The organism is Streptomyces sp. NPDC023573, assembly GCF_055559735.1.
Genome location: NZ_JBVHKB010000010.1, coordinates 1 through 230,686, shown reverse-complemented (window position 1 = coordinate 230,686; position 230,686 = coordinate 1). Strand labels below are relative to the sequence as shown.

The 230,686-nt window shown below is 70.5% G+C and carries 168 protein-coding genes and 9 pseudogenes (1 of these 177 cut by a window edge); 70 read left to right on the top strand and 107 right to left on the bottom strand.

The annotated features are described in order from the left end of the window. The 5 genes from ACZ32T_RS29075 to ACZ32T_RS29055 form a co-directional block, all read left to right on the top strand. Nucleotides 1–1,536, top strand: the 3' portion of a protein-coding gene (locus ACZ32T_RS29075; RefSeq protein WP_467369894.1) for an urease subunit alpha. 186 nt of this gene lie to the left of the window's left edge; the window shows 1,536 of its 1,722 coding nt (coding positions 187–1,722); its start codon lies beyond the left edge, outside the window; the stop codon is at nucleotides 1,534–1,536. 17 nt (nucleotides 1,537–1,553) lie between these two features. Beyond that, on the top strand, nucleotides 1,554–2,219 hold the full coding sequence (locus tag ACZ32T_RS29070) for an urease accessory protein UreF (RefSeq protein ID WP_467271146.1): 666 nt from the start codon (nucleotides 1,554–1,556) through the stop codon (nucleotides 2,217–2,219). Nucleotides 2,220–2,262: 43 nt separating this feature from the next. After that, complete coding sequence (gene ureG, locus ACZ32T_RS29065) at nucleotides 2,263–2,940, top strand: urease accessory protein UreG (protein ID WP_467271145.1); 678 nt, start codon at nucleotides 2,263–2,265, stop codon at nucleotides 2,938–2,940. Further along, nucleotides 2,937–3,722 carry an urease accessory protein UreD gene (locus ACZ32T_RS29060; RefSeq protein WP_467369892.1) on the top strand — a complete coding sequence of 262 codons (786 nt, stop codon included), beginning with the start codon at nucleotides 2,937–2,939 and terminating at the stop codon, nucleotides 3,720–3,722. Before ureG ends, ACZ32T_RS29060 begins: the two co-directional genes overlap by 4 nt. A 154-nt stretch (nucleotides 3,723–3,876) precedes the next feature. Next, on the top strand, nucleotides 3,877–5,454 hold the full coding sequence (locus tag ACZ32T_RS29055) for an alpha/beta hydrolase (RefSeq protein ID WP_467369890.1): 1,578 nt from the start codon (nucleotides 3,877–3,879) through the stop codon (nucleotides 5,452–5,454). 80 nt (nucleotides 5,455–5,534) lie between these two features. Here ACZ32T_RS29055 and ACZ32T_RS29050 read toward each other — a convergent pair whose 3' ends face one another. The 9 genes from ACZ32T_RS29050 to ACZ32T_RS29010 all read right to left on the bottom strand — a co-directional run bounded on the left by ACZ32T_RS29050 (nucleotide 5,535) and on the right by ACZ32T_RS29010 (nucleotide 13,076). Next, complete coding sequence (locus ACZ32T_RS29050) at nucleotides 5,535–6,563, bottom strand: NAD-dependent epimerase/dehydratase family protein (RefSeq protein ID WP_467370023.1); 1,029 nt, start codon at nucleotides 6,561–6,563, stop codon at nucleotides 5,535–5,537. Nucleotides 6,564–6,649: 86 nt separating this feature from the next. Beyond that, nucleotides 6,650–7,360 carry a lysophospholipid acyltransferase family protein gene (locus ACZ32T_RS29045; RefSeq protein WP_467369887.1) on the bottom strand — a complete coding sequence of 237 codons (711 nt, stop codon included), beginning with the start codon at nucleotides 7,358–7,360 and terminating at the stop codon, nucleotides 6,650–6,652. Nucleotides 7,361–7,703: 343 nt separating this feature from the next. Beyond that, entirely contained in the window at nucleotides 7,704–8,090 is a 387-nt protein-coding gene (locus ACZ32T_RS29040; RefSeq protein WP_467271137.1) for an SRPBCC family protein, read from the bottom strand. A 16-nt stretch (nucleotides 8,091–8,106) separates the two neighbouring features. Continuing rightward, a complete protein-coding gene (locus tag ACZ32T_RS29035) occupies nucleotides 8,107–8,361 on the bottom strand; it encodes an HU family DNA-binding protein (RefSeq protein ID WP_467271135.1) in 255 nt (84 codons plus the stop codon). A gap of 202 nt (nucleotides 8,362–8,563) precedes the next feature. After that, complete coding sequence (locus ACZ32T_RS29030; protein ID WP_107103313.1) at nucleotides 8,564–8,722, bottom strand: hypothetical protein; 159 nt, start codon at nucleotides 8,720–8,722, stop codon at nucleotides 8,564–8,566. Between the two features lie 67 nt (nucleotides 8,723–8,789). Beyond that, the gene (locus tag ACZ32T_RS29025) at nucleotides 8,790–9,740 is read right to left on the bottom strand and encodes a cytochrome c oxidase assembly protein (protein ID WP_467271133.1); all 951 of its coding nucleotides are present in this window, start codon (nucleotides 9,738–9,740) and stop codon (nucleotides 8,790–8,792) included. A gap of 111 nt (nucleotides 9,741–9,851) precedes the next feature. Further along, a complete protein-coding gene (locus ACZ32T_RS29020) occupies nucleotides 9,852–10,877 on the bottom strand; it encodes a 6-phosphofructokinase (protein WP_467271131.1) in 1,026 nt (341 codons plus the stop codon). A gap of 197 nt (nucleotides 10,878–11,074) precedes the next feature. Further along, a complete protein-coding gene (locus ACZ32T_RS29015; protein WP_356714945.1) occupies nucleotides 11,075–11,803 on the bottom strand; it encodes a type 1 glutamine amidotransferase in 729 nt (242 codons plus the stop codon). Nucleotides 11,804–11,837: 34 nt separating this feature from the next. Further along, nucleotides 11,838–13,076, bottom strand: a complete 1,239-nt coding sequence (locus ACZ32T_RS29010) for a DUF1727 domain-containing protein (RefSeq protein WP_467271129.1) — start codon at nucleotides 13,074–13,076, stop codon at nucleotides 11,838–11,840. 114 nt (nucleotides 13,077–13,190) lie between these two features. Here ACZ32T_RS29010 and def point away from each other — a divergent pair, with 114 nt between their 5' ends. Next, entirely contained in the window at nucleotides 13,191–13,745 is a 555-nt protein-coding gene (def, locus tag ACZ32T_RS29005) for a peptide deformylase (RefSeq protein WP_467271127.1), read from the top strand. A 19-nt stretch (nucleotides 13,746–13,764) separates the two neighbouring features. Here the strand turns inward: def and ACZ32T_RS29000 are convergent, their stop codons facing one another. Continuing rightward, the gene (locus ACZ32T_RS29000; protein WP_467271125.1) at nucleotides 13,765–14,415 is read right to left on the bottom strand and encodes a TetR/AcrR family transcriptional regulator; all 651 of its coding nucleotides are present in this window, start codon (nucleotides 14,413–14,415) and stop codon (nucleotides 13,765–13,767) included. 173 nt (nucleotides 14,416–14,588) lie between these two features. Between ACZ32T_RS29000 and ACZ32T_RS28995 the strand changes: the two genes are divergently transcribed. After that, on the top strand, nucleotides 14,589–15,815 hold the full coding sequence (locus tag ACZ32T_RS28995) for an acyl-CoA dehydrogenase family protein (protein ID WP_467271124.1): 1,227 nt from the start codon (nucleotides 14,589–14,591) through the stop codon (nucleotides 15,813–15,815). Nucleotides 15,816–15,869: 54 nt separating this feature from the next. On the opposite strand, the gene ACZ32T_RS28990 is transcribed toward ACZ32T_RS28995, so the two are convergent. From ACZ32T_RS28990 to ACZ32T_RS28980, 3 genes are read right to left on the bottom strand one after another with little or no spacing between them, the layout of a single operon-like run. Further along, complete coding sequence (locus ACZ32T_RS28990) at nucleotides 15,870–16,358, bottom strand: glutathione peroxidase (protein ID WP_467369885.1); 489 nt, start codon at nucleotides 16,356–16,358, stop codon at nucleotides 15,870–15,872. Nucleotides 16,359–16,388: 30 nt separating this feature from the next. Next, entirely contained in the window at nucleotides 16,389–16,940 is a 552-nt protein-coding gene (locus ACZ32T_RS28985; RefSeq protein ID WP_467265082.1) for a GNAT family N-acetyltransferase, read from the bottom strand. A 19-nt stretch (nucleotides 16,941–16,959) separates the two neighbouring features. After that, on the bottom strand, nucleotides 16,960–17,535 hold the full coding sequence (locus tag ACZ32T_RS28980; RefSeq protein WP_467265084.1) for a helix-turn-helix domain-containing protein: 576 nt from the start codon (nucleotides 17,533–17,535) through the stop codon (nucleotides 16,960–16,962). A 130-nt stretch (nucleotides 17,536–17,665) separates the two neighbouring features. Between ACZ32T_RS28980 and ACZ32T_RS28975 the strand changes: the two genes are divergently transcribed. Continuing rightward, nucleotides 17,666–18,097 (top strand): DUF7144 family membrane protein, encoded by a 432-nt coding sequence (locus ACZ32T_RS28975; protein WP_467265087.1) that lies wholly within the window; start codon nucleotides 17,666–17,668, stop codon nucleotides 18,095–18,097. Here ACZ32T_RS28975 and ACZ32T_RS28970 read toward each other — a convergent pair. The 4 genes from ACZ32T_RS28970 to ACZ32T_RS28955 all read right to left on the bottom strand — a co-directional run bounded on the left by ACZ32T_RS28970 (nucleotide 18,051) and on the right by ACZ32T_RS28955 (nucleotide 23,108). Beyond that, on the bottom strand, nucleotides 18,051–19,385 hold the full coding sequence (locus ACZ32T_RS28970) for a chloride channel protein (protein WP_467370021.1): 1,335 nt from the start codon (nucleotides 19,383–19,385) through the stop codon (nucleotides 18,051–18,053). The genes ACZ32T_RS28975 and ACZ32T_RS28970 overlap by 47 nt on opposite strands. A 115-nt stretch (nucleotides 19,386–19,500) precedes the next feature. Further along, nucleotides 19,501–20,946 (bottom strand): DUF2252 domain-containing protein, encoded by a 1,446-nt coding sequence (locus ACZ32T_RS28965; protein WP_467369883.1) that lies wholly within the window; start codon nucleotides 20,944–20,946, stop codon nucleotides 19,501–19,503. A gap of 129 nt (nucleotides 20,947–21,075) precedes the next feature. Continuing rightward, entirely contained in the window at nucleotides 21,076–22,032 is a 957-nt protein-coding gene (locus tag ACZ32T_RS28960; protein ID WP_467265091.1) for a DUF389 domain-containing protein, read from the bottom strand. A gap of 386 nt (nucleotides 22,033–22,418) precedes the next feature. After that, nucleotides 22,419–23,108, bottom strand: coding sequence for a hypothetical protein (locus ACZ32T_RS28955; RefSeq protein WP_467265093.1), 690 nt, complete (start codon nucleotides 23,106–23,108; stop codon nucleotides 22,419–22,421). Between the two features lie 47 nt (nucleotides 23,109–23,155). On the opposite strand from ACZ32T_RS28955, the gene ACZ32T_RS28950 reads away from it, so the two are divergent. Further along, nucleotides 23,156–23,374: a DUF6011 domain-containing protein gene (locus tag ACZ32T_RS28950; protein ID WP_467265095.1), complete on the top strand. Its 219-nt coding sequence runs from the start codon at nucleotides 23,156–23,158 to the stop codon at nucleotides 23,372–23,374. Between the two features lie 15 nt (nucleotides 23,375–23,389). Here the strand turns inward: ACZ32T_RS28950 and ACZ32T_RS28945 are convergent, their stop codons facing one another. Continuing rightward, nucleotides 23,390–24,265: an acyl-CoA thioesterase gene (locus ACZ32T_RS28945; RefSeq protein ID WP_351280912.1), complete on the bottom strand. Its 876-nt coding sequence runs from the start codon at nucleotides 24,263–24,265 to the stop codon at nucleotides 23,390–23,392. Nucleotides 24,266–24,299: 34 nt separating this feature from the next. After that, complete coding sequence (locus tag ACZ32T_RS28940; RefSeq protein ID WP_467265097.1) at nucleotides 24,300–26,813, bottom strand: DEAD/DEAH box helicase; 2,514 nt, start codon at nucleotides 26,811–26,813, stop codon at nucleotides 24,300–24,302. A gap of 156 nt (nucleotides 26,814–26,969) precedes the next feature. On the opposite strand from ACZ32T_RS28940, the gene ACZ32T_RS28935 reads away from it, so the two are divergent. After that, entirely contained in the window at nucleotides 26,970–27,761 is a 792-nt protein-coding gene (locus ACZ32T_RS28935) for a metal-dependent hydrolase (protein ID WP_467265099.1), read from the top strand. Nucleotides 27,762–27,809: 48 nt separating this feature from the next. Further along, nucleotides 27,810–29,345: an ATP-dependent DNA ligase gene (locus ACZ32T_RS28930; protein ID WP_467369881.1), complete on the top strand. Its 1,536-nt coding sequence runs from the start codon at nucleotides 27,810–27,812 to the stop codon at nucleotides 29,343–29,345. A 45-nt stretch (nucleotides 29,346–29,390) separates the two neighbouring features. On the opposite strand, the gene ACZ32T_RS28925 is transcribed toward ACZ32T_RS28930, so the two are convergent. The 6 genes from ACZ32T_RS28925 to ACZ32T_RS28900 all read right to left on the bottom strand — a co-directional run bounded on the left by ACZ32T_RS28925 (nucleotide 29,391) and on the right by ACZ32T_RS28900 (nucleotide 39,856). Then, nucleotides 29,391–30,752 (bottom strand): NAD(P)/FAD-dependent oxidoreductase, encoded by a 1,362-nt coding sequence (locus ACZ32T_RS28925; protein ID WP_467265103.1) that lies wholly within the window; start codon nucleotides 30,750–30,752, stop codon nucleotides 29,391–29,393. Between the two features lie 179 nt (nucleotides 30,753–30,931). After that, nucleotides 30,932–32,713, bottom strand: a complete 1,782-nt coding sequence (locus tag ACZ32T_RS28920; protein WP_467369879.1) for an ABC transporter ATP-binding protein — start codon at nucleotides 32,711–32,713, stop codon at nucleotides 30,932–30,934. Further along, nucleotides 32,710–34,554, bottom strand: coding sequence for an ABC transporter transmembrane domain-containing protein (locus ACZ32T_RS28915; protein WP_467369877.1), 1,845 nt, complete (start codon nucleotides 34,552–34,554; stop codon nucleotides 32,710–32,712). Before ACZ32T_RS28915 ends, ACZ32T_RS28920 begins: the two co-directional genes overlap by 4 nt. Before the next feature lie 151 nt (nucleotides 34,555–34,705). After that, the gene (locus ACZ32T_RS28910; RefSeq protein WP_467265109.1) at nucleotides 34,706–36,145 is read right to left on the bottom strand and encodes a Gfo/Idh/MocA family protein; all 1,440 of its coding nucleotides are present in this window, start codon (nucleotides 36,143–36,145) and stop codon (nucleotides 34,706–34,708) included. Nucleotides 36,146–36,421: 276 nt separating this feature from the next. Continuing rightward, the gene (locus ACZ32T_RS28905) at nucleotides 36,422–39,364 is read right to left on the bottom strand and encodes an FAD-binding and (Fe-S)-binding domain-containing protein (protein ID WP_467369875.1); all 2,943 of its coding nucleotides are present in this window, start codon (nucleotides 39,362–39,364) and stop codon (nucleotides 36,422–36,424) included. Nucleotides 39,365–39,409: 45 nt separating this feature from the next. Then, nucleotides 39,410–39,856 carry a MarR family winged helix-turn-helix transcriptional regulator gene (locus tag ACZ32T_RS28900; RefSeq protein WP_467265113.1) on the bottom strand — a complete coding sequence of 149 codons (447 nt, stop codon included), beginning with the start codon at nucleotides 39,854–39,856 and terminating at the stop codon, nucleotides 39,410–39,412. 155 nt (nucleotides 39,857–40,011) lie between these two features. On the opposite strand from ACZ32T_RS28900, the gene ACZ32T_RS28895 reads away from it, so the two are divergent. Beyond that, nucleotides 40,012–41,817: an ABC transporter ATP-binding protein gene (locus ACZ32T_RS28895; RefSeq protein WP_467265115.1), complete on the top strand. Its 1,806-nt coding sequence runs from the start codon at nucleotides 40,012–40,014 to the stop codon at nucleotides 41,815–41,817. Between the two features lie 202 nt (nucleotides 41,818–42,019). Here the strand turns inward: ACZ32T_RS28895 and ACZ32T_RS28890 are convergent, their stop codons facing one another. Further along, nucleotides 42,020–43,096, bottom strand: a complete 1,077-nt coding sequence (locus tag ACZ32T_RS28890; RefSeq protein ID WP_467369873.1) for an FAD-dependent oxidoreductase — start codon at nucleotides 43,094–43,096, stop codon at nucleotides 42,020–42,022. A 74-nt stretch (nucleotides 43,097–43,170) separates the two neighbouring features. Between ACZ32T_RS28890 and ACZ32T_RS28885 the strand changes: the two genes are divergently transcribed. After that, complete coding sequence (locus tag ACZ32T_RS28885; protein ID WP_467369871.1) at nucleotides 43,171–43,593, top strand: secondary thiamine-phosphate synthase enzyme YjbQ; 423 nt, start codon at nucleotides 43,171–43,173, stop codon at nucleotides 43,591–43,593. Between the two features lie 630 nt (nucleotides 43,594–44,223). On the opposite strand, the pseudogene ACZ32T_RS28880 reads toward ACZ32T_RS28885, so the two are convergent. The 5 genes and pseudogenes from ACZ32T_RS28880 to ACZ32T_RS28860 form a co-directional block, all read right to left on the bottom strand. Continuing rightward, a pseudogene (locus ACZ32T_RS28880) lies at nucleotides 44,224–45,413 on the bottom strand (IS110 family RNA-guided transposase). A 504-nt stretch (nucleotides 45,414–45,917) separates the two neighbouring features. Beyond that, nucleotides 45,918–46,766, bottom strand: a complete 849-nt coding sequence (locus ACZ32T_RS28875) for a hypothetical protein (RefSeq protein WP_467369870.1) — start codon at nucleotides 46,764–46,766, stop codon at nucleotides 45,918–45,920. An 11-nt stretch (nucleotides 46,767–46,777) separates the two neighbouring features. Continuing rightward, a complete protein-coding gene (locus ACZ32T_RS28870; RefSeq protein WP_467369868.1) occupies nucleotides 46,778–52,000 on the bottom strand; it encodes a caspase family protein in 5,223 nt (1,740 codons plus the stop codon). A 257-nt stretch (nucleotides 52,001–52,257) separates the two neighbouring features. Continuing rightward, the gene (locus tag ACZ32T_RS28865) at nucleotides 52,258–53,646 is read right to left on the bottom strand and encodes a hypothetical protein (RefSeq protein WP_467369866.1); all 1,389 of its coding nucleotides are present in this window, start codon (nucleotides 53,644–53,646) and stop codon (nucleotides 52,258–52,260) included. Nucleotides 53,647–53,745: 99 nt separating this feature from the next. Next, nucleotides 53,746–54,030 (bottom strand): hypothetical protein, encoded by a 285-nt coding sequence (locus ACZ32T_RS28860; RefSeq protein ID WP_467369864.1) that lies wholly within the window; start codon nucleotides 54,028–54,030, stop codon nucleotides 53,746–53,748. 1,222 nt (nucleotides 54,031–55,252) lie between these two features. Here ACZ32T_RS28860 and ACZ32T_RS28855 point away from each other — a divergent pair. The 4 genes from ACZ32T_RS28855 to ACZ32T_RS28840 all read left to right on the top strand — a co-directional run bounded on the left by ACZ32T_RS28855 (nucleotide 55,253) and on the right by ACZ32T_RS28840 (nucleotide 57,944). Beyond that, a complete protein-coding gene (locus ACZ32T_RS28855) occupies nucleotides 55,253–55,534 on the top strand; it encodes a hypothetical protein (RefSeq protein WP_467370019.1) in 282 nt (93 codons plus the stop codon). Between the two features lie 220 nt (nucleotides 55,535–55,754). After that, a complete protein-coding gene (locus ACZ32T_RS28850) occupies nucleotides 55,755–55,934 on the top strand; it encodes a hypothetical protein (RefSeq protein WP_467369862.1) in 180 nt (59 codons plus the stop codon). Between the two features lie 41 nt (nucleotides 55,935–55,975). Next, entirely contained in the window at nucleotides 55,976–57,013 is a 1,038-nt protein-coding gene (locus tag ACZ32T_RS28845; protein ID WP_467369860.1) for a hypothetical protein, read from the top strand. A gap of 103 nt (nucleotides 57,014–57,116) precedes the next feature. After that, nucleotides 57,117–57,944, top strand: a complete 828-nt coding sequence (locus ACZ32T_RS28840) for a DUF6042 family protein (RefSeq protein WP_467369858.1) — start codon at nucleotides 57,117–57,119, stop codon at nucleotides 57,942–57,944. A 299-nt stretch (nucleotides 57,945–58,243) separates the two neighbouring features. Here the strand turns inward: ACZ32T_RS28840 and ACZ32T_RS28835 are convergent, their stop codons facing one another. Then, nucleotides 58,244–59,305 (bottom strand): hypothetical protein, encoded by a 1,062-nt coding sequence (locus ACZ32T_RS28835; RefSeq protein ID WP_467369856.1) that lies wholly within the window; start codon nucleotides 59,303–59,305, stop codon nucleotides 58,244–58,246. Between the two features lie 454 nt (nucleotides 59,306–59,759). Next, nucleotides 59,760–59,854 (bottom strand): annotated as a pseudogene (locus tag ACZ32T_RS28830) (3-hydroxybutyryl-CoA dehydrogenase); the annotation flags it as partial. A 199-nt stretch (nucleotides 59,855–60,053) separates the two neighbouring features. On the opposite strand from ACZ32T_RS28830, the gene ACZ32T_RS28825 reads away from it, so the two are divergent. Then, nucleotides 60,054–60,497 carry a recombinase family protein gene (locus ACZ32T_RS28825; RefSeq protein WP_467369854.1) on the top strand — a complete coding sequence of 148 codons (444 nt, stop codon included), beginning with the start codon at nucleotides 60,054–60,056 and terminating at the stop codon, nucleotides 60,495–60,497. Here the strand turns inward: ACZ32T_RS28825 and ACZ32T_RS28820 are convergent. Together ACZ32T_RS28820 and ACZ32T_RS28815 are read right to left on the bottom strand one after the other, a co-directional pair. Next, nucleotides 60,409–60,951, bottom strand: a complete 543-nt coding sequence (locus ACZ32T_RS28820; protein ID WP_467369852.1) for a hypothetical protein — start codon at nucleotides 60,949–60,951, stop codon at nucleotides 60,409–60,411. The genes ACZ32T_RS28825 and ACZ32T_RS28820 overlap by 89 nt on opposite strands. A gap of 236 nt (nucleotides 60,952–61,187) precedes the next feature. Then, nucleotides 61,188–61,783 (bottom strand): annotated as a pseudogene (locus tag ACZ32T_RS28815) (DUF4913 domain-containing protein). Between the two features lie 623 nt (nucleotides 61,784–62,406). Between ACZ32T_RS28815 and ACZ32T_RS28810 the strand changes: the two are divergent. The 6 genes and pseudogenes from ACZ32T_RS28810 to ACZ32T_RS28785 all read left to right on the top strand — a co-directional run bounded on the left by ACZ32T_RS28810 (nucleotide 62,407) and on the right by ACZ32T_RS28785 (nucleotide 78,636). Continuing rightward, complete coding sequence (locus ACZ32T_RS28810) at nucleotides 62,407–73,056, top strand: LamG-like jellyroll fold domain-containing protein (RefSeq protein ID WP_467369850.1); 10,650 nt, start codon at nucleotides 62,407–62,409, stop codon at nucleotides 73,054–73,056. A gap of 36 nt (nucleotides 73,057–73,092) precedes the next feature. Further along, a complete protein-coding gene (locus tag ACZ32T_RS28805; protein WP_467369848.1) occupies nucleotides 73,093–73,629 on the top strand; it encodes an SMI1/KNR4 family protein in 537 nt (178 codons plus the stop codon). Nucleotides 73,630–74,968: 1,339 nt separating this feature from the next. After that, nucleotides 74,969–75,358 carry a hypothetical protein gene (locus tag ACZ32T_RS28800; RefSeq protein WP_467369846.1) on the top strand — a complete coding sequence of 130 codons (390 nt, stop codon included), beginning with the start codon at nucleotides 74,969–74,971 and terminating at the stop codon, nucleotides 75,356–75,358. 112 nt (nucleotides 75,359–75,470) lie between these two features. Beyond that, entirely contained in the window at nucleotides 75,471–75,989 is a 519-nt protein-coding gene (locus ACZ32T_RS28795) for an SMI1/KNR4 family protein (RefSeq protein ID WP_467369844.1), read from the top strand. An 89-nt stretch (nucleotides 75,990–76,078) separates the two neighbouring features. Further along, nucleotides 76,079–76,671, top strand: a pseudogene (locus ACZ32T_RS28790) (IS5 family transposase); the annotation flags it as partial. Nucleotides 76,672–77,220: 549 nt separating this feature from the next. Then, nucleotides 77,221–78,636, top strand: coding sequence for a PepSY-associated TM helix domain-containing protein (locus ACZ32T_RS28785; protein WP_467369842.1), 1,416 nt, complete (start codon nucleotides 77,221–77,223; stop codon nucleotides 78,634–78,636). Nucleotides 78,637–78,886: 250 nt separating this feature from the next. Here ACZ32T_RS28785 and ACZ32T_RS28780 read toward each other — a convergent pair whose 3' ends face one another. Beyond that, entirely contained in the window at nucleotides 78,887–79,474 is a 588-nt protein-coding gene (locus tag ACZ32T_RS28780; RefSeq protein WP_467369840.1) for a sigma-70 family RNA polymerase sigma factor, read from the bottom strand. A gap of 139 nt (nucleotides 79,475–79,613) precedes the next feature. Next, on the bottom strand, nucleotides 79,614–80,390 hold the full coding sequence (locus ACZ32T_RS28775) for a hypothetical protein (protein WP_467369838.1): 777 nt from the start codon (nucleotides 80,388–80,390) through the stop codon (nucleotides 79,614–79,616). 305 nt (nucleotides 80,391–80,695) lie between these two features. On the opposite strand from ACZ32T_RS28775, the gene ACZ32T_RS28770 reads away from it, so the two are divergent. Beyond that, nucleotides 80,696–80,905, top strand: coding sequence for a hypothetical protein (locus ACZ32T_RS28770; RefSeq protein ID WP_467369836.1), 210 nt, complete (start codon nucleotides 80,696–80,698; stop codon nucleotides 80,903–80,905). 172 nt (nucleotides 80,906–81,077) lie between these two features. Here the strand turns inward: ACZ32T_RS28770 and ACZ32T_RS28765 are convergent, their stop codons facing one another. Then, nucleotides 81,078–81,473, bottom strand: coding sequence for a VOC family protein (locus tag ACZ32T_RS28765; RefSeq protein ID WP_467369834.1), 396 nt, complete (start codon nucleotides 81,471–81,473; stop codon nucleotides 81,078–81,080). A gap of 567 nt (nucleotides 81,474–82,040) precedes the next feature. Here ACZ32T_RS28765 and ACZ32T_RS28760 point away from each other — a divergent pair. Genes ACZ32T_RS28760 through ACZ32T_RS28740 form a run of 5 tightly spaced genes read left to right on the top strand, consistent with a single transcriptional unit; the run spans nucleotide 82,041 to nucleotide 87,245 of the window. Next, entirely contained in the window at nucleotides 82,041–83,663 is a 1,623-nt protein-coding gene (locus tag ACZ32T_RS28760; protein ID WP_467369832.1) for an ABC transporter substrate-binding protein, read from the top strand. A gap of 59 nt (nucleotides 83,664–83,722) precedes the next feature. Next, on the top strand, nucleotides 83,723–84,688 hold the full coding sequence (locus tag ACZ32T_RS28755) for an ABC transporter permease (protein WP_467369830.1): 966 nt from the start codon (nucleotides 83,723–83,725) through the stop codon (nucleotides 84,686–84,688). Further along, nucleotides 84,681–85,547, top strand: coding sequence for an ABC transporter permease (locus ACZ32T_RS28750; protein WP_467369828.1), 867 nt, complete (start codon nucleotides 84,681–84,683; stop codon nucleotides 85,545–85,547). The genes ACZ32T_RS28755 and ACZ32T_RS28750 overlap by 8 nt, the downstream gene beginning before the upstream one ends. After that, entirely contained in the window at nucleotides 85,529–86,545 is a 1,017-nt protein-coding gene (locus ACZ32T_RS28745; RefSeq protein ID WP_467370016.1) for an ABC transporter ATP-binding protein, read from the top strand. Before ACZ32T_RS28750 ends, ACZ32T_RS28745 begins: the two co-directional genes overlap by 19 nt. Further along, nucleotides 86,538–87,245, top strand: a complete 708-nt coding sequence (locus tag ACZ32T_RS28740) for an ABC transporter ATP-binding protein (RefSeq protein ID WP_467369826.1) — start codon at nucleotides 86,538–86,540, stop codon at nucleotides 87,243–87,245. The genes ACZ32T_RS28745 and ACZ32T_RS28740 overlap by 8 nt, the downstream gene beginning before the upstream one ends. 509 nt (nucleotides 87,246–87,754) lie before the next feature. Here the strand turns inward: ACZ32T_RS28740 and ACZ32T_RS28735 are convergent. The 5 genes from ACZ32T_RS28735 to ACZ32T_RS28715 all read right to left on the bottom strand — a co-directional run bounded on the left by ACZ32T_RS28735 (nucleotide 87,755) and on the right by ACZ32T_RS28715 (nucleotide 95,295). Further along, nucleotides 87,755–90,880: a glycoside hydrolase family 38 N-terminal domain-containing protein gene (locus tag ACZ32T_RS28735; protein WP_467369824.1), complete on the bottom strand. Its 3,126-nt coding sequence runs from the start codon at nucleotides 90,878–90,880 to the stop codon at nucleotides 87,755–87,757. A 55-nt stretch (nucleotides 90,881–90,935) separates the two neighbouring features. Continuing rightward, on the bottom strand, nucleotides 90,936–92,114 hold the full coding sequence (locus tag ACZ32T_RS28730) for a glycoside hydrolase family 76 protein (protein ID WP_467369822.1): 1,179 nt from the start codon (nucleotides 92,112–92,114) through the stop codon (nucleotides 90,936–90,938). Nucleotides 92,115–92,162: 48 nt separating this feature from the next. Then, nucleotides 92,163–93,023 (bottom strand): carbohydrate ABC transporter permease, encoded by an 861-nt coding sequence (locus tag ACZ32T_RS28725; RefSeq protein WP_467265147.1) that lies wholly within the window; start codon nucleotides 93,021–93,023, stop codon nucleotides 92,163–92,165. 2 nt (nucleotides 93,024–93,025) lie between these two features. Continuing rightward, nucleotides 93,026–93,880: a carbohydrate ABC transporter permease gene (locus ACZ32T_RS28720; RefSeq protein WP_467265149.1), complete on the bottom strand. Its 855-nt coding sequence runs from the start codon at nucleotides 93,878–93,880 to the stop codon at nucleotides 93,026–93,028. Between the two features lie 101 nt (nucleotides 93,881–93,981). Further along, nucleotides 93,982–95,295: an ABC transporter substrate-binding protein gene (locus ACZ32T_RS28715; RefSeq protein WP_467265151.1), complete on the bottom strand. Its 1,314-nt coding sequence runs from the start codon at nucleotides 95,293–95,295 to the stop codon at nucleotides 93,982–93,984. 284 nt (nucleotides 95,296–95,579) lie between these two features. Here ACZ32T_RS28715 and ACZ32T_RS28710 point away from each other — a divergent pair, with 284 nt between their 5' ends. The 4 genes from ACZ32T_RS28710 to ACZ32T_RS28695 all read left to right on the top strand — a co-directional run bounded on the left by ACZ32T_RS28710 (nucleotide 95,580) and on the right by ACZ32T_RS28695 (nucleotide 102,521). Continuing rightward, nucleotides 95,580–97,292 (top strand): class I mannose-6-phosphate isomerase, encoded by a 1,713-nt coding sequence (locus tag ACZ32T_RS28710; RefSeq protein WP_467369819.1) that lies wholly within the window; start codon nucleotides 95,580–95,582, stop codon nucleotides 97,290–97,292. Next, complete coding sequence (locus tag ACZ32T_RS28705) at nucleotides 97,289–98,269, top strand: ROK family protein (RefSeq protein ID WP_467369817.1); 981 nt, start codon at nucleotides 97,289–97,291, stop codon at nucleotides 98,267–98,269. Before ACZ32T_RS28710 ends, ACZ32T_RS28705 begins: the two co-directional genes overlap by 4 nt. 107 nt (nucleotides 98,270–98,376) lie before the next feature. After that, nucleotides 98,377–99,360: a LacI family DNA-binding transcriptional regulator gene (locus ACZ32T_RS28700; RefSeq protein ID WP_467265682.1), complete on the top strand. Its 984-nt coding sequence runs from the start codon at nucleotides 98,377–98,379 to the stop codon at nucleotides 99,358–99,360. A 98-nt stretch (nucleotides 99,361–99,458) separates the two neighbouring features. Next, nucleotides 99,459–102,521, top strand: coding sequence for an alpha-mannosidase (locus ACZ32T_RS28695; RefSeq protein WP_467369815.1), 3,063 nt, complete (start codon nucleotides 99,459–99,461; stop codon nucleotides 102,519–102,521). 98 nt (nucleotides 102,522–102,619) lie between these two features. Here ACZ32T_RS28695 and ACZ32T_RS28690 read toward each other — a convergent pair whose 3' ends face one another. The 7 genes from ACZ32T_RS28690 to ACZ32T_RS28660 all read right to left on the bottom strand — a co-directional run bounded on the left by ACZ32T_RS28690 (nucleotide 102,620) and on the right by ACZ32T_RS28660 (nucleotide 109,518). Further along, a complete protein-coding gene (locus tag ACZ32T_RS28690; RefSeq protein ID WP_467369813.1) occupies nucleotides 102,620–103,354 on the bottom strand; it encodes an SDR family NAD(P)-dependent oxidoreductase in 735 nt (244 codons plus the stop codon). Further along, on the bottom strand, nucleotides 103,351–104,322 hold the full coding sequence (locus ACZ32T_RS28685; protein ID WP_467369811.1) for a fumarylacetoacetate hydrolase family protein: 972 nt from the start codon (nucleotides 104,320–104,322) through the stop codon (nucleotides 103,351–103,353). Before ACZ32T_RS28685 ends, ACZ32T_RS28690 begins: the two co-directional genes overlap by 4 nt. Before the next feature lie 100 nt (nucleotides 104,323–104,422). Then, nucleotides 104,423–105,361: a VOC family protein gene (locus tag ACZ32T_RS28680; protein WP_467265164.1), complete on the bottom strand. Its 939-nt coding sequence runs from the start codon at nucleotides 105,359–105,361 to the stop codon at nucleotides 104,423–104,425. Between the two features lie 13 nt (nucleotides 105,362–105,374). Then, complete coding sequence (locus ACZ32T_RS28675; protein ID WP_467369809.1) at nucleotides 105,375–106,406, bottom strand: amidohydrolase family protein; 1,032 nt, start codon at nucleotides 106,404–106,406, stop codon at nucleotides 105,375–105,377. Then, nucleotides 106,403–107,533, bottom strand: a complete 1,131-nt coding sequence (locus ACZ32T_RS28670; RefSeq protein WP_467265168.1) for an FAD-dependent oxidoreductase — start codon at nucleotides 107,531–107,533, stop codon at nucleotides 106,403–106,405. Before ACZ32T_RS28670 ends, ACZ32T_RS28675 begins: the two co-directional genes overlap by 4 nt. A 27-nt stretch (nucleotides 107,534–107,560) precedes the next feature. Further along, on the bottom strand, nucleotides 107,561–108,523 hold the full coding sequence (locus ACZ32T_RS28665) for a cyclase family protein (RefSeq protein ID WP_467369807.1): 963 nt from the start codon (nucleotides 108,521–108,523) through the stop codon (nucleotides 107,561–107,563). After that, nucleotides 108,520–109,518, bottom strand: coding sequence for a fumarylacetoacetate hydrolase family protein (locus ACZ32T_RS28660; protein WP_467265173.1), 999 nt, complete (start codon nucleotides 109,516–109,518; stop codon nucleotides 108,520–108,522). The genes ACZ32T_RS28665 and ACZ32T_RS28660 overlap by 4 nt, the downstream gene beginning before the upstream one ends. Before the next feature lie 126 nt (nucleotides 109,519–109,644). On the opposite strand from ACZ32T_RS28660, the gene ACZ32T_RS28655 reads away from it, so the two are divergent. From ACZ32T_RS28655 to ACZ32T_RS28630, 6 genes and pseudogenes are all read left to right on the top strand, one after another. Beyond that, nucleotides 109,645–110,574 (top strand): LysR family transcriptional regulator, encoded by a 930-nt coding sequence (locus ACZ32T_RS28655; protein ID WP_467369805.1) that lies wholly within the window; start codon nucleotides 109,645–109,647, stop codon nucleotides 110,572–110,574. A gap of 184 nt (nucleotides 110,575–110,758) precedes the next feature. Further along, entirely contained in the window at nucleotides 110,759–111,199 is a 441-nt protein-coding gene (locus ACZ32T_RS28650) for an ATP-binding protein (protein WP_467369802.1), read from the top strand. Nucleotides 111,200–111,408: 209 nt separating this feature from the next. Continuing rightward, nucleotides 111,409–111,633: pseudogene (locus tag ACZ32T_RS28645) on the top strand (galactonate dehydratase); the annotation flags it as partial. A gap of 77 nt (nucleotides 111,634–111,710) precedes the next feature. After that, nucleotides 111,711–112,352 carry a bifunctional 4-hydroxy-2-oxoglutarate aldolase/2-dehydro-3-deoxy-phosphogluconate aldolase gene (locus ACZ32T_RS28640; protein WP_467369800.1) on the top strand — a complete coding sequence of 214 codons (642 nt, stop codon included), beginning with the start codon at nucleotides 111,711–111,713 and terminating at the stop codon, nucleotides 112,350–112,352. Next, nucleotides 112,349–113,323 carry a sugar kinase gene (locus tag ACZ32T_RS28635; RefSeq protein ID WP_467265183.1) on the top strand — a complete coding sequence of 325 codons (975 nt, stop codon included), beginning with the start codon at nucleotides 112,349–112,351 and terminating at the stop codon, nucleotides 113,321–113,323. Before ACZ32T_RS28640 ends, ACZ32T_RS28635 begins: the two co-directional genes overlap by 4 nt. A 100-nt stretch (nucleotides 113,324–113,423) precedes the next feature. Beyond that, nucleotides 113,424–114,162, top strand: a pseudogene (locus ACZ32T_RS28630) (FadR/GntR family transcriptional regulator). Here the strand turns inward: ACZ32T_RS28630 and ACZ32T_RS28625 are convergent. Then, nucleotides 114,151–115,404 carry an APC family permease gene (locus ACZ32T_RS28625; RefSeq protein ID WP_467370015.1) on the bottom strand — a complete coding sequence of 418 codons (1,254 nt, stop codon included), beginning with the start codon at nucleotides 115,402–115,404 and terminating at the stop codon, nucleotides 114,151–114,153. The pseudogene ACZ32T_RS28630 and the gene ACZ32T_RS28625 sit on opposite strands and share 12 nt — an antisense overlap. A gap of 172 nt (nucleotides 115,405–115,576) precedes the next feature. Between ACZ32T_RS28625 and ACZ32T_RS28620 the strand changes: the two genes are divergently transcribed. Continuing rightward, the gene (locus tag ACZ32T_RS28620; protein ID WP_467369797.1) at nucleotides 115,577–117,193 is read left to right on the top strand and encodes a phytoene desaturase family protein; all 1,617 of its coding nucleotides are present in this window, start codon (nucleotides 115,577–115,579) and stop codon (nucleotides 117,191–117,193) included. On the opposite strand, the gene ACZ32T_RS28615 is transcribed toward ACZ32T_RS28620, so the two are convergent. Genes ACZ32T_RS28615 through ACZ32T_RS28600 form a run of 4 tightly spaced genes read right to left on the bottom strand, consistent with a single transcriptional unit; the run spans nucleotide 117,152 to nucleotide 132,733 of the window. Then, entirely contained in the window at nucleotides 117,152–123,829 is a 6,678-nt protein-coding gene (locus tag ACZ32T_RS28615; protein ID WP_467369795.1) for a beta-ketoacyl synthase N-terminal-like domain-containing protein, read from the bottom strand. The genes ACZ32T_RS28620 and ACZ32T_RS28615 overlap by 42 nt on opposite strands. 43 nt (nucleotides 123,830–123,872) lie before the next feature. Then, complete coding sequence (locus tag ACZ32T_RS28610) at nucleotides 123,873–129,914, bottom strand: SDR family NAD(P)-dependent oxidoreductase (protein WP_467369793.1); 6,042 nt, start codon at nucleotides 129,912–129,914, stop codon at nucleotides 123,873–123,875. Nucleotides 129,915–129,970: 56 nt separating this feature from the next. After that, nucleotides 129,971–131,554 (bottom strand): PfaD family polyunsaturated fatty acid/polyketide biosynthesis protein, encoded by a 1,584-nt coding sequence (locus ACZ32T_RS28605; protein ID WP_467369791.1) that lies wholly within the window; start codon nucleotides 131,552–131,554, stop codon nucleotides 129,971–129,973. A gap of 33 nt (nucleotides 131,555–131,587) precedes the next feature. Next, on the bottom strand, nucleotides 131,588–132,733 hold the full coding sequence (locus ACZ32T_RS28600) for an SDR family oxidoreductase (protein ID WP_467369788.1): 1,146 nt from the start codon (nucleotides 132,731–132,733) through the stop codon (nucleotides 131,588–131,590). 744 nt (nucleotides 132,734–133,477) lie between these two features. On the opposite strand from ACZ32T_RS28600, the gene ACZ32T_RS28595 reads away from it, so the two are divergent. After that, the gene (locus tag ACZ32T_RS28595) at nucleotides 133,478–134,848 is read left to right on the top strand and encodes a hypothetical protein (RefSeq protein ID WP_467369786.1); all 1,371 of its coding nucleotides are present in this window, start codon (nucleotides 133,478–133,480) and stop codon (nucleotides 134,846–134,848) included. Between the two features lie 50 nt (nucleotides 134,849–134,898). Here ACZ32T_RS28595 and ACZ32T_RS28590 read toward each other — a convergent pair whose 3' ends face one another. Continuing rightward, the gene (locus ACZ32T_RS28590; RefSeq protein ID WP_467369784.1) at nucleotides 134,899–136,281 is read right to left on the bottom strand and encodes a flavin-containing monooxygenase; all 1,383 of its coding nucleotides are present in this window, start codon (nucleotides 136,279–136,281) and stop codon (nucleotides 134,899–134,901) included. A 357-nt stretch (nucleotides 136,282–136,638) separates the two neighbouring features. Here ACZ32T_RS28590 and ACZ32T_RS28585 point away from each other — a divergent pair, with 357 nt between their 5' ends. From ACZ32T_RS28585 to ACZ32T_RS28570, 4 genes are all read left to right on the top strand, one after another. Continuing rightward, the gene (locus tag ACZ32T_RS28585; protein WP_467265202.1) at nucleotides 136,639–137,253 is read left to right on the top strand and encodes an ABC transporter ATP-binding protein; all 615 of its coding nucleotides are present in this window, start codon (nucleotides 136,639–136,641) and stop codon (nucleotides 137,251–137,253) included. Continuing rightward, on the top strand, nucleotides 137,250–138,110 hold the full coding sequence (locus ACZ32T_RS28580; RefSeq protein WP_467369783.1) for an ABC transporter permease: 861 nt from the start codon (nucleotides 137,250–137,252) through the stop codon (nucleotides 138,108–138,110). The genes ACZ32T_RS28585 and ACZ32T_RS28580 overlap by 4 nt, the downstream gene beginning before the upstream one ends. A 71-nt stretch (nucleotides 138,111–138,181) precedes the next feature. Further along, entirely contained in the window at nucleotides 138,182–138,703 is a 522-nt protein-coding gene (locus tag ACZ32T_RS28575) for a hypothetical protein (protein ID WP_467265207.1), read from the top strand. Nucleotides 138,704–138,892: 189 nt separating this feature from the next. Next, nucleotides 138,893–141,133 (top strand): serine/threonine-protein kinase, encoded by a 2,241-nt coding sequence (locus ACZ32T_RS28570; RefSeq protein WP_467369781.1) that lies wholly within the window; start codon nucleotides 138,893–138,895, stop codon nucleotides 141,131–141,133. 41 nt (nucleotides 141,134–141,174) lie between these two features. Here the strand turns inward: ACZ32T_RS28570 and ACZ32T_RS28565 are convergent, their stop codons facing one another. Then, nucleotides 141,175–142,374 (bottom strand): PP2C family protein-serine/threonine phosphatase, encoded by a 1,200-nt coding sequence (locus tag ACZ32T_RS28565; protein WP_467369779.1) that lies wholly within the window; start codon nucleotides 142,372–142,374, stop codon nucleotides 141,175–141,177. A gap of 298 nt (nucleotides 142,375–142,672) precedes the next feature. Between ACZ32T_RS28565 and ACZ32T_RS28560 the strand changes: the two genes are divergently transcribed. Next, nucleotides 142,673–144,634, top strand: coding sequence for an acyl-CoA dehydrogenase family protein (locus tag ACZ32T_RS28560; RefSeq protein WP_467369778.1), 1,962 nt, complete (start codon nucleotides 142,673–142,675; stop codon nucleotides 144,632–144,634). Nucleotides 144,635–144,803: 169 nt separating this feature from the next. Then, entirely contained in the window at nucleotides 144,804–146,825 is a 2,022-nt protein-coding gene (locus ACZ32T_RS28555) for a CASTOR/POLLUX-related putative ion channel (RefSeq protein ID WP_467369776.1), read from the top strand. On the opposite strand, the gene ACZ32T_RS28550 is transcribed toward ACZ32T_RS28555, so the two are convergent. The 10 genes and pseudogenes from ACZ32T_RS28550 to ACZ32T_RS28505 all read right to left on the bottom strand — a co-directional run bounded on the left by ACZ32T_RS28550 (nucleotide 146,803) and on the right by ACZ32T_RS28505 (nucleotide 156,084). Further along, nucleotides 146,803–147,738 (bottom strand): TIGR03619 family F420-dependent LLM class oxidoreductase, encoded by a 936-nt coding sequence (locus tag ACZ32T_RS28550; protein ID WP_467369773.1) that lies wholly within the window; start codon nucleotides 147,736–147,738, stop codon nucleotides 146,803–146,805. The two genes, ACZ32T_RS28555 and ACZ32T_RS28550, sit on opposite strands and share 23 nt — an antisense overlap. A 111-nt stretch (nucleotides 147,739–147,849) precedes the next feature. After that, complete coding sequence (locus ACZ32T_RS28545) at nucleotides 147,850–148,731, bottom strand: geranyl diphosphate 2-C-methyltransferase (RefSeq protein WP_467265221.1); 882 nt, start codon at nucleotides 148,729–148,731, stop codon at nucleotides 147,850–147,852. A gap of 16 nt (nucleotides 148,732–148,747) precedes the next feature. After that, on the bottom strand, nucleotides 148,748–150,058 hold the full coding sequence (locus ACZ32T_RS28540; protein WP_467369771.1) for a family 2 encapsulin nanocompartment cargo protein terpene cyclase: 1,311 nt from the start codon (nucleotides 150,056–150,058) through the stop codon (nucleotides 148,748–148,750). Nucleotides 150,059–150,169: 111 nt separating this feature from the next. Continuing rightward, the gene (locus ACZ32T_RS28535) at nucleotides 150,170–151,582 is read right to left on the bottom strand and encodes a family 2B encapsulin nanocompartment shell protein (protein ID WP_467369769.1); all 1,413 of its coding nucleotides are present in this window, start codon (nucleotides 151,580–151,582) and stop codon (nucleotides 150,170–150,172) included. 502 nt (nucleotides 151,583–152,084) lie between these two features. Continuing rightward, nucleotides 152,085–152,351, bottom strand: coding sequence for a hypothetical protein (locus ACZ32T_RS28530; protein ID WP_467265227.1), 267 nt, complete (start codon nucleotides 152,349–152,351; stop codon nucleotides 152,085–152,087). Nucleotides 152,352–152,492: 141 nt separating this feature from the next. Continuing rightward, the gene (locus tag ACZ32T_RS28525) at nucleotides 152,493–153,134 is read right to left on the bottom strand and encodes a histidine phosphatase family protein (RefSeq protein WP_467369767.1); all 642 of its coding nucleotides are present in this window, start codon (nucleotides 153,132–153,134) and stop codon (nucleotides 152,493–152,495) included. A gap of 123 nt (nucleotides 153,135–153,257) precedes the next feature. Beyond that, the gene (locus ACZ32T_RS28520; RefSeq protein ID WP_467369765.1) at nucleotides 153,258–153,395 is read right to left on the bottom strand and encodes a hypothetical protein; all 138 of its coding nucleotides are present in this window, start codon (nucleotides 153,393–153,395) and stop codon (nucleotides 153,258–153,260) included. Between the two features lie 102 nt (nucleotides 153,396–153,497). After that, on the bottom strand, nucleotides 153,498–154,403 hold the full coding sequence (locus tag ACZ32T_RS28515; protein ID WP_467369763.1) for a recombinase family protein: 906 nt from the start codon (nucleotides 154,401–154,403) through the stop codon (nucleotides 153,498–153,500). Beyond that, nucleotides 154,360–154,461: pseudogene (locus ACZ32T_RS28510) on the bottom strand (zinc finger domain-containing protein); the annotation flags it as partial. The pseudogene ACZ32T_RS28510 and the gene ACZ32T_RS28515, both read right to left, overlap by 44 nt. Before the next feature lie 198 nt (nucleotides 154,462–154,659). Beyond that, the gene (locus ACZ32T_RS28505; RefSeq protein WP_467369761.1) at nucleotides 154,660–156,084 is read right to left on the bottom strand and encodes an MFS transporter; all 1,425 of its coding nucleotides are present in this window, start codon (nucleotides 156,082–156,084) and stop codon (nucleotides 154,660–154,662) included. A 108-nt stretch (nucleotides 156,085–156,192) separates the two neighbouring features. Between ACZ32T_RS28505 and ACZ32T_RS28500 the strand changes: the two genes are divergently transcribed. Then, nucleotides 156,193–156,885: a TetR/AcrR family transcriptional regulator gene (locus ACZ32T_RS28500; RefSeq protein ID WP_467369758.1), complete on the top strand. Its 693-nt coding sequence runs from the start codon at nucleotides 156,193–156,195 to the stop codon at nucleotides 156,883–156,885. A 143-nt stretch (nucleotides 156,886–157,028) separates the two neighbouring features. On the opposite strand, the pseudogene ACZ32T_RS28495 reads toward ACZ32T_RS28500, so the two are convergent. Continuing rightward, nucleotides 157,029–157,541, bottom strand: a pseudogene (locus tag ACZ32T_RS28495) (Tn3 family transposase); the annotation flags it as partial. A 384-nt stretch (nucleotides 157,542–157,925) separates the two neighbouring features. Further along, nucleotides 157,926–158,834: a DUF4158 domain-containing protein gene (locus ACZ32T_RS28490; RefSeq protein WP_467369756.1), complete on the bottom strand. Its 909-nt coding sequence runs from the start codon at nucleotides 158,832–158,834 to the stop codon at nucleotides 157,926–157,928. Between the two features lie 360 nt (nucleotides 158,835–159,194). On the opposite strand from ACZ32T_RS28490, the gene ACZ32T_RS28485 reads away from it, so the two are divergent. Continuing rightward, nucleotides 159,195–160,070: a carbon-nitrogen hydrolase family protein gene (locus ACZ32T_RS28485; protein WP_467265237.1), complete on the top strand. Its 876-nt coding sequence runs from the start codon at nucleotides 159,195–159,197 to the stop codon at nucleotides 160,068–160,070. A 102-nt stretch (nucleotides 160,071–160,172) separates the two neighbouring features. Here the strand turns inward: ACZ32T_RS28485 and ACZ32T_RS28480 are convergent, their stop codons facing one another. From ACZ32T_RS28480 to ACZ32T_RS28465, 4 genes are all read right to left on the bottom strand, one after another. Further along, nucleotides 160,173–161,867: a glycoside hydrolase family 13 protein gene (locus ACZ32T_RS28480; protein ID WP_467369753.1), complete on the bottom strand. Its 1,695-nt coding sequence runs from the start codon at nucleotides 161,865–161,867 to the stop codon at nucleotides 160,173–160,175. Nucleotides 161,868–161,961: 94 nt separating this feature from the next. Next, the gene (locus tag ACZ32T_RS28475) at nucleotides 161,962–162,810 is read right to left on the bottom strand and encodes a carbohydrate ABC transporter permease (protein WP_467369751.1); all 849 of its coding nucleotides are present in this window, start codon (nucleotides 162,808–162,810) and stop codon (nucleotides 161,962–161,964) included. Then, nucleotides 162,807–163,817, bottom strand: a complete 1,011-nt coding sequence (locus ACZ32T_RS28470; RefSeq protein ID WP_467369749.1) for a carbohydrate ABC transporter permease — start codon at nucleotides 163,815–163,817, stop codon at nucleotides 162,807–162,809. The genes ACZ32T_RS28475 and ACZ32T_RS28470 overlap by 4 nt, the downstream gene beginning before the upstream one ends. Continuing rightward, entirely contained in the window at nucleotides 163,814–165,142 is a 1,329-nt protein-coding gene (locus ACZ32T_RS28465; protein WP_467369747.1) for an extracellular solute-binding protein, read from the bottom strand. The genes ACZ32T_RS28470 and ACZ32T_RS28465 overlap by 4 nt, the downstream gene beginning before the upstream one ends. 168 nt (nucleotides 165,143–165,310) lie before the next feature. Here ACZ32T_RS28465 and ACZ32T_RS28460 point away from each other — a divergent pair, with 168 nt between their 5' ends. Continuing rightward, the gene (locus ACZ32T_RS28460; protein ID WP_467265247.1) at nucleotides 165,311–166,393 is read left to right on the top strand and encodes a LacI family DNA-binding transcriptional regulator; all 1,083 of its coding nucleotides are present in this window, start codon (nucleotides 165,311–165,313) and stop codon (nucleotides 166,391–166,393) included. Between the two features lie 107 nt (nucleotides 166,394–166,500). Here ACZ32T_RS28460 and ACZ32T_RS28455 read toward each other — a convergent pair whose 3' ends face one another. From ACZ32T_RS28455 to ACZ32T_RS28425, 7 genes are all read right to left on the bottom strand, one after another. Further along, nucleotides 166,501–167,499, bottom strand: coding sequence for a nuclear transport factor 2 family protein (locus tag ACZ32T_RS28455; RefSeq protein ID WP_467369745.1), 999 nt, complete (start codon nucleotides 167,497–167,499; stop codon nucleotides 166,501–166,503). A gap of 108 nt (nucleotides 167,500–167,607) precedes the next feature. After that, on the bottom strand, nucleotides 167,608–168,954 hold the full coding sequence (locus ACZ32T_RS28450; RefSeq protein WP_467265251.1) for an MFS transporter: 1,347 nt from the start codon (nucleotides 168,952–168,954) through the stop codon (nucleotides 167,608–167,610). 101 nt (nucleotides 168,955–169,055) lie between these two features. Next, the gene (locus ACZ32T_RS28445) at nucleotides 169,056–169,835 is read right to left on the bottom strand and encodes an HpcH/HpaI aldolase family protein (protein WP_467369743.1); all 780 of its coding nucleotides are present in this window, start codon (nucleotides 169,833–169,835) and stop codon (nucleotides 169,056–169,058) included. Beyond that, nucleotides 169,832–170,605, bottom strand: coding sequence for an SDR family NAD(P)-dependent oxidoreductase (locus tag ACZ32T_RS28440; RefSeq protein WP_467265255.1), 774 nt, complete (start codon nucleotides 170,603–170,605; stop codon nucleotides 169,832–169,834). The genes ACZ32T_RS28445 and ACZ32T_RS28440 overlap by 4 nt, the downstream gene beginning before the upstream one ends. Continuing rightward, complete coding sequence (hisD, locus tag ACZ32T_RS28435) at nucleotides 170,602–171,912, bottom strand: histidinol dehydrogenase (RefSeq protein ID WP_467369741.1); 1,311 nt, start codon at nucleotides 171,910–171,912, stop codon at nucleotides 170,602–170,604. Before hisD (ACZ32T_RS28435) ends, ACZ32T_RS28440 begins: the two co-directional genes overlap by 4 nt. An 87-nt stretch (nucleotides 171,913–171,999) precedes the next feature. Next, the gene (locus ACZ32T_RS28430; RefSeq protein WP_467369738.1) at nucleotides 172,000–172,773 is read right to left on the bottom strand and encodes an alpha/beta fold hydrolase; all 774 of its coding nucleotides are present in this window, start codon (nucleotides 172,771–172,773) and stop codon (nucleotides 172,000–172,002) included. Beyond that, a complete protein-coding gene (locus tag ACZ32T_RS28425) occupies nucleotides 172,770–173,909 on the bottom strand; it encodes a cupin domain-containing protein (protein WP_467265261.1) in 1,140 nt (379 codons plus the stop codon). The genes ACZ32T_RS28430 and ACZ32T_RS28425 overlap by 4 nt, the downstream gene beginning before the upstream one ends. 209 nt (nucleotides 173,910–174,118) lie before the next feature. On the opposite strand from ACZ32T_RS28425, the gene ACZ32T_RS28420 reads away from it, so the two are divergent. Next, a complete protein-coding gene (locus ACZ32T_RS28420; protein ID WP_467265263.1) occupies nucleotides 174,119–175,117 on the top strand; it encodes a LacI family DNA-binding transcriptional regulator in 999 nt (332 codons plus the stop codon). Between the two features lie 4 nt (nucleotides 175,118–175,121). On the opposite strand, the gene ACZ32T_RS28415 is transcribed toward ACZ32T_RS28420, so the two are convergent. The 3 genes from ACZ32T_RS28415 to ACZ32T_RS28405 all read right to left on the bottom strand — a co-directional run bounded on the left by ACZ32T_RS28415 (nucleotide 175,122) and on the right by ACZ32T_RS28405 (nucleotide 179,136). Further along, the gene (locus ACZ32T_RS28415) at nucleotides 175,122–176,561 is read right to left on the bottom strand and encodes an amino acid permease (RefSeq protein ID WP_467265265.1); all 1,440 of its coding nucleotides are present in this window, start codon (nucleotides 176,559–176,561) and stop codon (nucleotides 175,122–175,124) included. 184 nt (nucleotides 176,562–176,745) lie between these two features. Next, a complete protein-coding gene (gene hisD / locus ACZ32T_RS28410) occupies nucleotides 176,746–178,107 on the bottom strand; it encodes a histidinol dehydrogenase (RefSeq protein WP_467265267.1) in 1,362 nt (453 codons plus the stop codon). A 90-nt stretch (nucleotides 178,108–178,197) separates the two neighbouring features. Further along, the gene (locus ACZ32T_RS28405) at nucleotides 178,198–179,136 is read right to left on the bottom strand and encodes a LysR family transcriptional regulator (protein ID WP_467265269.1); all 939 of its coding nucleotides are present in this window, start codon (nucleotides 179,134–179,136) and stop codon (nucleotides 178,198–178,200) included. A 314-nt stretch (nucleotides 179,137–179,450) separates the two neighbouring features. Here ACZ32T_RS28405 and ACZ32T_RS28400 point away from each other — a divergent pair, with 314 nt between their 5' ends. Next, nucleotides 179,451–180,374 (top strand): DUF6807 domain-containing protein, encoded by a 924-nt coding sequence (locus tag ACZ32T_RS28400; RefSeq protein WP_467265272.1) that lies wholly within the window; start codon nucleotides 179,451–179,453, stop codon nucleotides 180,372–180,374. Nucleotides 180,375–180,900: 526 nt separating this feature from the next. Continuing rightward, a complete protein-coding gene (locus tag ACZ32T_RS28395; RefSeq protein ID WP_467370014.1) occupies nucleotides 180,901–181,458 on the top strand; it encodes a transglycosylase SLT domain-containing protein in 558 nt (185 codons plus the stop codon). A 70-nt stretch (nucleotides 181,459–181,528) separates the two neighbouring features. Here the strand turns inward: ACZ32T_RS28395 and ACZ32T_RS28390 are convergent, their stop codons facing one another. Continuing rightward, the gene (locus tag ACZ32T_RS28390) at nucleotides 181,529–182,020 is read right to left on the bottom strand and encodes an ATP-binding protein (protein WP_467265274.1); all 492 of its coding nucleotides are present in this window, start codon (nucleotides 182,018–182,020) and stop codon (nucleotides 181,529–181,531) included. A 258-nt stretch (nucleotides 182,021–182,278) separates the two neighbouring features. Between ACZ32T_RS28390 and ACZ32T_RS28385 the strand changes: the two genes are divergently transcribed. Continuing rightward, the gene (locus ACZ32T_RS28385) at nucleotides 182,279–182,737 is read left to right on the top strand and encodes an HIT family protein (RefSeq protein ID WP_467265276.1); all 459 of its coding nucleotides are present in this window, start codon (nucleotides 182,279–182,281) and stop codon (nucleotides 182,735–182,737) included. Between the two features lie 280 nt (nucleotides 182,738–183,017). Next, entirely contained in the window at nucleotides 183,018–183,536 is a 519-nt protein-coding gene (locus ACZ32T_RS28380; protein WP_467265278.1) for a hypothetical protein, read from the top strand. A 37-nt stretch (nucleotides 183,537–183,573) separates the two neighbouring features. Here the strand turns inward: ACZ32T_RS28380 and ACZ32T_RS28375 are convergent, their stop codons facing one another. The 4 genes from ACZ32T_RS28375 to malX form a co-directional block, all read right to left on the bottom strand. Then, entirely contained in the window at nucleotides 183,574–186,321 is a 2,748-nt protein-coding gene (locus tag ACZ32T_RS28375; protein ID WP_467369736.1) for an FUSC family protein, read from the bottom strand. Next, entirely contained in the window at nucleotides 186,318–186,788 is a 471-nt protein-coding gene (locus tag ACZ32T_RS28370; RefSeq protein WP_467265281.1) for a MarR family winged helix-turn-helix transcriptional regulator, read from the bottom strand. The genes ACZ32T_RS28375 and ACZ32T_RS28370 overlap by 4 nt, the downstream gene beginning before the upstream one ends. 121 nt (nucleotides 186,789–186,909) lie before the next feature. Then, nucleotides 186,910–188,097 carry a MalY/PatB family protein gene (locus tag ACZ32T_RS28365; RefSeq protein ID WP_467369734.1) on the bottom strand — a complete coding sequence of 396 codons (1,188 nt, stop codon included), beginning with the start codon at nucleotides 188,095–188,097 and terminating at the stop codon, nucleotides 186,910–186,912. Between the two features lie 2 nt (nucleotides 188,098–188,099). Next, complete coding sequence (gene malX / locus ACZ32T_RS28360; protein WP_467369732.1) at nucleotides 188,100–189,707, bottom strand: maltose/glucose-specific PTS transporter subunit IIBC; 1,608 nt, start codon at nucleotides 189,705–189,707, stop codon at nucleotides 188,100–188,102. 397 nt (nucleotides 189,708–190,104) lie between these two features. On the opposite strand from malX, the gene ACZ32T_RS28355 reads away from it, so the two are divergent. Then, nucleotides 190,105–190,182: a 50S ribosomal protein bL37 gene (locus tag ACZ32T_RS28355; RefSeq protein ID WP_371604899.1), complete on the top strand. Its 78-nt coding sequence runs from the start codon at nucleotides 190,105–190,107 to the stop codon at nucleotides 190,180–190,182. 376 nt (nucleotides 190,183–190,558) lie between these two features. Here the strand turns inward: ACZ32T_RS28355 and ACZ32T_RS28350 are convergent, their stop codons facing one another. Continuing rightward, nucleotides 190,559–191,266, bottom strand: coding sequence for a DUF2470 domain-containing protein (locus ACZ32T_RS28350; RefSeq protein WP_467369730.1), 708 nt, complete (start codon nucleotides 191,264–191,266; stop codon nucleotides 190,559–190,561). 146 nt (nucleotides 191,267–191,412) lie between these two features. After that, nucleotides 191,413–192,465, bottom strand: coding sequence for a hypothetical protein (locus ACZ32T_RS28345; protein ID WP_467369728.1), 1,053 nt, complete (start codon nucleotides 192,463–192,465; stop codon nucleotides 191,413–191,415). Nucleotides 192,466–192,524: 59 nt separating this feature from the next. On the opposite strand from ACZ32T_RS28345, the gene ACZ32T_RS28340 reads away from it, so the two are divergent. Continuing rightward, a complete protein-coding gene (locus tag ACZ32T_RS28340; RefSeq protein WP_467369726.1) occupies nucleotides 192,525–193,130 on the top strand; it encodes a TetR/AcrR family transcriptional regulator in 606 nt (201 codons plus the stop codon). A gap of 90 nt (nucleotides 193,131–193,220) precedes the next feature. Here the strand turns inward: ACZ32T_RS28340 and ACZ32T_RS28335 are convergent, their stop codons facing one another. Further along, nucleotides 193,221–193,895, bottom strand: a complete 675-nt coding sequence (locus ACZ32T_RS28335) for a TetR/AcrR family transcriptional regulator (RefSeq protein WP_467369724.1) — start codon at nucleotides 193,893–193,895, stop codon at nucleotides 193,221–193,223. A 120-nt stretch (nucleotides 193,896–194,015) separates the two neighbouring features. Between ACZ32T_RS28335 and ACZ32T_RS28330 the strand changes: the two genes are divergently transcribed. Then, entirely contained in the window at nucleotides 194,016–194,531 is a 516-nt protein-coding gene (locus ACZ32T_RS28330) for a hypothetical protein (RefSeq protein WP_467369722.1), read from the top strand. Between the two features lie 54 nt (nucleotides 194,532–194,585). Here the strand turns inward: ACZ32T_RS28330 and ACZ32T_RS28325 are convergent, their stop codons facing one another. After that, nucleotides 194,586–194,957, bottom strand: coding sequence for a winged helix-turn-helix transcriptional regulator (locus ACZ32T_RS28325; protein ID WP_467265301.1), 372 nt, complete (start codon nucleotides 194,955–194,957; stop codon nucleotides 194,586–194,588). 83 nt (nucleotides 194,958–195,040) lie between these two features. On the opposite strand from ACZ32T_RS28325, the gene ACZ32T_RS28320 reads away from it, so the two are divergent. Both ACZ32T_RS28320 and ACZ32T_RS28315 read left to right on the top strand, forming a co-directional pair. Next, complete coding sequence (locus tag ACZ32T_RS28320; RefSeq protein WP_467369720.1) at nucleotides 195,041–195,946, top strand: NAD(P)-dependent oxidoreductase; 906 nt, start codon at nucleotides 195,041–195,043, stop codon at nucleotides 195,944–195,946. A 186-nt stretch (nucleotides 195,947–196,132) separates the two neighbouring features. Further along, a complete protein-coding gene (locus ACZ32T_RS28315; RefSeq protein ID WP_467265305.1) occupies nucleotides 196,133–196,264 on the top strand; it encodes a hypothetical protein in 132 nt (43 codons plus the stop codon). A 190-nt stretch (nucleotides 196,265–196,454) separates the two neighbouring features. Here the strand turns inward: ACZ32T_RS28315 and ACZ32T_RS28310 are convergent, their stop codons facing one another. The 5 genes from ACZ32T_RS28310 to ACZ32T_RS28290 form a co-directional block, all read right to left on the bottom strand. Beyond that, the gene (locus ACZ32T_RS28310; RefSeq protein ID WP_467369718.1) at nucleotides 196,455–196,604 is read right to left on the bottom strand and encodes a hypothetical protein; all 150 of its coding nucleotides are present in this window, start codon (nucleotides 196,602–196,604) and stop codon (nucleotides 196,455–196,457) included. A gap of 25 nt (nucleotides 196,605–196,629) precedes the next feature. Beyond that, on the bottom strand, nucleotides 196,630–198,654 hold the full coding sequence (locus tag ACZ32T_RS28305) for an amylo-alpha-1,6-glucosidase (RefSeq protein ID WP_467369716.1): 2,025 nt from the start codon (nucleotides 198,652–198,654) through the stop codon (nucleotides 196,630–196,632). Further along, nucleotides 198,651–200,018, bottom strand: a complete 1,368-nt coding sequence (locus tag ACZ32T_RS28300; protein ID WP_467369714.1) for an MGH1-like glycoside hydrolase domain-containing protein — start codon at nucleotides 200,016–200,018, stop codon at nucleotides 198,651–198,653. Before ACZ32T_RS28300 ends, ACZ32T_RS28305 begins: the two co-directional genes overlap by 4 nt. Then, complete coding sequence (locus ACZ32T_RS28295; RefSeq protein ID WP_467265311.1) at nucleotides 200,015–200,815, bottom strand: sugar phosphate isomerase/epimerase family protein; 801 nt, start codon at nucleotides 200,813–200,815, stop codon at nucleotides 200,015–200,017. The genes ACZ32T_RS28300 and ACZ32T_RS28295 overlap by 4 nt, the downstream gene beginning before the upstream one ends. Before the next feature lie 70 nt (nucleotides 200,816–200,885). Continuing rightward, nucleotides 200,886–201,932 carry a zinc-dependent alcohol dehydrogenase gene (locus ACZ32T_RS28290; protein WP_467265313.1) on the bottom strand — a complete coding sequence of 349 codons (1,047 nt, stop codon included), beginning with the start codon at nucleotides 201,930–201,932 and terminating at the stop codon, nucleotides 200,886–200,888. A 136-nt stretch (nucleotides 201,933–202,068) separates the two neighbouring features. Here ACZ32T_RS28290 and ACZ32T_RS28285 point away from each other — a divergent pair, with 136 nt between their 5' ends. The 5 genes from ACZ32T_RS28285 (at nucleotide 202,069) to ACZ32T_RS28265 (ending at nucleotide 207,663) form a co-directional block, all read left to right on the top strand. Further along, on the top strand, nucleotides 202,069–203,472 hold the full coding sequence (locus tag ACZ32T_RS28285) for an ABC transporter substrate-binding protein (RefSeq protein ID WP_467265315.1): 1,404 nt from the start codon (nucleotides 202,069–202,071) through the stop codon (nucleotides 203,470–203,472). Nucleotides 203,473–203,505: 33 nt separating this feature from the next. Beyond that, on the top strand, nucleotides 203,506–204,486 hold the full coding sequence (locus ACZ32T_RS28280) for a carbohydrate ABC transporter permease (protein WP_467265316.1): 981 nt from the start codon (nucleotides 203,506–203,508) through the stop codon (nucleotides 204,484–204,486). 14 nt (nucleotides 204,487–204,500) lie between these two features. After that, entirely contained in the window at nucleotides 204,501–205,427 is a 927-nt protein-coding gene (locus ACZ32T_RS28275; RefSeq protein WP_467265688.1) for a carbohydrate ABC transporter permease, read from the top strand. Nucleotides 205,428–205,513: 86 nt separating this feature from the next. After that, nucleotides 205,514–206,722 carry an ROK family transcriptional regulator gene (locus tag ACZ32T_RS28270; protein ID WP_467265318.1) on the top strand — a complete coding sequence of 403 codons (1,209 nt, stop codon included), beginning with the start codon at nucleotides 205,514–205,516 and terminating at the stop codon, nucleotides 206,720–206,722. 35 nt (nucleotides 206,723–206,757) lie between these two features. Then, on the top strand, nucleotides 206,758–207,663 hold the full coding sequence (locus ACZ32T_RS28265) for a Gfo/Idh/MocA family protein (protein WP_467369711.1): 906 nt from the start codon (nucleotides 206,758–206,760) through the stop codon (nucleotides 207,661–207,663). A 9-nt stretch (nucleotides 207,664–207,672) separates the two neighbouring features. On the opposite strand, the gene ACZ32T_RS28260 is transcribed toward ACZ32T_RS28265, so the two are convergent. From ACZ32T_RS28260 to ACZ32T_RS28240, 5 genes are all read right to left on the bottom strand, one after another. Next, on the bottom strand, nucleotides 207,673–208,779 hold the full coding sequence (locus tag ACZ32T_RS28260) for a serine hydrolase domain-containing protein (RefSeq protein WP_467369709.1): 1,107 nt from the start codon (nucleotides 208,777–208,779) through the stop codon (nucleotides 207,673–207,675). A 151-nt stretch (nucleotides 208,780–208,930) separates the two neighbouring features. Then, nucleotides 208,931–210,754: a SpoIIE family protein phosphatase gene (locus ACZ32T_RS28255; protein ID WP_467369707.1), complete on the bottom strand. Its 1,824-nt coding sequence runs from the start codon at nucleotides 210,752–210,754 to the stop codon at nucleotides 208,931–208,933. Nucleotides 210,755–210,958: 204 nt separating this feature from the next. Then, complete coding sequence (locus ACZ32T_RS28250; RefSeq protein ID WP_467369705.1) at nucleotides 210,959–212,173, bottom strand: thiolase family protein; 1,215 nt, start codon at nucleotides 212,171–212,173, stop codon at nucleotides 210,959–210,961. Beyond that, nucleotides 212,170–212,817, bottom strand: a complete 648-nt coding sequence (locus ACZ32T_RS28245; RefSeq protein WP_467265328.1) for a CoA transferase subunit B — start codon at nucleotides 212,815–212,817, stop codon at nucleotides 212,170–212,172. The genes ACZ32T_RS28250 and ACZ32T_RS28245 overlap by 4 nt, the downstream gene beginning before the upstream one ends. Beyond that, nucleotides 212,814–213,587 carry a CoA transferase subunit A gene (locus ACZ32T_RS28240; RefSeq protein ID WP_467265333.1) on the bottom strand — a complete coding sequence of 258 codons (774 nt, stop codon included), beginning with the start codon at nucleotides 213,585–213,587 and terminating at the stop codon, nucleotides 212,814–212,816. Before ACZ32T_RS28240 ends, ACZ32T_RS28245 begins: the two co-directional genes overlap by 4 nt. Nucleotides 213,588–213,709: 122 nt before the next feature. On the opposite strand from ACZ32T_RS28240, the gene ACZ32T_RS28235 reads away from it, so the two are divergent. Continuing rightward, nucleotides 213,710–215,395, top strand: coding sequence for an IclR family transcriptional regulator domain-containing protein (locus ACZ32T_RS28235; protein WP_467369703.1), 1,686 nt, complete (start codon nucleotides 213,710–213,712; stop codon nucleotides 215,393–215,395). 249 nt (nucleotides 215,396–215,644) lie between these two features. Then, nucleotides 215,645–217,834 carry a transketolase gene (gene tkt, locus ACZ32T_RS28230; RefSeq protein ID WP_467369701.1) on the top strand — a complete coding sequence of 730 codons (2,190 nt, stop codon included), beginning with the start codon at nucleotides 215,645–215,647 and terminating at the stop codon, nucleotides 217,832–217,834. A gap of 197 nt (nucleotides 217,835–218,031) precedes the next feature. On the opposite strand, the gene ACZ32T_RS28225 is transcribed toward tkt, so the two are convergent. The 4 genes from ACZ32T_RS28225 to ACZ32T_RS28210 form a co-directional block, all read right to left on the bottom strand. Next, nucleotides 218,032–220,890, bottom strand: coding sequence for an NHLP bacteriocin export ABC transporter permease/ATPase subunit (locus tag ACZ32T_RS28225; RefSeq protein WP_467369699.1), 2,859 nt, complete (start codon nucleotides 220,888–220,890; stop codon nucleotides 218,032–218,034). Nucleotide 220,891: 1 nt separating this feature from the next. Further along, the gene (locus ACZ32T_RS28220; protein ID WP_467369697.1) at nucleotides 220,892–223,165 is read right to left on the bottom strand and encodes an NHLP family bacteriocin export ABC transporter peptidase/permease/ATPase subunit; all 2,274 of its coding nucleotides are present in this window, start codon (nucleotides 223,163–223,165) and stop codon (nucleotides 220,892–220,894) included. Further along, nucleotides 223,162–223,968: a hypothetical protein gene (locus ACZ32T_RS28215; protein WP_467369695.1), complete on the bottom strand. Its 807-nt coding sequence runs from the start codon at nucleotides 223,966–223,968 to the stop codon at nucleotides 223,162–223,164. Before ACZ32T_RS28215 ends, ACZ32T_RS28220 begins: the two co-directional genes overlap by 4 nt. A gap of 83 nt (nucleotides 223,969–224,051) precedes the next feature. Further along, nucleotides 224,052–224,279 (bottom strand): type A2 lantipeptide, encoded by a 228-nt coding sequence (locus tag ACZ32T_RS28210; protein WP_104790783.1) that lies wholly within the window; start codon nucleotides 224,277–224,279, stop codon nucleotides 224,052–224,054. A gap of 790 nt (nucleotides 224,280–225,069) precedes the next feature. Here ACZ32T_RS28210 and ACZ32T_RS28205 point away from each other — a divergent pair. Both ACZ32T_RS28205 and ACZ32T_RS28200 read left to right on the top strand, forming a co-directional pair. Continuing rightward, nucleotides 225,070–227,745 carry a cellulose binding domain-containing protein gene (locus ACZ32T_RS28205; protein ID WP_467370012.1) on the top strand — a complete coding sequence of 892 codons (2,676 nt, stop codon included), beginning with the start codon at nucleotides 225,070–225,072 and terminating at the stop codon, nucleotides 227,743–227,745. A gap of 116 nt (nucleotides 227,746–227,861) precedes the next feature. Next, nucleotides 227,862–229,484, top strand: coding sequence for an FAD-dependent monooxygenase (locus tag ACZ32T_RS28200; protein WP_467370010.1), 1,623 nt, complete (start codon nucleotides 227,862–227,864; stop codon nucleotides 229,482–229,484). A gap of 74 nt (nucleotides 229,485–229,558) precedes the next feature. Here ACZ32T_RS28200 and ACZ32T_RS28195 read toward each other — a convergent pair. Further along, a pseudogene (locus ACZ32T_RS28195) lies at nucleotides 229,559–230,686 on the bottom strand (coagulation factor 5/8 type domain-containing protein); the annotation flags it as partial.

Below are 230,686 nucleotides of genomic sequence, written 5' to 3'. Positions count from 1 at the left end.
CGGACCACCCGCGCCGAAGGGGCACCCGACACCGTCATCACCGGTGGCGTCATCATCGACCACTGGGGCGTCGTCAAGGCCGACATAGGCATCCGTGACGGCCGGATCACCGGTATCGGCAAGGCCGGGAACCCGGACACGATGGACGGCGTCCACCCCGAACTGGTCATCGGCCCCGAGACCGAGATCATCGCGGGCAACGGCAAGTTCGTCACCGCCGGTGCCATCGACGCGCATGTCCACTTCATCTCGCCGACCCTCCTCGACCAGGCGCTCTCCTCGGGGATCACCACGCTCGTCGGCGGCGGCACGGGACCGGCCGAGGGGACCAAGGCCACGACGATCACTCCAGGCCCCTGGCACCTTGCCCGGATGTTCGAGGCGCTCGAGGCGTACCCGGTCAACATCGGTCTGCTCGGCAAGGGCAACACGATGTCGCGGGAGGCCATGCACTCCCAGCTGCGCGCGGGTGCACTCGGGTTCAAGATCCACGAGGACTGGGGTGCGACCCCCGCCGTCATCGACGCCTGCCTGAGCGTGTGCGAGGAGACCGGAGCCCAGCTCGCCATCCACACGGACACGCTCAACGAGGCCGGATTCGTCGCCGACACGCTGGCAGCCATCGCGGGGCGCTCCATCCACGCGTACCACACCGAAGGCGCGGGCGGAGGGCACGCTCCCGACATCATCAGTGTGGTCTCGGAGCCCTACGTCCTGCCCAGCTCCACCAACCCGACCCGGCCGCACACCGTCAACACCATCGAGGAACACCTCGACATGCTGATGGTCTGCCATCACCTCAACCCCACGGTGCCGGAGGACCTCGCCTTCGCCGAGTCCCGGATCCGGCCCTCGACCATCGCGGCCGAGGACATCCTCCACGACCTCGGAGCCATCTCGATCATCTCCTCGGACTCCCAGGCGATGGGCCGCATCGGCGAGGTCATCCTGCGTACCTGGCAGACCGCCCATGTGATGAAGAGGCGGCGCGGAGCCCTTCCGGGCGACGGCCCCGCCGACAACCACCGGGCACGTCGCTATGTCGCCAAATACACGATCAACCCTGCGGTGGCGCAGGGGCTGGACCGGGAGATCGGCTCCGTGGAGAGCGGCAAGCTCGCCGATCTCGTGCTGTGGGACCCGGCGTTCTTCGGCGTCAAACCACAGACCGTGATCAAGGGCGGCCAGATCGCCTACGCGCAGATGGGCGACGCCAACGCATCGATCCCCACCCCGCAGCCGGTCATGCCGCGCCCGATGTTCGGCGCCGTGGGCCGCGCACCCTCGGCCAACTCCCTCAACTTCGTCTCCGCCGCCGCCGTCGAGGCCGGGCTGCCCGAACGGCTCGGACTCGGCAAGGAGTTCGTGCCGATCACCAGCACCCGTGGCGTCACCAAGGCGGACATGCGGGAGAACGACGCCCTGCCCCGGGTCCATGTCGACCCCGACAGCTTCGCCGTCACCATCGACGGAGATCCGGTCGAGCCCGCTCCCGCCGCCGAACTCCCCATGGCCCAGCGGTACTTCCTTTTCTGAGGGCAGGACAGCACTTCATGACGACGCGCGCAGCCCTGCTGGTCCTCGCCGACGGCCGGTTCCCCGCAGGCGGGCACGCCCACTCCGGGGGTGCCGAACCGGCCGTCAAGGCGGGACGCATCCGGAACGCCGAGGACCTGGCGGACTTCTGCCTGGGCCGGCTTCACACCACCGGGCTCACCTCCGCCGCCCTGGCCGCCGCGGCCGCCCACGGCCTGGACCCGCTCGCCCTCGACGAGGCCGCCGACGCCCGGACGCCCTCGCCGGCACTCAGGAACGTCGCCCGCAAGCTCGGCCGGCAGCTGATGAGGGCGGCGCGAGCCACCTGGCCCAGCGCCGAGCTGGCAGCGCTGGCCGCAGCCCGGCCGCGCGGCGCCCACCAGCCCGTCGTCCTCGGGCTCACGGCACGGGCAGCCGGCCTCGAACCCGCCGACGCCGCACACTGCGTCGCCTACGAAGCGGTCAGCGGCCCGGCCACGGCGGTGGTCCGTCTGCTGTCCCTGGACCCCTTCGAGGCCACCGCGGTCCTCGCCCGGCTCGCGCCCGACCTCGACCGGGTCGCCGAACAGGCCGCAGACGCCGCCCGGCACGGCATCGACGCCCTGCCCGCCGCCTCCGCCCCGCTGCTCGACATCTCCGCCGAGGCCCACGCTGCCTGGCCCGTCCGCCTGTTCGCGTCCTGAACCCCGCGAGCCCAGCCCACCGTCCTCACCAGGAGCCGCACCCATGCATCTCGATCACACACACAACGGCCCGGCCGCCGTCAGCGCCGACGCCACCCGCCCCGACGGGACCCGCCGCGCGCTCCGGATCGGCCTGGGAGGACCTGTCGGCTCGGGCAAGACGGCCACCGTCGCCGCCCTCTGCCGGGCACTGCGGGACCGGATCTCCATAGCCGTCGTCACCAACGACATCTACACCCGCGAGGACGCCGCCTTCCTGCTCCGCAACGCGGTGCTGCCGCCCGAGCGCATCCAGGCCGTCGAGACCGGCGCCTGCCCGCACACCGCGATCCGCGACGACATCTCGGCCAACCTCGAGGCGGTCGAGGACCTCGAGGCCTCACTGGGCCCCCTCGACCTCATCCTCGTCGAATCGGGCGGCGACAACCTCACCGCCACCTTCTCCAAGGGTCTCGTCGACGCACAGGTCTTCGTGATCGACGTCGCGGGCGGTGACGACATCCCCCGCAAGGGCGGTCCCGGCGTCACCACCGCCGACCTGCTCGTCATCAACAAGACCGACCTCGCCCCCTACGTCGGCTCCGACCTGGGCAGGATGGCCCGCGACGCCGCGGAACAGCGCGGTCACCTCCCCGTGGTGTTCACTTCCCTGACCGGCGCCGACGGTGTCGGGCCCATAGCCGACTGGGTGCGGGCCCGGCTCGCGGACTGGACCGCATGAGCGTCACGGCCACCGCCCGGATCACGGGACGCGCCGACGAGAACGGATCCACCGTGCTGCCGGTCCTCGAGAGCGAGGGCCCGCTCGCCCTGCGCCGGACCAGGTCCCCGGATCCCGCGTACGCGCGTGTCACCGTGGTCGGCGCCATGAGCGCCCCCCTCGGCGGGGACCGGCTCGCGATCGAGGCCCGGGCGGAGGACGGCGCACGGGTGACGGTGGACTCCGCCGCCGCCACCGTGGCGCTTCCCGGGGCCGGGCCGGACACCGGCCCCGCCTCGTACGACGTGCGGCTGAGCGTGGGGGAGGGGGCCGAACTCCACTGGCTTCCCGAACAGATCGTCTCCGCGCACGGCAGCGATCTCGCCATGACCACCCGGGCCGAACTCGCCGGAACCGCACGCCTGGTGCTCCGTGAGGAACAGGTCCTGGGCCGGCACGGCGAAACCACCGGCCGGCTCACGACGCGTCTGACCGTACGGAGAGCCGGCCGCCTGCTGCTCGACCAGCAACTGTCCTACGGGCCGGGAGCGTCAGGAGGCTGGGACGGCCCGGCCGTCCTGGGCGGCCACCGCGCCGTCGGGCAGCTGCTCGTCGTCGACCCCGCGTTCGATGACGGCCCTCCCGCCCCGCGGCTGCTCGGCCCCGCCGCCGCCCTCACCCCGCTGGCCGGGCCCGCCGTCCTGGTGACGGCGCTCGCCGCCGATGCGCGGCTGCTGCGCGCGGTGCTGGACGAGGCGTTGGAGGGCGTGCTGAGGGAGACAAAAGCCCTTCGGGAGCCGTGAGTTCGCTCAGCGGGACAGGGGCTCCGGTTATTGGTTCGGTAAAGAAACACGCGTACGCCCTGTTCTCAGCAACCTCACAGACGAAAGGATCCCTCCTGGACATGTGAACCAGCGCGCCGCCACCGGCGGCGCATCACGCAGGGGGAGGTTCCACTTGAGACGCACAGCGGTGCTCGGTTCGGCCGGCACTCTTATCGCGGGCACGCTCATAGCAGGGGCGATAGCCGCACCGGCGGCCGGCGCCGACAGCCGGCACCACGGAGGCCCGGAGGCGCGCGGTGTCCAGATCGCCGCGGCCCGGGCCGCGAAGGCCGGAATCGACTGGACGGACTGTCCGGCCGACTGGGCGATCGCCGCACCCATCCAGTGCGGCTGGGTGAGCGTTCCGCTCGACTACGCCGAGCCGAACGGCAAGCAGATCAAGCTCGCCGTCGACCGGCACGTCAGCACGGGCACGAAGGACGAACGCCAGGGCGCACTCGTCTACAACCCCGGAGGCCCCGGTGGCTCGGGCATGGCGTTCCCGAAGCGCGTCGTCACCAAGAACCCCCTCTGGACGAAGACCGCGAAGGCGTACGACTTCGTCGGCTTCGACCCACGCGGCGTCGGCCACTCCGCGCCGATCTCCTGCATGGATCCCCAGGAGTTCGTGAAGGCACCGAAGGCCGATCCGGTGCCGGACAGCGAGGCCGACAAGCGGGCCCAGCGCAAGCTGGCGGCCGAGTACGCCGAGGGCTGCGCCGAGCGCAGCGGCGACATGCTGCCGCACATGACGACGCCCAACACCGCGCGCGACCTGGATGTCATCCGCGCCGCGCTCGGTGAGCGGAAGCTCAACTTCCTGGGTGTCTCCTACGGCACCTACCTGGGCGCGGTCTACGGCACCCTCTTCCCGTCGCACGTACGCCGCATGGTCGTCGACAGCGTGGTCAACCCGGCGAAGGACAACATCTGGTACGAGGCCAACCTCAACCAGGACATCGCCTTCCAGACCCGCTGGAACGACTGGAAGGCATGGGTCGCAGAGAACGACGCGGCCTACCACATCGGTGACACGCCCGAGAAGGTCGAGCAGGCCTGGCTGACCCTGCGGGCCGCGGCCAAGAAGAACCCGATCGGTGGCGTCCTCGGCCCCGCCGAACTCATCGGTTTCTTCCAGGGCGCGCCGTACTACGACTCAGCCTGGGCGCCCACCGCGCAGGTCTGGAGCGACTACCTGGGCGGCGACACCCAGGCGCTGATCGACGCCGCGGCGCCCGACCTGTCGGACACCGCGGGCAACATCAGCTCGGAGAACGGCAACGCCGTGTACACGGCGGTCGAGTGCGCGGACGCCAAGTGGCCCACCAGCTGGAAGAAGTGGGACCGCGACAACACCCGGCTGCACAAGGACCACCCGTTCATGACCTGGGCCAACGCCTGGATGAACCTGCCGTGTGCGACCTGGCCGTCCAAGCAGCAGACCCCGCTGGACGTCCGCACCGGCAAGGGCCTGCCGCCGGTGCTGATCGTGCAGTCCACACGCGACGCCGCCACCCCGTACGAGGGCGCCGTCGAGCTGCACAAGCGCTTCAAGGGCTCCCGTCTCATCACCGAGAAGGGCGCCGGTTCGCACGGTGTCACGGGCCTGGTCAACCCCTGCGTCAACGAGCGGGTGGACACCTACCTGCTCACGGGGAAGACCGACCGGCGCGATGTGACGTGCACCCCGCACGCCACACCGACTCCGTGATCACCACCTGACGTGAGCGGGCGGCCGATGTCATCCGGCGGCCGCCCGCTCACCCCCTGTCGGGGCCGGTGCGGTGCCGCTCACGCTCCCCGGTCGTACCGCTCCAGCCAGGCGTCCTCGGCCGCGAAGTCGAAGAGCGCCTCGCCGTAGTTACGGGCCATCTTCGGGAAGGCCTGCTTCCAGTCGCGTCCGTCGAGCTCGGCGATCAGCCATTCGACGGTCTGCGGCAGCGACTCGACATATCCCGTGACCGGGCGGTAGCCCAGCTCCCGTTCGGCGGCGGTCATGTCGTACACGACGGGATGCGCACCGCTCCACGGCGTCTCCCCGATGCCGCCCTCCGGCGGCGCACCCGCCACCAGCACCGTCTCGGTCTCCAGACCGAGCACCGCGTCCACGGCCGCGCCGATCTCGGCGACGGACGGTGCCTGTGGGTCCGCAGCGTTGAGCACCCGGGAGGCCGGGCGCGCAGCGGCGAGGCGTATCAGCTCTGCGATGTTGGACGCATGGGCCGGATGGAAGCGGCTCGCCCCGTCGTACGCGAGGACCCGCCGCCGGCGCCCGTCCACCAGCCGCTTGACGAAATACAGCTCGCGCGGCGTCCGGCAGTGCGGTCCGTGGACCGCGCCCGCCCGGAGCAGTGTCACCGGCAACGCCTCGCCGGCCGCGAGCAGTTCCTGCTCCAGCGCGATCTTCCGCGTCCCGTACGTCGCGTCCCCCGGAGTGACCGTGCGCTGGGTCTCCGGGACCGGCACGGGATACTCCGGGAAGCCGTCCGGCTGGCCCTGTGTGTCGAAACTGCGGCCCCGGCCGTCCTCGTACACCGCGCCGCTGGATATGACGACCGCCGAGCCGACCCGGCCCGCGAGCCCGGCGAGCTGCGTGGCGTGGTCCCGGCCGAAGGCGACCATGTCGACCAGGACGTCACAGCCGTCGCCCAGCGCCGCCTCCAGCGCCCCCTCCTTCGCGCGGTCCAGCGCGACCGCGCGGACCTGTTCGTCCCAGCCGCTGTCCCTGCCGCCCGCACGTGAGGCCGCGATCACCTCCCAGCCGTCCTCGGCCAGAGCCCGCACCGCGGGGCGGCCGATCTGTCCCGTGGCTCCCAGCACGAACGCTCGTCCTCTGCTCATGCGGGAAACGCTACGGCGGCCCCAGCGGCCGGACCAGCGAAAGCGGCCCTCAGCAGATTCCCCGCTCAGCGTGGCCGGCGTGGGAACTTCTTGGTCTCCTCGGCCTGCGCCGCCTTCGCCTTGACCGCGTACTCGTCGACGTACTCCTGACCGGAGAGGCCGAGAATGGCATACATGATCTCGTCCGTGACGGCCCGGATCGCCGCCTTCTGGTCCTCCATGCCCGCGTAGCGGGAGAAGTCCAGCGGCTCCCCGAACCGGATCGTGACCCGCTTGACGCTGGGCACCTTCTGGCCGGGCGGCTGGATTTCGAACGTGCCGACCATCGCGCAGGGAACGACCGGTACTCCCGCCCTGATCGCCATCACCGCGACCCCGACCTTGCCCTTGTACAGCCGTCCGTCGTGCGAGCGGGTGCCTTCCGGATAGATGCCGAGCAGTTCCCCCTTGCTCAGCACCCCCAGCCCCTCGCGGATGGCCGCCTGTCCCGCCTCCTTGCCGGACCGGTCGACGGGGATCTGCCCGATGCTGTGGAAGAACGCCGCGGTCAGCTTGCCCTTGATGCCGGGGCCGGTGAAGTACTCGGCCTTCGCGAGGAACGTGATACGGCGCCGGAGGATGGCGGGCATCAGGAAGTGGTCGGAGAAGGAGAGGTGGTTGCCCGCGACGATGGCCGCGCCGTCGTCGGGGATGTGTTCCAGCCCCTCGATGCGGGGCCGGAACACCAGCCGGAGCAGAGGGCCAAGCACGACATACTTCAGGACGTAATAGAACACAGCTACTCTCCTAGCCTTCCGGACCGGGCCGTTGGCCGCGTTCTGCCAGGTCACACGGGTGTCGTCGCTCGTGTGGCCGACTCGTCGGCGTGCCTGACGGCGGGCCGGCCTCATCCGACTGGTACCCGCTTCTCGTCGTCTCACCTGACGCCCGATCAGCCGATGGTGCGTCCGGACACGCCGCCTCTCTCCAGCGGAGATCGTAGCCCTGTTCAGGGTGCTCCCGGGAAATCCCGCGCAGGGGGTGGCGGGAGCCCGCGGAAGGGCCCTCCGAACCGTGTCGGAGGACCCTTCCGGACCCGTTGGCGGCCTCGTGCCGGGCCTCGCGCCGAGCGGCCTCGCGTCACCCCCGGAGCAGGCGTCCCAGCGCCCACCGTGCCGGGCCGGCATAGGCCGCGAGGGCGACGGCGGGGCCCTCGATCCGGAGTGTCGTGGCCGACCCGCCGGGCCGGTGCTGGACCTCGTGACGCAGGCGCAGACGCACCGGGCCCAGCCGCACCCTCCACGCCCACCGCCATCGCTCCTCGTCCACCGACTCGACGACGAACGCCGCCGTGACACCGAACAGGGAGACGATCTCACCCCGGGTGCCGGGCCTGATCCGTTCGTCGCTCACGCGCACCGCCCTGATCTGCGGCGACCAGGACGGCCATCGAGCCGGCGTGACGTAGCGCAGCCAGACGTCCTCGGCCGCCGCACGGCCTTCGGCCCGCAGTGTCACAGCCGCCATCGGACCGGGACCCCGCTCAGCCGGCCTGGTCGTGGACGAACTCGTTGAGCGCCTTGCCGGGCCGCAGGGAGGCCTCGCCGCCCACGTCGTGGAAGCTGCCGAAGCCCACCAGGGTGACCGCTCTCCCCGCCTTGAGCGCTTCGGCGATCACGCCCGCCTCCGCGACCGTGCCGAACAGGGCGTCGACCACCCGGCCGATCTGGTCGGCAGGCACTTCGCCGTCCTCCACCGTCTTGCGTCCGATCGCCTCGATCAGCCCGGCCCTGTCCATGCGAAGCACCCACTTCCCGCTGACGAAGACGCGCGACAGGCACGACCCTGCGGTCCACGTCGGCCGGTCATGCGCCACACAGTGTCATCAGGGTGACACCGGGGGAGCACCTCCGCACGGCGCCGTACGCCGGCTGTGTGCGGAGGCCGGCAGGCCCGCCCCGACGGTGGCGATCATGGCAGCGGGCCGGCCGCCCGTTCCCTCAGGTGTCGCGGGTGGCGAGCATCCCCAGAGTGGCGAGACCGAGGACCACCCAGCCGAACCAGAGCCAGCCGTTGCTCCCCAGTGCCACCGTGTACGCCGTCACCGCGACCAGCGCGCCGACCGTGAGCACTCCCATGGTTTTCGTGGATCCAGGCATGAGCGCACGCTCCTCACCCGGCCGCACGGCCGGTGAAGCCATGGTCACCCCTCGGGGGCGCCCACCGCTACTGGCCGCGCGCCTGCAATGAAGCGAGATAGGCGTTGTACGCCTTCAGTTCCTGGTCGCCGTCCCGGTCGGCGGCACGGTCGGAGCGCTTGGCCGTCCGCTGCTCGGAGCGGTACCACTGGAAGACCAGCGCGATCAGCACCAGCACGGACGGGATCTCGCTGAACGCCCAGGCGATCCCGCCGGCCGCGGACTGGTCGCCCAGGGCATCGATACCGAGTGAGGCCGGGGGGTTCTCGTACGCCTTCACCATCGGCTGGCTCGCCATCATCAGCGCGATCCCGAAGAACGCGTGGAACGGCATGCCCGCGAAGAGCTCCAGCATCCGCATCACGTAACCGGGCCGGTGCGGGCCCGGGTCGACGCCCATGATCGGCCAGAAGAACACCAGGCCGACTGCCAGGAAGTGCACCATCATCGCGATGTGGCCCGTCTTCGACCCCATGAGGAAGTCGAACAGCGGAGTGAAGTAGAGGCCGTACAGGCTCGCGATGAAGAGCGGGATCGTGAAGACCGGATGCGTGATGACCTTCATGTAGCGGCTGTGGAGCAGCTTGAGCAGCAGCTCACGCGGTCCTGTGCGGTCCCGCCCGGCCACGGGCAGCGCCCGCAGCGCCAGCGTCACCGGCGCGCCCAGCAGGAGCAGGATCGGCGACACCATGCTGATCACCATGTGCTGCACCATGTGCACGCTGAACATGACCATGCCGTAGTCGTTCAGGCCCGTGCACATCACCAGGGCGATGGACAGCACACCGATGACGAAGAACACGGTCCGGTTCACCGGCCAGCCGTCGCCCCGGGCGCGCAGCCGCGCGACCCCGTAGCCGTACAGAGCGAGGGCGGCGACGCAGCCGACCAGGAAGAACGGGTCCGCGGAGAACTCGAGCCCACGTCCCAGCGTGAACGGCGGCAGATCCATGTTCATGCCGTGCCCGCTGTGATCCATCTGTTCACTCCCGCTGGGGACGTCCCCGTTTCGTGCCGGTTGTCCGGTCCAGACTAGAACCGCCCCCGGCAGCGGGTGCGGCCGGGGGCGGTTCAGCGGGTGTCGTGGCGGTCAGAGCACGACCTGCGCCTCGGCGTAGCGCTCGGCCGGAACCGTCTTCAGGGTCTCCACGGCCGCAGCCAGGGGAACCATCGTGATGTCCGTGCCGCGCAGCGCCGTCATCATGCCGAACTCACCGCGGTGAGCGGCCTCCACCGCGTGCCAGCCGAAGCGGGTGGCCAGGACGCGGTCGTACGCGGTCGGGGTGCCACCGCGCTGCACATGGCCGAGGATCACCGGGCGGGCCTCCTTGCCGAGGCGCTGCTCCAGCTCGCCGGAGAGCTGCGTCGCCACGCCGGCGAAGCGCTCATGGCCGTAGATGTCCTTCGTGCCCTGGTTGAACTCCATGGAGCCCTCCCGGGGCTTCGCGCCCTCCGCGACGACGACGATCGCGAACTTCTTGCCGTCCGAGAAGCGCTTGCCGACCAGCGTGGTCAGCTCGTCGATGTCGAAGGGCCGCTCGGGGACGACGATGGCGTGCGCGCCGGCCGCCATGCCCGAGTGCAGCGCGATCCAGCCGGTGTGGCGGCCCATGACCTCGACGATCAGCACACGCTGGTGCGACTCCGCCGTGGTCTTCAGCCGGTCCAGCGCCTCGGTCGCGACACCGACGGCCGTGTCGAAACCGAAGGTCACATCCGTGGAGGCGATGTCGTTGTCGATGGTCTTCGGTACGCCCACGATGGGCAGGCCCGCCTCGGAGAGCAGATTGGCGGCCTTCAGCGTGCCCTCGCCGCCGATCGGGATGATCGCGTCCAGACCGAGATCGGCGACATGGCCCTTCGCCCGCTCCACGCCGTCACGCAGATGCGCGGGCTGGACACGGGAGGAGCCGAGGATCGTGCCACCACGCGCGAGGATGCCGCCGACCGCGTCGAGGTCGAGCTTGCGGTAGTCGCACTCGAGGAGGCCCTTCCACCCGTCGTGGAAGCCGATGACCTCGTCGCCGTGGTCGACGACCGCGCGGTGCACGACGGAACGGATGACGGCGTTGAGGCCGGGGCAGTCGCCGCCGGAGGTGAGCACACCAATTCGCATTGCCCGGGAAACCTTTGCAACGTGGGCCGACGCCGGACCACGTCGTCCGGTTGGATCCCCGCCACCCTACCGGCGCGGGGTGGCCGGACCGAACCCACTGTCCGACTGCTGGACGTCCACCGGATGTACACGGGCCCGGCGCACGCGGACCGGCCTCCGGAGAGGCCGGTCCTTACGGCTGCGTCAGGCGGGCCGGGTCAGGCGGGCTGGGTCGCCGCGGCGATCCGCTCGGCGCGCAGCGCCTCGTACCACCGGTCGTCGCTCGGCGGCAGGGCGTTGACGTCCAGGGCCAGCTTCAGCAACAGGTCCGCGATCAGCGGGTTCCGCGCCAGGACCGGCCCGTGCATGTACGTACCGAAGACGGTGTCGTTGTACGCGCCCTCCGTGCCGTCACCCGTGCCGTTGCCCCGGCCGAGACGTACCCGGGCGAACGGCCGCGCCGAGGGGCCGAGGTGGGTGATCCCCTGGTGGTTCTCGAAGCCGGTCAGCGGCGGCAGCCCCAGGTTCGGGTCGATGTCGCCGAGCACGTCGCCGACGCACCGGGCGCCCTCACCACGGGTCGAGACGACGTCGAGCAGCCCGAGGCCCGGCTCGCGCTCGCCGAGGTCGTTGATGAACTCGTGTCCGAGGATCTGGTAGCCCGCGCAGACCGAGAAGATGATCGCGCCGTTCGCCGCGGCCCTGTTCAGCCCGCCGTCCCGCCGCAGCCGCTCCGAGGCGAGCCGCTGCGGCCTGTCCTCACCGCCGCCGATCAGATAGATGTCGCCCGACGTCGGGATCGGCTGGTCGCTGCGCACGTCCACGCGCGCCACGTCGAGGCCGCGCTGGCGGGCCCGGCGCTCCACCACCAAGGCGTTGCCCTGGTCGCCGTAGGTGCTGAGGAGGTCGGGGTAGACCCACACCAGCCGCAGGCTGTTGTTGCTCATGCTTCGTCCTCTCCGGGGGTTGCCCGCGCGGGGGTCAGTTGCCGACACGACGGCGCAGATCCTGGAAGGCGGTGTAGTTGGCGATGACCTCGATGCGGCCGGGCGGAGCCATCTGGACGGCCTCGTCCAGGGTCTCGCAGACGCGGAAGTCCAGTCCGGCCACCTCGAGCCGGACCGCGAGGTCAAGCTTGCGGTCACCGAGCACGAAGATCGGGTGACCGTAGAGCTGGGTGTAGTCCACGTCCCACAGCCAGGAGGTGTCCGTACCGTCCGCTCCACGCGCGTTCACCGAGAGGATCACCGGGGTGGGCGGCGGGTCGATCAGGGAGAACGTCTCGAGCCAGCCCGCCGGGTTCTTCGCCAGCAGGAGCCGGAGCTCACGGCCGAGGAAGCTGACGACGTCGTAGCGCCCGGCCACGGCCTGCACCTGGTACATCCGCTCCAGGGCGACCTGCGGCGGCACGCCGAAGACCGCGGCCACCGCGGCCGAGCTCGTGGCGTTGGCCTTGTTGGCCCGGCCCGGCAGCTGGAGGTGGATCGGCCACGCCGAACCGTGCGGGTCCAGGACGTAGTCGCCGTTCAGCGCCCAGCTCGGGGCGGGGCGGCGGAAGCCGCACTCGCCGCAGAACCAGTCGTCACCGGGGCGCTGCATCACACCGCCGCAGGACGGGCAGGACCAGGCGTCGTCCTTCCACGCCTGCCCCGCCGCGACCCACACGACATTGGGGGAGGAGGAAGCGGCCCAGACGATCAGCGGGTCGTCGGCGTTGGCCACGATCACGGCCTTCGAGCCCGACAGGCCCTCGCGCCACTGCTCCGCCATCATCCGGGTCTCGGCCGCGCGGTCCAGCTGGTCGCGGGAGAGGTTGAGCAGCGCGATCACCTTCGGTGTCGTGTCACGTGCCACACCCGCGAGGTACTTCTCGTCGACCTCGATCACGCCGTACCGCGCGTCCGAGCCCCCTGCCAGCGCGGAGGTGATCCCCGCGGGCATGTTGGCTCCGAGCGCGTTCGACACGACGGGACCGGCGGCCGTGAGCGCTTCCGCGATCAGCCGCGTGGTGGTCGTCTTGCCGTTCGTCGCGGACACGAGGATCACATCCAGGTGCTGCGCCAGCCGCCCGAGCAGGTCGGGGTCGAGCTTGAGCGCCACCCGGCCGCCGATCACCGATCCGCTGCCGCGCCCCGCAGCGCGCGACACCGCCGCCGCGGCCTTGCCCGCCGTCACGGCGAGCTTGGCCCGCGGCGACAACGGCTCCGTGTTGCCTGCCATCGTCCTAGATCCTCCTTGCGTAAGTCCGCACCCAGCCTATCGATGTCCGGCGCGGCGACCGCACCTCGGCACCACGGGGAACGTGGAGGTCACGTGGAACGTACGCTTCTCCCCATGCGAAACCGCCCGATCCCCGGCAGTACCGGACGCGTTCGCGCCATGACTCTGCTCGGCGCCCCGGTCCTCCACAGTCCGTGCGACGACGTCACCGAATTCGGCCCGTCGCTCGCCCGGCTGGTGGAGGACATGTTCGCCACCATGTACGCCGCGAACGGTGTGGGGCTCGCCGCGAACCAGATCGGCTTCCCCCTCAAGGTGTTCGTCTTCGACTGTCCGGACGACGACGAGGTCCGGCACCTGGGTCACGTCGTCAATCCCGTACTCGTCGAGGCGGACGGCATCACCGTACGCGGAGCGGAGGGGTGTCTCTCGCTTCCGGGGCTCGAAGCCGCCACCCCGCGTTTCGACCACGCGGTGGTGGAGGGCCGGACGGTGACGGGGGAGCCGGTACGGATCGCCGGCACCGGCTGGTTCGCCCGCTGCCTGCAGCACGAGTGCGACCACCTCGAAGGCACGGTCTACACGGACCGGCTGACGGGGCTGCGCCGCGCCAGGGCCCTGCGCGCGGCCCGGCGGGCGTCCTGGGCGCGTACGGCCGCCGAGGGCTGAGCCCCGGGCCCGCCGTCGCTCAGAAGCCCTGGCCGCCGGGGCGGTCGCCGGCTTCGGCGAGCCTGCCCCAGAGCAGGTCGGCGAGGCTGCGTACGAGCTGTTCCCGCGAGCACGGCCGGTCGCCCAGCCACCAGTCGCCGGCCGCGTGCATCATGCCGACGATGCCGTGACCCCAGATGCGGGCCATCTGCTCGCTGTCGGGACCGAGATCGACCCGCTCCGCGATCACCTTCCCCAGCTCCTCGCCGAGTCGGCGCAGCAGCGGCGCCGAGTGACGGCCCACGTCGAAACCCTGTTCGGGTGAGGGGGCCGCGTCGTCGGACGGGTGCATCAGGAAGCGGTAGACCTGGGGGCGCGCCTCGATCGCCGCGAGATAGGTGTCCAGGGTCGCCTCGACCCGTTCGCGCCGCTCGGAGGGGGCGTCGAGCGCGGCCCGCAGGGCGCTCAGCAGGGCGTCGGTGTGACGTTTGGCGAGAGCGCGGTAGAGGCCGCCCTTGTCGCCGAAGTGCCGGTAGAGGATGGGCTTGGTGATCCCGGCCTCCGCGGCGATCGCGTTCATCGACGCCTTCGGTCCGTCCCTGAGCACGACTCGGTCCGCGGCTTCGAGCAGCTCCCGCCGGCGGCGTTCGGCCGCTGTCCGCTGCCGTTCGGCCCCTCTTGTGGTCTCCATGTCGTTTCTCCCGCCCCACCCGGCTGTCCTGCGATCTCGTCACGCCCGGGCAACGTAACACCCTGGCTCCGCCGTGCGCGGATCCGCGGCTGACTGGTTGACAGAGGCTACTTGCTGGTAACAGACTGGTGTTACCGCTAGTAACGGGTTTTCCGGAAGTGCATGGAGGGAACATGGCCGAGTTCACGCTCGAGCTCAACGACGACCAGAAGCAGGTCCGTGACTGGCTGCACGGATTCGCCGCCGAGGTGATCCGGCCGGCCGCTTCGGAGTGGGACGAGCGTGAGGAAACGCCCTGGCCCGTCATCCAGGAGGCGGCCAAGGTAGGCATCTACTCCCTCGACTTCTACGCCCAGCAGTTCTTCGACCCTACGGGCCTGGGCATCCCCATGGCCATGGAGGAGCTCTTCTGGGGTGACGCCGGTATCGCCCTGTCGATCGTCGGCACCGGCCTGGCGGCCGTCGGCGTCCTCGCCAACGGAACCGAGGAGCAGATCGGCACCTGGATCCCGCAGATGTACGGGGACGCCGACGACGTGAAGGTCGCCGCCTTCTGCTCCTCCGAACCGGACGCGGGTTCCGACGTCGCCTCGATGCGGACCCGCGCGGTGTACGACGAGGCCAAGGACGAGTGGATCCTCAACGGCACCAAGACCTGGGCGACCAACGGCGGGATCGCCAACGTCCATGTCGTCGTCGCGGTCGTCGACCCCGGGCTCGGCTCGAAGGGCCACGCCTCCTTCATCGTCCCGCCGGCCACCCCCGGCCTCTCGCAGGGGCAGAAGTTCAAGAAGCACGGCATCCGCGCCTCGCACACGGCCGAGGTCGTCCTCGAGGACGTCCGGGTCCCCGGACACTGCCTGCTCGGCGGCAAGGAGAAGCTCGACGAGCGCCTCGCCCGGGCCCGTGAGCGCGCCAGGTCGGGTGGCGAACGCGTCAAGAACGCGGCCATGGCGACCTTCGAGGCGTCCCGCCCGGCCGTCGGCGCGATGGCCGTCGGCACGGCCCGCGCCGCGTACGAGGTCGCGCTCGACTACGCCAAGACGCGGACCCAGTTCGGCCGGCCGATCATCGACAACCAGGGAATCGCCTTCCAGTTGGCCGACATGCGTACGCAGATCGACGCGGCGCGGCTGCTCGTCTGGCGCGCCTCCTGGATGGCGAGCGCCGGCAAGCCGTTCACCGCGGCCGAGGGCTCGATGTCGAAGCTCTACGCGAGCGAGACGGCGAAGACGGTCACCGCCCAGGCCGTGCAGATCCTCGGCGGCAACGGATTCACCCGTGAGTACCCGGTCGAGCGCATGCACCGGGACGCCGCGATCTACACCATCTTCGAGGGCACGAGCGAGATCCAGCGCCTGGTCATCGCCCGCACCCTGTCGGGGATGCCGATCCGCTAGCCACGCCGCGGGGCCGGACCGATGCCGGTCCGGCCCCGCGCGCTGTCCGTACCGCTACCGCGGCAGCTGCGCCTCGACGGCCGCCACGACCTCGGGCGCCTCCGGCTCGGTGCGGGGGCGGATCCGGGCGACCGGCTCACCGGCCGGGGAGACCAGGAACTTCTCGAAGTTCCACTGGACGTCTCCCGCCGCGCCCTCGGAGTCCTCGAGCTTCGTCAGCTCCGTGTAGAGCGGGTGCCGGTTCTCGCCGTTGACGTCGATCTTCTCCAGCAGCGGGAAGCTGACCCCGTAGGTCGTCGAGCAGAACGTCTGGATCTCCTCCGCGGTGCCCGGCTCCTGGCCCGCGAACTGGTTGCAGGGCACCCCGAGAACGGTGAAACCGCGGTCCCCGTACTCCTTCTGGAGCCTCTCCAGGCCTGCGTACTGCGGAGTGAGCCCGCATCGGGAAGCGACGTTCACCAGCAGGACCGCCGAACCCTTGTAGGCGCCAAGGGTGGTCGGCTCGCCGGTGAGCGTACGGAGCGGGATGTCGTGCAGCGTCATGGTTGTCTCCTCGATGGCGTGGCGTCCCTCTCATTGTGACGGCCCCTGTGGGGAAGCCTGCCGCGGGTCGAGGGTCCGGTAGTAGAACGTCGTCGCCTTCAGCGTGCCGTACGGGTCCGTCGCGTAGTCCGGGACGGAGCCGCACGGCGTCCAGCCCGCCGAACGGTAGAGCCGTTCGGCGTCGCTCCCCGTCTCCGTGTCCAGGACCAGCAGGGTCAGCCCTTCGGCGGCGGCGGACTGCTCGGCGGCCGCGAGCAGGGCCCTGCCGACTCCCCGGCCCCGGGCCGAGGGCCTGACCATGAGCTTGGAGACCTCCGCGCGGTGGCGTGCGTTGGGCAGCGACGTCCTGACCAGACCGATCGTGCCCACCGCCCGCTCGGCGTCGCGGGCGATCCAGACCTGGTGGTCCCCGGCCTCCACGGCGGCGGCCCGCCGCCGCCACCAGGCGGCCGCCGCCTCCCGGTCCAGAGGGGCGAGGAATCCGACCGAGGCCCCGCCCTCCACGGCTTCGATCAGCAGGGTGGCGAGCTCATCGGCGTACGTGACCAGCGCGGGGCCGGACACGGGGACGATCTCGGTCATGAAGCGGGTCCTTTCACATTCACGGCAGGACGATCATCAGGGCGTAACGGACGCGTAGCGGGCCCGGACAGCGGAAGTGTGAGGGGCCGCGCAACCTGAAGCGCAGGCAGTCGCCCTCGCGCACGGTGTGCGTGGCTCCGCCGACCGTGACCTCGACCGTGCCCTCGAGTACCCAGATGTGCTGTTCCACACCGGGCACCGGCGCGTCCTCGTACGAGAGCGCCGCGCCGGCGTCGAGTGTGCCCTCGATGACCTCGGCGCGCAGCCCGGGGTGCGGCGGTGAGACCGAGCGGCGCACGAAGCCGGACGGCTCGTCCCGCCACACCGGCTGCCGCGCGGCCGGGACCAGCCGCGGCGGCTCCGCCTCCACCTCCATCAGCAGCCGCGACATCGTGCGCCCGTACACCGTGCACAGCTGTCCGAGCACGGAGGCGGTGGGACTCAGCTCCCCGCGCTCCAGCCGCGACAGGGTCGAGCGGCTCACGCCGGCGCGGCGGGACAGCTCGTCCAGCGACCAGCCGCGCTCGGTGCGGAGTGCGCCCAGCCGCGCCGCGAGACGGTCGTCGACGCTGTCGGAGACCTCGGGATCTCTCATATGAGGGAGGATATCTCCATTCAGAGAAGTGTGCCCATGGGGTGATGCCGTGTCAGGCTGTTGAACGGAATATAAGCCGCAAAGCGGGCAAAAAGAGTCGCTCGTCGACTGGAGAACCGAGGAGACCGACATGGCTGGAAGCACGACCGGGACGAGTGAGCGTCAGGACACCGCCGGTGGGCACGGTGCCCAGTCCGGCTGGACCGTGTTCGCGGCGGTGATGATGATCTTCGGCGGGGCCATGGCCGTCCTCGAAGGCATCGCCGCCATCGCCAAGGACGACCTGTTCGTCTCGACACGCGACTACGTTTTCCAGTTCAGCCTCGCGGGCTGGGGCTGGGTGCACCTCATCCTGGGGATCGTCGTCGTCCTCGCCGGTTTCGCGCTCTTCAGCGGGGCCCTGTGGGCGCGCGCCGTCGGCGTCCTGCTCGCCGGGCTCCTGGTGGTCGCCCACTTCCTGTGGCTGCCCTACTACCCGTTCTGGTCGCTGGTGCTCATCGCCATCAACGTCTTCGTCATCTGGGCGCTGTGCGTGGGGCCTCAGAAGAGCTCCCGAGCCTGAGCGTGAGGACGTAGGAGACCACCACGGAGACGATCACGAGCGGCATGACCGTGACGCCCTCGGATCCCAGCAACAGCGTGGCGAGCAGTACCGAGGTCATCGGCAGCCTGAGCATCGCCACGCACATGGCCCCGATCCCCATCGCGAAAGCGGAGGTGGCGTTCAGGCCCGGCAGGTGCGACAGGGCGAGCCCGCCCGCCGCTCCCAGGAACATCGACGGGAAGATGGGGCCGCCCCTGAAGGCGCTCAGTGATGCCGAGTAAGCGAGGGCCTTGCACACGATCAGCACGAGCAGAGTCCCCACCGTGTACGTGGCGTCCTCGGCGAGCAGGCCGCCGAGGGCGTCCTGGCCCGAGTACAGCACCTCGGAGGCCTCTCTTCCCGTGCTCTCGGCGTAGAGCAGCGCGAGTACGCCGACGGTCAGGCCCATCGCGACGGCCGCGATCACCCGCCGCCGCTCGACCCGCCCCTGCAAGGCCAGGGACAGTCTCCTGACTCCCGTGCCCACGAGCGCGGCCGCGGCCCCGAGGGCGACGGCCCAGCCGAACTCGGCGACGGTCGGCTGAGGGGTGTGAGGGACGTGGGGGAGGGCCAGGGAGTACGTGCCGAGGCCGGTCCACGAGCCCAGGCCGATGAAGATGAGCGACCCGATGCCGGAGGCGAGCAGTCCCGGCACGAGCACCAGGCCGAGCATCATCCCGGCGAGGCCCGACGCCTCCATCAGCAGGAACGCGCCGAGGAGCGGTGAGCCCAGGAGGGCGCTGACGGCGGCGAAGCTTCCCGCCGCCGCAACCATCGCTGCCGCGCTCGGCTGGATGCCCGGCTTCAACAGGCGCACCGCGCAGACGGCCAGTCCGCCGCCGAGCGCGATGAGCGGGGCCTCGGGCCCGAGAACCGCGCCGAGACCCAGCGAGGCCAGCGCGGCGAGTGCGACACCCGGCAGCTCCGCCACCGCCGGTGCCCCCGTGTTCACGAACCCTTCGGCCGGCTTGTGACCGCCCGTCCCCGGCAGATGGCGGATGGCCAGCCCCGTCAGCAGGCCCGCCACGGCGAGCAGCGGGACCGGCCACCACGACGGAGTGCTCCCGAAGCCCAGAGCGCGGGGCAGATCCTCGTAGGTCAGTGACTGGAGCTCATGGACGAGCGCCAGGAAGCCGAACGCGGCGGCGGAGACGGGGACTCCGAGAACAGCCACCATGATCAGAAGCGCCGCGTACCCCCGGGTGCGGACCACCACAAGCGGATCCGGGGCCTCCGGGCCGGATGTGCCGACCGGTTCGGCCGTCATGCTCATGGTCTCCTCGATGCCGGGTCCCGGCTCGGGCGTGCTGCCCGGCACGGGTCCACACGGTGATACCACGATGTCCGGTCATGTCGGCCGTGTACCCGCTGTCATGGGCCGGTTAATTCCGCACGTCACCCGCCGTCGCCCCCTCGGCCGCCGGGAGACGGCCCGCAGCCACCGCGTCGACGAGCGCCCGGTGATCGCGCTCGTTCTGATCGGCGTACCGCTCCGCGAAGACCGCCAGGGCCCGGTCGAACACGTCACCGCGCCCCAGGTAGGCGGCGATGGCGATCCGGTCCCCGGACCGGGCGTGCGCCCGGGCCAGAGTCGTCCCGCACACCTCGCCGAAAGCGCCCATGCCGCGCGGCACCATCTGCTCCGGCTCGGCGATTCCCTTCCAGTCGCGCAGCTGGCGCACGTAGAAGTCCCGGCGCCTTCCGTCGATACCGTCCACCCGCTGCCAGCCGAGGAAGATGTCGCCTGCCGCCTGCATCAGACGCTGGCCGGCCACCACCCGCTCGCCCTGGTTCCGGTACCCGCTCGGCCCCGCGAACGGCGCGAGTACCGAGGTGTCCGCCTCCTTGGCCTGCAGGATGAGCGGATCTCCACTGTCCCTGCCCAGCAGGAGGATGACCCAGCACCGGGTGCCGACGCTGCCCACGCCCACGACCTTGCGGGCGATGTCGGCCGGGCGGTAGTCGGCGAGCAGTGCTCTGCGGTCCGAGGGCAGACTCCGGCCGTAGTGCCGGAGCAGCTTCTCCAGTCGCGCCTGCGTCGCGCCGCGTTCCGGGCCCGGGAGCAGATCGGCGAGGGGGACCAGCAGGGGAGGGTCGGCCGCTATCCGGATCTCCCCGCCGACGACCTCCGTGAGCTTGCCGTAGGCCTGCAGGCTGTCCCGGGTGCGCGCCTTCCCGGCCGCCCTGGCCAGCCGCTTGCGGCCCCGGGGGGCCAGCCGCTCGGCGGCGACGGCCCGGAGCTGGTCGACGTCGGTCCGCGTGTACCAGACGTCCAGATTGCGCATGCCCGCGAACCTGATCATCGACTCCCGGTACGACCGCACCGTGGCCCGCACGATCCGCCTCCGCTCCTCGTCCGAGAAGCCGTTCGCGCGGCCCGCGATGACGAGACTCACCGCCAGCCGCTTGACGTCCCACTCCCAGGGACCCGGAAGCGTCTCGTCGAAGTCGTTGATGTCGAACAGCAGCCGGCGCTCAGGGGAGGCGAGCAGCCTGAAGTTGAGCAGGTGCGCGTCCCCGCAGAGCTGCGCCCGGATGCCTGAGTCCGGCGTTCCGGCCAGGTCGGAGGCCATGATCGCCGCGGCACCGCGGTAGAAGCGGAACGGTGATTCCGTCATTCGCGCGTACCGGATCGGCACGAGTTCCCGCACCCTGCCCGCCGACTGGGCCTCCAGTACCGCCAGCGGATCGGGCCGGTCCGCCGGTGGGTCGTACGCGCGATGACCGGAGCGGGGGGCCCGCCCGCGCGCCTGCTTGCCGAGAGCGGCCCGGTCCTCGGGCGTCGACCCCGGCACGGCGCGGAGCGGGGATGGGGCGTCCTGGGTCATGGCGGACCCTCCTGACTGCCGGACGTGCGGCGCGCGAGCCTGCCTTCCCATCATTGCCCGTGCGCTGTCGTCCGGCTCGTCGTCAGCCGTCCGGCCCGGCCCGCCCGGACGGGCGGGCGGGCCGGGCGGTCAGGTCTTGCGGTCGCGCAGGGCCCGGGCCCTGCCCACCCTCCGCCAGATCGCCCGCTGGCATCTGAGTGCGGCCGCTCCCACCACGATGAGCACCGTGATGTTGACCAGGAGCTGGATGAGGGAGCCGCGCGCCTCGGACCAGCTGGCGAACGCGGTCGAGACACTGACTGCCGCGGCCGCCGGAATGGTCGTTACGGAGATGAAAACCCCGAGAAGGGCGCTCGTGCGTGCCTCGGTCAGCGACACGATGCCCACGACGGCGGCGAGGGCGGCGACGGCGAAGGAGAAGAAGTTGGGGGTGTTGATGAGGTCGGAGACGGGGCGCAGCCCTCGGTCGAAGGCCCTCGACTCGAGACCGAACCCGCGGATGAGCAGACTGAAGAGGAAGGTGACCGCGATCGTCAGCAGGAAGCCCCGGCACAGGGCGGACAGCCCCGTGCGGACCATGGAACGGTCACCCCTGTCGATGCCCAGCGCCACGGCGACGATCGCTCCGTACTCGGGACCGACGACCATGGCGCCGACGATCAGGATCTGGGAGTTGGTGACGATGCCGACCGAGCCGATGAGCCCCGCGATCACCAGGTACAGGTAGAAGCTCGGTGCGTATCTGCCCTCCGACCGGATCCGGGCCTCCACCTGGTCCCAGACCGGAGCGTTGGCCGTCGCCCCGAGGCGGCGGGAGGCGCTCTCCGACGCCCGGCCCGTGAACGCCATGTCGACCGGTTCGATGACGACGGAGCCCCGAAGGTCGAGCCGGAGGTCCCGCAGGCCCCGCAGGACCTCGTTCGCCGCCCCGGTCAGTACGTCGCACGCGACCGAGTCGCCGTCGGGATTGCGCGCGACGCCCCGCTGCACGATCAGGTTGAGGACGTAGGGGTTGCCGCCGAGGAGTTCCTCCGCCCGCTCTGTGAGATCCGGCGGGCTGACGGCGCGGACATGGATCATGTCCACGCCACACCTCCCGGAGGCCATGGGAGGGAACGAGTGGTATGCGCGGGATCGCGGCTTTCGCGGGAGTACGGCAGAGATGGGGCGGTCATGAACCGATACCCTCCCACAGCGTCACGCGCTCCGGCGGGCGGCCTGCGGACGGGCGCGCCGGTGTCACCGCAGGGAGCAGTCGTCCTGTCGGCCCGGCGAGGTGCCCGGCCTGACGGAACGGTCACCGGCCGGCCCGCTGATCCGTCCGTACGCGCGGTCGCGGGGCTGCTTCCGTGCCAAGGACGCGCGGGGCTCAGGCTGTGGGCGCGGGACCGTGCGGTTGCCGGGGCGGAGGAGGCACCGGACCGTGCGGTTGCCGGGGCGGAGGAGGCACCGGACCGGCGGTGTTCCGGCCGTCACTCCTTCTCGTCGTCCCACTCCTTGCCGAGCAGCCGGCTGTCGAAGGTTCCCAGGACCGCCGCGAGGGCCGCGCCCAGACGCCAGTCGTAGCCCGACGCGTGCAGGTGCACCGTGTCGTCCTCAGCCCTGAACTCCAGCGGAGCCTGGCCACCCGCACGCCACACGATGCGGCGCGGCCCACGCGCAGCGTCACCGTCACCGCTGAGCAGGCTGAGCACGATGATCAGCGTCTGCAGTGGGGAGAGCAGCCACCACACACACCACCAGACGATCCGCCCCTTGTAACCCACCGCCTCCTCGCCACCGGCAGGGGTCACCGTCCAGCGGGTGCGCCACCCCCTGCCCCTGAGCGCCTTCTCCCTGACGAGCGTGCCGATGAGCTCACCGTGTGCGCCGAGCACCTGGTAGGTCGCGACACCGCTTCCGGCCGACACGGTCACCAGCGTGGCCAGCCGCTTCCCACGGTGCTCGTCCGCCCACAGCACGAACGACCGCGCTCCGCCGCCCCGCGCCGCCCGATAGGCGGGTATCCCGCCCGGCGGCAGCTCGCGCTCCACGTACGCCACCACACGGGCGGGCCCCGTGTCCTCCGTGAGCCGCACCAGGCGACCCACCGGGGAGGGTGCCCCACCGCCGGCCGGCCCCTCGATCCGTGGCGCCGGCCCCGTACTCAGAACGCTGCTCACCGCTGTGCCCCTCCGGGTGTGTCATACCGGCTTGAGAGGATCCCCTCGTGGAAACCCCCGAACTCTTCCCCGGACAGCAGCCCGTGGCAGACCGCCGCGAAGCCGGACGCCCGGTGCGGTGCGCCCTCTGCGGACGGCCCCTCACCGGGGCGCGGTCGCGCCGCTCCGGACTGGGCCCCGCCTGCGACGCCAAGCTGCACCCTGCGGGTCCGGACATCCGGACCCGCCGTCACGAGGTGGACCAGGACCCACTGCCCGGCACCTGAGCCGGCAGGAGGGGCCTATGCGCCGTCGAGACGACGGAACAGCCCTTCCTGCACCACGGACACCAGCAACTGCCCCTGACGGTCGTAGATCCGCCCCCTGGCCAGCCCACGACCGCCCGTGGCGATCGGTGACTCCTGGTCGTAGAGGAACCACTCGTCCGCCCGGAACGGGCGGTGGAACCACATGGCGTGGTCCAGTGACGCCATGTCGAAGCCGCGCGGCCCCCACAGCGGCTCGACCGGGATACGTACCGCGTCCAGCAGCGTCATGTCGCTCGCGTACGTCAGCGCACAGGTGTGCACGAGAGGGTCGTCGCCCAGCGGCCCGACCGCGCGCATCCACACCGCACTGCGCGGGTCCGCGTCCTCGATCTCCTCCCGCGTCCAGCGCAGCCGGTCGACGTACCGGATGTCGAACGGCTGGCGACGGGCCATCCGCTCCAGCGCCTCCGGCAGCCCGCCCAGGTGCTCACGCACCTCGTCGGCGACCGTCGGCAGATCGTCGGGGTCCGGCACCGTACGGGCGGGCGGCAGCTGGTGCTCGAAGCTCGCCTCCTCCGGGCGGTGGAAGGACGCCGTCAGATTGAAGATCGTCCGGCCCTGCTGCACGGCCGTGACCCGGCGCGTCGTGAAGGACCGGCCGTCCCGGACCCGCTCCACGTCGTAGACGATCGGCACGCCGGGACGGCCCGGACGCAGGAAGTAGGCGTGCAGCGAATGGACGGGACGGTCCCCGTCCGTCGTGCGGCCGGCCGCGACCAGAGCCTGGCCCGCGACCTGCCCGCCGAAGACCCGCTGCAGGGACTCGTCGGGGCTGCGGCCACGGAAGATGTTGACCTCGATCCGCTCCAGGTCGAGCAGGTCGACCAGGCTGTCGGCGGGGTTCGTCATGCGGTTCTTCTCCACTTTTCTGCTCGGTCCGCCGTCACAGCTGGCCCACGGCCGTGACCCGGACGACTGCCCGGCCCTCCTCGTCGGAGGCCGCGAGATCGACCTCCGCACGGATCCCCCAGTCGTGGTCCCCCGCCGGGTCGGCGAAGGCCTGCCACACCCGCCAGAGGCCGTGCTCCTGGTCCTCGTCGATCTTCAGCAGCTTCGGGCCACGCGCGTCCGGGCCCGTACCCAGCTCCTCGTGCGCTTCCCAGTAGTCGTCCATCGCCTCGCCCCAGGCGTCCTCGTCCCAGCCGGAGTCGGCGTCCAGCTCGCCCAGGTCACGGACCCGGTCCAGCGCGGCCAGTTCCACCCGGCGGAACATCGCGTTGCGCACCAGCACCCGGAAGGCGCGGGCGTTGGCCGTCACCGGCTTGACCTCGTCGGCCCGCTCCTGCGCCTGCTCGGCGGTCTCCACCTCCGGGTTGGCCAGCTGCTCCCACTCGTCCAGCAGGCTGGAGTCCACCTGACGCACCATCTCGCCCAGCCAGGCGATCAGGTCCTCCAGGTCCTCGGACTTCAGGTCGTCGGGGATGGTGTGCTCAAGGGCCTTGTACGCACTCGCCAGATACCGCAGGACGATGCCCTCGGTGCGGGCCAGCTCGTAGTTCGAGGTGAACTCCGTGAAGGTCATCGCCCGTTCGTACATGTCGCGGATCACCGACTTCGGCGACACGGGGTGGTCACCGACCCACGGGTGGCTCGTGCGGTACACGTCGTACGCGTGCCAGAGGAGCTCGCTCAGCGGCTTGGGGTACGTGACCTCCTGGAGCAGCTCCATCCGCTCCTCGTACTCGACACCGTCCGCCTTCATCTGCCCGATGGCCTCACCCCGCGCCTTGTTCTGCTGCGCGGCCAGGATCTGCCTCGGGTCGTCCAGCGTCGACTCGACGACGGAAACCATGTCCAGGGCGTACGACGGCGATTCGGCGTCCAGCAGGTCGAAGGCGGCCAGCGCGAACGTCGACAGCGGCTGGTTGAGCGCGAAGTCCTGCTGGAGGTCGACGGTGAGCCGTACGATCCTGCCCTCGGCGTCGGGTGTGCCGAGCTGCTCCACCACACCGCCGTCGAGCAGCGAGCGGTAGATCGCGATGGCCCGGCGGATGTGCCTCAGCTGCGCCCTGCGCGGCTCGTGGTTGTCCTCCAGCAGATGACGCATCGCCTCGAAGGCGTTGCCCGGGCGGGCGATCACCGAGAGCAGCATCGTGTGTGTGACCCGGAAGCGGGAGGTCAGCGGCTCCGGCTCGGACTGGATCAGCTTGTCGAAAGTGGTCTCCGACCAGGCGACGAAGCCCTCGGGGGCCTTCTTGCGGACCACCTTGCGCTTCTTCTTGGGGTCGTCGCCCGCCTTCTTGACGGCCTTCTCGTTCTCGATGACGTGCTCGGGAGCCTGCGCGACGACGAAGCCCGCCGTGTCGAACCCGGCCCGGCCGGCCCGGCCCGCGATCTGGTGGAACTCTCGCGCCCGGAGGGTGCGGACCCGGGTGCCGTCGTACTTGGTGAGCGCGGTGAAGAGCACCGTGCGGATGGGCACGTTGACGCCGACGCCGAGCGTGTCCGTGCCGCAGATGACCTTCAGCAGGCCCGCCTGCGCGAGCTTCTCGACGAGGCGGCGGTACTTGGGGAGCATGCCCGCGTGGTGCACCCCGATCCCGTGCCGCACGTAACGGGAGAGGTTCTGGCCGAACTTGGTGGTGAAGCGGAAGTTGCCGATGAGGTCGGCGATCTTCTCCTTCTCCTCCTTCGTGCACATGTTGATGCTCATCAGCGACTGCGCCCGTTCCACCGCCGCGGCCTGTGTGAAGTGCACGATGTAGACGGGGGACTGCCGGGTGTCCAGGAGCTCGGTGAGCGTCTCCGTGATCGGCGTCAGCCTGTACTCGTAACTCAGCGGCACCGGCCGGGTCGCGGAACGCACCACGGACGTCGGGCGGCCGGTCCTGCGGGTCAGGTCCTCCTCGAACATCTTGACGTCACCGAGGGTCGCCGACATCAGCACGAACTGTGCCTGCGGGAGCTCCAGGATCGGGATCTGCCACGCCCAGCCGCGGTCCTGCTCCGCGTAGAAGTGGAACTCGTCCATCACGACCTGGCCGATGTCGGCGTACTTGCCGTCACGCAGCGCGATCGACGCGAGGACCTCGGCGGTGCAGCAGATGACCGGGGCGTCGGCGTTGACCGAGGCGTCCCCGGTCAGCATGCCGACGTTCTCCGTGCCGAAGAGCTTGCACAGGTCGAAGAACTTCTCCGAGACCAGCGCCTTGATGGGAGCGGTGTAGAAGGTGACCTTGTCCTGGGCCAGCGCCGTGAAGTGCGCACCCGCCGCGACCAGGCTCTTCCCGGACCCCGTGGGGGTGGAGAGGATCACGTTCGCCCCGGAGACCACCTCGATCAGCGCCTCCTCCTGAGCCGGATAGAGGGTGATGCCCTGCGATTCGGTCCATGAAGAGAAGGCCTCGAAGAGGGCGTCCGGGTCTGCGGTCGGGGGCAGCTGATCGATAAGGGTCACGCCCCCATCTTGCATGCCTCCGGCCCGGATGAGGGAACCGGAGCATCCCGCGAAGATCACGGACGATACGCTTCCCACTCAACTCGGCTGCCGCACACAGACGATGGCGGCCCGGCCTGGACACACGGCCGAACCACGATGGGGGCGTAAACAGCCATGATGGGACCGGCACACTCTCTGTCAGGGGCAGCGGCCTGGCTGGGGGTGGGTGCCGCGGCCGCCGCCATGGGCCACACGATGCCCTGGCCCGTCCTTGTCGTGGGGGCACTGATCACCGCCGGCGCCGCCCTCGCCCCGGACCTCGACCACAAGTCGGCCACCATCTCCCGGGCCTTCGGACCGGTCTCCAAGGCCGTCTGCGAGATAGTCGACAAGCTCTCGTACTCCGTCTACAAGGCGACCCGGGGCCCCGGCGACCCGCGCAGGACCGGCGGCCACCGCACCCTCACCCACACCTGGCTGTGGGCGGTGCTGATCGGCGCCGGGGCCTCGGCCGCCGCCGTCTTCGGCGGCCGGTGGGCGGTCCTGGGCCTCCTCTTCGTCCATCTCGTGCTCGCCGTGGAAGGCCTGCTGTGGCGGGCGGCCCGGGTCTCCAGCGACGTCCTCGTATGGCTGCTCGGCGCGACCAGCGCGTGGATCCTCGCGGGCGTGCTCGACCAGCCGGGCAACGGCTCGGACTGGCTGTTCGCCGCGCCCGGCCAGGAGTACCTCTGGCTCGGGCTCCCGATCGTGCTCGGCGCCCTCGTCCACGACATCGGCGACGCCCTGACCGTCTCGGGCTGCCCGATCCTGTGGCCGATCCCGCTGGGCCGTAAGCGCTGGTATCCGCTCGGACCGCCGAAGGCCATGCGCTTCCGGGCCGGCAGCTGGGTGGAGCTCAAGGTGCTGATGCCCCTCTTCATGATCCTCGGGGGAGTGGGCGGCGCGGCGGCGCTCAACGTCATCTGAATCCCTTTCCGGTGGGCGGCGAGCCCGCCGCCGTAGCACCATGGCGGCATGCTGCTCGCCAGGCTCGCCCACGTGTCCCTGGAGGTCGCCGCGACCTCGGCCCGCACCCGGAAGACGGCCCTGCTGGCCGGGATCTTCCGCGAGGTGGAGCCGGACGACGTCCCGGTCGTCATCCCCTACCTCGCCGGCCGCCTCCCGCAGGGCCGGCTCGGGATCGGCTGGAGCGCCCTGCGCCACGACGTGACGCCCGCGGACGCGCCCACGCTGACCGTCACGGAGACCGACGCGGAACTGACGGCCATCGGAGCCCTCAGCGGTCCGGGCTCGCAGGCGGCCCGCAAGGAGCGCCTGACCGGCCTCCTGGGCGCCGCCACCGCCGACGAGCAGCGCTTCCTGCGCGCACTGCTCACCGGCGAGGTGCGCCAGGGCGCGCTGGACGCCGTCGCCGTCGACGCCCTGGCCGACGCCGCCGGAGCGCCGCCCGCCGAGGTGCGGCGCGCCGTCATGCTCGCCGGGTCGCTCGGACCCGTCGCCCGTACGCTGCTCGCGGAGGGCCCCGGAAGCCTCGCCTCCTTCCGGCTCACCGTCGGCCGGCCGGTCCAGCCCATGCTCGCGCACACCGCCCGCTCGGTGACCGAAGCGATCGACCGGCTGGGGTCCTGCGCCGTGGAGGAGAAGCTGGACGGCATCCGCGTACAGGTGCACCGCGACGGCGAGCGGGTCGGCGTCTACACCCGCACCCTCGACGACATCACCGACCGGCTCCCGGAACTCGCGGCGGCGGTGACCGGATTCCCCGCAGACCGGTTCGTCCTCGACGGCGAGGTGATCGCGCTCGGGCACGACGGGAGGCCCCGGCCCTTCCAGGAGACCGCAGGCCGGGTCGGGTCCCGGCGCGACGTCGCCACCGCGGCGGGCGCCGTCCCCGTGGTCCCCGTCTTCTTCGACGTGCTCTCCGTCGACGGCCGCGAACTCCTCGACCTCCCCTTCGCCGAACGCCACCGGGAACTGGCGGGGCTGGTCCCCGAACCGATGCGCGTACGCCGCGTCGTCGTGGAGGACCCGGCGGACGAGACGCAGCGCGAGGCGGCCGTGGCGTTCTCCGAGGCCACACTGGCCCGCGGGCACGAGGGCGTCGTCGTCAAGGGCGACACGGCGACGTACAGCGCCGGCCGCAGGGGCGCCTCCTGGCTCAAGGTGAAACCGGTGCACACCCTGGACCTCGTGGTGCTCGCCGCCGAATGGGGCCACGGCCGGCGCACCGGGAAGCTCTCCAACCTGCACCTGGGGGCACGCCGGGAGGACGGCACCTTCGCGATGCTGGGCAAGACCTTCAAGGGGCTCACGGACACCCTGCTCGCGTGGCAGACCGAACGGCTCCAGGAGCTGGCCACCGGCGACGACGGGCACGTGGTGACGGTGCGGCCCGAGCTCGTCGTGGAGATCGCCTACGACGGGCTCCAGTCGTCCACGCGCTACCCGGCGGGCGTCACACTGCGGTTCGCCCGTGTCCTGCGCTACCGCGAGGACAAACGGGCCGAGGAGGCGGACACGGTCGACACGGTGCTCTCCCGCCGGACATGACACCGGCCCCCGTCCCGCGTCGGGGACAGGGGCCGGGCGGGCGGCTCAGCCGCGGATGCCGGCGCCCGCCGTGTGCGCGCGGATCTCCTCCGGCGTGAGATAGGCGTCGGTGTACTCGAAGTCGCGCAGGGTGGCCTGCTTCCGGGCCTGGAACCCCGTCCGCACGAAGTCGTCACCGGCGATCGCGTTGAGCAGCCAGTTGGTCATGACCCGGGTCTTCGCGACGTTCGTCCGCAGCGCCGCCCAGTGGTACCCCCGCGCCGCGGCCTGCGCCGGCATGCCCTTCAGTTCGATGCCCAGCGGCTTGGACACCGCGTCCCGGCCACCGAGGTCCACGACCAGACCGAGGTCCTTGTGGACGTACGGCTGCAGCGGACGGCCGCGCAGCGACGCGATGATGTTGTCCGCGAGCTTGCGGCCCTGGCGCATGGCGTGCTGAGCGGTGGGCGGGCAGATCGCCCCGTCGCCCTTGTCCAGGTCCGGCACCGCCGCCGCGTCGCCGAGCGCGAACACACCGTCGCTGCCGGGCAGCGTCATCTCCGGCGTCACCGCGAGCCGGCCCCGCACCGTCTCGGCGTCGAGCGTGGCGACGAGCGGACTCGCCGCGACGCCCGCGGTCCAGATCAGCGTGCGGCAGGGGAGCACCCGGCCGTCCGTGAACGTCACCTTGTCCGGACCCGCCTCGGCCACGGAGACACCGAGCGAGACCTCGATCCCGCGCTTGCGCAGGATCTCCAGGGCGCTGAGACCGAGCTTGTCGCCGAGCTCCGGCATGAGCTTCGGCGCGATGTCGATCAGATGCCACTTGATCAGCTTGGGGTCCAGCCGGGGGTAGTGCTTGACGGCGTTGGAGGTGAGTCGCTGCAGGCACGCGGCCGTCTCCGTACCGGCGTACCCACCGCCCACCACCACGAACTGCAGCCGGGACGCCCGCTCCGCCTCGTCCTGACTGGCATCGGCCAGATCGAGCTGGGAGATGACGTGGTCCCGGATGTAGGCGGCCTCGGCCAGGGTCTTCATGCCCCGGGCGTTCTCGACCAGCCCCGGGATGTCGAAGGTCCGGGTGACGCTGCCCGCGGCCAGCACGATGTAGTCGTACGGCTCGTTCACGATCTCGTCCGTGATCTTGCGGACCACGCAGACCTTCGCCTTCGTGTCCACCCCGATGGCCCCGCCCGGCACGATCCGGGTGCGGTGGCGCCGGCTGCGGCGCAGGGAGACGGCGACCGACTGGGGGGTGAGCACCCCGGAGGCGACCTGTGGGAGCAACGGCAGGTAGAGCTGGTACGAGAACGGGGTGACGAGCGCGATGTCCGCCTCGCCGGGGGCGAGAGTGCGCTCCAGCCGGCGCACGCACTCGACCCCGGCAAAGCCGGCGCCGACAACGAGAATCCTGGGTCGTGCCACGGTGTGCGTCCCTTCTCGGGTTTACGCGGTCATCGCTCGCCTGCCCCGTATCCGAGGCCAGTCACTCCCTCATCCTCACCGGAGGGGACCGAGTTCGCCTCTTGTGCGGCGGGCCCTGCCGCCGGACGGTGACACGCGGCAGGACCCCGCCCGGGACGGCGAGCGGCCGGGACCGCCGCTCAGCCGTGCCAGGAACGCCACAGCGCCGCGTAGGCGCCCTCCGCGGCCACCAGCTCGTCATGACTGCCCAGTTCGCTGATCCGGCCGTCCTCGACCACCGCGATCACATCCGCGTCGTGCGCTGTGTGCAGCCGGTGCGCGATCGCCACCACCGTGCGGCCCTCCAGCACCTGCGCCAGCGACCGCTCCAGGTGCCGGGCCGCCCGCGGGTCCAGCAACGACGTCGCCTCGTCCAGCACCAGCGTGTGCGGGTCCGCCAGGACCAGGCGGGCCAGGGCGATCTGCTGCGCCTGAGCCGGGGTGAGGGCCAGACCGCCCGAGCCGACCTCCGTGTCCAGGCCCGCGTCAAGGGCCTTCGCCCAGCCGTCCGCGTCCACCGCGGCGAGCGACGCCCACAGCTCCGCGTCCTCGGCGCCCGTACGGGCGAGCAGGAGGTTGTCCCGGAGCGAACCCACGAACACGTGGTGCTCCTGGTTGACGAGAGCCACATGGCTCCGTACCCGCTCGGCCGTCATCCGGGACAGCTCGGCGCCCCCCAGCGAGATCGAACCCGCCCGGGGCGCGTAGATCCCGGCCAGGAGCCTCCCCAGCGTGGACTTTCCCGCACCCGACGGCCCGACGAGTGCCAGCCGCGTGCCCGGGGCGACGTCCAGGGACACCTTGTGCAGGACGTCCACGCCCGCGCGGTACCCGAAGTGCACCTCCTCGGCCTTCACCACCCGGCCGTCGGGACCGACGAGGTCGTCACCGGCGTCCGGCTCGATCTCCCGTACGCCGACGAGCCTCGCCAGCGACACCTGGGCGACCTGCAGTTCGTCGTACCACCGCAGGATCAGACCGATCGGGTCCACCATCATCTGCGCCAGCAGCGCCCCCGTCGTCAGCTGCCCGACGGTGATCCAGCCCTCGATCACGAACCAGCCGCCCAGCATCAGCACCGCGCCGAGAATCGTCACGTACGTGGTGTTGATGACCGGGAAGAGCACCGAGCGCAGGAAAAGGGTATATCGCTCCCATTTCGTCCACTCCGAGACCCGCCGGTCCGACAGCGCGATCCTGCGGGATCCCAGCCGGTGGGACTCCACGGTCCGCCCGGCGTCCACGGTCTCGGCGAGCGCGGCCGCGACCGCCGCGTACCCGGCCGCCTCCGAGCGGTACGCCGAGGGCGCCCGCCGGAAGTACCAGCGGCAGCCGACGACCAGCACCGGAAGCGCGACCAGGGCGGCGAGCGCCAGCGGCGGGGCGGTGACGGTCAGCGCGCCGAGCAGCAGCCCCGCCCAGACGACCCCGATCGCCAGCTGCGGCACCGCCTCACGCATCGCGTTGGCCAGCCGGTCGACGTCCGTGGTGATCCTGGACAGCAGATCACCCGTACCGGCACGCTCCAGGACCCCGGGCGGCAGGCCCACCGAGCGTACGAGGAAGTCCTCGCGCAGATCGGCCAGCATCTCCTCGCCGAGGATCGCCCCGCGCAGCCGCATCGCCCGCGTGAACACGGTCTGCACGACCAGCGCCAGGGCGAACACGGCCGCGGTGCGTTCCAGATGGAGATCGGTGACACCGCTCGACAGGTCCTCGACGAGCCCGCCGAGCAGGTAGGGCCCGGTGATCGACGCGATCACTGCGACCGCGTTGGCGCCGATCAGCACGGCGAACGGCCTGCGGTGGCGCCGCAGCAGGGCGCGTACATACGTCCGTACGGTCGTCGGCGTACCGACCGGCAGGGTCGTCGCCGACTGCGGTGCGGCCGGGTCGTACTCCGGTGGGGCCAGGCCGATCATGCTGTCTCCTCGATTTCCTCGGCCGTCCGGGGGGCCGTCCGGGCCGGGCGGACGCCGCCGGCCGCGGGGATCCCGTCCCGTGCGGCGGCCTCGTCCTCGGTCTCACGGGTCACGACCGCGCGGTACCGGTGGTCGTCCCGCAGCAGTTCGCGGTGCGTTCCCGCCGCGACGACCGTGCCCCCGTGCAGGAGCACGACGCGGTCGGCGACGTCCAGCAGCAGCGGCGACGACGCGAACGCCACCGTCGTACGGCCCCTGCGCAGCAGCTCGACACCGGCGGCGACCCTGGCCTCCGTGTGCGAGTCCACGGCGGACGTCGGCTCGTCGAGCACGAGCGCCTCCGGGTCGGTGACCAGCGACCGGGCCAGCGCCAGCCGCTGCCGCTGACCGCCGGACAGGGATCTGCCGCGCTCGGTGATCCGGGTGTTCATCGGATCTCCGTCCACGTCGACGGACGCCTGCGCCAGCGCGTCCAGCACGTCACCGCACCGGGCGGCGTCGAGCGCGTCCTCGGCCGACACGCCGCCCGAGGACGGGACGTCCAGCAACTCCCGCAGCGTCCCGGAGAGCAGCACGGGGTCCTTGTCCTGCACCAGCACCGCGGCACGCGCCGTGTCGAGCGGCAGCTCGTCCAGCGGCACACCGCCGAGCAGCACCGAGGGGGCAGGCGCGGAAGCGTCGTCGTCCGGCTCGGTGTGGCCGCCCAGCCGCTCCGCCAGCCGCCCCGCCTCGTCGGGATCGCCGCAGACCACAGCGGTGAACAGGCCCTGGGGCGCCATCAACCCGGTCACCGGGTCGTACAGATCGCCCTGGGGCGCGGTGGTGTCCGCGGTCGGGGGACGGGTGCTGCGACGCAGCGACAGCACCCGGACCGCGCGCTGCGCGGACGGCCGCGAGAAGGAGTACGCCATGGCGATCTCCTCCACGTTCCGCAGAGGGAAGAGCATCAAGGTCGCCGCGCTGTACACGGTGACCAGCTGGCCGACGTCGATCCGGCCGTCCCGGGCCAGCGTCGCGCCGTACCAGACCAGCGAGATCAGCAGAACTCCCGGCAGGAACACCTGGATCGCCGAGATGAGCGCCCACATCCGCGCACTGTGGACGGCCGCCTCCCGGACCTCCTGGGACGCACGGCGGTATCGGTCGAGGAACAGCTCCTCGCCGCCGATGCCGCGCAGCACCCGCAGTCCGGCGACCGTGTCGGAGGCCAGTTCCGTGGCCCGGCCCGCCTTCTCGCGCTGGAGATCCGCCCGGCGGGTGGCCCGGGGGAGCAGCGGCAGCACGGTCAGTGCGAGGACCGGGGTGGCGATCGCGACCAGCACACCGAGCGAGGGCAGATAGAGGACCAGCCCGACGCAGATCAGCACGAGCGCGGTCGCGGCGGCCAGGAAGCGCGACAGGGCCTCGACGAACCATCCGATCTTCTCGACGTCGCCGGTGGACACGGCGACCACTTCTCCGGCCGCCACCCTCCGCGTCAGTGCCGAGCCGAGCTCCGCGGTTCTGCGTGCCAGCAGCTGCTGAACCCGCGCCGCGGCGGTGATCCAGTTGGTGACCGCCGTCCGGTGGAGCATCGTGTCGCCGAGGGCGATGAGGACACCCAGGACGGTGAGGAGGACACCGGCCCTCGCCAGGTCCCTGCCGGAACGGTCGATGACGGCCTCCACCGCCAGGCCGACGGCGAGCGGGAGGCCCGCGATCGAGCAGTGGTGGAGCAGCCCCCAGGCGAGGGACTTGAGCTGGCCGGCGAGCTGGTTCCGCCCGAGCCAGAAGAGGAAACGGGGGCCCGACCTCACATCGGGATCGCCGGGATCCGAGTACGGAAGATCGCGAATCTGCATGACGTCCCAAGGATCGGAAGCGGAGATCCGTGGAGGACCTCGTGGAACAGTGGGGGACCAAACCGTGCAAGGTTCGCTTCCTGACCCCGTCCGGGGCAACCGATTATTACGGTGCGGGGGACCGGGCCCCGGCATCGGGGCCCGATCCGGCCTACTCGTCGGGCTGTTGGGAGTCCATGCCCGGGCGTGCCTTCTTCCACTCGCCGCGGGTGAAGTCCGGTATCTGCTGCGGGGCGCCGCCGGCCTTGATGGAGAGGTGGCTCAGCGGGACCGGCGCGGTCCAGGTCGCCGCGTCGTACACATCGAAGTCGGGTACGAGCCCGAGGCGCATGCACTGCATCAGCCGAAACACCAGCATGTAGTCCATCCCGCCGTGTCCACCGGGCGGGTCGGCGTGCTCCTTCCACAGCCAGTGGTCCCAGTCGGCGTACGCGGAGAAGTCCGCCCACTGGTCGTCGGTGTGATCGGGCTCCAGGTAGATACGGGCCGGGTAGTCCTCGAAAACGCCCTTCGTGCCGCCGAGGCTGTTGATCCTCGAGTAGGGGTGCGGCGTCGACACGTCGTGCTCCAGACGGATCACCCTGCCCTTGGCCGTCCGGACGAGACTGATCGTCCGGTCGCTCTCGATGTAGGTCTCCTTCCAGCTCGGGTCGCCCTTGGGCATGTGCTTCTCGCGGTATTCGGCGAGGCCGAGCGAGGGGGAGCCGACGCTGGTGATGGACACCGCGCGGTCGCCACGGTTGACGTCCATGTAGTTGGCGACCGGCCCGAATCCGTGGTTGGGGTAGAGATCACCGCGCAGCCGGGTGTGCCACAGCCGTCGCCACGGGCCCTCGTAGTAGTCGGGGTCGAACATCAGCCCGCGCAGATCGTGGTTGTACGCGCCCGCGCCGTGCAGCAGATCGCCGAAGAGGCCGGCGTGCGCCATCCGCAGCACCCGCATCTCGTTCTGGCCGTAGCAGCAGTTCTCCAGCTGCATGCAGTGCCGCCGGGTCCGCTCGGAGAGATCGACCAGCTGCCAGAGCTGGTCGAGCCGTAGGGCGACCGGGCACTCGACGCCGACGTGCTTGCCGTTGAGCATGGCGGTCTTCGCCATCTCGAAGTGGAAGTCCCAGGGCGTGGCCACGTAGACGAAGTCGATGTCGCCGCGCTTGCAGAGGTTCTCGTAGTCGTCCTCGCCGTTCGTGTACACGGCGGGCGCCGGCTGGCCGGCCGCCGTGACCTTCGCGGCGGCCCGTTCGGCCTTGTCCTTCACCGGATCGCAGACGGCGACGACCCGCACCCCGGCCACGGCGAGGAAGAGATCGATCATGCTGCCGCCGCGGTTGCCGAGGCCCACGATGCCGACCCGCACGGTGGAGCGGCGGTCGAAGGGGACGCCGGCCATGGTGGCGCCCTTGCGGGTGGGGGAGGAGGGGGCGCCGGGCGCGTTCTCCGCCGCCGCCGCGGTGCCGCTGCCGAGGGTTCCGAAGCCGAGTCCGACGCCGGCGATTCCGGCTGCCCCGGCTGTGGTGCGAAGCACGGAACGACGGCTCATCGAGCCGTCGTCCGTGGTCAGAGGGTCCAGGTCCTGTGGTGCGTCGTCATTCATCGAGCCTCCAGAAAGGGCGATCCGACGGTGCGCAGACGAATCCGGGAACCCACGAGGAGGCGGGCGCCCGGACCTTGGTAAGGACCTTGAACGGTGGGGCTGTTGTTGTGCAAGGGATGGGATTGGACTCTCGCGCGTAAACCATGGACTTTGCTGCGGCCGATGTCGGGGAGGAGGGCCGGTGGCGCACGGAGCGGGGGGCGACGTGCGGGCATGCGCCCGGCCCCAGGTGTGCGGGTGCGTGCCCGGTTCGGACGTACGGGGTGTGCGCGGTCCTCAGAGGACCGGACGTGTGGCCCGCTCCAGCTCGATCAGCGCCGAGTGGTAGGGGTGGCCGGTGGCCCGGTCCATGCCGATCTCGCACATCCGGTTGGCCGACAGATACGCGTCGTACTTCCGGGCGCCCACCTCGGCACCCTCCCTGGCGGTCGCCGAGTCCGTGAGTTCCTTGTGCAGCATGCCGCGGTCGCCCGCGAAGGCGCAGCAGCCGGTGTCGTCGGGGACGACGACCTCCTCGGCGCAGGCCTCGGCGACCGTGCGCAGTTGTGCCACATCGCCGAGATGCTGCATGGAGCAGGTCGGGTGGAGCACGGCGGAGCCCGTCCTGCGGAACACGGTCAGAGCGGGAAGCAGCTCCTCGGCCGCCCAGACGAGCGAGTCGACGACGGTCAGCTCGCGGTGCAACTCCCGGTTGGCCTCGGTGAGACAGGGCACCACCTCGTGCGCCAGGCCCAGTGTGCACGAGGACGCGTCGACCACCAGCGGCAGCCTGCCGCCCGCGGTCCAGCCCCAGGCGGCCTCCACGATGCGGTTGGCCATGACCGCGTTGGCCGCGTCGTACCCCTTGGAGTGCCAGATCGTCGCGCAGCAGGTCCCCGCTACGTCCGGGGGGATCCATACGGGCTTCCCGGCCCGCGCCGATACGGAGACCACCGCGTCGGCGAGCGACAGCGCGCCCTGGTCCTCGGGTCCGGCGAAGATGCGGTTCACACACGCCGGGTAGTAGACGGCACTCGCCCCGGCCCGCGAGGTCGGGGGGAGCCTGCGCGAGGCGGCACCAGGGATCTCCGGAAGCCACTCCGGCACGAGATCCGGACTGAGCGCCCGGCGTGCGAGCCTGGTCAGGGCCCCGAGCACCCGGTCACCGGCCGCTCCGGGCACCGTGTGGGCCGCGGCGACCGCCAGCCGTGCCGTGGTCTCCACCGCCGTGAAGTACTTCGCGGTGAGCACCGCGACCCGCTCCTCGCGGGCGGAGTGCCGATGGTGGCGGAAATCCTTCATCATCGCGCCGGTGTCGATGCCGACCGGGCAGGCCAGCTTGCAGGTGGAGTCGCCCGCACAGGTGTCCACGGCGTCGTAACCGTAGGCGTCCAGCAGACCGGCCTCCACGGGGGAGCCGTCCGGCTGGCGCATCATCTCGCGGCGCAGCACGATGCGTTGGCGCGGAGTGGTCGTCAGGTCCTCACTGGGGCAGGTCGGTTCGCAGAAGCCGCACTCGATGCACGGGTCGGCGACCGGCTCGACCGTGGGGATCGTCTTCAGCCCGCGCAGATGTGCCTTCGGGTCGCGGTCCAGGACGATCCGCGGCGCCAGCACCCCCTCGGGGTCGATGACCTGCTTCGTACGCCACATCAGCTCGGTCGCCTTCGGGCCCCACTCCAGCTCGAGGAACGGGGCGATGTTGCGGCCGGTGGCGTGCTCCGCCTTCAACGAACCGTCGAAACGGTCGACGACCAGCACGCAGAAGTCGTCCATGAAAGCGGCGTACCGCTCGACGTCGGCGGGCTTCGCGGCGTCGAAGGCGAGCAGGAAGTGGAGATTGCCGTGTGCCGCGTGGCCGGCGACGGCGGCGTCGAAGCCGTGCACCGCCTGGAGCTGCAGCAGTGCCTCGCAAGCCTCCGCGAGCCGGGACGGCGGTACGGCGAAGTCCTCCGTGATCAGCGTCGTGCCCGAGGGACGGGAGCCGCCGACGGCCGTGACGAACGCCTTCCGGGCCGCCCAGTATCCCGCTACCGTCCCGGCGTCCCGGGTGAACTCGTTGGTGACGGAGACGGCCGGCACGACGAGGTCGAGACCGCTGACGACCGAGGCGGCCGTCTGCTCGTACGCCTCCAGCGCAGTCTCGTCCGGAGCGCGGAACTCCACCAGGAGCGCCGCCGTGGCCCGGGGGAGAACCGCCCAGTCCGCGGGAACGCCCTGGACCCTGACCGAGGCGCGCAGCGTGTTGCCGTCCATCAGTTCCACGGCGATCGCCCCCGCCTCGCTGAACCGGGGCACCGCTGCCGCCGCCGACGTCAGGGAAGGGAAGAACAGCAGCGCCGAGGAGACGCACCGGTCCAGGGGCAGGGTGTCGAAGACGACCTCGGAGATGAAGCCGAAGGTGCCTTCGGAGCCGACCATCAGCCCCCGCAGGATCTCCACGGGGGTCGATCCGTCGAGGAACGCGTCGAGGCGGTAGCCGTTGGTGTTCTTGATCTCGTACTTGGCACGGATCCGGGCCGTGAGCGCGGTGTCCGCCTCGATCTCCGCCTTGAGCGCCATCAGCCCGTCACACAGGCGTGGCTCGGCGTGGCGGAGCAGCTCGTCCGCGTCGGGCCCGGCCGTGTCGACCACCGTGCCGCTCGGCAGGACGAAGGTGAGGGAGGAGACCGTGCGGTACGAGTTGCGCGTCGTCCCCGCGGTCATCCCCGAGGCGTTGTTCGCGACGACACCGCCGACGGTGCAGGCGATCGCACTGGCGGGATCGGGGCCGAGCAGCCTGCCGTGCCGGGCCAGCGTGATGTTCGCCCGCATGACCGTGGTGCCCGGGCGGATACGGGCCCGTGCCCCGTCGTCCAGGACCTCGATCCCTGACCAGTGGCGGCGCACGTCCACGAGGATGTCCTCGCCCTGCGCCTGGCCGTTGAGGCTCGTGCCCGCCGCCCGGAAGACGACGGCACGGCCCTTGCCGTGCGCGTAGGAGAGAATCGCGGAGATGTCGTCGATGTCCTCGGGGACCACGACGACCTGCGGAAGGAAGCGGTAGGGGCTGGCGTCCGAGGCGTAACGCACCAGGTCGGAGATCTTCCACAGGACCTTCTCCTCGCCGAGCAGGGCGGTCAGGCCGGCCCGCAGGTCCGCCGGAGCCCCTGACGCCTTCCAGCCGGGCACCCGATCGGGGGACGGCGGGCGTGCCGTCCCGGGGCGCAGTGCTTCCGGCTTCGGCTCCAGCAGCGGCATGTCAGGTCCCCTCGACGGTGCGGTGCGGGGGCCGCACCGCGTGCCTCAGCAGCGGCGGCGCTCCGGCATTCCGTCGACCAGAGCGGTGAGCAGTCCGCCGAGCACCTCACGCTGTTCGGCGGTCAATGGAGCCAGGATCTCCTCCGCGGCGGCCTTGCGCGCGGTGCGCATCGAACGGAGCACGGCCCTGCCCTCCTCGGTGATCTCGATACGGACCACCCGGCGGTTGGCCGGATCAGGGGCGCGCCGCACCCGGCCGCTCGCCTCCAGGCCGTCGACCAGGGTCGTCACGGCCCGCGGGACGACGTCCAGCCGCTCGGCGAGATCGGCCATCCGGGGCGCGCCGTCGTAGTGCGCGGTCGTGCGCAGCAGACGGAACTGGGCCGGGGTGATGCCGGTCGGCTCCAGCTGCCGGCTCTGGATGCGCTGGAGGCGGCGGGTGAGCCGCAGCAGCTGCTCGGCGAGCATGCCGTCGGAGTCGGGGGAGTCCATGAGGGAACAATATCAGGACCTTGTTCATTGTGAATAGAGGTAACAATGGGCTAAGCTCTCAAAAGTCCACTTTCCCGTCAGCTCGACCCGGGCCTCCGCGCCGACTGCCGGACGCACACGAACACCCCGTCAGTCGCACGCTCTCGAAGGAGCCCATGAAACCCGACGAACCCCTCTGGACACCTCCAGCCGCAGACGCGGGACAGCCGCCCGCCGAGCTGCGCCGCATCTTCCGGCTCTTCCGGCCCTACCGCGGCAGACTCGCTGTGGTCGGGCTGCTGGTGGGCGCATCCTCCCTGGTGTCGGTCGCCTCCCCGTTCCTGCTCCGCGAGATTCTGGACACCGCGATCCCCCAGGGGCGCACGGGGCTACTCACGCTGCTCGCGCTCGGCATGATCCTCACCGCCGTGGTGACCAGCGTCTTCGGCGTCCTGCAGACCCTGATCTCCACGACCGTCGGCCAGCGCGTCATGCACGACCTGCGCACCGCCGTCTACACCCAGCTGCAGCGGATGCCGCTCGCCTTCTTCACCCGGACCCGCACGGGTGAGGTCCAGTCCCGCATCGCCAACGACATCGGCGGCATGCAGGCGACGGTCACCTCCACCGCCACCTCCCTGGTCTCCAACCTCACCTCCGTCGTCGCGACCGTGGTGGCCATGCTCGCGCTGGACTGGCGGCTCACCGTCGTCTCGCTGCTCCTGCTGCCCGTCTTCGTCTGGATCAGCCGGCGAGTCGGCCGGGAGCGCAAGAAGATCACCACGCAGCGCCAGAAGCAGATGGCCTCCATGGCCGCCACGGTCACCGAATCGCTCTCGGTCAGCGGAATCCTGCTGGGCCGGACCATGGGCCGCTCCGACTCGCTCACCAAGGCCTTCTCCGAGGAATCGGAGCGCCTGGTCGACCTCGAGGTGCGTTCCAACATGGCGGGGCGCTGGAGGATGTCGACGATCGGGATCGTGATGGCCGCCATGCCCGCCGTCATCTACTGGGCGGCGGGCCTCACCCTCCAGTCGGGCGCCCCAGCCGTCTCCATCGGAACGCTGGTCGCCTTCGTCTCGCTCCAGCAGGGCCTGTTCCGGCCGGCGGTGAGCCTGCTCGCCACCGGCGTGCAGATGCAGACGTCCCTCGCCTTGTTCGCGCGCATCTTCGAGTATCTCGACCTCCGGGTGGACATCACCGAACCCGAGAAGCCCGTCCGGCTGGAGAGCATCCGCGGCGAGATCGCCTTCGAGGACGTCACCTTCAGCTACGACGAGAAGAGCGGCCCGACCCTGAGCGGCATCGACGTGACGGTGCCCGCCGGGACCGGCCTGGCCGTCGTCGGCCCCACCGGATCGGGCAAGTCCACGCTCAGCTACCTGGTGCCGCGGCTGTACGACGTCACAGGGGGCCGGGTCACCATCGACGGCGTCGACGTGCGCGACCTGGACTTCGACACCCTCGCCCGGGCCGTCGGCGTGGTCTCCCAGGAGACCTACCTCTTCCATGCCTCGGTCGCCGAAAACCTCCGCTTCGCCAAACCGGACGCCACCGACGAGGAGATCGAGGCCGCCGCCCGCGCCGCCCAGATCCACGAGCACATCGCCGGGTTGCCCGACGGGTACGACACCCTCGTCGGCGAACGCGGATACCGATTCTCCGGCGGCGAGAAGCAGCGGCTGGCGATCGCCCGCACGATTCTCCGGAACCCGCCCGTGCTGATCCTCGACGAGGCGACCAGCGCCCTCGACACCCGTACGGAACACGCCGTGCAGCAAGCCATCGACTCCCTGTCGAAGGGCCGCACCACGCTCACCATCGCACACCGGCTCTCGACCATCAGGGACGCCGACCAGATCGTCGTTCTGGATGACGGCCGCACGGTCGAGCGCGGCACACACGAGGAACTGCTCGCGCAGGACGGACGTTATGCGGCCCTGATCCGCCGCGACAGCCATCCGGTCCCGGCTGCCACCTGAGGGACGGGCTGCCCACGCCTGGGCGACGACAACTTCTCCTTGTGTGTGGTCCATCTGTGGGGCACGCGCAGTAGCGGTCTGCAGCCCGCTGTGCGCTTGCGGTAATCATTCGGTGTCGCACGGTAGTTGAGTAACCAATGCGGAATTGCCACGCGTTCGAGCGAACGATCTCCTGTTCGCGTGTTCTGCTCCCGGAGGCTGATCAGGCCGGAACGCTGTCCAGCAGTCGGGTGACCGAACGGACCGCCTGTCGTCCCGCACGGTTGGCGCCGATGGTGCTGGCGGACGGGCCGTAGCCGACGAGATGGACGCGCGGATCCCGTACGGCCCGGGTGTCCTCGACGCGGATGCCGCCGCCCGGTTCGCGGAGTTTCAGTGGTGCCAGGTGATCGACGGCCGCCCGGAAGCCGGTCGCCCAGAGGATGACGTCGGCGTCGACGGTCCGGCCGTCGGACCAGGCCACCCCGTCCGGCGTGATCCGTTCGAACATGGGAAGCCGGTCGAGGACGCCCTGCTCGCGAGCGCGCCGGACGGCCTCGTTGAGCGGAAGTCCGGTCACGCTGACCACGCTCTGCGGTGGAAGTCCGCGGCGTACGCGCTCCTCCACCAGGGCCACCGCGGCCCGTCCCTCCTCCTCGCCGAACGGTCCGTCGCGGAACACCGGGGGGCGCCGCGTCACCCAGTACGTCTGTGCCGCGACCTCCGCTGTCTCCATCAGGTGCTGGGTGCCCGAGGCGCCCCCGCCGACCACCACGACCCGGCGGCCGGCGAACTCCTCCGGCCCCGGGTAGCTCGCGGTGTGCAACTGCCGCCCCCGGAACGTCTCCTGCCCCGGATAGCGCGGCCAGAACGGACGGTCCCAGGTGCCGGTGGCGTTGATCAGGGCGCGTGGCGCGTACGTACCCTCGGAGGTTTCGACGAGCAGCCGCCCGCCCTCACCGTCGCGCACGGCGCTCACGTCGACAGGTCGGTGCACCCGTAGCCCGAAGCGCCTCTCGTACGCGTCGAAGTACTCCTCGATCACCTCGGACGAGGGGCGGTCGCCGTCGGCACCCGTCAGCTCCATGCCTGGCAGGGAGTGCATGCCGTGCACCTTGCCGTAGGTGAGCGAGGGCCACCGGAACTGCCAGGCTCCGCCGGGGCGGGGCGCGTGATCCAGCACGACGAAGTCCCGCCCGGGGCCGAGGCCGGCGCGGCGCAGATGATAGGCGGCGGAGAGCCCTGCCTGTCCGGCGCCGATGACGACCACGTCCAGCTCGCGCGTCCCGAAGTTGTTCACCTTTCTACCAACCCTGGCGCGCCCCGGGATCTTCCCGGGGGCGCGGCCGGGCCCGACGGCGAGAGAATGGGGCCATGTCCAACACCTTTGCCACACACATGCTGAGCGTCACCACGGGACGGACCGAGACGGTCATGGACCTGACGGAGGAGTGCACGCAGTTCCTGGACCGCGTCGCGCATGGGCGGGACGGCCTGCTCAACGTCTTCGTCCCGCACGCCACCGCCGGGATCGCGATCCTGGAAACGGGCGCCGGCAGCGACGACGACCTCCTCACCGCCCTCGGGACCCTGCTTCCCGCCGACGCCCACTGGCGCCACCGCCACGGAAGCCCGGGCCACGGCCGGGACCACGTGCTCCCGGCGCTGGTGGCGCCGCATGCCACGTTGCCGGTGATCGGGGGGAGGCTGGAACTGGGGACGTGGCAGTCCGTGTGCCTGGTGGACACGAACGTCGACAATGCGGACCGGCAGGTGCGGCTGTCGTTCCTCGGGTAAGGCTGCGTCTGCCGTCACTGTAGGAGTGATGTCCGGCCGCACCAAGTGAGAGCGGCCCAGCTCTGGGCAGGGCGAGCGGTGCTGCGCGGCGACGCACACCTGGGGGGATGTCACCGCGCGAAGTTCGGTGACATCCGTGGTGCCGCACGAACCACACTCTTCAGTTCCGGCCTGGCCCGTAAACAGACCTTCCCGCTACTGGAACCGGATGGCTCCGCCGCTACCCGAGCTCCGAGTCTGATCTCGATCGCCGTCTCGGTGGCGCCTTCCTGGCAGTCCCGTGCCGGGCATCGCAGGGCACCGGCACGTTCGTCTGCACAGCGTGCAGCACCTGCGGCCAGGCGACTGGCAGCGGCGCAGCTCCCACCGGGTGCGGCATGCGGAGCAGAGTGCTGCGAAGAGGCCGCCTTTGCGGGGCTCGAACACGGTCTGGTGCCGAGAGCCGGTCTTGGCGCACACCCGGGCACACTTCGAGTAGTTCGGCCTGAAGGGCTGCGCCCTTCAACGTCTCAGAAACGGTCCGCAGTCAGTCGCTGGACTTCGTGCCCCGGTGGCGTTCAGCACTCGGTCCAGCTCGGCAGGAGTGAGCCCGTGTGCCTGGGGCTCCGGAGAGGCTTCCCAATGCTGATGTCAAGCCGCTGCTGTGACAGCGGGTGCGGCTTGGTAGTACGCGCCGTCACGGATCATGGCCCACAGGACATTGACGCGGCGGCGCGCGAGTGCCAGCAGCGCCTGTTTGTGCCCTTTCCCCTCGGCGCGTTTGCGCGCGTAGTACTCCTTGGACGCTGGGCAGCTCTTGAGGCTCGACAGCGCGGAGAGATACATCGCGTTGAGCAGTGCACGGTGGAAGCGCCGTGGTCTGCGGAGGTTCCCGCTGACGCGCCCGGAGTCTCGCGGGGCCGGCGCCAGGCCGGCGAAGCCCGCGAGCCGGTCAGCGCTGCCGAAGGCGTCCATGTCGCCGCCGGTGGCAGCGAGGAACACGGCCCCCAGTTGCTTGCCCATGCCGGGCAGGCTGACGATCACCTCGGCGTGCGGGTGCTCGCGAAACCGGGCCTCGATCAGGGCATCGACTTCCGCGATCTCCTCATCAAGGGCCATCACCCCCTTCGCGAGGCGGACCACCATGGCAGCGGCCAGCTTCTCGCCGGGCAGAGCGGTGTGCTGAGCTTCAGCGGCCTCCGCGGCCGTCCGTGCAAGGGCTGCGGCACTGCGGACCTTGCGGTTGCGCAGCCACGTCTCGATGCGCTTCACGCCGCTGCGGCGGATCGCCGTCGGGGTCTGGTAGCCCGTCAGCAGGACGACGGGGCCCTTGTGGTCAGTTCCAGCTCGCGTTCCAACGCTGGGAAGATCTCCAGCAGCTGAGCCCTCAGACGGTTGATCTGGCGAGTGCGGTCACACATCAGGTCGGTGCGGCGGCCGGTCAGGGTTCGCAGGTCGACGGTGATCTCATCGCCGGGCCGCAGCAGGCCGAGGTCGCGGCGCATGCGGGCCTGGTCCGCGATGACGAAGGCGTCCTTGGCGTCTGTCTTGCCCTCGCCTCTGTAAGAGGCCGAAGCGCGGTGCACGGTCAAGCCGGTGATGTAGACCATCGGCTGGTCGTGGCTGAGCAGCAGCCCGATCAGCAGGGCGGCTCCGCCGTGGTTGAGGTCGACGGCCCACAGCACGTCGATGTCGAGGGCCAAGACGTCCCCGATCAGTTCCAGCAGGGCTGTCTCGTCGTTCAGGACCCGGCGGGACAGCAGGCGTTCGCCGTCCGGGTTGATCACCACGCAGTGGTGGTGTTCCTTGCCGATGTCCACTCCGGCCCATATCCGGGGCACGGTCACCTCCGCAAGCTCGTCGCACGTTCACGGCCCAGCAGACGACCTCGCCGACGTTGCCCTACACAGCGATCGAGTCGCATCTCCCAATTGGCGGTCGAGTCGTCGCGGGGCTCGGGGCGGCCAAGCCTCTCCAGCCATCACACGGCGCAGCCATGACAGCCATACCCAGAGCCCCTGGGTCCCGCTGATCTTACGAGTGACCAGTTCGAACCACGACAAGAAAGTAGGGCGCAGCCATGCCGGTGGGTCACTGCTCCAGGGCCGCGAGTCAGCCGACGACATCGTCGGCCGAGAGCTCGCGGAAGTCGAGCGCGCCCACCTCGTCCAGCAGAGCAGGTGGTCTCCTCTGCGGCGGCCGCCTTCGCCATCGTTGCGGGTAGAGGCCGTTTCGCGGTCTGGGGGAGGGTCTCAGGAAGAGATCATTTCGTCGGTTCGAGATGGCCTGACAACTGTTGCCTGATCGCTTCGGTTACCCCTGTCCGGCGTGCTGGGCCGAGCGGCTCAGCCGAGCGCTTCTGCCAGAGCGAATCCGGTTTCGCGCGCAGTCAGGTAGGGGCGAACGTCGTGGGCATGCGCGCCGTTGTTGACGGTCTGGTCCTGGATGCGGGTTCCGAATGAAGGTGCGAGCTCTTTGATCAGAGCCACGGCGTCGCCGTGGTCGGCGATGTTGATCCAACGCTTCACGGGCACTGGCCACCGGGCCGTTCCCCCGTGAGGGGTGGGTCGAAGTCGATCGAAAACGAGGCCGTGTACGGCTAGGGGTGACCCCAGAGTGATCAGCGTGAGGTCCTGCCACTGCGGGTGGGCACACAGCGTCTCGTAGGCGACGACGCTGCCCAGGGAATGGGCGACGATCACCGTCGTCTCGCCGGTCACCGCGCGAGCCAGACGTTCTCCTGCCGCCCCCCGGACCTCTGGCTCGGTGAAGTAGCGTCTGACCTGGCGCGCGCTGCCGATCATCGAGCCCTCGGCGAGGCCAGTGAAGAAGGTCGAGTGGCTGAGTGCGTTGAGCGCCCGCTGGACGATGCGGGGGGTACGTAGCCGGCCAGTGGCATCCGGTCCGGGTACACGGCTCTCGGCGTCCGCGGCTGCCCTCCACCACGACAGGAGCAGCTCGTGCTCGAGTCCGGGTTCCACGTCGGACGCGTCGAGCGGCGGCTCGCCCAGGCCGCGGTGACCAGGTCGGCGGAACAGGTCACCGTAGAAGGCGGCAGAGACGTCGTCGCGAGGCAGTGTGCCGGCACCTGAGAGGGTGAGGCCGTCGTTGAGGGACGGAAGCCATGCCTCGGCGATCGTCTCGGGCCCTTTCAGTTGCTGCGCGATGCCGTGGACGAGGACGACACGGGTCATCTGAAATCCCCCTACTTCTTATGGGCTGCGGGGGTCAGGCGGAGCGCCACCAGCCCCATGTCGGTCGCCACGCAGACCCGGCCCGCCTCGTCGACGTCGACACCGTTGATCCCGCTGCCGACGTTGATCTCCGCCTGGAGGGCGACTGCTGCGAGGTCCCAGACGCGTACCAAGCCGTACCCGTCGGCGGCTACGAGCGTAGGAGTGCCGTCTACGTTCGCCACGCGCACGCGTCGCACCGCAGCCGGGAACCGGTCCAGTTCGGTGTCGGAGGGCGAGTAGCCGTCCAACGGCGCCATGCAGACCCGGCCGTCACCGGCTCCGGTCAGTAGGTGGTCGCGCCCGCCGATTACTGCCAGATCCAGTGCGGTCGCCCCCATCTCATAGCCGGTTCTGACCTCCCCGTGAGAGCTGCCGGTCCGGAGATCCCACACGCGCACGGTTCCGTCGTACGAGGCGCTGGCCACTATCGGCACGCTGCCCACCTGCCCGGCCCGCAGTGCGCTGATTGTGGCCGTGTGCCCCGACATGGGCGGGCATACGAGAGCTTCCGAATCGAGATCCCAGGCGTGAAGGGTGTAGTCCCCGGCAACGGAGATCACGACGGGGCGCCCCTCCAGGACGCTGGCACACGCGAGCTGTGAATAGCCGGCCCGGCGTGCCAACCTGTGACGTGCGCCGAGACCCCAGACCTCGACATCGGTCCAGCTGCTGCGAACCACGATCGCGTCATTGTCAATGGGCTCCGTGACAGCGTGGTAGATGGAGGGCGCCCCTGAGGTCAGATGGCTGGCGGCCTGCCGACCGTTCTCCAGATCGTGGACACGCACAGCACCGTCGAGACTGCCTGTTACCACCACGGCACGACCGTCGGCAGTGCGGGCGATGTCGGCCGAAAGTAGGTGTTGTTCGAGGCCGTACAGGGGCTCACCCAGCGGTTGCATGGTGGTCAAGTTCCACAGGCGGACCTGGAGCGAGCCGACGCCGATCATTACCGGAACGTTCCCGATCCGCCCGAAGACGGGCGGAGTCTGCGAGCCTGGGGCCAAGTTGTTGCAGCTGGCCAGGGCCGGACCCTCTTCGGTGCCGGACATCAGGTCCCAGACGCGAAACGTGTTGTCCCACGAGGTCGTGGCCAAGACCGTCCTGCTGCCGATGCAGCCGAGTGTGGCTGCCGTAACGAAATCGGTGTGGCCGAAATAGGGGCCTCCTATGACGGCGGATGTCTCCATGTCCCGGGCGTGGACAGCGTTTCCATCGAGGATCACGATGATGACGGGCCGCCCCTGGTGGAACCCGACTCCTACGGTCCGGGCGGCGGGGGTGAGGGTGGACGCGTCGAAATGGGAATGGAGCGTTGCGGTCAGGTGGCTTGGGCCGGGCTCGATGCGCCACAGGTATCCGTGGTTCAAGGAGGTACACAGGACGACCTCAAGTGTTCGTCTGCTCCGTCGGACCGACAGGTGCCGGATATCCCCGATGTGACCGGTCAGCGGTGGGCAGAGCTCGGTGCCGTCGCGTGCGTCCCAGAGGCGCACTGTTCCGTCATCGCTTCCGGTGAGCAGAATCGGCCGTCCTTCGACTTCGCCGAAGACGGCGCAGCGCACGGCATTGGTGTGACCAATCAGGGGACTGGCCGAAGCACCCGCGCGCAGTGGCTCCCACATGCGCACGGTAGTGTCGGATCCGCCTGTAGCTACGATCAGTGAGCCGCCCACCTCTGCGACGGCAACGGCCAAGACCTGGCCGGTGTGGCTCTTCAGGGGCGAAGCGCATTCCTGGCCGGTAGCCATGTCCCACAGGCGGGCCGATCCGTCTTCGCTCCCCGTGACGGCCAGGTCCCGGCTCCGGTACGAGTGGTAGGCCGCGGCCAGCACGGGTCGGGCATGGCCTTCCGCGGGCTGATCCGCGGCGAGGTCCCAGATTCGTGCCGTCCGGTCCTCGCTCACCGTCACGGTGAGGGCGATGTCACCCTGGTCGAACAATGCCGCTGCGGTGATGTCCTGGACGTGGCCGCGCAGGGGAGGGCCGAGTTGCTGCAAGGTGCGGACATCCCATACACGGGCTTCCATGCGCCCGCTTGTCACCGCTACGGGGCGACCTCCGAAATATCCCGCGGCCGCCGAGGTCACTCCGCTCCGGCTGTAGTAGACGTGTGCGCTGACGGGCTCCCCGACCTGACGGCGATCGTGGAGGTCCCAACGGCTCAGCATGCCCGCCTGGTCACCGACCAGAGCGATGGTCCGGCCGTCGACTTCGGTCACGCACACCGCAGATACGCCCATCGCCGTGCCGATGAGGGGACTGCCGTCCAGGCGGGCGCTCCCGCCGTCGACCACCTCGGACAAGTCCCAGACGTACACCGCTTTGTCGTCCCCGCCGGTGACGGCGATCGGCCGTCCGTCGAGTTCACCGAAACATGCGGCGAGGACGGAGCGACGGTGCTCGGTCAGCTCGCTCCCCAGCTGGCACCGGTTCTGCAGGTCCCACAGCCGCGCCGTGCCGTCGGAGCTGGCGGTCAGTACGACGGGGCGTTCGTCGAGGGCTCCCACCGCGATGCTCGCCACGCGGTTGGTGTGCCCGCGCAGCGGTTCGCCGTATTCCTGGCCTGCCGAGAGATCCCAGACCCTGACCGTGCCGTCATCACCACCGGTCAGGGCCACCGTGTAGTCACCGAGATCACCGATGGCAACGGAACTCACGGCGATACCGACGGACAGGGGGTCGCCGATCTGCTGCTGGGACGTCAGGTCCCAGATCCTCGCTGTGCCGTCCACACTGCCCGTGACCGTGATCGGACGGCCATCCAGTGCTCCGACCGCGACGCAGCTCACGGTGCGGGTGTGACCGGCGAGTAGCCGGTGGACGCCGCTCGGCGACCACCAGGCCCAATGCGCGGCCCATGGACGCGCCAAGGATAGGCCCTCGATGTGGTCGGCCAGCAGATCGGCCTCGCACCGGCGGGCCGAGAGCTGTAGGTCCGCAGCACGGTCTCCGAGCGGGCGATCGTGGGTCAGCCGATGTGCCACGTGTTCGTACGTGCTGCGAATGCGCCGGGCAGTGTCGCCCTCGATGGAGGAGAAGGCCGTGAGGAGCGCTCGCGGATCACTGGCCAGGAGGAATCCGGGATCCTCGATCAGGTCGGTCAGGACGCCACCGGCGGCCGCGTGCGTGGCCAGATGACGTCGGAGGTACCCGGCAGCGCCGAACCAGTCCGGTGGGCCGTCGACCGGCTTTGCGACGAGCGAGCGCAGGGCCCGTACGATCGAACGCTGTACCTGCTCCGCCGCCCGGCCCGCAGTGGCACGGAGATGCTCGGCGAGTGCCTTGTGGTAGAGGCGGTACGCGGATCGTTGGTCGTCGTCGATGACTTCGGCGACGTACGCCTCCGCCACGTCCAGCGCCCAGGTGACATCCTCTTCGGTGCAGACAACGCCCGAGATCACCGAACTCAGCGTGGTCCACACGTGGCCCCTGGGCAGCCCCTTGCCCTCCGAAAAGGCCAGCGCGAGCAGCATCCGTCGCACCCGGGCCTCGTCCGGACCGAAGCGGGCCAGATAGTCGTCGAAGGCTTCACCGACCTCGCTGGGCAGGTCCTCGGCCCAGCCGGCGCGGTTGATGTCGACGGAAGAGCAGTCGGAGCGCAGGGTGCGGGCCGTCGTCCTCGCGTAGAGATAGACGCCGGCCGCCTTCGCCGCGACCGCGTCGGCGACCATACGTGCGCGGTCGGCCTGGCCTCGGTAGGGCGTCGGAATCTCGGGTTCGTCGCCGGCTAGCAGCACCCGTGCGACGTAGCCGGACACGTCCTCCTGCGTGGCCCGGTAGCCGTCCCGATCCAGGTCCATCACCGTGAACGTGCGGCCCAGCGGGCCCACGAGTTCATGGCGAGCCCCCACGAGCAGCCTCACGCCGGTAATCTCCGACATGGGGCGCAGCAGCTCGCGCGTGATCCGGCGGGGCTCACCGTGGCCGCCGGCGTCCGCGGCGGTGTCCGAACCTGCTTCGTCGACGGCATCGACCACGACGATGATGGGCGCTCCCTGACGCCCGCGCCGGGTGAGCTCCTGCAGCAGAGCGGCGGGGCCGTCGGTGCGAGTGCCCAGCGCGGTGGCGATGCGTTCGACCACCTCCTCCAGCCGCTTGTGCCGCGCGTGGATCGTGGCCGAGACGCACCCGGCGGGAAGCACGGTTGAGGCGTCGACACCGGAGAGGTCGAGACGAGCCCGGTATCCGAGGTCCGAAAGGGCGACGATCCGTCCGAGCACCGCCGACTTTCCGCACCCCGGGCTACCAGTGACCACTCTTCCGCGACCGTCGCTCTGGGGCGAGGTGAGCCAGTCCACGAGTTCGGACAGCACCCGGATCCGGCCGCTGAAGTACAGGCCCTGCTCGGACTCGAACTCCACACCCCGCGACCGGGGGCCGAAGTGCTCGTCCAGATCCCGCTCCGCCACACGTCGTTGGACCTGCAGATCGGTGCCCAGGGGAGGAAGCTCCTCCCGATAATTCGAGTTGGCCAGGAAAGGCGCGAGGCCGGTCACGAGTCCACTGGCCAACTCGGCTCGTTGGCCGCGGCCTTCGGTGTCGAACTGTTCGTTGACGGCTTTGACGAGTTCGGTGAGATCCAGGTACTGCTGGCGTTGGCCGGTCCTGCCGGCGGTGGTTTCGACGGCCTTGATCAGGGCCGTGACGAACTGGCCGTCCTCCGCGATGTCCTTGTGCCGGGCCGAGCCCAGGAACCACAGTCCGGTTGAGGCATGGCCGGAGGTGCTCCGATAGGCGATTGTCTGAAGCGCGACCGCGGCCGCGTCCGCGCTGCCTGCTCCGGCCGAGCAGGTGTCGAGGATCAGCAACAGGTGACGTAACTCGCCGCGACAGAGGATGCGTACGAGGTCTTCGGTGGCCAAGGCGCTGGAGACGAGATCGTCCTCCTGCGAATCCCAGCAGAGCAGATAGTGGCGGTCGCGTTCCTCAACAGATCCGTGTCCCGCGAAGTAGACGACGACGACGTCATCGGCCGTCAGATCGGCATCGGACGACCAATGGGTGAGTTTCCGCCGTATCTGATCGGCGCTTTCGTAGTCCCCGAGGCCCGGCAACATAGCGGTGTAGCCGAACGCTTGGAACAGCTCGGTCGTCGCCCGTACGTCCCCGGGCACGGAGGCCAGCTGCTCCTCCTTCGGAAGGTGGCAGTACTTGCCGCTTCCCAAGGCGATGAAGAATTGCCTTCCCACCCCACCACCCGACGTCGTGGACCGCTGGCCCCGAACTCTACCCAGCGGGAGGTCAATCCGCCGGTAGTTGCGACAAGCAGCGGTGCATCTCACCTCCGGCGGCAGCCCGCCTCGGTCCTGCGGGTCGTGACGCCCGTCCCCCCGTCAGGGGATCTCAGTCAGTACCGCGCGATGAAAAAGCCACCCCCTCACACTCGCGGCATAATCGGACGCTTCGGCCCCAAAGGGTCAGGTCAACCCGACGGAGATCGTTCGGCTTACGTCCATCCGATATTTACTCCTAGGTGATATCGCGCCATTTCGTTCAGTACTGCGGCTTCATCTGGGTTCCGAAATGGTGCCGCTGGTAGGTGATCACGGGCTAGAGGGCCGACCCCATTCACGACGTCGTCGTATGCCGATGAGATGGCAGAACCGATGAGTAGGTCAGTGGCCTCGTCGAGAGTGAGGCGATTGGCAGGCCAGCCGTACACTCCGTCGTTGATGACTTTCAGAGGTGGGAAGAACCACCATGGGTAGTCCGGAGCCTCTGCGTCCAGCAGGCGGTATCCGTCAATGTCGATGAACAAGGAGCCGAAGTGGGATATTGACCTGACATCCGCGCGTCGCTCTCTGTGAAGTCGATCGGCTGAGAGGAGTGGGATGCCCATCATCCTTCGCGCAAAGGATCGTCTGGGGTCTGCGACGTCACGCAGCTCTGAGTCCTCCGTCAGTTGGCAATCGATCGACCCTACTCGGACATCACTCGCTCGAGTGACCGTGCTGAAGAAGTCTCTGACGTGGTCAATCGTGGGCCGCGTGTTGACTGCCTCTGAATGTTTGTAGGCGCGAGGCTCTGCCATTTCTGCCGCAGCGAAGAGGAAACGATATGGCGGGTATAGCTCACGCCAGTCAATGGTGCCTACGCCCTTGTGTAGGCCAGGTAATGGAGGATTCAAGGCGAAGTCGATAAGAGTCAGGACTTCAGAATGAGAGAGGCTTCGGCCTGCCATGGATTCTGCAAGGCGGTGAGGTTTTCCGTATTCTCCTCTCCGGTTTATTTCCCACATTCTCTGGAGTCCTCGATCCATGATTTCTGGATATGGTCCGCAGAAGAGGTAGCCCTCGTCCAGTAGGCCCGCACACTCAAGGAGGAGTCGCGTTGTGATCGGCTCTTCACCTCCAAGGAGAGGTTCGAAGCTGTGTACGTGGGCGTAATCTCCATCCCTCAGAGGTAACATTCCCCTTCCGGCCCATTGCCTCCAGGTCGTGTGCAAAGCCAAGGTCAGCGAGTCCTGCGTTGCTTCCTGGTTTATTTTAGACCAGTTGAGAGGCTCGAATCCGAGGAGGATTGAGTAGGTGCGATGCAGGGAAAGCCATGTGAGGCAGTTGTCAGTTATTTCACTTCCGAGCGAATAGGAGGTTGCCTTCTTGTTCCAGGCGAAGAGAGGGATGCCATCGTTACGGTGCTTCTCGAAGATGGCTCGGTCGTTACCGTCGAGGTTACGGATCGAATAGTCGGCCAGAGAGTCTCGGGCAGCACGTAGAAACGTGAGAAGCACGCCAATGGTAGAGCCGTGGAACCGGGCCCAGTGGCTCGTCTCGTGCGCATTGACCAAGTTCCACGACATGAGCGACGTGACTAGATCGTTGGGATTTTCGCGCATGTTGTCATGGAATAAGAGGTGGCTTCTTAGATTTAATTGAGCGCCAGCTGTACTGTGCAGGACCGGAGATCTCATCGGGAATCCTGTTCTCCGCTGCAGCTAGTCGTCATTCTCGTGTTCGATTGAATCGACGGATTCTACAGAGCCGCGGTCACGAGCTCGGTCAATGAGAGCTCGGATCGCGTCGTACAGGCCGTTGGTAGCGACTCCTGCCGCTACCGAGATGGCGATATCCGCCAACTGACCGTGCTGCAGTGAATCGCTCTGTGTCTCTCGTTGTGTGACTTCGACCGTGCAATGCTGGTTCAGTTCTGGGGATTCCCGGATCTCTTCCGCCAAGAGTTGCAGGTTGGCTGCCCCTCCGCGGTACATCAGCTTGATCATGAGGGGAGCATACGAGACGTGCGGTTCGCGAGTCGGAGGATCAAGAAAGCCTACGAGCGGACACTGTGGGGCAAAGCGGCCCATTTGATGCGTCCTCGCGGCGCAGCCTCAGCGACGTCGCGGTGTTCCCGGCTTAGATCGAGTTCGGATGTAGCGCGTCAAGCGAGGCCATTGAGCGACTCTGTCGGGGATCTTGAGGTTCCAGGGGCAGTGTTGTTGGGGGTTTGGGACACTCTGGATGGTGCAGTCCTGTCTTCCTTTGGTGACCAGTGTCCGTTCGTTCCCTGTCCGTTGTGGTGGTGCCAGAGCTCACGGCTCGGATGGCGCGTGCCAGTAATCCTCGTGGGATTACGGCCACCTGGGTGCGTGACCAGCTCGACGGGCCCTGGGGCGACGAGGACTTCGTCCGCTCGTATCCGGCGACGGCCGCCTTGGCCTCTCGCCGGCTCAGCTGGCCACCGTGTGCGTGCTGCAGTTCCTCCTCGACCTCTCGACCGGCAAGCAGCCGAGGCCGTCCGGTGCCGCATCGTCTTCAAGTACGCCCTGGTCATGGACTGGACGATCCCGGCTTTCACCACAGTGTGTGGACCGACTTCCGGGACCGGCCGTCACAGGACGACCGCGCGGACCAGCTCTTGTTCCGCGACTCTGGGCCGGATGCGGCGGGCCGGTCCGGTCAAGGAGCGGGGAAGACAGCGAACCGACTCCACCCAGGCCCTTGCCGCAGCGCGGGAACTCACCCGCCTGGAACTCGTCCTCGAAGCGGTACGCACCGCGCTGGAAGAAGCCGCCGTTCGCGCTGCCGAGATGCTGGACGAGCTGGTGGATGCGGAGTGGGCCGTCCGCCACGGCCGGACTGTCCGCCTCCCAGCCAGTCGAGCCATCCGGTCACCCGTCTCAAACAGGCCGGGACAGACGCCCGTCGGCTCCTCGAACGCCTGCCACCCCACCAGTGCGGTCCCCGGGCCGAGGTCCCACGGCAGATCATGGTGCAGAACTTCCTCCTAGATACCTGTGGCACCTCGCGACCCCGCACCGAGGAGGACGGACAGCCCAAGGGGGTACTCCGGACCGTCTCGCCCTACGATCGCGAAGCCCGTCGGGCCATCCGCGGCAACACCCGCTGGAGCGGCTACCTGGTCCATGTCACCGAGGCCTGCGATGGGGAATCCCGCGTCAACCTGATCAAGGACATAGCCGCCACAACCCAGACACCGAAGCCCTGCCCAGCACCCACCACAGGCTCGGCCCCAACCCGGGCCCAGTGCCGTGGCGGACATACGCCGCACTCATCGGCGGGCCGCTGGACGGGCTACTCCTGGACATCACGGACTGGACGAAGGACGAGATCGACACTGGCGCAGCCCTGACCACCGAACGCGGGCAATTCCCCGGCGGCCAGACACTGTACGCCCCCCGCCCCGACGAACCACGAGCACCGGCCCCCGGTGTGACGTGCTGCTTCTACCACTCCGGCGACACGCCCCGACCAGCCGACGAGTGACACTCCCGCAGCACAGCCGGGCAGGCTGCGCCCGAGAACCTGCGCGCTTTCGTGGGCGCCGCTGAACCTGCGGCAGATCAACGAACCATGATCCTGACCAATCGTCTCCATCCCGGTTCGGGTTGGAGACGGTCGGTCTATTTCTCCAGTTCAGCCCCCCCTTGTCAGACCTGTGCCGTAGCGTTGTTCGTCCTATTCGTGGCGGCTGCGGGGAGCACCCATGGACGGCGATCTCGAGCTCGACAGCGACGAAGAACTCTTCCGGAACCCGGTTCACTACGAACCGGCCGGCATCAATCTCGATCTCGACCGGGCTGATCTCGGCGTCCCGTACGGCGAAGCCCTCATGGCGGAGCTCCTGCGCATGCGGAAGCGCGTCCCGTTGAGCAGCGAGGGCTGATCTGTCCGGACTGCCGGAACGCCCGGGGGCGTCGGGTAGCCATGTACCTGGTTGAGCGGAACGGTGTGTGGCTCGCTTCCCATTACCGCAAGCGCGGGGAGAGGCCCATCAGCCACGAGTCTGACGAGCACCTTGCCCGCAAGGAACGGGTCGCGAAGGATTCCGCGGACCACGGCTTTGCTGCCACGATCGAGTCGTCGGCCGCCGAAGGGCACGCCCGCCTCGATGTGCGCATCAGTGGGGCCGACGGCATCGTCCTCGGCTACGAGCCCCAGCTGAGTGAGCAGACCGCTCGCGGGATGCGCGCCCGCGAGGGGTTCCGGCGCCGCGGTGGCATTCGGTCGGTCTGGGATTTCGCCAGCCCTGACCATGCGGGTGTTGGCATCGTCCCGTACGTCCGCACTCCCGACCTGCCGGCCTCCGTCATCCGTGTGCAGAAGAACCCGATTCAGATCCGGGACGGCAACTTCGTTCTGGAGGAGGGGCGCTGCAGTCCAAGCGGTGCGCTTGACCGCTGCCCCGAGATTGCCTACGACCCGGAGAACCCCACTGCCACCGGGTACTGCGGGGGCTGGCACCGCGTTCTCGTCCCCGCCCACCTGTCGAGCGGATTTGCGCGGCCGGACGGTCCGGTGAACCTGACCCTCACGCAGTTCATTGTGGAGGCGGCGGCCGGCGGGCGTGTTCCCTTCCAGCGGGACGGTCAGCACGGGTGGCTTCCGGTACAGCAGTGGCAGAAGTACGTAGAAGCGAACGGCCCGGTCGCGGAGGTGAAGAAGCGGGCGCCATTGGTTCGGGAGGGCGTCCGGAGAGATTGGTGCACTGAGGATCGTCCGGCGTCCGAGGTGCGGGCCGAGCCCAAGGAGCGGCGCGGAGGCCGTGCGATCGTCCTTGAGACCCGCACCAAGGAGTCGGTTGCCCCTGAGGTCGCGGTTGACGCGTTGGGCAACGCAATCCCGCTGTGCCGGTTCGGCTGCGGTGGCCCTGCGAGCATGCCGGGCCCGGAAGGGCTGCCGGAGCACTGGTCGTGCCGCAGGAAGTACGAGGAGACGCACGGGTCGGCGGACATGGCGGCGTGAGCACACCTGAATCGACTTCGTCGTGTTTAGCGTTACTACCACCGTCCGGTCCTTCACGCGCCGGACGCACACCAGCACACAGCTTTCCAAGGGGAACGGAACCATGATTGACACCACCACCGCCCAGAACACCAACGTCGGCGACGACAGCCTGTCCATGCACACCGGCTGGTGGAGCAGCGGGTGGGGGCATGTTCTGCCGCAGCACCAGGGAATGTTGCTGTGCATGGTTCTCGGGACCGCGACGGTGCGGAAGGTCAAGGGTGACCTTGACGAGGTGGTGCAGCAGATCGTCGGAGACAGCCGCGAGGGCCTGTTCCGTCTTCTCGGCGATGACCTCAATGCCCCCGTCATGTGGCTCGACGAGGAGGAGCTGGAGTCTGCGGAGAGCGATGAGGAGCGCGAAGAGATCTGCACCGACGCAGCAGAACATGAGGCGACGTTGACGGGTGCGTTGCGGGCTGCGGGGATGCCGGTTCCGACGACGGTTCGGGAGCTCGTGCAGACGATGCTCGACCTCAAGCTCGTGGCCCACGAGGACGGTGTCTGGAGCATGCCCGAGGAGTTCCCGCTGCCCGAGGACACCCTGACGCTCTCGGAACCGGTTCTGGCCCGGCTGCGGAAGATGCGGCACTACTCGTACACCCCGCCTGCGGACCAGGGGATCGTCCGCCACCTCATTGACGACCTCGACTACCCCACCGAGGTGTTCACCTCCCTCGACCGGCTCGTCACGATCGCCGGGGAGGATCTGGAGAAGGTGCGGGCCGCCCTGGAGCAGCTCGTGGAGACGGGTGATGTTCAGCTCTACCGCGGGGACCCGCGGGTCGTCGTGGCCGCGAAGGATCTGCCGGCGCACCAGCGGTTCTACCTGGTCCCGGACTGGGAGACCTTCAACGAGAACCGCTTGACGATCCGCCGTGCGGACTGAACACGACCCTGCCGAACCACAACTCCGTCTTCCCCACTCACCCAGAGAGCGCCCCCATCACCGACACCATCACCCGCCCGCAGCCGGCCGTCGACACCACGGTCCGTGACCTCGTCAAGACACTGCTCCGCCAACGTCTCGCAGACGAGGAAGCACGGCGGGAAGGCATCAACGAGCTGGAGAAGACCGCGCACCGGATTGTCGGTGGAGGTCAGACCAACAGCAACCTGGTCTTCGTAGACGTAGCCGCGACCCTCACCTGCCACCGAAAACTCACCAAGTCAGACAACGTCTTTAGCTCAATCCAGCTTAATGAACGAGGGGCGCGCGGCCAGAGCTATGGCTTCCTGATCTGGTTGGCCTAGGTGAAGCCAGTCAGGAGCATCCACGGAGAGAAGCCTGGACTCGACATCGGCGAGATCCTGTTGGGCAGCATCATTGAGTGCCCACTCAATCTCGGCAACCTTCACGTCGGCATACTTTTCCAACTGTTCCTGAATCTTCTGAGCCATCGGTGTCGGCTTCTGCCAGTAGTTGCCGCGGTCATGCCGTCCGAGCGTCGTAATTGCTTCACCGACTGCCGCGTAGGCGTCGTTGTACAGCCCCATGAACCCGTGAGGATCAGGCAGGGCTACGACCCACAGACTGTCTCCAGCCTTGCTTGTCTGCTTGGTGACCCCAGCAGGTAGATCCTTGTGCTCTGGGACGACACCGATCCGCAGGCCCGGCCCGCTCTCCAACTGCTCCTTATTGCTCTTGATGGTCACCGCAAGGTGGCGATGGCGCTCCTGATCGCTGACGAACAGATCTGTCCGCCAAATCTTTCTAAGCCTCGCTCCAAGATGCGGCTCGGCTGCCTCCCCAATCGCCGCAAGGCGCACCCAGTTGTCGAACGCGGGCGGTCGGCCACGTGTATCGGGCAGGATCACGGCCTCGTCCGAGGCGTTGACGATAACGGCCTCAAGAAAGCCAAGGTACTTTGCCCGCTCGTAGCCAAACAGCAACGACTCCGGACGGTCAAGGTACTTGAAGCCCTTTGGCGAAGCCCGCTTCATGGTCGTAACGAGGGGATCGACGACTGTGGGCTCCATGCCCTGAATCGCTTCGTGAACCGCCCATTCGAACCCATCGCCGCGCATTCCCTTGTCCCGCTGGAGTCGAGCAACGTAAGCCAGTTGGCGAAGCGTCACATCGACTCGATCGGTGTTCAAAACCGTGAGGCCGGATACAGGGATCTGATCAACGAGTGCTCGAAGGATTGACCGTGCAACGGCGTACAGTGCCCGCCCGCGCTCATCAACCGGCGCCTTCTGGGTAACGAACGAGATCTTGCTGAGTGACTTCTCCTCCTTGGTAGCCACGCGGTTCCCTTCATCCATTTGTCATCGTGATCGCGCAGGTCTACCACCGCCTGCTAGACGTAACCCACGAGTTCTATCAGGCAACTGCCATCGTCGTCCCGACCTTTCTGTAGAATCCGCTCCTACCTGCCACGGCGCCGGATCCCTACCGGCATCGCCTGCGGGTGCATCGACTCCTCCCAACGCCTTGGCCGACACCGATGGGTGATCGAGCCCCCCGTTGCCTGGTTTGGCGCCTTCCGCCGACTGCACCACCAATACGGACGCAGGGACGCCCACTTCGCTGGCTTCGCCAGCATCGCCATAGCCCTTCAGCTGCACCCGGCGACTCTCCAAACGAGATGGGCGAGTAGTAGCAGGCGAGACCCTTCGGGGCCGCACGCGGTCCTGGCCTCGGGGAACGCGCCTCGGCGGGCCCGGCGGCGTCACCCCCGGGCCCGCGTGCGGGGACCCAGGCGTACGGGTAGAACCCCGCCCCGTCTTCCGACCGCGCCTGCCGGCGTCCATTCCCTGGAGCAGCGGGGGAGCGGCGTACAGGGACTCCTTGTATCCGCGTACATTTTGGCCACGCGGCCATAGGCGTGGCGTGGCCAGCTATCCTCAGGGTTGTCTTAACGGATGTTGGTGGACACGAACGTCGACAACAGGGACCGGCAGGTGCGGTTGAGCTTCCTGGGCTGATCAAGATCCTTCAGCTGGGTCGTGCCGTCGATTCTCCGTACCGTGCGCGCTCGAACGGAGAGAAGAAGTGCGCGGTACGGACCTCAATGCGATCGAACGACCCTACGACGGATGCGGCAAGTGCCTGCTCGGCGTGCGGCGGCTGTCGCGCGTGAAGCTGGCGACGTCTTCGCCTGAGCGCCAGCGCGAGAACGTGCTCACTGCCGCGGCCTCCTTCGGTGCCCACATCATCGGCTGGGCGGACGACTGGGAGGTCTCCGGAGCCACCGATCCCGTGACCCGCCTCAGCCTGGGCCCGTCGCTCCGTGACGAGAAGGGCCCGTACGACGGCTTGGTCGCCGCAGCGGTGGACCGGCTCGGCCGCAACGTCGTCGACTGCCTGAACACCGGCTACAAGATGCGGGACGAGAAGAAGGCGCTCGTCACGGGGCGTGAGCCGTGTCCCCGTTGTGTTGCGCCTCGTCGTAGTAGGCCATCCACAGCGAGTCTTCGGCGGGCCGGGCCCGAGTGAACGCCTCGTCTGCGGCGCCGACGGCCGCCATGGTGTCCCGGACGTTGCCCATCTCCCCGAAGACCCTGGCCCTTGCCGTGTGAAGCATCGCCTGCTCGGTCGCCGTCAGACGGTCGGAGCGCACAAGCCCATTCTCGGCATGCCTGAGGCCGTCATCGGGGGCCCCGATCCACACGGCTTGCCGTGCGAGGAACGAGTACGTCTTGGCCCGCAGATGCCAGTCGCCGGGCTCCTCGGCGCAGTCTGCTGCGAACCGGAACGTCTTGGTGGCTTCATCGTGGTGGTAGGCATCGAAGGCAGAGGCGCCGACCACGATGCCAAGCCGTGATACGGCGGCGAACAGGTCGGTTCGCATGTGCTCGGGGAACTGGGTCTGCAGCAGGCCGGCCGACCACTGCATCGCTCGGGCGGCTACGTCACGCACCACGCCACCGCCACCCAGCTCGTTGTCCATGCCGCTGATGGCGGTGGCAGCCGCCAGGACCTGGTCGACGTGGCTCGGGTTGACGTTTGTAGGGAGAGACAGTTCGGCGGGCGCGAAGACTTCGGTGAAGTTGAGAGGGGCTATGGCGGTGAGGCCGGTGTTGGGACAGAACCGTCAAGTCGCCAGCCCGGAGGGTCTCCATCGCCTCCTCGGAGTCGTCGTCGACCGGCGAGAGATCGGCGCGAGGTCGAAGTCGAGGATGTCGTTCACGCCGCCACCCCCGACTGCTCGGGCGCCGGGGTGGCCAGCACACGGTGGTTGGGGCGAGTTGCGTCGGTCGTGCAGGCCGCGAAGGGTCCGTCGGGTGCACGCAGGTGCGCCAGGGTCTGGTCCAGGTGGTCGCGGTGCCAGGTTGACAGGCCGGACAGGTCGGCGTCCGTGTCGGTGAACTCCTGCCAGGCGAGCCAGAGTGCGTGGAGCCGGGCGACGGCCTCGGGTGTTCGTGCGTGCGCGCACCAGGGACGGTTCGTGCTGATCTCCCGGCCGTACATCGGCAGGAAGAGGTAGTTCACCCAGTGGCTGAGGGCGGCGAGTTCGACGGCGTATGCCTCGCCGCCCAGGGCGAGGATGAGCACCGAGGCGGGGCCGTCGGCCTTCTTTCCGTCAGCCGCCTCGGCTTCCGGAGCGCTGTCCGTCGGCTGGCCGGCAGCGGATTCGGGCTCGGAGCCGAGACGGTCGAGGATGACGCCGTGCTGCCTGACCTCGGCCATGGTCTTGGCGAGGGTGCTGGCGAGGTCGTCAAGGTCTGCTCGGGGACGCGGTACGGCGCGGGGCCGAGGGAGTTCGGGCTGGTGTCGGCCATGGGTGTGCTCCATCTGTGAGACGGCGACATGCCCGAGAGGATCCGGAGAATCAGCGGTTTGGTCCGGCCGGAAGCACGCGGTAGTGGAGCGCTTTCGGTCGGCGCAGCGGGGACAGCGGGAAAGGGGGGTGCCAGCAACTGCAAGGCATCTGAGGCCTGTGTGCCAATGTCGAGCAAGGCGAGCCGCGCCATCAATGACGGCCGACGGCGTCCCACCCGCCGAAGGCGCGACGCCCTGCTCGGCGACAAGTGCTACCACTCCAACTCCGAACCGCGACGCACTGCGCCAGCGCAGGATTCAGGTGGCCCGTAACGCTGTCATCCGGCTCGTTTTGGTGTTTGTCCGAGTCCTGCCCGGCAACTGCATCGGCGGCAGTGTGTGGAAGGAGGCCGTGCGAAGGTCGCCGCCGGAAGGGGCACTCAGCTCATGTCAACCATGACTCACCGGGGGTATCACCGGGTTCGTGAGCCCGCCCGCCCCTCCATCGGGTTGGGGGAGAGGCGGTGCGACTCAGACGACCCCTTGATCATCACGCGAACATCACAAGATCTGTTCGAGACTTGCACTACCGGAGTGATTCTCATACAACTCTCATGTCTTGATCATCCGCGTGGGAGTCCTTGTGCGTGCTGTGCGTCCCCTTGTACTTGCCGTCGCCTTCGCGATGGCCGTTCTTGCCGGCACGGAGCAGGCGGCTGTCGCCTTTGACAAGACTGACGTGGTTCGTGTGCCCGAGGGGGAAGTACCGGACCAGGACTGGGGTTCAGCTGCTGGGCGCAGCCACAGGGCCTCCATCGACGCCACGGACGCGGTGGCCACCGGAGGGCGGGGCAACGCGGTGGATACGCCGGGTGAACTTCCCGCAGAAGGCGCAGCATCAGAGCCGCAGTTGGATCGTGAGGTGACGATGCCCGCTCCGGGGCCGAGCGTGGAAGTGGCGGCTCCAGCCCCAGTGACGCCTGTCGGCTTCGACCCCGAGCGCAGTGCCGAGGTGAAGGACGAGCGCAAGGAGCGGGAATCCACGTTCGTCAACGAGGACGGCACGTACACCACCCGCTTCTACAACGAGCAGGTCAACTTCCTGGACGGCCAAGGCGAGTGGCAGAAAGTCGACTCCTCCCTTGTGCCCGCGGATGCACCTGGCTCGCACACGATGAGCGGGGACGACCTGGGCCTGGGCTGGCAGACGAGTACCACAGAGGCACCGCTCGACTTCGCCGCTGACGCCGCGGCCGGGCCTGTGGTGACGATGGGGCTGGGCGACGGGCTGTCGGTGGGCTACGGGCTGGAGGACGCGCAGGAGTCCGAGGGGCAGGTCGACGGCAGTGCCATTACGTACCCCGAGGTGCGTGACGACGCAGACCTGGAGTTTGTGGCCGGCAGTGGATCGGTCAAGGAGACCATGATCCTCCGGAGCAAGGACGCACCCTCGACCTGGCGTTTCCCTCTCCATGTACAAGGACTGACCGCGCGCATCGCCGAGCATGGCGGTGTGTCCTTCACCGACGCCGAGGGCGTCGAGCGGGCGTGGATGCCGGCCGGCTGGATGGAGGACTCCCGTCATGCCGAGAACTCCGCCCAGGGTGAGATCTCCTCGGGTGTGACCTTCGGCCTGACCGAGGAGGCGGGGCAGCAGATCCTCGTGGTGACGCTGGACCAGGAGTGGCTGCAGGCCCCCGAGCGTGTCTTCCCCGTACGAGTGGACCCGTCCCTGAAGTCAGTGGACGCGACTTCAGGGACGTACGTGCAGTCCCCGTACAACCAGAACTTCTCCAGTGACACCGTGCTGAAGACCGGCACCTACGACGCAGGCGGGCACAAGGCGGCTGCCTTCCTGCGCTTCTCGGGCCTGGAGACCACTCTCAAGAACGCCTGGGTGGTCAACACCAGCCTGGCCTTGTACAACACGTACTCCTACTCGTGTACTGCCAGGCCGGTGACGGTCCACCCGATCACGTCGAACTGGGCTGAGTCGACCACGACCAAGTACCCCGGGCCGTCGACGGGTTCCGCTCTCGCGTCGAAGAGCTTCGCGCACGGCTGGCGCCCGGAGGGGCAGACCGCTTACCCGTGTGGTGGTGCCAAGTGGGAGTCCATCAAGCTGGGTTCGGCCGGACGCAAGCTGGTGGATGACTGGACACACGGTCGGAAGAAGAACTACGGGCTGGCCGTCAAGGCATCGACGTCCGACTCCAAGGGGTGGAAGCAGTTCGGTTCGGACGACTACCCCAACGGGAAGCCGAGCCTGGATGTCACGTGGACGCCGTACGGGGCGACCTACGGGCTGGGCGACTTCACCGCGCCGGTTACCGCCACCACTCAGGGGTCGATGAAGGTCACCGTCACCAACCGGGGGCAGGCGACCTGGCCCAAGGGAGGCGACTACAGGCTGCGCTACAACTTGTACAACGCTTCCGGCACGGAGATCACCGACAGCTCGAAGATCGCTTACACGCTCATGCCGAGCGACATCTCGCCCGGTGAGAGTGTGACGCTGGACGCCAAGATCGCGCCTCTGACGCCTGCTACGTACACCATCGAGTGGACGATGACGGATCTCGGCGTCTCCCGCTTCACCACGGCAGGGGTGCCGGGCGCGGCCGTCAAGATATCCGCGGTCAACATACCGCCGGTGCTCACGGCCGAGGCGCCTGCGAGTGGCACCCCCGTGGACTCCCTCACTCCGGCTCTCTGGGCGAACGGCAAGGACACCGACCGCTACCCGTCATCGGCCCTCAGCTATACCTTCGAAGTCTGCGAGATCGAGGGAAGCGACAGCCGTAAGAACTGCCGCAAGGGGACGCGGAGCACCAAGCAGCAGTGGACGGTCCCGGCGGGATGGCTTTCCTGGGGCAAGACCTACGCCTGGTACGCATACGTCTACGACGGCAGTGCGACCTCGTCCCAGCCGCACGCCTCCGTCTTCACCACATCGGTCCCGCAGCCCGCGGTGACCAGTCACCTCGGTGGCGCGGACGGCACGAGTGAGATCGGCGCCCGCTCCGGCAACTATGTGACTGCGGCGACCGACGCGGCGATGCCGACCGTCGGACCGGAGCTCTCCGTCACCCGTACCTACAACTCCTTGGACCCACGCCGGACCAGCGCCTTCGGCGTCGGCTGGTCGACGCGCTGGGACATGCGACTGGTCCAGGAGACCGTGGGCAACACCGTGATGGTCACCCGGGCCGACGGGTCGCAGGTGCGCTTCGGCCGCAATCCGGACGGCACGCTCGCGGGGCCCTCCGGCAGCACCACGGACCTCGTCGCGGACTCGACCGGCTGGACCATGCGCCAACGCGGAGGGACGACAGCCCGGTTCGACGGCTCGGGACTGCTGACCTCCGTCACCGACAGCGCCGGCCGCGTGCAGACACTGACCTACGGAGGAGCGGACAACCGCACGCTGAGCGCGGTCTCCGACAAGCTCTCGGGCCGTTCGCTCCACTTCACCTGGACCGGCGGCCGCATCAGCTCGGTGACCACGAGCCCCGTGGGTGCAGGCTCACCCGGACTCACCTGGACGTACAGCTATTCCGGCGACCGGCTGACGAAGGTGTGTCCGCCTTCGTCCTCGACCGAGTGCACCGGGTACGACTATGAGAACGGTTCGCTGTACCACAGCATGGTCCTCGACGCGGGCCCACAGTCGTACTGGCCACTCGGCGAGGAGGAAGGCTCCACCGCGAGCAGCAGCGCGCCCTCCCGCGAAGGGCTCAACGACGCCCTTTACCGTGACGTGATCCTTGGCGCTACTTCCGCGCTCACCGGAACGACGGACACCGCTGCCTCCTTCGACGGCCAGGACTCAGTCGTCGAACTCCCAGACGCAGCTCTGGAGACCTCCGACATCCTGACGGTCGAGCTCTGGTTCAAGACAACCGAGCCCGGTGTGCTCGCCACTCTCCAGGACGCCGAGATCGGTTCGAAGCCGACCCGATACAGTCCCTTCCTCAACGTGGACGCCGACGGCAAGCTGCGCGGTCAGTTCTACACGGTGGAGTACGCCGGCACGAAGCCGATCGTCTCCCCCAAGGCAGTCACCGACAACGCCTGGCACCACGCCGTCCTGACCAGCCAGGGCACCGCGCAGACCCTTTACCTGGACGGGGCCAAGGTCGGAAGCCTGACTGGGACCGTCAGCATGCGCGAAGACCAGAAGGCATATCTCGGCGCGGGCTGGGCCAACGAGGGCTGGATGGGCGTAGCGGCGGACAACCACCGCTTCAGCGGAACGATGGACGAGGTCGCAATCTACGGCCGCCCCCTCGACGCGGCGACCGTCAAGGACCACTACACCGCGCGCGAGGCCGCCGGCCGCATCACCAAGGTGACCCTTCCCTCGGGCAGGACCCACGCTTCCGCCGTCTACGACCCGGCCACCGGCCGGCTCACCGAGCACACCGACGACAACGGCGGGACGTGGAAGGTTTCCGCCCCCGATTACTCGGCCGGTTCGGTCACGTACGCCGACGAGGTGCGGGCCTTCGCACCAGAGGGCTACTGGCGGCTGGGGGAGCGCTCCGGATCCAAGGCGGTCAGCGCCGCCGGCGACGGATCGGAGGGTTCCTACGGGGACGGGACATCGCTGGGCGCAGCCGGTGTCTTCGCTGACGGTGACGACACCGCCGCCACCTTCGACGGGAGCGCCGATTCCTACGTCCAGCTGCCCAACGATCTGCCCACGAGCCCGACCACTCCCACGGTCGAGCTGTGGTTCAAGACGGCCAAGTCCGGTGTGCTGATGGGCCTGCAGGACGTGGAGCTGGGCGAGACCCCCACGTCCTGGCGGCCGGTGCTGAACATCGACACCGCCGGAAAGCTACGCGGAGAGTGGTACCTGGCCGGGAACCCGGGCGCGGAGCCGATCACGTCGAGCCAGACGGTGACCGACAACAAGTGGCACCACGCCGTCCTGACCGGAGCGGTGAATACGCAGTCCCTCTACCTGGACGGTCAACTGGTCGGGTCGATGGCCGGCACGATATCCGACCAGGGAAGGCCGTACGCCTACCTCGGCGCGGGCTTCGCGAGCTCCGGCTGGATGGGGGTGGCAGCGGGTACCTACCACTTCACCGGTCAGATGGACGAGGTCGCGCTGTACGAGCGCACCATGAGTGCGGCAACGGTCAAGAAACACTTCGCGGCCCGTTCCGCACTGATCACCGGTGACAGTGCCCACTACCGCGGAGAGATCGTCGGGGATGCCCCGGCCGCCTATTGGCCGCTGGACGAGAACAAGGGCGCGACCACTGCAATCAGCAAGGTCACAGCTGCTCAGGGCAACGGCACCTACGTCAATGCGACCGCAGGAACGACAGGCATCTTCGGCACGGGCGACGGGCAAGCGGTCCAGCTCTCAGGGACCGGGGCGGTCTCCGTCCCCGGCAAACTGGTGGCCGGCACCACCGACCTCACGGCCGAACTCTGGTTCAACACGACGAAGTCCGGTGTCCTGCTCGGATTCCAGAACGCCGAACTCGGCGCCACGCCGACTTCTTGGCGCCCCGCCCTCAACATCGACGAGGCAGGGAAACTGCGTGGTGAGTGGTATCTGACGGGTAATCCGGGCGCGAAGCCGATCACTTCCACCCAGACGGTGACCGACGGCAAGTGGCACCACGCCGTGCTCACCGGTGCCCGCACCACTCAGTCGCTCTATCTGGACGGTGTGCTCGTCGGCACGCTGGCAGGCACGATCTCCGAGCAGGGGCTGGCGTACGCCTATCTCGGCGCAGGGTACGCAAGCTCCGGGTGGATGGGAGTACCCAGCGGTACCTACCGGTTCACCGGACAGATCGACGAAGCAGCCATCTACCGCAAGGCGCTGTCGGCCGACCAGGTCGCCGACCACTTCCAGTCACGCGAGCGGTCCGGGCTCTCCTCGCTGGCGGCCACCATCGGCGTGACCGACCCCCTCGGACACACGGTCCTCACGTCGTACGACGCGCTCAAGGGCATGCGGCCCACGCAGGTCACGGACGCCGAAGACGGGGTGACCACCTACACCTACGACACGGGTGGCTTCATCCACACCGTGACCGACCCCAACGGGCACGCCACGGTCACCGGGCACGACGCCCGGGGCAACGCGGTCACCACCACGACGTGCCGTGACGCGGACTCGTGCTGGAGCGCGTACACCGAGTACTACCTCAACCCGGGCGATGAACTCGACCCGCGCAATGACAAGCCGGTCACCGCACGGGACGCACGCTCCACCGGGCCGGACGATGACCGCTACAAGACGTCCCTGACCTACACACCGCTCGGCTTGCCCAGCACCACCCGGCTCGCGGACGCCCGTACCGCGACCACCGCCTACACCACCGGCAGCGAAGCAGCTGTCGGCGGCGGGACCACCCCGGCCGGGCTGGTCGCCAAGGAGACGACTCCCGGCGGCGCGGTGACCACCTACCGGTACTTCGCCACGGGAAGCACCGCCGCGATCACCTCGCCCTCCGGACTGGTCACCGAGTTCACCTACGACGGCCTGGGCCGCAAGACCGCCGAGAAGCAGATATCCGACGCCGCTCCTGAGGGCGTGACCACCAGCTACGGCTACGACACCATGTCCCGCGTCGTCTCCGAGTCCGGCGTCGGCGTGAAGAACGAGATCACCGGACTGACACACACTGCGAAGATCACCCGGTCGTACGACGCCGACGGCAACCTGCTCACCGAGTCGGCCGAGGACACCTCGGGCGCCGACGCCAAGCGCACCACCAGCTATCACTACGACAGCCACGGCCTGAACGACACGGTCACCGACGCGGAGGACCATGTCACTTCCCTCACCCATGACGCCATGGGACGGGCCGCCACGACGACCGACCCGACCGGCACCCGTCTCACCTACGCCTACACGCCGCGCGGCCAGCACGCCGAAACCGTCCTGAAGGACTGGACCGGCTCGCCCACCGGCGAAGTCCGTGACCTGGTCGTCACGTCCAATGCCTACGACCCCGCAGGCCGCCTGGCCTCCTCGACCGACGCGATGGGCGCCACCACCGCGTTCACCTACTTCGACGACGGTCTCACCGCGACGAGCACGGCACGGCAGGTGAAGCAGGCGGACGGCACCCGGCGCGATGTCCAGCTGGAGTCGAACACCTACGACGGTGCCGGAAACCTCACCCGCCAGGTCACCGGCGGCGGCAGCGTGACCATGACGCACACCGTGGACGCGACCGGACGCACCACCCGCAACGTCCTCGACCCGGACGGCCTGAACAGGATCACCGACCTCGCCTACGACGCGGACGACCGGGTGACCGAGGAGAGCCGGCCTGTCGACAGCTCGGGGAAGCGGCTGACCACCACTGCTGAGTACGACGCCGCGGGCAACGTCACCCGCCAGCAGATCACCGACGGCACGTCCACCCACATCACCACCAGCACCTACGACCAGCGCGGGTTGCCCACCTCCACCGTCGCCCCCAGAGGCAACGCGGAAGGAGCCGACCCCGACACATACCGCACCACTTACCGGTACGACGCGCTGGGACGCCTCGTCGAAACGAAGGCACCGGCTACATCGGTCGAGAACAAGGGCGGGGCGGCTGCCACAGCCACGCCCACCACTCTGACCGGCTACAACACGTTCGGCGAAGCGACGGAGACCCGTGACGCGCGGGGAGCCGTCACCCGCACCACTGTGGACGGCCTCGGACAGCCCACCGCTGTCACCCTCCCCGACTACACGCCGCCCGGCGGCACCAAGATCAGCGCCGTCAGCAGCACCGTGTACGACGCCCTCGGCAGACCCGCCACGACGACGGACCCGCTGGGCCGCACCAGCCGCTACACCTACGACCAGTTCGGAAGCCTGGTCCGGCAGACCGACCCCGTCGCGGGCACCGTTCCTACCGTTCTGGGACTGGAGAAGCCCGGGCTGCTGGACAGCACCTCCACCGACCTCGACGGAGCGGGCGTCTCGGAGTTCACCTGGACCCCGACCGGCCTGCAACTCTCAGCCACCGACCCGACAGGGGCCAAGACTCAGGCCACCTACGACGAGCTCGGGCGTCAGCTGACCGCGACCACTGTCGAGCGGTATCCGAGCCTGCAGAACCTCACGACGCGGTACGTCTGGGACGACGCGGGCAACCAGACCGCATCCACCACCCCCGCAGGCCGCACCACCACCGCCACGTACAACACGGCGGGGGAGACGACGACGGTGACCAACCCGGTCTACGGCGTCACCCGGCTCGACTACGACCGGCTCGGCCGCCAGACCCAGATGACCGACCCGACCGACCGCAGGAGCACTACCACCTACGACGCGCTCGGCAACGTCACAGCCGCAGCGGACTACGGCACAGGCCAGAGCGTGCTGCGTACCGCGAAGGCGGAGTACGACGCCGACGGCAACAGGACGGCCACCGTCTCCAGCACTCAGGCGCGCACCACGTACACCTACGACGCACTGGGGCACATGACCAAGCAGGTCGAACCCGTGACGGACGCCAAGTCCATCACGACGACCTTCGGCTACGACGCGGCGGGCAACCGGACCCGGTTCACGGACGGCCCGGGCAACACCACGACGTACACCTTCACGCCCTGGAACCTGCCCGAGTCCACCATCGAACCCTCCACCACCGCCCACCCGGCCCTCACCGACCGCACCTGGACGACCGTCTACGACAAGGCGGGCCAGGACATCGCCGAGCTGCTGCCCGGCGGCGTGGAGCGCCGACGTACCTTCGACGGCCTCGGCCGCCTCGTTCGCGAGACCGGCACGGGCGCGGAGGCCGCCACCACCGACCGCACCCTCACCTACGACCTCGCGGGCCGCATCACCGCGGCCGGCACGGGCAACGACCTCGCACGGAACACGTACACCTACAACGACCGAGGACAACTGCTCACCGCCGACGGCCCTGGCGGAAAGGTCGGCTACGGCTACGAGGCCGACGGCAACATGACCGAGCGGGTGGGCGCCGACTCCGAGTCGTACTACGGGTACGACGACGGTGGCCGGATCGACTGGGTCTGGGACTCCCTCAGCGACAGCGACATCTGGTACGACTTCGATACCGCAGGCAGGCCCCTGCTCGAGGAGTACGCGGTTAAGCCCGCAGGCTCCACGGAGTACGAGGCCACCGCCCGTCGCGACTACACCTACGACAGCCTCGGTCGCCTCGCCAGCGACAAGGTCGCCAACCTGGACAAAACAACACAGAAGGTCGGCACCACCTACGGCTACGACCTTGATGACCGACTCACCGAGAAGACGACGAGCGGAACCGCAGGAGCGGGGAAGAACACCTACGGCTACGACAAGGCCGGCCGGATGACGTCCTGGACCAGCGGCACGACCACCACCGCATACGGATGGGACGACGCCGGCAACCGCATCAAGGCAGGAGCGGCCACCGCTTCGTACGATGCCCGCAACCGTCTGACCGACGACGGCACCACCACGTACGGCTACACCGCACGCGGGACTCTTGCCGCGGCCACCAAGGGCTCCGGCGCATCCCGGGCTCTGACGTTCGACGCCTTCGAACGCAAGGTCAGCGACGGCTCGGCGACGTTCACCTACGACTCGTTCGACCGCGTCGCCCAACAAGGCAACGCCACGTTCAGCTACGACGGCGGATCCAACAACCTCCTCAGCGACGGCACCAGCGTCTACAGCCGCACCCCGGACGGCGCCCTGCTGGCCAGCCAGGCGGGCAATGCGGCCCCGCAGTGGTCCATCACCGACCAGCACACCGACCTGGTCGCCGGCCTCTCCGCCGACGGCACCCAGGTCACCAGCTCCACCGCCTACGACCCCTTCGGACAGGAGACCGCCACCAACGGCACCACCCCCGCCCTCGGCTACCAGTCCGGCTGGACCGACCCCAACTCCGGCGACGTCAACATGGCCGCACGCTGGTACCAGCCAGGCACCGGCGGTTTCACCTCCCGCGACACCTGGCAGCTCGACCCGACACCGTCAGCGCAGGCCAACCGGTACGGCTATGCCAACGGGGCGCCTCTCGACGCGACCGACCCCACAGGTCACTGCCCCGCGTGCGGCCTCGCCGCGCTCGGCGGCACTGAGGCGCTGGCCGCCCTGGGGGCAGCGGCGGTCGGATACGCGTGCAAGCTCTACTGCGAATCCTTGTTCAACGGCTTGAACAACGCGGTCAGCTCGGTGATCGGCTACGGCTACAACTGGCAGATGCCGGCATTCGGAGGGAGCTGGTCCTACTCCGGCAGCTACGGCTACTCCGGCAGCTACGGGTACTCGGGCGGATACGGCTACTCCGGTGGTTACGGGTACTCCGGTGGTTACGGGTACTCCGGAGGTTCAGGGTCGGGATCTTCGGGCAGCTACGGCGGATCGTACGGCGGGGGCTATTCGGGGTCGTACGCCAGCACGGCGGCCCGCCCGGTGGTGCGCCCGCCTCGGCCCGTGATCGACCAGAACGTAAACAACGGCCCGAACCCGCGACCCGCCCCCGACAGGCCGGTTCCCAAGCCCGACTGGAACCCCAAGAACGGCGGATGGAAGCCCGGCGACGGCTGGAAGATGGTCGTCGGCGCGGTGAACATGCTGAACCTGGTCGGAAACGACCAGTTCGAGCCGGACCGGACGCCGGCCACGCATCCGGCCGCAGGGACCGCCCCCGGTTCCGGCGGCGATCAGGATAATTCGGAGGACTGCCGCAGGCAGGGCACCGGATGGGTGGACCCCGGACCACGGGACGCCGCGCACGGCAACCGGGCCACCGGCGTGGAAGCCTGCCTCGACCTCCCGTACGTGACCGCACACCCTGGCACCTCGACCGAGACCCGAGCGGGCATCAAGCCCCCAGGTTACGACTGGGCTCGCGCCTACGTCGGCTATCTGGGCGGCCGACCCCGCGACGTCAATGCCTGCCATCTCCTCGGTGCCCAGCTGAGCGGCTCGGGCACCGATCTGGCGAACCTGGCGACATGCGGAACCGATGCCAACTCCTATGTCGGCAAGCCTCAGAGCCCGATCCCCCCGATGGAAAGCATGCTGGACTTCGAGGACACAGTCCGGTCCCTCGTCGATTCTCAACATGTCGTCCGGTACGAGGTGACACCGGTCTACACCGGCAGTCGAACCGTCCCCTCCGAGTTCCGGATGTCCTACACGGCCTGGAACAGCAGGGGGCGCTACGCAGGTGCCGACGCCACCACGGTCTCGAACCTCATTTACACTGCCGGCCGTGGTTGGAAGAACCTGGGCACCGCCATCGACAGCCGTACCGGATCCGACGTGCCGCTACCGGGACAGCCGTGAGCATGGCCGTCCACCCTGTGAGTGAAGGGCCCCCATATGTCTCACCCTGATGTCGCCCGCCTGCGCGAGTTGCTTCCGCCGCCCAGCTCCGGCGGCGACACGGTGGACTGGGAGCACATCGAGCGGACGACGGGCCTGGCGTTCCCGGCTGACTACCGTGAGCTCGTGATGTTGTACGGCGGCGGCGAGATCGACGAGTACCTGTCCGTGAGCACGCCGCCGGTCCCTGGCTCGCCGTACGGGGATCTCCTGGATAGGGGCGAACCCGCTCTCTCTGACCGGGACCGCCAGGAGTTGGGGTTTCTCCTACAGGGAGGGGCTTTGCCAGCGTTGCTACCCTTCGCGGACTCGGCGAGCAGCGATGTCGCGTTCTGGCTGCGGGAGGGTGCTCCCGACGACTGGCGGGCAGCTGTCTTCCGGAGGCAGACACCGCACGGGACGAGCCGCTGGACTGTGTTCGACGGCGGAGTGGCAGCGTTGTGCGTGGCGGCTCTGACGGGCGACGTGCACCCGTTCAGCGAAGGGTTCTCAACGGGTGGAGGGCATGAGTTCGTGAGCTGGCGCGGCCTGTAGCGCGCGGCAAGGCGCCTACGCCTGTCGCGATCCGAACTGCTTGTCGCTAGTGTGATGCGCCAGAAATCCTGAGGGTTAGTTCTGCTCTGTTTTCTGGCCGGTGGGTCCGACCTTGGTGAGGTAGTCGGCGAGAGAGTTTTCGACGTAAGGGTCCGGAGTTGCGTGATCAGCTCGTCGCCGCCCTCTCCGGTCGCCCAGTGTGGGGCACCGTCGAGTTCCGCAGCGAGCTGATCAGCCGTTCCCTCGTCAGACACCACTGCGCGAGCCGCAAGCACGGCACGGAGGCCGGCCAGATCCCTCCGAGCCAACAGAGCCGCAGCGGTATCGGAGGTCACTCCGGTGTCGTGAGCGTCCAGGAGGAGACGGTGCAGGACACCGGCGACGCTTTCGACCCGAGCCGCCGCCAGCCGCCGCCCTGCAGCTGCCCTGACGTGCCAGGCCGGAGAGTCGGCTTCAGCGATCGAGTAACGCAGTGCTTGCTCGATGAGGTCTTCCACGGCACCAGGCTCCCAGCTGGACATTTCGATCAAGCTTCGGTGAAACAACACCACAGAAGTCAAACGTGGGTGAGAACCGTCCAGCTTCACTAAGGTCGGGACAACGACACCAAGAGTTCAATCTCAGTAGTCTGGGTTGTCTTAACGGATGTTGGTGGACACGAACGTCGACAACGCGGACCGGCAGGTGCGGCTGTCGTTTCTCGGATAGGGCTTCACCTGTCGCCACTGCAGGAGCGGCGTCCGGCTGCACCAAATGAGACGCCGTCCGGATCGGTGATGGCCTCGGGAGAGGGCCGGGTTCATGGGGCCCTGTTGGTCGGTTTGGGTGGTCGGCTCCACGATCGGGTGGGCGAGGGTGAACGTGGGCCCGTTGTCGAGGAGGTCCCCGGGAAAAGGTGCCTCTATAGCTTTCGTCAAGCTGTAGTTGGTGCGGGCGGTTGGTAGAAGGTGCCGTCTCGGAGCATGGCGAAGAGGACGTCGATGCGGCGTCGGGCGAGTGCGATGAGGGCTACGACTCCAAGGCCAACCGCCTCGAACTGCGCAAGCGCCGGATCCTGCCCGTCACCCCCGCAGAGGAGCACCGAACGTCCAGGGCCTGGGCAAACTCCGCTACGTCGTGGAGCAGACCTTCGCCCTGCCTCACCGCTTCAAACGCCTTGCCGTGCGATGGGAACGCCGCACCGAACTTCACGACGCCTTCGTCTCCCTCGCCTGCAGCCTCATCTGCCGGCGACGGCTTCGGAAGCCCAAGAACGATTGACCGGTGGCAGGGCGGGCTGGGACGCCAGCAGGCTGCTTCAGCATGTTGGTACTCTCCGCATCTACGGCGAGGAGGGGAGATGATCGTGGGAGCAGAGCCGTCGAGTCCTCCGAGCCGCTGGTTCAGAGGAACTGGCTTCGGGGTCCTCTTCGGCGGACTGACCGCAGTGGTGTCCACTGCTGCCATTGGGAATGCATGGGCTGTATGTGACATCGGCAACGGCGTAACCAACGGCATGACCTTGCTGATTCTTGTCCCTCTCATATGGATTGCCGCTGCGGTTTCGTGGGTGATCCTGCACAGCACCCTCGGAAGACGTCATCGCAGGACAGCCCTGACCGCAGGGCTCATCTTCACCCTGTGGTTCACCTGGTTCCTTGTCACATGGCTCGGCATGCCGGACTCCTACCCCGCACCGTTGTGCCCGGGCAACGTCCCACCTTGGTGGCCGAGCTTCATCCCTGCATGACTCCGGCGAAGCCTGTGAACCTTGGCAGCGGCAGCCTACTCAATAGCACCTCCGACCAGCCGCTGCACGCCAGCAAGATCGTGTTACGAGTTCCGATCGGAATGTAAAGAGAATGTGGATTGCGCGCATCGCTGAGGCCACGCACTGGGATCCGGCTCGGCTGGAGATTTCCTGGAACAGCGTTGAGGAAGAGCTCGGTACGGCACTGCCCGAGGACTACAAAAAGCTTTCCGAGACGTTCGGTAAAGGGGAATTCTCGGAGTTCTTGCGTATTTTGACCGTCGATGCCACGAGAGAGTTCGACCTGGTCAGGATATGGAAAAAGTTCCTGGACGGCGGCCCGGACAGCGGGCCCGATCCCGCCTTCAAGCCCTACCGAATGTACCGGCCTGGTCAGCGCGGTCTCATTCCCTGGGCGTTCGGTGAGATGAAGTGCAGCTACTTCTGGTTGGCATCCGCCGAGGACGATCCGGCGAACTGGCCCATTGTGACGCAGGGCGACCCGTATCCGTGGCAAGAAGTGAGTATGTCCACCGGCGAGTTCGTCTACCGCCTACTGGCGGATCCCGAGTTCGAGCCGTTCTCGATCGCGAGGCTTATGCCGGAGCCCGACTTCTACCCGATGGATTGAGCCTGGCCCGGCCCGACTGTGTTCGCCTGCGCCCGGAAAGCCCGGTCACGGTGAGAAGCTATTTCAATGTACTCGGTAGGCTGCTGGCCATGGTGGGGATTGTTGATCGATTGGTGCCGGACCTGTTGTGGGAGACGTTCCAGCGGGTGGGTGCCGGAGGCACCGTCGCGGCCGCAGGGTGGTGGTCGGCGTCGGCACGGCGACCGGGAGGTGTTGGCGGCGGTCGTCTTCGTGGCTACGTCGGATTGTACCTGGCAGCAGCTGCCTTCGGCGTCGTTCGGCCCGTCCGGAGCGACCGCCCGTCAGCGGTTCTCGGAGTGGTCGAAGGCCGGGCTCCACCGCCTGGTCCTCGACGCACTCGGTGCCCGCGGCGAGCTGGACTGGTCGCGGTGCGCGATCGACTCGGTGAACATGCGGGCCCTGAAAAGGGGGACCTGACAGGTCCGAATCCTGTCGACCGGGGCAAGTACGGCTCAGAGATCCACCTGATCACGGAACGGTCGGGTCTGCCCATATCCGTCGGGATCTCCGGGGCCAGCCTGCACGACAGCCGGCCCTGATCCCGCTCGTGAAGGGCGTCGGCGGCGCTCGGCACAGCAGCGTGGCAGGACCCCACTACGCATCTCCTGCCGGTCGGAGAACAGGACCGAGAACAGCGGGAGAACTGGGTCAGGACACCCGCGCCATTGCGTCCTCGGCAGCCGCACTGATGAGCACAGCGCCAGCGCGGCATCCGCCAGGTGCCAGCCTTGAGCGGAGTCACCGAACAGGTGAGCACTCGCCCTGCGAGTCTCAGATGACCGACACATCTACCGAAGCGAGAACCTGCACATTGAATTGAGCTCACTGATCCAAGCCCATCTTCTCGGCTCCTACGTCGAAGAGTGGTTCCTTGGCGAGCTCGGCGATGGCCTGATCTTCGAGACGGTGTACGCCCCGGGCAACGGCAGACGGTGATCGCGCCCGTCGATGGTGGAAAGCGGCTTCCGGACGCGGACGCTGTCGGCCTGACCCGGCACAGCTGTCGCCGATGCCCACGTCAGCATGCAGCGCCGCCCAGGCCTGTGCATTTCACGAGTGGTTGCGCGGCACCCCCGGGCACCGGGACCGAGGCGACTTGTGGCGTAGACCACAGTGGGCCGGGGGGAACTGGTCTTCGCTCGTAGCCGACTTCTGGACCGGCCGGCCTTGGTCTGCCGCGTACACCTTCACGCCCTTGAGGAGAGCAGCCTTGTCCGTCGAGCCAGCAGTCCGTACCTCGGTCGATGACCGGGAAACCCGCGTAACCGACAGATCCGGAGGGCCTTCTGCGTGGGCTTCCCTCCGGCCCCTGGTGATGAGGCTGCACTTCTACGCCGGTGTACTGATAGCCCCGTTCCTTCTGGTCGCGGCCGCAACGGGGTTCCTCTACGCCGCTTCGTACCAGGCCGAAAAGATCATGTACGCGGACGAGCTCCGGGTTCCCGTGGGGAAGAGTGAACTCCCGATCTCGCAACAGGTGGCAGCAGCCCGACAGGCACATCCGGAAGGGAGCATCAGCGCGATCCGCCCATCGCCCGAAGACGGTGCGACGACCCGTGTGCTTCTGTCAGGTGTGAAGGGCGTGGACGAAGGCCACACGCTCGCCGTGTTCGTGGATCCGTACACCGGAGAACTCGCCGGGGCACTGGAACAGTACGGCTCGTCGGGCGCGCTGCCTCTGCGCACCTGGATCGACGAGTTCCACCGCGATCTCCATCTGGGCCAGACCGGCCGTCTCTACAGCGAACTCGCGGCGAGCTGGCTGTGGGTGATAGCCGGTGGCGGCCTCGTCCTGTGGTTCGGACGGCGCAGGGACCGCCGCCGAGTGCGCGGCACGAGTGGGCGCAGGCGGACGCTCTCGCTGCACGGCGCCGTGGGGGCTTGGGCGGCGGCCGGGCTCTTCTTCCTCTCCGCCACCGGTCTGACCTGGTCGACATATGCCGGTGCGAGCGTTTCCGACCTGCGTGAGGCCCTCAGCCAGACCACGCCGACCGTCTCTGCCGGCCTCGCGTCCGGGGGCGAACACGCCGAGCACATGCCGTCGGGCGGATCCGCCGGCACACCCGCCGAGGACGTCGGCTTGGACGCCGTCCTGAACGCGGCCCGCAGCGAGCGCCTTTCGAACCCGGTGGAGATCGTCCCTCCGGCCGACGCGTCGACCGCCTACGTCGTGCGCCGGATCCAGCGCAGCTGGCCCGAGAAGCAGGATGCGGTCGCCATCGATCCGGCCACGGGGGAGGTCACCGATGTGGTGCGGTTCGCCGATTTCCCGCTGCTTGCCAAGCTTTCCCGCTGGGGCATCGACGCACACACGGGCAGCCTCTTCGGTCTGGCCAATCAGCTGGTACTGGCCGCCCTCACCGCAGGTGTGATCGTGCTGATCCTGCTCGGCTACCGGATGTGGTGGCGCCGCGGACGCGGTTCGTCCTTCGGCCGCCCCATGCCGCGCGGTGCTTGGCAGAAGGTCCCGCCCCACGTACTCGTGCCGTTGATGGTGGGCGTCGCGGTTGTCGGCTACTTCGTGCCGCTCCTCGGTGTTCCGTTGGCAGTGTTCCTTGTTGTCGACATCCTCGCGGGGGAGATCGCTTATCGCCGCGGCAAGCGCACGTACGCGTCGGTCGACTGACCAGGCTGTCGATGGCCGATGCCACAGCTCGGCGTGCCCATGCTGATGTTGGGCGTCACACAGCTCGCTCTTCACCTGGTGCTCCATCGCCTTCAAATGTCCGGCGGCACCAGACACCGGGCGACAGAGATGCGCCCCAGCCGCACACTGACCTCGTACAGGACGTGTTGCGGTATCCAAGTCGACGAACGACCGCTCGGTGCGCGTTCGGCGCCCCGAGCGGTCGTAGACCCGGCGAGATCAGGCTCGGTCAGCAGGCCAGAGCGGGCTCCGCCCGGTCGTCGAGCATGGCGCACAGTGTCGTACGCGCTCGTGATACCCGGGATCTGATGGTGCCCACCGGGCACGCGACGGCACGAGCCGCGTCGTCGTACGGCAGGTACAGGACCTGGGTCAGCACGAAGGCCTCGCGGCGGGCATCCGGGAGCGAGTCGACGAGGGCCATGAGAGCGATGCCCTCGTCGAAACCGGGCAGGTCTCGCGGTTGACTGCACTCCGCTGCGTGCTGCCAGTCGGACGTGTCAGCCAGGCGGGGCCGGGAAGCGGCACGCCGCAGGCTGTCGACGACAGTTCGGCGGGCGATGGTCAGTATCCAGGCGCGAGCCGAGCCGCGTCCTTGGAAGAGATGGACGGTGCTGACAGCGCGCAGGAAGGTCTCCTGCACCAGGTCGTCGGCCATCTGGAAGTCGTCGGCCAGAGCGGTGACATATCGACGTACGTCGTTGTGGAGGGCGCGGAAGACGTGCTCGAAGGCATCGGCGTCGCCGGCCGCGGCACCGAGAGCCCACGCGGTGACCTCGTCCTCAGTCACCGCGGGTTGTCCTTGGGCAGGAAGCATGGGAACTGCGGTTCCTTCCGGGTGTCCGGACAGGGCGCGGCCCATGGGCATGCGCCGATCCGGAAATTGGGAGATCGCGTCCGTGCATCACGTGCACGGACGCACATCGGCGGTGGTGCGGCCGACGTCATCCAGCTGTTCAGTGGACAGCGATCTCCCGTGGAGGTCCCCGGGTGACGAGCGTGTGGACGAGCAGGCGCGGGCGTGGAAGCGTGACGGAGCGGCCGACCGCGGACGCGGGGGGAGCGGGCGGGTGGGGCCGGAGCGCGCTGAGAAGTGCGAGGGGAAGGTGGAAGCGGTCCGCCAGGGCTCGCAGAATCTGGAAGGCTGCCCGCTCGCCGCGGGCCAGCCACAGGCCGCACAGCAGCGCCGCCACCACGTGCGCCGCGAGCATCCCCCAGGAGGCATTGCCGGTCATCGCTCCCATGTCGTGCATGGGCGAAGTCGTGTGGGCACCCTGGGCGGTGTGCCCGAGTGCCACTATGGCGGAGGAACCGCCTTCGAGCCTGGGCAGCGGCATGCTGTCGGTGAGACCGGCCTGCGCCGCGACGTCGTAGGCGCGCGCCGCTGCGGCCGTGTCGCTGTGCGGGCCACAGAGCAAGGCGTCCGCCCATCTTTCGGCGAGCGTGGAATCACCTCGGGCTCCCGGGGCTGCCTGCGGCACGGTCTGGACGAGCGTGAACACGCCGTGGAGTGCTGCCTGTACCGCGGCGGTGAGAGCGACGACAGTCACCTGGCCCCGTTCCCGTCCAGTGACGAGCCAGGACAGTGTGCCGACCCCTCCTAAGCACAGACCCATGAACCACCAGGGCAGCACGTCGTCCGACATGAGGACGTGGCCGCAGGCGGCGAGAGCCACGCACACGACCGCGAAGAACGCGGACCGTGCGGCGCGAAATCGCCATCCCACCGACATGACACCCAATCCTGGCATTGTTCCCGCAGCGGCTCCCGGCCGGATCCCGTGCGGTCTGTCGCGGACGACGTAGTGCGCTACGACGGCACGGTCATCCAGAACGGTCTACCCGTGAAAGGGGTCGTACAGCGGTACCTTCTGGTTCCCGCCACCCCAGGAGTTCCGGGAGCACCGGGTGCGCGCGGGCGGGCCGCTGTGCTTTCGCGCAGGACGACGGCCGAGCTTGCGGCCCGGCGGCCGGGGGCATCACCTCCGTGTTCGGTCTCCGGCTTCCGCCGGAGGCCACGAGTGGAGGAGAGCGCACGATGACCGGATCCCCCGAACCCCTGGCCACCTTCTGCGGGAACTGCAACTGCGGGTGCCCGCAGTTGTTCGTGGACGAAAGTGCTCCGGCCGAACGCCGGATCGTGATCACCGACGACTTCGGGCAGCGCGTGGAGATGAGTGCGGACCAGTTCGGGTCCCTGGTCGAGGAGGCCGAAGCCGGTCACCTCGACGCAGCCGTCACCGCATGACGGCCACGTGGGTCCTGGAAACCTCGAGATCTGACCGCTGACCAGGTCCTTCGGGCAGCACAGTGGTCGTTCCCCCCCCGCCCTCCTGTTGCTCCTTGTTTCACCCGGACAGATGCCGTGACGCTGCTCACTCGTGCGGCGGGGAACTCCGGCCGGGCGCCTTCGACCGCGGCTAGGTCTGCGGTGCCAGGGTGCGTAGGACGTCGAACTCGTTGCCCTCGGGATCTGCCATGACTACCCAGTTTCGATCTGACCCCTGGCCCACGTCCGTCTTGGTGGCGCCGAAGCCGAGCAATCTGGTCACCTCGTCCTCGGTGCTGCCGTCGATCGGGCTGACGTCGAGGTGAAGCCGGTTCTTCACGGTCTTGCCCTCAGGTACCTGGATGAACACCAGGGTGGGCGGCATCTGACGGGCCCGAACGTCCTCGACGGTCGGCACCCAGGAGCCGATCTCGACCTTGTCCTCGCTCCTGTCGATCACCTTGAAGTCCAGGACCTCGCACCAGAAGGCCGCGAGTCTCTCAGGGTCGTGGCAGTCAACGGCCAGCTCAGTGAACCTACTTGTCATGACTCTCCCCAGGTAGTGCGGACGGGGTTCAGAATATTGGCCAGGCCGCCCGTCCGACAGATCCGCGATCTTCCTGGCTGGCGAGGCCGTCGGACGGGCTCGACCCGGCATCAGACGCGCGAGAAGCCCCTGGTGAGAACAGGTCTGCGAAGATCACGTTCCGGAACACGGAGGCTTCACGCGTTGACCAGTGTCACCTGCACCTCAACACTCGACATGGGCAGGGAGACTGCCGAGGCCCTCGTCCAGCTCTCGTTACCGAGAAAGATTCACTGCCTTCAGCGTCATCAGAGATGTCGCCGTCGCCCGACGGACGCAACCGGCCGCTACTGGAAAGCCACTTCTCCAGGTGACTCCCGGGGTCCCGTATCGCTCCGCACAGCGATCTGTGGAACTCCAGCATCAACCTCCACTTCGCCGACGACATCCCGGCGACTGCGACAGCACGGTCGCCGGTGAGACGCGTACCTGGGAGAAGGGTCGTTGTCTGCTCTTCGACTACGCCTTCGAGCGCCTCGAGTCGGGGTACTTGAGGGCAGTTCGGCACAGGGCGGCATACTGCTGTTCATGATTTGGACCAAGTGCAACCCATGTGCAACTACGACTGACGTGCGGCGCTTCAGCGCAACGGCTCTCGCGGGCGTCGTCATTGCGGGAGCCTCGGCCTGCTCGGCCCCAGGTGGCGGTGCGGACAGAGGCGGCTCGAAGGACTCGGCTGTCGTCGGCATCGCATACGAACCCGAGACCCTCAGCCCGCTCCTCGGCTACGGCAAGGACGGCAACTCGAAAATATTCGACGGGCTGCTCACCCGCGATGTCGACATGAAACTCAAGCCCGCTCTCGCCCTCGACCTTCCCGAGGTCACCAACGGCGGCACGACCTACACCTTCAAGCTGCGCAAGGGCGTCAAGTTCAGCGACGGCAGGCCGTTCTCCGCCGACGACGTCGTCTTCACCTACGAGACGATCCTCGACAAGAAGACCAACAACGCTTCCAAGACGGAACTTGACGCCGTCGAGAGCGTCGAGGCGAAGGGCGGCGACACCGTTGTTTTCCGCCTCAAGTACCCCTATGCGCCGTTCGCCGAGCGCACCGTCCTGCCCATCGCTCCCGAGCACATCGTGGCCGGGCAGGACGTGAACAACGGTGCGTTCACCACCGCGCCGGTCGGCACGGGACCGTACGAGTTGGTCACGTGGTCCAAGGGCGAGAAGCTGATCTTCAAGGCCAACCCCGACTACTGGGGCGCCGCGCCGAAAATCAAGAACTTCACCATGGCGATCATCAAGGACGACGACATCCGAGCCACCCGGCTCGACGCCGGCGAGCTCGACGGTGCGATCCTGCCGCCCGACCTCGCCGGGAAATACGGGAGCGACGGCGGCATGAACACCTACGCTGCCAAGTCCTTCGACTACCGCGTGGTCACGTTGCCCACCGGCAACAAGGTCGCGGGCGACACCGCTGTCCGGCGGGCCCTCGACATCGGTGTCAACCGCAAGGCCATGGTCGACTCGATCCTGTACGGCAAGGGCAAGGAGGCTTACGGCCCCGTCCCGACCGACAGCCCCTGGTTCACCACGGGCACCGAGCGTGCGTTCGACCCGGCTGGGGCCGAGAAGATCCTCGACGAGGCAGGATGGGAGCCGGGCAAGGACGGAATCCGTACGAAGGGGGGCGTCCAGGCGACGTTCCCGCTCTGGTACCTCTCCGGCGACAAGCTGCGCCAGGACCACGCTCTCGCCTATGCCTCCGACGCCAAGAAGATCGGCATCAAGGTGCGGGTGCAGTCCGGCACGTGGGAGGTCATCAAGCCGCGCATGCCCAAGGACGCGGTCCTCGCCGGCGGTGGTTCTCCTGCCGACCCGGACTTCGACCAGTACGCACTCCTCAAGTCCTCCCTCGCCGGCGACGGCTTCAACAACATGGCGCACTACGACAACCCGACGGTCGACAAGGCGCTGGAGGACGCCCGCAGAAGCGGAGACCGAACCGAGCGCAGGGCTGCCTATGACACCGTCCAGCGCGAGCTCGTGAGTAACCCCGGCTATACCTTCCTCACACACATCGATCACCTCTACGTCGTGGACGAGAAGTTCGGAGACCTGAGCACCCAGATCGAGCCGCACGACCACGGCCTCGCCTCCGGCCCGTGGTGGAACGTCGAGGACTGGCAGGTCGAGCAGTGAGATCGGCTCTGTTCAAAGGCCGTGAAGAGCCGTCGAGCCGTCGCCTCATCTGGGGGCCCATGGCCCGCCTCGCGGCACGACGGGCACTGTTCGCAGTGCCTGTGCTGCTCGTCGTCACCTTCGGCGTCTTCGCCGTCGCCGCCGCCTCACCGTTCGACCCGGTCAAGGCGTACGCCGGCACGGCCGGGCTCACCGCCTCGCAGGAGACCCTCGACCAACTGCGCGCCAACCTCGGCGTCGATCAGCCGCTGACCGCACGCTGGTGGCACTGGCTGACCTCGGCGCTCTCCGGTGACCTCGGAAACTCCACCACGCTGCGCCAACCCGTCGCGGACGCCATCGGCGAGCGCGTCGGCTGGTCCGTGCTCCTGGCCGCCACCGCGTTCGTCGCCGCTGTCCTGCTCGGCACCACGCTGGGCGTGCTTGCCGCCCGCAGCCAGGGCGGCTGGTTGGACCGTGCCGTCACTTCTCTCGCCTACACCCTCGAGGCCGCTCCGCCGTTCTGGCTCGGCCTGCTCGCCGTCTGGCTGTTCGCGCTCAAGCTGGGCGTACTGCCCTCCGGAGGCCTGACCGACACCACCAGCTCCACTGTGACGGCCGGTCAGGTCGCCAGCCATCTGGTGCTGCCCGCGGCTGTCCTGGCGACCGCGCAGTTGCCGTGGTTCGTGCTGTACGTCCGCCAAGGGGTGAGTGACGCTCTCGGCGACGACGCAGTGCGCGGCGCACGCGCACGCGGCCTCAGGGATCGGACCGTCCTCGTCGGGCACGCCCTGCGTTCCGGGATGCTGCCTACGCTGACCCTCGTCGGCTCCCGGGTGCCGGAACTGATCACCGGCGCGCTCCTGGTGGAGACAGTGTTCAGCTGGCCCGGCATCGCCGCAGCGACCGTCCAGGCCGCTACCTCCGTGGACTTCTCGCTCCTCGCCGCGCTGACCGCGCTCGCCACCGTCGCGGTCCTCCTGGGCAACCTCGTGGCTGACCTGCTGTACGGCCTCACTGACCCGAGGGTTGGATTCGATGGCTGAGATCGTGTGGCGCGTGCAGGGCGGACAGCTCCGTTCCACCCGCATGTGGCGGGTGCGTACCTCCGTGACACTTCTGGCTGTCGTCGTCCTCGCCGTACTGGCCGTCCCGCCCCTCGTCCACCTCGACGAGCAGGCCGTCGACCTGGCCGCCAAGCTGCGGCCGCCGTCGTTGTCACACCCTTTCGGTACGGACGACGTCGGCCGTGACCTGATGCTCCGCTGTGTCTACGGGCTGCGTGTCTCCCTCCTCGTAGGTGTCGTCGCGGCTGTGGTCGCGACCGTCATCGGCACGGCGGTCGGCGCCCTCGCGGCAGCCACCGGGGGCTGGGCCGACCGCGTCGTGATGCGGTTTCTGGATGTCTTCTCCTCCGTTCCGCACCTGCTCCTCGGTATCTTCATCGTCGCCATGTTCCGGCCCGGCGTCTGGCCCGTCGTCATCTCCGTGGCACTCACGCACTGGCTCTCCACCGCCCGTATCGTCCGCGCCGAAGTCCTCTCGCTGCGCTCGCGGCCGTACATCGACGCGGCGATCTCGGGCGGTGCGTCACGGCTGAGAGTCGCAGCGCGGCACCTCGTGCCCGCTGTACTCCCTCAGGCCAGCCTCGCCGCCGCACTGATGGTGCCGCACGCCATCTGGCACGAATCGGCACTGTCCTTCCTCGGCCTGGGACTTCCCACCCACCAGGCGAGCCTCGGAACGCTCGTACAGAGCGCACGAGGCTCGCTCCTCGTAGGTGACTGGTGGCCGACCCTCTTCCCCGGCCTGTGCATCGTCGTGCCCACCCTCGCGATCGCGGGCCTCGCGGGCGCCTGGCGGGAACGCATCAACCCCCGACGCCGATCGGAGCTCATGCTGTGACAGCCCCCGCACCCCCTGCTCGACGGGCGACCACGCTGACCGTCAGAGGACTTTCCGTCCGGTTCCGCCTGCCCGGCGACCGGTACGTGAGCGCGGTCACCGAAGCGGACTTCGACCTCGCTCCGGGAGAATGTCTCGCCCTCGTCGGTGAGAGCGGCTGCGGCAAGTCCGTGCTCGCCTCGGCGCTGCTCGGTCTTCTCCCGCAGAACGCGGAGACCGCCGGCACGGCACGGCTGCGAGACGCCGCCGGTGGGGACCTCATCGACCTTCTGGCTGCCGACGAGCGCACGCTGGCCCGCACCGTGCGGGGCCGACGCGTCGGCCTCGTACCGCAGAGCCCCGCGGCCCATCTGACGCCCGTCCGCACCGTGCGTTCCCAACTGGAGGAGGCCCTACGGGAGCTCATCGGGCTACGGAAGTCGCACCTGCGGCGCGCCGGTGAGGCGGCCGCCGGGCGCGCCTTGTTCCCCTCCGGGCATCTGGACCGCTATCCGCATGAACTGTCCGGCGGTCTGGCCCAGCGTGCCGCCACCGCGCTCGCTCTCGTCGGCGAGGCGCCATTGCTTCTCGCCGACGAGCCGACCACCGGACTCGACCGAGACCTCGTGGAACGCACGGTGGACGAACTGCGTCGGCACGTGGGGGAGGACCGTGGACTGCTCCTGATCACCCACGATCTGGTGGCCGCGGAGCGAATCGCCGACCGGGTGGCCGTCATGTACGCCAGCCGTATCGTGGAACTCGCTGACGCCGCTGACTTCTTCGGCGCCACCGGCCCACGGCATCCCTACGCGCGCGGTCTCCTGGATGCCCTTCCGGGACGCGCGTTCACCCCCGTCCCCGGCATGCCGCCAGAGCTTTCCGCGCTCCCTGACGGCTGCGCGTTCGCAGCACGCTGCGAACGCGCGGACGAGGCGTGCGGCAGGCTGCCCACGCTTACCGGCGGGACCGCCTGCCACCATCCCCACATGGACATACCGGAGGACCAGCATGCTTGAACTTCGGGCCATCACCGCCGGATACGACCGGCGCACTCCGGTCGTCCGGTCCGCGAGCCTCACCATCGGCCCCGGAGAGTCCGTCGGCCTTCTCGGGCCCAGCGGCTGCGGAAAATCGACGCTGGCAAGGGTCGCGGCACTGCTGCACAGACCCGACGCCGGACAGGTCGTCATCGACGGTCAGCAGGCAAGGGGCTGGCGCCACCGCGCCCCGCGTGAGCAGCGAACCGCCTTCGGCGTCGTGTTCCAACAGCCCCGGCTCTCCGCCGACCCCCGCCTGACCCTCACCGACCTGATCTCGGAGCCACTACGCGCGGCGGGCCGGACATCCGAGGCCCCCGCACTGGTTCCCGAACTGGCGGCCCGCGTCGGCCTGGGCATGGACCTGCTCACCCGTCGCCCGCACGAGGTGAGCGACGGCCAACTCCAGCGCGCCTGCCTGGCGCGTGCCCTGGTGCTACGTCCGCGCTGGCTGATCTGTGACGAGATGACGGCGATGCTGGACGCCTCGACGACGGCGGCCCTCGTCCACGTCGTGGAGGAGTACCGACGCCGGTCGGGCGCGGGGCTCCTTTCTGTCGGACACGATCGGGTGCTGCTCGAGAGGTGGTGCGACCGGACGGTGACGTGGTCCGACTGCCACGGGACAGGCGAGGACCCTCATGCGCGCCGGGCTGTCGCGAATGTCGAGGGCGCCTGATCGGGCATCGAGTGCCGATGGGCAAAATGTCCTGCTGCTCAGACCCTGAGCGATCACGCGGGCTTCGCTGCACCGACGAGGAGGCCGGGGTTGTCGGTGCGGCGTTGTCGAGGGGCTTGGGGTCGGTGGCCCGAGGTCATGCGGGGCCTGTGTGGCGGCGAGGCCGCGATGGTATGGGGAGGGCCATGTCAGCGCGTTCTCCGCGTCACCAGGGCACGCAAACGGCCCACCCGATTTCGGGGAGGGCCCGGATCTCCCGCCCCACGTATCCCGGGTTGGGCTGGAGCCCTTCCCGGCGCCCCGGACGGCATCACCTGCCTGAGACGACCGAGCCGTTGGTCCCTGGTGAGTTGGCCGTGCCAGGGGTCCGGAGTGGTATCGCCCTCCTGCATCGACCACCGGGGGAGCCGGTCGTCGTTGCCGATGGCCACCCTTGCGGTGAGAACGGCGACGCCGATCGGCCTCACGTCACACCGTGAGGCCGATCGGCGGATCCGGAGCACGCTCCGTCAGTCCAGATCGGGCTTGTCCCGCATCGTCAGCGACACCGCCGTGGTGCCGAGCCGGGGCACCGGCACCGGGAGAGAGCCGTCGGTCCCGGCGTGCAGAGGGGTGCCCACGGTGCCGAGGTAGTCGGCGGACATGGCTCCGGTGACGGGGAAACGCGGAGTCATACGGCAGGTGACAGGTTCCTCGGCGAACGATTGCAGCCGTACGAGCAGACGCCCCGGTTCCGGGACGGTCAGACCGACGACCCGCACGCGGGGGTCGTCCAGTTCCAGCAGGGCGTAGGAGGTGCCGGGGGCCGGTTCGGCCGCGCGGTTCGCTCGCACCGCCACCAGGGGGCGGCTGCCGACAGCGGCCGTGTGCATACCGAGCACAGCGCCGCTGAGGGCCGGTGTGTCCTCCCATCCGACGCTGTAGCGGAAGACGTGGTCGAATGCCTGCTCCGAGGGGAAGTTGGTGTCCCAGATGTTGTTGTGCACCCACGAGAACACAGTGCCGGGCTCCTCCTGAGCCAGCGACGGGGGATAGGGCACATACGGGATGGCGACCCCGCCCACTTGGATCAGTGGTGCGTCCTGGGTGGCCAGGGCCGCGCTGATCGGGCCCTCCTGGAGGGTGACCCAGCGGCGCACAGCTCGCATGTGCCGTGCCGAACCGGGGACCGTGGGCAGCCCCGTCCCGGTGACTCCGCCGGTCGCCTCCATCCGTACGACCGGGGACCGCATGGCGAAGGGGAAGGCGAAGAACGCGCTCTCCTTCGTCAGGGTCGCGGCCTTCTCGATCCGGTTCTCCAGATCGATCCGGGCACTCGCGCGCGGCAGATGGACCTTGACCCGCAGTCGGCGGGTGCCGGCCGGGGCACATTCGTACACCAGCGTCTCGCCGGTCGCGTCCGAGGTCCGGTCCACCAGGGCCGCCGGCGGAGCCGTCCGCCGTGTGGCCAGCAGGTGCATCGAGTCGTCGGCCGTGGTCTTGCTCGACTGGTGGTTGAATCCACCGGCCGTGCCGTACTCGTCGTACAGATACCCGTTGAATCCGACGGTGGCGTCCTGGCGGACCAGTTCGCTCCCCGTCCGCTTGTCCAGGATCGAGTCGATGCACGCGGACGCCAGGTCGACGTGGACGCGCAGGCACTCGTTCTCCAGGACCGTGGGGTCGGCCTCCGGGGTGTCGCCTTCCGCCGGACGCCCGGCCGAGGGGGCGGACGCGGGCTCGACGTCCACGCGTACGGCCCCGTGGACGGGGACGCCGGCCAGCCGGAACAACAGGAAGCGGCCGGCGGCCCGGTGGAGTTCGTTGGTCTGCTCCTCCTCCGCCACCTCCAGCGCGGTGCCGTCGCGTGAGTCGACGACCCGCACACGGTCGGCCAGGGGCACGGTGCTCTCGGGGAGGAAGAGCCGGACGGTTTCGGACCGCTCCCAACTGCAGGTGTTGGTGACGTAGTAGCCGGCGAGTGTCCCTTCACGGGGAGCCAGGCGGTCTCCCAGTGCCGCGCTCGCGGCGTCCAGCAGGGTGTGCGCCCCGTCGTGGGCGCGCAGGGCCTGGGCGTACTTCCAGTGCCACTGCCGCTCGCCCGAGCCATGACCGTGGTCGCCGTGCGTCCAGGGATCCCCGGCACCCCAGGTGTGCTCGTTGAACAGCGAGGCGGCGCGGTACACCTCGCGTGCGGCCCCGGTGATCTCGGCCCCGCCCGGCGCGCCGAATATCTCCGCGTGACCCGCGAGGGTCTGGGCGTCTGCCAGCGCCGCCTGCCCGTCACGGGTGGCGGCCAGCGGCACGGCCCCCGCGCCGACGCCGTCGACCCACCAGTCCGTCCAGTCGCCCTCGAACGTCTCGATCCGGTCGCCGAGCCGCTGCTCGGCGTCGGTGAAGAAGTCCTCGTTGCGTGAGGTGCGCAGGACGGGGAAGGCCCACTCCTCGTTCCAGCGGTGCACCGTGTCCGCGATGATGCGGCGCGGCGGCCCGTTGTCCGCGAACTTTCCCAGGACGCGCAGATGCAGGATGTCCCACGGGTACGGGTCGCCCTTGAACTCCTCGTCCAGGACGGGGAACCCGGGGATCCCCCGGCCCTCGTGCGGGTACTGGTGGTTCGCCAGGGCCGAGAGGTAGTTCGGCAGCAGATCGTCGACGCGGTCGAAGGACTCGTCGAAGCCGATGATCGAGCCCTCCATGTACGCGAGGCCGTGAGGGGTGTCGGTACGCCACACCAGCACCTCGCGTCCGCTGGGTGCCCGCCAGCGGAACAGCCGCGGCAGATCCTGGCCGCCGACGTGATGCGGTACCGCACGCCCCGCCCAGTTGTGGGCGACCGACAGATAGCGGATCCCGCTGTCGGCCAGGACGTCGGGCAGCCCGACGACCTGGCCCGGCACGTCCGTCTGCATGGCCGTGGTGACGTCGATACCCTCGCGCTCACGCAACTCGCGTATGGGACGCAGAAGTTCGTGGAGCTCGTCGGTGGAACAGGTCTCGGTGTGCAGGTTGAAGGGCATCGCCGCCAGCTCGATGCGCCCCTCACGCACACGGTCCAGGAATTCCGCGACCATCCGCGGCGGCCGGTTCTGCGACCAGTTCTCATAGCTGAAGTAGCCCTCGACCGCCCAGCGGAACTTCGACTCGTCGGGCCGGTCGTCGGTGGTGCGGCACAGTTCGAGCAGGGAGTCGAGGTACTTGCGTCCCTCGGCGAGCACCGTGCCCTGTGGGTCGGTGTAGCCGATGTCCAGGTGGGCGTGCTGGACCAGATGCAGCGTCCAGTGGCGCTGCGGGGTCAGCAGCACCTCGACGCTCTCCGCGTCGGCCAGCTCAGGCAGTTCGACCAGGACCGGTGTGGGAGCGTTCACCTCCGGCACCAGCAGCCGGGTGTCCGAGCCCGGGCCCGGCACGATGTCGCAACGCAGGACGCTGCCGGTGACGGTCGTGACGCGGGCGCGGGTGAGAGGCAGGTCCGCGGTGACGCGCACGGACTGGAGCAGGCCCCCTGCCCCGTCGTGACGCAGAAGGGGTTCGCAGGAGAGCCTGATCCGGTGCCCGCCGAGGACCCCCTCGGCGGACACCGCGCGCCGGCGCAGGATGTCTCGGGCCATGTTCGAGTCCCACCAGGAGGGACGGGCAAGTGCGGGGCGGGGCATGGGAGAGGTCTCCACTCGTGTGTGGTGCGGGAGGTACTGCTCGGCGGGCCGGGGTTCAGGAGTGGTCGGTGGCCAGACCCGCGAAGATCTGCACCATCGCGGACTGTTCGAGCGTCTCGGCCTGCGCGGCCGGGGCGTGGTCGCCGCCGCCGGAGGGCTGGAAGCGGAACAGTCCGTCCGACGGTGTCCGGTTCTCCTTCCAGGTCTGCTCGGCGTAGGCGGTGGCGGCTTCTCGGTAGGTGTGGTCGGGTCGCACCTCGTTCAGGATGCGCAGGTTGTCGAAGTAGAAGGCGTTGAAGATCGCCGGCTGGTCGTGCAGCCGGTCGCCCTGTTCCCAGTAGGCGAGCGAGCCGTGCGCGTCCTCGACCGCACGGTCGAGGTAGCTCCGGTCCCCGGTCGCGCGGTACAGGGTGGTCGCGGTGCCGATCATCGCGCCGGAGTTGTACGACCACAGGGTGGTGTTCACGGTGCCGTCGTCGTCGCGGCTGTTGTTGTACAGGCCCGGTGACCGGCGCAGGCACGACCAGTTCCACTCGTACCACTCCGTCGCGCTCCTGAGGAGCCGGGGATCGTGGCCGATGGCGTAAAGCTCGGCGGCCAGCTGGGCGGCCAGGCCCGTGACGTTGGCGGCGCGCATGGTGTTGCTCGGCGAGTCGACCCAGCGCATGCCTCCGGGGCAGGGTTTGCCGGGGTCCTCGTCCCAGCCCCGGCCGACGACCGCATAGGTTTCCATCGCCCGGTCGAGGTAGAGCCTGTCGCCGGTCGCCCGGTACTGGTCGAGGAACGACAGCCCGACGACGGCGTTGTCGTCGTAGAAGACGTCGCCTCCCTGACCGAGCGGTGCCGGCAGGTAGGAGTCGTAGCCGGGTCGGCCGTCGCGGGGGTCGAAGTACAGCCGAAGGGCCGTGAAGCGCTCGGCGGCGTCCTTGTCGTAGCGGCTGCCCACATGGGGCAGTTCGGACATGTCGACGGTGGCGGCGGCCGCCTCACGCAGCGGCCAGAGATAGGAGTGGGGGTTCTCCCCCTCCTTTCGCGGTGTCTTCTCCAGGTACAGTCCGTGCTCCTGCGGGCCCTGGTAGAGATGCTGCTGCAACGCGTCATAGGTGACCGCGGCGCGGTGGGCCCAGATGGCGGGTGCGCTCTCCCGGCCGCTGTCGGCGGCGGCCGGGCCCGCCCCCAGCGCACCGGCGAGGACGGCGAGGGCCAGTACGGCGCGTGCGGATGTCTTCACCATGGTCTGCCTTTCGGGAAGGTGGAACGGTGATGGGCGGCCGGGGACGGCTCAGCCGTGGAACTTGAGACTGCTGACGAAGAAGCGCTGGGCGGAGAAGAACAGGACGACGGTCGGCAGGGAGACGAGGAGCGCGCCGCCGAGGACCACCGGTGGCCCCACGTTGGAATAGTTGCCCTGCAGTTCGGCCAGCGCGGCCATGACCGGACGGATGTTCTTGCTGGTGGACAGCGTGATGCCGAACAGCAGGTCATTCCAGACGGCGACGAACTGGAAGACGAAGGCGGCCACCATGGCGGACCTCGACAACGGCACGTGGATCTGCCAGAAGACCCGCCACCACGAGGCCCCGTCCATCCGGGCGGCCTCGATGATCTCCGGGGCCAGCGTCAGCGCGAAGTTGCGCATGATGAAGTAGGCGAACGGGATGGCGATGGCCACATACACCAGGAACAGCCCGAACTGGGCGTCGTAGAGCCCGGTGTCGGCATAGGCGAGGAACAGCGGGCGCAGGAATACCTGGAGCGGCAGCAGGGTTCCGGAGTAGATCAGCCAGAACCAGAGAGTCTTGTGCCTGACCGGCATGATGACGGTCGCGAACGCGGCGGTGGTGGCCACCACGATGGCGGCTGCCGCGCTGGTGACCGCGTAGAGCAGGCTGTTGCCCATGGAGGGGCCGAGATCGGCCTTCGTCCATGCCTGTGACATGTTGTCGAAGAGACCGAAGCCATGTGGCCACCAGTGAGGCGTACCCCCGTAGTCGGCCGCCGGCACCAGGGCGTTGACCAGCAGCAGCCAGGTGGGCAGCGCCCAGGCCAAGGATATGAGCACCAGTGTGGTGTTGCGCAGTATCCGGCCGGTCGTGAGCCGCGTGCGCGGGGGACGCCGGGGCGTGCGGAGGGTGGTGTGCATGATCAGTTGCCTTTCGGGGTCAGCTGACGCCGCAGATACAGCCACGAGGTGAGCAGCACTATCGTGGTGAGGACGACCGCGACCGCCGCGCCCGCGCCGGGGTGCAGGGCGAGGAAGGTCTCCTGGTACATCGAGACCGCGAGTGTCTCGGACTGCCGCCCGGGCCCGCCCTGGGTGAGGACCCAGATCAGGTCGAAGGACTTGAGCCCGTTGACCAGGCTCGTGCCGACGACGATCACCGAGACGGTGCGCAGCTGGGGCAGCACGACGAACCAGAACTTCCGCCAGCCCGCCGCACCGTCCAGGGAAGCGGCCTCAAGAGTCTCGGGGGGGATGGTCTGGAGGCCGACCAGGAAGAGAATCACCGCGACGCCCGCCGACTGCCACGTGTTGGCGATGATCATCACCAGCGTGTTGCCCGGCCATTCCAGCAGCCAGCCCTGGGCGAACGAGTCCATGCCGAAGGCCCTGAGTACCTGGTTGGCAGCGCCGTCGGTGTTGAGGACGAAGTTCCACACCACCGCGACGGCCGAGCCGGACAGGGCGTAGGGAAGGACGACGACCAGCCGTGCCGCGCGGGACCACCCGGCGCCGTGCGTCATCACGGCTATGGCCAGGCCCAGCACGAGCGGCAGGGCGACCGTGCCGACCACCCACATCAGGGTGTTCTGGATCGAGCGGGTCAGCACCGGATCGTTGAGGAAGAGTGCGTAGTTGTCGAGACCGGCGAAGCTCGAGACGCGCCGGTCGTCGAAGAAGCTCCGGTGGACGGTCACGGCGAACGGGAGCAGCAGCAGAGCGCTCACCATGAGGACGGCCGGCGCCAGGAATCCGGCACCGGCGAGCCTGTCCCTCATCCGTGGGGCGGCCCGGCGGGTGGGTCCGGAGTCCGCGGGGCTCCGTCCTGGCGAGGTGCGCGGTCCTGAAGGCGGCGGTCGGCGTTGATCGAGGGAAGAACTCATGCTTCGTCCCTCTCCCATGCCGCCCATTCGTCGGCCGCCCGTCCCGCCATGCTGCGCAGCGTGTTCTCGGGGGAAGAGGCCCCGGTCATGAAGCTCCCCAAGTCGTCGGTGTTCCCCTGGATGAGATTGGGCGGGCCGGACTCGCCGTAGCGGGGCAGCAGCGTCCAGCGCTCCCGCAGCGCCCGGTCCTTGAGGCGGGCCATCACGGGGTTGCCGGGCAGGGAGCGCGGATTGGCCGAAGCGTCCTGGAGGAAATCGGTCCACACCTTCTGGACCCCCGGGTCGAGCCAGTTCGCCGCGTTGGCCATCGCCGCCTCGTGGGAGACCGCCTTGCGCGGGACCGCGAGCACCCCGGACTCGGTGATGACCGAGCGGCGGGTGGAGGACTCGACGGGCGGCATGACGAAGGCGTCGAAGTCGACCCCCGGCTTCATACCGGTCGCCGCGATCCCCTGTGACTGCCAGGAACCGTGCAGGAACATGCCGACCCGGCCCGCCTTCAACGCGGCAGGACCGTTGTTCTGGTCGAAGTCCGCCGGCGTCATCCAGCCCTTGCGCATGAAGTCCTGCCAGATCTGCAGAGCTTTCCTCGCCTGCGGATCCGTGTAACGCGCCTTCCCGCTGATCAGCTCCGCGTAGAAGCCGGGGTCCACCTTGCTGACGAGCTCCTGGAACCACTCGTACGCCGGCCAGTTACCGCTCTGCGTGGCGACGAACGGGACGACACCCGCCTTCTTCAGCACCTCGGCGTTGTGAAGGAGCTCCTCCCAGGTGCCGGGAGCGCGCAGGCCGTGCTTGCGGAAGAGGGCCGTGTTGTAGAAGAGCACGTAGTACGACTCGTAGAGCGGAATTCCGTACACGGAGCCGCGATAGGACATCGCTTCACGGGCTTGAGAGGTGACCCAGCCCTTGCGTTCGTAGTCGGTCCACAGGGAGGAGAGATCGCTGAGCTCCCCGGTGCGGGCCAGTGACTTCAGGAAATAGCCCGAGGCCCACTTGATCATGTCCGTGGCCTTGGTCGTCTGCAGCGAGATCTGGGTGACCTGCCTGTACGACGTGGGGTTCGGGTTGGACAGCGGACGCAGCGCGTAGCCGGTGATCTTCTCCAGCTCCTGCCCGGCCGCGACATAGCCCTGGTCCCAGGTGGCGTTGTCGTTGGCGAGCGAGGTGGTGCCGGGTTTCACCGCGGTGCTGTCACCCCGGGCGCAGCCGGCCAGAAGGGCCGCTCCGCCCACTCCCAGGCCCGACAGGACACTGCGGCGGCCGAGCAGGTGGGACGACCGCTGTGTCGCCCCGCCGATTGATCTCATTGGTTCCCTTCCCTCTGGGTCCCCGCAGGGATCCCTGGCTCTGGGGTGTGATGGGTGAGGGATACGGCCCTCTGAGAGATCTCGCCGTACCGCACGGCATCGGCGGTCCGGATTGCCAGGATGTTAACGACACCATGGGGCTGAAACAAGACTCCGTCGTAAATATTCGCCTGCGACCCTCATCTAGCTGTGAGTACAGGTCGCCTTGCGATCGACGTCTTGTCGGCCACGAGTGTTATCGATACCATCGGCTCGGTCGCCCGCTCATCCCTTCAGGAGTACCAGTGCACTCAGAGCCCCGCCCTTACGAACGCAACCCCCGCTATCCGGCCGCCGGCTCCGTGGTCACCGGGTGGGACGGCGCGGTCGCCACCCTGCCCTCGCGGCCGACCGTGCTCGCCCTGGACGGCCCTGCGGCTCTGGACTGGAACGGGGCCGCCCAGGGAATCGCCGCCGCCCTGCGGGACCGGTCCGTCGAGGTCGCCGTCCTCGACGTGCGCGAGCGCTGGTCGCCGGCGGCCGTCGAGCGCTTGTGCGTGCCGGATGCCGGGGCCGACCCGTTCTTCCTGCCGCTCGCCGGGTTCGAGATGGCCGACCTCTTCGAGGGATCGCCGTCCGTCGAGCGCCCCGGGAGCGGCGTCCTGCTGGTCTACGGCCCCGGCGCCGCCCTCTGGTCACCCGACCTGACCTGGTGGGCGGACCTGCCGAAGCGGTACGCCGAGAGCGCTGTCGCCTCGGGAACGCTGCCCGTGGGCGTCAACCTCGGGCGCCCGGACGTACCGGGCGAACTGCGCAGCCTCTTCTACACGGACTGGCCGGTCACCGACCGCCACCGGGACGCCCTCGCGCCGGGGATCGACCGGTGGATCGACGTGCAGGATCCGCAGGCCCCCGCCTCCCTGGACGGCCCCGCGGTCCGTGCCACGCTCGCAGGCCTCGCCCAGCAGCCCGTGCGTACCCGCCCTTACTTCAACTCCACTCCGTGGGGCGGCCGGTGGGCCGCTGAGGAACTCGGCTTCCGGACCGGTGACGGCAACACCGCCCTCGGCTACGAGCTCATCGCCCCCGAAGCGGGCGTCCTCGTCGGCCAGGACGCCGGGGCGCTGGTGGAGCTGCCCTTCCAACTCCTGTGCGTCCTGCACCCCGAAGAGTTCCTCGGCGCGGACGTGCACCGGCACTACGGCACCTCCTTCCCCATCCGCTTCGACTACCTCGACACCGTCGGGGGCGGCAGTCTCTCCCTGCACTGTCACCCGCAGGAGCAGTACATGCGGGAGACCTTCGGCTGGCCCTACACCCAGCACGAGACCTACTACGTCACGGCGAGCGACCCCGGGTCCCAGGTCCTCCTCGGGCTGCGGCAGGGTACGGACGTGGACATCCTGCGCAAGGAGGTGGAGGCGTCGGCGGCGCACGGCACACCGCTGCGCGTCGAGGACCACGTCCAGACGTTCCCCGCCGACCCGGGTCAGCTGTTCATGATCCCGGCGGGCACCCCTCACGCGTCCGGCGCGGGCAACCTCGTGCTGGAGATCAGCGCCACGCCCTACCTCTACTCACTGCGCTTCTACGACTGGCTCCGCCGCTCCACCTCCGGGGTGCCCAGGCCGCTGTCCCACCGTCACGCGTTCGCCAACCTCGACTCCGGGCGGCGCGGCAGCGAGGTCGTCAAGGACCTCGTGCAGCAGCCGCGCACCCTGCGCGAGGGCGTGGGCTGGCGCGAGGAGGTCATCGGCGCCCTGCCGGAGATGTTCTACGCGGTCCACCGCTTCGTACTCGACGGGACGGGGCCGGCCGACGACGACACCGCGGGCCGTTTCCACATTCTCAACGTCGCCGCCGGTGACGGTGTGGTGGTGGAGACCGCCGACGGCCTGTGCCACGACCTGGCGTTCGCCGAGACTCTCACCGTGCCGGCCGCCGTGGGCGGCTACCGCCTCCACCCCGTCGGCCAACGGCCCGCGCACGTCGTCAAGTCGCTGGTGACACCCGCATGACCCGGGTGCCCGTGCTGGAGATCGGCGGCACGCACGTCACCGCCGCACTGGTGGACATGACGACCGGGCTGCCGGTCACCGACTCGATGATCCGCAGGCCGGTCGCCGCCGATGCCGGTGCCGAGGAGATCCTCGACTCCTTCGCCGACGCGGCCCGGCGCACCGCGGCGCCCGCAGGAGCGCCCTGGGGCGTCGCCGTACCGGGACCGTTCGACTACGCGGCAGGCATCGGCAGGTTCCGGGGGATCGGCAAGTTCGAGTCGCTCCACGGCATCGATGTGGGGACGGAGCTGGCCGGCCGGCTGCCGCGCCCGCGTACCGTCCGCTTCCTCAACGACGCGGACGCCTTCGCCATCGGGGAGCACCACCACGGGGCCGCGGCACAGCGGAAGCGGTCCGTGTGTGTGACGCTCGGCACGGGCGTCGGATCATCCTTCCTGCGGGGCGGGCGGCCCGTCACCGACGGCCCCACGGTGCCACCCGGAGGCCGGGCCCACCGCATCACTGTCGACGGACTGCCGCTGGAGGAGGTGGTCTCGCGGCGGGCGATCCGTGCACGGTTCGCCCGGGCCGCAGGTCTTGACGGGCGGGGCGAGATCCCGGACGTCAGCGCGATCGCCGCTCTGGCCCGTAGCGCGGACCCGCACGCCGCAGCGGCGATCAGCGGCTGCTTCACCACTCTGGGGCGTGCCCTGGCACCCTGGTGCGCAGCCTTCCGGCCGGACGTGATGGTCGTCGGTGGTTCCATGGCCGCGTCCTGGGACCTCATCGGCCCGGCGCTGCGCTCCGGCCTCTCCACGGCGGCCGAGACCGCCGGGCGGGGAGCGGATGCCGTCATCGCCGCGATGGACCTGCGAACCGCCCGGCGGCCCGACGACGCACCCCTGATCGGCGCAGCGCACTGGGCCGTGAGCCCTCGGACGAAAGGCCGCCCGCCGGGCCGGGCGGCGCCGGAGGCCGGGCACTCTCTACAATGACGGCGCCTGCGGCTCCGGCAGCCCACCGACGGCACAGACCCCCTGACGGCACGAAGGAAGGACCGGCCGTGGCGCAGCACCGACCGAGTGACGTCGCCATGCCGACGATGCGTGACGTCGCCGCCCGTGCCGAGGTCAGCGCGATGACCGTCTCCCGGGTGCTCAAGGGCGATACCCGCGTCGCCGAAGCCACCAGGGACCGGGTGCTGAAGGCCGTGGAGGCGCTCGGTTACCGCCGCAACGAGACCGCCCGTCGTCTGCGGGTCGGCGGCAGCGGCATGATCGGCCTGATCGTCACCAACCTGGCCAACCCCTTCTACTCGCGGCTGGCGCTCGGCGTCCAGGAGGTGGCCTACGAACACGGCCTCCGGGTCCTGCTCGGCAACACCGCGGAACACGTCGACCGGGAGCGAGGGCTGGTCGAGGACCTGACCTCACGCCAGGTGGACGGGATGATCGTGGTCCCGGCGGGCGGCAGCCACCGCCATCTGGCTCCGGCCGCGCTGCGGGGCATGCCGATCGTCCTCGCCTCCCGGCCGCCGGCGGGAATGGACGCCGACTGCGTGCTGGTGGACGACTTCGGGGGAGCGGAAGCCGCCACCGGGCGCCTGATCGAGGACGGCCACCGGCGGATCGGGTTCCTGGGGAACCCGCCCGCCCTCTACACAGGCGCCGAACGTTTCCGCGGCTACTGGGCCGCCCATGAGGCGGCCGGCCTCCAGCCGGACGAACGCCACATCCGCCGCGGACCGGCAGACGTGCCCACGGCCGAGCGCGCCGCTGTCGCCGTGCTGCGGGAGCCCGACCCTCCTACCGCCCTCTTCTGCACCAACAACCGTCTGACCCAGGGCGCCATCCGGGCCGTCCGCACACTCGATGTCCCGGTGGCCCTGGCCGGTTTCGACGACTTCGACCTCGCGGACGTCCTCGGGCTCCCGCTGACGATCGCGTCCTACGACGCCGACGAGATCGGCCGCAGGGCCGGCCAGATGCTCATCGACCGCATCAACGCCGTCCCCGGCACCCCGCTGCCCGCACGACGCTCGGTGGTCCCCACCGAGGTCATCCGGTACGGGACCGACCGACCGTAAGGGCCCGGCACCGTCCGCCCGATTCCGGGAGAGCGCGACCCCGACGGGCCGGTGGACGGACCCGCCGCCACACGCGCGGAACTTCCGATGGAGTCCCCATGCACGACGACCGTACGCTGACCGAACGCCGGCTCGCCCGGGTACTCGACCAGCGTCTCAGGCCCGCAGTCCACACCCGCTCCCTTCCCCTCGAAGTGAGCGTCCACCACGTCTCCGGTGAGCCGGTCCCCGTGCACGAGGGAATCGCCGGACCCTATGAGCCGACCGCCACCGGCGAACACTGGGGCCCCGCCTGGTCCACCAGCTGGTTCAGGATCCGCGGAACGGTACCCACCGGCTGGGCGGGGGAACGGATCGAAGCGGTGCTCGACCTCGGCTTCGGTGCCACTCAGCCCGGCTTCTCCGCCGAAGGTCTCGTGTACCGGGCCGACGGCACCCCCGTGAAGGCCCTCAACCCCCGCAACACCTGGCTCCTGATCGCCGAACGGGCTCAGGGGGGCGAGCGATTCGAGTTCCACATCGAGGCCGCCGCCAATCCGCTGATCTTCGACTTCGACGCCGCGGGCGATCCCTTCGTCCCCACGCGTGCGGGCGGCATGGCCCCCTGGCTGAGCGGTGACGGGCGGACGGAGCCTTCGGGCGAGCCGCTGTACCGGCTGACCCGGATGGACTTCGCCGTCTTCGACGAGACGGTCTGGGAGCTCGTCCAGGACCTCGACGTCCTGTCCGGGCTCATGCACCAGCTGCCTGAGGACTCCACGCGCCGCAGCCAGATCCGGCACACCGTGAGCAGCGCCCTCGACGCCGTCGACCTGCAGGACATCGGCGGGACCGCCGGGCCGGCCAGGAAGCTGCTGGCCCCGGCGCTCGCCGCACCCGCGCACACGGGCGCCCACCGCATATCGGCCGTCGGGCACGCCCACATCGACACCGCCTGGCTGTGGCCGGTACGTGAAACCGTCCGCAAGGCGGCCCGCACCGTCTCGAATGTGACCGCCCTGATGGACGACCACCCGGGCTTCCGGTTCGTCATGTCGCAGGCCCAGCAGCTGGCGTGGCTGAAGGAACAGAGGCCGGAGGTGTACGCCCGGGTACTGGAGAAGGCGGCGACCGGACAGTTCCTGCCCACCGGAAGCCTCTGGGTGGAACCCGACACCAACCTCTCCGGCGGCGAGTCCCTGGTCCGCCAGTTCGTCCACGGCAAGCGGTTCTACCTGGACGAGTTCGGCGTCGAGACGCGCGACATGTGGCTGCCGGACACCTTCGGCTACAACGCGGCGTTGCCGCAGCTCATGAAGCTCGCCGGGATCGACTGGTTCCTGACGCAGAAGATCTCCTGGAACACCACGAACGCGTTCCCGCACCACACCTTCTGGTGGGAGGGCATCGACGGCTCCCGCGTCTTCAGCCATTTCCCGCCCGTCGATTCCTACAACGGTGACCTCTCCGGCGCCGACATCGGCCACACCGAACGTAACTTCCGGGACAAGGGGGCCGCCAACCGCTCCCTGGTGCCGTTCGGATACGGCGACGGCGGGGGCGGCCCCACGCGCGAGATGCTGGCACGTGCCGACCGGCTCGCGGATCTGGAGGGCTCGGCGAAGGTCGAGATCGAGGGACCGGCCGAGTTCTTCACCAAGGCCCACGAGGAGTATCCCGACGCGCCGGTCTGGGTCGGCGAGCTCTACCTGGAACTCCACCGGGGCACGCTCACCAGCCAGCTCGCCACCAAGCAGGGCAACCGCCGCAGCGAACACCTGTTGCGGGAGGCGGAACTGTGGGCGGCCACGGCCACGCTGAGGACAGGCGAGTCATATCCGTACGCCGCGCTCGACCGCATATGGAAGACCGTTCTGCTGCATCAGTTCCACGACATCCTGCCAGGCTCCTCCATCGCCTGGGTCCACCGGGAAACGGAAAGGGCACACCAGGAGGTCGCCCGCGAACTGAACACCATCATCGACGCCGCCCAGCACGCCCTGGCAGGGCCGGCCGACGCCGACGGCGGCATGATCGTCTTCAACGCGGCACCGCACGACCGCGACGGCGTGCCGGCGCTCGGGGCCGGTCCGCGCACCGCTCCACCTCGGGCGGTGCCCGTGCGACAGGGGCGCCATGGCAGCCTCGTCCTGGACAACGGGCTTGTACGGATCACGGTCGACCTCCGTGGCCTCATCACGTCCGCGTACGACGTGACCGCCGGGCGGGAGGCACTCGCCCCCGGCGCGGTGGGCAACCTGCTCCAACTGCACCAGGACTTCCCCAACCAGTGGGACGCCTGGGACCTCGACTCGTTCTACCGCAACACCGTGCAGGACCTCACCGACGCCGACGAGGTCACGGCCCGAGGCGACGCGATCGAGGTCGTGCGTACCGTGAACCGATCGCGCATCCGTCAGCTGCTGAGCCTCCGGGAAGGCGCCCGCCGGCTCGACGTCGACACGGTCGTCGAGTGGCGGGAGCGGGAGAAGATACTCAAAGCGGCCTTCCCCCTCGACATCCGGGCGGGGCACTCGACCAGCGAGATCCCGTTCGGCCATGTCCATCGGCCCACCCACTCCAACACGAGCTGGGACGCGGCCCGTTTCGAGATATGCGCCCACCGCTTCCTCCACCTCGCGGAACCGGGCTGGGGCGCGGCGCTCGTCAACGACTCCACCTACGGCCATGACGTCACCCACGACGTCCGCCCCGACGGCGGCACGACGACCACGGCCAGGCTCTCGCTGCTGCGCGCTCCTCTGTTTCCCGACCCCGACACCGACCAGGGCGAACACCGCCTGCGGTACGGACTGGTGATCGGCGCGGACATCGGTGACGCCGTCCGCGAGGGCTATCACTTCAACCTCGCCGAACGCACCGTCACCGGCACGGCCGTTGTCACCCCTTTGGCCGAGGTCGACCGGAGCGCTGTGGTGATCGAGGCGGTCAAGCTGGCGGACGACCGGTCAGGAGACGTGATCGTGCGTCTCTACGAGTCGCTCGGCGGACGCGCCACGACGACCCTGCGAGCCGGATTCCCTCTGGCCGCCGCCGCGATGACCGACCTGCTCGAACGGCCTCTGGCAGACGGATCCGACCTCTCCGTGACCGCGGACAGCGTTCCGCTCGTTCTGCGCCCGTTCCAGATCATGACTGTGCGACTGTCCCCGCGCGTCTGACCGAAGACCGGCGGGTGGCCACCACATGCGCCGCGGCCACCCGCCCGAGCGCGCAAGGGAGGCGCACCGGCCGAGCCCGGCGCTCCCTTCGAACAGTCTCACCCGGTCACGGGGCGCACCGCGTCGGAGACGGACTTGACGCCGCCGTGCGCGGTGAGTCCACCGTCCACGGGGATCTCCGCACCGGTGATGAACGACGACTCGTCGGAGATCAGGAACACCACCAGCGGAGCCACCTCGTCGACGCTTCCGGTGCGGCCCAGCGGCGTCTCGCGGATGTTGGTCTCGCGGAAGGCGGGGGCGGCGGAGGCGGTCATCTCGGTCTCGACGTAGCCGGGGTGGATCGTGTTCACCCGGATGCCGCGGGGGCCCAGCTCCAGCGCCGCAGTCTTCGACAGGCCCCGCAGCGCCCACTTACTGGTGGTGTAGGCGACCGGGTAATGGGCGGTGAGGGCGGCGGAGGAGCCGACGTTCACGATGGAGGAGCCCGGGGGCATCAGGGGCATGAGGTGCTGGATGCCGAGGAGGGGGCCGGTCACGTTGACCGCGTGGACGCGGGCCATGTCCTCGGGGCGTACGTCGCCGACGCGGGCCCGCCAGGTGATGCCCGCGTTGTTCACCAGGCCGTGGACCTGCCCGTATGTCTCCCGGAGCTCGGTGGCGAGGTCGGCCCAGCCCTGCTCGCTGGTGACATCCAGACTGCGGCATTCGTCGACCGGGTCGACGTCCGTCGCGATGACCTGGGCACCTTCACGGGCGAGCGCGGCGGCCTCGGCGGCGCCCTGGCCGTGGGCCGCACCGGTGACCACGACCACCTTGCCGAGCAGTCTCACGGCCGCTCCCGGTCACGGCGCCGGCCGGCCGGCAGGGGGAGGGGCGCGACACCGGGGATCACCGTGCTGGTGAGCGTGCCGACGCCCTCCACGGTCAGGGTGACGGTGTCGCCGGGCTTCAGCGGCCGCGGGATCTGCTCGCCGCGCAGGCCCCACAGCTCGGCCAGGCATCCGCCGTTGCCGCAGGTCCCCGACCCCAGGACGTCCCCCGGCACGACGCGCGTGCCACGTGAGGCGTAGGCGGTCATCTCCTCGAAGGTCCAGCTCATGTGGGACAACAGGTCCTCGCCCACGGTCTCGCCGTTGATCTCGGCGGTCAGGGCGAGGCGCAGGAAACCTTCGGTGTCCCGGTAGGGCTCCAGTTCGTCGGCGGTCACGAGGTACGGGCCGAGTGTGGTCGCTGTGTCCTTGCCCTTGCAGGGGCCGAGGCCGACCTTCATCTCCGCCGACTGGAGGTCGCGTGCGGACCAGTCGTTGAACACGGTGTAGCCGACGATGTGGTCACGGGCGCGTTCCGGGCTGAGGTCGCGGCCCTCCCGGCCGATGACGGCGGCGACTTCGAGTTCGAAGTCGAGCACGGCGGACCCCGGTGGCACGGGAACGTCGTCCTGGGGGCCGTAGATCGCATGCGGGTTGGTGAAGTAGAAGGTCGGCGCCTCGTACCACTGCTCGGGCACGCCGGCGACACCGTCGACGGAACGGCGCACACCTTCGACGTGTTCCTCGAAGGTGACGAAGTCACGCACCGACGAGGGCTGCAGCGGAGCCAGCAGCCGGACCTGGGAGACATGAGGTCCGGCCGGTACGTCGAGTGCCGCCGCGCCGGCGGCGAGCAGGCCGGGCAGCCCGCCGGTCTCCGCGAGCAGCGCGGTCAGTGAGGTGACGCCGGGCAGCGGGAAGAGCGTGCCGTCCTCTTCCACGACGGCCACCCGGTGGCGGTGTTGGTGCTGATAGGCGGCGAAGCGCATCGTGCGGCTCCAGACGGGAGGGAGGGCGGGGCGCGGAGCGCGCCGCGGGCCGTGCCCCGGGGGACACGACCGCGGCGGCCGGGAGCGGAGTTGTCGGGCGTCAGACGGGCGGGGCCACGAAGACGCCGCGGTCGGGGTCGTTGAAGGACTCCTTGGCGACGAGTTCGTTCATGGCGTTGGCGGTGCCCCACTGGTCGGTGACCTCGGGCTTGGAGAAGTCGTAGACGTGGGGGTGCCAGGTGTCCTCGTCGAGGTTCTCCAGCTCGGTCGTGTATTCGACGGTGTTGCCGTGCGGGTCGAGGAAGTACGTGAAGGTGTTGTCACCCGCCATGTGCCGCCCGGGGCCCCAGATCTTGCGGAAGCCGGCCCGCATGACCCGGCCGGAGCCGCGCATGTACTCGTCGAGGCCACGCATCTCGAAGGAGACGTGGTGCAGGGCGGTGTGCGGGCCCTGCGCGATGGCCATGGAGTGGTGCTGGTTGCTGATCCGCATGAAGTGCATGACCTCGCCCATGTGCGGGGAGCTGAGCGTGTCGGAGAGGGCGAAGCCGAGGTGGCGCTCGTACCACTCGCGGGTGCGGTTCAGGTCGGGGGAGTTGAGGACGACGTGGGAGAGCTTGACCGGTATGGCCTCCTTCTCCTCGATCTTCCGGTGCTGCCGGACCTCGACGTCGGCGGACACCTCGATGGTGCGGCCGTCGACGTCGAAGAAGCGGAAGCCGTACCCGCCGCCCGGGGTGTCCACCGTGCCCGGTTGTGAGATCAGCCGCACACCCCCGGCCAGGAGCCGCTCGGCCAGGGTGTCCACGTCGGCCGGGTTCGCGGCGCCGTAGGAGACGAGGTCGAGCCGCTTCTCCTCGGCCTTGCGCAGCCGTACGACGTACTGCTCGGGGGAACCCTCGGCGGCCAGGAAGGAGATGCCGGAGTCCTCGGTGACCTTGGTGAGGCCCCAGACGCCGGCGTAGAAGTCGAGCTGCTTGTCGTAGTCCGGCACTGCCAGGTCGACGTGACGCAGGTGGGTGAGCAGACGTGCGCTCATGGTGGGTTCCTCCTCAGGTGAGAGTGGGGCCGAGCAGGGCGGCGGCGTTGTCACCGCGTACGGCGTCGAAGTCGGCCCGGGGCAGCCCCGCGGCGCGCAGGGCGCCGACCGGGTCCTCGGTGCCCATGTCGAAGGGGAAGTCGGAGCCGAGGAGCACGCGGTCGGCCCCGGCCACCCGGATCAGCTCCCGCAGGACGCGCGGGTCGTGGACGAGCGAGTCGAAGTACAGCCGCTTGAGGTAGCTGCTCGGCAGGTGGGCGCAGCCGGCACCGGCGTCGGAGCGGGCGGACCAGGCGTGGTCGGAGCGGCCGATGTGGGTGGGCAGATAGCCGCCGCCGTGTGCGGCGATCAGCTTCAGGTCCGGGTGCCTGTCGAGCACTCCCGAGAAGATGAGGTGGGAGAGCGCGACGGCGTTCTCGGTGGGCTGGCCGACCGTGTTGGACAGGTACCACCGGTCCAGGCGCTCGTCGAGCGTGCACCCGAAGGGGTGCAGGAAGACGATCGCGCCCGTCTCGCCGGCCCGGGACCAGAACGGTTCGTACGCGGGATCGGACAGCTCCCGCCCCGGGGCGTGGCTGGAGATCTCCACCCCGGTCAGCCCTTGCTCCAGAGCGTGATCGAGGGCGCGTACCGCCTGGCCCGGATGCTGGAGGGGTACGAGTCCGAGTCCGCGCAGCCGGTCGGGGGCGGCCGAACAGTGCGTGGCGGTCCCCTCGTTGGCGGCCCGGTACACCTTCTCGGCCGTCTCCTCGTCGGCCCAGTAGTGGTAGTGCGACGGGGAGGGACTGACCAGCTGGACGTCCACGCCCTGGGCGTCCATCGCGGCCAGACGAACGGCAGGGTCGGTGAGCCTCGGGATGCGCTCGCGCACCATGGGGCCGCTGACCGAGAGGGCGGCGGGGCCGTTACGCCGGGCGTCCAGTTCCCTGGCGTCGGCGAGGCCCGGCCGGCCGGCGACGAGCGCCTCGATCTCCGGGAGCAGGACGTGGGCGTGTACGTCCACGGTCGGGTGCACGGAGGTGCCGGATGCGGGGCGGTGGGTCACGGCAGCTCCCGGAGCATCGTCATGGTGCGGCCCATCAGGCCGGGGACATCGGCGTCACGCACCCCGTCGAGCTGCCACTGCCCGATCTGTACGGAGGCCTCCACCACGGGGCGTACGCGGGTGATCCGCCGCTCGTAGTACGCCTGGAACAGGGCGTCGTCCCAGGTGTCCGAGCCGGTCAGCATCTGTGTCAGCACCCAGGCGTCCTCCAGGGACAGGGCGGCGCCCTGCGCGAGGGTGGGCGGGCAGCAGTGGGCGGCGTCGCCGACGAGGACGACCCGGCCGCGGTGCCACGAGCCCTCGACCAGCATGCGGTCGAACCAGGTGTAGTTGACCTGCGCGGGGTCGGTGATGTGTTCGGTGATCTCCGGCCAGTTGCCGCCGTAGGCGGAGGCCAGGCGGCGCATCTCGTCGGCGTACGACTCGGGCGGGATGGTGGCGCGGTCGCGGTTGGCCTCGACGACGTACGCGTAGAGCGTGGTGTCGCTGGTGGGGCAGTAGCCGGCGATGAAGGCGGGGCCGCCGTAGGCGAGGTCCGTGCGCGACACTCCGGCCGGGCGTGGGGCCGCCACGCGCCAGATGGCCATGCCGGTCGGCTCGGGCTTCGCCGTGATGCCGATGGCGGCCCGGGTGGTCGAGCCGAGGCCGTCGGCGGCGATCACCAGGTCGTAGCGGCTTCTCGTGCCGTCGCTGAAGCGGACGGAGACGCCGTCGGCGTCCTGGTCCAGATCGTCGACGGTGACCCCCAGGCGGACGGAGGCGCCGCTTGCGCGTACGGCCTCGATCAGGATGCGCTGGAGCTGGGGCCGCTGCATGCCGACGGTGGCGGGGAGGTCGTCGCCACCGCTGCGGATGTCGTCCTGCGCGTGCAGGACGGTCCCGTCGGGGGCGGTGATGCCGACCGACCCGAAGCCGAAGCCGGACGCCTCGACCTGCTCCCACACGCCCAGCTCGCGCAGCACGCGCAGCGCGTTGCCCTGGAGGGTGATGCCGGAGCCGGCGGTGGCGTTCCAGTCGTCCTTGGCCTCGATCAGGTGTACGTCGACTCCGGCGCGGCGCAGCAGGAGCGTCACGGCGTTACCGGCCGCGCCGCCGCCGATCACCAGGACCGTGCGGGCTTCATTCATGGTGGAACTCCCTTGTTCCTGGTGGGGCTATTTGACGGCGATCGGGTTGATGGGGGAGCCGACCGCACCGGTGATGGGAAGGGGTGCGGCGGTGAGCCAGAACGCGTACGCGCCGTCGGCCGCGCAGTCCTGGGCCAGGGTCTCCAGGTCCCACATCTCCCCGATGAGCAGGCCGATGTGGGGGATGGCGACCTGGTGCAGCGGCTGGAAGGCGACGTCGAACTCGTTGGGCCGTACCTCGAAGCCCCAGGTGTCGGTGGCGATCGCGGCGATCTCCGTGCCGTGCAGCCAGCCGGCGGTGGTGAAGGAGAGGCCGGGGGCGGGTCCGCCCGCGTAGTCGCCCCAGCCGTCGCGTCGGGCGCGGGCGAGCTGTCCCGTACGCACCAGCACGATGTCGCCGCGGCCGACGCTCACGCCCTGGGCCTCGGCGGTCGCCGTCAGGTGTTCCTCGGTGACGGCGAAGGCGTCGGGCAGCTCACCGTTCTCGCCGATCGCGCGGCCGACGTCCAGGAGCACGCCGCGTCCGGCGACATGCGGAGCCATGTGCTCGATGCCCGTGACCAGGTCGCCTTCGGAGGTGACGGTCTTCGCCGCGTCCCGGCCGTTCCACGCCTTGCCGTGGTCGAAGATGTGCCCGAGCCCGTCCCACTGCGTCGAGCACTGCAACGGCATCGCGATGACGTCGTCGGCCCCGCCGAGACCGTGCGGGAATCCCTGCAGGCCGAGTGCCGCGTCGGTGCCGGTGTCGAGCATGGTGTGGACCGGGTTGGTGCGGCGGCGCCAGCCCTTCTGGGGGCCGTTCATGTCGAAGCTCTGGGCGAGCGAGAAACTGACGCCCCGGCGGATGAGCGCGGCGGCCTCGCGCCGCTTCGCCTCGTCCAGGAAGTTGAGGGTGCCCAGTACGTCGTCCGCACCCCAACGTCCCCAGTTGGAACACGCCTCGGCGGCCTCGGCGATCGAGCCCTCGGGGTCGGTGCGGTCCAGGCTCACGACGCCTCCGCGACACAACGGGTGCGCTGAGCGCCGAGGCCGGTGATGGAGCCGTCCATGACGTCGCCGTCGCGCAGCAGCCGCCCCCAGTGCATGCCGTTGCCGGCCGGGGAACCGGTCAGCACCAGGTCACCGGGCAGCAGGCGGGCGCTCTGCGAGGCGTAGGACACCATGCGCGCGACGTCGAAGATCATGTCCTTGGTGGACTCGTCCTGCATGGTCTCGCCGTTCAGCTTCAGCACGAGGCGCAGGTCGTCGGTGTCCGCGATCGACTCGGCCGGCACGATCCAGGGGCCGAGCGGGGTGAAGCCGGGCGCGTTCTTGCTGCGCAGCCAGTCGGTGCCGATCTGGGGCATGTCCCGGCGGAAGACGGTGGCACGGTCGGTCAGGTCGTTCGCGATCGTGTAACCGGCGACGTGCCCGAGGGCCTCCTCCACGGACACCTGGTGTGCCGGCCGCCCGATGACCGCCACCAACTCCAGCTCCCAGTCCGGCTTCTCGGCCCAGGCAGGGAGTACGACGTCGTCGTACGGGCCGGTGACCGCACTCGGCAGGCCGATGAAGACGTACGGAAGGTCGTCGGCTGCCCGGCGGTCCATGATCTCCGCGGCTTCGGCACGCCGCTCCTTCTCGGAGCGGTCGTCGCCCGGAGCCCGGTGTGCGACGTGGAGGTCGATCACGTGCTGCCGGTAGTTGGCGCCCGACTGGAACACCTGCCGCGGTTCGACCGGAGCGTGCACCCGGAAATCCGCCAGCGGCCTGCGCTGCGGGCCGCTGTCATCGGCGAGCGCCGTGAGTCGCGCCGCAGCCGTGTCCCACGACTCCAGGAGAGTGCGGACCGACAGGGAATCGTCACCGAAGGCGGCGCGCAGGTCGAGCACCTGGGCGTCCGGCGTGACGAGCGCGGGGAAGGCCGGTCCGTCCGGTGCCGAGAGCGTGGCCAGAGCGAACGGTCCGGCGAACAGCGCGGACGCGGATGCAGATTTCACGAACATGTCCTCCTGATTGCGGTGGGACTAATCTGAACCCAGCACCCGCGATCAGGGAAATCGATTCTGTGGATGATTACCATCCATCGCATTTATTCCTCCCTCTCGGAGCCTCACAGCAAGGGAAAACTCGTGAATCTGGCTCGCCTCGACCTCAACCTCGTTGTCGCCCTGCGTGCCCTGCTGGAGGAGCGCAACGTCACGCGCGCCGGAGAGCGCGTGGGGCTCAGTCAGCCCGCGATGAGTGCTTCCCTCGCCCGCCTGCGCCGCCACTTCGGCGACGACCTGCTCGCCCGTGTCGGCGGCCACTACGAACTCACCGCCCTCGGCCAGGTCCTCCTGCACCGCACCTCCACCGCCTACGAAGTGGTGGAACGCCTCTTCGCGAGCCAGGCCGACTTCGATCCGGGCAGCGAGAAGCGGGAGTTCAAACTGGTGGCGTCCGACTACGCGGTCGCCGTGTTCGGCGCCGAGCTCGCCCGGGTGGTCCACGAGGAGGCCCCCGGCATCCGGCTGCGCTTCGTCCAGACTCCGCCCAGCGTGGTCGACGACACGGCCACGCTGTTGAGCACCACCGACGGTCTGCTCATGCCGCACGGCGTGATCAGCGACTTCCCCGCCACCGACCTCTACGACGACACATGGGTCTTCCTCGTCGCGGACGACCATCCGAGCGTCGAGGACCGGCTCACCCTGAGCGACCTGGGGCGGCTGCCGTGGGTCACCTACCAGCGGACCTACGACGCCCCCGCCGTGCGACAGCTCGGCATGCTCGGTATCGAGCCACGCGTGGAGGTCTCCGTCGACAGCTTCCAACTGCTCCCGCTGCTGGTGGCGGGCACGCGGCGCATCGCCCTGATCCAGGAGCGGCTCGCCCGGCTCCTCGCGCCGCTCGCCGCCGTGCGGACCGTGGTGCCCCCCTACGAAGCGGTCCCGCTGCGGGAGGCGATGTGGTGGCACCCGGTCCACACCCACGACGCGGCCCACATCTGGCTGCGTGAGACGACTGCCCGCGTAGGCAGACGCATGGCTGACGCGCCCGAGGCGCCGGAGGCGCACTGACCTGGGCGCGATCCGGGCGACGTGCAGGGCGGGAAATGCCATGCTCAGGCGCATGACGTTCACTGATGACTGACGACGAGGTGTCGTCGGTGTCGACGCCCGCCGCGTTGATCGGCCCGGGGTCGTGGGCCTGTGCGTCGATGGCGGGGGTAGGCGGTGGGAAGAGCCGAGTGAGGGAGAGCCGATGGCGAAGGACACGTCGCTGCGGGCGATGGGGTGGGCGCAGTCGTTCCCGGTGACGCAAGGTGTGCGGGCCGGCCGGCGGTGGACGCGGGAGCACCTGGCGTCCCTGGAGTGGACGAAGGACGCCCCCGAGACGGTGGACGCGATACTGCTCAGTGTCTCGGAGCTGATCACCAACGCGCATGTGCACGCACACAGCGACGCCCAGCTGGTCCTCACCTGGGACAGTCACTGCCTGCACGTGAGTGTCCACGACTCCGCCTCCCTGCCCCCCGCCCAGCAGCCCGAAGACCTCACGACGACCGGGGGGCGTGGACTGGCCATCATCGACGCGCTCGCCGACGGCTGGGCCACGCATCCGCAGGCGTCGGGCAAGACCGTCACCGCCTGCTTCGTGCCACCGGGCGCTCCGAAGCCCCAGCACGGTGGGGATGTCAGCTGAGTTCAGGGCGCGAACGCCCAGGGGCGGGAAGGCGCAAGGGCTGCCAGGGCCGTGGGCTCTCTTGGCGTGACGCGATAATTCATACTGCGCACCGCCGTGCATGAGCTCGCCGAACTCAACTCCTCATCGGCAAGGACCCGATGCGCATCGAGGACCACTGGCAGGTCATGACCAAGGGCTCCTTCTACCGAGGAGGGCCTGTTCCCACCCAGGAACAGAGCATCGGCATCCACTACGACACTGGTGCCGAGGTGCTCGACTACGTCGTCGACCGCGAGGTGTTCCGCTTCGACGAAGGGCATCTGCGCCGGCCCACCCGGCCGGACCCGGGGATCGAGATCGATGAGAGAGTCGTACGGGCGGCCGACGGAAACACACCGGACTGGCGTGGTCCGGTCTGGCGCCACCCGGACGGTTCCTTCGCCGAGTGGTGAGCGGACGTAGGCCGTCCTGCCCGCCGCGCCGACCCGACGTACACCTCATGCCACACCTCACGGAGCAGTAAGTCCACATGGAAACAGACGATTTCACCACCCGGCTGCGCCGCGACCGCCTCGTCGCGATCGTGCGGGGCCGCGATGCCGAAGCCTCGCTGCGCACAGTGCTGACCCTGGCGGAGGAGGGCATCGGCCTCATCGAGGTCTCGCTGAACACGGCCGACGCCCTCACGGTCATCTCCCGGGCGGCGAGCGCTGTCGACCCGTCCGTCGCGATCGGGGCGGGGACCGTCGTCACCGCGGACGACGCCCGGCGTGCCCAGGAAGCGGGCGCGACCTGGATCGTCACTCCCGCGCTCGGCGGCGGGTTCGAGGAGGCGGTGGCCCGGCACCTGCCGGTGCTGGCGGGCGCGCTCACCCCGTCCGAAGCGGTCGCGGTGAGCACCGGGGGCGCGAGCGCGGTCAAGCTGTTCCCCGCCTCGGTGGGCGGCCCCGCCTACCTTCGGGCCCTGCGCGATCCCTTCCCCGGCCTGCCGTTCGTGCCGGTCGGCGGCGTGGACGCAGAGGCGGCCGCGGAGTACTTCGCGGCGGGGGCCGTCGCGGTGGGAGTGGGCAGCCCACTCGCCGGTGAGGCCCCGCACGGCGGCGACCTGGCCGCCCTGCGCGAACGGGCGAAGGACTTCCTGAACGTCTGCCGTACGGAGGCGCGCCCGTGAGTGTCCCGGCAGTGGACGTCCTCACCTTCGGTGAGGCCATGCTCTCGTTGCAGACCGACGGGCCGCTGAGCGCGGGCGGTGCGGCGCGGACGACGGTGGCGGGGGCCGAGTTCAACGTCGCCGTGGGCCTGGCGCGGCTCGGCCACCGCGTCTCGTGGGCCGGGCGCACCGGCGGGGACGAACCTGGCCGGGTGATCCTTCGCACGCTGCGCGGCGAGGGCGTCGGGACCAGCCACGCCACGACGGATCCCCAGGCGCCGACCGGCGCAATGCTCCGGGAGCGACGCGTCGCCGACCTGGCACGCGTGCACTACTGGCGCGCGGGATCGGCCGCCTCCCGGCAGCGGCCCGAGGACCTCGCCCCGGCCCTGGAGGCGGGGGCCCGCATCCTGCACCTGACCGGCATCACCTGCGCGCTCGGTGACGGCCCGCGGGCCGCGGTGCGGTCCGCAGCCGCGTACGCCGCCGAGCACGGCTGGACGGTCACCCTGGACGTCAACCACCGCACCCGGCTGTGGAGCCGGGACGCGGCGGTGGCGGCGCTGGTCCCCCTCCTCCCGTACGTGGACGTCGTGATCGCGTCCGACGACGAGCTCCCCCTCCTGTGCGCGGGCGCCGGGGCGGCCGCCGACAGGGCGGAAGCCGACCTCGCCCAGGAACTGTTCGAGGCGGGGATCGGCGAAGTGGCCGTCAAACGCGGCGCGGACGGCGCCGTCCTCCACGTCCCCGGCGAGCCCCCGGTGGCCGTCGCCGCGCGTCCGGTGCCGGTCACCGACACCGTAGGCGCGGGCGACGCGTTCTGTGCCGGGTACCTGTCCGGCCTGCTCGACGGCCTCGACCCGCTCGCCAGGCTCCACCGTGCCACCACCACCGCGGCCTTCGGCGTCGCCTCGAACGGTGACTGGGAAGGGCTGCCCCACCGCGACGAACTGGCCCTGCTGGACGCCACCCCCGGCAGCGCCGTCCGCTGATCCCGCCCGGGGCCCGGGCCCCGGAGCCGGGGTGCCCGGGCCCGCGGGGCCCACCCACACAGCGCGCACATCGGTGCGCGGACCGAGAGGAGAGCGCGACATGGCGTCCTACAGCGGACGAGGCGTCCACGGACAGGTCGTGCACGTCCTCGGGGCGCGCATCGTGGGCGGAGACATCCCCGTGGGATCGACCCTGGGCGTCCGCGCACTGGGCGGGGAACTCGATGTGAGCCTCACCCTCATGCGGGAATCCCTCAAGGTCCTCGCGAGCAAAGGGCTGATCGACGCACGTCAGAAGCGTGGAACGTTCGTCACCGGACGAAGCCGCTGGAACCTGCTCGACGCGGACGTCATTCGCTGGAGGGTCGACGAAGGCGACGCCGGCCGGCTGATGCGCGAGCTCGCGGACGTCCGGTCGATCGTCGAACCAGCGGCGGCGCGCCGCGCCGCCCTGCACCGGACGGACGCGGACCTGACCGCGCTCCAGGAGGCGCTGGACGCCATGGGGCGTGCCCGGACCGATCCGGCCGCCGCGGCGGAGAGCGACGCGGCCTTCCACCGGGCCCTGCTGGCCGCCACCGGCAACGAGATGCTGAGCCGCATGGACATGCTGCTCGAACCGGGTCTCCGTGAGCGCGACCGGCTCGTGCACGCACACGCCGAAGCCGAACGACCCCGCGCCCAGCCATCAGGCCGTGCTGGACGCAGTCCGGGACCGTGACCCTGCCCGGGCGGAACGCGCGATGCTCGACCTGCTCGCCAAGGCGGCGGACGACCTCGAGCAGATCACCGCGGATCTCGAGGACCCACCGACGAGAGAGCCCGCCTCAGGCCGCTGAGCGCGACCGTACAGCGGCGACGACGCCGAGCGCGGCGCCGACAGCCAGTACGAGGAGCCCCCTCAGCCAGACCTCCTGCTCGATCCGGGTCGCGAGCAGGACGCAGGAGAGAGCCCCGAGAACAGGTACGGCCGTCGGGGCCCGGAAGTGCTCGCGGGGGACGGCATCACGACGCAGCACGAGGAGCGCGGTGTTGACGACGAAGAAGACCACGAGGAGGAGCAGAACCAGGGTGGACGCGAGGGTGGAGACGTCGCCGGTCAGCGCCAGGAGCAGCGCGAGGCCGGTGGTCACGGCGATGGCCGCCCAGGGCGTGCGCCGGCCGGGCAGCACCTTCGTCAGGAAACGGGGCAGGAGGCCGTCCCGCGCCATGCCGTAGGCCAGCCGTGAGGACATGATGCCCGTCAGCAGGGCACCGTTCGCGACGGCCACCAGGGCGATCGCACCGAAGAGTTCCGTGGGGACCCCGCCGGCGGCCCGGACGACTTCGAGGAGCGGCCCGCTCGACCCGGCGAGCCTTCCGGTCGGCACGGCCGCCGCTGCGGCCGCTCCGACCAGGGCGTACACCGCGCCCGCCGTGACCAGCGCGCCGAACAGCGCCCTCGGATACGAGCGGCGGGGGTCACGGGTCTCCTCAGCCACATTGACCGAGGTCTCGAACCCGACGAAGGAGTAGTAGGCGAGCACCGCCCCGCTCAGCAGCGCCGCCACGGACCCCTCGCTCGCGGTGCCCAGCTCCGTCAGCCTCCCCACGTCCCCGTCGCCGCGCAGCACGACCCAGGCTCCGAGCCCGATCACCAGCAGCAGCCCGCCCACCTCGACCACCGTGGCGACGACGTTCGCCCGGGTCGACTCGCTGATCCCTCGTGCGTTCAGCAGCGCCAGCGCGACCAGGAAGACGATCGTCACCAGCACCACGGGAAGAGAGACGAACTCGGACAGGTAGTCACCGCCGAACCCCCGGGCCAGGGCGGCCACCGACACGACTCCGGCGGCGAGCATGCAGAAACCGGCGAAGAACCCGACGAACGGGCCGTAGGCCAGAGTGGCGTAATGCGAGGCACCGCCCGCACGCGGATATTTGGTGACCAGCTCCGCGTACGAGGCCGCCGTCAGCAGGGCCAGGCACAACGCCGCGAGCAGCGGAGCCCACACGGCGCCGCCCGATTCGGCGGCGACCTGCCCCACCAGGACATACACCCCCGCCCCGAGGACGTCGCCGAGGATGAAGAAGTAGAGCAGCGGGGTGGTCAGGGACTTCTTGAGCGCGGCCGGCGAGTCCGGCACCGGGGGTGTCACGGAGGAGGATTTCACGTGATCCCGTATACCCGGCCGGGTGCCCGGCAGGCGGCGGAACCCCCGGATGCTTGCGAGAGTGGAGGAGCCCGGAGGGCCGAGAACACGTGGAGGAATGATGCCGGACGCGGTGGTCATCGGGGCGGGGCCGAACGGCCTCGTCGCCGCGAATCTCCTCGCCACCGCAGGGTGGAGCGTGGAGGTGCTGGAGGCGCAGCAGGAGCCGGGCGGCGCGGTCCGCAGCGACCGCGGCGTCCACCCCGACTACGTGAGCGACCTCTGCAGCGCCTTCTACCCGCTTGCCGCGGCCTCTCCGGTCCTCGGCGGCCTGGAGCTCCAGAAGGACGGGCTCCGGTGGAGCCGCGCCCCGCGGGTACTGGCGCATCCGCTGCCGGACGGCCGGTGCGCGGTCCTCGAACGCGGGGCGCAGGACACAGCGGCGGGGCTGGACACGTTCGCGGCGGGCGACGGGGCCGCCTGGCTCGACCTGCACGCCACCTGGAATCGTTTGGGCCCCGACATCCTGAGGGCCCTGTTCACCCCCTTCCCACCGGTACGCACCGTTCTCCGTCTCGCTGCCAGGCTCCGGGCGTCCGGCGGGCTCCGACTGGCACGGACGATGGTGCTGCCGGTGCGGCGCCTCGGCGAGGAGGAGTTCCGCGGCGAGGCGGCCAGGCTCATCCTCGCGGGCAACGCGCTGCACGCGGACCTCGGCCCCGAAGCAGCGGGAAGCGGCGGTTACGGATGGCTCATGTCCATGCTCGGGCAGACCTACGGCTTCCCGGTGCCGGTAGGGGGAGCCGGGGCGCTCACGGAGGCCCTGGTGCGCCGGCTGGAGCGGCACGGCGGCGTCGTCCGCTGTGGAGAGCGCGTGACCGGGATCGTCGTACGCGGCGGACGCGCCGTCGGCGTACGCACCGCGGGGGGCGAAGCCGTACCGGCCTCCCGTGCCGTCCTCGCCGACGTGTCCGCGCCGGCGCTGTACGGCGAACTGCTCGACGCACGGCACCTCCCCGCCGGGATGCTGAGTGATCTGCGCCGCTTCCAGTGGGACTTCGCGACGTTCAAGGTCGACTGGGCGCTGAACGGCCCCGTGCCCTGGACCGCCGGGGACGCGTCCACGGCGGGGACCGTCCACCTGGCCGAAGGGGTCGACGGTCTCACCCGCTTCGCCGCCCAGATCGCGACAGGCCAGGTGCCCGACCGTCCCTTCCTCCTCTTCGGGCAGATGACCACCGCCGACGCCACGCGCTCACCCGCCGGCACGGAGTCGGCCTGGGCGTACACCCACGTCCCGCACCGGATCAAGGGTGACGCCGGCGAGGACGGCCTGACGGGGCGATGGGACCGGCGCGAGCAGGAAGCCATGGCAGACCGCATGGAGAACGAGGTCGAACGCTGGGCACCAGGGTTCCGCTCCCGCATCACCTCCCGGCGCCTTCTGGCGCCGCCCACCCTCGAGGCCATGGACGCCAACCTGCACGGCGGCGCGATCAACGGAGGGACCGCGGCCGCACACCAGCAGCTGGTCTTCCGCCCGACGGCCGGTACGGGACGGCCCGAAACACCGGTGAAGGGCCTCTTCCTCGCCTCGGCCTCGGCCCACCCGGGCGGCGGCGTGCACGGAGCCCCCGGCGCCAACGCCGCGCGTGCCGCACTGCGCGGCGGGAGCGTGTACGGGCTGCACGCGCCGTCAATGCCGTGGTCCGTCCGCACGGGGCGGAAGACCGGGTGAAGCGAGAGGCGGACGGCCCGACCCGGACACCACGCGCATACCCAGCCCACGCACCCGGTAGATGCATGTGTCATCGCCCCAGAGCGACGCGTCCGCCACCGCGTAGGGGCCCCGCTCGTCCGTGCCGCTCTCCACGACGTCCATGTCCACACGGATCAGCCGGTGGGCAGGCGTGATCTGGCCGCGGTACGTCCAGGCCGTCTCACGGCCGGGCAGCACCGGCTCGAACCTGGCGTGCGGGATGCCGTCGGCCGCGCCCCGTTCGATGAGGTGGTACTGGAGCAGCTGGCACATCGCTTCCAGGCCCAGGGAGCCGGGCTGCACCGGGTCCTGGAAGAAGTGGGCGCGGAAGAACCAGGCGTCCGGGCGTACGTCCTTCTCCGACCGCAGCCGGCCGAGCCCCGCGCTTCCCCCGTCCGGCCAGTAGCCCGTGATCCGGTCCAGCATCAGCAGCATGGGCCCCGGGAGAGACGGCTTCCCGGCGCAGTACCGGGCGGGCCGGGCGGTCAGATCGACCGTACGGCCGCACGGCTCGTCGAGGCGCGCCCGGTCGTCCGCCGACGCCGCGAGGCCCTGCTGGTCCTCGAAGGCCGACGGGGGGAAGTAACCGAAGACCGTGGAGAGTTCGAGCACAGGCACGCCGTCGGCCGTGGACGAGACCCGGAACGACTCGATGATCATGTCCCCGCTGCGTGAGACCCGCGTCAGTTCGGCACGGGTGCGGACCGTACGCGTCGCCGGGGTCACCTCGCCGGTGACCGTCCCCGCCCCGTCGAGGTTCCGGAAGAGCAGGTCCATGCCGGTGGTCAACGCGCTTCCCACGTAGGAGGCGAGCCACCCGCACGGCTGCAGAGCGATCTCCATGAGCACGGCGAACGGCACGGTGTCGCCACCGCTCTGCTCGAAGTACCAGGCGTCCGCCGGTACGTCGTACTCCGCGACGACGGCGCTGCCCTCCCGCATCCCGGCCTGCGGCCCGTCGACCGAGGAGATCCGGCTCATGAAGTGGTACGGCGGCCCGGGAAGCCGGGCCACCCTGCGGGTGCCGTCGAACGGCTCGTACATGGCGCCGAACGCCTCGCTCGGCCTGCCCCACGCACACGCCAGCAGCGAGGCGTAGTCGAAGGGGAACCCGTCGGCGGCCACGGCCACCGGCTGCTCCTCACGGTGCCCGGCCAGTCCGCCGAGCCGCGGCAGCGGCACCGGGGCCCCGCCGGCCTGGGCCAGGGGCGGGCCCGAGTGCCGCCAGTGAGCCAGCGGCCAGTCGGGCACCAGCCGCAGCGCCATGCCGCGGCCCAGGAACGCCTTCGTCCCGTCCACCGAGCCCAGCACGTCGGCGTGGAGCGTCGGTTCCGGCCCGGCCGAGACACCGCGTACGAACACCTCGTAGACGACCCGCCGGCCCTCCGGGGTCGCCTGACCCCGGCACATCGCCCGGTAGGGGATCCCGCCGACCGGTTCGAAGCGCCAGCCGTCCCGGTCGACGGTGAAGCCCATGGCCGTCAGGTAGAACGCCAGCGCCTGGAGACCGCCCTGGAGCATCAGAGTGCCCGGCATGCAGGGGTCGTTCTCGAAGTGCCCGGCGAAGAACCAGTCGTCCGGCGACAACGCGGTCTCGGCACGCAGATAGCCCCGGCCCCACGGGCCGCCGGCCGGGTCGAACGCCGTCACCTCGTCCAGCAGCCGCAGCCGGCCCTCGTCGAGCCTCGGTGAGCGGACATGGGCCGCGGTCGTCTCCCAGCCGGGCCCGAAGCAGTCCGCCGGCCGTCCCTCCCCGAGGGCCCGCAGCCGGTCCGTGCCGAAACGGGTCCGTCCGCAGCGCACGGCGGGCGGGTCGAACGGCAGGTCGTCGCCGGGCGCGTGTTCGGCGGGGTCCCACCGGACACCGCCGCTGCCGGCGAGCTCCGCGGGGGTGAAGAACCCGGCCTGTCCCTCACGGACACTCAGCCGGAGCTCTCCGTCCACGTAACAGTCGTAGTGGAAGAAGGCCAGCCTGACGCCCTCCTCCTCCGCGTGGCCGTCCACATGGATCTCGAAGCACAGCGTGTCACCGGCTCGCGGCGGTGCGCCGTGGAAGGTCACCTCGCAGCCCAGCAGCCGGTAGGCGCGCTCGCCCCGGTTGAGGAGGTCGACGCCCAGCCAGCTGAGCAGGAGCAGGTCCGCCTGGCCCGCCTCGATCAGCAGACCGGCCGGCATACGTCCCGTGGAGTCCAGGTACCAGCTGTCGGGCAGGACGTCGGTCTCCGTCCAGATCCTTCCGTCCGTGCGGACCGGATCCGGCAGGACGAGCGCCGCGGGTACCGCGTCGATGCCGGTGACCCGGTCCGCGAAGAGCATGGGCGGCCCGGGCATCCGGGTCTGTACCGCGTATCCGTCCTGTTCGGCGAAGCGCGGGCCGAACAGGGCGGAGATCTCGCCGGAGGCGAGGTACTCCAGCTGGGCGCGGTCGAACGCCGGACCGGGCCTCGGCGCACCCGCCGGCGGAGGCTGGACGGCCGGAGGAGACGTGGCGGGGCGTTGCCGTCGTACGGGAACGGGGTCCGGGTCCGGCGGGGCGGCGGACGTGAGCGCGGTGACGGCGAGCGCCGACACCCGCAGGAACCGCTGATGTGCCTCCGTGTGACCGGCCATGACCTCCTGGTGCAGCGCGGCGACCCGCAGACTCTGGCGGGCGACCGCGGCCCGGACACCCGTCGTCCCCGGCCCACCCGGGCTGTCGGCAGCCGGCCGGAACCACTGTTCCCCAGTGGTCGGGGCGGTGGGGCCGCCGGACTTCCGCGCCGGCGGGACGGCCGGTGCCGCGGAGTGTCCAGGACTCCGGTCCGGCGAAGCGGCGGCAGCGGGAGGACGGCCCGGGCCCCCGTCCGGTACCGGGGCCAGCTCGGGGGCCGGAGGCAGGATCGTCACGACGGACTCCGGGGGCGGGATCGTCACGACGGACTCCAGGGGCGGCAGGCACGGAGACGAGATCACGGGAACGGTGACGGTGGGCCCGGGTTGCGGGATGTCCGTGGCGGCCTCCGCGAGCCGGGCGAACACCTCGTCGGCCCGCACCGGAACCCCGGCGACGACGAGTTCGGCCACCGCCAGGCACAGCTGGCGCAGCCCGGTGTCCTGCGGGGAGTCCAGCGCGACGGCCACGTGCTCACGGTCGCCGAGCACCCGTTTGATCCAGCCGGTGCACAGCCTCCTCGGTCCGTGCTCCACGAAGACCCGGACCCCGTCGGCCCACGCCTGCTCGACCGTGGCCGCGAAGTCGATCGTGCCCAGCCCCTGAGCGGTGAGCGCTTCGGCGGCCCGCTCGGCCGTCGCCCGGTACGCCCGCCCGGTGGCCCCGCTGTAGAACCGCACCCCGGGCACATCGGCCGTGGGACGGTGGTGGGCTTCGTGCCACACCTCCCGGACCTCGGCCAACTCCGGCGCGTGGGCCGCCATGTCGTAGTCCAGCTCGATCGCGCGGTCGGCGCCGAGCCGGGCCACGACGGCAGCACACGCCCGGGACTCGCCACCGATGACGCAGACCCCCGGCGCGTTCACCGCCATCAGATGGACCGCGGCCTCCGTGGCGAGCTCCGCACGGACCACGTCAAGGGAGGCGCTGACCAGATAGCTCGACCACCGGGAGCCCTGGACGCCCCGCCGCTTCCAGTGGCGTCTGACCGCCCGGAGCTCACCGGTGAGTTCGGTCGTGAACAGACCGCTGTCCCGGGTGGCTTCGTACAGCCCCGAGGCGTCTGGCCAGGCTCCCAGCGCGACCAGGGCGGCCGACTCGCCCGAGGAGTACCCGAGCGCGGCGTCCGGCCGCAGGCCGAGCACCTCCCGGGAGAACACGGTGTGCAGGACGGACAGCTCGGCGGCGGCCCAGATCTGGCCGAGCACCCCGCGCTCAGGCTCCGGCCCGGACCGCAGCCGCGTGCCGATCGCCCGGTGGGTGTCCCGGACGGCCTCGCCGAGCGACGGCATGGCGAGCGCCACCTCATGGCCCATCCCCGGGTAAGCGGCGGAGCCGTTGGTGTACACGAACGCGGTCCGCCCGCCGACCGGCCCTTCCCGGTACAGCACATCGGCGGGACGGGGCCCGCCCTCCGTCAGCCAGCGGCGGGCAGCCGCCTTACGCTCCGACAGCGCGGTGTCGCCGCCGACCACGAGCGCCAGCCGGGCCGGGCCCGCGCTGGATTCCGCGCCCGAGTCCAGCGCGGCCAGCACCTTCCCGCGGCCGGCCCCGGAGAAGACGTGCAGACGCGGAGCCGGCCCCCGCAGCCACGGCAGGGGGTCACCCGCGCGCAGGCGCACACTCGCGGAAGGCCCCTCCATCGGCGTCACCACGGCCCGCGCCGTGTGGGCGACTGCCGCGGTGTCCGCGGGCCCGGCCGGACGCGGCACGGCGCGGTGCTGGAGCGCGAGCGCCGCGACCGCGACGGAGACCAGCCCGGACGCGGCATGAGCCCGTCCGAAGGCCGACGCCGGGTCGAACGCCGCGCCCGGGCCGTCGCCGATGACCATGTCGGGTTCGTCGGCGGCCCCCTCGTCCAGCAGGGCGACGACGGTGTCGCCGTCCCTGCGCGCGGCGTCCAGGGGCTTGAGGACCAGGACGACCGCCGCGTCCCCCGGAACGCCGTCACTTCCGAGCTCCCGCAGGGCCGCCCGGTGGACCGCCTCGCAGGACAGGTCGGCGGCACCGACGAGCGCCGCGTCGGCCTCCCCCGACCGGACGGCCCGCGCCGCGACCTCCAGCGCCACCAGCCCGGACGCCTCCTCCGCGGAAACTGCGAACGAGGGGCCGGCCAGGTCGAGTTGGGTGCTGATCCGGCTCGCCACGAGATTCGGCATACTGCCCACCACCCCCTCCGCGGTCATGGGGAGCACGAACGCGTCCCGGGCCGGGCCGGCCGGTGGCACCTGCACACCCTGCCCGGCGGCCTGTTCCAGCCAGTGCGGGACCCGCCAGCGGGCACCCGCCCGGGCCACTTCGGGGTCCACCCCCATGCCGACGACCACCATGGTCCGCTCGCGCGGCAGGACCAGCCCCCGCGCGGCCTCCCGGGCGGCCTCCAGCACCAGGAGCTGGTGGCGTACGGTCCGCTCCAGCCCCGACGGCGGGAAGCACAGACCCGTGAGCTCCACCGCGATCTCCGTGGCGGGGCCGCGCCGTTCACCACCCAGCACCGCCCGGCGGAAGTCCTCGACGCAGGTCCCGTCACCGACCCGGGCGCCGAGAGCGACGATCGCCACCGCCCGGCCGCCGGCCGGGCCGCCGGGACGCCGTACGGCCGTCGTCGCGCCGCGCGCCGGTCGCCGTACCGCGCCCACGGGGCCGTCCTCCGCGTGGTCCACGACCAGATGGGCGTTGGTCCCGCCGAACCCGAAGGCGCTCACCGCCGCCCTCCGTGGCCCCGCCCACTCCTCCGATGCGGTGAGCACCCGCAACGGCGTGCCCGCCAGCGCGTCCAGCGGCCGGTCCGCGCCGAGCGTCGCCGGGCGGACCCCCGCCCGCATCGCCCCGAGCACCTTGAGCAGCCCGGCCACTCCCGCCGAAGCCAGCAGGTGGCCGACGTTCGACTTCGCCGAACCGATGGGCACGTCGTCACGCGCTCCGAAGACCCGGGCCATGCCCCGCACCTCCACCGCGTCACCGACCGGCGTCCCCGTCGCATGGCACTCGACGAGCGACACCGAATCGGGAGCGGCGCCCGCCATGGCGTAGGCCAGGCGCATGGCCCGTACCTGACCCTCCTCCGACGGGCTGATCAGCCCGGAACCGCGCCCGTCGTTGGACAGTCCCACCCCGCGGATCACACCGAACACGGGCAGGCCGGCGGCGCGGGCCTCGGACAGCCGCATCAGGGCGACGAACCCGGCGCCCTCGCCGTGCACCAGCCCGTCCGCGTCCCGGTGGAAGGGGCGGCTGCGCCCCGTGCGGCTCGTCGCGGACAGGCCGCAGAACCCCACGTGCAGGTAGAGGGGGTCGGGCCGGCTGACCCCGCCGGCCACCATCAGGTCGGCCGTGCCGTCGTGCAGCCGGTCGCACGCCAGCTTGATCGCGTACAACGAGGACGCGCAGGCCGCGTCGAGGGCCCACGCCCCCGCGCCGAGCCCGAGCGCACGCGCCGCGAGCAGGGCGGGCAGCCCGGAGGAGAAGCGGTTGCGGGCGTCGGGGCGGGCCCGGCGCTCCCCCGCCAGAAGGGCTTCACGGAGCGGGGTGCGCTGCGCGGACAGCCAGACGTGTTCGGAGAAGGCCGCCCCGGTCTGGGTGGGGTACGACAGGTTCCCCATCACCAGACCCCCGCGCGGCACCGGTCCCACGCGGCCCGCCTCGGTCAGCGCCTGCCGTACCCCGTAGAGGACCCAGTGGAAGAGCGGGTCCAGCGAGGAGATCCGCTCCGCCGGGATCCGGAAGCCCCCCGGATCGAAGACCGACTCGAACCCCTCGACATAACCGCCCACGTCGGTCCAGGTGCGGTCGAGGTGGTCGTCCACCGGGCCCATGGCCCAGCGGCGCGGCAACCGCCAACGATCCGCCGGGGCGGCCGACACCGTGGCACGGCCGGCGGCGATGTTCTCCCAGAACGTGTCCGGGTCGAGCGCGCCGGGCAGCACACAGCCCCGGCCGACGACGGCGATCGGTTCAAATTCCATGCGGGGCACTCACTTCACGGCGGGGCGGAGTCCGGGGACGGGATCAGGAGGGGCGGCGGACGAGCTCGACACCGATGAGTTCCAGCCGTACGGACCCGTCGGCGTCGATCAGTGCCGCGTCGCAGCGCGCCCCCGTCTCGTGCGCCTTGCGCCCCCGGACGACACACCGCACGGTGCCGTCCGACGGGCCACGCCTGTGCACCCTGCACTCGGCGACGGCCATGGGCAGCGTCGCCGCACCGAGCGCGGACTCGCCCCAGAGCAGGGCGAGTTGGAGCGCTCCGTCCACGGCAGCCGGGTCGAGCGGCCACTGGGCGCCCGGCCAGTCCAGGGCGCGCACGCCCGCGACGGTCGCTTCGGCACCGTCCTCACAGAGGCCGTGCACCGTGCGCAGGGCGTGGAACCGCGCACCGTGGAAGAGGACCTTCCCGTCGTACACATCGGCCCGGCCGAGCGGCTCCAGCCCGACCGGGGTGTCCCACGCCGCCGGGTCCGGCTCCCCGCTCCCGGCGTCCAGCACGGCCCGGAAGTGCGTCAGACCGTCCTCGCCCCGCAGTTCCGCTTCCAGAGCCGAGGGCGAGCCGGGTGCGCCCCGGCTGCCGGACAGGGTGAGCCGGTGGCCCGCACCCGCCAGCTCCGGCAGGGCACACTTCCGGTACACGCGCAGATCGCGCAGGACGAGGGGTCCGGGGGCCGGCAGCCAGGCCGTAGCCGCGCTCGCGAACCAGTTCAGGACCAGTGCGACGGGCAGCACCGGGGTGCCGGCGGGAGCGTGGTCGGCCAGCTGCGGCAGGGTGTCCGAGCGGACCAGCAGCTGGGCCCGGGGAGGGCCGCCGGCCGGGGAGAGGGCCGCCGGGTCGTCACCGGCCGCCAGGATGACGCGGGCCTCACCGGGGGTGCCGCCCAGCTCCGCCGTGAAGGCGGCCGCGCCCTGTTCCAGGGGGATGAGCGGGACCCCGGACCGGCCGAAACGCGCGGCCAGGGCGGGCGTGACCATGCCGCCCTGCCAGGGCCCCCAGGCGATGCACCGCACCAGGCAGCCGGGGCGGCGGGCCTGTTCGGCCGACGCGACCTGGTGGAGGACTTCATTGGCCATGGCGTAGTCGCCCTGCCCCGTGTTGCCGTACACGGCGGCCACCGAGGAGAACAGGCAGATCGTGTCCAGCGGGTCGTCCGCCGTCGCGGCCAGCAGCGCCCGCAGGCCGTCCACCTTGGTGGACATCACCAGCTCCACCTGCTCGTCGCTCTTGTCGGCGATCAGCTTGTCGGCCAGGACACCCGCGCCGTGCACGATGCCGGTGACCGGCCCCCACGTGTCGCGTACGTCGCGGAGGGCGGCGGCCAGGGCATCGGCGTCCCGGGCGTCGACCTGGACGTACCGGACGGGGGACCCGGCCGACTCCAGCGCCGCCAGTGTCGCGCGCACCTCGCGTGCGGCCAGGATCTCCCTGGCCCGCGCCGCGATCCGGGCGGGCGTGGGGGAGTCCGCCGCGTCCCTGCCGGAGCGCTCCGCGAGCAGCCGGGTGAGCGCGGGCTCGTCGTACGCCGAAGCCAGCTCGGCGGGTTCGGGGGCCGGGTCGGTCCTGCCCACCAGGACGATCCGTGGACCGTGGGTCCTGGCCAGGTCCAGCAGGGCGGCGGCGGTCACCCCACGCGCGCCGCCGGTGGCCACGATCACGGACGCGGAGGTGATCCGCCGCGTGGCACCCGGCATCGCGGGCTCGGACACCGTCCGCAGGAGGGCGCGGGTGCCGTCCGCGCGGAGACCGACCTCCATGTCGGCTCCGCCTTCGAGCAGTTCGCGCACGATCGCATCAGCGAGCTCCTCGTCGTCCCGGGCGCCCCGCTCGCAGTCGACGGTCTTGACCGTGGCGTCCGGCCACTCCTTCGCCGCGGTCCTGGCCAGTCCTGCGACACCCCCCAGCCACGCGCGGCCGGGCGCGCGGCCACCGAGCCCGAAGTCACCTCCCGTGTCCTGCACAGCCACGAACAGCGCGCCCCCTGCGGCCGCTCGCCCCGCCACCGTACGCGCCGCGCGGAACGCCGACCTGTGGACCTCCCGGGCCTCCTGCGGCCCGTCGCCCGCGGTCAGCCCGCCGAGATGGACGACCCCGCGGGTGCCTTCGGGCACTTCCGCCGCGGCGGTCGCGTCCACGCCGCGCTCAGTCAGCTTCCGGGCGACGAGACCGGTCAGCCCGCGCTCGTCCGCGGCCTCGCCGGTCACCACGACCGGCCCGTCCAGCAGCCCCGCCGTCGCCAGGCCGGAGGCCGGCGACTCCACCGCCCGCGGCACCAGCCTCGTCAGCACCGCCGGCTCACCGGTTCCGGTGGACGCGGAAACCCGGCGGGGCTCCGGCACGGTGGGGGAGGCCGCGTCCGCGGGGGAGCCGGCCGCTTCCTGGGAGCCCGGCGCCGGGCCCTCGGGGGGACGAACGCCCGCAGTGAGCGCCTCGACGATCTCGCGCAGTGTGCGGAGCTTGCCCAGGTGGCCGACATCTCCCGCCCCCAGGTCCCCCACCTGCCGGCGTACGGCCGAAAGGATCTCGACGCGCTTGATGGAGTCGACCCCGAGGTCCGCCTCCAGCTCCATGTCCATGTCGAGCATGTCGCTCGGGTAGCCGGTGAGCCTGGCCACCACCGAGATGAGCAGCTCCTCCAGCTCCGACGGCGACAGGGGGCCGACTTCATCAGCGGGAGCGGGAGCCTTCGAAGGCGAGGGTGAGGCCGAGAGCGGCGGCGCCGTTCCCGCCCCGGCGTACGCGGGGGCGGGGGCAGCGGGGGCCGGGGCGGGAACGGCCGCTGTGACACGTGCCGTGAGCGGGGCCGGTGCCACGGCCGCCGGCGCGCGCCCCGGTGACGAAGGCCGGGGCAGCGGCAGCGGCGCGGGAGGCGCCGCCGTGTCGGCCCCCTCACCCGTGTGCGGCACCCCGAGCATCGCGGCCAGGGTCGTCTCCGTCATCCGGAGAAACGCCACGTGGCTGTCCGTCAGCATGCGTTGGCAGGCCGCGTGAGCCTCGGCGGTGTGCCGCTGGACATTCTCGACCGCCGCGTACCAGCCGGCGTCGACGGCCTCGGCGCCGTAGGGCGGGACGGCCTCGTGCGCGGGCCCCGACGCCGGTGACGGTACGACGTCATGGGTGCTCGCCGCCTGGGCGGGCTCCGGCGCGGGGAGGGTTACCGCCGGGGTGCCCTGCACAGGGGCGGTCAGCGGTCGTTGCCCCAGTCCGCGTTCCGGCCCGCGTTCCTGTGCGGGCGACGGCTCGGCGGCTGCGGCGCGGGGTGAGTGGAGCTGACCGTAGTTGGCTCCGCTGATCTTCACGGTCATTCGGGGCTCGCGTTCCTTCGCTGAGGCTCCGGGCGAGCCGTACGGCGCCCAGAGGCTGTCGAGATCGAGTGGGACGCCGCGTACGGCGAGTTCTCCGAGCGCGGCGTGCAGGGTGCCGGCCCCGGACCGGCCGGGCCGGTCCAGGGGGACGGCCGCGTGTTCGCGGTCGCCGAGGATCTGTCCGACGAGGCCCGTCAGCGCGGCACCCGCGCCGACTTCGACGAAGGTCCGGACCCCCGCCGCGTACATCGCCTCGATCTGGTCCTGGAAGAGCACCGGTGAGGCGAGATGACCGGCGATCCGGCGGCGCACCTCGTCGGGGTGCGCCGGGTACGGTTCCGCGTCGGCGTTGCCGTAGACCTCGATCCCGGGCTCCGTGAGCGGCACCGTGCGCAGGTACGCGGCGAACGGCTCGGCGGCCGGGGCGACCAGCGGGCTGTGGAAGGCGGTCGAGGCGGCCAGCCGACGGGTGCTCGCCCCCTCGGCGGCGAACACCTCCTCGGCGCGCAGGACAGCCTCCCGCGATCCCGAAAGCACCACCTGGCGCGGGGAGTTGTGGTTGGCCGCCCAGATCTCCCCGAACCCGCCACCGGCCAGCACCTCCGCCACGTGCGCCCGGTCGGCCGCCACGGCCAGCATCGCGCCCGGCGTGACCGCCGCGTCCCGCATCAGTTCACCGCGGCGACGGGCCAGACCCACCAGCGCCTCCGCTCCCAGCACACCCGCGCAGTGCAGCGCCACCAGCTCGCCGAAGCTGTGGCCCGCCACGCAGTCCGGTCGCAGGCCCAGCTCCCCCACCACCTCCAGCAGTGCGAGCGCGTGCACGGCGAGGGCGGGCTGAGCCCACTCGGTGGCGTCCAGGAGGGTCTGCCGGCCCGTGCGCTCCTCGTCGGTGAAGGAGGGCGGCGGGAACACCACCCGGTGCAGCGGCCGGCCGTCGAAGCGGGTGGAGCCGAGCCGGTCCCACACGGCCTGTGCGGCCGGCGCCAGCATGGCGAGGCCGGCTCCCATCCCGACGTACTGGGACCCCTGTCCAGGGAACAGGAAGCCGATACGGCCCGGAGCGGGCTCCCCGCTCGCGTACCGCACGCCGGAGGGCGCGGAGAAGGCCGTGCCGGGCCGCTGCCGGACCGACTCGACCGCCTGCGCGTACTTCTCCCGCAGGTCCTCACCGTCGGTGGCGACGACGGCCAGCCGCACCCGGTCGGCGGGTGAGAACGAGGTGTGGCTCTCCCGCGCCAGGGCGGCCAGCGGGCGGCCGTCGTCGGTCCGCGGTGGCACGAGGTCCGCCACGGAGGCGCCGCTGAAGAGGACGAGCTCGCTCGGGGCCGAACGGTGGCGCAGGGCCACGCGGCCCCGCGCCGAGGGCACGTACTCCTCCAGCGTGACGTGGAAGTTGCTGCCGCCGAAACCGAAGCTCGACACCGAAGCCCGGCGTGGATGCCCCGCGGGCCGTACCCAGGGGCGTGTCTCCGTGTTGACGTAGAACGGGCCGTCAGGGGTGGCGGCCGCCGGATTCGGCCGGTCGACCTTGACGGTCGGCGGCAGCACTTTGTGGTGCAGGGCCATGACCGCCTTGAGCAGCCCCGCCGCACCTGCCGCGCACTTGGTGTGGCCGATCTGCGACTTGACCGAACCGATCGCGCACCACTGACCGTCCGGGCGCCCGGACGCGCCGAACACCTCCCCGAGGGCCGCCAGTTCGGCGGTGTCCCCGGCCTTCGTTCCGGTACCGTGCGCCTCGACCAGCTCCACGGTCTCCGGTCCGTAACCCGCCTCCTCGTAGGCGCGTCGCAGGGCCCGCGCCTGGCCGTCGGGCAACGGGGCGTAGATCGCAGTGCTCCTGCCGTCGGACGAGGTGCCGATGCCCCGGATCACCGCGTGGATCCGGTCGCCGTCCCGCTCCGCGTCGGACAACCGCTTCAGCGCGTACATGACGACCGCCTCGCCGAGCATGGTGCCGTCGGCCGAGGCCGAGAACGGCCGGCAGTCACCGGTGGGGGACAGAGCGGGAGTCTTGGAGAAGCACAGGAACATGCCGATGTCGTTGCCGGTGTCCACGCCTCCGCTGATCACCAGGTCGGCCCGGCCGAGCGCCAGTTCACCGACGGCCGTGGACAGTGCGGCCAGGGAGCTGGCACAGGCGGCGTCGGTGGTGTGGTTGACGCCGTGCAGATCGAACCGGTTGGCGACGCGGCCCGCGACGACGTTCCCGAGCAGCCCGGGGAAGGTCGACTCCCGCCACGGCTCGAAGCGGGCCGCGATGCGGTCGCACACGGCCTGCGCCTCTGCCTCCCCGAGTCCGCTCTCCCGCAGGCCCGCGAGCCACAGCGGGCGCTGGGTGCGCCCGTACATGTGCGGCAGGAGTTCCAGGGCGGCCGCGCCGAGGACGACACCCGTCCGCTCCCGGTCCACCCCGGCCGGACCGCCGGCGTCCGCCAGCACCTGGTCGGCGACCATCAGGGCGAGCAACTGGGAGGTGTCCGTCGCCGCCAGGTTGGCGGGCGGCACCCCGTAAGACATCGGTTCGAAGTCCACCTCCGGCAGGAAGGCGCCCCGACGGGCATACGTCTTGTCGGGGGCGGCCGGGTCCGGGTCGTAGTGGTCCTCCACCCGCCAGCGGGACGGGGGCACCTCGGTCATCAGGTCCCGGCCACCGGTCACGATCCGCCAGTAGCCGGCCGCGTCCGTCGCGCCGGGCACCACAGCGCCCACGCCGACCACGGCGACGGGAATCCGGTGGGACGGGGAATCGTGCACGGTCTCTCCTCGGAGTGGGGCTGTCGGCGTGGGCGCCTTCGGGGCGCCAGGCCCGCTCACGCGAGCTCGCACGGCGTGTAGGTGAACGCGCCGGGCGGCAACGGCACCCCGTAGGTGCGCAGTTGATGGGCGCGGGTGAGCACCGCTGCCCCTTCGAGCAAATTGAGCGCGATCTGCACCACCGACCTGTTCGCCGGTTCGGCCAGCACGGTGCCCTCGGCCCACCGGTTGAACGCGCCCGTCGCCGGCCCGCACCAGATCTGGTAGTCGGCCCGCCGTGACCCGTCCCCGGTGATCGCCCACCGGCTCGAACTGCCCAGGTACCAACGGAAGACCAGCGCCATGCGGTGCTTCGGGTCGGCCTCCGCGCGGGTGATCTCCGCCGGGTCGCGCTGCTCCCAGAACGTCCGGGTGCGCTGCCAGATCTCGTCGAACGAGGCCCGCAGCACATCACGTTCGATCGGTACGCGCAGCCCGGACGGGATCTCGTCGAGCGAGCCGTGCGCCCGGTACGCCGCATGGAGCCGGCCGGCCCGCTGGGCGAACATCGTTCCCCGGGAGAGGACCTGCAGCTTCACACCGAGCTCGAACATGTCGGCCGCCGGCGCCATTGCCACATCGGCGATGTCCGCGTCGCAGAGCATCGCCTTGGCCTCGTCGGACAGGCCCGCCTCCACGGCGGTCTGGTTCACCGACCCGACGACCACGTAGGACGCGCCGAGCGCGAAGGCGGCGGCCACCGCGTCCGGTGTGCCGAGGCCGCCGGCCGCCCCGACGCGGACCGGCCGGCGGTAGCCGAACCGGCGGCACAGGACGTCGCGCAGGAGGGCGATCCTCGGCAACAGCGCCGACAGCGGCCGGTTGTCGGTGTGCCCGCCGCTGTCGGCCTCCACGGTGATGTCCTCGGCCACCGGCACCCGGGCCGCCAGCTCCGACTCCTCCGGGGTCAGCGCGCCCTGAGCGACGAGAGAGCCCAGCAGCGCGGCCGGGGCGGGGGAGAGGAACCTTTCGGCCACCTCGGGCCGGGACACCTTCGCGAGCACCCTGGTACGCCGGACGACATCGCCGTCCGCGCCCCGGCGCAGCCCCTTGGCCGCGCACAGCACGACAGCCGGGGTCAGCTCCATGAACGCCGAAGCGGAGATCCGGGGGACGCCGCGGCGCAGCAGCAGTTCGGCGACCCGCCGCTCCAGCTCCGGTTCGGCCGGTGAGTGGATGAGGTTCACGCCCCAGTTCCGGCGGGACCCCAGCTCCTGGACCAGCGTGTGCACGGCCCGCTCCACTTCGGGATACGCCAGACCCCCCGCGCCGAAGAATCCGAGCATGTCCGCCCGGGCCATCGCCGACACCATCCCCGTGGTCGCGATGCCGTTCGCCATCTCGCCCGCGACATAGGGGAACCGGACGCCGTGCGCCTCGCAGAAGGTGCGGCCGCCGAGCCACTCCGGATACAGCGGCGGCAGCGTACCGAGCACCGGACCGTCCGGTACGGGACCGGTCGCGAGCCCCAGCTCACGGCCGTCCGGTCCGCTGACCACGTGGACGGGTTCCCGGATCCGACGGGCACAGGCCGCGATCCCCTCGGCGGAGAAGACCGGCGGGGTCGCGGCGGGGGAGCCGGGAGCTGCGAGGACGGACACGGAGGGGCTCCAACGGGAGAGGACGTCCGCCGGTCAGGCGTGACGGGAGGACGAGAAGGCGGCGGTGGGCGCGTCCGGCGAGCCGGTGCGTGCCCGGCCGGGCGGGGCCAGACCGGACCAGAGGTAGTCGAGGCCCACCGGGGCGGACACGGCCGAGGGACCGAGCAGGGACCTGACCCGGGTGTCGTCGAACCGCCGCCGGTGGGCGAGGTAGGCCGTCATGCCCGGATAGAAGTCCAGCAGCGCTTCCAGCGCCGACGGGACGTCCGGCTTGGCGGCGACCAGTTCGATCGAGAGCGGGACCAGTTGTTCCAGCAAGGCCACGACCGTGGGCACGGGCACGTCGCGGTCATGGACGACGTGGTACGTGCCGACCCCCTGCGAGGGCGGCAGGCCCGCCAGCCGCACCATGACCTCGGCCGCGTGCTCCACCTGCAACAGATTCAGGTGGCCGTGCGGATGCCCCACCATGCGGACGCGGGACCGGCCGGGGTCCTGGAGGCCGGCGGTGCCTGTCGCGTCACGCAGGATCCGCTCGATGACCAGCAGCGGGTGTGCGGGCAGTTCCGGGTTCGGCGGCACGTCGGAGACCAGGATGCTCGGCCGCAGGACCAGGGCCGGCCGGCCGTGCTCCCTGGACCACGCGTGGACGAGCAGCTCCGCTTCGTACTTGGAGCGTTCGTAGGCGTTCTCGAAGCCACCGGCATCGTCCAGCTCGTCCTCGTACGCCACCCCCTCACGCCGCGCCCCGGCCACGAAGGCGGTGCTCACGTGGTGGACCAGGGGCCGTCGTCCGCCCGCGGCGGCCAGCTCCAGCAGGTGCCGGGTCCCCTCGACATTGGTCCTGCGCAGCTCGGGGAGGTCCCCCTCCAGATTGATGCTGCCCGCACTGTGCCAGAGCCGGCCGATGCTGTCGGCCAGCTCCTGGAACGCCCGCGCGGACAGTCCCAGCCGGGGCTGTGCGAGGTCGGTCTCCACCACCCGCAGACGGCCGGGGAGCCCGGCGACGAACGCCTCGGTGGCACCCGTGAGTTCGAAGAAACGGGTGATGCGGTGCAGAGCGTCTCCCGACCCCGCGTGGGCCAGGACCGTGAGCGACCGGTTCGTGTCGAGCAGGCGACGCAACAGGCGCAGTCCGAGAAATCCGGTGGCGCCGGTGAGGGCGACATGCACGGCCATGGCTCCAAGGCTTCGAAGGGGGGCGGGCCCGCGACCTGGGTGCGGGGACGGGGCGCCGCTGCTGCGGCGACCGGGAACGGCGGGGCGGGAGGCCACCGGTCCGCGGCGCGGAGTGTCACCCGGCGGTGGGGGTGCGAGCGGCTCGGCCCCTCCGGCCGTACCGGTGCGGCGAGTGCTCGGCCGCTCCCAGGCGCCCCAGCTTCGCCGGGGGCTTCTCGGGCCCCCGAGGGCCCCATGACCTCCGGCGCACGGCACACGATGTCAGACGGTGCGCGGAGCGGGAGCCCCCGATTCGGTCTGCTCACCCGAACGAAGTACGCCGTGCCATGACAGGTGCGACCTGCACCGATCGGAGGGAATCCGCTGCGGGCCAGGGTGGCCGGAGGCGCGGGGGGTGACCCGACGGGCCGGAGACGGGCGGAGCCTTGTCCCCCTTTCGGAGGAACTCGCGGACGGTGTTCCCGGACCGCCCTCCCGAGCGCGCCGGCTCCGCCGGCGGCGGGCCGCGGGTGGTGGCAGGCCGGTCACCGCACGGCGAACGGGTGCCTCGTGGGCCGGAAGACGGACGCGGCTGCGCACCGCGCCGGGCGGGGACGGCGCTGCTCGGCGCGGGACGGACCCGCCGCGGCCGGTGGTCATCCTGATGGGTGGACGGCGGCCCGGCCCGGTGCTCGGCCCGCCGCGCGCCGCCCGTCCCTCTTCCCGTCGGCCGCTCGCTGCCGGCACGAACAGGAGCCCTGCCCCATGCCCGTTCCCGATCAGTCCGCCCGGTCCACCGGGTCCGTCCCGTCAGCCCGGGCGGACCGGCCCGGTCGGTCCATCCCTTCCCCTCGCCACCCCACCCACGCCGTCGACCGCGCGTTCCTCAACCTGGAACGCCGCCGGCCGGACGTCCGTTGGGACGCCGGTGGCGTCGCGTACCTCAGCGGTCCCGCCCCGGCCCTGACGGACCTGCGCGCCTATGTGGGCTTCCGTCTGGGCCAACTGCCTCTTCTCACCAGCCGGGTCGAGGGCGGCCGGCGGCTCCGGTGGCGGCCGGACGCGGACTTCGCCGTCGACCGGCACGTACAGGAGGTGGTCGCCGACGGCCCCGACGGGTGGGACGCAGCTCTCCAGACCGCGCTCAACGCCCCGTTCGCGCCCGGCGCGTACTGGGGGGTCTGGCTGGTCCACGGCCACGCACCCGACGCGTACGCCGTGTGCTACCGCTTCCGCCATGCCTGCCAGGACGGTTCCGCCGCCGCCATGACCTTCCGGACGATGCTGGGCGCGGGGGAGCCCTCCGCCCGTCCGGTGCCGGGCGGGAGCCGTGCGGCCCGGGTGCCACGGCGCGTGGGCGCCGCCGTCGGGCTGGCCACGAAATTCCTGGCCGGCACCCTGGTCGGCCGGCGCCACCGTTCCGGCTCCGCGTTCGTCCCCTCGGGGGAGCAGCGGCTGTGGCGGGGACGCGTACCCGTGGACACCCTCCGCCGGATCGGCACGCCGCGCGGCGGCTCGGCCCATGACGTACATCTCGCCGCGCTCGCCGGGGCGTTGTCGGCCTGGTCGGACCGCTCCGGCGTACCGCTCCCACGGGTGACGGCCGTGCTGCCCGTCGACGCGCGCCGCACCGAGGAGGACCAGACGTGGGGGAATCGCTGCTTCGCCCTGCCCCTGGAGCTGCCCGTACGGATCGACTCCCGGCGCCCGAGCGGTTCCCCGGACGGCTCCCAGGACGGCGAGGCGCCCCTGCGGCGACTGGACCACGTCATGGCCACGACCCGGAAGCTGCGGGGCGAGGCGTGGCGTCAGGCCATCCAGGACCTGGTCCGCTTCATGCCGGGACGACCCACCGACTGGTACATGCGCCGGGTGCTCTCCCCGCGCGTCACCAACGTCATGGCCACGTCCATGCCGCTCGCGGACAAGGGGAGCCTCGGGGAGACCCAGGTGACGGGCACCGCCCTGCTGCCCCTGCTCGTGCCCGGGCACCTCTTCGGGGTGGGGCTGTCCTTCTTCGGCGACTGGGCCGAGGTGTCCTTCGTCGCCGACCGCGCCCTCCCGATGGGGGAACTGCTGCCGGAGCTGTGGGAGCAGGCCGTGGGACAACTGGAGCAGAGCTCGGCGCCCGTGTGAGCCGGGCGCCCCGCCCCCGGGCCGGACGGCGTCGGTCCCCGCCCCCGGGGTCAGACGGCTTCGGCCGCCGGGGCGGGGCCGGCCACGCCGGGCAGCGGCAGGAGCGCACCGCGAGCCCGTCGCCTGCCCGCCCGGAGTTCCCGGCGGAGGGCTCTTCGGTAGGAGCGGACGTCGATCTCGATGCCGTGACGGTAGCTGGACACGTACGTCTTCTCATGGCGGCGGCGTTCACGGACGATCGCCCGCTCCATGCCCGCCGGCGACGGCAGGGCGACCGTGCGCTCCATCAGGTCGGTGATCCATTCCGCCTGCGGTTCGAGCAACGGGAAGGCCGCACCGGACGGCTGGGCGAGCCCCATGAAGTAGAGCCCGGGGAGCCGCGGCGGGACCGTGCGCAGGTAGAGCTCCGTGCGGCCGCCCGGGGCGGCGAAGACGGAGGGGTCCAGGAAGGGGAAGGAGAGGGAGTAACCGGTGGCGTACACCACGGCGTCGACGGATTCGCGGCTGCCGTCCGTGAAGGCCGCCGTGTCCCGGCCGAAGGAACTGACGCCGGGCTTGGGGGTGACCGCGCCCCGGGCCAGCTGGACGAGGAGTTCGTCCGACGAGGAGGGGTGGGCGGCCAGCGGGCCCCGGGCCGGCTCGGGCAGCCCGTAGTGGGCCGGGGCGCCACGGGTGAGCCGCAGGAGGAGCGCCGTCGCCGGCCCTTTGAGGGACATCGGAAGACGGGAGAGCGGGCTCCACACCAGGTGGTCCGCCGGCCGGCCGAGCAGCATCTTGGGGAACACATGCGCCGCGTCGCGCGCCGAGAGGTAGGTCCGCGCGGCCGTACGGGAGATCTCCGCCGCGATCTCACACGCCGAGTTGCCCATGCCGACCACCAGCACCCGCAGTCCGGCGTACGGCTCGGGGGAGCGGTAGTCGTGCGAGTGGACAGCCGGCCCCTCGAACTCCTCGGCCCCGGGTACGGCCGGGTCGGGGAGTCGGGGGTCCCAGTGATGGCCGTTGGCCACCACCACCTCGGTGTAGCGCCCCGTCGCCACCTCCGCGTCCGTCTCCCCGCGGCGCCGGTGGGCGACCTCCCAGCCGCCGTCGTCGAGGGGCCGCACCGAGGTGACCTCGGTGCCCGTCGTGATGTGGCGGTGCAGGCCGAAGGAGGTGGCGTACTCCTCCAGGTAGGCGAGGACCTTGCTGTGGTGCGGAAAGACCGGATACGTCTTCGGCATGGCCAGAGAGGAGAAGGACATGCTCTCCTTCGAGATGTTCGCGTGCAGCGACGCGTACACCCCCGACATGCCGTTGTCGTTGCCGTACCGCCAGAGCCCGCCGATCTTCGAACCGGCCTCGAAGCAGTCGAACGGAACGTTCCGGGAGGCGAGGACCTTGCTCGCTGCCAGGCCGGACGGCCCCGCACCGATCACGCACGTTCTCCGCATGACTGACCGACCTTTCCTCGTGTGGACGTGACTGCGCCGGCACAGGCGTGAACGGGCCCGCACGAGGGGGCCGGGCCGGACGAGAGGGCCCGGCCGCAGGCACTCCGGTCCCGGCCACGTTAGTCACCTCGGCCCTCTCGGACCCGGTTCGCGGTGGTGAGCCCACCTCACGCGTGACCTGTCGTGCGCCGCGTTGACGGCCGCCTGATTCCGGCGCCGTTTCCGCTGCGCGGCCCGCTCGTTGACCAGGAGCGGACCGGCCCTGCCGCCGAGTGGCCGGCCGGACGAACCCGCCGAATGGGAGACGCGGACCGGTTCCGCGGCCATCGGGAAGACCTGGCACGACGGAGCAGCGCGATGGACGTCAGAGATGTGCACCATTCCTACCGGCAGCACGCCGTCCTGCGGGGCGTCGACCTCCGGCTGCGGCCCGGCACCCTCGCCGGGATCGTCGGGGAGAACGGCGCCGGCAAGACGACTCTGCTGAAGGCCCTCGCCGGTGAACTCAGGCCGGACCGGGGATCGGTGCACCACACCGGCAGATTCGGCTACTGCCCGCAGTCCGTGGTCCTGGACGACTCCTTCACGGTCCGCCAGCACCTCGACTTCTTCCGGAGCGCGTTCGGGCTCCCGGACCTGCGGCGGGCCGGAGAAGTGATGGAGACCCTGGCCTTCACCGAATACCTCGACCGGCGCGCCGGCCAGCTCAGCGGCGGTTCACGGCAGAAGCTCAACCTGACCCTGGCCCTCATGCACGATCCGGACGTGCTGCTGCTGGACGAGCCCTACCAGGGCTTCGACTGGGAGACGTATCTGCGCTTCTGGGAGCTGGCGACGAGTCTGCGCGACGCCGGACGCTCGGTGCTCGTCGTCTCGCACCTGGCGTACGACATCGACCGGCTCGACGTGCTGTGGCGCCTGGACGGCGGACGCCTCACCCGTCAGGAACCGCGTGCGGAGGCGACGGCATGAGGCGGCACTGGTCCCTCTTCACCACGGCGTCCCGGTACGCGCTGATCGGGCATGCCCGCAACCGGTTCGCGATGCTGCTCGTGGTCGCGTACATCCCCGTGTGGATCGGGCTCGCGTATGTGACCATCCCCGACGAGCCCGCGCCGTTCCGGCTGCGGGCCACGGGTGAGGTGCTCTCACCGCCGGGGAACCACCTCACCCAGATCACCGGCGCGCTGAACGCGGTCACGCTGATCGCCGGGTTCATGATGTTCGCCGCCACCTTCACGGGCGGTGCCTTCGACCGCCGCCTGGCGATGGCGGGATACCCGAGGTACCACCTCGTCCTCGCCAAGCTCTCCGCGCTCACGCTGGTCTGTGCCGCCGTCGCCGCGTACGCCACTGCCGCCGCCGGTTTCGCCTGGGCCCCCCGGCAGCCCCTCATGCTCGCCGCCGCGCTGTTCTGCGCCGCCCTGACCTACGGCGCGTTCGGCGTGGTCTTCGGGTCGGTGCTCCGGCGCGAGGTGGAGGGCATGTTCGCCATCCTGATGATCAGCATCCTCGACGTCGCCCTGCAGAACCCCCTCTCCAGCTCCGGATCGGACAGCGCCGTCGTGCGTTTCCTGCCGACGTACGGGGCCGTGCAGGCCAGCATGTCCGCGGCCTTCTCCGACGCGTCGGTGCGCGAGGGCCTTGTGATCCAGGTCCTCTGGCTCACCGGCGCCGCGTTCGCCGGTTTCCTGGTCTTCCGCCGGCGCACCCGCAACGCGCTCCCTCCGGACCGGAAGCCCCGCGTCCCGAGGCCCTCCGGGCCCGCTGCGGCCGAGGGCACCCGGGGAGCCCCGCCCACACCGGCCGTGACCAAGGGAAGCCGTTGATCGTTCTGTAGCCGCGGGCGCTGACGCGGTGCCCGGACCGACACGTTCTTCGTGCAAGGAGCACCACCCTCATGACTCTTTCGCGCACCGTCCAGCGCACCGTCCTCACCGCCGCTCTCCTGTCGGGCTCCGCCCTGGCCGTCCCCGCTCCCGCGCAGGCCGCCCCGCTGCCGCCCGCCTGTCAGGAGGCGCTGCTCGAGACTCTCGACAAGTTCCCCGTGGTCGACTTCACCGTCCCCGACAAGGCCCAGAACGCGATGCTGGCCGAGGTCCTGGGCCTGAGCGAGGCCGACCAGGCGGCTCTCACCGAGACGGCGTGCGCGGCCTGGAACACCTGGGCGACCCAGAACGGCCAGGCGGTCGCCGCGGACCTGGACACCCGCTACCGGAACGCGGCCGGGCCCGTGTGCAACAAGTTCGCCAAGTCCTCCATCGCGACGATCAAGAAGTACGCCCCGAACGTGCCCGCCGCGACGCGGGACCTGGAGAAGCTGGCCAAGCAGGTCTGGAGGAACTCCATGGAGAAGCTGGCCGCGGAGGCCACGAACGCGGACTGCCGTACGGCGTACACCGGGGTGCAGGCCGGCTGGTAGCGGAACACCACACGGCCCGGCCCGTCGGCTCCCGGATGGGCCGTGTGGTGTGCGGGGGCGGGGGTGCCCCGGAGAGCCCTGTCCGTCACCCGCCTTGGCCTGCCGTACCGCCCTGCGGCTAGTTTGGGTGCAGGACAGACAGGCGGGCCCGTGGCGGCGAGGCGCACGGGGGACAGGAGGACGGGAAGAGTGTCGCTGCGCGGAGGTGACCCAGCGGAGATCGGCGGCTATCCGCTCGAGGCACGGCTCGGCTCCGGCGGTATGGGCACGGTCTTCCTGGCCCGTACGAGTTCGGGCCGGCCGGTCGCGATCAAACTGATCCACCAGCAGTTCGCGGGGGACGACGAGTTCCGCATCCGTTTCCGGCAGGAGGTGGCGGCCGCGAGGCGGGTGAGCGGCGCGTTCACCGCCGCCGTGGTCGACGCCGCCCCTGAGGCCGAGCAGCCGTGGATGGCGACGACCTACATCGAGGGGAACACGCTCGCCCAGCACATCGCCGCGGAGGGCCCGCTGAACGGGGCGGAGCTGAGGAGGCTCGCCATCGGGCTGGCGGAGGCGCTGCGCGACATCCACCGGGTGGGCGTCGTCCACCGTGACCTGAAGCCTTCGAACGTCGTGCTCTCGCCCGAGGGCCCGCGCGTCATCGACTTCGGTATCTCGCGCGCCGCGGACCAGCAGACGCTGACGATGACGGGGCGTGTCATCGGTACGCCGCCCTTCATGTCGCCGGAACAGTTGCAGGCGCCGCGCGGTGTGGGTCCGCGGTCCGATGTCTTCTCGCTGGGAACCCTGCTGGTTTACTCGGCCACGGGCCACGGGCCGTTCGACGCGGACAGTCCCTACATGACGGCGTATCAAGTGGTGCACGAGGAGCCGTCACTGGGCGCCGTGCCGGCCGCCCTGCGTGCGGTCGTCGAGTCCTGCCTGGACAAGGAGCCCGAGGGGCGCCCCTCGGCGGACGAACTCCTCGTGCTGCTGCGTGACCTGCCGGCCGACCTCGGTGGGACCGAGGCGCGGGCTGTCGGCGCGGGGCGGACCCGCGACATGATCACCCAGCATCACTCAGGGGCGGGGGACACCCCGCCGCCGGCCGCCCCGGCGGCCGACGCCCCGGCCGGTCCTGGTGCGGGGAGCAACGGCACCCTGGCCGGTCGCCGCCTGCGTCGCGGATGGCGGCCCGTGCTCGCGGCGGCGGTCGCGGTGGCGGCGATCGGCGGGGGAGTCGCCGCGCTGAAGACGGGCAGTACCGGGGGGAGCGGCGGCGACAAGGGCGACGGCGTCGCGGCGTCGGCCGCCGCGCTTCCGGACGGCTTCGCGCCGTGGCGCACGACCGTGCGGGGCGGTGACGAGGGCATACCCGACGAACTGCGTTGTGTCGCGCGCGGCGCCGCCCTGTTCTGCGGGGGCGGCGGTGTCCTCGCGACCCGTATCAGTGCCGTGGACGGCTCGACGGCGTGGACGGCGAAGAGCCCGGGCGTCCCCGTCCAGGGCATGTATCTGGTGGGCGCCACCGACGACACGGTGCTCGGCTACCGCTTCGCCTCCCAGGACGCTCCGCAGGACCCTCCCCGTGAGGTGGTGGCCATCGACGCGGACAGCGGCCGGGAACTGTGGTCCGTGCCGTCCGGCGCCCAGTCGACGGCCGTCACGGGCCGGACCCAGGACGCCGTCGTGGCCGGCTCCGCCGTCGTGACGGTCGACGCCTCCAACTCCCGCTTCGAGGCCCGGGACGCGCACAGCGGTGAGGTGACCTGGGAGACGCCGTTCCCCGCCGGCACGCAGTGCGCGCCCGTTCCGGCGGGACCGAGGCTCTTCGCGATGTGCGCGACGGACGCGGAGGTGGACGCCCTGGAGGTGCGCCACCCCACCCTCCACACGCTCGACCGCGCCTCCGGAACACTGGGCGGGGCCGTCCCGGTCGACGGGCCCGCCAGGCCGGTGGGCGCCGCCGAGGGAAGTCTCGTACTCCTTCAGGAGCACATCGAGGGAACGGCGCTCACCGGGTACGACGGGGTGGCACGGGTCGACCCGGCCTCGCGAAAGGTCACGTACTCCCGGCTGGCCAAGACGTACGCGGGAACGCCCGGCATGGCGGACGGCACCGTCTACGTGAGCGGACAGACGGGCCTCGTCACGGCGCTCGACCCCGCGACCGGACGGAAGAAGTGGTCACGGCAGACGCCCGTCGAAGGCGCGTCGGGTCCCGTGGCGGGCGGCGGCGCGCTGTACTTCAGCTCGGCCACCGGCCGGGTGGTCGCCCTGTCGCCGCGCGACGGCACACCCCTGTGGACGACGGATCCGCAGGCCGAGGGCTTGGGCGGGGAGGACGCGAGCCCGCGCGTGACCGTCGCGGGGCGCGCGGTGATCGTGGCCGCGGCGGACAACACCCTCTTCGCCTTCGACGCGCAGAAGCCGCCGGAGTCGGCCTGACCCCCCGCGCTCGGCCACGGCTTCTGCCGCGTCGCCCGGGATCACCGCGCCGCGAGCGCGCCTCGCCGAGCGGACTCCCCGGTTCCGTGCCAGTCCAGGATGAGGACGGTCGCGTCGTCCTTGAGGTTGCCCCGGCAGGCGTCCAGCACCGCTGTGGTCAGGGCGCGGACGGCCTCCCTGGGGTGCGACGCGCGGCTGTCGGCCACGAGAGCGGCCAGGTCGACATCCGCAGCACCGCGTTCCTGCATGCCGTCGGTGAGCAGGACCAGGCGGTCGCCCGGACGCAGTTGCAGCGTCTGGAGCTGGTAGGAGGTGGGCGCCGCGACGCCCAGGGGCAGGTTGACGGCGAGCTGGACCTCCTCGGCCTCGGTGGCGCCGTCCCGCAGGCGAAGGGGCCAGGGATGCCCTGCGTTGACCAGTTCGCAGGTGCCCGAATCGAGACGGACGCACAGCAGCTGTCCGGTCACCAGCCCACGACTGTGGCTCAGCAGGGCCTCATGAGCGCGACGGGCCTGATGCAGCGCGTCGCAGCCGGTGCGGCGGGCGCCGCGCAGCGCCCCCGTGACCAAGGTGGCCAGCAGGGCGGAATCGGTGTCGTGACCCATGGCATCGGTGATGGACAGGTGCAGCGTCTCCCGGTCCAGGGTGTAGTCGTAGGTGTCGCCACCGATGTCGTCGGCCGGGACCAGACCTGCTGCGAGGGTGAACTGGGGAGCCTCGCAGCAGGAGGCCGAAGGGAGCAGCTGGTGCTGGATCTCGGCGGCCAGGCTGGTTTCGGTGGTGCGCCGGCCGGCGTGGTAGAGGTCGGTGAAACGACGGTCCGTGACGATGATGTACGCCAAGGCGTGCGCCGCCTCGCTGATCTGTCCGAGCACGGTGTCGTCGGCGTACTGCAGCGTCACCTCCAGGACACCGATGCAGTCGCCCCGGTTGCTCACCGGCGCGATCACCCGCCGTCCGCCCTGGCCGTCCGGCTCCACATGGAGGCGCTGGCTGCGGAGAACCGTGTCGTAGACGCTCCCCTGCAGAGGGATCCGCTCAGGAACATCCACCATGTCGCCCTCGGCGGGCGCGGTCAGGCGCAGCAGCCGCTGTCCCATGAGGTCGACGAACAGGAACGACACACGCTCCGCCCCGAAACGCTTGCGCAGATCGTGCGCGACCACGCCGACGGACTCCCCGGGCGGCGCGGACTCCGCGGCGGCCAGAAGCTCGCCGAGTTCCAGATCTCTGCCATCCATGGCAACCTCCGATCGTCTGTCGCCACGTATTCCCCGGGATTCGCCGTCCTCACCTGGCAGGTCCGTCACGCCCGGCCGCCGGCCGTCCGGCGGCGGCCTCCACTCCTCAGGCGTCCCCGGCCACCGACGCCTCACCGTGAGCGGGTTCGCTCGCCAGCAGCGCGGCTCCCACCACCCCGGCGAGCGGCGCCGTCGGTGGGCGTCATCGAGTGCGGCAGCCGTGGGGTGCTTTCCCTCGTACGGCTCCGGCGGCCAGGGCCGACCGCTTGATCGCGCCGGAGCGGGGTAGCGACATGGCATGGCCACTGACAACACATCCACCGACCCGAGCGGATACGAGCGGCCCGAGGTCGACGTCCGGGCGCTGACCGAGGTACTCGACGGCGAGTACGCCGAGATCCGCGACCTCGTCCGGACCAACCTCGTGACGTACGCCTCCGTCCTCGAGGAGGCCGACGAGCTCGGCTTCGACGCGTTTCGCGAGCGGGTGCGTGAGCTCGTGGTCGAGATGGCTGCGACGGGCCAGACCGGCATGGGCTTCCCGGCCAGGTACGGCGGTGGTGGCGACATCGGGGCCTCGATCGCCGCGTTCGAGACGCTTGCCTTCGGTGACCTGTCGGTGCTGGTGAAGGTGGGCGTGCAGTTCGGCCTCTTCGGCGGCGCGATCCTGCAGCTGGGTACCGAACGCCACCACGACGCCTATCTGCCGGACCTGATCACCGGGCGGCTGATGGGGTGCTTCGCGATGACCGAGACCGGGCACGGCTCCAACGTCCAGGCGCTCGGCACCCGCGCGACGTACGACGCCGCCCGCCAGGAGTTCGTCATCACCACCGACGGCGACCAGGCCCGCAAGGACTACATCGGCAACGCGGCGTGCCACGCCGAGCTGGCGGTCGTCTTCGCCCAGCTGGAGGTCGGCGGGGAACCCCGGGGGGTGCACGCGTTCGTCGTGCCGGTCAGGGCCGAAGGAGAGGTGGCGCCCGGCGTCCGGATCGAGGACGACGGCCGCAAGATGGGCCTCAACGGCGTGGACAACGGACGCATCTGGTTCGACGGCGTCCGGGTGCCGCGCGAGGCGCTGCTCAACCGGTTCGCCGACGTCACCGCCGAAGGTGTCTACGAGAGCCCGATCGAGAACCCCGACCGCCGCTTCTTCACCATGCTCGGCACGCTGGTGCAGGGCCGGGTCAGCGTCGGTGGCGCCGGGGTCAACGCCGCCAAGGTCGCCCTCGCGATCGCCACGAAGTACGCCGTGCGGCGGCGGCAGTTCGAAGCGGCCCCGGACACGGAGGAGCAGCTGCTCCTCGACTACGGTCTGCATCAGCGTCGTCTGCTGCCGCTCATCGCGCGTACGTACGCGTTGCACTTCGCGCAGGACGTCGTGCGCACGCAGCTGCACGAGGTCTTCTCCGGCATCGAGGACGACGCGCAGGCGCGGCGCCGGCTGGAGGCGCGGGCCGCCGGCACCAAGGCGCTCGGCACCTGGCACGCCACCCGGGTCGTCCAGGAGTGCCGAGAGGCGTGCGGCGGCGCCGGTTATCTCACTGTCAACCGGTTCGCCGCCCTCAAGGCCGACAGCGACATCTTCACCACCTTCGAAGGGGACAACCACGTCCTGATGCAGCTCGTGGCCAAGGGCCTGCTCACCCATTACGCGGCGGAGTTCGAGGACCTGGACCAGCTCGGCATGGTCCGCTACGTCACCGGCCTCGCCGTCGAGACGGTCATCGAGAAGACCTCGGCCCACAAGCTGCTCGAGCGGGTACGCGACCTGCTGCCCGGGGGCGACGAATGGGACCAGGAAGCGGGCCTTCTCGACTCGGAGTACCAGCTCGCCATGCTCCGCTACCGCGAGGAGCACATGCTCGCCGGCGTGGCCCGCCGGCTCAAGCGCGGGGTCGACCAGAAGCGCGATCCCGGTGCCGTCTTCTCGCAGGTGCAGGACCACGTCATCGCGGTCGCCCACGCACACGTCGAGCGCCTGGTGCTGGAGGCGTTCGTCGACAAGGTGCGCACCCTGCCGGAGGGCGGCAACAAGGTCGCGCTGGGCCTGTTGTGCGACCTGTTCGCCCTGTCCACGATCGAGGCGGACCGGGCCTGGTTCATGGAGCACGGCCGGCTGACCGTCCAGCGCTCCAAGGCGATCAGCCGCGAGGTGAACGACCTCTGCCGCAAGGTCCGGCCCCTCGCGGTCGGCTTCGTCGACGCCTGGGGCGTCCCGCCGGAGATGCTGCGCGCGCCGGACCTGGTGGGGTGACCCGCCCGGCCATCGGCTGCGGGCGGTCCGTGGGTGCTCTCCCGTCGAGCGGGCTCACTCCTCCCCTCCCGGAGAAGTACCTCCGCGCTGATGTCCGCATGGTCCTCTAAAGGATGAACCACGGCCTGATACCCGTATGTCGTGATCAACGACTCTCCACGCTGCTGCTGTGCACAAGACGAGCAATGACCAGGACAGGCGCCGGTGGGCCGGGATCGCCAGGGTGGGGAAGCAGCGGCAGCGGCAGCGGCAGGAGGCCCCCACGGCCCCGGTGGACCCCTCGGCCGGAGTGCCTCGCCGGGCAGCGCCGGGTGAGCAGGCGCGGTACTGGTTCGACAACACGCTGGCAGGTGGTGCCGCCGCTCTCATCGGCTGGCTCGCTGTCGTGTGCCTGGTCATCGTGGTCCCGGCGAGCGCCATCCTGGTGTGGACGGACGACGGGGCCCCCGACGACCGGTGGGCGAAAGCCGCGGCGGTATGGCGGAGCGTAGGACAGACACTCCGGCTGGGCGGAGAGGCCGGATCGCCCCTGCGCGTCGCCCTGTCGGTCCTTCTCGCCCTGGTCGCGCTCTTCTACGTGTCCACCCTCGTCAGCCTGATCACTGCCGCGATCACCGAGAAGCTCCTCGATCTGCGGCGCGGCCACTCCACCGTCCTGGAGAACGGCCACACCGTCGTACTCGGCTGGTCCGACCAGATCTTCACGGTCGTGGCCGAGATCGTGGAGGCCAACAGCAACCAGGGGCGGAGAGCCGTCGTCGTCCTCGCCGACCGGGACAAGACGGACATGGAGGAAGAGTTGCGCACCGAGCTGGGCGGCAGAGACAGGGGCACCCGGATCATCTGCCGCAACGGGCGCCCGACGGACCCGGCCGCACTGGAACGGGTCAGCCCCGCCACGGCGGACGTCGTCCTGGTGCTACCGCGCGACGAACCCGACGAGGACGCCGAGATCGTCAAGAACCTGCTGTCCCTCCGGGCGGCGACCGACGGCGACTGCCGCGCCCGGATCCTGGCGGTGGTCCGGGACGGACGCTACCGGCTCGCCGCAGTGCTCGCCGCCGGTCCGGGTGCGGTCGTCCTGGAGATCGACGACATCACCGCACGGCTCGTGGCGCAGTGCGCCCGGCAGCCCGGACTGTCGCTCGTGTTCCAGGAGTTGCTCGACTTCGCCGGAGACGAGTTCTACGTCGTCGAGGCGCCGGCGCAGGCCGGCCGTACCTTCGCCGAGGTGCTGACGGCCTATGTGTCGTCGACCGTGGTCGGCGTCCTGCGGGCGGACGGAGCTCTGCGGCTCGCCCCGGCGCCCGACTCGCTCGTCTGCACAGGTGACCGGCTCGTTGTGATCGCGGAGGACGACGACACCACGGTGGAGGCTCCTGAGCCCGCGGCCGTCGACGCGGCGGTCATCGTGTCCCGTCCGCCCTCAGCGGTGCGCCCCGAAAGGATGCTCCTGCTGGGATGGAACCGTCGCGCACACCGCATCGTCCGCCATTTGTCCGACCACGTCGGTCAGGGCTCGGTCCTCCACGTCGTGGCCGACGGCGGGGAGCCCACCGCCGCGGAGGTGCGGGCCGCGGGAACGGAGGCCTCCACCGGCCTCACGGTCGTCCTACGCCCCGGAGACCCCACCCTGCCCGGGACGGTGAACGGCCTGGACCTCGCCACGTACGACGGCGTCATCGTCCTCGGCCCCGACCGCGTGGCCTGTGGCGGCGCACCGGACGACCGCACTCTGGTCACCCTGTTGCTCCTGCGCGATCTGGAACGCAGGTCGGGAAACCCTGTCACCGTGGTCACCGAGATGACCGACGACCGCAACAGGGCGATCGCGCCGGTCGGTCCGGGCGCGGATTTCATCGTCAGCGGCAAACTCGTGGGCCTTCTGATGGCCCAGATCTCGCAGAACCGGCATCTGGCCGAATTGTTCGAGGAACTCCTCGCGCCCGGCGGAAGCACGATCCAGCTCAAGCCGGCCGCCCACTACGTGCGGGCGGGGTGCCGCGCTTCCTTCGCCACGGTCGTCGAGTCGGCGTCGCGCCGAGGGGAGTGCGCCATCGGATACCGGAGCCGTGACCGTGCGACGACGGGTCCCGGATACGGGGTGCGGGTCAACCCCCGCAAGGACGAGGTCCTGCGCTGGAGCGAGAACCACGATGTCGTCGTGATCACCCCGCACGCACCCCGGTGAGGAAACGGCCGGCCAGCTCGATGCGTTCGTCGAGCGTGACGGGCGTCTGGCCGAAGTCCACGAACAGTTCGTGCACACCCTTTTCGGCCGCGGCCCGGGCGTAGTCGACGTACTGCCGCAGCGTCCCTCTCCGCGGCACCTGCTCCGGATCAGCCCTGGTGTCGGTCAGCTCGGGGTTCACACGCAGCGCCATACGCAGACGGGCCGGGTCACGCTCCGCCTTCTCGGCTTCCTTCACGACGGCGCTCCACATGGACACGAGGTCCGTCAGCGGCATGGCGCCGGGCAGCCAGCCGTCGAGCCGTCGTCCGATGCGTGCGAAGCCCCGGGGGGTGAACGCCGCCAGGAGTACGGGAGGTCCGGGGAGTTGCTGCGGCCTGAGACCGACCCTGGTCTCCGGAACGGTGAAGAGCGGGCCGTCGTGGGCGAAGGAGCCGCCGGACCAGTACCCCTCCAGGACGTCGAGCGTCTCGTCGAGCCGCGCGCCCCTGTCTTTCCACGGCACGCCGACCGCCCCGTACTCCTCGGGCATCCAGCCGAGCCCGAGGCCGACGTCGAGACGCCCGTGGCTGAGCAGGTCGAGCGTGGTCAGGGACCGGGCGAGCATGACCGGCGGCTGCCAGAGGCCGTTCAGCGTGCTGGTCCCGAGACGGATCCTGCTCGTGTGCGCCGCGGCGAACGTCAGGGCCACCAGGGGATCCAGGTGGTTCTCGTACACGTCTGGCATCACGCCGCCCCGGCCCGGGTAGGGCGTGCTCGGCGCGACCGGGGCGAGCACGCGGTCACCCGTCCACAGGGAGTCGAAGCCCATGTCCTCCGCCGTGCGGCTCACTTCCGTGATGCCTTCCGGCTGGGCGTCAGGACCGAACGTCGGAAGGGTCACGCCCAACCGCATCTCAGTGCTCTGTGACATGGGAACTCACGATGCCATGCCGGACGACTTCCGCCCAGCCGTTGGAGCGGTTGGGCGGGGGGGAGGGCCCGTTACGTCGCCACGGACCCTCCCGGACAGCGGAAGGCCAGGTCAGACGCGGTCCGCCGCGATGAGGAGGTACTGGAAGGACCCGTCCTTGTAGGAGTTGATGAACGCGTCCTCGATTCCCGTGACCAGAGAAGACGTGGCCCTCAGCTCCCAGTAGGGCAGAGTGTCGGGAGTGAGGTCGATGACGGCCTGCGGCACGAGGCGATGGTCGGCCATGGCGCGCAGGTACTCCCGGCGCGAGTGGATGTTGCACTCGAAGTGCGCGTTGATCTGCGAGACCCACTTGGAGGGCTGGCCGTACCGCGGGTTCCAGCAGCCGGTGATGGTCACGTAGCGACCGCCGACCCGCAGGACGCGGGAGTGCTCGGCGAAGAGGTCGTCAAGGTCGACGTACATGCTCGACTCGTTGTTCCAGGACGCCGCGGCCGATCCGGTCCCGAAAGGCGTGGCGAGCATGTTGCAGACCCGGGCGCGGACATGGTCCTGGATGCGGAGTTCGCGCGCACGGCCGTTGGCGAAGTCGGCTTGCTTGGCCGACAGCGTGACACCCTCGACCTTGCACCCGAAGCGCTGGTGCGCCATCACCATCGAACCGCCGCGGCCACAGCCGGCGTCCACCAGGGTGTCGTCACTCCCGATGTCACCGAGATGTCCCAGGAGGAACTCGGCCTGCGCGGACTCCAGTCGGTGGAGCTCCGCGATCAGCCTCTTCTCGCCGGAGCTGTCCTCGGCGTCGCCGAGTGCGGCATGGTCCACCTCACCGATGCCGTAGTGGTGGTGGTAGAGACCGTCGACGTCGCCGAGACGCAGGTTCACAGGCCTGGCCTCCCCGTCCCAGTAGCGGGCGATGTCCCCCTGGTAGGGCGTCGCCGGGCGGGGGATGCGCAGGGGAGTGGCGGTGGCGGTGAGTTCGGTGTCGGTCACGTGTGAGTCCATTCTCTTACCAGAAATCGGGCAGGCTGTAGCGATAGGTGTTGGTCCGGTGCCAGTGGTGATTGCCGTCGACCCACGCGGCCACGCCCCGCAGGAAGCGCTGCACGGCCGGGACGGGGCGGGCGGCGGCCAGTGCCGAGGCCTCGGTCTCGAAGGCGTGCATGAGGTCGTTGTGGACCTCGACCGACTTCAGGTAGGCGTCCCGGGCGGAGAGGCCCTCCCGTTCGGCGATCACGACGGGCAGGTTCAGGTGCTGTCCGGGAGAGTCGAGCTCCTTGGTGTACGAGTACAGGTCGTTCACGATGGTCGTCGCGTTTCCCGCGAGGGCGATGACCTTCTGCATGGCGGCCTCGGCATGCAGGTCCGCCGGCAGTTCGTAGCCGCCGACGGTGTCGGTGATGGTGGGGCAGGGGCGGAAGTTGTTGAACTGGCGCATCGCCAGGTACTCCCACACCTCCGGGACGTGGTCCAGCTGTGCCCAGGCCGCTTCGGCGAGATACCCCATGTGCAGCCGGGCCATGTCGTGCCGGAGCCGGTCGGCCTGGGAGGGGCCGGCCGCTCGGACGAAGTACTCCATGGCGGAGCGGTAGGCGCGCCGGGGCGCGTCCGCATGGAGCGACTTCGCCCAGTGAGGCTCGTACTCCTGCGTCGTGTGCAGGGGGTCGAGGGCGGTGTGCGCCAGCAGGAGACGTCCGCCGAGGCCGACGGGTGAGCCCCCGTGGTCCTCGCAGTAGCAGTCGTCCACCGCGTTCTCGGCCACCATCAGGCGGGTGGCGAGCATCAGATGGTCGATGCTCGGCGCGTCCGGGTGGCAGCCCACCATGTAGCGGCCCACGGAGAAGCCGTCGAACTCCTCCTCCCAGTCCTCGGGGTACAGGGCGACCTCGTCCAGTGCCCAGGCCTTGATCCGTCGGCTGACCTCCTCGACCCGCACCGCATCGGGCTCGGGCACCGGGTGGTGGTAGAGGCCCGGGACAGGCGGGCCCTCGGCCGCGTCCGCCGGCCGGCCCGACGTGGTCGGCGGCCCTTCCCGCAGGGCCAGGCGCAGACCCGCCGTGCCCAGGCCGCTGGGACCACGCAGGATCCGCTCCAGGCCGGTGCTCGCTGCGGGCACCCCGGCCGCCGGGAGGCCGAGGAGAGGAGGGGCAGGTGCCGAATCCATGGGCGGAGCGGGCAGGGAAGACGCGTCGGACGGACCGCCGGTGGCGGCCTTGACGTCGCGGGCTCGGGCCGCGGCGGAGGCGAGGAGATGCGTCCCGAAGCGGGAAGCGGCCTCTGGCAGACTCGACTGTGGCGGTGGCAGCTCAGGCGCGGGCATCCATGGCTCCTTGATGGGGTGTGCGGCTGGTCCGAAGCCCTCCGGGGCATGCGCGACGGCCCCGGGAGCTGCCGGGTGTCGCACCGAGCGTCTCTTTCGTCCGGGGGCCCGTTACCCGGGCCGGCGGGCGATCTGCACGTTCTCCAGCACGCCGACCGCGTCCGGCACGAGGATGGCGGCGGAGTAGTAGGCGGTGACGAGGTAGGAGGTGACGGCCTTCTCGTCCAGGCCCATGAAGCGGACGGACAGGCCCGGCTCGTATTCGTCCGGCAGCCCGGTCGGGTGAAGGCCGATGACGCCCTGGTTCTCCTCGCCGGTACGCATGGCGAGGATCGAGCTGGTCCCTTCCCTCGTGACGGGGATCTTGTTGCAGGGAAGGATCGGGACCCCGCGCCAGGCCGGGACCTGCTGGCCGCCGAGGTCGACGTGGCCCGGATAGATCCCGTACGCGTTGAACCCACGCCCGATCGCGGCGATCGTCCTGGGGTGTGCAAGGAAGAACTTCGTGCCGCGGCGCCGGCAGAGCAGTTCGTCCATGTCGTCCGGAGTCGGTGGGCCGGAGTGCGTCTGGATGCGCTGCTTGAAGTCCGCGTTGTGGAGCAGGCCGAATTCCCGGTTGTTGATCAGCTCGTGCTCCTGGCGCTCGCGCAACGCCTCGACGGTGAGCCTGAGCTGCTCCTCGGTCTGGTTCATCGGCCCGTTGTAAAGGTCGGCGACCCTCGTGTGGACCCGCAGAACGGTCTGGGCGACCGAGAGTTCGTACTCGCGCGGCTTCAGTTCGTAGTCGGCGAACGCGCCGGGCAGCTCGTGCTCGCCGGCATGGCCGGCCGACATCGCGATCTCCGCCTCGCCGCGGTGGTTCTGCCGCCGGCCGGAGAGCGACGCGAACGCGTCGAGGTGGGCTCGGAGGCTCGGCGCCGAGGACAGGACGGCCGCGAAGTCGCCGCGGGAGAGGGTGAGCAGCGTGCCCGAGGTCTCGGCGGTGGCGGTGAGCTCCCACCGGGCGTCCTCGTCCAGCAGGGCGTTCTCCCCGAACCGGTCGCCATCGGCCAGTACCCCCAGTGCCACCTCGTCGCCGTAACCGCCCACGGACGCCTGGCTGATGCGGCCGTGGGCGATCAGATGGAGTTTGTCCGCGGGCGCCCCGCGCTCGGCCAGCGTCTCGCCCGCGCGGAAGTCGCGTCGAACGCACCTGTCCGCGACGGTGGTCAGCACCTCCACGTCGTCGAAGCCGCGGAACAGGGCCAGTCCACCGAGCTCGCGGGGGATCACCCGGACATCGGCGCCGTCCTGGACGAACTCCACGCGACCGTCGCCGACGGTGTAGGTCAGACGGCGGTTCACCCGGTAGACACCGCCCTGGGTCTCCACCCAGGGGAGCATGCGCAGCAGCCAGCGGGAGGTGATCTCCTGCATCTGCGGCGCGGACTTGGTCGTGTTGGCGAGGTTACGGGCGGCCGCCGTGCCCAGGCTGGATTGCCGGGGCGGCTCCGGTCGCACGTCCGGGCTCGAGTCAACAGTCATCGGGCAAGCGCTCCTCGGTCAGGGCGGCGACGTGCGTATACGGACGCCATCGGGCAACAGGAGGGGAAGGGGGTTATTTGAACGGGAATCCGTTCAGACCATGGGAAACACTAAGGGCGGCTTCGCCCTCCGGGCCAAGGAAAGCCGCCGACATTAACTCGATACGATGATCGCGGCCGCAGGATGTTTGTCCAGGTGCCGGTGTGAGAACGACCGGTCCGTCTGCTGCACCGACGCCAACGGAGGGGCCATCATCGCCATCCGGGCACCGCACCGGGAATTGACCGAACTCCGGAGCGAAGTCGCGGCCCTACGAGCCGCGACTGGGCCCGGCGCGACCACGTACCCGCGCACACGGCACCCGAGGCAGCAGCAGATCAGACGTAGGAGTGTCCAGTGTCCTGCGTGCCGACCGGGCACCTCGGTGGTGCCGTCTCAGCTTCTGTCCGAGTTGGCCCTGTTCTCGTATAGCTACCGCCAGGTGGCGTGTAGCGCTGAGTAACTACTTGGGGTTGCGGTCGTATTGCTGGAGGGCGGCGAAGTCGGCGTGGGCCGTCTCGACGGCTTCGGGGTACGCCTGGGTCTTCTGGTGTTCGGCGAGGGCCCGGTAGATGCTGGCGACGGACGGGCTGTGTCCCTTGCGCCTGCCGGTGGGGATGATCAGGGCGGGCTGGATCTGCTCGACGGACTCGCCCCAGCGTCGACTCTCGGATGTTCTCCCGCTCCGTCTCGGCCATCGCGGCGAAGAAGCCGAACTGGCTTCGTTCACTTGCAATAGCAGCGTTTGTCCAGCACCTTGGGCAGCAGAGGGACGTCGACGGGCTCGGGAATGTTCACGAGAACTGGCATCAGTGTGGGACGGCCCGCCGCCCGCGAGGGCGACGGGCCGTCGAAGCGGGCCAGGCTGAGGTCAGCCAGCTTGTGCGGAGTCGAGATGAAGAGTGTCACCGAGGCTGACGACTTGGCGGTTGTGGAAGAAGTCGTCTTCGCGGAGCGTGGTGATGCTGCCGGAGGGGGCCCGGAAACTGGCATAGCCGGCCGACTCGATCGGCATCTTGATCCAGGACGCCACGACGAACGTCAGGGAGCCGCCGTGCGTCACGATGATCTGATGTTCGCAAGGGTTCTGCAGGATCTCGTCCGTTGCTGCGTAGACGCGTTGCGCCCACGCAGCCTTGGTCTCGGAACCCTGCACGCCCTCGTCGTGGTCCATTCGCTCCCCGACAGCCGGCGGGGGGACGAAGCGCCGGTCCAGCCACTCCTGGGGCTTTCCCCCTGCCTCACCATAGGACTTCTCCCGCAGCCTGCGATCCACAATCGGCTTCACGCCGAACAGTTCGGCCACCTCCTCGGCCGTCCGCAGAGTGCGCTGCAGATCCGAGGAGAACAGCTCCACTTCGGCGCCGTCCGGGACCTGAGCCCGCAACGCCTGCGCGATGGAGACGGCCGCACGGACGCCAGCGGGCGTCAACTTCGAGTCATGCCATCCGCCGACGACTCCCTCGACGTGGTGCGTCGCCTCCGGATGGGTGACGACGTAAAGAGTGCGCATCAGTTGCCCTCCTGTAGATAACCGGCCTTGGGGACCAACGGAACAGCCGTTAGCGCTAAGCACTTGATCATGGATGACGAAGACCCCAGCGTGGTGATCGCTGGAGTCTTCGCCGCGTGTGGGTCAGTGGCGTTCGTTGGAGAGGTCGACGGTGAGGTCCAGGCGGTGGCCTGGCGGGCCGGGCGGGTCGATGTCGTGCGGGGAGAGGAAGTCGCCGATCCAGTTCAGGCCGATGAGGACGGCGTCGAGGTGCTCGGCCATCCAGGAGCCGGCCGCGTGGAGGAGGTCGTCTTCCTCGGAGCCGGTGCACGTGTTGACCTGGACGTTGTTCTCACGGGACTTGGTCTCGACGGGGCCGTTCCATCAGCTCTGGATCGGTGCCGCTGCCGGGGCCGGTGATGCGGGCGCGGACCGGCCGCCGAGGCCGATGACCTGTGCTTCGTCGGGGGCGTCGGCCTCCTCGGCTTCGGCCAGGGCCCGGTAGAGCGAGGCGACCGAGGGGTGCTTGCCCACGTTCTTGCCGGTCTTGATGGTGAGCTTCTTCGCGATCTCCGGGACAGGGACGCCCTTGTCCTTCAGTGCGACGGCGAAGGTGAGCGAGTCGTCGTCGATGACCTTGGGGCGTCCGCCGTGGTTGCCCTTGCTCGCCGCGGTGACCTGGCCCTCCAGGGTCTTCTCGCGGATGTAGTTGCGGTCGAGCTGGGCGGCGACGGCGAGTACGGCGAAGAACATGGCGCCCATGCCGTTGGGGTCGTAGATGCCGGTGAGGGGGCCGGTGAGGAGTTCGAGCTGGACGCCGGCGGTCTGGAGCTGGGTGGACAGCGTCATCAGCTCGGCTGCGTTGCGCGCGAGGCGCTTGAGCTCGTGGACGGTGAGGATGACCTCTTGGTCTGGGGCGGCCTCCTTGATGTCGTACGCGAGCTTGAGTGCTTCCTCCAGCGCGGGCCGCACCTTGACGCGGGTGCTGATCTTCTCGGAGAAGACACGCTTGCACTGCGCGAGGGCAAGCGCGTCGAGTTGGGACTGGAGTTCCTGCTGGGCGGTCGAGCACCGGGCGTACCCGATCCGGATCGGCTTTGCGGCCGGCGTGGGGGGGCGCCGCCTCGATGGGCGGGCCCGGCTTCCATGCCCGTCCGGGTCCGCGGTCCTCGGGGATGCGGACGTCGAGTTCTTCGCGGAGCGCGGGGACGAGGATGAAGCGCGGGGTGTGGTACTTCGTCGCGGTCTTCCCGCCGCGGGTGCGGCACGGACTCCCGGCCGGGGCTTCACACTTTGGACAGTCGTTTCGTTCTACCGCATCTGCTGCTTGATCGGGCGCCAGTTCCACCCCGGCAGTCTGTCAGAACCGTCTCGCACAATGTGCCAGTTTTGAGAGGACTTCTGCGAATGGCGACCTGCGGAAACGTGATCGCCCGGAGGTGTTCTCGGAACTCTCGCATCTGGTCGTTCATGCGAGGTGCGGGTGCCGTGTGACAGGTGCCAGGTCCCGGCGTCGGTGCGGGCGCGGTAACGGCGAGATTGGTGGTCACCGGGCGGGTTCCTGGCTTCGGTCGGGGCGAGGGACGCGGCGCGGATGGATGAGGACGAGTGTGGTGAGTACTGCGATGAACGCAAGCACGGCGGAGACCGTGAGGACGGCCCGGGTGCCGTCAGCGACGGCCTGGCTGCCTGTACTGGTGCCGTCGTGAAGGGTGAAGATCGCGCCCAGTGCCGCTGTGCCGACGCCGGCGCCAAGGGAGGCGAGGGTGGAGACGGTCCCGGCGACCATGCCGACCCGCTCGGGTTCGGTCACCTCGACCGCCACGGCCATCACGGGGGCGCCGGCGATTCCGCCGCCGGCTCCCCAGGCCAGCAGCGGCCCGAGCAGCGCCCACCACGGTGTGCTGGGTGTGATCAGCAGTGCCAGGGCCGTGAAGCCGACGCCCTTGAGTAAGTAGCCGGAGCCGATCACCAGGCCGGGGGCCCAGTGGCTGAGCAGCTTGGAGCCGACCATGCCGGTGGCGATCTGTGCGAGGAAGATCGGCGTCATCAGCAGCCCCGCCGAGGTTGGGCTCAGGCCCAGGCCGTCCGACAGGTACAGCACCAAGTAGACCGAGCCGCCAATGGTCAGGACGCGTGAGAAGAGGACGGCCAGCATCGCGCCGCAGAACGCGGGTCGGGTGAACATCCGTAGCTCCAGTGTCGGCCTGGGCACGCGGAGCTGGAGGGCCAGGAAGGCGGCCAGTGCCAGGCAGGCGGTGAGCAGTGCGACGGTGTCCTGGCCTGCCCATGGTGTGTCGTCGGGGCGGAGCATGAGCAGAGTCGCCGTACCGAGGCCGAGCATGAGCAGCAGGCTGCCGGGCCAGTCCGGCCGCCCGGTCAAGGAGGGTGCGGGGGCGGTTGGCGGCAGCACGCGGGCGGCCAGCACCCAGGCCGCTGCGCCGAGCGGGAGGTTGATCGCGAAAACCGCGCGCCATCCGAAGGCGTCGATCAGCACTCCACCGAGGGTCGGGGCGAGGAGCCCGGCCGCGGTCGCGAACGATCCCCAGGCACCGATCGCGAGATTGCGCTCCTCACCGGTGTAGCGGTCCGAGATCAGCGGAATGCCGTTCACCATGATCACTGCGGCTCCGCAGCCCTGAACCACCCGGGCGGCGTTCAGCCACCACAGGTCCTGCGCCAAAGTCGCGGCCAGGGAGGCCAGAGTGAACACGGCGATCCCGGCCAGGAACAGAGACCGCCGCCCCCAGCGGTCCGAGAGGCTTCCGGCCGCCTGAGTCAGTGCACCCATCGCGACCATGTAGGTCACCACCACCGACTCCGCCGAATCCCCGTCCGCGACGTCGGCGCTGATCAGCGGGAGTCCGACGGCCACGATCGTGAGGTCGACGACGACCAGCCCCGTGGAGGCCATCACCAGCACGAGGACCCCGCTCAGCGGCGGGAGACGACGAGACTTCTGAGCTGCCATGCGGGATACGACCTCCAGGCGGGAGCGGGCGGTGCCGTCAGCCTGCGGTCTCCCGACGCTAAAAGTCAACGTGTGTGAAGTTCAAGCGGGGGGCCGTACGATGGCGCCATGCCTGCCACCTCCCGCCGCCGCCCCACGACACGCAAGGGCCGCCCTGTCCTCACCCGGGAGGCCATCGCCGCGAAGGCGCTGGAGATGGCTGGTACGCAGGGGTTCCGTTCCGTCACCATGCGCGCCCTGGCCGCTGAACTCAATGTGACCGTGCGGGCTCTGTACAACTACGTCGAGGACCGCCAGGACGTCGTCGATCTCGCCCTGGGGCTCATGCTCGACTCCTGGAATCCCCCTCCCTTGGACCCCACGGCCTGGGAGGAATCCGTCGCCGGTTATGCGAGGTCGCTGCGCAAGCTGTACCGGCGCTGGCCGCGCGCCCTGCTGGTCTCCCTCGACGAGGACGCGCCCCCCACCTCCGTGCACCCCAACCGCCTGCTCAACCTCGACCGCTTCCTCCAACTCCTGCACGGCATCGGCATCGGCTTCCCGACTGCCCTGGAGGTACACCGCCACCTCTCCCTGCTCATGCTCTCTTTCGCGCTCGTGGTCGACCGCCCCCCCACGCACGCCACGACGGACCGCGGCACGCTCGTCCCCGACGTATGGCTGGCCGCCCACGCCGATCTCGACCTCCCTGCCCTGCGCCAGGCCGCCGCGCTGCCCATCCCCACCGCGGACACCCAGTTCGACCAGCTCGTCTCCGTCGTCATCGCACAGATCCGCAGCCATCTCGACGCCTCAACATAAGAGCCCACCAGCCCCGATGGCAGGGAATCCGGCATAGCGCGGCCGCACCCCGCGTGCTGCCCTCAACGCGGGTGTCACGTCGGCGCTACGGCTGCTTCCCCGCTCGGGGTACGAGGACCGGGCACAGTTGCCCGAACGGGCAGGTCCAGAACGAGACGGCTGTTCATGTCCAGCTCGGACCGGCCGTACGGATTGACATGGGTCCAGAACAGCGGCGACAGGGCCCGCTGGTCCGCGTCGGTGAGCCTGTCCGCCCACTTCGGATCGGCCAGGACCTCCTGCATCAGCAGCGTGTTGACGTGCACCAGCGCGGACTGGAGCACGTGCAGCGCGAGCATGCTGACCTCCTGGGACTCCTTGTCCGCACCGGCCAGGTCGCCGTCCTTGCCGTAGAAGAGGTCCTTGTTCGCGGAGTTCCAGTTCTCCACCACCTGGAGTCCTTCGTGGATTTCCTGGCGCATTTCGACGTCGGCGAGGTAGTCGCACACGAACGCCGTACGCACCGCCCGTCCGAGTTCCTCGATCGCCTGGTACGTGGGGTGCTTGGGACCGCCCCGAGTGAACCGGCGCAGGACCTGCTCGGCCTCGGCGGTGCCCAGGCGCAGGGCGGTGGTGTACTTCACGATCTGGTCGTACTGCTGGGCGATCAGGTCCCAGAAGTCCGCCGGCAGGTCGTCCTCCGGGTTACGCCACCGGTTCGCCCCCACCACCCAGATCTCCCGCCGCCGCACCGCGTCCCGTAGCGCCACCAGCACACACAGCTCGTACGGAATCCGCTCGACCCGCCCCTTCGCGTCCACCACCGCCGCCCGCCACGGCTCGGGCACCACCCCCGCCAACGGCACGCTCTCCGCCGGATCGAAGAACGCGCCCTCCTTCAGCGGCTGCTCCAGGTAGCGCTGGAGCAAGTCGATCGCGTCCATCACCGGTCGGTAGGCGGTGTTGTTGCACTTCAGCTCCAGCGCGCCCAGCAGCGGCGAGAGCATCCGCCGCCAGTGCGCCGAGTACGACGACCGCAGCACCGTACGGATCCTCGCCTTCTAGCGGGCCTCGTTCGATGCGGCCTCCGCCGCCAGCGCCTTCTCCCCGCCGACCACCGGATAGATCACCCGCCGCACCGTGCCGGACGGCTCGGACAACGCCGCCTCCGCGACCCGCAGCAGCATCCCCTCCTTGCCCCGGACCTTCTTCAGCTCGGCGTTCAGCTCCTTGTCGACCTTCCGCTCCGCCCGCGTGTTGATCTTCAGTACCAACTGGATGAACAGGTCCACCAGCGAGTCGGTGATCTCCGTCTGCCGCACATGGCACAGCGCGGCCAGCAGCGTCAGGCGCCGCGGCGGCTTCATCCGCTCCAGGTTTGCCGGGTACTCCTTCGACGCCCGCGCCCGCCACGCGTCCACCAGCTTCTCCGACACGTCGGCGAACAAGTCCGCAGGTAACTCCAGCCGCCGCACCCGGTTCAGCTTGTTCACCTCCGCCAGCAGGCTCTCCAGTCCCGGCGCCCCCGGGTCGGTCTTCAGCTCAGCGAAGTGGGACCGCCCGCCGCCCGACACCGCACCCTCACCGTCCGCTCCCTCGCCCATCTCGTCCGCGCTGCCGGCGACCAGGTCCTCCAGGCGCGAGCGTGTCGCGTGCGAGATCCGCTCCACCCTGCTGCGGCAGAACTGGGCCTCGAAGTCCGTGACCGCCTTGCCCACCAGCCGCCCGACCCGCCCCGGGGCTGGCGGCTCGATGCGGTCGTTACGGCACCGGGCCACCACCGCCGCCGCCAGCCGCTCCCGCGATAACTCCACCGGACACAGCTCGGAGGCCAGCCACTCGGCCAGCCGCTCCTGGTCCTCCTCGGTGTTCGCCCTGAACCCGTACGCCTCCCGGATCTCCTTGCGGTGCCGCTTGATCCGGTCGCCCTGCCAGTCGTAGTCCGCCCACGCCCCGGCTGGAACCCTCACCTGCTGGGCCACTGGTCGCCCCGGACTTGTTCCGCACCTTCTTCATGTCGTCTTCGAGCAGCGTCCAGACCCCGATCAGGTCTTCCGGCTCCCAGTCCTGCCGCGTTGGATCACCACAGGGTGGCGAGGCGGACCCGGAGCGAAGATCAGAAAACCACAACTGTTGCCGGAAGGTTACTCAGCGCTACAGGCCACCTGGCGGTAGCTATACGAGAACAGCGCCGAGTTGGCGGGGGCGTGCACGTACTGCTGCTGGGTCGCCCTGTGGATGGCACTGGGAAAGGGGATCTTGTCCCGTCGAAGGCTCGATGATTGGCTCGTCCACGCCCCTGGACACACCCTGCGGAAGGCTGCCCTGCGATGACGACGCCCCTGCCGATCGGCCTCGTCCAGACGGCCGCGCGGCATCACGCCGCCGACGACCCGGACGCGTTCGCCGCGGAGGTGCGTGGTGTCACGGAGGCGCATCCCGGTGTCCGGCTGCTCGCCTACCCGGAACTGCACCTGTGCGGCCACAGGACCGGGGAGGACCCCGAGACGGTCATGACCGCGGCGGCCGAACCGCTGGACGGCCCCCGCGGCACGCGGCTGGCGGCCCTCGCTCGCGAGCTGGGCATCTGGCTCGTGCCCGGCAGTGTCTACGAGCGGGGCGCGGACAGCCGGATCTACAACACGGCTCCCGTCTACTCACCCACGGGCGAACGGGTCGCGGCGTACCGGAAGATCTTTCCGTGGCGGCCCTACGAGACCACGGCGTCCGGCAGCACGTTCGTCGTCTTCGACATGGAGGGTCACGGGCGTGTAGGGCTGACGATCTGCTACGACGCGTGGTTCCCCGAGACGACGCGCCACCTGGCGTGGCAGGGCGCCGATCTCGTACTGAACCTGGTGCGCACACCTACCGTCGACCGTGCTCAGGAGGTCGTGCTCGCGCAGGCCAACGCGATTGTGAACCAGGTGTTCATGGCGAGCCTCAACGCGGCGGCGCCGGACGGTGTCGGGCGCAGCGTCGTCGTGGGGCCGGAGGGGGACATGCGTGCCGAGGCGGGGCCCGGCCCCGAGGAGGTTCTGACGGACGTCCTCGACCTCGCCGAGGCGCGCCGGGTGCGCGCGCGGGGGACCGCCGGCCTCACCCGTGTCTGGGACCCGTTCGCGGATGATCAGCCGCCCGTCGAACTCCCCCTCTACGCGGGCCGGATCGACCCGGAGCGTTGGCGCCGCGGGCTCCGCCCGTGAGCCGGCCGGTCTCGCGGGTGACCGCCTGAACGGCCGCTTCCTCCGGCCTTCGGACCCGGCGGCACCACCGGCCCCTCGCGATGCGAGGGGCCGGACACCCTCTCAGCGGCCGTACGGGGACCCGGCACGTAGCCAGGCGGTGGTCCACGGCGGGAGCTCGTCACCGGTCAGTGGGCCGGAGGCGACGAGAACCTCACCGCGCGGCAGCGCGACGGGCTCGTCGGACAGGTTGCTCACGGTGTGCCAGCCGCCCGTACGGGCGAAGTGCAGCATCCCACGGAGCGACTGCTCACGCGGTCCGACCCACTCCAGAGCCTCGTCCGCGAGCAGTGTGCGGCGCAGCCGCAGGGCCTCGCGGTACAGCTCCAGGAAGGACCCCCTGTCACCGCTCTGCACGTCCGCGGCGTACCGGCCCCAGTCGGCGGGCTGCGGCAGCCACGAGCCACCGGGGCCGAACCCGAAGCTCGCGCCGCCCTCCTGGGACCATGGCAGCGGCACCCGGCAGCCGTCACGGCCCTTGACGCGCCCGCCGCTGCGTACCCACATCGGGTCCTGGAGGTCCGCCCGGTCCAGATCCGCGACCTCGGGCAACCCCAGCTCCTCGCCCTGATAGACGTACGCGGACCCGGGCAGAGCCAGCATCAGCAGCGCCGCGGCGCGCGCCTTGCGCACACCCGTCGCCAGGTCCGGGGCCGGTTCCCGGCCGTCGGTGAGCAGCCACGCCTCGACGTCGGGCTTGGCGTAGTCGCCCGGCAGGGCGTAACGCGAGACATGGCGCACCACGTCGTGGTTGGAGAGCACCCAGGTGCTGGTCGCCCCCGCGTCACGGGCGTCGGCGAGCGCGGAGTCGATGACGGTGTGCATCTCGGCCGCGTCGAGCCGTGCGCCGAGGAAGTCGAAGTTGAACGCCTGGCCCAGACCGTCCGCGGAGGCGTAGGCCATACGCCGCGAGGCACGCACCCATGCCTCCGCGACGGCGAAGCGCGGCGGGTCGTAGGCGTCGAAGACCTGCCGCCAGCCGCGGTAGATCTCGTGCACCGCGTCCCGGTCCCACAGCGGATGACTGCCGTCGACCGGCAGTGCGCCGGGCTGGTAACTCAGCTGCTCGCCGAGGTCGCGCAGCGGCTCGCGCAGGTCCTTGGCGAGACCGTGGGCGACGTCCACCCTGAAGCCGGCGACGCCCCGGTCGGACCAGAACCGGAGGGTCTCGTGGAAGTCCTCGCGGACCTCGGGGTTCTCCCAGTCGAAGTCGGGCTGCTCGGGGGCGTAGAGGTGCAGGTACCACTGTCCGTCCGGCACCCGGGTCCAGGCGGGGCCGCCGAAGCTGGACGGCCAGTCGGTGGGCGGCAGTTCACCGGCCTCCCCGCGGCCGTCGCGGAAGACGTAGCGCTCGCGTGCGGGCGAGCCCGGCGGGGCCGCGAGCGCTTCCTGGAACCAGACATGCTGGTCGGAGGAGTGGTTGGGGACGATGTCGACCATGATCTTCAGGCCGAGCCGGCCGGCCGCACCGACCATCTCGTCGAAGTCGTCGAGGGTGCCGAGCCGTGGGTCGACGTCGCGGTGGTCGGCGACGTCGTAACCTCCGTCGGCGAGCGGGGAGGGATAGAACGGGCTCAGCCAGACGGCGTCCACGCCGAGGCCGGCGAGGTAGGGCAGGCGGGAGGTGATGCCGGGGATGTCTCCGATGCCGTCACCGTCGGAGTCGGCGAAGCTGCGGGGGTAGATCTGGTAGATGACGGCCTGTCGCCACCAGTCCGCGTCGTGCGGGGAGGCGGCGGGGGTGTCGTGGTGGTGCATGTGAGCCTCTCGGGCGTGTCCCCGGATGGGGTGCGGATGTGCGGGCGGGGGGTCGGTCGGCGGTGAGCGGTCCTGCGCGGGTTCAGGTGGCCGCTCAGCCCTTCACAGCGCCTGTGGTCATGCCGGAGACGACCGACCGGCGGAAGATCAGCACCAGGAGCGCGATCGGGACCGTGGCCACCATCGCGCCGGCGAAGATCACGCCGTACGGGACCTGGTACTGGCTGGTGAACAGCGCGATGCCGACGGAGACGGTGCGCCGGTCATCGGAGCCGTTGAACGTGAGCGCGAGCAGGAACTCCGACCAGGTCGCGGTGAACGCGAACACGCCTGCCGTGAACAGCCCGGGCCGGGCCAGCGGCAGGATCACCGTCAGGGCGGTACGCAGCGGGCCCGCGCCGTCGACCACCGCGGCCTCCTCCAGCTCACCCGGAATGCCACTGAGGTAGTTACGCATGATCCAGATCGCGAACGGCAGGTTCAGTGCCACGTACGGGATGATCAGGCCCGGATAGCTGTTGAGCAGTCCGGCCTGCCGCTCCATCAGGAACAGCGGTACCAGCAGAGCGATCGGCGGGAACACCGACAGCATCAGCAGTACGGTCATGACGGCCCCGCGTCCGCGCAGCGGCAGCCGGGCGAGGGCGTAGCCGGCGAAGAACGCCAGGGACAGGATCAGCACGGTCGAGACGCAGGCGACGACCACACTGTTGAGGAAGTAGTGGCCGATCCCGTTGCGCACGAAGGCGGTCTCGTAGTTGCTGAGGGTGGGGTCGGCCGGCAGCGGTGAGGGCGGTGTCGCACTGATCTCGCCCGGCCCCTTCAGGGAGGCGGACGTCATCCAGAGCAAGGGCAGCAGGGCGCACACGGCGATCAGCAGTCCGCCGAGGTTCACGACATTGACATAGCGGCGCACGCCTGTGCGCGGGACGTGGCGGCTCATGCCCGGCCCTCCTCGTCGACTTGGGTCCGAAAGACGCGCAGGAACAACAGGCAGCAGCCCAGGACCATGGCCGCGGTGGTGACGGCGACGGCTGCGCCGCCCCCGAAGTCGAGGTTCTGGAAGAGGATCCGGTATCCGAGCATGGCCACCGACTGGGTGGCCGTGCCGGGGCCGCCCTGGGTGAGCACGAACGGCAGGTCGAAGATCCCGAAGGCCTGGAGGATGCGGAAGAGGACGGCGATGGCGACGATGGGGCGCAGTTGCGGCAGCGTCACCTTCCAGAACGTCGTCCACGCGTCGGCACCGTCGATCTCCGCGGCTTCGTAGACGTCTGCCGGGATGAGCATCAGTCCGGCGAGGACGACGATGGCGACGAACGGCGTCGTCTTCCACACGTCGACCACCACCATCGCCGCCATAGCGGGCACCGGCTCCCCCAGGATGTCGGGCCGGATGCCGAGCACCTGCTCGCAGAGCCAGCCCACCGCGCCGTAGGTGCCGTTGAAAAGGTACGACCACAGCTGTGCGGCGACCACGTTGATCAGGGCCCAGGGCAGCAGGAGCAGCGCGAGGATCCAGCCACGGGCGGCTCCGAGCCGTTCCAGGACGAGCGCCACCAGCGTTCCGAGCACCAGCTCGACGAAGACCGAGACGATCGTGAAGCCCAAGGTGAACAGAAGCGCCCGGTACCACTCGGAGTGCGTCAGCAGCGCCTCGTAATGGGCGAGGGTGGGAGAGCCGAGCCGCAGACCGCCGTACTCCAGGCGGACCTCGAAGAACGACAGCACCAGCGAGAAGACGACAGGGAAGACGGTCACCGCGCCGATGACCAGGAGCGCGGGGGAGGCGAAGAACCACCCGGTGCGAGCGCGGCGGCGGACGGCGAAGCCCGGAAGCGTCTTCCCCGGCGGCCGGCGCGACGGATCGGCGTGGGTGGCGTCGCCCTCGCCCTCGCCCTCGCCCTGCGACGGTGTCCGCGCCCTCTTCGTCTGCTGTACGGAACTCACAGGGCGTTTCCTTCCAGTGCTGTACGCAGCCCCTCGCGCGCGGCGCGGACGCCGGCCGCAGGGGAGAGGCTGCCGCGCACGACGGCGTTCGCCGGGGTGTACAGCGCCTTGCTGACCTGTGGGTAGTACGGGGTCTGAGTGGGCCGGGCCACGAGGCGCAGACCGGCCGCGCGCAGGACCGTCGGGTCGCCGGCGGCGCGCGCCTCCCGGCCGTCCAGCACGGAGGTCATCGCCGGGATGACACCGGCCTCGCGGGCGAGGAGTCGCTGGACCTCGCTCCCGGCACAGAACCGGGCGAACTCCATGGCGGCGCCCAGCTCCTGGGAACTCGGGTTGACGAGATTGCTCCAGCCCCCGGCACAGGAGACACCGGAACGGCCGGTGCCCTCGAAGCCCGGACGCAGCGCCGCCCCGACCTTTCCGGCGACGCGGGAGACCGCGGGAGTGCTCGCGTTGACCCAGGCGTAGGACCAGTTGCGCAGGAACAGCCCGCGCCCGGTGACGAAGGCGTCCTGCGCGTCGGACTCCTCGTACGTCGCCACGGTGCGCGGCGTGATCCCGCGGGCGGTGAACTCGGCCATCAGCGAGAACGCCCGCTCCGCCTCCGGGCCGCCCAGCGCGGCCCTTCCCCGGTCGTCCAGGACGGCGGCGCCCGCGTCGGCGAGGAACTCGGTGACATTGGCCGTGAGCGACTCGGTCACCGACGCCTGCCACAGGAACCCGGCTTCCGCGTCACCGGCGCTCTGCACCGTGCGGGAGGTGTGCACCAACTCCTCCCAGCTGCGCGGAACGCGCAGCCCGTGCTTGGTGAGCAGGTCCTTACGGTAGAAGAGGTAGCTGCTGTCGATGAAGAACGGCACCGCGTAGGCCTTGCCCTGAAAGGTGGAGCTGCTCCGCAGTGCCGCGGGGTAGGCGTCCCAGAAGCCGTCCGGGAGCAGCTTCTCCAACGGCAGCGCGAGCGAGGAGTGACCGAACTGCGCGGGCCACGTCGTGTCGCCCAGATACACGTCGGGCTGAGCGGAGCCGCCGGCGAGCTGGGTGGCGATGGCGCTGCGGTTGCCGTCTGAAGTGGACAGCGCGTTGATCTTCGACACGCGGATCCGGGGATGGCGCCGCTCGAAGGCACGGATGACCAGGTCGGCGACGACAGAGCCCCGTCGCGAGGGGATCTCGGAGACCCACCAGGTCAGCCGGGCAGGCCTCTTGGGAACGACCGAGGCCTGCGTGAGCAGGTCGTCGAGGTCCTTCCCTCCGCATCCGGCCAGCAGACCCGCCGCGGTGGCGGTCACGGCGCCCGTCAGCAGTGCTCTGCGGTGCAGGGGCATGGCGTGCTCCTCTCCTTTCGGGCTGCCTGATGACAGCGCTAGCAAAGTACGGAGCCCTTTGCTGAAGTGTCAACGGTCAGAACCGACTTAGCTCAAGGAGAATGCGAGTTGACAGCGCTGTCATTCTACGTGCGCAGACCAGATGATGGGTGTGTTAACGTCCCGCGCATGGCTGGTGAAACCGCTGGAACCGCTGACAAGGGCGCCACGTTGGCGGACGTCGCGCAGAGGGCCGGAGTCTCGCCCTCGACGGTCTCCCGCACACTGCGCGGTCTGTCGACGGTGTCCCCGGAGACCCGGGCGCGCGTGGAGAAGGCGGCGCGCGAGCTGTCGTTCGCGATCTCGCGCAGCGCGTCCAGTCTGGTCACGGGGCGTACGGGCCGGGTCGCAGTTCTCGTGCCCAACCTCGACTCCTGGTTCCTGGGTGCGGCACTCGCCGGTATGGCACCCGCACTCACCGCGGCCGGTCTGGACATGCTGGTCTACAGCGTCATCGACGCCGAGCAGCGCGCACACTTCTTCGACCGTCTACCGGCACGGCGCAACGCCGACGCCCTGCTGGTCGTCAGTTTCGCGCTCTCCCCCGAGGAGCGGGCGCGTCTGGACGACCTGGGCATGCCCCTGGTCTTCGTCAGCCAGCACGAAGAGGGCAGGGGCAGTGTCTACGTGGACGACGTGGAGGCGGCCCGACGCGGGACCCGTTACCTGATCAATCTCGGCCACCGGCGCATCGCCTATCTGGAGCCCGCCGACGCCTCGGGCTTCGCCTGGAGCAGCCGGGCTCGCCTCGACGGGTACCGCACGGCCCTGGCGGAAGCGGACATCGCCCAGGACGCCGAACTCGTCCGCCAGGTCGCCCACTGGCAGGGCCCGAGCCTGGAAGCGGCGGTGGGGCGGCTGCTGAGCCTCGCCGAGCCCCCTACGGCGATCTTCGCCGAGACGGACGACATGGCCTTCAGGCTCCTCACGGTGTTGCGGGGAGTCAACGTCCCGGTGCCGCAGCGGGTGTCCGTGCTGGGCTTCGACGGGCACTCCATGGCAGAGCCCTGGGGCCTCTCCACGATGACCCAGCCGGCCCGCCGGCTGGGCGAGGCGGCCGCGGAGCTGGCCCACCGTGTGATCAACGACCCCGACGCGCACGGTGAGCGGCACGTGGTCCTGCCGGTGGAGCTCGTCCCGCGCGGGAGTACGGGCCCGGCGCCCGGCCTGGGGCCGGACGACGGGGACGGCGGCCCGGCACACCAGGCGTGACACCGGCCTGTCATCGGAGCAGGAACCGGGAGGCCGGCCCCGCCACAGGAGCAGGGCACACCTGTGGCAGGGCCGGCCGGAGCCCGTCTCCGGTACACGACCGGCCGTCAGTAGATGTTGGCCTCCACCTCGGGGCCGTCTCCGCGCGTGCTGTTGATCTGGGCGCGCAGTGAGATCTCGTCGTAGACGCGGACCTCCTTGACGATCCGCCCCTCCTGGATCAGGAACTGGGACACCCCGAGGACGGTCACCGGCTTGTCCGTCAGCTGACCGAAGACCGGCGTGCCCCGGTAGGTGCCGTGCATGGTCCAGGTGACGGCCACCCGAAGACCTGCGTACCGCGGCGCGTAGTTGGTCTGTACGTCCCGCACGGCGAACCGGGCGTCGGGGAAGGCTCCGACCATCGCCAGCAGGTCGCTCTGATAGCGCTCCGGGCGGATCACGGTCCGGTCGCCGATCGTGTGCAGGAAGAGGTCGCGCACCATGAAGTCGTTGACCCTGTGCAGCCGTCGCCGCGTCCACACGTCCTCGATGAACTCCAGCACCATCTCGCACTCGGGCCGGAACTCGTCGGGACGTGGACCGCTGACGCCTGCCAGCAGGACGTCCTTGGGCGGTTCCTCGGTCATCGACCCGCTGTAGCCCTGGAACCGCAGGGCCCGGGCCGCTTCGTCCGGGTCGCCGCCGCGCTGCAGGCAGTCCGCCAGCTCGTCGCGGACCACCCACTCCTCGACCATCCGGCCCCGGCGGTAGAGGCAGTTGGCGACCGTGCGCTTACGGATGCGGATGTTGCGGCCGTCCACCAGGTGTTCGTCGGCGGAGAAGACGAGGTGCGAGCTGAGGAAGGCGTCCTCTCCACGCGCTTCCCACACCACGTCCTCGGCCTGGCCGATGTGACCGGGCGTGCTGCCCATGCGCATGGTGCTGCCTTCGATCACCCCGTCGCGGCCCACCACGGTGCCCAGACCGGTGTGGACGATCGAGTCCGGCTCGTAGTTCTCCACGATGTGGTCGATGTCGCGGTCCACCCAGATGCGGTCGGTGACCTCTCGGATGAAGTCGTCCGGGTCCTTGTAGGGGAGGTAGGCAGCGGGGTCCAGCGGCATGACGGATGGCCTTTCGTCAGGGATGTGTATGCGTATGTATGGAAGGGTGCGCGTGGGGCTCTGTTCACCGGAGGGGTGCGGGCGGCGGTGCGGCGGACCGCATGCTGGTCACCGGGCGAACTTGTCGGCTCCCAGGTGGCTCCGGTACGTCTCCGTCATGAAGGCGCTCACGACGACGAGCGCCATGACCGCGGCCGCCGCCAGGTAGACCCACACGGCGTAGATCGTGTCGAAGCTGCTGACGAGCAGCGTCGCCACGAACGGGGTGATGCCCATGAAGATGGAGAACGAACTGTTGTACGCGATGGCGCTCGCGCTGAACCGGGTACGCGTGGCGAAGAGTTCCGCCGTGCAGACCGTGACGATGCCGGTCAGGAAGAACTCGGGGACGATGTAGATCAGCTGGCTCGCGACCGCGGTGCCGAAGGTGCCGCCCTCGCCGACCCGGAAGGCCAGCGGCACCAGGACGATGCAGGCGACGGCGCCGGCGACCAGCATGGGCTTACGCCCGATCCGGTCCGAGAGTATGCCGGCCAGCGGCAGCAGCGGGATGAGGACGGCGACAGAGATCGCGTTGGACGTGAGTGCCATCCAGCGGGGCAGTCCGAGTGTGCCGGTCAGGTACTCGGGATAGAACGTGACCCAGCTGTAGGACAGGATCGCGAGCATGACGGAGACGCCGCAGAGCACGAGGATCGGACGCCACTGCGTGCGCAGGGCCTCCCGGATCGGCGACTTGACGACCTCCGTGCCGCCGTCCGTGGCCCGGACGAACTCGGGTGATTCCGAGATGTGCCTCCGGAGCCAGATCCCGACCGCGCTCAGCGGGAGTGCCAGCAGGAACGGGATGCGCCAGCCCCACGAGTCGAGCGCGGGTCCTTCGAAGACCCAGCTGGTGAGCGCGGCGGTGCCGGCCCCGGCGAGGATTCCGACGAAACAGCTGTTGGAGGCGTACGAGGCGTAGTAGCCCCGCCGGTCGGGTTCCGCCCACTCCACGATGAAGGCCACGGCCCCGACGTACTCCCCGCCCGAGACCATGCCCTGGACGACGCGCAGCAGCAGGAGGAGCAGCGGCGCGAGGATCCCTATCTGGTGGTAGGTCGGCAGTGCGCCGATCAGGGCGGTGGTCACGCCCATGAACGCGATGGTCCACAGCAGGGTCTTCTTACGGCCCACCCGGTCGCCCCAGCGGCCGACGAGCGTCCCGCCCAGGGGGCGGAACAGGCATGCGATGGCGATGATGGCGTAGGTGCTGAGCACCGCCACCGTCGGATCGCTCTCCGGGAAGAAGGCGGGGGCCAGAACCGGCGCCATGTACCCGTAGAGGCCGTAGTCGAACTGTTCGACGAAGTTTCCGATGCTTCCCGCGCCGATGGCTCGGCGTATCGCCTTCCGCTTCTCCGGATCGGCCCCTGAGGTCGGGGCTGTTGCGGTGGGCGGCGCTACAGCGGACATGACTTCTCCGATCGCGCATTGGCCTGGTGATGCATACGTATGAATGTCTGCCGAACATTAGGGAGCCCGGCGGAGGTCGTCAAGAGGCTCGCGGCCCCGCGTCACGCGGGTCTGCCGGCCCTGTCCGCAGGCCCGGGGAGGGACCGGAACGTGTCCATCAGGAGATGGGCCGTGTTGTAGAGCACCAGCTGCGCCCCGGCCCGCTCGGCCGCCCTGGCGGCCTCGGCACCCGGGACGATCGTCATCACCGCCCGGCCCGCCTCGCGGGTGGCCCGATGGGCCGTGGAGACCAGACCGTCGATCATGTCCTGTCCGGGGAAGGAACAGTCCGCCGCGAGGTCGGCGGGGCCCACCAGGACCGCGTCCACGCCTCGCGTTCCCGCGATGTCCCCGGCGGAGGCGCAAGCCCTCTCCGTCTCGACCATCGCCACCACCAGGGTGTCCCGCGAGGCCGCCACATGGGCGGCCGCGGAGACGGTCCCGAAGCGTCCGGCTCTGCTGTACGTGGCGAACCCCCGCGTCCCGAGAGGCGGGTAGTGGACCGAGGCCACCGCCCGTCGCGCGTCCTGTGCGGAGTCGATGTGCGGATGGATGAGACCTGCGGCGCCCAGGTCCAGGCACCGCAGGGCGAGAGCCGGCTCGGAGGTGCCCACCCGGACGAGGACGTCGATGCCCTGCGCCGCCGCAGCCGTCAGATGGTGCTGGAGCAGGGCCGTGTCCGCCGGCCCGTGCTCGCAGTCGATGACCACGTAGTCGAGGCCGGCGACCCCCGCCATCTCCACCAGAGTCTCCGAGGGCAGTCGCAACAGCGCGCCGTACAGCCGTTCACCGGCCGTGAGCCGCGCCTTGAGGGAGCGGCGGCCCGTGCGTCCCGCCGTCACCGCGCCACCATCCCCGCGGAGAGGTCGATGTCCGCACCGCACAGGCCGGGCATCCGCAGCATCGCACTCACCGCGGCGCCGACCTCCTCCTCGCTCACCATCCGGCCGAGGGCCGAGCGCGATACGAACGCCTCCTCGGCCTCGGCGTAACTGCTGCCGGTGCGCTCCGCCTCCAGGCGGAAGTTCCGCTCCATCCGGGGCCCCGAGACAGGTCCTGGGGACAGGGAGTTCACCGTGACCCCCAGCGGTCCCACCTCCCCGGCCAGGGTCGCGGTCAGACCGATGACCGCCATCTTCGACGCGCAGTAGGGCGTACGCCGGAGCAGCGGCCGCTTCCCCGAGACCGAGGCGATGTTCACCACGTCCCCGGTGCCCCGCGCCGTCATGGCGGGAAGAAAGGCCCGGCACATCAGGAACACCCCGCGCACGTTCACGTCGAACACCTCGTCCCAGTCCTCGGCCGAGACCGAGGTCAGGGGAGCCACCGGACCCGCGATCCCGGCGTTGTTGACGAGCACGGAGATCTCCTCGTCCGCGAGGCTCTCGGCGAGCCTCGCGACGTCATCCGGCCTGGACACGTCGCAGACCGCGTGGGTGACGTCCGGACCCAGACGCGAGGCCGTCTCCTTCAGGGTGTGCTCACTGCGGCCGGTGAGCACCACACGGGCTCCGTCGGACACCAGCGAGCGTGCGATGGCCGCACCGAGGCCGCTGCCGCCTCCACTGACCAGGGCGGTGCGCCCGGTCAGACGCTGTGCGTCGCCGCTCATGCGCCCGCCTCGTCGTTCCACGGCAGCGTGCCGTTGCCGTACTTGGCGGCCCGCACGTCACCGGAGCGGGCGTGCCCCTCGAACAACTCGACGCGTGCGGCCCGCCCGCACACCTCACCGAGCAGAGCCGACGAGGAGGTGTCCGTGACCTCCTGGTAGGTCACCGTCTTGAGGTACTTCCCCACCCACAGGCCTCCGGTGTACCGCGCGGCTCCCCGGGTCGGCAGCACGTGGTTGGTGCCGATGACCTTGTCCCCGTACGAGACGCAGGTGCCCTCCCCGAGGAAGAGGGCGCCGTAGTCGGTCATCCGGTCAAGAGCCTGGCGCGGGTTCTCGGTCAGGACCTCCACGTGCTCACTGGCGTAGGAGTCCGCGATCCGGAAGGCCTCGTCCAGGGAGTCGGCCACGACGATCTCGCCGTGGTCGCGCCAGGCCGGTCCGGCGAAGTCCTTCGTCGGCATGCCGGGCAGCAGCCGCTCGATGTGGCGCTCGACCTCCAGGCCCAGTTCCTCCGACGTGGTGACGAGCACGGCGGGTGAGTCCGGGCCGTGTTCGGCCTGCGAGAGGAGATCGACGGCCACCACGAACGGGTCGGCGTGCTCGTCGGCGATCACCAGGATCTCCGTCGGACCCGCGAAGAGGTCGATGCCGACCTCGCCGAAGAGCTGGCGCTTGGCCTCCGCCACGTACGCGTTTCCCGGTCCCGCGATCAGCGGCACCCGGCCGACCGTCTCGGTGCCGATGGCGAGCGCCGCCACGGCCTGGACGCCGCCCAGCAGGTAGATCTCGTCGGCACCCGCCATATGCATCGCCGCGACCGTCGCGGCGGGTATCTCGCCCCGGATCGGCGGGGTGCAGGCGGCGACCCTCTCCACCCCTGCCACCTTCGCGGTCACGATCGTCATGTGTGCCGACGCGGTCAACGGGTAACGGCCACCGGGTACGTAGGCACCCGCTCCGGCCACGGGAACGTGCCGGTGCCCGAGGTGGACCCCGGGCAGGGTCTCGATCTCGACGTCGTGCAGCGAATCGCGCTGTGCCTGGGCGAAGGTGCGCACCTGCCGCTGCACGAAGCGGATGTCCTCCAGGACCGTCTCCGGCACACCGGAGATGATCTTGTCGATCCTCTCCGGGCTCAGGCGGAAGGACTCCGGGCTCCAGCCGTCGAACTTCTCGGAGTACTGGCGGACCGCTTCGTCGCCCCGTTCGCGGATGTCTTCGAGAATGGCGCGGACGCGCTCGGCGACATCCGCGCGGGCGGCGCGCACCTGACCGGCGGGCACGGGGGACTTGAGGAAACGAGGCATGACGGCCTTCTTCGCGGGTGAGGGGAGGGTGGGATTCAAGGACATGAGGGCGGGCGGGAGGGGCTCGGTGAGTGCCCGCCCGGGGGTTCAGGCGGCCGGGGACGCGGTATGCGCGGAGCTCCGGGCTGCCGTCGGTGGTGCGGCCCGCACGCGGACCAGCAGGTCCCGCAGCGCGGCTGAGACGGTGGCCGGGCTCTGCCACGGCAGCAGGTGGCCGGCCCCGGGCACCAAGCGCAGTTCCGCGTCCGGCGCGGCCCGCTCGACGGCCCGGTGGAACTCCGGCGGACACAACGCGTCCCGTGCCCCGGACAGGACCACCACCGGACACCGCGCGGTGCGCAGCGCACCGGTGGCGTCCTGGCGGGTCGCCTGCGCGGCCAGCTGGGCGCGGGCCGCTTCGGGGCCCACGGCATACGCCATGCGCCGGTAGCGGTCAGCGGACTCGTCCGGCGGCCGTGGCACGGGGAACATGCCCGGCAGCGTCTGTTCGACGACGTCCGCGAACCTGCCGTCGGCGATCAGTCCGTCCATCGCGCGCCAGGCGGCGTACTGCTCGGGTCGGGGCGGGCCCGCGTTCGTCGACATGACGCAGAGGCCGTGGACCCGTTCCGGTGCCCGTCGCAGCGCCTCGAAGGCGACGATGGCCCCGAGGCTGAGCCCGAGCGCGACGAACGGGCCGGGCACCGAGGACAGCAGATCCTCCGCCATGGCCCCGATGTCAGGCTTCGTCAGTTCGACGTGCCGGGGCGGGTGGCCTTCGGGGAACACCACCTCGGACCAGAGGCTCGCGTCGCACAGCATCCCGGGGACCACGACCAGGGGGAGCGGGCTCGCCGGCCCGCCGCCGCGCACGGCGGTCACCAGCGGCGCGCGGAGCGGGGCAGCAGCGCGTAGGGCGCGACGTAGCCGTTGTGGTCGAGGCCGAGCCCCGCGTCGGCGGCGCTCTTGGCGACCTCGTCGTCCCACTCCAGACGAACCCGGCCGTCACCGGAGTTGACGACCATCAGGTCGCCCTGTCCGTCGCCGACGTTGCGCAGGGTGCGCCAGGCGTCCTGCGGTACGGAGAGCATGTCGCGCGGTCCCAGGCGCACCGACACGGGATCGGTGCGGTTGAGCGTGACTTCCCACAGGCCGTCCTTGACGATCAGCGTCTGCGTCTCGTGCTGCCGGTGGAAGGAGACGCCCTGCCCCGGGTCGGCCCGCAGCCAGGCGACGTTGTGTCCGTGGGGGTTGAAGATCCGGGGCTCCTGGTGCAGGTCCTCGGTCATGCCGTACCCGATGACGCAGCTGAGCCGTGCTCCGCCGCCCGGCAGCGTGCTGTCGAGGAAGGGCCGCTCCGACCACACCAGCTCGTCCGCAGCCGCTACGCGCCGCTTCATCTCCTCGGCGCTGTAGTGGCGCAGCCGGTCGATGTGCTCCTGGGCCATCGGCTCGGTCAGCTCGGTCCCGGCCGGTACCCGGTCACCGGCGACCGTGTCGATCAGTTCGTTGTCCGCGGTGAGGTACAGGCCGTGGCCCTCGGCCTCACGCAGTACCGAGGGGCCCCAGATGATGCCGCCCGTGTGGTCCATGCCGAGGACGGTGAACATCCAGCCGTCGTCGGGGCCGGTGTTGGTGAAACCGCGGAAGATCCAGGTGGGGATCGACGCGATGTCCCCTGCCTTGAGAAGGTGCTCTCCCTCGGAGCCGTCGGCGCCCCAGCGCAGGAGGTACTCGCCCTCGGTGCAGACGAACACCTCGGCCGTGTAGTGGAGGTGCAGGTTGTTGGTGACGCCGTGAGGCATGGCGGCCGCACCGATGTTGTATCCGTGCGGCAACCGGAGATTGACGTGCTGGCCGGCGGCCTGCGAGACGCCGGGCCCGATCATGGCGTAGTTCTCCTTCCGGTCGGAGCCCGGCGTCCGGCAGTCGATGAAGGCCTGGTTGCAGGAGACGAAGTCACTGCGGCGGACCGTGCGGCGCCCCAGCTCGGCGGTGGACACGACGACATCGGGCATGACTGCTCCCTTGGTTCGGAATACGTTTGGAATACGTATGCATTTCCATGACAGGGCCTCCGTGGGGCGATGTCAAGGGGTCGAGCGAGGGTGTCTTCGTCGGTGAGATGCGCGGGTGTTCCGGGGCTGGTTCCGCGGAGCGCTGCACGGTTGTAGGGCTACATACGTATACTGATCGGGACGGCGCACCGGGTGACGGAAGAGGGCTGATGGCGATCACGAGTCACGACGTGGCGAGGCTGGCAGGCGTCTCGCAGCCCACGGTCTCCCGCGCCCTGCGGGACGATCCGCGCGTCTCCGCGGCCACCCGGGAGAAGGTGAGGCGTGCCGCGGAGGCGCTGGCCTACGTGCCCAGCGAGGCGGGTCGGACCCTGTCGACCCGGTCCACGCGGCGTGTCGGAGTGATCGTCACTGATCTGACGAACCCCTTCTATCCCCACGTCATCGCGCCCCTGCACGACGAGCTCCAACGTCTCGGCTACCGCATGATGCTGCTCACCGAACGCTCCGAGGAAGCGGTGGCCGAGGAGAAGCTCCTTGACCAGTCCCTGGACGGCGTGGTGCTGGCGACAGCCACCACGGACTCCCGCCTGCCGGCTCAGCTCGACCGGCGTGGCATGCCGTACGTCTTCCTCAACCGGGACAGCGGCGGCAGCGGTGACTACGCGTCCGTCGTCGACAACGAGGGTGGTGGACGTCTGGTCGCCGACGTGCTAGTCGAGCTCGGACACCGTCGGATCGCGGGCATCTTCGGTGCGGCCAACACGACGACCGGACGGGAACGTGAGCTGGGCTTCCGGCTGGCCCTCGCCGACGCGGGTGTGGGACTCCCCGCGGACCGGGTGGTGCGCGGCGCCTTCGAGTACGACACGGGATACCGGGCGCTGCCCGCCCTGCTCGAAGCGGCCGAGACACCCACGGCCGTCTTCTGCGGCAACGACGTGGTCGCCATCGGCGTCCTGAACGCCGCTCTCGCGGCCGGGCTCCGGGTCCCCGAAGACCTGACGGTGATCGGCTTCGACGACCTTCCCATGGCCGCCTGGGAGGTGTTCCGGCTGACCACCGTCCGCCACGACCTGCGGGAGCTTTCGCGGCAGGCCGCACGCCTGCTGGTACGGCGCATCGACGGTGGCGCGGACCCCGCCGGTGAACGCCACGTCCTGCCGACCGAATTCGTGCCCCGCGCCACCCACGCCCGCCTCCCCTGACCGGTCACCGCAGGGACGAGCCCGCGCGGAGGGAAGGCCCGGCGGCGCCGGACGCTGCCCCTTCGGGGCCGGGCCTGTCGCCGTGCCGCCGCTGCCGGAGGATGCCGACACCGACGAGGACCGCGGCCAGGGCGAGGGACAGCCACAATTCGAGACGGTGTCCGGGCAGCACCGCCATGAGTACCAGCACCCCCGCGATGAAGGCGATCGTGGCGAGCGTGAGGTAGGGGAACGCCCACATGCGCACCTCGCCCGGGACCGTCTCCTTGCGGCGGGTCGCGTACTGCGTGATCGCGATGACCATGTACATCATCAGGGCGATCGCGCCGCTCGAGGCGATGAGATAGGTGAAGACGCTCGGCAGCAGGTAGTTGGCGATCACCGCCGCGACGCCGATGACCGTCGAGGCGACCACCGCGTTGCGGGGCACCCCGGACGCGGAGGTCGCGGCGAGAGCGGCCGGCGCGTCCTTGCGGCGGGCGAGCGAGAACGCCATGCGGGAGGCGGTGTAGATGGCCGAGTTGAGGCAGCTGCTCACGGCGACGACGAGGACCACGTCCATGATGCGTCCGGCGCCCGGGATGTTCATACGGTCGAGGACCGCCTGGTAGGAACCGGCCGCCAGCCCGTCCGAGTTCCAGGGCACGAGACTGACCACGACGAAGATGGAGCCGACGTAGAACAGCCCGAGGCGCCACACGACGGCGCGGACGGCCTTCTTGATGTTCTTCCTGGGCTCCGCCGACTCGGCGGCGGCGATCGTGACGATTTCGCTGCCCTGGAAACTGAACATCGCCGTGAGCAGACCGGCGAGCACGGCCACCCCGCCCTTGGGCGCGAACCCTCCGTTGCTCCACAGGTTCGACACCCCGTGGGCGTCCGAACCGGGCAGCAGGCCGAAGATGGCGAGCCCGCCGAGAACGAGGAACGCCACGATCGCGATGACCTTCAGCAGCGCGAACCAGTACTCGAACTCCCCGTAGTTGCGGACGGCGAGGAGGTTGCTGCCCGCCAGCAGGGCGATCATGGCGAGGGCCGGGATCCAGCTGGGAACCGAGGTCAGACCCGCGATGACCTCTCCCGCGGCGATCGCCTCGATGGGGATGACGAGGATGTAGAACCACCAGTACAGCCAGCCGATGGAGAAGCCGGCCCAGCGGCCCAGGGCGCGGTCCGCGTACGTGGAGAAGGAGCCCGTGTCGGGATGGGCGACGGCCATCTCCCCGAGCATCTGCATGACGAGCACCACCAGGGTGGCGGCCAGCAGGAAGGAGACCAGCACGGCCGGACCGGCGGCCGCCACGGCGGTGGAGGAACCGACGAAGAGGCCTGCCCCGATCACACCTCCGATGGAGATCATCGTGATCTGGCGTCCCTTGAGCCCTTGGGTGAGCGCGGGACCTGTTCCGTCCGGCGGGGTGGAAGCGGGCGGGGAATGGTGCATGGGGAGAATCCTCGCGGGAGTGGGAGCGCAGGTGCTCCGCGGGTCGGTACTCACCCGTCTCGGGCGGGCGACGCCACCGGCGGCCCGGGACACGGGCCGCAGCCGTTCTGTCCCGGGCCGCCTTGCCCCTGCCTCCCGGCCGGGGCCGGCACCGGCCGGGAGCCGGAGGCAGGAGAGAGCGGGATCAGAGCTGTTCGCGCAACGCCTCGGGGACGGTGTCGAAAGCACCTGACGTACGGCCGATCCGGTCGATGCGGATCGTGGCGGTCGCACCGTGGGCTGCCAGGCCTTCGAAGGCGGAGATGCGCTCGACGGCGGGTGCCAGCGAAGCCGTGCCCTCCTCGGCCGCCCTCTGGTACGTCAGGGGCTTGAGGAAGCGGCTGACCGACAGCCCGGCGTTGTAGCGGGCGGTCTTGCCGGTCGGCAGCACGTGGTTCGTGCCTGCGATGCCCTTGTCGGAGTAGGCGACGGTGGACCACGGGCCGATGAAGAGCGAACCGTAGTTGGTGAGGTTTCGCAGGTAGTAGTCGTCGTCCTCGGTCTGGATCTCCAGGTGCTCAGGGCCGAGGATGTCCGACACGGCGACGGCCTCGTCGCGGTCGCGCACGACGATCACGGAGCCGAAGTCGCGCCAGGCGGGACCGGCGATGTCACGGGTGGCGAGCGTCTCGAGCTGACGGTCGATCTCGGCGGCGACGGCGCGCCCGGTCGCCTCGGAGGTGGTGATGAGGGCGGCAGGAGAGTTGGGGCCGTGCTCGGCCTGGCCGAGGAGGTCCGCGGCGACCCAGACCGGGTCGGCGGAGTCGTCGGCGATGACGGCCACCTCGGACGGGCCGGCCAGCAGGTCGATGCCCACCTGGCCGAAGAGCTGGCGCTTCGCCTCGGTGACGAAGGCGTTGCCGGCACCGACCAGCATGTCGACGGGGGCCTCACCCAGCAGTCCGAAGGCCATCGCGCCGAGGGCCTGGACACCGCCTACGGCGAAGACCCGGTCGGCCCGCGACAGATAGGCGCCGTAGAGCACGGCCGGGTGGGCGCCGTGCTCGCCCGACGGGGGAGTGCACGCCACCACGGTGGGGACACCGGCCGTCTTGGCCACGCCCACGGTCATGAAGGCGCTGGCCAGGAGCGGGAAGCGGCCCGCCGGGAGGTAGGCACCGACACGGGACACCGGAACGTAGCGCTGGCCGCCCGCCACTCCGGGGGCGATCTCGATCTCGAAGTCGGTCAGATGCTCGCGCTGGGCGGAGGCGAAGCGGTGCGTGCGTTCGTAACCCATTTCCAGGGCGGTCCGGACGTCGGCGGGCAGGGCGTCCCCCGACTTCTTCAGCTCGGCGGCCCCGATCTCCAGGTCGCCGGACCAGCCGTCGAGCTCCTGACCGTAGGCACGGACGGCGTCCAGGCCCTTCGTCTCGATCTCCTTGAGCATCTGGGAGACGCGCTCGACCACCTTGGGGTCGCGCTGGGCGGGAGGGCCGTCGACCGCGGGCTTCTTCAGCCAGGTGAAGGGGGCAAGGGTCTTCTGTTCGTCGTGCGTGATCTGCATACACCGGACGGTAGACGCGACGCCGCCACAGGGCTAGAGGGGTGGTTCCTGTGTGATCTGCAGGGTTTCCCTGTGGGACGGGCCGCCGCATCAGGTCATCAGGCCGTGCCCCATCTCGCGGATGGTGTCCTCGGCGAGGCGCGCGAGTTCCCGGGTGGCACGGGAGAGCGGGTGACCGTGGCGCCTGACGAGCGCGATGGTGTCGTACAGGGGCTCGGCGAACGGGGCGGTGTGCAGGCCTGCGGGGAAGGAGGGGCTGGCGATCACGGCCCGGCTGGCGATCGTGTCGCCGACCCCGGCCGCAGCCAGGTTCAGTGCCGCCTCGACGCGTTCGAGCTCGATCATGGCGTCGACGCGGACCCCGGCGAGCTGGGCTCGCTCGGCGATCTGGCGTCGCGTCGGATCCTTCCACCCGTAGTGGGCGTCGTACAGCACAAGAGGCGCCCGCGAGAACGCCTCGATCGTGACCGGGGTGCGGGTGCGCTCGGCGCTCGCGCTGACGTAGTGCACCTCGTCGCGCATCAGCGGAGTCACCGCGAGTCCCTCGTCGTCGATCGGCAGGACGACCAGGCCCGCCTCGATCTGTCCTGCCGCGACGGCGAGTGCGGTCTCGGCGGAGTTCTGCCCCACGAGCCGTACCCGGACGGCCGGGTAGCGGGCGTGGAACATCTGCACCAGGTTGGCGAGAAGGTAGTAGTCGGCATTGCGCAGCACCCCGAACGTGGCGGTGCCGCCGCCCAGCGAACCCAGCGAGTGCACGGCGCGGGCCCCGCTGTCCGCAGCCTCCACCGCCTCCTGGGCGTACGGAAGCAACTCCTCACCGGCCGACGTCAGGGTCAGTGTGCGGCTGCCACGGAGGAAAAGTTCCGCGTCGAGTTCCGCCTCCAGGCGCCGGACCAGTTCCGAGGCGGACGCCTGGGCGATGTCCATGGCCTGTGCGGCGGCGGTGAACGATCCGAGCCGCCCGGCCTCGACGAAGGCCCTCAGCTGTACGAGCGTCATGCTGCCCGGTGAAGTGGTTCTCTGCATTCCTGCACCTTAGGACCGCCCGGCGACAGGGTGGGCAGCTCGGGTTCCACCACTGCCACGGACTGGTTCCGCTCGTCGTCTCTCACCGGGGGCAACAGGGCAACAGGGCAACGGGGCGACGCTGGGACGAGTCGACGACGGACACGGTAGCAACCGCTTACTATCGAGTCCGTCGTAAGGCTGCGGCGCGCGGTCGGCCGCCCTCAGGACCGCTGCCGGGCACGGTTCGTCACCACCGCCCGGACTGTCGGGCGCGGGAGGCATCGCCCGCTCCAGCCGCCTGCTGCCACCACCCGTAAGGAAGAGGACCGCGCATGACGCTCTCGCTGACCCACGCCCACGGTGACCGGATCACCGTCGCGCACGAGGCGGCCGGCACGGAGCTGTTCGCCTACGTATACGGTCCCGAGGCACCGTGGGAGGCGCCCAAGCCCTATCTGCACCCGGTCAGGACCCTTTCCGGCGGGCTCGTCACGGACTACCGGCCCAACGACCACCGGTGGCACAAGGGGCTGCAGCTGACGGCCTCCCACCTGTCGGGCCAGAACCTGTGGGGCGGCAACACCTATGTGCCCGGTGAGGGGTATCTCGCGCTGCCCGAGAGGGTCGGCTCGATGGCCCACGTGGCCTTCGACGAGGTCTCCGCGGCCGGCGACCGGGCCGTCATCGCCGAGCGGCTGACCTGGCACCCGTACGACGGTGAGCTGTGGGCCGAGGAGGAGCGCCGCATAGAGGTGTGCGACATCGACCCGGAGGCCGGCAGCTGGACGCTCAGCTGGACCTCGTCGGTCACCAACCGGCGTGAGGAGCCGCTGCGTTTCGGCAGCCCCACCACCCACGGCCGGCCCGCCGCCGGATACACCGGACTCTTCTGGCGGGGCCCCCGCGCCTTCCGTGACGGCAGGGTCTTCACCGCCGATGCGGACGGCGATGACCTGATGGGCAGTCAGGCCCCTTGGCTGGCGTACGTCGGTGAGCACGACGGCCGTGACGGGCACGCCACGGTCGTCTTCGAGCACGCGCCCGCCAACGACCACGCGGGCGACAAGGGGGCCCATCCGGCTCACTGGTTCGTACGCAGCGCCCCTTTCGCCGCGGTCGCTCCGTCCTGGGCGTTCCACGAGGAGCTGGTCCTCGCCCCCGGCGACACGCTCGACCGGAGCTACCGCGTGCTGGTGGCCGACGGCGCCTGGGACCGCGAACAGGTCGCCGCACACCTGGAGGCGCGGACGTGGTGAGCGCGGCACCCCGCGTCTGCGCCGACCGGGGTGCCGCGCACGGGGTCACAGCCTCCGGCTGTCGGGAGACGCCACCCTGGAGGCGGCCTCCGGCGCGCACTCACGGCGGGACGTAAGGAACCGCTGCACACCTTCGGGCCGTCGTCGGCAGGGGCGGTCAAGGCCCTGGCCCACTGACAGCCGGTCATGCGCACCCTCGTGGATCCGCGGACGGCATCGCTCGAATACCGGGCTCCGCCGGAGGCCGTGCTGTGAGTCGGCCCATAGGTCCCAGGTCACATACGAAGCGCGGTAGTAGGAGCCGGTTCCCAGGTCGCGGGCGACCGGCGCCGGGGTCCACGGGCGCCGGTCTACGTAGGGGCCTAGTAGGGCGGGTCGTTGCCGCCGCCGCGAGGTGCCGCTAACGATGGTTCGAGCCCCGGGGAGCTGACGCTCCGGACCGGTCGGACGTGGCATTCCGCCGCCTCCCTCCGCTCCGGTCTCCGGCCCCGGGACGTCCCTGACATCAGCGCAAGGAGAGTGTTTCATCCGTACGTCCGCTCAGTCCCCGGCCCCCACCGCCCGTACCGCCCGCATCCGCAGGTCCGCGGTCTCCGGACTGTGCGCGGCAGGAGCCGCAGCAGCCGCTCTGACCCTCGCCCCGTCCCCCGCGCACGCCTCCGAGCCGGCCTCGCACAGTGCGGCCGCGACGGCCGGGGTCTCGGCCGCCGGAGTCGCCGCGCAGGCGGACGCCGTCGGCGAGAAGGCCGACAAGGCCACCGAAACGGATAATCTGGACAGCTGGATCCGGGAGTCCCTCAAGATCATGGACGCCAAGGGGATCCCGGGCAGCTACGAGGGCCTGCACAGCAACATCATGCGCGAGTCCGGCGGCGACCCGGAAGCATCCAACGACTGGGACGTCAACGCGCAGAACGGCACGCCCTCCAAGGGCCTGCTGCAGGTCATCCAGCCGACCTTCGACGCCTATCACGTCTCGGGCACCCCGGAGGACCTGACCGACCCGGTCGCCAACATCACCGCGGCGGCCAACTACGCGGCCGACAAGTACGGCTCCATCGACAACGTCGACTCCGCCTACTGAGCCACGAGCCGCAACGGCCCGGCCACGCCCTCTCCGGGGGTGTGGCCGGGCCGTCGTCATCCACCGGATCTCACCAGACCGACTGTCCCGCGGGGTCGCCGTCCAGGCCGTCGAGCAGCGAGATCTGTACGCGCACCCGCTTGCCCACGGGCTCGCGGCGTACCTCGAAGCTCTGGCAGACCGCCAGAACGATCTCCAGGCCGTGCTGCCCCGCGCGTGAGGGGTTGCCCCGCAGAGCGCTGGGGAGCACGGAGCCCGAGTCCCACATGGTGATGGTCAGCATGCTGCCGTACACCTCGAGATCGAGCAGGCACGGGCCCGGCGCGTACTTGCAGACGTTCGTGGCCAGCTCGCTCACGACCAGCTGCGAGACCTCCATGGCCCGCGCGGGCACGTCCACACCTCGCAGGGTCCGCGCATCGGACAGGAACTCCCGGACGAAACCACGGGCACGGGAGATGTCCCCCGACTCCATGTCGTACGCCGCACTACCCGACACGACGCCCGCCTCGGCCCACGGCCTGTCCTGTCCGTTCCCGCACCTCGTCGCCAGCCGTTCCATGCCACTTCCCCCGTTCGTCAGCCGCACCACGCGGCTCAGTACACCGACCGCCTACCCCTCGTCACGGACTTCAGGCCCGCAGAAATCACCGGAGACAGGGCCGGTGCGTCGCCCCCGGCCGCAGGCGGTCCGGGGCGGTGGGCTCTCCGCCCGGATCGCGGTGAACCCGCCGGTGTTTTCACGTCAGCACACATCAACTTCAGCCCACTGTGCCCGAACACCCACCTGACGGCGAAGGCAGTCCTACGATCGGGGTCCATGACGGCTCCCGACTGCTACGCGTGCGGCAGAGAAGCACAGTTCGGCGAACTCCCACCGCGCGAGCGCGTCGTGTCCGACGAGCACTGGCGGGTGGCCCACGCCTTCGACACGGCGCTGCCCGGCTGGCTGGTGCTCCTGCCCCGCCGTCATGTCACCGCCGTCCACGACCTCACCGATGCCGAGGCAGCAGCCCTGGGGCCATGGCAGGTCAGGCTGTCCCGGGCCCTGCGGAGCGTGACCGGCTGCGCCAAGACGTACATCGTCCAGTTCGCCGAAGCCGAGGGCTTCGCACACGCACATTTCCACATCGTGCCGCGCATGGCGGACCTGCCTCCGGAGCAACGTGGAGCGGGCGTCTTCCGGCTGCTCGGCCGGCCGGAGCCCGAGCGGGTGACGGCTGACCGGGCGAACCACGTGGCCCTCTCCCTCCGGGCTCGGCTCGGGGAGGGCCCGTAGCGCCGCATGGAGGCCGGGGAGGTACCCGTGCCCGGACGGCGAACGTACATCCGGTCACCGACGCGGCATGCCCCGACCGGCGCGGAGGAGGCCGACCGGGGCCCGGGCAGGGCCACGCTCAGCCGGTCCGAGGCGTGACACCGACCGCGGCGGTCCGGCGGTTCCGGGTTTCGGACCGTTGCCAGTGCATGCTGGTGGCCACGGCGCTTCCCGTGGGCCGCCGCTGTGCCGGGCCAGGGGCGTGCGACGTCCGCCTCCCGTGACGCACGAGGGACATCACATGGCGTACGAGCGCAGGTCAGGACTGCCGCCCGAGCAGGCCGCGGGTGCTCCGGCGGACCGGCTCAAGGAGCGCATCTACGCGACGATCACGATGATCGCCGTGGTGGTCGGCCTGTCCCTGGGCGAAGCCGGCGTCACCGGCGCCCTGGCCACGGTCCTGACGACCGCTCTGGGGTTGTGGCTCGCGGCGTTCGTCGCCGACCAGCAGGCGCACCGCACGGTGCACCGCCACCTCGCCACCGGCCACGACCTGCGACGCATGCTGTACGTCAGCAGTCCGCTGCTGTCCTGCGCGGTGGGCCCCGCCGTGATGATCACCCTCGCGGCGCTGGACGTCCTCTCCCTGCCCGCCGCCCTGATGACGGCCGCCGGCGTGGGCATCGCCTCACTCTTCGCCTGGGGCTGTGTGGGAGGACTGCGCATGGGAGGCGGTGTTCTTCCGGCGGTGCTGGCCGGCCTGGCCGACGCGGTGATCGGTGGAGCGGTCGCGCTGGTGAAGGCGGCCGCCGGGCACTGACAAGGCCGGTGACGGCGCGTCCGCGCCTTCGCGCTCGCTACAGCCGCATGTCGTGGCCGATGCGGCCGGGCTCCCGTGATTCCGGCACGTACAGGAACTCCGCGTGCGGGGCGTGGGACCTCGCCGACACGATGAGCGTGTGGCTGCCCGGGCGGAGCCCCTCGACGCGATACCGGCCCGAGCGCACCGGCCCCGCCGCGACCCGCTTGCCCCGTGCGTCGATCACGGTGACCCATCCCGTACAACCCGCGGGATGCGCCGGGCACCGGACGGCGCCCCCGACGGTCGCTCCGGCCGCCTCCTTGCCGGTCACCGGGCCCCGGCGCGGCCGTGGTGCGGCTGTGGCCGCGGCGGTGCGAGGGGGGTTCCCCGGAATGCCCGCTGCCCGTGCCGGCGGGCGCGGGGACCACTCCGCCACGAGCGCCCGCGTGCGGCGTTCCATCGGTGAACCGGTCGTGTCCTCGGCACAGTTGTCGTGCACGTCGAGTCCGCACCGCTCCGCGTAGCCTGCGAGCGTCTCGTCGAGCGCGGAGAGCTCCCGCAGCGTCGTGCGGATGCGCGACGCCCGCGGTCCGGGCGGTGCCTGGTCCAGCTCCGCCTTCAGCTCCCGTACCAGCGGCGCCACCCGCTGCCAGCCCTCCTCGCGCTCACCGGTCGTCAGCGAGCGGTCGAGGGCACGCAGTGAACGTCCCAGCGTCGCGGTGATGCGGGCGAACCGTCCGGCCGGCCCGGGGGCCAGGTCGATGTCGATGTCCGCGGCCGCGGCCAGGGCGCGGGCATGACCCGTCGCCGTGGTGAGCAGCGCGGTGCGGTTGTCCGCGTCCCGGCCCCGCAGACCGCGAGGCATCCGGACCAGTGGACGCGCCAGGCTGAGGACCTCGAACAGGGCGGCGTCCACCCCACGGGCGGCTCCACGCAGCCGCACGGGGGCATCGGGGTCCTCCCAGCGCAGGGCGAGCTGGGAGACGAGGGTGTCGACGGCGGACACATAGCCGCGCTCCGCCTCCCGAGTGATCCTGCGGCTCGACAGTGGGAAGATCAGCGCGGCACACGCGGTCGCGACGAGTATCCCGAGGCCGTTGTCCAGCAGCCGCTCGCCGAGCAGGCGGTCCATGCCGCCGTAGGGCGTCGTCAGCCCGTACAGCTGCACCAGCGCGACGACGAGCCCGACGACCCAGAGTGCGTACGCGCGCTGCATGCCCCAGGCCCCGAGGGTGAGGCCGGCCACGATGACCGTCAGCGTCCCGTAGACGTGGCCGCCCAGGAGGTGGAGCAGAGCGATGCCGAGCACGGCGCCGATCACCGTGCCCGCCATACGGTGGCCGAACTTGCGGAGCCGTTCGTGCGTCGTGTTCGTGCCGAAGAGGGTGATCATCACTCCGACGAGGCCCCAGTAGAAGCGCTGCGGGTCGATCGCGTCGGTGATCGGGCAGACGATGGCGGCCGCGATCCCGGCGTGCAGCGGTGCGCGTACGAAGGGCACGGCGCGCCGCCAGCTCTTCTCCGTGCGCGCGGCGAGCACGCGCTGCGTCGCGCCGGCCGACCCGGCGGGACGGTTGCGCTCCAGAGCCACGGTCGGCTGGAAGGGGACCTGAGAGGGGGACTCGGGGGCGCTCCAGCCCAGCGAGAGCCAGTGGGAGAGCGACCCGGCCAGGGAGTCGAGGAGCGCGGCCACGCGACCGGCCAGCTCGACGGTCTCCGCCTGGCTGTCGCCCGTGTCCGGGTGCTCGCGCAGGTGGCCGGCCCGGCGGCGGATACGTTCGGCGGCCGGACGCAGGCCCTGCGCGCTGCCCAGGGGTGTGTCCCGTGCGATGACGAGGCCGACGGCCATCGCCTCGCGCAGGTCCGGCGGTATGTCGAGCCGGGCCAGGTCCTGCACGGCACGGCCGATACCGCGCAGGGCCAGCTCGGCGTCGAAGAGATGGCGGTGCAGCAGTTCCGCCATGCCGGGGTCCGCTGCGACCTCCGGCTGGGCGAGCCGGCCGTCGATGGTGACGGTGGTGACGTTGAGGTGGTGCAGGGCACGTGCCATACGGCGCACGGCCCGCTCCTGGTCGGCGTCGGGGTCCAGCGTCTCGACGGCCGCGTCGGCCACCCGGCGTGCCTCCACGACGAAGGCGCGCTGGGTGCGCAGCAGGTCCTCGCGCGGCATCGGACAGCAGAACAGCAGCCGTGTCAGCAGCACCGCCACGGCGGAGACCAAGGCGATGGCGAAGGCCCTGCCCCACAGGGCGGAGGGGATGTCCGCCATCATGCCGACCATCAGGCCGTTGAACAGCATCATGCCCGTGAGCAGCGCCAGCTGTCCGAACCGGGCGAGGAAGAAGGTCAGGGCCAGCGCCGCGACCATCAGGCTGATCTCCAGGCCGCGGTCGTCGTGCAGCTCGGTGGCGAGCCACAGGACGGCGGCGTACGGGAACGGCATCCAGAGGACGGCGCGGGTGAGCCGCTGCCAGGTGTTCTCGGCGACGGCGAAGGCGCTCATCAGGCCCATCATTCCGCCGACGATCATGCCGATCATGGCCGGGACGTCCAGTGCCCGGGCCATCCCGTAGCCGACCGCGAGCGAGGTCACCATCGCGACGAGCGTGCGCCAGCCGGCCTGGAGCTGCCCGAGGCCGGGGTCCGCCGCGAGTATCCAGTCCCAGCGCCGCCGTGGCCCGCCCACCCGGTGCGGCGCGACGGCGCGCGCGGCGCCTTCCGCCGGCGCGGGGGTGCGGACGGGAGGCGCGGAGGGCGCGAGTTCCGGCGCCGTGTCCGACGGCGCGGTACCTGGGCTGATCAACTGGGCTCCGAATCCATCGCGGCGAGCAAGGTGGTGAGGGCGCTCCGGGCGGCGCCCACGGCGCGCTCGGAGTCGTCGACGCCCGCGGCGAGGCCTCGCAGGAGCGCAGCGGCCATCAGCCGGCGCCCACGGTCGAGCAGGTCCCGCCCGGCGGGCGTCAGGGATGCCTCCACGACACGCCGGTCGGCGGCGCGGCGTTCACGCGTGGCCAGACCGCGCTCCTCGAGGCTCTGCAGGACGACCGTCACACGGGGCTGGGACATGCCCGTGTACGTGGCAAGAGCGGTCACCCGCCGGGGGCCGTCCTCCAGGGCGTCGAGCACGGCCACCTGGCTGCGGCCGATCCCGAAGTCCCCGGTGCGAAAGAGCGTCTGCGAGAGCCGTCCGATGCCTCTGAGGAGGCCCCGGGCCGCGCTTTCGATGCGTTGCTCGTCGGTGGGACCGGCCAGGGACGGAGATTGATGCATATAGCAATTATATAGATGTCAAGAGTTGGCGCGGAACCATGCACGGGCAAAATGCCCGGCCTCGTCCCGGCCTGCCCCCGCCCCGTCCCGGTGGATCGAGCCCCACCGGGACGGGGGCCGGTCACCCTCCGGCCCGCGTGAGCCGGCGCAGCGCGCGCACGAGGGCCTCGACGCCCGTGACCGCCTTGGACCGGGGGCATCCGACGTTGAGCCGGACCCGCCCCGGGGAGCCGTACGCCGCTCCCGGCATGATGGCCACCTTCTCCACCTCGACGAGCTCGCGTTGCAGCGCGTCGTCGTCGATCCCGAGCGGCCGCAGGTCGATCCAGGCCAAGTACCCCGCCTCCGGGGGTTCCCAGCCGAGCTGCGGGAACTCCTTGCCCAGGCGGTCGGCGACCATCGCGAGGTTGCCCGCGAGGTACGTACGCAAGGCGTCCAGCCAGGGCGCCCCCTCTCTGTACGCGGCGATGTGCCCGACCAGGGACAGCACGGCGGGGGAGGACAGGCCGTCGGCCTCCTTGAGCTGCCTCAGATAGGAGTCACGCGACGCGGGATGGCCGATGATCCCGTAACTCCCGGTCAAGGCCGGGATGTTGAACGACTTCGATGCCGAGGTGATCACAGCCCACCGGCCCTCGCCGCCGAGTCCGGACCAGGGGCGGTGGACGTGCGGGGGATGGGCCAGATCGCCGTGGATCTCATCGCTGACGACGGCCACGCCGTGCTCCGCGCACAGCCGCGCCATCCGGTCCAGCTCGTCGGCGGACCAGACCTTGCCCGTCGGGTTGTGCGGCGAGCACAGCAGCAGCACGGCCGTGTCGGGCAACGCCAGGAGCCGCTCCAGCTCCGCCCAGTCGTCGATCGGACACTCCCGGAGCTGTCGCCCGTGGGCCGCCACGGTCTTGGGGAAGGCGTCGTACATGGGGGTGTGGGCGACCACGCCGTCCCCGGGACGCGACCACAGCCGGAGCAGCTGCGACAGCTGGTAGACGACGGACGGTGCGTAGACGACCGACGCCGGGTCGACGGCCGTCGCGTGCCGCGTCGCGTACCAGTGGACGACCGCGGAGAGGAAGTCGTCCTGCCGCCACCGCGAGTAACCGAGCACGGCGTGGTCCAGCCGGCCGCGGAGCGCCGCCATGATCTCCGGGGCGGTCTCGAAGTCCATGTCGGAGATCGTGAACGGCAGCAGATCAGGCACGCCGAAGCGGTCCTCGACGTAGTCCCACTGCGTGCACCAGGTGCCGCGCCGGTCCACGACGGTGCCGAAGCCGTACGGATCCTGCGGGGCGGGGGAGGGGGAAGCCATGGTCAGCCCACCGGGATCATGGTGGCGATGGCGTCCTTCACCGACTGGACCTGCGGCCCGATGATGACCTGCACGTTGTGGCCGTCGAGCTTGATCACGCCCACGGCGCCGAGCTTCTTCAGCCGCGCCTCGTCCACCTTCGCCGCGTCCCCCACCGTCATGCGCAGACGGGTGATGCAGTTGTCCAGGGACCGGATGTTGTCGGCGCCGCCGATCGCGTCGAGGATGGCGACGGCGTCGTACTTCCCCGCGACCAGCTCGCGCGCGGGCTGGTCCGCCGCGTCGGGAGCGGCCGACTCACCGGCCTTGTCGTCGTCGTCCTGTTCCTCCTCGCGCCCGGGGGTCCTGAGGTCGAAGCGGTTGATCGCCCAGCGGAACAGGAAGTAGTACACGGCGAACCACACCGCCGCGATCACCGGCACCAGGTACCACTTGGTGGTCGATCCCTGGAGCACGCCGAAGACCAGCCAGTCGATGACGTTGCCGTCCGTGTTCCCGATGAAGACGCCGAGCAGGGCGGCGGTGAGGAAACCGAGCCCCACCAGGACCGCGTGGATGGCGTACAGCCACGGCGCGACGAAGAGGAACAGGAACTCCAGCGGCTCCGTGATGCCGCCGACCACGCAGGCCACCACGCCGGACACGAGCAGGGCCTTGATCTCCGGGCGCATCTTCTTCTTCGCGCAGTGGTACATGGCGAGCGCGGCGCCCGGCAGGCCGCCCAGGTAGGACGCCATCTTGCCCTGGGAGAGGAAGTGCGTGGCGTCGGTGACGGCGGCATTCGGCGCGCCCGCGCAGTCGAGGTGCGCGTAGAACATGTTCAGCGCCCCCGAGACGTTGTCCCCGCAGACGGCTCCCGAACCGCCTACGTCGGTGAACCGGAACATCGCCACCAGGATGTGGTGCAGCCCGATGGGGCGCAGCAGCACCTCTCCCATGCCGAAGAAGAACGGACCGAAGACGCCGGTGTGCCCGATGCCGCGGCCCACCGCGGTGATCCAGCCGTTGAAGGCCGGCCACACCAGGGGGATGAGCAGACCGAGCACGCTGAGGACGAGAGCGGAGATGATCGGGACGAAACGCAGCCCGCCGAAGAAGGCCAGCGCGTCAGGCATCCGCTGCGTACGAAAGCGCTGGTGGAGCAGGCTGACAACGATGCCAACGGCCACGGCTCCGAGGAGTCCCGTATCGATGGACTGCACGCCCAGCACGTCGGCTATGCCGTAGTGCTTGATCGCGGCCTCGTCCTCGAAGTCGACGCCCTTGGCTGTCAGGTAGAAGTTCACCGCGAGGTTCATGGCGGCGAAGCCGACGAAACCCGAGAACGCCGCCACACCCTTGTCCTCGCGGGCGAGGCCCAGGGGGATCGCCATCGCGAAGAGGACGGGCAGGAAGGTGAAGGCCACCAGCCCCGTGTTGGCCATCCAGGTGAAGACGAGGTGGAAGCCCTCGGCCTTCAGGAAGGGCAGATTGTCGGTGACGGCCTCGCTGGAGAGCGAGGAGCCGATGCCCAGCATGATGCCGCAGAACGCGAGCAGAGCCACGGGGAGCATGAATGTCTTGCCGAGCCCCTGGAGGAATTCCCAGAGTGCGGCTTTGGTCTTCTGCATGTGTACGGAGCTTTCGAGCCTGGGGGGACGGACCCGGACGCTCGCCGTGGCGGGGGCCCACGGTGGTCGAGCATCGGTGGATATGGACGAGGGGCCCGGGCCGCCTTCGCGCGACGCACCTGAGGATCGCCCGGTGAGCAGCGCCAGACGGGGCCGTTCCGCCGCACGGATCACATCACAGCGGGCCGACGACTGTCCATGGAGGCCGGAGCGCCGGCCGTACCGGCCACCGGGGGCCCGACGGGGGGTGAACCGGTCGTCGCGCCCCGTGACGTACGCCACCTGTCCGGACCGGCGTCGGGTGTTTGCCGACGCGCCGACGGGTAAGGGGCCCATTGGCTGCCGGGGCCGACAATCCGGTGGATAGTGTGCGAGAACTACTGATCCAGGAGGTTCGATGTCCTCGAAGCGACGTCGCAAGAAGAAGGCCCGCCGCAAGAACGGCGCGAACCACGGCAGCCGTCCGCAGACCTGAGGACGCGCCGACATGACCGGGGGGTGGCGAACCGCCACCCCCCGGACGCGTTCCGGAAGCGGTTGTGCGGCCAGGTGCTCCAGCGCCTGGGTGCCCCCGTGACCGCGCCGGTCAGGAGGCGGCGAGACCCGGAAGCCGGCTCAGCGCCGTCCGCTTCGCCTGCTGGAACCGGTCCAGCTTCTTACCGGCCTTCGCGCGCACCGGCTCCTCCGCCCGGGCCTGCACGCCGGCGATCCGCCGGTGTGTGTCCGCTGTCTTCCCCCTCGGTAGTTCGTCGCCACTCGTGCTGATGACGAGTCGATGCCGACACGGATCAGGCTAGGCGGGAGAGCACCGCAAGGGACCCTGCAACTATCCAGGGTGCGGGCCGCCGAGGTCAGGTGAGCAGCTGGTTCCGGTGGGACGCGCGACGGGCGGCCGCCAGCAGGGCGTGGATCTGAGGACCGGCCTGGTCGAGGCGGGCCACGGGCTTCGCGAACGGAAGGCGCACGTCGCGGTGGGTTCCGGGGTACTCCAGACGCAGGGTCACGCCGTAACGGTCCATCGCCAGCGGGAGGACGCGCGTCGCGCCCTTCTCCGGCTGCGGCTGTACGAGGCGCAGGAGCAGGGGGACGAGTTCGCCGTGATCGTCCACGAGATGGGTCAGCATCGCCGCCTCGCTCGTGGCGATCGGATCGGGGTCGGTCTCCTGGAGCGTGTCCAGCGTGACGAACGCGCGGCCCCTGCGGTCCTCGAAGACCGCCTGGCCGAACTCCATGCAGGTGCTCTCCGCGGCGTCCGTGCTGTACGGGGCCGTCAGCAGGCCGGTCACCGTGACCCGGGCGCGGGTGCGCTCCCGTACGGGGGTGGGCGCGATGTCGGTGAACTCCAGCCGGACGGGGACCCGTGGCCCCGGCTGGGCGGAGCCGGCTTCCGACGGTTCGTGCAGGTGGATGTGGCCCATCGCGGGTGTGCCGTCGAGGCGGTGCACCTCGACGGGGTCGAGCCCGTCACTCACCACCGTCATCGAGTGGGCCGCGGTCAGGATGGACAACACGCGTTCGGCGGGGGAGGGCTGGGTGGCGCGGGCGTTGGAAAGACGCATCCAAGTTCTCCAGAGGAGCGGGCGGGGAGACCTCATTGCAGCTACTTAGGTATGCCTAACCTAACCCATGATTCGTGCTTCGGGTAGCGGCGCCGCACCCGCGGTCGCACCGTGGCGGGTGGCGCGGTGCCACCCGCCACGGGCGTCTACTCCGGGGCCGGGGCGACGGCGCCTGACGCGGCGAGGGCCTCGTAGTGGCCCGCGAGCGCGTGGAACGCTTCCTTCGGTTCCCAGTCCATGTGGGGGTAGGCGCGTGAGGACGCGGGGGTGCCGTGGTCCTCGTCGAGCAGCTTCACGATGCTGTAGGAGGCCATGTCCAGGTCCGGGCCGCTGCCCGGCCGGTGGGGGGCGCGGCCGTCGGCGAAGCTGAACCAGAAGACGGAGTCGACGCCCACCTCCTCGAAGACGGGCATGAGGTCGTCCATGTAGCGGACCTGTTCGCCTTCGTCGCGCACCAGGTCGGACCTGAGCGTGACGCCGTCCGGTTCCATGGCCACGTACCATCCGGCGCCGCCGTAGTCGCCTGCCCCGCGGAAGGTGCAGCAGCCGACCTCCAGGATCGCCACCGGCTTGCCGTGGACGAACTCGCGGCGCAGGTCGTCGCGGTAGGTCGCGGCGTTGCGCAGACCGCGGAAGGCGTCGAGGCCGACGATGTCGAACGGGCTCCAGTCCACGCCGTCCAACGGGTTGGAGGCGTAGGTGACGGGTCCGCCGAAGACGGGCCGCACGGCGTCGACGACCTCACCGAGGAAGGCGTTGACCCGGTCGGGGATTCCCTGGAGGGCCGACTCCCGGTCGGGGCCGGCGAGGACCGGGACACGGGCCGCGAAGGTCTCGCCGGGCAGGTACCCCTTGGCGAACAGGCTCAGCTCGCAGCCCGTGACGAGGATGACGTCCGCACCGGTGAGGCGCAGCCGTTCGGCGCGCTCGGCGCAGTCGACGAAGTACGGCAGCATCTGTTCGTCCGTCATCTCGCAGGGGAACGGCGAGTACCAGACCTGGAGTCCCGCGGCCGCCGCGTACCGTGCCGCCACGTCGATGCGGTCCGGGTCGTCACCGATGACGCGGATCGCGTTGCAGTGCAGGTCCTCGCTGATGACGCGTATCTCCCGCTCCACGGCGCGGGGGTCGAAGGACGGCTTCGAGTGTTTGCCGAGGACGTACATGCCGGTGTCGTAGTGGATGCCTCTGCCGCGCATTCGCACGCCTCCAATAAGAGTCGCTGTGTATCTTATGGCTTTCGCTTAAGATACACGACGTGTCTGAAGAGCCTGCGCGCACGCGTCGCCGAGGGGCCGAGCTGGAAGCGGCGCTTCTCGAAGCGGCTTGGGGTGAACTGGCTGCAGTCGGCTACGAACAACTGACCTACGAAGCGGTCGCGGGCCGTGCCGGCACCAGTCGTGCCGTCCTCTACCGTCGCTGGCCGACGAAGCGGGAGCTCGTGCTGGCCGCCCTGCGCAGCAAGGCGCCGCCCGTACCGGACGAGCCGCCGGACACGGGGAGTCTGCGCGGTGACGTGCTCGCCCTGCTCCGCTTCGTCGTGGGGCAGACGGCCGGTCTGGCCCATGTGCGACAGGCCCTCGCCGCGGAGCAGGGGCAGGACACGGAGCTGTCTGCGTACCTGACCTCGCGTAACCGCAGCCCCGGCGGCGACTGGATGAGTACGGTCCTGGAGCGGGCCGCCCGCCGCGGAGAGATCGATCCCGCGGTTCCGCTCCCCGACCGGCTGGTCGCGCTGCCGGTCGTCCTCGTCCTCCATGACCTGCTCATGGCCCGCCGCACCCCCTCCGAGGCCGATCTGGAGGAAGTCGTGGACCTGCTGTTCCTCCCTCTCGTCACGCTCCGGCAGGACCGGCGCGCGTGAGGACCTGCCGCCCGCGGAGCCCCGGAAGACCCGGGCGACGCGTACGGGCTCGCGGCGCGGGGGCCGCCCGACGGGCCGTCTGCTCGCTGTCTACGCGGTGAGTTGCTTCTCCAGGCCGTCGAGGAGGGCTCGGAGGCCGAACTCGAAGGTGTTGTCGGCGGCGGCGGCGTAGTCGGCCGCCGCCGCCGTGCCCAGCCGGGCGCGCAGATGCGGATAGCGCATGGCGGTCTTCCGCGCCTCGGTCATGGTGTGCCGGAGCTGCTCTTCGGCGGCGCTTCCGCCTTCGGCGCGTCTCCGTGCCAGTGAGGCGGAAGCGGCGGCACCGGCCGCGTTGCCCAGTACGTAGGTGAAGACGGCGCCCGCCGCCTGATCGGCCTGCGCGGCGGTGAAGCCGGCGGATTCGTAGACGGCCAGGCTGCGGTCGTCGTGGCGGGCCTTGCCCTCGCCGTGGACGAGGTGCGCGGCGAGGACCTGCACCAGCCAGGGGTGGCGGGTGAACATCGCATGCAGGTCGGTTGCCATGACGGTGGCCGCGGCGCGCCAGTCGGCCGCCCCGTGGTCGGGCAGCGTGAGTTCGCTCCACACCTGATCGGTGGCGAGCAGGACGAGGTTGTCCTTGTTCTTGACGTGCCAGTACACGGCGGTGGCTGCCGAGTTGAGCCTGGTGCCCAAGGCGCGCATGTTGAGCCCCGCGAGCCCGTCGGTATCCAGGAGTTCGACGGCGGTGCGGACGATCTGGTCCCGGGTCAGGGTGTCGCGTGCCATGCCCACACCGTACGCAGCACTTGCACAAAGTTCAACAAGGCACTTGCACACTGTTCAGGTCTGGGTTTACGGTCCTCTCGTCCAGCTGGTTGAACTAAGTGCAAGTCCAGAGGAGAGCCGATGAACACCCTCGCCGCCGTCATGCAGTTGCTGATCGCCGCCGCCTTCGTCAGCATCCCGGTGGTCCGCCACCGCTTCGGGCCCGCCGCGAAGGCCGCCGCGGCGGCCGAGCTCCGGCGCCAGAACGTCCGCCCGGAGGTGCTGGAGGAGAACAACCTCCGCTTCGACGCGGGCGGTCACGAGACCGCGGCCCCCGTGGCCGTGGCCGCCGTGATGACCGCCGTGGCCGCCGTGAACCTCACCGACGCCGCTCCGGCCCAGCTGCTGACCTGGGTATTCTCCTCGCTGGTGCTGCTGATGAACGCGGTGATCGTCTACAGCAACCTCACCGCCGTGAAGTCCGTGGAGGCCGCCTTCCGTGGCAAGGGCGACCCGGAACTGGCCGGCGTCGAGGTCGCGCCCTTCCTGCGGGCCGCCGAGGGCGCCTTCCCGCGCTGGGTGCGCGCCCAGACGTATCTGCGTAACACCGTGGTCTTCGGCGGCTCCGTCGTCGCCCTGGCCGCGGTCTCCCTCTGAACGCGGCAGCCACTCACCGCGTCCAACTGTCTGTCCGGCCGGCCGGACGACTGCTCAGCCGGGTGAAATCTCCACCAGGCCGGCCCTTTCGGAGCCTTCGCGGCGCATGCGCTCGATCCCCCAGGCGCCGAGTGGCCCGAGCGCCTGGTTGAGCGTGTGCCCGTGCTCGGTCAGGGAGTACTCCACCCGTGGCGGCACCTCGGCGTAGACCTCCCGGTGCACGAGACCGTCCGCTTCCATCTCCCGCAGGTGCTGGGTCAGCATCTTCTCGCTCACTCCCGGCAGCCCCCGGCGGAGCTCGGCGAACCGGCGTACGCGATGGGCGTCGAGCTCCCAGAGGATCAGCCCCTTCCACTTGCCGCTCACCACGTCGAACGCGGCGTCGATGCCGCAGATGTAGGGCCCGCGTCTCGGTGCCTTGGTCATCAGTGGCTCCCTTACTAAAAGGTAAGTACCGCAGTAAATAGTGGGTACTTCCGAGAGTAGAGCCGCTCTTCGACGATGGAGGGGTGAACGAACAGACCCGTAACACCGGACAAGACCACGCTGTCACCGTGATCGGGCTCGGCCCGATGGGCCGGGCGATGACACGCACCCTCCTCACCGCCGGCCACCCGGTCACCGTCTGGAACCGCACCGCCTCCCGCGCCGACGGCGTCGTCGCCGACGGGGCGACCCGCGCGGCGACACCGCGGGAGGCCGTCGAAGCGAGCGGCCTGGTGATCCTCAGCCTCACGGACTACCGGGCGATGTACGACATCCTCGGCAGCGCCACCGGATCGCTGGCGGGCCGGACGCTGGTGAACCTGAGTTCCGACACCCCCGACCGCACACGGGAGGCCGCCGCCTGGGCGGCGGGCCACGGTGCGGACTTCCTCGCGGGCGGGATCATGGCCCCGGCACCGATGGTCGGCACGGAGGCGTCCTACGTCTACTACAGCGGCCCCGGTGAGGTGATGGAGAGTCACCGGGCGGTGTTGGCTCCGCTCGGGGCGCCCAGGTACCTGGGCGACGATCCGGGCCTCGCCCAGATGATGTACCAAGCCCAGCTCGCGGTGTTCCTCACCACCCTCTCCGCGCTGATGCATGCCACGGCGATGCTGGGGACCGCCGGGATGAAGGCCGAGGAAACACTCCCGGAGCTGCTTTCGGCCGCCGACACGGTCAGCGACATCCTGAGGGCCGGCGACGAGCGTCCCGGTGCGGCGCTCGATGCCGGGGAGCATCCCGGAGACCTCAGCACGGTCACCATGATGGGGGCGACGGCCGACCACATCGTCGAGACCAGTGCATCACTCGGACTCGACCTGGCGCTCCCACTGGCCGTGCAGGCCCACTACCGGCACGCGATCGAGGACGGGCACGGCGGCGACAACTGGACGCGCATCATCGACAGGATCCGGGCACCGCGCTGACCGCACGCCCGTGCTTCTGCCGCCTGTTCGGTAACGGGCGGCCGCCCGCACTTGCATTCGGTTTCGATCGGCGGGAAAAATTGGGACAAGGCGGACCGGCGTGGCTCTTCGGAGTCGCGGCGGCCGGCCGGGCGGAAGGGCCTGCCGTGGACAGGCCCGGCGGTGTCGACATCGTGAGGTGCTCTCATGGGCAAGATGGTTTCCGCGCTCAAGCTGTTGCGAGGGCGGAAGATGGAAGCGGACGGCAAGGCGCTGCAGGACCAGCGGCTGCGGGACGAGGGCCGCCGCCTGCAGGAGCAGGGGCACGGACAGCGGTAGCCGGCCGTCCCCTCGGCGTGACCCGGCTCGGGCCCCGGCCCCGTACACCCCTTGCCCCGGCAGTCCCGTCGGTTCGAAGGTGTGGACCGAGAGCCCGCGCGCGGTCGTCCTGTGGCTGACGAGGCGCAGGCCGGCCGGGGCGCGGGGACATCCCCGCTCAGAACGGTTGTCGGGTTCCAGCCGGCCGTGGTCAGGCTGTGGGAGGCCACGTACTTGGGCAGGCCGTGGGCGGTACGAACCAGCCGCTCCGGTCGAAACCGTCGCTCCGGTCCTCGTCCGGGGACCCGGGGCCCTGGGAGACACCGTCGAGGGACAGGAACTCCTGAACGACAAGCCTCATCGCCCACCACTCTCTTCCGCTGACGTCACGGCCGTTGCGGCCTCCGGTCCACGGAAGGCGACTGTGCCATTCCCGGGGCGTCGTGGCGGGTCGGAACACGATCGTCCTCCGCCAGCAGCGCGGTGAGCACGGCCAGAGGGGTTGCCGCCGCCCAGGCCTGCGGTGAGCAGGAGTGGGGATAGGGAACGGGCCGGGGGTGCTGGGCGCGCGAGTAGCCCGCCATGACCTCGGGCAGCCGGTGACCGTGGTGGGCCGACGCCTCCAGCAGGCCGAGGGCGACCGTGCGCGCCTCCTCCCGCAGGCCGTACCGTGCCAGACCGAGCAGAATGACCGCGTTGTCGTGCGGCCAGGACGTGCCCCGGTGGTACGAGAGCGGGTGGTATCCCGGCTGGCCGGACGCCAGCGTACGGATGGCCCACCCCGAGAAGAAGTCGGGCTCCAGCAGGCGCCGGCCCACGCGCCGCGCGTGCCGGTCGTCCAGGATGCCGGACCACAGCAGGTGACCGGCGTCCGAGGCCAGCGAGTCGACCCGCCTGCCCCGGCCGTCCAGCGCGAGCGCCGGGAAGTCGGGGCCCGGCATCCAGAAGTCCCGCAGGAATCGGGCCCGCAGACCGGCGGCGGCGCTGTCGAGCCGGTCGGCGTACGCGTCGTCGTCCCACACCGAGCGGGCCAGCCGCGCGGTGCGCACCAGCGCGTCGTAGGCGTACCCCTGTGCCTCCGCGACCGCGATCGGTCCCTCGGCCTGGGTGCCGTCGAGGAAGCAGACGGCGCCGTCGGAGTCCTTCCAGTTCTGGTTCACCAGGCCCTGCGGGTCGGGCGAGTAGACCAGGTAACCGCCGTCGTCCAGGCCGCCGTCGCGGAACATCCAGTCCACGGCCGCCCGCGCGTGGTCCTCCAGACGGACGGCCAGGGCACGGTCGCCCGTGGCCTCGGTGAAGGTGTCCAGGAGCACGAGGAAGAGCGGGGTGGCGTCGACCGAGCCGTAGTAGCGGCCGTACGGCACCTGGCGGAAGTGGGCCAGTTCGCCGTGCCGGATCTCGTGGACGATGCGCCCCGGCTGCTCGCCGCGCCCGGTGTCGTACTCCGTGCCCTGGGTGGCCGCGAGGGCGCGCAGGGTGCCCTCCGCCAGCTCGGGCCGGTACGGGAGCGCGAAGAGCGAGGTGAACAGGGAGTCGCGCCCGAAGAGGGTGAGGAACCAGGGGATCCCCGCCGCTGGTACGCGCACGCGCTCGCCGTCCGGGCCGGTGGCTGGAACCCGCAGGGCCGCCAGGTCGCTCAGTCCACGGGCACAGGCGGCGGCCAGGCCCTCGGGGGCGCCGGCCGGAACGGGCAGCTCCGCGCCGGTGAACGCCGATGTGTCCGCCACCTGTTCCGCGACCGCCTCGGCCGGTGTGCCGACCAGGGCCGGCGCGGGCGCTCCGTGCGCGTACGCCGTGACGGTGAGCAGGAGTTCGGCCGTGCCGTGAGCGGGCAGTTCCAGGTGCCAGTCCAGCCGGTGGGCCGTGTCCTGCGCGCCGACGGGCCGGACGGTGGCCGGTGCGGGGGAGGCGCACACCGCCGTACGCGACAGCCATGTGCCGCGCTCGTAGGTGAAGGTGACCCCCTCGCTATGGGCACTCGCCGTGCGCAGCGCGCCGGCCTTCTCGTACCGCCTTTTGTCGGAGCGCAGTTCGAACTGGTCGGCGAAGTCGGCGTCGGCGGTGAGGGAGAGGACCGCGGTGACGGGCACCGGACGGTTGTTGACCAGCCGCAGGCACTCACTCAGGACCCCTGCGGCGACGGCCTGTTCACGGAAGACGGTGTAGCCCGCCGGTTCGTCCCGGGTGCCCGGGGGTGTGAGCACGCACCGGGCGGACGCCTCACCGTCCGACGGCACCAGCACGGCCGGCTCGGCGCCGTCGACGGTCAGTGTCCACCGGCTCAGGTGCCGGGCGTCGCGATGGAACAGTCCGTCGGGGGAGGTGCCGCGACGGCCGCTCACACCGCCGTCCGCCCCGAGCACCGCGAAGGTGCCCGCACGGACCAGCGTGGTCTCCGCCGTGCCGTTCACGTGTGTGCTCCGATCGGGGTGTGGTGCGGGCCGGCGGCCAGCAGATCGAGGGTGAGGGCCGCCGTCCAGCCGAAGGAGCGGGTCCCGCGGGCCTCGGCCGTGAACGGGTCCACGTACTCGGCGAAGGAACTGCCACCGGCCGCGTCGAGCATGGCCGCCCGGAGCGCGTCCGCCTCGCGGACCTGCCCGCACCGGCGCAGACCGCGTTCCAGCAGCCAGTTGGTGTTGAACCAGGCGGGTCCGCGCCAGTAGCGGGACGGGTCGAAGGCGTGCCCGGTGATGTCGTACGAAGGAGCCATCGGGACCTCGCCGAGGCGGAAGCCGGTGCCCCTCACCGTGCCGAGCAGTGCGTCCACGACGTCCTGGGGGAGGCCGGGGACCATCAGCGGGACGAGCCCGGCGACGCTCCGCTCGCGGATCAGTCCGCCGCCGGCCAGGTCACGGCAGAGGAACATGCCGTCGGCGGGCGACCAGAGCCGCTCCACCAGGGCCGCGGTGAGGCGCGCCGCCCGCGCCTCGTGGGGGGCGGGGTCCGCCCCCGTCTCGGCGGCGATCCGGGCCAGCGCGTGCTCGGAGACGATCAGCAGCGCGTTGACGCAGGGGTCCTCGACGGCGAAGGCGTGCCCGCCCGGCACATCCGCGTATCCGCCGTCGCGGTAGTCGGCGGCGAGCCGTACGTACCGTCCGTAGTCCAGATCGGTGGGGCGTTCGGAGGGCTGCCCGTGGTCGAGGTCGGCGCGCCGGTACGAACCGGGGGCGGCCGGCTCGACACGCCCCAACGGGCCGTCCCAGCACGGGCTGTTGTCCATACCGGGCTCCCACGGGTGCACCATCGCGGCCAGCCCGCCGCCGCCGAGGTCGCGGGGGCCCGTGAGGTAGTCGTGCCAGGCCACGAGCCGGTCGTACACGCGGGGCAGGAAGCCGCGGCGGCGCGACGTCTCCGGGTCCGCCTCGTGGACGAGCCAGGCCGCGAGCGCGTGGACCGGCGGTTGCACGATGCCGGAGGTCTCGGTGCCGGCCGGGGCGCCCGCCGAGGCACCGTCCGTGGAGGAGCGCCAGAAGTCGGGGCTGGGGAAGTACGCGTCGAGGGGCACGGCGGGGCTGAACACGATGTGGGGGACGCGCCCGTCGGCCCACTGCGCGCCCAGAAGACTCTCCAGTTCGCGCTGGGCCCGGCGCACCGACAGATGGCGCAGACCGATCGCGATGAAGGCCGAGTCCCAGCTCCACTGGTGCGGATACAGACCGCGCGACGGAACGGTCGAGGATCCCGTCCAGTTGGTGAGGAGTACCCGCGCCGCGCCGCGCCGAACGGTCAGGTGATCGGCGGCGGCGGGCACGGGGGTTTCGAGCAGCGTCGTCACGCGCCGGACCTCCGGAGGAACGCGGGGACGGAGCGCACGGCCGCGAGCGGGTCGCCGGTCAGCCGGCACTCGGCGGCGAGGTAGCCGTCGTAGCCGATGCTGTGCAGCGCGCCGATCCAGGCGGGCCAGTCGAGGTGGCCGGCTCCCGGCTGGAAGCGGTTCGAGTCGCTGACCTGGGCGTGGCCGATGTAGGGGGCCGCCGCAAGGATCGAGGCCGAGGGGTCGGCCTCCTCGATGTTCATGTGATAGCTGTCGATACCGACGCGGACCGAGTCCAGGCCCACCGTACGGATCAGGTCGACGGCCTGCTCCAGCCGGTTGACCATGTGGTCCTCGTACCGGTTGAGCGGCTCCAGGTAGAGGGTCACGCCCTCGCGGCGCGCGTGCTCGCCCAGCTCCGAGAGGCCGGACAGCAGTACCTCGCGGTCCTGCTCCTCGGTGCGCGGCGGCTCGAACGGGGGGAGCCTGCGCGAGAACATCCCGTAGGACGCGGGGGTCTGGACGCCCAGCGCTCCGATCTCGGCGGCGACGGAGAGCTGGGACTTCATCTGCTCCAGGGCGTCGCGGCGCAGGCCGTCGTCGAACGCGGCGAAGAAGTGCAGCATGTCGACGCAGACGGTCGGCATGACCACGCCGTCGGCGAGGGCCTGCTTGAGCTCGGGCAGGCGGTCACGGAAGTGGAAGTCCCCCTTCGACCGCAGCTCAACGGCGTCGTAGCCGGCGTCCTGGGCGAAGGCCCACTTCTCCTGGAGTGTGTCGCCGGGGAGAAGCTGTTCCTGGCAGGCGGTTTTCAGCATGGGGTGCCTTTCGGCGCCGTCGGAGGGCGCTCGGGAGTTCCGGTGGGTGGATCGGTCCTGGCCGCGGGGCTCAGAACTCCAGGACGACCTGGAGGGCGTCGGCGGGCGTCTCGTCGAGCAGCACATACGCGTCGGCGGCCTCAGCCACCGGGACGACATGACTGACCAGGGACTTCACGTCGACCTGGCCTTCGGCGACCAGCGAGAGGAAGGTCTGCTGGAGGCGCTCGACGGTCCAGCGCCCCGCCAGCTGCGGGGGCACTCCGCCGATCTGGGAGCAGATCAGCTGCACACGGTTGTGGTGGAACTCGTCGCCCAGGCGGAGACCTGCGCCGTCGCCCTGGTAGAAGCCGGACGCCACGACCCGGCCGCCGACGGTGACGGAGCGCACGGCCTCGTGCAGGGCCGGGTACACACCGCTGATCTCGATCGCGACGTCCGCGCCCGACCCGCCGGTGGCGGCCCGGATGCTTTCGGCGACGGTGCCGGTACGGGCGTTGAGGGTGTGCCGTGCCCCGTACTCACGGGCCGTCGCGAGCCGGCCGTCGAGTGCGTCGACCGCGGTGACGCGTGCGCCGTTGAGCTGGGCGAGACGGGTGGTGAGCAGCCCGATGACGCCCTGGCCGAAGACGGCCACGTCCTCGCCCAGGTGGATGTCCGCGGCGAGGATCGCGTTGTACGCGATGGCGCCGACCCGGGCGAAGGCCCCGGCGAGCGGCTCCAGTCCCGCGGGCAGGGTGTGGCCGATCATGCGCTCGGCCGGGACGATGCCCTCGCTGCGGTGGCCCCAGATGCCCCAGACCAGATCGCCCACGACCGGCATGCCGGACGTGCCGACGAGCTCGGGCGAGACCTCGGTGACCTCTCCGACCTCGGAGTAGCCCCAGCCGGCCACCGGGTACTCGATCCCGGCCGCACCGTCGCGGAAGATCCGGGCCTCGGCGTCCCAGGTGCGCGTCAGATACGGGTTCGTCCCCCGGTAGGCGGTGAGTTCGGTTCCTGCCGAAATGCCGGAGTAGCGGGTGCGGACCCGCAGGTGCCCCGCGGGGAGCGGAGCGCTCCCGTGCTCGGCGACTTCGACCTGACGGGGGCCGGTGAACTGGACGACGCGTTCCACGGGGGGCTCCGGTAGCGCTTGAAGGGGTGTTTCTCGCTGACTTCAGTCGAAGATATCTCAGAGTTATGTCTTGTCAATAAGCAAAAGTGATGCTGAGATGCGTCAGGAAAGTGCGTAAGTGGCGTGAGGACACAGCATGGTGATGAAGACCCGACGGTCGAAGGTGACCCTGTTCGGGCTCGCCGCGACTCTGGCGGGGGGCCTCCTGGCCGGCTGCTCCGGCAGCTCCGGTGCGGAGAGGCCCGACAACAGGATCACGGTGTGGTCGCAGGAGAACCTGCCGCCGAGGATGGCGGCGACCAGGGAGGTCATCAGCCGTTTCGAGAAGGAGAGCGGTGTCGAGGTCGACCTCGTCGGCGTGGACGAGGCCCAGCTGCCGCAGCTGATCATGTCCGCCGCCGCGGCCGGCAAGCTCCCGGACGTGATCGGGGCGGTCCCGATGGGCCAGGTCTGGCAGATGTACGGCAACGGCCTGCTCGACACCGAGGTCGCGGACCGCATCGTGAAGGACCTGCGGCCGGAAACGTTCAACGCCAACGCGCTCGAACTCACCTCCGACAAGGGCACCAGACTCGGGGTCCCTTCCGACGCCTGGCTCCAGATCCTCGTCTACCGCAAGGACCTGTTCGCGAAGGCCGGGCTGGACGCACCGGAGGACTACGCGAGCGCCCTGAAGGCCGCCGCCGCCCTCGACAAGGGCGGCCGGGACGGCATCTCGCTGGCCACCGACCCCTCGGACGTCTTCACCCAGCAGAGCTTCGAGGACCTCGCCCTGGCCAACGGCTGCGAGCTGGTCGACGAGGCGGGCGAGCCCGCTCTCGACTCCCCGGCGTGCCGCAACGCGTTCGCCGCGTACGACGAGCTCGCCCGCGAGCACGGAGCGCCCGGCACCCAGAGCGTGGACTCCACCCGCGCCACCTACTTCGCCGGGCAGTCGTCGATGATGGTCTGGTCGTCCTTCCTCCTGGACGAGCTGGCGGGCCTGCGGTCCGACGCGCTGCCCAGCTGCCCGGAGTGCAAGAAGGACCCGAAGTTCCTGGCCCGTAACACCGGCGTCGTCACCTCACTGAAGGGCCCCGACGGCAAGGAACCCGCCCAGTTCGGGGAGATCACCTCGTGGGCCGTCACCCGGACCGCCGAGACGGACGCCTCCCAGAAGTTCATCGAGTACATGATGGGCAAGGGGTACGCCGACTGGTTCGGCATGGCCCCCGAGGGCAAGATCCCCGTCCGGACCGGCACGGCCGGGAAGCCCGGCTCCTTCGACCAGGCATGGCGCGCCAGCGTCATGGGCGTCGACCGCCGCGAGTCCATGCAGAAGGCCTACCCCTCCGCCCTCCTCGACCGGCTCGTCACCGGCGTCGGCGGCATGAAGCGGTGGGGCCTCACCCAGGGGCAGGGCGCTCTCGTCGGCGCCACGAACGGCGAACTCCCCGTCGCCAAGGCCATCGGGGCGATGACCAGCGGCCAGCTCTCGCCCGACGAGGCAGCCGAGGAGGCCGACGACGAAGTGGCCGCCCTCCAGAAGTCCCTCCAGTAGCCGCCCGCCGCTCCCTCACGAGGTAACCGACCCATGAGCACAATCACGAGCGGTGCGAAGAAGCGCCGCGTCCAACCGCAGAGCACGAGCAGGCGGGAGAACCGCGCGGGGCTCGCCTTCGTGACCCCCACCTTCCTGGTGGTCCTGGTCGTGGTGATCCTGCCGATCCTCTGGACCGTCCTGCTCGCCTTCCAGAACGCCAAGCTGGTCGACATCCAGGAGAACGGCCTCTTCGGCCGCTGGACCCTGGACAACTTCTCCCAGGTCTTCGGCTCGCCCGGCTTCTGGAGCAGCCTCGGCACCACGCTCCTGTACACCGTCGGCGCCACCGCCGGCTCCGTCGTCCTCGGTCTGATCGCCGCCCTCGCCCTGCGCAGGCCCTTCCGCGGCAGGGGCGCCCTGCGCGCCGCCATGCTCCTGCCGTACGTCGCCCCCGTGGTGGCGGTCTCCTTCGTCTGGGAGGTCGCGCTCAGCCCGCAGTACGGCATCGTGAACGAATGGGGCCAGAAGCTCTTCGGCTGGGACGACCCCATCGCCTTCCTGTCCACCCGGTCCTACGAAGTCGGCGTGCTCGGCGTCCACTTCGACATCCCGCTGGCCCTGCTGACCGTCATCGCCTTCGAGACCTGGCGCTACTTCCCGTTCGCCTTCCTCTTCATGCTCGCCCGCCTCCAGGCGGTACCGGCGGGCCTGGAGGAGGCCGCGGAGGTCGACGGTGCCACGCTCTCCCAGCGCTTCCGGCACATCCTGCTGCCGCAGCTGATGCCCGTCATCGCCCTGCTGTCCGTCCTGCGCTTCATCATGACGTTCAACAAGTTCGACGACATCTACCTGCTCACCGGCGGTGGTTCCGGCACGGACGTCGTCGCTGTCCGCGTGTACGACTTCCTCACCTCGCGCTTCGACGTCGGGGCGGCCTCCGCGCAGGCCCTCGTCCTCGCCGTGGTGCTCATGGCCCTCCTGGGCGTCTACTTCAAGTTCTTCGGCAAGAAGATGCAGGAGGAGTCGGCATGACCGCCACCCCCACCATGACCCGTGACCGGGCGGAGAGCACCACCCGACCGGTGCCGGCACCGCGGCGTCCCCGGCTCACCCGCGCCCAGTTCGAGGAACGCTTCTTCGGAGTCCTGCGCCGGGTCGTGATCGTCTTCCTCGCGGCGATCACGATCGTGCCCTTCTACTACATGCTGATGCTGTCGGTGAAGCCCATCGACGCACTCCTCCTGGACCCGGGGAACCTCTGGGTCTCGGCGAAGGACTTCACGCTCGACACGTACCGGAGCGTCCTCAAGTCCTCGGAGGACGGTGGCCAGGGCTTCCTCGGCATGCTGTTCAACTCGGCACTCGTCGCCGTCGCCACGGTCCTGCTCACACTGGCCGCCGCGGTCCCCGGCGCGTACGCCGTCAGCCGGCTGAAGTTCTTCGGCAACCGTCAGATCAGCGCGGTCTTCCTCGCCGTCTACCTGTTCCCGGCCACGCTGCTGGCCGTCCCGCTCTTCGTCATGTTCGCGAAGATGGGGCTGTCGGGGAGCCTGATCGGGCTCGCCATCGTCTACATCGCGCAGACCGTGCCCGTCTCGATCTACATGCTGAAGAACTACTTCGTCACCATCCCGTTCAGCATCGAGGAGGCGGCGGCGATCGACGGCGCGTCACGACTGCAGACGGTACGCAAGATCATCCTGCCGCTCGCCCTGCCGACCCTCATGGCCACCGGGCTCTACGTCTTCATGATCGCCTGGAACGAGTTCCTGTTCGCCCTCCTCTTCCTGGCGGCCGACCCCGAACGGTGGACCGTCTCCCTCGGCCTCCAGCAACTCGCCAACGGCATCGAGGTGTCCAAGACGGTGCTGATGGCCGGGTCGGTCGTCCTCACCATCCCTGTGGTACTCCTGTTCTTCTCCGCCGAACGGCTCCTCACCGAGGGCCTGACCAGCGGTGCGGACAAGGGCTGACGCCGGGAGCCGGGAGGCCGGCGGGGAGAGACCGAAAGCCCTCCGGGGCGGGCACGGACGCGACAGACAGGGCGAGGACGGCGGGGATGGCAGGAAACCAGGCCAGCGCGGGGCATCTGCTGCAGCTCATTCGCAGCGGTGAGGCCACCACGCGCGGCGAGCTCCAGCAGGCGACCGGCCTTTCCCGCTCCACGGTGGGGCACCGGCTCGACCAGCTCTTCGGAGCGGGCTGGCTGCGCGGCGCCACCGGCACCTCCACCGGCGGACGCCCCTCCGCGCGCCTGGAGTTCGACCCGGCGCACGCCGTGGTGCTCGTCGCGGACCTGGAGACCCGGCACGCCCGCGTCGCCGCGCTCGACCTCTCCGGCACCGTACTCGCCGAGCACACCGGGGCCCTCGTCATCGCCGACGGCCCCGACCGCGCCCTGGACCAACTGGCGCGCTGGTTCGGCCCGCTGCTCGCCGAAGCGGGGGCAGGGGCCGAGCGTGTCTGCGGCATCGGACTCTCCGTGCCGGGGCCGGTGGACTGGGAGTCCGCCCAGATCGTGCAGCCGCCGATCATGCCCGGCTGGGACCGCTTCCCCGTACGGGAACGACTGCGCGAGGCCTGGACCGAGCACGTCGGCCCGATGCCGGCCGCCGGGCCCCTGCCCGTGTTCGTCGACAACGACGCCAACCTGATGGCCCTGGCCGAGCAGCGGGCCGGTCACCCGGACTGCAGCGCCTTCGTCCTGATCAAGGCGTCCACGGGGATCGGCGCCGGTGTCGTCGTCGGAGGCGAGGTCTACCGGGGCATCGACGGCGGAGCGGGCGACATCGGCCACATCCGCCTGCACGACCGCCCCGACGCACTGTGCATGTGCGGGTCCTACGGATGCCTCGCCGCCGTCGCAAGCGGCCGGTCGATCGCCGGACAGCTCACCGCGGCCGGTGTGCCCACCGCCTCGGGATCCGACGTGCGCGAGCATCTCGCCGCGGGCCAGCCGGATGCCGTCCGGCTCGCCCGCGAGGCGGGGCAGCGCGTCGGCGAGGTCCTGGTCACGGTCGTCACGCTGCTCAACCCCGGCGTGCTGATGCTCAGCGGCGACCTGGCCGGCACCCCGTTCCTCACCGGCGTCCGCGAGCTCATCTACCAGCGCGCCATGCCGCGCACCACCGCCCACCTCCAGGTCGTCACCTCCGAACTGGGCGACCGCGCCGCCCTGGTCGGAGCCGCCCGCATGGTCATCGACCACCTGTACGCCCCCGAACGCGCCGATGCCCGCCTCGCGGCACTCGCCCGTACCGGCGCCTGAGCACACCGCCCCGCAGCAGAACGACGGAGAGCACCATGTCCACCACCCCCCTCCCGGACCGCCGGCCCCACGAACCGGTCCGCGTCGGCCTCGTGGGGGCCGGCCCCTGGGCCCGGACCATGCACGCCCGCATGCTCGCGGCCGGTCCCGAGACCGCACTCTCGGCGGTCTGGGCGCGCCGCCCCGAGGCCGCGGCCGAGGTCGCCGAACCCTACGGCGCACCGGTCGCCGCCTCCTTCGAGGAACTCCTCGACCGTTGCGAGGCGGTCGCGTTCGCCGTGCCGCCCGCCGTCCAGGCCGCCCTCGCCCCCCGCGCCGCGGCGGCCGGCCGGGCCCTCCTGCTGGAGAAGCCGCTGGGCGCCGGTCTCGACGCGGCCCGCGCCGTGGCGGACGCCGTACGCGACCACGGGGTGGTCTCCCAGCTCGTCCTCACCAAGCGGTATCACCCGGCCACCCGCGCCTTCCTCGCCGAGGCGGCCACCCGTGAGGTCACGGGAGCCCGCTCCTGCTATCTGCACGGGGCCTTTCTCGGCGGCGAGTTCGCCACGTCCTGGCGGCTGGAACACGGCGCGCTGCTCGACCTGGGCCCCCACCTCCTGGACCTCCTCGACACCGCGGTCGCGCCCATCGTCTCCGTACGGGCGACCGGGGATCCGCGCCGCTGGACCGAGCTGACCTGTGAGCACGAGAACGGCGCGGTCAGCCAGGCATCCCTTTCGGGCAGCGTACGGCTCCCGCGGGCCAGGACCAGGATCGAACTGTTCGGCCCGGGGGAGGAGCTGGTCTACGACACGGCCGGCATCGACCACGAGGAGTGCTGGCCGGTCCTCCGCCGGGAGTTCGCCACCGCCGTCAGGACCGGCCGGGGAACCGGCATCGACGCCGCCCACGGCCTGCGCATACAGGAGCTGCTCGACATGGCCGCACGCTCGGCCGGCTGAAGAAACGGTTCACCCGCGGCCCTTCCTGCCGCACAGCGCGGCGTCCACCGCCCCCTGGAGATGCTTCAGGCTGTCGCCCTCGGCCGCCCAGGTCGTCGTGTAGACGGTCACGGTGCCCCGGCCGCCCGTGGCCCGGCCGCCGCCCACCGAGCCGCCGGGCAGGTCGCCACCGTGCCCCCAGTAGACGCCACCGCAGCTGAGCGGGATCGACGCGACGCCGTAGCCGTAACGGCTGCCCGCGGGGTAGACGTCCCTGCCGCCGATGCCGGTGGTGTCGCGCGTCATCAGGCGCAGTGCCCAGCCGGGCAGGAGCCGGCCGCCGAAGAGCCCGTCCCAGAAGGCATTGAGGTCCTCGGGTGTGGAGACGAGCCCGCCGGACGCGCCGAACTCGTAGCCGGGAAGCTCGGTCACATCGACGACACCCGCTTCCGGGGACGCGGGGTGCACCCCGTAGTTGCGGGCGTGCGGGCCGCGCAGGGTCAGCTCACCCGGGGCCGGCCAGTAGGTGTCGTCGAGATGCAGCGGGCGCAGGATCGTGCGCTCGACGTAGGTGCGGAAGCCGACGCCCGAGGCCTTGTCGATCACCATGCCGAGTACCAGGTAGTTGGTGTTCGAATAGCCCCAGTCCTTTCCGGGCTCGAAGACGGGCTCGGCGTCGAGAGCCAGCGCCAGATACTCCTCCGACGTGCCCGCCTCGGACCAGTCGACCAGTGCGGAGTACTCCGGCAGGCCGCTGGTCTGTTTCAGCAACTGACGTACGGTGACGGCGCTTCCGGCGAGCTGGGGCACATAGGCCCCGGCGCGGTCGTCGAGGCGTATCCGTCCGTCCGCGACCAGGCGCATGACGGCGGTCGCGGTGAACGCCTTGGTGTCGCTCGCCAGCCGGAACCGGCCGTGCGCGCCCGGCATGTGACGGCCTGACACCACATCCGCGACGCCGGCCGTCCGGGTGGTCCTGCCGTCGTACGCGAGCGCGCCGGGAACACCGTCCCTGTCCACGAGCAGGTCCAGCTGACGCTGCACCGGGTCCGACGGGCGGGCAGCCGCCACGGGGGCGAGTGCCCCGCCGAGTGTGGCGGCGAGCAGGACTGCTGCGGCGAGGTGCCTGCGGTGCATGGGTGTTTCCCCCTGGGTCATGGCCCGGATCACGCGGGCCGGTCGGTCGCTCACCGATGACCCTGCCAGGTGCCCGCCGCGAGATCAGTGCGGCCCGGCCCCGGATCGACGGTGTCCTCAACCCCCCTTGCCAGGGCCTCCGTCGTATGCGTCAGGCCGGCTCGGAGGTGTCCCTGACGGGTGTGTCCTCGATGCGGGATCCGGGCGCTCCGCGGTTGTCGGCGGCCGGGCTGTGCGCATGCTGCGCCGGTGCCTCGTCGGAGCCGGCGCCGACGCCCGCCGCCGGGGTGCGCAGGACCAGCAGGGCGACGTCGTCGCCGCTGGGGTCGATGCGGGCCAGGAGCTCGTCGAGGAAGTCCTCGAGGTCGCGACGGGCCAGGGCCGCGGCATGCCTGCGCAGCGTGGCGAGACCGGCTTCGATGTCGCGGGTGCGGCTCTCGACGAGCCCGTCGGTGTACAGCAGCAGCGTCGACCGGGGCGGGAGTGCCACACGGGCGTCGGGCCATCCCAGCCCCATGTGCAGGGCCGAGCTGAGACCGAGGAGCGGGCCGTGCCCGCCTTCGAGGAAGCGGGTGTGCCCGTCGGCCGTGATCAGGAGCGGCGGCGGGTGGCCGGCGTTGACCCAGTGGAGCTGCCAGGGCCCGCCCTCCTCGCCTTCGACGCGGGCGAAGACACAGGTGGCCATGGGGGCGTCGCTCGTATGGGTCATGGCCTCGTCCAGACGGCGCATGATCAGACTGGGGGGTTCCGTCCGGTCCCAGGCCAGGGCGCGCAGCATGTTGCGGACCTCGGCCATGTGGGCTGCGGCCTTGAGGTCGTGGCCGACGACGTCCCCGATGACCAACGTCAGGACGCCGTCGCCCAGGAGGAAGGAGTCGTACCAGTCCCCGCCGATCTCGGCAGCGCTCTCGGCGGGCCGGTACCGGGCCGCCATCGCGAGGTGGTCGACCTGCGGCAGAGGAGTGAGGAGCTGGCGCTGCATGGTCTCGGCGACGTGGCGCTGCTGCTCGAACAGCACGGCGGCCTCCATGACCAGGCCGGCGCGGCGCGCGATGTCGGCCAGCACGAAGACCTCGGCCTCGCTGTAGGAGGTGCCGGGGCCGGTCCGTGCCACGGTCAGTGTGCCGAAGACCTGCCGCCGGGTGTGCAGGGGCACCACCACGGCGCAGCTGCCTCCCAGCCGGTCGAAGAGTTCCCGGTGGGCGCGCGCGAGCGGGCTGTCGGGCGGCTCCGCGAGGGCGTCCGCGTCCAGGACGACGGGCTCGGCGCTCCGCAGGGCCTGGACCACGGCCGAACGGGTGGATTCGGGCAGGGGAGGCAGCGGCCCCTTGAGCGCCTCCGCCGCCCGGTGGTCGCCGGGGGCCCGGACGGTGACGCGCTGCATCTCGCCCGCCTGCCGTGCCGTGTGCACGTCGATCGCCGCCCAGTCGCCCATGTCCGGCACGAGCAGCCCGGCCAGCCGGTCGAGCATCTCCGGCGTCTCCAGAGCGGAGATCAGGACCGTCGACACCTCCGCCACCATCGTCAGCCGGGCGGTGAGCCCTTCCAGGGCGGCCAGGTAGGCAGCGGTCTGTTCGGCCGCGTCACGGTGCAGGCTGAAATCGTGGAAGACGACCACCGAGCCTTCCGCACGTCCCTCGTGCCGCAGCGGAGTGGCCGCCCAGATGATCGGTACGAGGGTGCCGTCCCCACGCAGGAGGAGCTCCTCGCTGCCCTCGGCGGCCCGGCCGGTCTCCAGGACGGCCAGCATCGCGCACTCGTCCCGCCTGACCGTGGCGCCGTCCGGGCCGCGGTGCAGCAGATCGTGCATGTCGTGCCCGAGCATCCGCTCCTGCGGACGGCGGAGGATCTGCTGCGCGCGCGGGTTGCACGCGGTGAGCCGGCCCGTGTTGTCGGTGACGAACACTCCTGTTCCCAGGCTGTCGAACACCGTGCGCATGAATCCGATGTCCAGCAATCCGTCGGTGGACCTCATCGAGTGGCCCTCGCCGTCCCCGGACGGGCCTCCCCGCACCTGCTCGCCGCCCTCACGCCTTCCGGACCGCCCGGCGGCGGCAGCCGCACGGGCGGCATCGTGTCCGCCGCCGGAATCACGGTCAGGGAGGTCATGCCGTCCATCATTCATCCGGCACGCCCGTTCCGCCGCTCGGGAGCAGGCCCGCCCCCGCAGCAGCTCCGGTTACCTCTCCAGTACCAGCGCGGAGCCCTGGCCCACGCCTATGCAGAGCGTCGCCACGCCGGTCCCGGACCCGGCGGCCCTGAGCTGGTGCGCGACGGATCCGGCGAGGCGGGCTCCCGAGGCGCCGAGCGGGTGGCCGATCGCGATGGCTCCACCACGGGGGTTGAGGACGGACGGGTCGAGGTCGGGCCACTCGGCGAGGCAGCCCAGGACCTGGGCGGCGAACGCCTCGTTGAGCTCGAGGGCCGCGAGGTCGGCGAAGGTCCTGCCCGCCCGGTCAAGCGCCCTGTTCACGGCCTCGACGGGGGCGAGCCCGAAGTAGTGCGGTTCGTTGGCCGACACCGCGGAGGCCGTGATCCGGGCCAGCGGTTCGCGGCCGGTGGCCCGCAGGCCTTCCTCGTCCGCCAGCAACAGGGCCGCCGCACCGTCGTTCAGGGGAGAGGAGTTGCCCGCGGTGACGGTGCCGCCGTCCGCACGGAAGGACGGGCGGAGCGTGGCCATGGCCTCCAGCGACGCGTCGTCCCTGATGCACTCGTCCCGGTCGACGACGAGCGGCTCGCCCTTCCGGCGCGGGATGGCCAGGGGCGCGATCTCCCCGTCGAACAGCCCCGCCGCCCGTGCCGCCGAGGCCTTCCGGTGGGAGGCGAGGGCGAACTCGTCCTGCTGCTCCCGGCTGATGGAGTGCTTGTCCGCGATCAGCTCGGCGCTCTCGCCGAGCGGCACCGTCCACTGCGGATCCATCCGGGGATTGACCATGCGCCAGCCCAGCGTGGTCGAGTACATCTCGGTGTGCCCGGCGGGGAAGGCGCGGTCGCTCTTGGGCAGGACGTACGGGGCACGGGTCATCGACTCGACGCCGCCGGCCACGACGAGCGAGTGGTCCCCGAGCGCGACCGCGCGGGCCGCGTGCACGACGGCTTCGAGGCCGGAGGCGCAGAGCCGGTTGACGGTCACGCCGGGGACGGAGACCGGCAGACCCGCGAGGAGCGCGGCCATCCTGCCGACGTTGCGGTTCTCCTCACCCGCGCCGTTGGCGTTGCCGAGCACCACGTCACCGATGCGCGACGGGTCGAGCTCCGGGGTGCGGTCGAGCAGCGCGCGGATGGCGTGGGCGGCGAGGTCGTCGGGCCGTACCTGAGCCAGCGCGCCGTTGTACCTGCCGATCGGGGTGCGGACGGCGTCGACGACGTACACGTCCCGGGGACGGAAGCTCATGAGCCGGCCCTTTCGGGAATGAGGACCGGGGCGGCCGTCCTCTCCAGGACCTCGGCGGCGGTCACCCCGGGTGCGGTCTCCACCAGGACCAGGCCGTCTTCGGTCACGTCGAGCACGGCGAGGTCCGTGATGACGCGCTGGACGCACGCCTTGCCGGTCAGCGGGAGGGTGCACTCGTCGACGATCTTCGGGCTGCCGTCCTTGGAGGTGTGCGTCATGGTCACGATGACGCGGCGGGCCCCGTGCACGAGGTCCATGGCTCCGCCGATGCCGGTCACCATCTTCCCCGGCACCGCCCAGTTGGCGAGGTCGCCCCGGGCCGAGACCTCCATGGCCCCGAGGACGGCGGCGTCGATGTGACCGCCCCGGATCATGCCGAAGGAGAGCGCCGAGTCGAAGAAGGAGGCGCCGGGACGTACGGTCACCGTCTCCTTGCCCGCGTTGATCAGGTCGGGGTCGACGTCCTCGTCGTACGGAAAGGCGCCGGTGCCCAGGATGCCGTTCTCGGACTCCAGGACGACGTGCACGCCCTCGGGCAGGTGGTTCGGGATCAGCGTCGGCAGTCCGATGCCGAGGTTGACGTACTCGCCGTCGCGCAGCTCCGCGGCCGCTCTGGCCGCCATCTCGTTCCTGCTCCAGGTCATCGGTCCTGCGCCTCCCGCTCCGTGATCGTCCGCTTCTCGACCTTCTTGTCCACGGCCTGCCCGGGTGTCAGCGCGACCACCCGCTGGACGAAGATGCCGGGCAGGTGCACGTGGTCCGGGTCGATCTCGCCGGGTTCGACCAGCTCCTCGACCTCCGCGACGGTGATGCGGCCGGCCATGGCCGCGAGCGGGTTGAAGTTGCGCGCGGACTTGTTGAAGACCAGATTGCCGTGCCGGTCGCCCTTCGCCGCCCTGACGAGGGCGAAGTCGGTGCGGATGCTGTGCTCCAGGACGTACTCCGTGCCGTCGAAGTCGCGCACCTCCTTGGCCGGGGAGGCCACAGCCACCCCGCCCTCGCCGTCGTAGCGCCAGGGGAGCCCGCCGTCGGCGACCTGGGTTCCCACGCCGGCGGGGGTGTAGAACGCGGGTATCCCCGCCCCGCCGGCCCTGAGGCGCTCGGCCAGGGTGCCCTGCGGGATCAGCTCGAGCTCAAGCTCGCCCCCGAGGTACTGCCGGGCGAACTCCTTGTTCCCGCCGATGTACGAGCCGGTCACCCGGGTGATCCGGCCGGCGGAGAGCAGCACCGCGAGCCCCGAGTCCATCGCCCCGCAGTTGTTGGACACCACATCGAGCCCGCTGACGCCGCTCGCGTGCAGAGCGTCGATCAACACGTTCGGCACTCCGCTGAGACCGAAGCCTCCCACCGCCACCGAAGCGCCGTCCGGCACGTCGGCGACGGCCAGCGCCGCTGACGCGACCACCTTGTCCATGGGACCGTCCATCCAATAGTGTTCGCATGGTGAAGTTTCCTTCACTATGATGGAGTGAGTCTGCCGCCAGGACCGGAACTCTGTCAACGGTCCGGGCACCCGCCCCACCCGACGGAGGACACATGGCACCGACCGGCACGTCACGGACGGGCGGGGAGACACCCGCGGAGGCGGTGACCCCGCTGATGCGCGGCATAGCCGTCCTGCGCCGGCTGACCGACGCCGACGGCTCCCTCGGCCTCAGTGATCTGGAGCGCGCCACAGGGCTGGCACGCTCGACCGTCGACCGGATCACGCTCACGCTCGCCCGCACGGGATACGTACGTCTGGACGGCAAGGTCGTCACCCTCGCCCCCCGTCTGATGGAGCTGGGCAACGCCTACCTCGCCTCGGCCCGGCTCCCCGGCCTCCTCGGCGGCCGGGTGGATGCCCTCGCGGAGGAACTCGACGAGTCCGTCTCCCTCGCCGTCCCCGACGGCGGCGGTGTCCGCTTCGTGCACCAGACCACCCGCCGGCGCGCGATGTCCCTGCGCTTCCGCATCGGTGACCTGCTGCCGGCCGAACGCACCGCCCCGGGCACGCTGTTCGCCACCCGATGGGGGACCGAGGAGTGGCAGGCCTGGCGGGAGCGACGGGCTTCGGACCCGGACGGAGCTGGCTTCCCCTCCCTGCCTCCGGGCCCGCGGCCGGCGGACGACCTGTTCGAGGAGCGCGTGGAAGCGGCGCGGGCGGACGGCTGGGTGGTGGACGACCAGCTGATCGAGCCAGGCCTCCTCGCCCTCGCCGTGCCCGTCCGTGATCACGCCGGTGGCTTCGCGTGCGCGCTCGGCGTGGTCAGCCACACCAGCAGGCACACCGCGCGGGGCCTCCGCGAGAACCTCCTGCCCCAGCTGCTCGACGCCGCCTCCGCCATGGAGCGCCGGCTGCGTGACGCGCCCCCCGCGAGCCCTGCGGCGATCCCCGCCCCGGGGACTCCCGCCCCGGGGGCCCTCGCCTCCTGGACCGCGGCCTCGAAGCAGGAGCTCGGCCGGGAGTTCATCGAGTCCCTCGCCCGGGGCCTGACCGTCATCACCGCCTTCGGGGAGAACGGCAACGCCCTGACGCTCAGCGCCGTCGCACGCGCCACCGGTCTCTCACGCGCCTCCGCCCGCCGCGCCCTCATCACCCTCGAACACCTCGGATACGTCACGGCCGACGGCCGTGAACACCGGCTGACACCACGCGTCCTGGCCCTCGGCTACGCCCCGCTCTCCCGCACGACCCTGGCGCGGATCGCCGACCCGCACCTCGCCGCACTGGCAGGACGGATCCAGGATTCCGCCTCCCTCGCCGTCCTCGTCGACGACTCCGTGCAGTACGTGGCTCGCGCCGCCACCCACCGCATCATGAACGTCGACATCACCGTCGGCACCCGCTTCCCCGCCTACGCCACGTCTCTGGGCCGCGCCCTGCTGGCCGGCCTGCCCGCGGATGAGCTCGGGCCCCTGCTCGACCACGCGGAGCTCCGCCCCCTGTCGCCCCACACCCTCACCCACCGCACCGAACTCGAAGCCGCCCTGGAGCGCGTGTGCACCGAGGGGTACGCCCTGGTCGACGAGGAGCTGGAGGCGGGCCTTCGCTCGATCGCCGTACCCGTACGGGACCGCGCCGGCACAGCGGTCGCGTCCATCAACGTCGCCATGCACAGCAGCAGCCGGACGGTCGCCGAGTGCCTGGAGCAGGTGCTGCCCCAGCTGCGCCGCACGGCGGGAGAGATCGAGTCCGAACTGCACACCGCGGCCCGCTTCTCGGAGGTGGCGGTGATGTGAACCGATGCCGGTGGGACGCCCTCGCCCGGGGGCAGCCGCTGGCCCCGGAGGCGGTGACGAACGTGTTCACCATGAAGACGTTCGTCGCGCCTGTCGGGGGCCGCAGAGGGTAGGCGACCGGTCGACGGGCGCTTCCCCGCCGCCACTCCGGGTGCGGAGGGCGGCGGGAAAACGGAGGATGCGAGAGGTGGCGAGCCGCACCTACCGGCCCCGTCGTACCGAGAAGCGACGTCCGAGGGAGACAACACCATGGCGCCCGAGCGATCCTCTTCCGGCCTCACGGCATCACGAGACCCCGGCCTCGCCCGGCCACTGGCCGAACGGGCGGGGTGGAGCGACGTGGACCTGCGCGCGGTGGACACCGTGCGGGTGCTCGCCGCCGACGCCGTGCAGAAGAAGGGCAACGGCCATCCAGGTACGGCGATGAGTCTCGCCCCGCTCGCCTATCTGCTGTTCCAGCAGGTCATGCGGCACGACCCCGCCGACGACCAGTGGCTGGGCAGGGACCGCTTCGTCCTCTCGTGCGGCCACACCAGCCTCACCCTCTACATCCAGCTCTACCTGGCCGGCTACGGCCTGGAGATGGAGGACCTGAAGGCGCTGCGGACCTGGGGGTCGGCGACCCCCGGCCACCCGGAGTACCGGCACACCCGCGGCGTCGAGATCACCACGGGTCCGCTGGGCCAGGGCATGGGCGCCTCCGTGGGGATGGCGATGGCCGCACGCCGGGAGCGGGGCCTGCTCGACCCGGACGCGGCACCGGGAACCAGCCCCTTCGACCACCACGTCTATGTGCTGGCGTCCGACGGCGACATGATGGAGGGCGTCGCCTCCGAGGCCGCGTCGCTGGCCGGCCACCAGCAACTGGGCAACCTCATCACCTTCTACGACTCCAACCAGATCTCCATCGAGGACGACACCGACATCTCCTTCAGCGAGGACGTCCCGGCCCGCTTCGCCGCCTACGGCTGGCATGTACAGACCGTGGACTGGACCCGTACGGGCGACTACGTCGAGGACGTCGACGCGCTGCTGACCGCCATCGAGGCGGCGAAGGCGGAGCGGACCAGGCCCTCACTGATCATGCTGCGCACGATCATCGGATGGCCCGCGCCGACGAAGAGGAACACGGGCAAGGCACACGGGTCGGCCCTCGGGGACGACGAGGTCGCCGGCACCAAGCGGCTCCTCGGCTTCGACCCCGAGGCGTACTTCCCCGTCGAGGACGAGGTCCTCGCCCACACCCGGGCCGTGGGGGAGCGGGGCAGGGAAGCCCGGAAGCGCTGGGAGCGGACCTACGAGGACTGGCGGACCGCCGGTCCGGAGCGCGCGGCCCTGCTGGACCGGCTGCGAAAGCAGGAACTCCCGGACGGCTGGACCCACGCCCTGCCGGACTTCCCCGCCGACCCCAAGGGCATGGCCACCCGTAAGGCGTCCGGCAAGGTGCTCACCGCGCTCGCCCCGGTCCTGCCCGAGCTGTGGGGCGGCTCCGCGGACCTTGCGGGCAGCAACAACACCACCATGGACGGTGAGCCGTCCTTCATCCCGGCCGACCGCCAGACGGCCGAGTTCTCAGGAGGCCCCTACGGGCGCACGCTGCACTTCGGCATCCGTGAGCACGCCATGGGCGCGGTGCTCAACGGCATCGCGCTGCAGAGCCTGACCCGCCCCTACGGCGGCACGTTCCTGACGTTCAGCGACTACATGCGCCCCGCGGTCCGCCTCGGCGCCCTGATGAAGCTCCCCGCGACCTACGTGTGGACCCACGACTCGATCGGTCTCGGCGAGGACGGCCCCACCCATCAGCCCGTCGAACACCTGGCCGCGCTGCGTGCGATCCCCGGACTCGATGTCGTACGCCCAGGTGACGCCAACGAGACGACCGTCTGCTGGCGGACGATCCTGGAGCACACCGACCGGCCCGCCGGCCTCGTCCTGACCCGGCAGAACCTGCCGGTGCTCGACCGGGCCGACGGGGTCCACGCCTCCGCCGAAGGAGCGGCGCGCGGCGCCTACATCCTGGTGGAGGCCGCCGGATCGGCCCCCGACGTCATCCTGGTGGCGACGGGGTCGGAGGTCCAGATCGCTCTCGACGCCCGCAAGCTGCTCGTCGACGAAGGACTGGCCGTCCGGGTGGTCTCGATGCCCTGCCGTGAATGGTTCGCCGAGCAGCCGCTGCCCTATCAGGACGAGGTGCTGCCGCCGGACGTGCGCGCACGCGTCAGCGTCGAGGCCGCCGTCGGACAGGGGTGGCGCGAGGTGGTCGGCGACGCCGGCCGGATCGTCAGCCTGGAGCACTACGGCGCCTCCGCCGACTACCAGCGTCTGTACGACGAGTTCGGTATCACCGCCGAGGCCGTGTCCGCGGCGGCGCGCGCCGCCATCCGCGACGCGGTCGAGCCTCCCAGGCCGGGCGGGCGACGGACCGGGAGCTCCTAGACAGACCCCGTCCAGCAGGGGCCGAGCCGCCACGCCATCGGGTGACGCGGCTCGGCCGGGCGGGTGACAGCGGCTACCGGAGACCGCCACCGGTCGCTACCGGGAGTTGCGGCAGGTCGGCTGGTCGCCTGCCGGCCACCGCACCACCAGGTTCGGCCAGGACGAGCCGGCGGGGCCGGAGCGCGGGTCGACAGCCCTCAGCTCATCTGGCGCCGCACCAGTTCGTGGAGCTGCCCGCCCGTGTCCGCGAGGAGCTCGGCGGGCGGCCCCTCCTGGACGACACGGCCGTCCGCCATGACGATCACCCGGTCGGCGTCCATGACCGTGGACAACCGGTGCGCGATCACCACACGGGTGGCCCGCAGGGACCTGGTGCTCTCGATCACGGTCCGCTGGGTCTCGTTGTCCAGCGCGCTGGTCGCCTCGTCGAAGAACAGGATGCGCGGGCGCCGGACGAGCGCCTGGGCGATCATCAGCCGCTGGCGCTGCCCCCCGGAGATCGATCCGCCGCCGGAGATCATCGTCTGCAGCCCCATCGGCATCCGCTTGATGTCCTCGGCAAGCCCCGCCATCGCCGCGGCCTCCCACGCCTCCTCCTGGGTGAAGACCTCGGCGCCGCAGATGCAGTCCAGGATCGAGCCGGACAGCGGCTGGGCGTTCTGCAGGACGACCCCGCACTGACGGCGCACCGCCGCCTGATCGAGCGCCGTCAGGTCCTGGCCGTCGTACAGGACACTGCCCGAGACCGGCCTGTCGAAGCCGATGAGCAGCCTCAGCAGGGTCGACTTGCCGCACCCGCTGGGGCCGACGACGGCGACGAACTCGCCCGGGCGCACGGTCAGCGACACGTCGTCGAGGACGACCGGTCCGTCGTCCGAGTAGCGGAAGGACACACCCCTGGCCTCGATCTCCCCGGACAGCTCGCCCGGCTGGGTGCTGGCGCCGCGTACCTCGGGTGCCTCGTCGAGCACCGGCTTGATCTGTTCGAACATCGGCAGCACGGCGGCGGCGGACACGAACGCCCCGGTGAGCTGGGTGACGGCCGTCAGCAGCATCGTCACGGACGTGTTGAAGGTCAGGAACTCGGCGGCCGTGAGGGATCCGCGTGCCGGGCCCGCCAGCAGGACGAAGACGACCAGCGAGCACAGCGGCAGATAGACCGCGTTCAGGACCGTCGTCATGTTCTTGATCCGGCCCGCACGCTTCTGCAGCTCGCGGCTGCGTGCGAACTCCGCGGCCCACGCCCCGTACGCGAAGCTCTCCGCCGCCGCGACCCGCAGCTTGGGCAGCCCCCGCAGCGTCTGGAACGCCTGGTTGTTGAGTTTGTTGCCCAGCACCACCAGACGGCGCTGCCAGCGGAGCTCCCACATGCCCATGGTGAGGAACACCCCGGCGATGACCACCAGCATCGCGACGGCCGTGAGCGCCAGCGGCACACTGAACCAGAGCAGCAGGCCCAGATTCATCGCCCCGAGCGTGCCCGCCTGCACCACGACCGGGCCGGTGCCGGACAGCACCCTGCGGATGGAGCTCACCCCCATCGCCGCGCTCGCCAGCTCGCCCGTGGAGCGCTCGGTGAAGAACCTCGTCGGCAGCCGCAGCAACCGGTCCCAGACCGCGGGCTGGAGCGTGCTCTCGATCCGCCCCTCCATCCGCAGGATCGTGAGGTTCTGCAGCAGCATGAAGGCCGCGGAGACCACAGCGGAGATGATGACGGCCAGCGACACCTGCACGATGAGGGCGTTCTGGGCGTTGGGCACGTACACGCCGAGCACCTTGCCGGTCGCGATCGGCACCAGCGCCCCCAGCGCGACCGTCACCAGCCCCGCCAGCACCAGTCTCCGCAGGTCGCCCCGGGTGCCGAACAGGCCGAACCGCAGCAGCTGCCTCTTGCTCAACGGCTGCTCCGGCAGCGGCCGGTAGAACATCACGGCCCGCTCGTCGAACTCCTGCGCGGAGGATTTGTCGACACGGCTGCGCCGTCCCGTCAGCGGGTTGACCGCCTCGTAGCGGCCCCGGCGCCAGAGCAGGGCGACCGGTGCTCCGGACGCGGCCCGCCGGCCCACCAGCGGACCGGAGTTCTCCCGCCACCAGCGTCCGTCGAGCCGTACCGCCCTCGTGCGGACGCGTGAGGCGACCGCGACCCGCTCCACCGGGTCGATCCGGTCGCTCACCGCCCCGCCCGTCGCGGGCTCGGCGAGGACGATCCCGCAGTCCCGCGCCACCAGGCGGCAGGCCGCGTACACCGCGTCGTCCGAGGCCCCCGTCGCGGGCGAGGAGCCCCTCCGGGACCGGCCGATCGACGTCAGCAGCGCCTGGTCGGCCTCCTTGCGGACGGCCTCGCCCGCCTTCATGCCCGCCGCGGTCCGGTCCTCGTGCGCGCGCTCCAGCTGTTCGATCCAGCGGTCCAGTGCCGACAGCAGGCGGTACTGCTGATTGACCATGCCCTGCCACATCGCCGGGTCGACGAGCAGGTCACCCGACGCCTCGGCGCTGAACGCGGCGCCGTACTGCACGCTGCCGGGCGCCACCGGAAGCCACAGGATGTCCTCGTCACCCGCCGCCTCGTCGAAGGTGGTCCGCCCGTCCAGCGGGGCCTCGAACAGCACCCGCCGGCCCCGTCCCACACCGAGCGAGAAGGCGTGTTCCAGCAGGCTCAGCGTCGCGTCCCCGGTGTCGTAACGGCTGCGGTAGTGCGCCTCGTACGCCCCCTGGTCGGCGTACTCCGGCCGGTACAGCTCACGCAGGGGGATGCGGCGCAGCACGCACTCCTGGAGCGGCCGCCCGACCAGGGTGTGCTGCGGGCCCTCGACCGGGCCCAGCACGAGCGTTCCCGGTTCGAGCCGGCCAAGGAAGTGCCAGTGCCCCTGCTCCACGGCGTCCACCGCGAAAAGGTCGAGGGCGCCGCCCACGACGAGCCACAGCACCTGGGGGCCTTCCAGCGACAGACTCCGCAGCCCGGCGCAGTCGACCGGCTCCCCGAGAGCTCCCAGCGCGCCGATGACCGGGTCCTGCCCGGGAGCCTCCGTGCCCGCGAGAGGATGTACGGATGCCACGTCAGTGCTCCCTGACCAGATCGGCGTACGGGCCCCCGGCGGCCAGCAGGTTCTCGTGCCGGCCGCGCTCCACGACGGTCCCGTGGTCCAGGACCACGATCTCGTCGCTGTCGCGGACGGTGCTGAGCCGGTGCGCGATCACGACGCAGGCACAGCCACGCCGCCGCAGGTTGTCGATGATGACCCGCTCCGTCTCGGCGTCCAGCGCGCTGGTGACCTCGTCCAGGACCAGGATGCTGGGGCGGCGCACGAGCGCCCGGGCGATCTCCAGGCGCTGACGCTGCCCGCCGGAGAAGTTCCGGCCGTCCTGTTCCACCCGGCTGTGGATGCCGCGGGGGCGGCGGGCCACGACGTCGTACAGGGCGGCGTCCCGGAGAGCTTCGGACACGGCGTCGTCCGGGACCGAGGGATCCCACAGCGCCACGTTGTCCCGGACCGTCCCCTCGAAGAGGAAGACGTCCTGGTCGACGAAGGACACGGAAGCGGCCAGTGCCCCACGGGGTATGTCCTCCAGCCGCTGCCCGTCGATGCGGATCGTGCCCTCCCAAGGGCTGTACAGACCCGAGATGAGCCGCGAGACCGTCGACTTGCCGCTGCCCGAACCGCCGACGAGCGCCACCTGCTGCCCGGGTCCCACGGAGAGCGAGAAACCGGTGAGCAGCGGCTTGTCGAGCGGACTGTAGCCGAAGGTGATCTCCTCCAGCGTCACATGGCCCTTCAGACGGCGGGTGCTCACGGCCGGCTCACGGCGGGAGTACAGAGGGTCGACGGGAAAGTTCTCGACGTCCTTGAGCCGTGCCACGTCGGCCGCGAAGTCCTGGACCCTGCCCGCCACCCCGTTGAGCCGGGTGACCGGCGCGGTGAAGCGGGTCACCAGAGCCTGGAAAGCGACGAGCAGACCGATCGAGATGTGCCCCTCGACGGCCCGCAGTCCGCCGATCCACAGGATCAGCGCGCTGTTGAGCGTCGCGAGGGCGGGAGCGACGACGCCCAGCCAGGCGCTCGGCACCCCGAGGCGCTGCTGCTCCTCCAGCGTCGTCGCGTGCTGCCCGGCCCACCGGCGGAAGTACCCGTTCTCGCCCCCCGTGGCCTTCATCGTCTCGATCAGCTGGAGGCCCGTGTACGAGGTGTTGGTGAGCCGCGCGCTGTCGGCCCGCAGCTTCTGCGTCCCGACCGCCCGCATCTGTACGACGATGCGCATGGCGACCACGTTGAGCAGGGCGATCCCCACCCCGATCACGGTCAGCTGGGGGTCGTAGGTCCAGAGCAGGAACGCGTACAGGAGGACGACGATGCCGTCCACGCCCGCCGCGGTGAGGTCCCGGGCGAGGGTCTCGGCCACCGCGTCGTTCGACTGGAGGCGCTGGACGAGATCGGCCGGGCTGCGCTGTGAGAAGAAGGTGACGGGCAGCCTGAGCAGATGCCGGAAGAAGCGGGCGCTGCCGAGCGTGGACGCGATGACGCGCCCACGCAGCAGATTCGCCTGTTGCAGCCACGTCAGTACCACGGTGAGGGCGACCATCGTGCCCATCGCGGCGAACAGCACGCCCAGCAGCGAGGTCTGCTCGCCAATCATGAACATGTCGATATAGGTGCGGCTCAGGGCCGGGAGCGTCGCCCCGACCGCCACCAGCAGCAGGCTGGCGAGCAGGGCGACCAGCATCGTGCCCGTGGTGCCGCGCAGCCGGGCCGGCAGCGCGGCCATGACGCCGGGCTTCCGTCCGCCGCGCTCGAAGCCCTCGCCGGGTTCGAGGACCAGGACGACCCCGGTGAAGCTGGTGTCGAAATCCTCGGCGGGCACGAACCGGCGCCCCTTGTCGGGGTCGTTGATGTATACGCCCCGCCGTCCGAGACGGCGGCCCACGCCGTCGTACACGACGTAGTGGTTGAACTCCCAGAACAGGATGGCGGGCGCCCGGACCTCCGCGAGGGCCGCGGGCTCCATCTGCATCCCCTTGGCCTGGAGACCGTAACTGCGGGCGGCCTTGAGCACGTTGCTGGCGCGCGAGCCGTCGCGCGAGACCCCGCAGGCGATCCGCAGCTCCTCCAGCGGCACATGGCGGCCGTAGTGGGCGAGCACCATCGCGAGTGAGGCGGCACCGCACTCCAGCGCCTCCATCTGGAGCACGGTGGGGGTGTGCACGGTCTTCGTCCGCCCGGGCTTCGGCACCGGACGCGTACGCCGCCTGCCGCCCGGGGGCCCCTCCGGGCGGTGCCTGCCCCGGCCGGGCGGTGGCAGCTGCTGGGCGGTGGGGGACGGATGCGGTGCGGTCACGGGAGCAGCCAATCGATCGGGCGCTGGTCGGCGAGACGGACGGAACCGGTGGCCAAGGTCATGGAGCCGATCGCGTACGGGGGGCCGTCGGCCGAGGACCACCGGTAGCCGGACTTCGTGGAGTCCGAGGGCTCGATCCGCACCAGGACCGCCAACGGCCTGCCGTGCCGCGAGAACTGCTCGCCGAGCTGGGCGTCGCCGAGGAAGCGGGTGATCTGCTGCTGTGTCTGCGGGGCCCTGCCGACCGCGGCCACCTTCCCGCGCAGCACCCCGTACTGCTGGGCGGGCACGGACTGGACGGTGAGGTCCACTGAGGCGCCCACCGGGACCGAGGCGGCACTGCTGCCGGACACGTAGAGCAGGACGACCAGTGGGTCGTCCGCACCGTCGGTCCGTTCGACGCTCGCCACGTCCGCGCCGGTGGTGACCACGGCGCCGATCGTGGCCGTCACCGAGGTGAGCCGGCCCGCGTCGATCGTGCGGACGACGCGTTCACCCTCCGGCGTACGGACCTTGAGCAGGGGGGAGTTCCGGGGCAGGGTCTCGCCCTCGTCGGCGAGCACCTCGGTGATCTGACCGGCGACAGGGCTCTGCAGGATGTAACTGCCGCGGGAGTGCGTGAGGATGCCGGGGGCGTCGAGGGTACTGGCGACGGAGCCCGTCACTGCCCAGAAGCAGGCGGCCGCCATCACGGCGACGGTGACGCAGAGGACGAGCAGGCCCTGCGGGCGGGCGAAGCGCACCGGAAGATCGAGCTGTTCGGGCGACTGCAGCTTGGAAAGGGCCTGTTGGCGGAACTGCACGGAACTCTTCCCTCACCTGTCAGCGGTCGGCACCGAGCCCCGGAACCGACGGGTTCCGGGGCTCGGCGGGGTACTGCCGTGTCTCAGAGACCGGCGGTGAGGCCGGTGGCCAGGCCGGTGACCGCGCCCGTGTTCACGCCGGTGGCGGACTCGACCAGACCGGTGACCGAGCCGACGACGCCGGCGACCGGGACGATGCCCTCGACGGTGCCCGTGACGTTGCCGAGCACGCCGCCGACGAGGCCGCCCGAGACGTTGTCGAGGTCGCTGTCGGAGATCTCGGCGGTCTCGACCTGGGGGGTGTAGTTCATGATGAGCGCTGCCCTTCGTATGGAAATTGCCTACATACGGAAACCCGTGGTGCGGCCTCCGTATGGGCCAGGATCAAAGCACGCCAGCGCCTCGTACAGCCAATCGAACTGCGGCGGATCTGTGGTTGTCGGCCCGCTGGAATCGACTTACGTGCAGAAGTGTTCATTCCTTGGCGGCGAATCCTTCACGAGCTTCACCGGATGAATTCCGTGACGCTGCGGCCCCATGCTCCCCAAGTGGGGCACTCCCGCCCCAATTGCCTCCCGAACCCCCCTGGACCTGGCATTCCGTGTCAGGTCGCGTGATCGGTGTGCGCACGCCGTGTGCAGGTTTCTTCTTTACGGGGGTCCTTCCGGTTATGGGTGCCGGTGCCGAGGGCGGCCGCGCGAAGTTCGGAAGGTATCGGTATTCACGGCATTGTAAAAGGTGAACATGGCTCTCTTTTTTCTGTGCCCGGCACATGAATGACCGGCGCCTTTATGGAGCGTTTTCCTCTTTCGAGTGTCCACGGTGTCACGTGACCTCCGGATGTGTGGAGAAGGTGTGCCGCCTTTCCCGGGCGCCGGGGGGCGAGGTGCGGCTGCTTATGTGGCCGGTCGGGCAGGGAGGGGGTGATTCATCCGATGAAACGTCTGCACCACCCTTCTCCAGGGCGACGCGCGGCGCTACGATCGGGACACCTATGGGAGCGCTCCCACCTCTGTGTCAGTCCCGTACCGCCGCCGAGCGGCGGTCCAGCTCGGAGAGGACGTTTCCGTGCGCTTGAGTACCAGACCAATCGCCGCCCTCATGGCGGCACTTGCCCTCACCGTCGGGTTGTCGGTCACCGGAACCCCGGCCGTGGCACGCTCGGACGAAGGGCCCACCGCAGCCGAAGCATCGGATGTGTCCGTCGCCGCGGACACCTACACATGGAAGAACGCGCGCATCGACGGCGGCGGCTTCGTGCCGGGCATCGTCTTCAACCGGTCCGAGAAGAACCTCGCCTACGCGCGCACCGACATCGGCGGCGCCTACCGCTGGGACCAGACGGGCAAGCGGTGGACACCGCTGCTGGACTGGGTGGACTGGGACCGGTGGGGCTGGTCCGGGGTGGTGAGCCTCGCCTCCGACGCGGCCGAGCCCGACAACGTGTACGCCGCCGTCGGCACGTACACCAACGACTGGGACCCGACGAACGGCGCGGTCCTGCGCTCCTCGGACCGCGGCGCCTCCTGGAAGGCGGCCACGCTGCCCTTCAAGCTCGGCGGCAACATGCCGGGCCGCGGAATGGGCGAGCGTCTCGCGGTCGACCCGAACAAGAACTCCGTGCTGTACCTCGGCGCCCCCAGTGGCAACGGGCTCTGGCGGTCCACCGACTCGGGCGTCACCTGGTCCGAGGTGACCGCCTTCCCGAACCCCGGCAACTACGCGCAGGACCCCACGGACACCAGCGGATACGGCAACGACAACCAGGGCATCGTGTGGGTGACCTTCGACGAACGCTCCGGCAGCGCCGGCAGCACCACCCAGGACATCTACGTCGGGGTCGCCGACAAGGAGAACACCGTCTACCGCTCCACGGACGGCGGCGCCACCTGGTCCAGGATCGCCGGCCAGCCGACCGGGTACCTCGCGCACAAGGGCGTACTCGACTCCACGACCGGCCACCTCTATCTGACGCTGAGTGACACGGGCGGCCCGTACGACGGCGGCAAGGGACAGATCTGGCGGTACGACACGGAGTCCGGCGCCTGGACGGACGTCAGCCCCGTCGCGGAGGCCGACACCTACTACGGCTTCAGCGGCATCTCCGTCGACCGGCAGAAGCCCGGCACCCTGATGGCGACCGCCTACAGCTCGTGGTGGCCCGACACCCAGATCTTCCGCTCCACGGACAGCGGCGCGACGTGGACACAGGCATGGGACTACACCAGCTATCCCACCCGTTCGAACCGGTACACGCTGGACGTCTCCTCGGTGCCCTGGCTCAGCTGGGGCGCGAACCCCTCACCGCCGGAGACCGCGCCCAAACTGGGCTGGATGACCGAGTCCCTGGAGATCGACCCCTTCGACTCGGACCGCATGATGTACGGCACGGGCGCCACGGTCTACGGCACCGAGGACCTCACGTCCTGGGACTCCGGGAGCCGGTTCACGATCACGCCGATGGTCGAGGGACTGGAGGAGACGGCCGTCAACGACCTGGCCAGCCCGCCCTCCGGTGCGCCGCTGCTGAGCGCGCTCGGTGACATCGGGGGCTTCCGGCACACCGACCTCGACGCGGTGCCCGCCATGATGTTCACCTCGCCGAACCTGGACTCGACCACCAGCCTGGACTTCGCGGAGAAGTCCCCCGGCACGGTCGTACGGGTCGGCAACGCCGACGCCGCTCCCCACATCGGCTTCTCCACCGACAACGGTGCCAACTGGTTCCAGGGCTCCGAGCCCTCCGGCGTCACGGGCGGAGGCACGGTCGCCGCCGCGGCGGACGGCAGCGGGTTCGTCTGGAGCCCGGAGGGCGCGGCCGTCCATCACACCACCGGCCACGGCAACTCCTGGGCGCCCTCGGCCGGAATCCCGGCGGGGGCGACGGTCGAGTCGGACCGCGAGAACCCGGAGAAGTTCTACGGATTCAAGGCCGGCACCTTCTACGTGTCGACCGACGGCGGCGCCACGTTCGCCGCGAAGGCGACAGGTCTCCCGGCAGAGGGCAACGTCCGCTTCAAGGCGCTGCCCGGCACCGAGGGCGACATCTGGCTCGCGGGCGGCGCCGCCACGGGTGCGTACGGGCTCTGGCGCTCCGCCGACTCCGGTGCGAGCTTCACCGAATTCTCCGGAGTGGAACAGGCAGACAGCGTCGGCTTCGGCAAGGCGGCCGCCGGGGCCTCCTACCAGACCGTCTTCGTCAGCGCGAAGATCGGCGGGGTGCGAGGCATCTTCCGGTCCACGGACGCGGGCGCCACCTGGACGCGGATCAACGACGACGCGCACCAGTGGGCCTGGACCGGCGCGGCCATCACCGGCGACCCCCGGGTTTACGGCCGGGTGTACGTCTCCACGAACGGCCGGGGCATCCAGGTGGGCGAGTCCTCCGGCACCGGCGGCGGAGGCACGGACCCGGACCCGGACCCGGACCCGGACCCGACCGATCCACCGGCGGATGCCGACTGCGCGGTGACCTACAAGGTCACCAACCAGTGGTCCGGCGGCTTCCAGGCCGAGGTGACGGTCACCAACACCGGCAGCACGGCCTACGACGGCTGGCAGCTGGGCTGGTCCTTCCCGGACGGCCAGAAGGTCACCCAGATGTGGAACGCCTCCCACCAGCAGGACGGCACGAAGGTGACCGCGACGAACGTCGGGTGGAACGGCAAGGTGGCGCCCGGCTCCTCGGCCGGCTTCGGGTTCACCGGCACGACACCGGGCGGCAGCCCCGAGCCGGACGCGTTCACGCTGGGCGGTGAGGCCTGCACCGTCGGCTGACGTCAGGCGGGCCCTGTGCGGGGAGCACGCCCCGCACAGGGCCCGGGCCGCCGAATGGACATACCGCCCAGGGCGTGCTGCATTGGAGTGAACGCAGCTCGCCCTGGGAGGCACCCGTGGTCGATGTCGACGTACTGGTCGCAGGGGCGGGTCCGGTCGGCCTGACAGCCGCGTCCGAGCTGTGCCGCCGAGGGGTGTCGTGCAGGATCGTCGACCGGCTCCCGGCACGGCTTCCCTATGCCCGGGCCGTGGGCGTCCAGCCCCGGACACTGGAGATCTGGGACCGGATGGGGATGGTCCGTGAGGCCCTGGAGACAGCCGTCCCGCTGAAGGGACAACTGCTCTACGTCAACGGCGAGGAAGGCCCGCGCTTCGATCTCGAACTGCCGCCGGGGGTGCCCTACGGCTTCGCCGCCCTCCCGCAGTACGAGACCGAGCGGCTCCTGGAGGAGCTCCTCCGGCGCAGGGGAGGCGACGTCGGACGAGGCACCGAACTCGTCTCCTTCGAGCAGGACTCCGACGAGGTGCGGGTCGTTCTCTCCGTACCGTCGGGGGACACCGAGGAACTGACCGCGCGTTACCTCATCGGCTGCGACGGTGCGCACAGCGCCGTACGCAAGGGGCTGGGCCTGTCCTTCGACGGCGCGGCCCTTCCCGAGGAGTACATGCTGGGAGACGTCGAGGTCGACTGGGACCTGCCGGCCGGATACGCCATCCGTGCCTCGCACGTCGTCGACGGGCACCCCGACGACATCCTCGTGTGCATCCCGCTCCCCGGCGACCACCGGTACCGGATGTCGATGGCCACCCCGCCCGAACTGTCCCGCGCGGTGCGCAAGGACGCGGACGGCGTCACCCACGGCCTGAGCGGTGAACACGGCCCGGCACCCGGGATCGAACACATCCAGGCAGTGCTCGACCGGCTGTCCCCCCGCCCCGCGACCGCCTCTTCGCTGCGCTGGTCCTCGGTGTTCCGCATCAGCCACCGCATCGTCGGCCGGTACGGCCGGGGGCGGGTCTTCGTGGCGGGGGACGCCGCGCACATCCACCCGCCCACGGGTGCACAGGGGATGAACACCGGGGTACAGGACGCCTACAACCTGGCATGGAAACTCGCCGCCGCCGTACGGGGCCACGCAGGTTCCGGGCTGCTCGAGAGCTACGACGCCGAACGCCGTCCGGTCGGGGAGGAAGTGGTGGCGCGCACACTGCGCCACGCGCGGAGCGGCGTCCAGGCCGACCCGGAGGACCCCGCGACGATGATGCTCCGCGAGGCCCAGCTCCTCGTCGGCTACCGCGGCAGCGCGATCGTGGGGCCGAACGGCTCCGCGCACGACGGCCCGGCACCGGGTGACCGGGCGCCCGACTGCGGTGGCCTCCGGTACGCCCTGGGAGCCTTCCCCGTCCGGATGTTCAGCCTGCTGCGCGATCGCGAGCACACCCTGATCCTCTACGCCGGCCACGAGGACCAGCTCGCATCGTTCGACCAGGTGGCGGGCGCGGCGGTGCACACGGCCCACGGCATGCTGAACGCCTGCGCGGTGCTCGCCCCGGAGGTGAGCGCGCCCGCGCTGCGCCTGCCCGCCGTCCACGACAGCCTCGGCGAGTTCCGGCGTACGTACGGCGCACGGGGCGGCGAGGCGGTCCTCGTACGTCCCGACGGCTATCTCGGACTGCGCGCGGTCCCGGCGGACGGGCCGGAGCTGCCCGCGTACCTGACAACGCTGCTCGGGACGTGACACGGGGCCCGGCGGGGAGTGACCGCCGGGCCCCGCGCCGTCCGATGAGCCGATTCCGCTCATCTCATCCCGTCTCAGGGAAAGGACACCACCTGGGAGGGGATGGTCGACGTGCCGGATGTGGGGGCTCCGGTGTTGTTGATGACGTGGTCGTACTGTCCCTGGCCGCCGAGGGAGACGACGAGCAGGTCGTGGAACTTGACCCCGGGTTTCACCGGGGCCTGGAAGCCGTGCTGCTGGCGGATGGTCGGGTCGACGTTGTAGTAGCAGTAGCTGCCCATGCCCCAGCCCTCGTGGGTGGTGACGGTGTCGGCCACCTTGTAGGCGGCGTAGCCCTTGATGTCGCCGTTCTGGATGGCCGCCTGGTTGGGAGCGTCGTACGCCTTCTCGTTCTGGAAGAAGATCGTCCTGCCGTTCTCGCCGTACCACTGGACGTCGTACTTGTTGAAGTGCTCGACGAACAGCCCGGTGGCCAGCACGTCGTCACCGTTCACCCGGAGGCCGTAGTCGGACCGGTTGGTCTCCCAGCCGACCCCGTCGCCGTGGTCGGCCCGCCAGAGCCAGGTGTGGTCGATGATCGTGTCGTCGCTGTTGACCACCATCGCGGTGGTGGCCTTGCCGGCGCCCGCGCCGCCGACCCGGACGAACACGTCCTGGAGGCTGGTGGGGTTGGCCGAGTGGTCGGCCGCCGCGCCCTCGGGACCGACCTGGACGAGCACCGAGGAGTTCTGCGTCCCCGCGTCCACGAGGAGTCCGGCGAGCTTGACGCCGTCGACGTCGCCGACCTTGATCGCGGTCACCCCGTTGTCCGGGATGATCGTGGCGAGGCCCAGGCCCAGTGCCACGGTGTTCGCACGGTTGATCTCGATGGGTTCGTCGACGTGGTAGATGCCCGGGGTGAACAGCAGGTGCAGGCCCTGGCGGACGGCCGCGTTGATCGTCTGCGCGGTCGCGCCCGGCTTGACCACGTAGAACTGGCTCAGCGGGATGGACTCGCCCTGCGGGGTGCCGTTCCACGAGACACCGCGTGCGTTGGTGCGTTTGGCGGGGACGAAGACCTTGTAGTCGTCGCCGTCGAGGTAGAGGAAGGGCTTCTCGCGGGAGACGGGGGTGGTGTCCAGGGTGGTGTACGGCGGCTCGGGGAAGCTCTGGGCGGGGGCGCCCTCGACGCCGGAGAACGTCATGTTCCAGACGCCGTTGCC

Bases quoted from the DNA above. Each gene is read 5' to 3' on its own strand.
- ACZ32T_RS28845 (WP_467369860.1), top strand. From the start codon at position 55,976: ATGTACCTGGTTGAGCGGAACGGTGTGTGGCTCGCTTCCCATTACCGC.
- ACZ32T_RS28265 (WP_467369711.1), top strand. From the start codon at position 206,758: ATGTCCACCACCCCCCTCCCGGACCGCCGGCCCCACGAACCGGTCCGC.
- ACZ32T_RS28620 (WP_467369797.1), top strand. From the start codon at position 115,577: ATGCCGGACGCGGTGGTCATCGGGGCGGGGCCGAACGGCCTCGTCGCC.
- ACZ32T_RS28465 (WP_467369747.1), bottom strand. From the start codon at position 165,142: ATGCCCCTGCACCGCAGAGCACTGCTGACGGGCGCCGTGACCGCCACC.
- ACZ32T_RS28850 (WP_467369862.1), top strand. From the start codon at position 55,755: ATGGACGGCGATCTCGAGCTCGACAGCGACGAAGAACTCTTCCGGAAC.
- ACZ32T_RS29070 (WP_467271146.1), top strand. From the start codon at position 1,554: ATGACGACGCGCGCAGCCCTGCTGGTCCTCGCCGACGGCCGGTTCCCC.
- ACZ32T_RS29015 (WP_356714945.1), bottom strand. From the start codon at position 11,803: ATGAGCAACAACAGCCTGCGGCTGGTGTGGGTCTACCCCGACCTCCTC.
- ACZ32T_RS28260 (WP_467369709.1), bottom strand. From the start codon at position 208,779: ATGCACCGCAGGCACCTCGCCGCAGCAGTCCTGCTCGCCGCCACACTC.
- ACZ32T_RS28875 (WP_467369870.1), bottom strand. From the start codon at position 46,766: ATGACCCGTGTCGTCCTCGTCCACGGCATCGCGCAGCAACTGAAAGGG.
- ACZ32T_RS28535 (WP_467369769.1), bottom strand. From the start codon at position 151,582: ATGACTGTTGACTCGAGCCCGGACGTGCGACCGGAGCCGCCCCGGCAA.
- ACZ32T_RS28730 (WP_467369822.1), bottom strand. From the start codon at position 92,114: ATGGTGAAGACATCCGCACGCGCCGTACTGGCCCTCGCCGTCCTCGCC.
- ACZ32T_RS28255 (WP_467369707.1), bottom strand. From the start codon at position 210,754: ATGAGGTCCACCGACGGATTGCTGGACATCGGATTCATGCGCACGGTG.
- ACZ32T_RS28310 (WP_467369718.1), bottom strand. From the start codon at position 196,604: ATGAGGCTTGTCGTTCAGGAGTTCCTGTCCCTCGACGGTGTCTCCCAG.
- ACZ32T_RS28970 (WP_467370021.1), bottom strand. From the start codon at position 19,385: ATGACGGCCGAACCGGTCGGCACATCCGGCCCGGAGGCCCCGGATCCG.
- ACZ32T_RS28915 (WP_467369877.1), bottom strand. From the start codon at position 34,554: ATGCAGATTCGCGATCTTCCGTACTCGGATCCCGGCGATCCCGATGTG.
- ACZ32T_RS28520 (WP_467369765.1), bottom strand. From the start codon at position 153,395: ATGGCCGAGCACCTCGACGCCGTCCTCATCGGCCTGAACTGGATCGGC.
- ACZ32T_RS28795 (WP_467369844.1), top strand. From the start codon at position 75,471: ATGTGGATTGCGCGCATCGCTGAGGCCACGCACTGGGATCCGGCTCGG.
- ACZ32T_RS28740 (WP_467369826.1), top strand. From the start codon at position 86,538: ATGCTTGAACTTCGGGCCATCACCGCCGGATACGACCGGCGCACTCCG.
- ACZ32T_RS28735 (WP_467369824.1), bottom strand. From the start codon at position 90,880: ATGCCCCGCCCCGCACTTGCCCGTCCCTCCTGGTGGGACTCGAACATG.
- ACZ32T_RS28720 (WP_467265149.1), bottom strand. From the start codon at position 93,880: ATGAGGGACAGGCTCGCCGGTGCCGGATTCCTGGCGCCGGCCGTCCTC.
- ACZ32T_RS28380 (WP_467265278.1), top strand. From the start codon at position 183,018: ATGGCGTACGAGCGCAGGTCAGGACTGCCGCCCGAGCAGGCCGCGGGT.
- ACZ32T_RS28355 (WP_371604899.1), top strand. From the start codon at position 190,105: ATGTCCTCGAAGCGACGTCGCAAGAAGAAGGCCCGCCGCAAGAACGGC.
- ACZ32T_RS28245 (WP_467265328.1), bottom strand. From the start codon at position 212,817: ATGACCTGGAGCAGGAACGAGATGGCGGCCAGAGCGGCCGCGGAGCTG.
- ACZ32T_RS28775 (WP_467369838.1), bottom strand. From the start codon at position 80,390: ATGTCGGTGGGATGGCGATTTCGCGCCGCACGGTCCGCGTTCTTCGCG.
- ACZ32T_RS28805 (WP_467369848.1), top strand. From the start codon at position 73,093: ATGTCTCACCCTGATGTCGCCCGCCTGCGCGAGTTGCTTCCGCCGCCC.
- ACZ32T_RS28285 (WP_467265315.1), top strand. From the start codon at position 202,069: ATGGTGATGAAGACCCGACGGTCGAAGGTGACCCTGTTCGGGCTCGCC.
- def (WP_467271127.1), top strand. From the start codon at position 13,191: ATGCGAAACCGCCCGATCCCCGGCAGTACCGGACGCGTTCGCGCCATG.
- ACZ32T_RS28600 (WP_467369788.1), bottom strand. From the start codon at position 132,733: ATGGCCGTGCATGTCGCCCTCACCGGCGCCACCGGATTTCTCGGACTG.
- ACZ32T_RS28330 (WP_467369722.1), top strand. From the start codon at position 194,016: ATGAACACCCTCGCCGCCGTCATGCAGTTGCTGATCGCCGCCGCCTTC.
- ACZ32T_RS28800 (WP_467369846.1), top strand. From the start codon at position 74,969: ATGATCGTGGGAGCAGAGCCGTCGAGTCCTCCGAGCCGCTGGTTCAGA.
- ACZ32T_RS28900 (WP_467265113.1), bottom strand. From the start codon at position 39,856: ATGGACTCCCCCGACTCCGACGGCATGCTCGCCGAGCAGCTGCTGCGG.
- ACZ32T_RS28965 (WP_467369883.1), bottom strand. From the start codon at position 20,946: ATGACCCAGGACGCCCCATCCCCGCTCCGCGCCGTGCCGGGGTCGACG.
- ACZ32T_RS29025 (WP_467271133.1), bottom strand. From the start codon at position 9,740: ATGGATCACAGCGGGCACGGCATGAACATGGATCTGCCGCCGTTCACG.
- hisD (WP_467369741.1), bottom strand. From the start codon at position 171,912: ATGCCTCGTTTCCTCAAGTCCCCCGTGCCCGCCGGTCAGGTGCGCGCC.
- ACZ32T_RS28765 (WP_467369834.1), bottom strand. From the start codon at position 81,473: ATGACAAGTAGGTTCACTGAGCTGGCCGTTGACTGCCACGACCCTGAG.
- ACZ32T_RS28275 (WP_467265688.1), top strand. From the start codon at position 204,501: ATGACCCGTGACCGGGCGGAGAGCACCACCCGACCGGTGCCGGCACCG.
- ACZ32T_RS28210 (WP_104790783.1), bottom strand. From the start codon at position 224,279: ATGAACTACACCCCCCAGGTCGAGACCGCCGAGATCTCCGACAGCGAC.
- ACZ32T_RS28860 (WP_467369864.1), bottom strand. From the start codon at position 54,030: ATGATCAAGCTGATGTACCGCGGAGGGGCAGCCAACCTGCAACTCTTG.
- ACZ32T_RS28975 (WP_467265087.1), top strand. From the start codon at position 17,666: ATGGCTGGAAGCACGACCGGGACGAGTGAGCGTCAGGACACCGCCGGT.
- ACZ32T_RS28345 (WP_467369728.1), bottom strand. From the start codon at position 192,465: ATGCGCGGCAGAGGCATCCACTACGACACCGGCATGTACGTCCTCGGC.
- ACZ32T_RS28485 (WP_467265237.1), top strand. From the start codon at position 159,195: ATGACGACGCCCCTGCCGATCGGCCTCGTCCAGACGGCCGCGCGGCAT.
- ACZ32T_RS28640 (WP_467369800.1), top strand. From the start codon at position 111,711: ATGGAAACAGACGATTTCACCACCCGGCTGCGCCGCGACCGCCTCGTC.
- ACZ32T_RS28585 (WP_467265202.1), top strand. From the start codon at position 136,639: ATGGACGTCAGAGATGTGCACCATTCCTACCGGCAGCACGCCGTCCTG.
- ACZ32T_RS28695 (WP_467369815.1), top strand. From the start codon at position 99,459: ATGCACGACGACCGTACGCTGACCGAACGCCGGCTCGCCCGGGTACTC.
- ACZ32T_RS28865 (WP_467369866.1), bottom strand. From the start codon at position 53,646: ATGCGCGAAAATCCCAACGATCTAGTCACGTCGCTCATGTCGTGGAAC.
- ACZ32T_RS28990 (WP_467369885.1), bottom strand. From the start codon at position 16,358: ATGACGCTGCACGACATCCCGCTCCGTACGCTCACCGGCGAGCCGACC.
- ACZ32T_RS28295 (WP_467265311.1), bottom strand. From the start codon at position 200,815: ATGCTGAAAACCGCCTGCCAGGAACAGCTTCTCCCCGGCGACACACTC.
- ACZ32T_RS28540 (WP_467369771.1), bottom strand. From the start codon at position 150,058: ATGCCCGCGCCTGAGCTGCCACCGCCACAGTCGAGTCTGCCAGAGGCC.
- ACZ32T_RS28350 (WP_467369730.1), bottom strand. From the start codon at position 191,266: ATGCGTCTTTCCAACGCCCGCGCCACCCAGCCCTCCCCCGCCGAACGC.
- ACZ32T_RS28725 (WP_467265147.1), bottom strand. From the start codon at position 93,023: ATGCACACCACCCTCCGCACGCCCCGGCGTCCCCCGCGCACGCGGCTC.
- ACZ32T_RS28505 (WP_467369761.1), bottom strand. From the start codon at position 156,084: ATGGCAGCTCAGAAGTCTCGTCGTCTCCCGCCGCTGAGCGGGGTCCTC.
- ACZ32T_RS28760 (WP_467369832.1), top strand. From the start codon at position 82,041: ATGATTTGGACCAAGTGCAACCCATGTGCAACTACGACTGACGTGCGG.
- ACZ32T_RS28365 (WP_467369734.1), bottom strand. From the start codon at position 188,097: ATGGCTTCCCCCTCCCCCGCCCCGCAGGATCCGTACGGCTTCGGCACC.
- ACZ32T_RS29060 (WP_467369892.1), top strand. From the start codon at position 2,937: ATGAGCGTCACGGCCACCGCCCGGATCACGGGACGCGCCGACGAGAAC.
- ACZ32T_RS28905 (WP_467369875.1), bottom strand. From the start codon at position 39,364: ATGCCGCTGCTGGAGCCGAAGCCGGAAGCACTGCGCCCCGGGACGGCA.
- ACZ32T_RS28420 (WP_467265263.1), top strand. From the start codon at position 174,119: ATGGCGATCACGAGTCACGACGTGGCGAGGCTGGCAGGCGTCTCGCAG.
- ACZ32T_RS28945 (WP_351280912.1), bottom strand. From the start codon at position 24,265: ATGACGAACCCCGCCGACAGCCTGGTCGACCTGCTCGACCTGGAGCGG.
- ACZ32T_RS28715 (WP_467265151.1), bottom strand. From the start codon at position 95,295: ATGAGATCAATCGGCGGGGCGACACAGCGGTCGTCCCACCTGCTCGGC.
- ACZ32T_RS28390 (WP_467265274.1), bottom strand. From the start codon at position 182,020: ATGGAACGGCTGGCGACGAGGTGCGGGAACGGACAGGACAGGCCGTGG.
- ACZ32T_RS28930 (WP_467369881.1), top strand. From the start codon at position 27,810: ATGCTGCTCGCCAGGCTCGCCCACGTGTCCCTGGAGGTCGCCGCGACC.
- ACZ32T_RS28595 (WP_467369786.1), top strand. From the start codon at position 133,478: ATGCCCGTTCCCGATCAGTCCGCCCGGTCCACCGGGTCCGTCCCGTCA.
- ACZ32T_RS28455 (WP_467369745.1), bottom strand. From the start codon at position 167,499: ATGCCGCTGGACCCCGCTGCCTACCTCCCCTACAAGGACCCGGACGAC.
- ACZ32T_RS28660 (WP_467265173.1), bottom strand. From the start codon at position 109,518: ATGTTCGTGAAATCTGCATCCGCGTCCGCGCTGTTCGCCGGACCGTTC.
- ACZ32T_RS28910 (WP_467265109.1), bottom strand. From the start codon at position 36,145: ATGAATGACGACGCACCACAGGACCTGGACCCTCTGACCACGGACGAC.
- ACZ32T_RS29020 (WP_467271131.1), bottom strand. From the start codon at position 10,877: ATGCGAATTGGTGTGCTCACCTCCGGCGGCGACTGCCCCGGCCTCAAC.
- ACZ32T_RS28995 (WP_467271124.1), top strand. From the start codon at position 14,589: ATGGCCGAGTTCACGCTCGAGCTCAACGACGACCAGAAGCAGGTCCGT.
- ACZ32T_RS28985 (WP_467265082.1), bottom strand. From the start codon at position 16,940: ATGACCGAGATCGTCCCCGTGTCCGGCCCCGCGCTGGTCACGTACGCC.
- ACZ32T_RS28480 (WP_467369753.1), bottom strand. From the start codon at position 161,867: ATGCACCACCACGACACCCCCGCCGCCTCCCCGCACGACGCGGACTGG.
- ACZ32T_RS28750 (WP_467369828.1), top strand. From the start codon at position 84,681: ATGGCTGAGATCGTGTGGCGCGTGCAGGGCGGACAGCTCCGTTCCACC.
- ACZ32T_RS28425 (WP_467265261.1), bottom strand. From the start codon at position 173,909: ATGCCCGATGTCGTCGTGTCCACCGCCGAGCTGGGGCGCCGCACGGTC.
- malX (WP_467369732.1), bottom strand. From the start codon at position 189,707: ATGCAGAAGACCAAAGCCGCACTCTGGGAATTCCTCCAGGGGCTCGGC.
- ACZ32T_RS28500 (WP_467369758.1), top strand. From the start codon at position 156,193: ATGCCTGCCACCTCCCGCCGCCGCCCCACGACACGCAAGGGCCGCCCT.
- ACZ32T_RS28460 (WP_467265247.1), top strand. From the start codon at position 165,311: ATGGCTGGTGAAACCGCTGGAACCGCTGACAAGGGCGCCACGTTGGCG.
- ureG (WP_467271145.1), top strand. From the start codon at position 2,263: ATGCATCTCGATCACACACACAACGGCCCGGCCGCCGTCAGCGCCGAC.
- ACZ32T_RS28525 (WP_467369767.1), bottom strand. From the start codon at position 153,134: ATGCGCACTCTTTACGTCGTCACCCATCCGGAGGCGACGCACCACGTC.
- ACZ32T_RS28840 (WP_467369858.1), top strand. From the start codon at position 57,117: ATGATTGACACCACCACCGCCCAGAACACCAACGTCGGCGACGACAGC.
- ACZ32T_RS28415 (WP_467265265.1), bottom strand. From the start codon at position 176,561: ATGCACCATTCCCCGCCCGCTTCCACCCCGCCGGACGGAACAGGTCCC.
- ACZ32T_RS28335 (WP_467369724.1), bottom strand. From the start codon at position 193,895: ATGGCACGCGACACCCTGACCCGGGACCAGATCGTCCGCACCGCCGTC.
- ACZ32T_RS28565 (WP_467369779.1), bottom strand. From the start codon at position 142,374: ATGGATGGCAGAGATCTGGAACTCGGCGAGCTTCTGGCCGCCGCGGAG.
- ACZ32T_RS28755 (WP_467369830.1), top strand. From the start codon at position 83,723: ATGGCCCGCCTCGCGGCACGACGGGCACTGTTCGCAGTGCCTGTGCTG.
- ACZ32T_RS28780 (WP_467369840.1), bottom strand. From the start codon at position 79,474: ATGCTTCCTGCCCAAGGACAACCCGCGGTGACTGAGGACGAGGTCACC.
- ACZ32T_RS28590 (WP_467369784.1), bottom strand. From the start codon at position 136,281: ATGCGGAGAACGTGCGTGATCGGTGCGGGGCCGTCCGGCCTGGCAGCG.
- ACZ32T_RS28240 (WP_467265333.1), bottom strand. From the start codon at position 213,587: ATGGACAAGGTGGTCGCGTCAGCGGCGCTGGCCGTCGCCGACGTGCCG.
- ACZ32T_RS28650 (WP_467369802.1), top strand. From the start codon at position 110,759: ATGGCGAAGGACACGTCGCTGCGGGCGATGGGGTGGGCGCAGTCGTTC.
- ACZ32T_RS29030 (WP_107103313.1), bottom strand. From the start codon at position 8,722: ATGCCTGGATCCACGAAAACCATGGGAGTGCTCACGGTCGGCGCGCTG.
- ACZ32T_RS28685 (WP_467369811.1), bottom strand. From the start codon at position 104,322: ATGCGCTTCGCCGCCTATCAGCACCAACACCGCCACCGGGTGGCCGTC.
- ACZ32T_RS28250 (WP_467369705.1), bottom strand. From the start codon at position 212,173: ATGAGCTTCCGTCCCCGGGACGTGTACGTCGTCGACGCCGTCCGCACC.
- ACZ32T_RS28440 (WP_467265255.1), bottom strand. From the start codon at position 170,605: ATGAGCGGCGACGCACAGCGTCTGACCGGGCGCACCGCCCTGGTCAGT.
- ACZ32T_RS29040 (WP_467271137.1), bottom strand. From the start codon at position 8,090: ATGGCGGCTGTGACACTGCGGGCCGAAGGCCGTGCGGCGGCCGAGGAC.
- hisD (WP_467265267.1), bottom strand. From the start codon at position 178,107: ATGCAGATCACGCACGACGAACAGAAGACCCTTGCCCCCTTCACCTGG.
- ACZ32T_RS28450 (WP_467265251.1), bottom strand. From the start codon at position 168,954: ATGTCCGCTGTAGCGCCGCCCACCGCAACAGCCCCGACCTCAGGGGCC.
- ACZ32T_RS28280 (WP_467265316.1), top strand. From the start codon at position 203,506: ATGAGCACAATCACGAGCGGTGCGAAGAAGCGCCGCGTCCAACCGCAG.
- ACZ32T_RS28370 (WP_467265281.1), bottom strand. From the start codon at position 186,788: ATGCATCAATCTCCGTCCCTGGCCGGTCCCACCGACGAGCAACGCATC.
- ACZ32T_RS28235 (WP_467369703.1), top strand. From the start codon at position 213,710: ATGGCACCGACCGGCACGTCACGGACGGGCGGGGAGACACCCGCGGAG.
- ACZ32T_RS28615 (WP_467369795.1), bottom strand. From the start codon at position 123,829: ATGGAATTTGAACCGATCGCCGTCGTCGGCCGGGGCTGTGTGCTGCCC.
- ACZ32T_RS28550 (WP_467369773.1), bottom strand. From the start codon at position 147,738: ATGTCACAGAGCACTGAGATGCGGTTGGGCGTGACCCTTCCGACGTTC.
- ACZ32T_RS28475 (WP_467369751.1), bottom strand. From the start codon at position 162,810: ATGAGCCGCCACGTCCCGCGCACAGGCGTGCGCCGCTATGTCAATGTC.
- ACZ32T_RS28560 (WP_467369778.1), top strand. From the start codon at position 142,673: ATGGCCACTGACAACACATCCACCGACCCGAGCGGATACGAGCGGCCC.
- ACZ32T_RS28705 (WP_467369817.1), top strand. From the start codon at position 97,289: ATGACCCGGGTGCCCGTGCTGGAGATCGGCGGCACGCACGTCACCGCC.
- ACZ32T_RS28205 (WP_467370012.1), top strand. From the start codon at position 225,070: ATGGCGGCACTTGCCCTCACCGTCGGGTTGTCGGTCACCGGAACCCCG.
- ACZ32T_RS28270 (WP_467265318.1), top strand. From the start codon at position 205,514: ATGGCAGGAAACCAGGCCAGCGCGGGGCATCTGCTGCAGCTCATTCGC.
- ACZ32T_RS28405 (WP_467265269.1), bottom strand. From the start codon at position 179,136: ATGCAGAGAACCACTTCACCGGGCAGCATGACGCTCGTACAGCTGAGG.
- ACZ32T_RS29035 (WP_467271135.1), bottom strand. From the start codon at position 8,361: ATGGACAGGGCCGGGCTGATCGAGGCGATCGGACGCAAGACGGTGGAG.
- ACZ32T_RS28885 (WP_467369871.1), top strand. From the start codon at position 43,171: ATGTCCAACACCTTTGCCACACACATGCTGAGCGTCACCACGGGACGG.
- ACZ32T_RS28895 (WP_467265115.1), top strand. From the start codon at position 40,012: ATGAAACCCGACGAACCCCTCTGGACACCTCCAGCCGCAGACGCGGGA.
- ACZ32T_RS28400 (WP_467265272.1), top strand. From the start codon at position 179,451: ATGACGCTCTCGCTGACCCACGCCCACGGTGACCGGATCACCGTCGCG.
- ACZ32T_RS28575 (WP_467265207.1), top strand. From the start codon at position 138,182: ATGACTCTTTCGCGCACCGTCCAGCGCACCGTCCTCACCGCCGCTCTC.
- ACZ32T_RS28820 (WP_467369852.1), bottom strand. From the start codon at position 60,951: ATGGACAACGAGCTGGGTGGCGGTGGCGTGGTGCGTGACGTAGCCGCC.
- ACZ32T_RS28920 (WP_467369879.1), bottom strand. From the start codon at position 32,713: ATGATCGGCCTGGCCCCACCGGAGTACGACCCGGCCGCACCGCAGTCG.
- ACZ32T_RS28315 (WP_467265305.1), top strand. From the start codon at position 196,133: ATGGGCAAGATGGTTTCCGCGCTCAAGCTGTTGCGAGGGCGGAAGATG.
- ACZ32T_RS28325 (WP_467265301.1), bottom strand. From the start codon at position 194,957: ATGACCAAGGCACCGAGACGCGGGCCCTACATCTGCGGCATCGACGCC.
- ACZ32T_RS29010 (WP_467271129.1), bottom strand. From the start codon at position 13,076: ATGGCAGGCAACACGGAGCCGTTGTCGCCGCGGGCCAAGCTCGCCGTG.
- ACZ32T_RS28935 (WP_467265099.1), top strand. From the start codon at position 26,970: ATGATGGGACCGGCACACTCTCTGTCAGGGGCAGCGGCCTGGCTGGGG.
- ACZ32T_RS28670 (WP_467265168.1), bottom strand. From the start codon at position 107,533: ATGAATGAAGCCCGCACGGTCCTGGTGATCGGCGGCGGCGCGGCCGGT.
- ACZ32T_RS28700 (WP_467265682.1), top strand. From the start codon at position 98,377: ATGCGTGACGTCGCCGCCCGTGCCGAGGTCAGCGCGATGACCGTCTCC.
- ACZ32T_RS28580 (WP_467369783.1), top strand. From the start codon at position 137,250: ATGAGGCGGCACTGGTCCCTCTTCACCACGGCGTCCCGGTACGCGCTG.
- ACZ32T_RS29000 (WP_467271125.1), bottom strand. From the start codon at position 14,415: ATGGAGACCACAAGAGGGGCCGAACGGCAGCGGACAGCGGCCGAACGC.
- tkt (WP_467369701.1), top strand. From the start codon at position 215,645: ATGGCGCCCGAGCGATCCTCTTCCGGCCTCACGGCATCACGAGACCCC.
- ACZ32T_RS28980 (WP_467265084.1), bottom strand. From the start codon at position 17,535: ATGAGAGATCCCGAGGTCTCCGACAGCGTCGACGACCGTCTCGCGGCG.
- ACZ32T_RS28385 (WP_467265276.1), top strand. From the start codon at position 182,279: ATGACGGCTCCCGACTGCTACGCGTGCGGCAGAGAAGCACAGTTCGGC.
- ACZ32T_RS28770 (WP_467369836.1), top strand. From the start codon at position 80,696: ATGACCGGATCCCCCGAACCCCTGGCCACCTTCTGCGGGAACTGCAAC.
- ACZ32T_RS28680 (WP_467265164.1), bottom strand. From the start codon at position 105,361: ATGAGCGCACGTCTGCTCACCCACCTGCGTCACGTCGACCTGGCAGTG.